The 226,871-nt window shown below is 72.9% G+C and carries 217 protein-coding genes, 4 tRNA genes, 4 pseudogenes, 1 CRISPR repeat array and 2 riboswitches (2 of these 228 only partly in view); of the genes and pseudogenes, 114 read left to right on the top strand and 111 right to left on the bottom strand.

The genetic code is table 11. From position 1 onward, the window contains the following. Positions 1-399 carry the end of a carboxylating nicotinate-nucleotide diphosphorylase gene (nadC, locus tag BLASA_RS05965; RefSeq protein WP_014375139.1) on the top strand. The gene continues 501 nt to the left of window position 1, outside the view, so only the last 399 of its 900 coding nucleotides appear in the window; the start codon falls outside the window, past its left edge; its stop codon occupies positions 397-399. Between the two features lie 87 nt (positions 400-486). Here nadC and BLASA_RS05960 read toward each other — a convergent pair whose 3' ends face one another. Continuing rightward, positions 487-1,527: an LLM class flavin-dependent oxidoreductase gene (locus BLASA_RS05960; RefSeq protein ID WP_014375138.1), complete on the bottom strand. Its 1,041-nt coding sequence runs from the start codon at positions 1,525-1,527 to the stop codon at positions 487-489. Positions 1,528-1,746: 219 nt separating this feature from the next. Between BLASA_RS05960 and BLASA_RS05955 the strand changes: the two genes are divergently transcribed. Further along, positions 1,747-3,660 carry a putative bifunctional diguanylate cyclase/phosphodiesterase gene (locus BLASA_RS05955; protein WP_014375137.1) on the top strand — a complete coding sequence of 638 codons (1,914 nt, stop codon included), beginning with the start codon at positions 1,747-1,749 and terminating at the stop codon, positions 3,658-3,660. A 206-nt stretch (positions 3,661-3,866) separates the two neighbouring features. Here BLASA_RS05955 and BLASA_RS05950 read toward each other — a convergent pair whose 3' ends face one another. Next, on the bottom strand, positions 3,867-5,282 hold the full coding sequence (locus BLASA_RS05950) for a dihydrolipoyl dehydrogenase family protein (protein ID WP_014375136.1): 1,416 nt from the start codon (positions 5,280-5,282) through the stop codon (positions 3,867-3,869). Between the two features lie 34 nt (positions 5,283-5,316). Between BLASA_RS05950 and BLASA_RS05945 the strand changes: the two genes are divergently transcribed. The 6 genes from BLASA_RS05945 to BLASA_RS05920 all read left to right on the top strand — a co-directional run bounded on the left by BLASA_RS05945 (position 5,317) and on the right by BLASA_RS05920 (position 12,454). Continuing rightward, on the top strand, positions 5,317-5,829 hold the full coding sequence (locus BLASA_RS05945) for a flavin reductase family protein (RefSeq protein WP_014375135.1): 513 nt from the start codon (positions 5,317-5,319) through the stop codon (positions 5,827-5,829). Positions 5,830-5,967: 138 nt separating this feature from the next. Further along, the gene (locus BLASA_RS05940) at positions 5,968-6,480 is read left to right on the top strand and encodes a sigma-70 family RNA polymerase sigma factor (RefSeq protein ID WP_014375134.1); all 513 of its coding nucleotides are present in this window, start codon (positions 5,968-5,970) and stop codon (positions 6,478-6,480) included. Further along, positions 6,464-7,558: a hypothetical protein gene (locus tag BLASA_RS05935; RefSeq protein ID WP_014375133.1), complete on the top strand. Its 1,095-nt coding sequence runs from the start codon at positions 6,464-6,466 to the stop codon at positions 7,556-7,558. Before BLASA_RS05940 ends, BLASA_RS05935 begins: the two co-directional genes overlap by 17 nt. A 19-nt stretch (positions 7,559-7,577) precedes the next feature. Continuing rightward, positions 7,578-8,534 (top strand): ABC transporter ATP-binding protein, encoded by a 957-nt coding sequence (locus tag BLASA_RS05930; protein WP_041776171.1) that lies wholly within the window; start codon positions 7,578-7,580, stop codon positions 8,532-8,534. 73 nt (positions 8,535-8,607) lie between these two features. Then, entirely contained in the window at positions 8,608-9,453 is an 846-nt protein-coding gene (locus BLASA_RS05925; RefSeq protein ID WP_014375131.1) for an ABC transporter permease subunit, read from the top strand. 397 nt (positions 9,454-9,850) lie between these two features. Beyond that, on the top strand, positions 9,851-12,454 hold the full coding sequence (locus BLASA_RS05920; protein WP_014375130.1) for a bifunctional FO biosynthesis protein CofGH: 2,604 nt from the start codon (positions 9,851-9,853) through the stop codon (positions 12,452-12,454). A gap of 38 nt (positions 12,455-12,492) precedes the next feature. Here BLASA_RS05920 and BLASA_RS05915 read toward each other — a convergent pair whose 3' ends face one another. Genes BLASA_RS05915 through BLASA_RS05885 form a run of 7 tightly spaced genes read right to left on the bottom strand, consistent with a single transcriptional unit; the run spans position 12,493 to position 21,598 of the window. Beyond that, entirely contained in the window at positions 12,493-13,335 is an 843-nt protein-coding gene (locus BLASA_RS05915; RefSeq protein WP_014375129.1) for an HAD-IIA family hydrolase, read from the bottom strand. Beyond that, positions 13,328-14,809, bottom strand: coding sequence for a biotin carboxyl carrier protein (locus tag BLASA_RS05910; RefSeq protein WP_014375128.1), 1,482 nt, complete (start codon positions 14,807-14,809; stop codon positions 13,328-13,330). Before BLASA_RS05910 ends, BLASA_RS05915 begins: the two co-directional genes overlap by 8 nt. Beyond that, the gene (locus tag BLASA_RS05905; protein ID WP_014375127.1) at positions 14,809-16,179 is read right to left on the bottom strand and encodes an acetyl-CoA carboxylase biotin carboxylase subunit; all 1,371 of its coding nucleotides are present in this window, start codon (positions 16,177-16,179) and stop codon (positions 14,809-14,811) included. The genes BLASA_RS05910 and BLASA_RS05905 overlap by 1 nt, the downstream gene beginning before the upstream one ends. Continuing rightward, positions 16,172-16,657, bottom strand: coding sequence for an acetyl-CoA carboxylase biotin carboxyl carrier protein (locus tag BLASA_RS05900; protein WP_014375126.1), 486 nt, complete (start codon positions 16,655-16,657; stop codon positions 16,172-16,174). The genes BLASA_RS05905 and BLASA_RS05900 overlap by 8 nt, the downstream gene beginning before the upstream one ends. A 5-nt stretch (positions 16,658-16,662) precedes the next feature. Beyond that, positions 16,663-17,742: a PEP/pyruvate-binding domain-containing protein gene (locus tag BLASA_RS05895; RefSeq protein WP_166486483.1), complete on the bottom strand. Its 1,080-nt coding sequence runs from the start codon at positions 17,740-17,742 to the stop codon at positions 16,663-16,665. Between the two features lie 11 nt (positions 17,743-17,753). Further along, a complete protein-coding gene (locus BLASA_RS05890; RefSeq protein ID WP_014375124.1) occupies positions 17,754-19,562 on the bottom strand; it encodes a PEP-utilizing enzyme in 1,809 nt (602 codons plus the stop codon). 23 nt (positions 19,563-19,585) lie between these two features. Continuing rightward, positions 19,586-21,598: an acetoacetate--CoA ligase gene (locus tag BLASA_RS05885; RefSeq protein WP_051005136.1), complete on the bottom strand. Its 2,013-nt coding sequence runs from the start codon at positions 21,596-21,598 to the stop codon at positions 19,586-19,588. Between the two features lie 90 nt (positions 21,599-21,688). On the opposite strand from BLASA_RS05885, the gene BLASA_RS05880 reads away from it, so the two are divergent. Beyond that, positions 21,689-22,510 (top strand): helix-turn-helix domain-containing protein, encoded by an 822-nt coding sequence (locus BLASA_RS05880; protein WP_014375122.1) that lies wholly within the window; start codon positions 21,689-21,691, stop codon positions 22,508-22,510. A 132-nt stretch (positions 22,511-22,642) separates the two neighbouring features. Further along, entirely contained in the window at positions 22,643-23,077 is a 435-nt protein-coding gene (locus BLASA_RS05875; RefSeq protein WP_014375121.1) for a cupin domain-containing protein, read from the top strand. 126 nt (positions 23,078-23,203) lie between these two features. Here the strand turns inward: BLASA_RS05875 and BLASA_RS05870 are convergent, their stop codons facing one another. Continuing rightward, on the bottom strand, positions 23,204-24,577 hold the full coding sequence (locus tag BLASA_RS05870; RefSeq protein ID WP_014375120.1) for an IS4 family transposase: 1,374 nt from the start codon (positions 24,575-24,577) through the stop codon (positions 23,204-23,206). A gap of 147 nt (positions 24,578-24,724) precedes the next feature. Between BLASA_RS05870 and BLASA_RS05865 the strand changes: the two genes are divergently transcribed. Next, on the top strand, positions 24,725-25,141 hold the full coding sequence (locus tag BLASA_RS05865) for a hypothetical protein (protein WP_014375119.1): 417 nt from the start codon (positions 24,725-24,727) through the stop codon (positions 25,139-25,141). 42 nt (positions 25,142-25,183) lie between these two features. Here BLASA_RS05865 and BLASA_RS05860 read toward each other — a convergent pair whose 3' ends face one another. After that, positions 25,184-25,429: a type II toxin-antitoxin system Phd/YefM family antitoxin gene (locus BLASA_RS05860; RefSeq protein ID WP_014375118.1), complete on the bottom strand. Its 246-nt coding sequence runs from the start codon at positions 25,427-25,429 to the stop codon at positions 25,184-25,186. Between the two features lie 127 nt (positions 25,430-25,556). Here BLASA_RS05860 and BLASA_RS05855 point away from each other — a divergent pair, with 127 nt between their 5' ends. The 3 genes from BLASA_RS05855 to BLASA_RS05845 all read left to right on the top strand — a co-directional run bounded on the left by BLASA_RS05855 (position 25,557) and on the right by BLASA_RS05845 (position 28,872). Continuing rightward, positions 25,557-26,570 (top strand): NADPH:quinone reductase, encoded by a 1,014-nt coding sequence (locus BLASA_RS05855; protein ID WP_014375117.1) that lies wholly within the window; start codon positions 25,557-25,559, stop codon positions 26,568-26,570. A 294-nt stretch (positions 26,571-26,864) separates the two neighbouring features. Next, positions 26,865-27,695 (top strand): ABC transporter substrate-binding protein, encoded by an 831-nt coding sequence (locus BLASA_RS05850; RefSeq protein WP_231839557.1) that lies wholly within the window; start codon positions 26,865-26,867, stop codon positions 27,693-27,695. Positions 27,696-27,978: 283 nt separating this feature from the next. Further along, positions 27,979-28,252: direct repeats of the CRISPR family, unit length 29 nt; unit sequence GGGCTCACCCCCGCGGACGCGGGGAGCAC. A gap of 155 nt (positions 28,253-28,407) precedes the next feature. After that, positions 28,408-28,872, top strand: a complete 465-nt coding sequence (locus tag BLASA_RS05845) for a hypothetical protein (protein ID WP_014375115.1) — start codon at positions 28,408-28,410, stop codon at positions 28,870-28,872. Positions 28,873-29,107: 235 nt separating this feature from the next. Here BLASA_RS05845 and BLASA_RS05840 read toward each other — a convergent pair whose 3' ends face one another. The 3 genes from BLASA_RS05840 to BLASA_RS05830 are packed head-to-tail and all read right to left on the bottom strand — an operon-like array spanning position 29,108 to position 33,933. Continuing rightward, positions 29,108-30,262, bottom strand: coding sequence for an acyl-CoA dehydrogenase family protein (locus tag BLASA_RS05840; RefSeq protein ID WP_014375114.1), 1,155 nt, complete (start codon positions 30,260-30,262; stop codon positions 29,108-29,110). A gap of 5 nt (positions 30,263-30,267) precedes the next feature. Beyond that, positions 30,268-32,268: an acetyl/propionyl/methylcrotonyl-CoA carboxylase subunit alpha gene (locus BLASA_RS05835; protein WP_014375113.1), complete on the bottom strand. Its 2,001-nt coding sequence runs from the start codon at positions 32,266-32,268 to the stop codon at positions 30,268-30,270. A gap of 51 nt (positions 32,269-32,319) precedes the next feature. Next, positions 32,320-33,933 carry a carboxyl transferase domain-containing protein gene (locus tag BLASA_RS05830; RefSeq protein ID WP_014375112.1) on the bottom strand — a complete coding sequence of 538 codons (1,614 nt, stop codon included), beginning with the start codon at positions 33,931-33,933 and terminating at the stop codon, positions 32,320-32,322. An 89-nt stretch (positions 33,934-34,022) separates the two neighbouring features. Here BLASA_RS05830 and BLASA_RS05825 point away from each other — a divergent pair, with 89 nt between their 5' ends. Further along, positions 34,023-34,649 (top strand): TetR/AcrR family transcriptional regulator, encoded by a 627-nt coding sequence (locus tag BLASA_RS05825; RefSeq protein WP_014375111.1) that lies wholly within the window; start codon positions 34,023-34,025, stop codon positions 34,647-34,649. Positions 34,650-34,659: 10 nt separating this feature from the next. Here the strand turns inward: BLASA_RS05825 and BLASA_RS05820 are convergent, their stop codons facing one another. Then, the gene (locus BLASA_RS05820) at positions 34,660-36,405 is read right to left on the bottom strand and encodes a hypothetical protein (protein ID WP_014375110.1); all 1,746 of its coding nucleotides are present in this window, start codon (positions 36,403-36,405) and stop codon (positions 34,660-34,662) included. Positions 36,406-36,555: 150 nt separating this feature from the next. Then, positions 36,556-37,740, bottom strand: a complete 1,185-nt coding sequence (locus tag BLASA_RS05815) for a hypothetical protein (RefSeq protein ID WP_014375109.1) — start codon at positions 37,738-37,740, stop codon at positions 36,556-36,558. Positions 37,741-37,887: 147 nt separating this feature from the next. Between BLASA_RS05815 and orn the strand changes: the two genes are divergently transcribed. The 4 genes from orn (at position 37,888) to BLASA_RS05795 (ending at position 39,706) form a co-directional block, all read left to right on the top strand. Continuing rightward, a complete protein-coding gene (gene orn, locus BLASA_RS05810) occupies positions 37,888-38,535 on the top strand; it encodes an oligoribonuclease (protein ID WP_231839556.1) in 648 nt (215 codons plus the stop codon). Between the two features lie 88 nt (positions 38,536-38,623). Continuing rightward, positions 38,624-38,699, top strand: a tRNA-His gene (locus tag BLASA_RS05805). A 363-nt stretch (positions 38,700-39,062) separates the two neighbouring features. Then, positions 39,063-39,302 carry a hypothetical protein gene (locus BLASA_RS05800; protein WP_014375107.1) on the top strand — a complete coding sequence of 80 codons (240 nt, stop codon included), beginning with the start codon at positions 39,063-39,065 and terminating at the stop codon, positions 39,300-39,302. A 35-nt stretch (positions 39,303-39,337) separates the two neighbouring features. Beyond that, positions 39,338-39,706: a MerR family DNA-binding protein gene (locus tag BLASA_RS05795; protein ID WP_014375106.1), complete on the top strand. Its 369-nt coding sequence runs from the start codon at positions 39,338-39,340 to the stop codon at positions 39,704-39,706. A 78-nt stretch (positions 39,707-39,784) separates the two neighbouring features. Here BLASA_RS05795 and BLASA_RS05790 read toward each other — a convergent pair whose 3' ends face one another. The 3 genes from BLASA_RS05790 to cobN form a co-directional block, all read right to left on the bottom strand. Next, positions 39,785-40,474, bottom strand: a complete 690-nt coding sequence (locus tag BLASA_RS05790; protein ID WP_083877940.1) for an RES family NAD+ phosphorylase — start codon at positions 40,472-40,474, stop codon at positions 39,785-39,787. 9 nt (positions 40,475-40,483) lie between these two features. Beyond that, the gene (locus BLASA_RS23320) at positions 40,484-41,149 is read right to left on the bottom strand and encodes a hypothetical protein (RefSeq protein ID WP_014375104.1); all 666 of its coding nucleotides are present in this window, start codon (positions 41,147-41,149) and stop codon (positions 40,484-40,486) included. A gap of 133 nt (positions 41,150-41,282) precedes the next feature. Beyond that, on the bottom strand, positions 41,283-44,903 hold the full coding sequence (cobN, locus tag BLASA_RS05780) for a cobaltochelatase subunit CobN (RefSeq protein ID WP_014375102.1): 3,621 nt from the start codon (positions 44,901-44,903) through the stop codon (positions 41,283-41,285). Between the two features lie 52 nt (positions 44,904-44,955). Next, positions 44,956-45,039, bottom strand: a riboswitch (cobalamin riboswitch). A gap of 63 nt (positions 45,040-45,102) precedes the next feature. On the opposite strand from cobN, the gene BLASA_RS05775 reads away from it, so the two are divergent. Further along, positions 45,103-46,254: a nitrite/sulfite reductase gene (locus tag BLASA_RS05775; protein ID WP_014375101.1), complete on the top strand. Its 1,152-nt coding sequence runs from the start codon at positions 45,103-45,105 to the stop codon at positions 46,252-46,254. 4 nt (positions 46,255-46,258) lie between these two features. On the opposite strand, the gene BLASA_RS05770 is transcribed toward BLASA_RS05775, so the two are convergent. Then, positions 46,259-46,903: a dihydrofolate reductase family protein gene (locus BLASA_RS05770; protein ID WP_014375100.1), complete on the bottom strand. Its 645-nt coding sequence runs from the start codon at positions 46,901-46,903 to the stop codon at positions 46,259-46,261. 176 nt (positions 46,904-47,079) lie between these two features. Between BLASA_RS05770 and BLASA_RS05765 the strand changes: the two genes are divergently transcribed. Next, the gene (locus BLASA_RS05765) at positions 47,080-47,700 is read left to right on the top strand and encodes a precorrin-8X methylmutase (protein ID WP_014375099.1); all 621 of its coding nucleotides are present in this window, start codon (positions 47,080-47,082) and stop codon (positions 47,698-47,700) included. Positions 47,701-47,774: 74 nt separating this feature from the next. Next, positions 47,775-49,271, top strand: coding sequence for a precorrin-2 C(20)-methyltransferase (locus BLASA_RS05760; RefSeq protein WP_014375098.1), 1,497 nt, complete (start codon positions 47,775-47,777; stop codon positions 49,269-49,271). Positions 49,272-49,293: 22 nt separating this feature from the next. Here BLASA_RS05760 and BLASA_RS05755 read toward each other — a convergent pair whose 3' ends face one another. Together BLASA_RS05755 and BLASA_RS05750 are read right to left on the bottom strand one after the other, a co-directional pair. After that, entirely contained in the window at positions 49,294-50,940 is a 1,647-nt protein-coding gene (locus BLASA_RS05755) for an ATP-binding protein (RefSeq protein ID WP_014375097.1), read from the bottom strand. Positions 50,941-51,045: 105 nt separating this feature from the next. After that, positions 51,046-51,801, bottom strand: coding sequence for a cobalt-precorrin-6A reductase (locus BLASA_RS05750; protein ID WP_014375096.1), 756 nt, complete (start codon positions 51,799-51,801; stop codon positions 51,046-51,048). Between the two features lie 20 nt (positions 51,802-51,821). Between BLASA_RS05750 and BLASA_RS05745 the strand changes: the two genes are divergently transcribed. After that, positions 51,822-52,916 (top strand): cobalt-precorrin-5B (C(1))-methyltransferase, encoded by a 1,095-nt coding sequence (locus BLASA_RS05745; protein WP_014375095.1) that lies wholly within the window; start codon positions 51,822-51,824, stop codon positions 52,914-52,916. A 14-nt stretch (positions 52,917-52,930) separates the two neighbouring features. Here BLASA_RS05745 and cobM read toward each other — a convergent pair whose 3' ends face one another. Beyond that, positions 52,931-53,671, bottom strand: coding sequence for a precorrin-4 C(11)-methyltransferase (gene cobM, locus BLASA_RS05740; RefSeq protein WP_014375094.1), 741 nt, complete (start codon positions 53,669-53,671; stop codon positions 52,931-52,933). Positions 53,672-53,675: 4 nt separating this feature from the next. Beyond that, positions 53,676-54,905, bottom strand: coding sequence for a bifunctional cobalt-precorrin-7 (C(5))-methyltransferase/cobalt-precorrin-6B (C(15))-methyltransferase (locus BLASA_RS05735; protein WP_014375093.1), 1,230 nt, complete (start codon positions 54,903-54,905; stop codon positions 53,676-53,678). 44 nt (positions 54,906-54,949) lie between these two features. Then, a riboswitch (cobalamin riboswitch) is annotated at positions 54,950-55,084 on the top strand. Between the two features lie 52 nt (positions 55,085-55,136). Between BLASA_RS05735 and BLASA_RS05730 the strand changes: the two genes are divergently transcribed. The 10 genes from BLASA_RS05730 to cobA all read left to right on the top strand — a co-directional run bounded on the left by BLASA_RS05730 (position 55,137) and on the right by cobA (position 64,578). Beyond that, positions 55,137-57,191, top strand: a complete 2,055-nt coding sequence (locus tag BLASA_RS05730; protein ID WP_014375092.1) for a putative cobaltochelatase — start codon at positions 55,137-55,139, stop codon at positions 57,189-57,191. 79 nt (positions 57,192-57,270) lie between these two features. Beyond that, on the top strand, positions 57,271-57,885 hold the full coding sequence (cobO, locus tag BLASA_RS05725) for a cob(I)yrinic acid a,c-diamide adenosyltransferase (RefSeq protein WP_014375091.1): 615 nt from the start codon (positions 57,271-57,273) through the stop codon (positions 57,883-57,885). Further along, entirely contained in the window at positions 57,882-59,285 is a 1,404-nt protein-coding gene (locus BLASA_RS05720; protein WP_014375090.1) for a cobyrinate a,c-diamide synthase, read from the top strand. The genes cobO and BLASA_RS05720 overlap by 4 nt, the downstream gene beginning before the upstream one ends. Further along, positions 59,272-59,964 carry an energy-coupling factor ABC transporter permease gene (locus tag BLASA_RS05715; protein ID WP_014375089.1) on the top strand — a complete coding sequence of 231 codons (693 nt, stop codon included), beginning with the start codon at positions 59,272-59,274 and terminating at the stop codon, positions 59,962-59,964. Before BLASA_RS05720 ends, BLASA_RS05715 begins: the two co-directional genes overlap by 14 nt. Further along, positions 59,961-60,269 carry an energy-coupling factor ABC transporter substrate-binding protein gene (locus BLASA_RS05710; RefSeq protein ID WP_014375088.1) on the top strand — a complete coding sequence of 103 codons (309 nt, stop codon included), beginning with the start codon at positions 59,961-59,963 and terminating at the stop codon, positions 60,267-60,269. Before BLASA_RS05715 ends, BLASA_RS05710 begins: the two co-directional genes overlap by 4 nt. Beyond that, positions 60,266-61,003: a cobalt ECF transporter T component CbiQ gene (cbiQ, locus tag BLASA_RS05705; protein WP_014375087.1), complete on the top strand. Its 738-nt coding sequence runs from the start codon at positions 60,266-60,268 to the stop codon at positions 61,001-61,003. Before BLASA_RS05710 ends, cbiQ begins: the two co-directional genes overlap by 4 nt. Further along, complete coding sequence (locus tag BLASA_RS05700; protein ID WP_014375086.1) at positions 61,000-61,845, top strand: energy-coupling factor ABC transporter ATP-binding protein; 846 nt, start codon at positions 61,000-61,002, stop codon at positions 61,843-61,845. Before cbiQ ends, BLASA_RS05700 begins: the two co-directional genes overlap by 4 nt. After that, positions 61,842-62,306, top strand: a complete 465-nt coding sequence (locus BLASA_RS05695; RefSeq protein ID WP_014375085.1) for a cobalamin biosynthesis protein — start codon at positions 61,842-61,844, stop codon at positions 62,304-62,306. Before BLASA_RS05700 ends, BLASA_RS05695 begins: the two co-directional genes overlap by 4 nt. Continuing rightward, on the top strand, positions 62,294-63,346 hold the full coding sequence (cobC, locus tag BLASA_RS05690; RefSeq protein ID WP_041775630.1) for an Rv2231c family pyridoxal phosphate-dependent protein CobC: 1,053 nt from the start codon (positions 62,294-62,296) through the stop codon (positions 63,344-63,346). The genes BLASA_RS05695 and cobC overlap by 13 nt, the downstream gene beginning before the upstream one ends. After that, positions 63,343-64,578 (top strand): uroporphyrinogen-III C-methyltransferase, encoded by a 1,236-nt coding sequence (cobA, locus tag BLASA_RS05685; protein WP_014375083.1) that lies wholly within the window; start codon positions 63,343-63,345, stop codon positions 64,576-64,578. The genes cobC and cobA overlap by 4 nt, the downstream gene beginning before the upstream one ends. 151 nt (positions 64,579-64,729) lie before the next feature. Here the strand turns inward: cobA and BLASA_RS05680 are convergent, their stop codons facing one another. The 3 genes from BLASA_RS05680 to BLASA_RS05670 all read right to left on the bottom strand — a co-directional run bounded on the left by BLASA_RS05680 (position 64,730) and on the right by BLASA_RS05670 (position 66,814). Continuing rightward, on the bottom strand, positions 64,730-65,662 hold the full coding sequence (locus BLASA_RS05680; RefSeq protein ID WP_014375082.1) for a cation diffusion facilitator family transporter: 933 nt from the start codon (positions 65,660-65,662) through the stop codon (positions 64,730-64,732). Further along, positions 65,659-66,336, bottom strand: coding sequence for a cation diffusion facilitator family transporter (locus BLASA_RS05675; RefSeq protein WP_014375081.1), 678 nt, complete (start codon positions 66,334-66,336; stop codon positions 65,659-65,661). The genes BLASA_RS05680 and BLASA_RS05675 overlap by 4 nt, the downstream gene beginning before the upstream one ends. Before the next feature lie 79 nt (positions 66,337-66,415). Beyond that, positions 66,416-66,814 carry an ArsR/SmtB family transcription factor gene (locus tag BLASA_RS05670; protein WP_014375080.1) on the bottom strand — a complete coding sequence of 133 codons (399 nt, stop codon included), beginning with the start codon at positions 66,812-66,814 and terminating at the stop codon, positions 66,416-66,418. A gap of 207 nt (positions 66,815-67,021) precedes the next feature. On the opposite strand from BLASA_RS05670, the gene BLASA_RS05665 reads away from it, so the two are divergent. After that, a complete protein-coding gene (locus tag BLASA_RS05665) occupies positions 67,022-67,459 on the top strand; it encodes a universal stress protein (RefSeq protein WP_014375079.1) in 438 nt (145 codons plus the stop codon). Beyond that, the gene (locus BLASA_RS05660; RefSeq protein ID WP_051004838.1) at positions 67,459-68,955 is read left to right on the top strand and encodes an alanine/glycine:cation symporter family protein; all 1,497 of its coding nucleotides are present in this window, start codon (positions 67,459-67,461) and stop codon (positions 68,953-68,955) included. The genes BLASA_RS05665 and BLASA_RS05660 overlap by 1 nt, the downstream gene beginning before the upstream one ends. A 117-nt stretch (positions 68,956-69,072) precedes the next feature. Here the strand turns inward: BLASA_RS05660 and BLASA_RS05655 are convergent, their stop codons facing one another. The 4 genes and pseudogenes from BLASA_RS05655 to BLASA_RS05640 form a co-directional block, all read right to left on the bottom strand. Continuing rightward, positions 69,073-69,639: a TetR/AcrR family transcriptional regulator gene (locus BLASA_RS05655; RefSeq protein ID WP_051004835.1), complete on the bottom strand. Its 567-nt coding sequence runs from the start codon at positions 69,637-69,639 to the stop codon at positions 69,073-69,075. 62 nt (positions 69,640-69,701) lie between these two features. After that, on the bottom strand, positions 69,702-71,864 hold the full coding sequence (locus tag BLASA_RS05650; RefSeq protein ID WP_014375076.1) for a 3-hydroxyacyl-CoA dehydrogenase NAD-binding domain-containing protein: 2,163 nt from the start codon (positions 71,862-71,864) through the stop codon (positions 69,702-69,704). Positions 71,865-71,875: 11 nt separating this feature from the next. Then, positions 71,876-73,089: pseudogene (locus BLASA_RS05645) on the bottom strand (acetyl-CoA C-acetyltransferase). A 33-nt stretch (positions 73,090-73,122) separates the two neighbouring features. Next, positions 73,123-74,271 (bottom strand): acyl-CoA dehydrogenase family protein, encoded by a 1,149-nt coding sequence (locus BLASA_RS05640; RefSeq protein WP_231839555.1) that lies wholly within the window; start codon positions 74,269-74,271, stop codon positions 73,123-73,125. 118 nt (positions 74,272-74,389) lie between these two features. Here BLASA_RS05640 and BLASA_RS05635 point away from each other — a divergent pair, with 118 nt between their 5' ends. Together BLASA_RS05635 and BLASA_RS05630 are read left to right on the top strand one after the other, a co-directional pair. Beyond that, the gene (locus tag BLASA_RS05635; protein ID WP_014375074.1) at positions 74,390-76,180 is read left to right on the top strand and encodes an AMP-dependent synthetase/ligase; all 1,791 of its coding nucleotides are present in this window, start codon (positions 74,390-74,392) and stop codon (positions 76,178-76,180) included. Positions 76,181-76,327: 147 nt separating this feature from the next. Then, positions 76,328-76,570, top strand: a complete 243-nt coding sequence (locus BLASA_RS05630) for a hypothetical protein (protein ID WP_014375073.1) — start codon at positions 76,328-76,330, stop codon at positions 76,568-76,570. A 77-nt stretch (positions 76,571-76,647) separates the two neighbouring features. On the opposite strand, the gene BLASA_RS05625 is transcribed toward BLASA_RS05630, so the two are convergent. The 4 genes from BLASA_RS05625 to BLASA_RS05610 form a co-directional block, all read right to left on the bottom strand. Further along, positions 76,648-76,929 (bottom strand): ubiquitin-like small modifier protein 1, encoded by a 282-nt coding sequence (locus BLASA_RS05625; RefSeq protein WP_041775629.1) that lies wholly within the window; start codon positions 76,927-76,929, stop codon positions 76,648-76,650. 13 nt (positions 76,930-76,942) lie between these two features. Then, the gene (locus BLASA_RS05620) at positions 76,943-78,025 is read right to left on the bottom strand and encodes a sialidase family protein (protein WP_014375071.1); all 1,083 of its coding nucleotides are present in this window, start codon (positions 78,023-78,025) and stop codon (positions 76,943-76,945) included. 69 nt (positions 78,026-78,094) lie between these two features. Then, complete coding sequence (locus tag BLASA_RS05615) at positions 78,095-78,496, bottom strand: hypothetical protein (protein WP_014375070.1); 402 nt, start codon at positions 78,494-78,496, stop codon at positions 78,095-78,097. 70 nt (positions 78,497-78,566) lie between these two features. Continuing rightward, positions 78,567-79,796, bottom strand: coding sequence for a L,D-transpeptidase (locus BLASA_RS05610; RefSeq protein ID WP_231839554.1), 1,230 nt, complete (start codon positions 79,794-79,796; stop codon positions 78,567-78,569). A gap of 173 nt (positions 79,797-79,969) precedes the next feature. Between BLASA_RS05610 and BLASA_RS05605 the strand changes: the two genes are divergently transcribed. Next, a tRNA-Lys gene (locus BLASA_RS05605) sits at positions 79,970-80,045 on the top strand. Positions 80,046-80,595: 550 nt separating this feature from the next. Continuing rightward, a complete protein-coding gene (locus BLASA_RS05595) occupies positions 80,596-81,351 on the top strand; it encodes a hypothetical protein (protein ID WP_041775627.1) in 756 nt (251 codons plus the stop codon). 753 nt (positions 81,352-82,104) lie between these two features. Here the strand turns inward: BLASA_RS05595 and mobF are convergent. Continuing rightward, positions 82,105-85,770, bottom strand: a complete 3,666-nt coding sequence (gene mobF / locus BLASA_RS05590) for a MobF family relaxase (protein WP_014375067.1) — start codon at positions 85,768-85,770, stop codon at positions 82,105-82,107. 276 nt (positions 85,771-86,046) lie between these two features. Between mobF and BLASA_RS24520 the strand changes: the two genes are divergently transcribed. Next, positions 86,047-87,075, top strand: coding sequence for an SEC-C metal-binding domain-containing protein (locus tag BLASA_RS24520; protein WP_231839621.1), 1,029 nt, complete (start codon positions 86,047-86,049; stop codon positions 87,073-87,075). Beyond that, positions 87,006-88,163, top strand: coding sequence for a plasmid pRiA4b ORF-3 family protein (locus BLASA_RS23310; RefSeq protein WP_197536267.1), 1,158 nt, complete (start codon positions 87,006-87,008; stop codon positions 88,161-88,163). The genes BLASA_RS24520 and BLASA_RS23310 overlap by 70 nt, the downstream gene beginning before the upstream one ends. Before the next feature lie 194 nt (positions 88,164-88,357). On the opposite strand, the gene BLASA_RS05575 is transcribed toward BLASA_RS23310, so the two are convergent. Both BLASA_RS05575 and BLASA_RS23305 read right to left on the bottom strand, forming a co-directional pair. Continuing rightward, a complete protein-coding gene (locus BLASA_RS05575; protein WP_014375064.1) occupies positions 88,358-89,161 on the bottom strand; it encodes a hypothetical protein in 804 nt (267 codons plus the stop codon). Beyond that, positions 89,158-90,222, bottom strand: coding sequence for a MarR family transcriptional regulator (locus BLASA_RS23305; protein WP_166486482.1), 1,065 nt, complete (start codon positions 90,220-90,222; stop codon positions 89,158-89,160). The genes BLASA_RS05575 and BLASA_RS23305 overlap by 4 nt, the downstream gene beginning before the upstream one ends. A gap of 233 nt (positions 90,223-90,455) precedes the next feature. Here BLASA_RS23305 and BLASA_RS05565 point away from each other — a divergent pair, with 233 nt between their 5' ends. Next, positions 90,456-91,055 (top strand): hypothetical protein, encoded by a 600-nt coding sequence (locus tag BLASA_RS05565; RefSeq protein WP_014375062.1) that lies wholly within the window; start codon positions 90,456-90,458, stop codon positions 91,053-91,055. Positions 91,056-91,513: 458 nt separating this feature from the next. Here BLASA_RS05565 and BLASA_RS24860 read toward each other — a convergent pair whose 3' ends face one another. Both BLASA_RS24860 and BLASA_RS05560 read right to left on the bottom strand, forming a co-directional pair. Continuing rightward, positions 91,514-91,858, bottom strand: coding sequence for a hypothetical protein (locus tag BLASA_RS24860; RefSeq protein ID WP_166486481.1), 345 nt, complete (start codon positions 91,856-91,858; stop codon positions 91,514-91,516). A gap of 1,639 nt (positions 91,859-93,497) precedes the next feature. Then, positions 93,498-94,631 carry a tyrosine-type recombinase/integrase gene (locus BLASA_RS05560; RefSeq protein ID WP_014375059.1) on the bottom strand — a complete coding sequence of 378 codons (1,134 nt, stop codon included), beginning with the start codon at positions 94,629-94,631 and terminating at the stop codon, positions 93,498-93,500. Between the two features lie 413 nt (positions 94,632-95,044). Between BLASA_RS05560 and BLASA_RS05555 the strand changes: the two genes are divergently transcribed. Beyond that, positions 95,045-96,202, top strand: coding sequence for an MFS transporter (locus BLASA_RS05555; protein ID WP_014375058.1), 1,158 nt, complete (start codon positions 95,045-95,047; stop codon positions 96,200-96,202). A 60-nt stretch (positions 96,203-96,262) separates the two neighbouring features. Here the strand turns inward: BLASA_RS05555 and BLASA_RS05550 are convergent, their stop codons facing one another. From BLASA_RS05550 to BLASA_RS05525, 6 genes are all read right to left on the bottom strand, one after another. Beyond that, entirely contained in the window at positions 96,263-97,507 is a 1,245-nt protein-coding gene (locus BLASA_RS05550; RefSeq protein WP_014375057.1) for an ABC transporter substrate-binding protein, read from the bottom strand. Continuing rightward, positions 97,504-98,739: a branched-chain amino acid ABC transporter permease gene (locus BLASA_RS05545; RefSeq protein ID WP_014375056.1), complete on the bottom strand. Its 1,236-nt coding sequence runs from the start codon at positions 98,737-98,739 to the stop codon at positions 97,504-97,506. Before BLASA_RS05545 ends, BLASA_RS05550 begins: the two co-directional genes overlap by 4 nt. Next, positions 98,732-99,622, bottom strand: a complete 891-nt coding sequence (locus BLASA_RS05540) for a branched-chain amino acid ABC transporter permease (protein ID WP_014375055.1) — start codon at positions 99,620-99,622, stop codon at positions 98,732-98,734. Before BLASA_RS05540 ends, BLASA_RS05545 begins: the two co-directional genes overlap by 8 nt. Further along, positions 99,619-100,491: an ABC transporter ATP-binding protein gene (locus BLASA_RS05535; RefSeq protein ID WP_014375054.1), complete on the bottom strand. Its 873-nt coding sequence runs from the start codon at positions 100,489-100,491 to the stop codon at positions 99,619-99,621. Before BLASA_RS05535 ends, BLASA_RS05540 begins: the two co-directional genes overlap by 4 nt. Next, on the bottom strand, positions 100,488-101,279 hold the full coding sequence (locus BLASA_RS05530; RefSeq protein WP_014375053.1) for an ABC transporter ATP-binding protein: 792 nt from the start codon (positions 101,277-101,279) through the stop codon (positions 100,488-100,490). Before BLASA_RS05530 ends, BLASA_RS05535 begins: the two co-directional genes overlap by 4 nt. A gap of 465 nt (positions 101,280-101,744) precedes the next feature. Beyond that, the gene (locus tag BLASA_RS05525) at positions 101,745-103,166 is read right to left on the bottom strand and encodes an ATP-grasp domain-containing protein (RefSeq protein WP_014375052.1); all 1,422 of its coding nucleotides are present in this window, start codon (positions 103,164-103,166) and stop codon (positions 101,745-101,747) included. A gap of 169 nt (positions 103,167-103,335) precedes the next feature. Here BLASA_RS05525 and BLASA_RS05520 point away from each other — a divergent pair, with 169 nt between their 5' ends. The 3 genes from BLASA_RS05520 (at position 103,336) to BLASA_RS05510 (ending at position 106,298) form a co-directional block, all read left to right on the top strand. Beyond that, positions 103,336-104,445 (top strand): NAD(P)-binding domain-containing protein, encoded by a 1,110-nt coding sequence (locus BLASA_RS05520; RefSeq protein WP_014375051.1) that lies wholly within the window; start codon positions 103,336-103,338, stop codon positions 104,443-104,445. Between the two features lie 111 nt (positions 104,446-104,556). Beyond that, a complete protein-coding gene (locus BLASA_RS05515; RefSeq protein ID WP_014375050.1) occupies positions 104,557-105,483 on the top strand; it encodes an ABC transporter ATP-binding protein in 927 nt (308 codons plus the stop codon). Further along, entirely contained in the window at positions 105,480-106,298 is an 819-nt protein-coding gene (locus tag BLASA_RS05510; protein WP_014375049.1) for an ABC transporter permease subunit, read from the top strand. Before BLASA_RS05515 ends, BLASA_RS05510 begins: the two co-directional genes overlap by 4 nt. A gap of 40 nt (positions 106,299-106,338) precedes the next feature. On the opposite strand, the gene BLASA_RS25800 is transcribed toward BLASA_RS05510, so the two are convergent. Continuing rightward, on the bottom strand, positions 106,339-107,463 hold the full coding sequence (locus BLASA_RS25800; protein ID WP_014375048.1) for a helix-turn-helix transcriptional regulator: 1,125 nt from the start codon (positions 107,461-107,463) through the stop codon (positions 106,339-106,341). Positions 107,464-107,551: 88 nt separating this feature from the next. Between BLASA_RS25800 and BLASA_RS05500 the strand changes: the two genes are divergently transcribed. Together BLASA_RS05500 and BLASA_RS05495 are read left to right on the top strand one after the other, a co-directional pair. Then, positions 107,552-108,043 carry a cupin domain-containing protein gene (locus tag BLASA_RS05500; RefSeq protein WP_014375047.1) on the top strand — a complete coding sequence of 164 codons (492 nt, stop codon included), beginning with the start codon at positions 107,552-107,554 and terminating at the stop codon, positions 108,041-108,043. A gap of 31 nt (positions 108,044-108,074) precedes the next feature. After that, positions 108,075-108,416: a hypothetical protein gene (locus BLASA_RS05495; protein WP_014375046.1), complete on the top strand. Its 342-nt coding sequence runs from the start codon at positions 108,075-108,077 to the stop codon at positions 108,414-108,416. Between the two features lie 11 nt (positions 108,417-108,427). Here the strand turns inward: BLASA_RS05495 and BLASA_RS05490 are convergent, their stop codons facing one another. Continuing rightward, the gene (locus BLASA_RS05490; RefSeq protein ID WP_083877933.1) at positions 108,428-109,636 is read right to left on the bottom strand and encodes an MFS transporter; all 1,209 of its coding nucleotides are present in this window, start codon (positions 109,634-109,636) and stop codon (positions 108,428-108,430) included. Positions 109,637-109,688: 52 nt separating this feature from the next. Between BLASA_RS05490 and BLASA_RS05485 the strand changes: the two genes are divergently transcribed. Then, the gene (locus BLASA_RS05485; protein WP_041775625.1) at positions 109,689-110,228 is read left to right on the top strand and encodes a DUF488 family protein; all 540 of its coding nucleotides are present in this window, start codon (positions 109,689-109,691) and stop codon (positions 110,226-110,228) included. Positions 110,229-110,332: 104 nt separating this feature from the next. Here BLASA_RS05485 and BLASA_RS05480 read toward each other — a convergent pair whose 3' ends face one another. Continuing rightward, on the bottom strand, positions 110,333-111,604 hold the full coding sequence (locus BLASA_RS05480) for an IS110 family transposase (RefSeq protein WP_014373933.1): 1,272 nt from the start codon (positions 111,602-111,604) through the stop codon (positions 110,333-110,335). 335 nt (positions 111,605-111,939) lie between these two features. On the opposite strand from BLASA_RS05480, the gene BLASA_RS05475 reads away from it, so the two are divergent. Continuing rightward, positions 111,940-112,941, top strand: a complete 1,002-nt coding sequence (locus BLASA_RS05475) for a hypothetical protein (protein WP_166486480.1) — start codon at positions 111,940-111,942, stop codon at positions 112,939-112,941. A 100-nt stretch (positions 112,942-113,041) separates the two neighbouring features. Here the strand turns inward: BLASA_RS05475 and pruA are convergent, their stop codons facing one another. Further along, on the bottom strand, positions 113,042-114,667 hold the full coding sequence (gene pruA, locus BLASA_RS05470) for an L-glutamate gamma-semialdehyde dehydrogenase (protein WP_014375042.1): 1,626 nt from the start codon (positions 114,665-114,667) through the stop codon (positions 113,042-113,044). 56 nt (positions 114,668-114,723) lie between these two features. Next, positions 114,724-115,653 (bottom strand): proline dehydrogenase family protein, encoded by a 930-nt coding sequence (locus BLASA_RS05465; protein WP_014375041.1) that lies wholly within the window; start codon positions 115,651-115,653, stop codon positions 114,724-114,726. 123 nt (positions 115,654-115,776) lie between these two features. Between BLASA_RS05465 and BLASA_RS05460 the strand changes: the two genes are divergently transcribed. Genes BLASA_RS05460 through BLASA_RS05450 form a run of 3 tightly spaced genes read left to right on the top strand, consistent with a single transcriptional unit; the run spans position 115,777 to position 119,935 of the window. Next, entirely contained in the window at positions 115,777-116,910 is a 1,134-nt protein-coding gene (locus BLASA_RS05460) for a PucR family transcriptional regulator (protein ID WP_014375040.1), read from the top strand. 26 nt (positions 116,911-116,936) lie between these two features. Further along, positions 116,937-117,575, top strand: coding sequence for a biliverdin-producing heme oxygenase (locus tag BLASA_RS05455; RefSeq protein WP_014375039.1), 639 nt, complete (start codon positions 116,937-116,939; stop codon positions 117,573-117,575). Next, entirely contained in the window at positions 117,572-119,935 is a 2,364-nt protein-coding gene (locus tag BLASA_RS05450; RefSeq protein WP_014375038.1) for a SpoIIE family protein phosphatase, read from the top strand. The genes BLASA_RS05455 and BLASA_RS05450 overlap by 4 nt, the downstream gene beginning before the upstream one ends. 12 nt (positions 119,936-119,947) lie before the next feature. Here the strand turns inward: BLASA_RS05450 and BLASA_RS05445 are convergent, their stop codons facing one another. The 3 genes from BLASA_RS05445 to idi form a co-directional block, all read right to left on the bottom strand. Further along, positions 119,948-120,223, bottom strand: coding sequence for a hypothetical protein (locus BLASA_RS05445; RefSeq protein WP_014375037.1), 276 nt, complete (start codon positions 120,221-120,223; stop codon positions 119,948-119,950). A gap of 21 nt (positions 120,224-120,244) precedes the next feature. Further along, on the bottom strand, positions 120,245-121,018 hold the full coding sequence (locus tag BLASA_RS05440) for an SDR family NAD(P)-dependent oxidoreductase (protein WP_014375036.1): 774 nt from the start codon (positions 121,016-121,018) through the stop codon (positions 120,245-120,247). 117 nt (positions 121,019-121,135) lie between these two features. Then, the gene (gene idi, locus BLASA_RS05435) at positions 121,136-121,660 is read right to left on the bottom strand and encodes an isopentenyl-diphosphate Delta-isomerase (RefSeq protein ID WP_014375035.1); all 525 of its coding nucleotides are present in this window, start codon (positions 121,658-121,660) and stop codon (positions 121,136-121,138) included. A gap of 201 nt (positions 121,661-121,861) precedes the next feature. Between idi and BLASA_RS05430 the strand changes: the two genes are divergently transcribed. From BLASA_RS05430 to BLASA_RS05405, 6 genes are all read left to right on the top strand, one after another. Continuing rightward, positions 121,862-122,689, top strand: coding sequence for an alpha/beta fold hydrolase (locus BLASA_RS05430; RefSeq protein WP_014375034.1), 828 nt, complete (start codon positions 121,862-121,864; stop codon positions 122,687-122,689). Between the two features lie 27 nt (positions 122,690-122,716). Then, positions 122,717-124,069: an MFS transporter gene (locus tag BLASA_RS05425; RefSeq protein WP_014375033.1), complete on the top strand. Its 1,353-nt coding sequence runs from the start codon at positions 122,717-122,719 to the stop codon at positions 124,067-124,069. An 86-nt stretch (positions 124,070-124,155) separates the two neighbouring features. Beyond that, entirely contained in the window at positions 124,156-124,506 is a 351-nt protein-coding gene (locus tag BLASA_RS05420; protein WP_014375032.1) for a hypothetical protein, read from the top strand. Between the two features lie 76 nt (positions 124,507-124,582). Next, positions 124,583-125,170: a helix-turn-helix domain-containing protein gene (locus tag BLASA_RS05415; protein WP_197536265.1), complete on the top strand. Its 588-nt coding sequence runs from the start codon at positions 124,583-124,585 to the stop codon at positions 125,168-125,170. Beyond that, positions 125,167-126,435 (top strand): MFS transporter, encoded by a 1,269-nt coding sequence (locus tag BLASA_RS05410; protein ID WP_014375030.1) that lies wholly within the window; start codon positions 125,167-125,169, stop codon positions 126,433-126,435. Before BLASA_RS05415 ends, BLASA_RS05410 begins: the two co-directional genes overlap by 4 nt. A 9-nt stretch (positions 126,436-126,444) precedes the next feature. Beyond that, positions 126,445-127,563 (top strand): NAD-dependent epimerase/dehydratase family protein, encoded by a 1,119-nt coding sequence (locus tag BLASA_RS05405; RefSeq protein ID WP_014375029.1) that lies wholly within the window; start codon positions 126,445-126,447, stop codon positions 127,561-127,563. Position 127,564: 1 nt separating this feature from the next. On the opposite strand, the gene BLASA_RS05400 is transcribed toward BLASA_RS05405, so the two are convergent. From BLASA_RS05400 to BLASA_RS05385, 4 genes are all read right to left on the bottom strand, one after another. Continuing rightward, a complete protein-coding gene (locus BLASA_RS05400) occupies positions 127,565-129,049 on the bottom strand; it encodes an ATP-binding protein (RefSeq protein ID WP_166486479.1) in 1,485 nt (494 codons plus the stop codon). 77 nt (positions 129,050-129,126) lie between these two features. Beyond that, on the bottom strand, positions 129,127-129,810 hold the full coding sequence (locus BLASA_RS05395) for a PaaI family thioesterase (protein ID WP_014375027.1): 684 nt from the start codon (positions 129,808-129,810) through the stop codon (positions 129,127-129,129). Beyond that, the gene (locus BLASA_RS05390) at positions 129,803-130,957 is read right to left on the bottom strand and encodes an acyl-CoA dehydrogenase family protein (RefSeq protein WP_014375026.1); all 1,155 of its coding nucleotides are present in this window, start codon (positions 130,955-130,957) and stop codon (positions 129,803-129,805) included. Before BLASA_RS05390 ends, BLASA_RS05395 begins: the two co-directional genes overlap by 8 nt. A gap of 136 nt (positions 130,958-131,093) precedes the next feature. After that, positions 131,094-132,008 (bottom strand): aldo/keto reductase, encoded by a 915-nt coding sequence (locus tag BLASA_RS05385; protein ID WP_231839553.1) that lies wholly within the window; start codon positions 132,006-132,008, stop codon positions 131,094-131,096. Between BLASA_RS05385 and BLASA_RS05380 the strand changes: the two genes are divergently transcribed. Continuing rightward, positions 132,007-132,588, top strand: coding sequence for a histidine phosphatase family protein (locus tag BLASA_RS05380; RefSeq protein WP_014375024.1), 582 nt, complete (start codon positions 132,007-132,009; stop codon positions 132,586-132,588). The two genes, BLASA_RS05385 and BLASA_RS05380, sit on opposite strands and share 2 nt — an antisense overlap. Positions 132,589-132,687: 99 nt before the next feature. Here BLASA_RS05380 and BLASA_RS05375 read toward each other — a convergent pair whose 3' ends face one another. Then, entirely contained in the window at positions 132,688-133,800 is a 1,113-nt protein-coding gene (locus tag BLASA_RS05375; protein WP_014375023.1) for an EAL domain-containing protein, read from the bottom strand. A gap of 124 nt (positions 133,801-133,924) precedes the next feature. Between BLASA_RS05375 and BLASA_RS05370 the strand changes: the two genes are divergently transcribed. Next, complete coding sequence (locus BLASA_RS05370; protein ID WP_014375022.1) at positions 133,925-134,545, top strand: TetR/AcrR family transcriptional regulator; 621 nt, start codon at positions 133,925-133,927, stop codon at positions 134,543-134,545. An 82-nt stretch (positions 134,546-134,627) separates the two neighbouring features. On the opposite strand, the gene BLASA_RS05365 is transcribed toward BLASA_RS05370, so the two are convergent. Beyond that, positions 134,628-134,912, bottom strand: coding sequence for a DUF3618 domain-containing protein (locus BLASA_RS05365; protein ID WP_014375021.1), 285 nt, complete (start codon positions 134,910-134,912; stop codon positions 134,628-134,630). Positions 134,913-135,001: 89 nt separating this feature from the next. Here BLASA_RS05365 and BLASA_RS05360 point away from each other — a divergent pair. After that, a tRNA-Leu gene (locus BLASA_RS05360) sits at positions 135,002-135,082 on the top strand. Between the two features lie 61 nt (positions 135,083-135,143). Here the strand turns inward: BLASA_RS05360 and BLASA_RS05355 are convergent. Next, on the bottom strand, positions 135,144-135,662 hold the full coding sequence (locus BLASA_RS05355; RefSeq protein WP_014375020.1) for a hypothetical protein: 519 nt from the start codon (positions 135,660-135,662) through the stop codon (positions 135,144-135,146). Positions 135,663-135,788: 126 nt separating this feature from the next. After that, entirely contained in the window at positions 135,789-136,709 is a 921-nt protein-coding gene (locus BLASA_RS05350) for a DUF6910 family protein (protein ID WP_041775623.1), read from the bottom strand. 183 nt (positions 136,710-136,892) lie between these two features. Between BLASA_RS05350 and BLASA_RS05345 the strand changes: the two genes are divergently transcribed. After that, entirely contained in the window at positions 136,893-137,123 is a 231-nt protein-coding gene (locus tag BLASA_RS05345; RefSeq protein WP_014375018.1) for a hypothetical protein, read from the top strand. 23 nt (positions 137,124-137,146) lie between these two features. On the opposite strand, the gene rdgB is transcribed toward BLASA_RS05345, so the two are convergent. Together rdgB and rph are read right to left on the bottom strand one after the other, a co-directional pair. Beyond that, positions 137,147-137,758, bottom strand: coding sequence for an RdgB/HAM1 family non-canonical purine NTP pyrophosphatase (gene rdgB / locus BLASA_RS05340; protein WP_014375017.1), 612 nt, complete (start codon positions 137,756-137,758; stop codon positions 137,147-137,149). A gap of 85 nt (positions 137,759-137,843) precedes the next feature. Next, a complete protein-coding gene (gene rph / locus BLASA_RS05335; protein ID WP_014375016.1) occupies positions 137,844-138,599 on the bottom strand; it encodes a ribonuclease PH in 756 nt (251 codons plus the stop codon). 74 nt (positions 138,600-138,673) lie between these two features. Between rph and BLASA_RS05330 the strand changes: the two genes are divergently transcribed. Both BLASA_RS05330 and bcp read left to right on the top strand, forming a co-directional pair. After that, positions 138,674-139,078 carry a YjbQ family protein gene (locus tag BLASA_RS05330; RefSeq protein WP_014375015.1) on the top strand — a complete coding sequence of 135 codons (405 nt, stop codon included), beginning with the start codon at positions 138,674-138,676 and terminating at the stop codon, positions 139,076-139,078. Between the two features lie 51 nt (positions 139,079-139,129). After that, on the top strand, positions 139,130-139,618 hold the full coding sequence (gene bcp, locus BLASA_RS05325; protein WP_014375014.1) for a thioredoxin-dependent thiol peroxidase: 489 nt from the start codon (positions 139,130-139,132) through the stop codon (positions 139,616-139,618). 3 nt (positions 139,619-139,621) lie between these two features. On the opposite strand, the gene BLASA_RS05320 is transcribed toward bcp, so the two are convergent. From BLASA_RS05320 to BLASA_RS05290, 7 genes are all read right to left on the bottom strand, one after another. Beyond that, the gene (locus BLASA_RS05320) at positions 139,622-140,107 is read right to left on the bottom strand and encodes a DUF4262 domain-containing protein (protein ID WP_014375013.1); all 486 of its coding nucleotides are present in this window, start codon (positions 140,105-140,107) and stop codon (positions 139,622-139,624) included. Positions 140,108-140,222: 115 nt separating this feature from the next. Next, a complete protein-coding gene (locus BLASA_RS05315) occupies positions 140,223-141,167 on the bottom strand; it encodes a DNA polymerase domain-containing protein (protein ID WP_014375012.1) in 945 nt (314 codons plus the stop codon). 116 nt (positions 141,168-141,283) lie between these two features. Next, the gene (locus tag BLASA_RS05310) at positions 141,284-142,027 is read right to left on the bottom strand and encodes an MBL fold metallo-hydrolase (protein WP_014375011.1); all 744 of its coding nucleotides are present in this window, start codon (positions 142,025-142,027) and stop codon (positions 141,284-141,286) included. Then, on the bottom strand, positions 142,024-142,851 hold the full coding sequence (gene murI / locus BLASA_RS05305) for a glutamate racemase (protein WP_014375010.1): 828 nt from the start codon (positions 142,849-142,851) through the stop codon (positions 142,024-142,026). Before murI ends, BLASA_RS05310 begins: the two co-directional genes overlap by 4 nt. Positions 142,852-142,890: 39 nt before the next feature. Continuing rightward, positions 142,891-143,841, bottom strand: coding sequence for a PLP-dependent cysteine synthase family protein (locus BLASA_RS05300; RefSeq protein WP_014375009.1), 951 nt, complete (start codon positions 143,839-143,841; stop codon positions 142,891-142,893). Between the two features lie 49 nt (positions 143,842-143,890). Continuing rightward, positions 143,891-144,169 carry a MoaD/ThiS family protein gene (locus BLASA_RS05295; RefSeq protein ID WP_014375008.1) on the bottom strand — a complete coding sequence of 93 codons (279 nt, stop codon included), beginning with the start codon at positions 144,167-144,169 and terminating at the stop codon, positions 143,891-143,893. A gap of 121 nt (positions 144,170-144,290) precedes the next feature. Then, on the bottom strand, positions 144,291-144,776 hold the full coding sequence (locus BLASA_RS05290) for a Mov34/MPN/PAD-1 family protein (protein WP_014375007.1): 486 nt from the start codon (positions 144,774-144,776) through the stop codon (positions 144,291-144,293). Positions 144,777-144,880: 104 nt separating this feature from the next. On the opposite strand from BLASA_RS05290, the gene BLASA_RS05285 reads away from it, so the two are divergent. Next, on the top strand, positions 144,881-145,234 hold the full coding sequence (locus BLASA_RS05285) for a hypothetical protein (RefSeq protein ID WP_014375006.1): 354 nt from the start codon (positions 144,881-144,883) through the stop codon (positions 145,232-145,234). Here the strand turns inward: BLASA_RS05285 and BLASA_RS05280 are convergent. Together BLASA_RS05280 and clpS are read right to left on the bottom strand one after the other, a co-directional pair. Continuing rightward, a complete protein-coding gene (locus BLASA_RS05280) occupies positions 145,173-145,670 on the bottom strand; it encodes a DUF2017 family protein (RefSeq protein ID WP_014375005.1) in 498 nt (165 codons plus the stop codon). The genes BLASA_RS05285 and BLASA_RS05280 overlap by 62 nt on opposite strands. Before the next feature lie 31 nt (positions 145,671-145,701). Continuing rightward, entirely contained in the window at positions 145,702-145,998 is a 297-nt protein-coding gene (gene clpS / locus BLASA_RS05275; RefSeq protein ID WP_014375004.1) for an ATP-dependent Clp protease adapter ClpS, read from the bottom strand. A 59-nt stretch (positions 145,999-146,057) separates the two neighbouring features. Here clpS and BLASA_RS05270 point away from each other — a divergent pair, with 59 nt between their 5' ends. Both BLASA_RS05270 and BLASA_RS05265 read left to right on the top strand, forming a co-directional pair. Beyond that, a complete protein-coding gene (locus BLASA_RS05270) occupies positions 146,058-147,341 on the top strand; it encodes a nicotinate phosphoribosyltransferase (protein ID WP_014375003.1) in 1,284 nt (427 codons plus the stop codon). A 16-nt stretch (positions 147,342-147,357) separates the two neighbouring features. Next, positions 147,358-147,930 carry an isochorismatase family protein gene (locus tag BLASA_RS05265; protein WP_014375002.1) on the top strand — a complete coding sequence of 191 codons (573 nt, stop codon included), beginning with the start codon at positions 147,358-147,360 and terminating at the stop codon, positions 147,928-147,930. A gap of 91 nt (positions 147,931-148,021) precedes the next feature. Here BLASA_RS05265 and serB read toward each other — a convergent pair whose 3' ends face one another. From serB to BLASA_RS25375, 6 genes are all read right to left on the bottom strand, one after another. Further along, positions 148,022-149,290: a phosphoserine phosphatase SerB gene (serB, locus tag BLASA_RS05260; protein WP_014375001.1), complete on the bottom strand. Its 1,269-nt coding sequence runs from the start codon at positions 149,288-149,290 to the stop codon at positions 148,022-148,024. Between the two features lie 173 nt (positions 149,291-149,463). Continuing rightward, the gene (gene ctaD / locus BLASA_RS05255; protein WP_041775622.1) at positions 149,464-151,221 is read right to left on the bottom strand and encodes a cytochrome c oxidase subunit I; all 1,758 of its coding nucleotides are present in this window, start codon (positions 151,219-151,221) and stop codon (positions 149,464-149,466) included. Between the two features lie 63 nt (positions 151,222-151,284). Then, entirely contained in the window at positions 151,285-152,133 is an 849-nt protein-coding gene (locus BLASA_RS05250; protein WP_041776151.1) for a putative RNA methyltransferase, read from the bottom strand. 14 nt (positions 152,134-152,147) lie between these two features. After that, a complete protein-coding gene (locus BLASA_RS05245; RefSeq protein ID WP_014374998.1) occupies positions 152,148-152,657 on the bottom strand; it encodes a metallophosphoesterase family protein in 510 nt (169 codons plus the stop codon). 383 nt (positions 152,658-153,040) lie between these two features. Further along, entirely contained in the window at positions 153,041-154,048 is a 1,008-nt protein-coding gene (locus BLASA_RS05240) for a cytochrome c oxidase assembly protein (RefSeq protein ID WP_231839552.1), read from the bottom strand. A 164-nt stretch (positions 154,049-154,212) separates the two neighbouring features. After that, positions 154,213-155,598, bottom strand: a complete 1,386-nt coding sequence (locus BLASA_RS25375) for a M23 family metallopeptidase (protein ID WP_014374996.1) — start codon at positions 155,596-155,598, stop codon at positions 154,213-154,215. Between the two features lie 275 nt (positions 155,599-155,873). Here BLASA_RS25375 and BLASA_RS05230 point away from each other — a divergent pair, with 275 nt between their 5' ends. Both BLASA_RS05230 and BLASA_RS05225 read left to right on the top strand, forming a co-directional pair. Then, entirely contained in the window at positions 155,874-157,055 is a 1,182-nt protein-coding gene (locus BLASA_RS05230; protein ID WP_014374995.1) for a zinc-dependent alcohol dehydrogenase, read from the top strand. Between the two features lie 77 nt (positions 157,056-157,132). Continuing rightward, on the top strand, positions 157,133-158,026 hold the full coding sequence (locus tag BLASA_RS05225; RefSeq protein WP_014374994.1) for an oxidoreductase: 894 nt from the start codon (positions 157,133-157,135) through the stop codon (positions 158,024-158,026). 94 nt (positions 158,027-158,120) lie between these two features. On the opposite strand, the gene BLASA_RS05220 is transcribed toward BLASA_RS05225, so the two are convergent. The 5 genes from BLASA_RS05220 to BLASA_RS05205 all read right to left on the bottom strand — a co-directional run bounded on the left by BLASA_RS05220 (position 158,121) and on the right by BLASA_RS05205 (position 161,323). Next, the gene (locus BLASA_RS05220; protein ID WP_014374993.1) at positions 158,121-159,740 is read right to left on the bottom strand and encodes an ABC-F family ATP-binding cassette domain-containing protein; all 1,620 of its coding nucleotides are present in this window, start codon (positions 159,738-159,740) and stop codon (positions 158,121-158,123) included. A 39-nt stretch (positions 159,741-159,779) separates the two neighbouring features. Next, on the bottom strand, positions 159,780-160,040 hold the full coding sequence (locus BLASA_RS05215) for a three-helix bundle dimerization domain-containing protein (RefSeq protein WP_014374992.1): 261 nt from the start codon (positions 160,038-160,040) through the stop codon (positions 159,780-159,782). Positions 160,041-160,145: 105 nt separating this feature from the next. Then, positions 160,146-160,577, bottom strand: coding sequence for a DUF1801 domain-containing protein (locus BLASA_RS05210; protein WP_014374991.1), 432 nt, complete (start codon positions 160,575-160,577; stop codon positions 160,146-160,148). An 11-nt stretch (positions 160,578-160,588) separates the two neighbouring features. Beyond that, positions 160,589-160,714: a hypothetical protein gene (locus tag BLASA_RS26205; RefSeq protein ID WP_014374990.1), complete on the bottom strand. Its 126-nt coding sequence runs from the start codon at positions 160,712-160,714 to the stop codon at positions 160,589-160,591. A gap of 30 nt (positions 160,715-160,744) precedes the next feature. Continuing rightward, complete coding sequence (locus BLASA_RS05205; RefSeq protein WP_014374989.1) at positions 160,745-161,323, bottom strand: class I SAM-dependent methyltransferase; 579 nt, start codon at positions 161,321-161,323, stop codon at positions 160,745-160,747. 54 nt (positions 161,324-161,377) lie between these two features. Between BLASA_RS05205 and BLASA_RS24855 the strand changes: the two genes are divergently transcribed. Together BLASA_RS24855 and BLASA_RS05200 are read left to right on the top strand one after the other, a co-directional pair. Next, on the top strand, positions 161,378-161,524 hold the full coding sequence (locus BLASA_RS24855; RefSeq protein WP_166486478.1) for a hypothetical protein: 147 nt from the start codon (positions 161,378-161,380) through the stop codon (positions 161,522-161,524). A 32-nt stretch (positions 161,525-161,556) separates the two neighbouring features. Beyond that, positions 161,557-162,618, top strand: a complete 1,062-nt coding sequence (locus tag BLASA_RS05200) for a winged helix DNA-binding domain-containing protein (protein WP_014374988.1) — start codon at positions 161,557-161,559, stop codon at positions 162,616-162,618. A 21-nt stretch (positions 162,619-162,639) separates the two neighbouring features. Here the strand turns inward: BLASA_RS05200 and BLASA_RS05195 are convergent, their stop codons facing one another. Next, a complete protein-coding gene (locus BLASA_RS05195) occupies positions 162,640-163,083 on the bottom strand; it encodes a nitroreductase family deazaflavin-dependent oxidoreductase (RefSeq protein WP_014374987.1) in 444 nt (147 codons plus the stop codon). Positions 163,084-163,263: 180 nt separating this feature from the next. Here BLASA_RS05195 and BLASA_RS05190 point away from each other — a divergent pair, with 180 nt between their 5' ends. The 10 genes from BLASA_RS05190 (at position 163,264) to BLASA_RS05145 (ending at position 171,376) form a co-directional block, all read left to right on the top strand. Further along, entirely contained in the window at positions 163,264-164,043 is a 780-nt protein-coding gene (locus BLASA_RS05190; RefSeq protein WP_014374986.1) for an enoyl-CoA hydratase/isomerase family protein, read from the top strand. Between the two features lie 296 nt (positions 164,044-164,339). Further along, a complete protein-coding gene (locus tag BLASA_RS05185) occupies positions 164,340-165,182 on the top strand; it encodes a hypothetical protein (protein ID WP_014374985.1) in 843 nt (280 codons plus the stop codon). Between the two features lies 1 nt (position 165,183). Further along, positions 165,184-165,738: a phage holin family protein gene (locus BLASA_RS05180; RefSeq protein WP_014374984.1), complete on the top strand. Its 555-nt coding sequence runs from the start codon at positions 165,184-165,186 to the stop codon at positions 165,736-165,738. 44 nt (positions 165,739-165,782) lie between these two features. Continuing rightward, positions 165,783-166,469 (top strand): DUF3618 domain-containing protein, encoded by a 687-nt coding sequence (locus tag BLASA_RS05175; RefSeq protein ID WP_014374983.1) that lies wholly within the window; start codon positions 165,783-165,785, stop codon positions 166,467-166,469. 205 nt (positions 166,470-166,674) lie between these two features. Beyond that, positions 166,675-167,115: a response regulator transcription factor gene (locus BLASA_RS05170; protein WP_014374982.1), complete on the top strand. Its 441-nt coding sequence runs from the start codon at positions 166,675-166,677 to the stop codon at positions 167,113-167,115. Then, on the top strand, positions 167,112-168,902 hold the full coding sequence (locus tag BLASA_RS05165) for a sensor histidine kinase (protein WP_014374981.1): 1,791 nt from the start codon (positions 167,112-167,114) through the stop codon (positions 168,900-168,902). The genes BLASA_RS05170 and BLASA_RS05165 overlap by 4 nt, the downstream gene beginning before the upstream one ends. Before the next feature lie 141 nt (positions 168,903-169,043). Next, positions 169,044-169,637 carry a TasA family protein gene (locus BLASA_RS05160; protein ID WP_014374980.1) on the top strand — a complete coding sequence of 198 codons (594 nt, stop codon included), beginning with the start codon at positions 169,044-169,046 and terminating at the stop codon, positions 169,635-169,637. A gap of 31 nt (positions 169,638-169,668) precedes the next feature. Then, positions 169,669-170,298, top strand: a complete 630-nt coding sequence (locus BLASA_RS05155) for a signal peptidase I (protein ID WP_014374979.1) — start codon at positions 169,669-169,671, stop codon at positions 170,296-170,298. Beyond that, entirely contained in the window at positions 170,295-170,714 is a 420-nt protein-coding gene (locus tag BLASA_RS24850; RefSeq protein ID WP_014374978.1) for a hypothetical protein, read from the top strand. The genes BLASA_RS05155 and BLASA_RS24850 overlap by 4 nt, the downstream gene beginning before the upstream one ends. After that, on the top strand, positions 170,708-171,376 hold the full coding sequence (locus tag BLASA_RS05145; protein WP_014374977.1) for a response regulator: 669 nt from the start codon (positions 170,708-170,710) through the stop codon (positions 171,374-171,376). The genes BLASA_RS24850 and BLASA_RS05145 overlap by 7 nt, the downstream gene beginning before the upstream one ends. A gap of 158 nt (positions 171,377-171,534) precedes the next feature. Here the strand turns inward: BLASA_RS05145 and BLASA_RS05140 are convergent, their stop codons facing one another. Then, on the bottom strand, positions 171,535-172,242 hold the full coding sequence (locus BLASA_RS05140; RefSeq protein WP_014374976.1) for a response regulator transcription factor: 708 nt from the start codon (positions 172,240-172,242) through the stop codon (positions 171,535-171,537). Between the two features lie 245 nt (positions 172,243-172,487). Between BLASA_RS05140 and BLASA_RS24845 the strand changes: the two genes are divergently transcribed. The 7 genes and pseudogenes from BLASA_RS24845 to BLASA_RS25475 all read left to right on the top strand — a co-directional run bounded on the left by BLASA_RS24845 (position 172,488) and on the right by BLASA_RS25475 (position 176,100). Further along, complete coding sequence (locus BLASA_RS24845; RefSeq protein ID WP_014374975.1) at positions 172,488-172,796, top strand: response regulator; 309 nt, start codon at positions 172,488-172,490, stop codon at positions 172,794-172,796. Continuing rightward, positions 172,793-173,041, top strand: a pseudogene (locus BLASA_RS26515) (hypothetical protein); the annotation flags it as partial. The gene BLASA_RS24845 and the pseudogene BLASA_RS26515, both read left to right, overlap by 4 nt. A gap of 187 nt (positions 173,042-173,228) precedes the next feature. Beyond that, positions 173,229-173,729, top strand: a complete 501-nt coding sequence (locus BLASA_RS25485; protein ID WP_197536264.1) for an ATP-grasp domain-containing protein — start codon at positions 173,229-173,231, stop codon at positions 173,727-173,729. Then, the gene (locus BLASA_RS05130; RefSeq protein ID WP_014374974.1) at positions 173,726-174,382 is read left to right on the top strand and encodes a histidinol-phosphatase; all 657 of its coding nucleotides are present in this window, start codon (positions 173,726-173,728) and stop codon (positions 174,380-174,382) included. The genes BLASA_RS25485 and BLASA_RS05130 overlap by 4 nt, the downstream gene beginning before the upstream one ends. Beyond that, positions 174,379-174,966 carry a glycosyltransferase gene (locus BLASA_RS25480; protein WP_197536263.1) on the top strand — a complete coding sequence of 196 codons (588 nt, stop codon included), beginning with the start codon at positions 174,379-174,381 and terminating at the stop codon, positions 174,964-174,966. Before BLASA_RS05130 ends, BLASA_RS25480 begins: the two co-directional genes overlap by 4 nt. A 71-nt stretch (positions 174,967-175,037) precedes the next feature. Further along, a complete protein-coding gene (locus tag BLASA_RS26200; RefSeq protein ID WP_269446688.1) occupies positions 175,038-175,169 on the top strand; it encodes a hypothetical protein in 132 nt (43 codons plus the stop codon). 430 nt (positions 175,170-175,599) lie between these two features. Then, positions 175,600-176,100, top strand: a complete 501-nt coding sequence (locus tag BLASA_RS25475) for a hypothetical protein (RefSeq protein ID WP_014374973.1) — start codon at positions 175,600-175,602, stop codon at positions 176,098-176,100. 99 nt (positions 176,101-176,199) lie between these two features. Here the strand turns inward: BLASA_RS25475 and BLASA_RS05120 are convergent, their stop codons facing one another. Further along, positions 176,200-177,378: an acyl-CoA dehydrogenase family protein gene (locus BLASA_RS05120; RefSeq protein WP_014374972.1), complete on the bottom strand. Its 1,179-nt coding sequence runs from the start codon at positions 177,376-177,378 to the stop codon at positions 176,200-176,202. 280 nt (positions 177,379-177,658) lie between these two features. Here BLASA_RS05120 and BLASA_RS26510 point away from each other — a divergent pair, with 280 nt between their 5' ends. Further along, complete coding sequence (locus tag BLASA_RS26510; protein WP_014374970.1) at positions 177,659-177,889, top strand: (2Fe-2S)-binding protein; 231 nt, start codon at positions 177,659-177,661, stop codon at positions 177,887-177,889. Next, entirely contained in the window at positions 177,876-178,358 is a 483-nt protein-coding gene (gene bfr / locus BLASA_RS05115; protein WP_014374969.1) for a bacterioferritin, read from the top strand. Before BLASA_RS26510 ends, bfr begins: the two co-directional genes overlap by 14 nt. Positions 178,359-178,460: 102 nt before the next feature. Here the strand turns inward: bfr and BLASA_RS05110 are convergent, their stop codons facing one another. Beyond that, entirely contained in the window at positions 178,461-179,414 is a 954-nt protein-coding gene (locus BLASA_RS05110; RefSeq protein WP_014374968.1) for an ABC transporter substrate-binding protein, read from the bottom strand. Positions 179,415-179,554: 140 nt separating this feature from the next. Here BLASA_RS05110 and BLASA_RS05105 point away from each other — a divergent pair, with 140 nt between their 5' ends. Together BLASA_RS05105 and BLASA_RS05100 are read left to right on the top strand one after the other, a co-directional pair. Continuing rightward, the gene (locus BLASA_RS05105) at positions 179,555-180,487 is read left to right on the top strand and encodes a siderophore-interacting protein (protein ID WP_014374967.1); all 933 of its coding nucleotides are present in this window, start codon (positions 179,555-179,557) and stop codon (positions 180,485-180,487) included. Between the two features lie 81 nt (positions 180,488-180,568). Next, positions 180,569-180,784 (top strand): hypothetical protein, encoded by a 216-nt coding sequence (locus tag BLASA_RS05100; protein WP_014374966.1) that lies wholly within the window; start codon positions 180,569-180,571, stop codon positions 180,782-180,784. Here the strand turns inward: BLASA_RS05100 and BLASA_RS05095 are convergent. After that, positions 180,781-181,557 carry a MerR family transcriptional regulator gene (locus BLASA_RS05095; protein WP_014374965.1) on the bottom strand — a complete coding sequence of 259 codons (777 nt, stop codon included), beginning with the start codon at positions 181,555-181,557 and terminating at the stop codon, positions 180,781-180,783. The two genes, BLASA_RS05100 and BLASA_RS05095, sit on opposite strands and share 4 nt — an antisense overlap. Before the next feature lie 108 nt (positions 181,558-181,665). On the opposite strand from BLASA_RS05095, the gene BLASA_RS05090 reads away from it, so the two are divergent. The 4 genes from BLASA_RS05090 to BLASA_RS05075 all read left to right on the top strand — a co-directional run bounded on the left by BLASA_RS05090 (position 181,666) and on the right by BLASA_RS05075 (position 185,692). Then, positions 181,666-183,507, top strand: a complete 1,842-nt coding sequence (locus tag BLASA_RS05090; RefSeq protein WP_014374964.1) for a hypothetical protein — start codon at positions 181,666-181,668, stop codon at positions 183,505-183,507. Further along, complete coding sequence (locus tag BLASA_RS05085; protein WP_014374963.1) at positions 183,504-183,929, top strand: hypothetical protein; 426 nt, start codon at positions 183,504-183,506, stop codon at positions 183,927-183,929. Before BLASA_RS05090 ends, BLASA_RS05085 begins: the two co-directional genes overlap by 4 nt. Positions 183,930-184,002: 73 nt before the next feature. Further along, complete coding sequence (locus tag BLASA_RS05080) at positions 184,003-185,304, top strand: hypothetical protein (protein ID WP_014374962.1); 1,302 nt, start codon at positions 184,003-184,005, stop codon at positions 185,302-185,304. A gap of 115 nt (positions 185,305-185,419) precedes the next feature. Next, a complete protein-coding gene (locus tag BLASA_RS05075; protein WP_041775618.1) occupies positions 185,420-185,692 on the top strand; it encodes a flagellar FlbD family protein in 273 nt (90 codons plus the stop codon). A gap of 278 nt (positions 185,693-185,970) precedes the next feature. Here the strand turns inward: BLASA_RS05075 and BLASA_RS05070 are convergent, their stop codons facing one another. Beyond that, complete coding sequence (locus BLASA_RS05070) at positions 185,971-186,837, bottom strand: SGNH/GDSL hydrolase family protein (protein ID WP_014374960.1); 867 nt, start codon at positions 186,835-186,837, stop codon at positions 185,971-185,973. Between the two features lie 287 nt (positions 186,838-187,124). After that, the gene (pgi, locus tag BLASA_RS05065; RefSeq protein ID WP_014374959.1) at positions 187,125-188,756 is read right to left on the bottom strand and encodes a glucose-6-phosphate isomerase; all 1,632 of its coding nucleotides are present in this window, start codon (positions 188,754-188,756) and stop codon (positions 187,125-187,127) included. Positions 188,757-189,067: 311 nt separating this feature from the next. Here pgi and BLASA_RS05060 point away from each other — a divergent pair, with 311 nt between their 5' ends. The 4 genes from BLASA_RS05060 to BLASA_RS05045 all read left to right on the top strand — a co-directional run bounded on the left by BLASA_RS05060 (position 189,068) and on the right by BLASA_RS05045 (position 193,612). Continuing rightward, positions 189,068-190,558 carry a SulP family inorganic anion transporter gene (locus BLASA_RS05060; RefSeq protein ID WP_014374958.1) on the top strand — a complete coding sequence of 497 codons (1,491 nt, stop codon included), beginning with the start codon at positions 189,068-189,070 and terminating at the stop codon, positions 190,556-190,558. A gap of 47 nt (positions 190,559-190,605) precedes the next feature. Next, on the top strand, positions 190,606-191,004 hold the full coding sequence (locus tag BLASA_RS05055; protein WP_014374957.1) for a MerR family transcriptional regulator: 399 nt from the start codon (positions 190,606-190,608) through the stop codon (positions 191,002-191,004). Positions 191,005-191,166: 162 nt separating this feature from the next. Continuing rightward, on the top strand, positions 191,167-192,852 hold the full coding sequence (locus BLASA_RS05050) for a ribonuclease J (protein ID WP_041775617.1): 1,686 nt from the start codon (positions 191,167-191,169) through the stop codon (positions 192,850-192,852). A gap of 43 nt (positions 192,853-192,895) precedes the next feature. After that, complete coding sequence (locus BLASA_RS05045) at positions 192,896-193,612, top strand: SAM-dependent methyltransferase (protein ID WP_014374955.1); 717 nt, start codon at positions 192,896-192,898, stop codon at positions 193,610-193,612. A 234-nt stretch (positions 193,613-193,846) separates the two neighbouring features. Here the strand turns inward: BLASA_RS05045 and BLASA_RS05040 are convergent, their stop codons facing one another. From BLASA_RS05040 to BLASA_RS05030, 3 genes are read right to left on the bottom strand one after another with little or no spacing between them, the layout of a single operon-like run. After that, a complete protein-coding gene (locus BLASA_RS05040) occupies positions 193,847-194,824 on the bottom strand; it encodes an ABC transporter permease subunit (protein WP_014374954.1) in 978 nt (325 codons plus the stop codon). Next, positions 194,821-195,720 (bottom strand): ABC transporter ATP-binding protein, encoded by a 900-nt coding sequence (locus BLASA_RS05035; RefSeq protein ID WP_014374953.1) that lies wholly within the window; start codon positions 195,718-195,720, stop codon positions 194,821-194,823. Before BLASA_RS05035 ends, BLASA_RS05040 begins: the two co-directional genes overlap by 4 nt. Beyond that, positions 195,717-196,112, bottom strand: a complete 396-nt coding sequence (locus tag BLASA_RS05030; RefSeq protein ID WP_014374952.1) for a GntR family transcriptional regulator — start codon at positions 196,110-196,112, stop codon at positions 195,717-195,719. Before BLASA_RS05030 ends, BLASA_RS05035 begins: the two co-directional genes overlap by 4 nt. A gap of 235 nt (positions 196,113-196,347) precedes the next feature. On the opposite strand from BLASA_RS05030, the gene BLASA_RS05025 reads away from it, so the two are divergent. Further along, on the top strand, positions 196,348-197,034 hold the full coding sequence (locus BLASA_RS05025; RefSeq protein WP_166486476.1) for a site-specific integrase: 687 nt from the start codon (positions 196,348-196,350) through the stop codon (positions 197,032-197,034). Between the two features lie 191 nt (positions 197,035-197,225). On the opposite strand, the gene BLASA_RS05020 is transcribed toward BLASA_RS05025, so the two are convergent. Together BLASA_RS05020 and BLASA_RS05015 are read right to left on the bottom strand one after the other, a co-directional pair. Next, a complete protein-coding gene (locus BLASA_RS05020; RefSeq protein WP_014374949.1) occupies positions 197,226-197,588 on the bottom strand; it encodes a DUF86 domain-containing protein in 363 nt (120 codons plus the stop codon). After that, the gene (locus tag BLASA_RS05015) at positions 197,585-198,082 is read right to left on the bottom strand and encodes a helix-turn-helix domain-containing protein (protein ID WP_197536261.1); all 498 of its coding nucleotides are present in this window, start codon (positions 198,080-198,082) and stop codon (positions 197,585-197,587) included. The genes BLASA_RS05020 and BLASA_RS05015 overlap by 4 nt, the downstream gene beginning before the upstream one ends. Positions 198,083-198,381: 299 nt before the next feature. On the opposite strand from BLASA_RS05015, the gene BLASA_RS05010 reads away from it, so the two are divergent. The 3 genes and pseudogenes from BLASA_RS05010 to BLASA_RS05005 all read left to right on the top strand — a co-directional run. Next, the gene (locus tag BLASA_RS05010; protein WP_197536260.1) at positions 198,382-200,520 is read left to right on the top strand and encodes a 2OG-Fe(II) oxygenase; all 2,139 of its coding nucleotides are present in this window, start codon (positions 198,382-198,384) and stop codon (positions 200,518-200,520) included. Then, a complete protein-coding gene (locus BLASA_RS24835) occupies positions 200,496-200,645 on the top strand; it encodes a hypothetical protein (protein ID WP_166486475.1) in 150 nt (49 codons plus the stop codon). Before BLASA_RS05010 ends, BLASA_RS24835 begins: the two co-directional genes overlap by 25 nt. Before the next feature lie 144 nt (positions 200,646-200,789). Continuing rightward, a pseudogene (locus BLASA_RS05005) lies at positions 200,790-202,091 on the top strand (IS1380 family transposase); the annotation flags it as partial. 935 nt (positions 202,092-203,026) lie between these two features. Here the strand turns inward: BLASA_RS05005 and BLASA_RS05000 are convergent. After that, positions 203,027-203,272 (bottom strand): DUF7336 domain-containing protein, encoded by a 246-nt coding sequence (locus BLASA_RS05000; protein WP_014374944.1) that lies wholly within the window; start codon positions 203,270-203,272, stop codon positions 203,027-203,029. A 446-nt stretch (positions 203,273-203,718) separates the two neighbouring features. Here BLASA_RS05000 and BLASA_RS04995 point away from each other — a divergent pair, with 446 nt between their 5' ends. Next, positions 203,719-205,092: an IS4 family transposase gene (locus BLASA_RS04995; RefSeq protein WP_014375120.1), complete on the top strand. Its 1,374-nt coding sequence runs from the start codon at positions 203,719-203,721 to the stop codon at positions 205,090-205,092. A gap of 438 nt (positions 205,093-205,530) precedes the next feature. On the opposite strand, the gene BLASA_RS26505 is transcribed toward BLASA_RS04995, so the two are convergent. From BLASA_RS26505 to BLASA_RS04960, 6 genes are all read right to left on the bottom strand, one after another. Then, positions 205,531-205,887 (bottom strand): immunity 53 family protein, encoded by a 357-nt coding sequence (locus tag BLASA_RS26505; RefSeq protein WP_014374940.1) that lies wholly within the window; start codon positions 205,885-205,887, stop codon positions 205,531-205,533. A 216-nt stretch (positions 205,888-206,103) separates the two neighbouring features. Further along, positions 206,104-206,661, bottom strand: coding sequence for a hypothetical protein (locus BLASA_RS04985; protein WP_014374939.1), 558 nt, complete (start codon positions 206,659-206,661; stop codon positions 206,104-206,106). Between the two features lie 190 nt (positions 206,662-206,851). Next, positions 206,852-207,109 (bottom strand): Ada metal-binding domain-containing protein, encoded by a 258-nt coding sequence (locus BLASA_RS04980; RefSeq protein ID WP_014374938.1) that lies wholly within the window; start codon positions 207,107-207,109, stop codon positions 206,852-206,854. A gap of 733 nt (positions 207,110-207,842) precedes the next feature. Further along, positions 207,843-208,208 carry a hypothetical protein gene (locus BLASA_RS04970; protein ID WP_014374936.1) on the bottom strand — a complete coding sequence of 122 codons (366 nt, stop codon included), beginning with the start codon at positions 208,206-208,208 and terminating at the stop codon, positions 207,843-207,845. Between the two features lie 76 nt (positions 208,209-208,284). Further along, positions 208,285-208,761 carry a hypothetical protein gene (locus BLASA_RS04965; RefSeq protein ID WP_014374935.1) on the bottom strand — a complete coding sequence of 159 codons (477 nt, stop codon included), beginning with the start codon at positions 208,759-208,761 and terminating at the stop codon, positions 208,285-208,287. A 501-nt stretch (positions 208,762-209,262) separates the two neighbouring features. After that, the gene (locus BLASA_RS04960; RefSeq protein ID WP_014374934.1) at positions 209,263-209,709 is read right to left on the bottom strand and encodes a hypothetical protein; all 447 of its coding nucleotides are present in this window, start codon (positions 209,707-209,709) and stop codon (positions 209,263-209,265) included. A 440-nt stretch (positions 209,710-210,149) separates the two neighbouring features. Between BLASA_RS04960 and istA the strand changes: the two genes are divergently transcribed. Genes istA through BLASA_RS04945 form a run of 3 tightly spaced genes read left to right on the top strand, consistent with a single transcriptional unit; the run spans position 210,150 to position 213,005 of the window. Further along, entirely contained in the window at positions 210,150-211,721 is a 1,572-nt protein-coding gene (istA, locus tag BLASA_RS04955; protein ID WP_014374933.1) for an IS21 family transposase, read from the top strand. Continuing rightward, complete coding sequence (gene istB / locus BLASA_RS04950; RefSeq protein WP_014374932.1) at positions 211,718-212,539, top strand: IS21-like element helper ATPase IstB; 822 nt, start codon at positions 211,718-211,720, stop codon at positions 212,537-212,539. The genes istA and istB overlap by 4 nt, the downstream gene beginning before the upstream one ends. A gap of 58 nt (positions 212,540-212,597) precedes the next feature. After that, positions 212,598-213,005 carry a hypothetical protein gene (locus tag BLASA_RS04945; protein WP_014374931.1) on the top strand — a complete coding sequence of 136 codons (408 nt, stop codon included), beginning with the start codon at positions 212,598-212,600 and terminating at the stop codon, positions 213,003-213,005. 458 nt (positions 213,006-213,463) lie between these two features. Here BLASA_RS04945 and BLASA_RS04940 read toward each other — a convergent pair whose 3' ends face one another. Beyond that, positions 213,464-214,771, bottom strand: coding sequence for an IS256-like element ISBsa1 family transposase (locus BLASA_RS04940; RefSeq protein ID WP_014374930.1), 1,308 nt, complete (start codon positions 214,769-214,771; stop codon positions 213,464-213,466). A 228-nt stretch (positions 214,772-214,999) separates the two neighbouring features. Between BLASA_RS04940 and BLASA_RS26400 the strand changes: the two genes are divergently transcribed. Beyond that, complete coding sequence (locus BLASA_RS26400; RefSeq protein WP_331371047.1) at positions 215,000-215,383, top strand: helix-turn-helix domain-containing protein; 384 nt, start codon at positions 215,000-215,002, stop codon at positions 215,381-215,383. A 74-nt stretch (positions 215,384-215,457) separates the two neighbouring features. Beyond that, positions 215,458-216,483: pseudogene (locus BLASA_RS26500) on the top strand (tyrosine-type recombinase/integrase); the annotation flags it as partial. 200 nt (positions 216,484-216,683) lie between these two features. Here the strand turns inward: BLASA_RS26500 and BLASA_RS04920 are convergent. Continuing rightward, positions 216,684-216,756, bottom strand: a tRNA-Ala gene (locus tag BLASA_RS04920). Positions 216,757-216,862: 106 nt separating this feature from the next. After that, positions 216,863-217,657 carry a M23 family metallopeptidase gene (locus BLASA_RS04915; RefSeq protein ID WP_014374927.1) on the bottom strand — a complete coding sequence of 265 codons (795 nt, stop codon included), beginning with the start codon at positions 217,655-217,657 and terminating at the stop codon, positions 216,863-216,865. 457 nt (positions 217,658-218,114) lie between these two features. On the opposite strand from BLASA_RS04915, the gene BLASA_RS25790 reads away from it, so the two are divergent. After that, entirely contained in the window at positions 218,115-220,052 is a 1,938-nt protein-coding gene (locus BLASA_RS25790) for a CDP-glycerol glycerophosphotransferase family protein (protein WP_014374925.1), read from the top strand. Between the two features lie 22 nt (positions 220,053-220,074). Here BLASA_RS25790 and BLASA_RS04900 read toward each other — a convergent pair whose 3' ends face one another. Genes BLASA_RS04900 through BLASA_RS04880 form a run of 5 tightly spaced genes read right to left on the bottom strand, consistent with a single transcriptional unit; the run spans position 220,075 to position 225,005 of the window. Then, the gene (locus tag BLASA_RS04900; RefSeq protein WP_014374924.1) at positions 220,075-221,151 is read right to left on the bottom strand and encodes a hypothetical protein; all 1,077 of its coding nucleotides are present in this window, start codon (positions 221,149-221,151) and stop codon (positions 220,075-220,077) included. Next, on the bottom strand, positions 221,148-221,816 hold the full coding sequence (locus tag BLASA_RS04895) for an SCO family protein (RefSeq protein WP_014374923.1): 669 nt from the start codon (positions 221,814-221,816) through the stop codon (positions 221,148-221,150). The genes BLASA_RS04900 and BLASA_RS04895 overlap by 4 nt, the downstream gene beginning before the upstream one ends. After that, the gene (locus tag BLASA_RS04890; protein ID WP_014374922.1) at positions 221,813-222,538 is read right to left on the bottom strand and encodes a YcnI family protein; all 726 of its coding nucleotides are present in this window, start codon (positions 222,536-222,538) and stop codon (positions 221,813-221,815) included. The genes BLASA_RS04895 and BLASA_RS04890 overlap by 4 nt, the downstream gene beginning before the upstream one ends. A gap of 50 nt (positions 222,539-222,588) precedes the next feature. Further along, positions 222,589-224,364 (bottom strand): copper resistance protein CopC, encoded by a 1,776-nt coding sequence (locus BLASA_RS04885; protein ID WP_014374921.1) that lies wholly within the window; start codon positions 224,362-224,364, stop codon positions 222,589-222,591. Further along, positions 224,361-225,005 carry a zf-HC2 domain-containing protein gene (locus tag BLASA_RS04880; RefSeq protein ID WP_014374920.1) on the bottom strand — a complete coding sequence of 215 codons (645 nt, stop codon included), beginning with the start codon at positions 225,003-225,005 and terminating at the stop codon, positions 224,361-224,363. The genes BLASA_RS04885 and BLASA_RS04880 overlap by 4 nt, the downstream gene beginning before the upstream one ends. A gap of 70 nt (positions 225,006-225,075) precedes the next feature. Here BLASA_RS04880 and BLASA_RS04875 point away from each other — a divergent pair, with 70 nt between their 5' ends. Next, complete coding sequence (locus BLASA_RS04875) at positions 225,076-225,639, top strand: sigma-70 family RNA polymerase sigma factor (RefSeq protein WP_014374919.1); 564 nt, start codon at positions 225,076-225,078, stop codon at positions 225,637-225,639. A gap of 304 nt (positions 225,640-225,943) precedes the next feature. Next, positions 225,944-226,871 carry the 5' portion of a sulfite exporter TauE/SafE family protein gene (locus BLASA_RS04870; protein WP_014374917.1) on the top strand. The gene runs 41 nt beyond the window's last position, so only the first 928 of its 969 coding nucleotides appear in the window; its start codon is at positions 225,944-225,946; its stop codon lies beyond the right edge, outside the window.

Raw genomic sequence — 226,871 nt, 5'->3', positions numbered from 1 at the left:
GTCCGCTGCGGCGGCGGCATCAACCACCGCATGGCGCTGGGTGACGCGGCGCTGGTCAAGGACAACCACGTGGCCGCGGCCGGCGGGATCACCGCGGCGGTGAACGCGGTGCGCACCCAGTTCCCCGGGATCCCGCTGGAGGTCGAGTGCGACACCCTCGACCAGGTGCGCGAGGCGATCGCGGCGGGGGTGGAGCTGGTGCTGCTGGACAACTTCTCGATCGCCGACACTCGCGCTGCGGTGGCGCTGGCGCGGCCGGCCGGGGTGCGGCTCGAGGCCAGCGGCGGGCTGTCGCTCGACCGGGCCCACGAGGTCGCGGCGACCGGTGTCGACTACCTGGCCGTCGGCGCGCTCACCCACAGCGCCCCGGTGCTCGACCTGGGCTTCGACCTGCACTGACCCGCCCGCTCTGGGCATAGGAAGCTTTGCCTATGGATCGCGACCGAAAACCGTAGGCATAGCTTCCTATGCCTGGGGTCCGGAGGCTCAGGCGGGGCGCTGCTCCGGGTGCACCCAGCCGATCGCCGGCGCGACGTGCTCGACGATCGTCTGCAGCAGGTGGGCGTTGTAGTCGACGCCCAGCATGTTCGGCACCGTGAGCAGCAGGCTGTCGGCCTCGCGGACGGCGGCGTCCTTGGCCAGCTCCTCGGCGAGGACGTCCGGCTCACCGGTGTAGCTCTTCCCGAAGCGGGCGCGGACCCCCTCGAGGATGCCGACCTGGTCCTCGCCGTCGCCGCCGTCGCCGAAGTACTGCCGGTCGAGGTCGCTGACGATCGGCAGCACGCTGCGGCTCACCGAGACGCGCGGCTCCCGCTCCCAGCCGGCCTCGGCCCAGGCCGCCCGGTAACGCTCGATCTGCTCGGCCTGCAGCTCGTCGAAGGGCACCCCGGTGTCCTCGACCAGGAGCGTCGAGCTCATCAGGTTCAGCCCCTGCCGCGCCGTCCACTCCGCCGTCGCGCGGGTGCCGGAGCCCCACCAGATGCGGTCGGCGAGCCCCGGCGACTGCGGCTGGATGGGCAGCTTGCCCGTCGCGCCGCCGGTCATGCGGGGGTCGGCCTCGACCATCGGCTGACCGGAGATCGCCGCCAGGAACAGCCCCGTCTTCTGCCGCGCCAGCTCGGCGTCGCTGCTGCCCTCGCCGGGCACGTAGCCGAACGCCTCCGAACCGCGCAGCGCCGTCTCCGGTGATCCCCGGCTCACGCCCAGCTGCAGCCGGCCGTCGGCGAGCAGGTCGGTCGCCGCCGCCTCCTCGGCCATGTAGAGGGGGTTCTCGTACCGCATGTCGATGACCCCGGTGCCCAGCTCGATCCGGCTGGTGTGCGCCGCCATCGCCGCCAGCAGCGGGAACGGGGACGCCAGCTGGCGGGCGAAGTGGTGCACCCGCACGTAGGCCCCGTCGAGGCCGAGCTGCTCGGCGGCCACCGCCAGCTCCACGCTCTGCACGAGGGCATCCCGCCCGGTGCGCACCTGCGACCCCGGTATGGGCTGCCAGTGCCCGAAGGACAGGAACCCGATCCGCTTCTCCACGACTCTTACCTCTCGTCGATGTGTGCTGAGCAGCGCACGAGAATCGGCCCGGATTCCCGGACGGGATGGCAGATCGCTCGCCACGGGCGCGACCGGTGGGACGAGTGAGTCCGAATGCGACAGACTGTGACGGGCCGATCACGACTCTCCGTGATCCGGTTCCGTCACTTCTTGCCTGCGATGCGTGACCCTGTCCAGGTGAGCCTTCCCGGATCAGAGATGCCCCGCTCCCCGGGCACGCCTGGCGCCGCCGGGCAGCGCTTGCGGGGGATCGACACACTGCTCGCCGACCGGGGACAGCTGTTCCAGGCCCTGTTCATGGCCGCCCCGATCGCCAAGGCCATGGTGGACCTCGACGGGCACGTGCTGGTCGCGAACCCGCGCATGTGCGCCCTCACCGGCCGCACCGCCGAGAGCCTGGCCGGCCGGCACGTCGACCTGCTCGCCCACCCCGACGACCCTCCGGTCGGCGATCTCGGCCTGGTGCCCGCTCCCGGGGAGCCCGCGCTCGACCCGAATCTCCTCCTGGACGGCGAGCGCCGGTTGCGCCGGTCCGACGGCACGGAGCTGTGGGTGGTGCAGTCGCACGAGGTGGTGCGGCAGAACAACGGGACGCCGCAGTTCGTCGTCCTCTCGCTGGTCGACGTCACCGACCGGCGCCGTGCGGAGGAGGACGCCGTCCGCCGGGCGTTCATGGACCCGCTGACCGGCCTGCCCAACCGCCGCGCGCTCACCGACCGGCTGCGCCACGCCGTCGCGCTGTCCCGCCGCCGCGGCCTGCACGTCGGCCTGGTGCACCTGAACATCGACCGCTTCCAGGCGGTGAACGACGCGCTCGGCCACGAGGCCGGCGACCTGCTGCTCAGCCAGTTCGCCGACCGGTTGCGGTGGAGCACCCGTGTGGAGGACACCGCCGTACGCCTGGGCGCCGACGAGTTCCTCGTGGTGGCCGAGGACGTCGAGGACCTCGACGGCCTGCGCGCCCTGGCCGACCGGCTGCTCGGCGTCCTCGACGAGCCCTTCGTGGTCGCCGACCGGGAGATCACCCTGTCGGCGAGCGTCGGGCTCACCCTCGGCGCCGACATGACGCCGGACGACCTGCTCCGCCAGGCGCAGAGCGCGCTCACCAAGGCCAAGGCCGACGGCAGCCGCGCCCGCATCGAGGTGTACGAGGGGGCGCTGACCCACAGCGACGTCGACGCGCTGCAGCTGGAGACCGATCTCCGGCACGCCCTCGACCACGACGAGCTGCGGCTGTTCTACCAGCCGATCGTGCACCTGGCCGACGAGACGCTGCTCGGCTACGAGGCGCTCATCCGCTGGCAGCACCCCACCCGCGGGCTGCTGCCCCCCGGCGCCTTCCTGGACGCCGCGGAGAACAACCGGCTCACCTCCAAGCTGGGCGCGTGGGTGCTGCGCCGGGCCTGCCTGGACGCCGCCACCTGGGCCGACGACCTGCGGGTGCACGTCAACATCTCCGCCCGGCACCTGGCCGAGGACGGGTTCAGCGAGCTGGTCGCGGCGGCGCTGGAGGAGTCCGGGCTGCCCCCGCACCGGCTGGAGCTGGAGATCACCGAGTCCACCGCGCTGTTCGCCGCGGAGGCGACCCTGCACGCGGTCGCGGTCGTCACCGACGCCGGCGTCACCCTGGCGCTGGACGACTTCGGCACCGGCTACTCCGCCATCACCGCGCTGCACCGGCTGCCCATCCACACGGTGAAGATCGACCGGTCGTTCGTGGCCGACGTCGTCACCCAGCCCTCGACCGCCGCGCTGGTGCACGGCCTGCTGCAGCTGGGCCGCGGCATGGGCCTGCAGGTGATCGCCGAGGGCATCGAGGACCTCGACCAGGCCGCCTGGCTGCTCGACCACGGCTGCGCCATGGCCCAGGGCTACGCCTTCGGCCGCCCGGCCCCGCTGCCCAACCCGGCGGAGGTGCTCATCGGGGAGGTCACCGACACCCCGGCCGAGGACGTCGCCGGCGAGCTGCTGCCCGAGCCGTCGGCGCCTGCCGCGCCATCCGCACTCCCCCGCCAGCGGCCGCCCTCGAGCCCCGAGGCGCACGACGTCACCGACACCGGCCGGCTGGCCGCCCGGACGCTCTTCGACGAGCTCGCCGACCCGGAGGAGTAGGAGAGGCCTCCCTCCAGGGCCGCGCGTCTCAGGCCCTCGGCAGCGCCAGCGGCACCGGCCGCTTCGGCTCGCGGCCGTCACCGGAGGACCGGCCGCGCAGCCGACGGCCGATCCAGGGTGCGACGAAGCCGCGCACCCAGGCGGCCTCCTCGGCGAGGGCCGCGCGCAGCGCACGCGGCGGGCGACCGGGGTGCGACCGCCCCCGCTCAGCCGCGGTAGGTCTCCAGCAGCCGCAGCCAGATCTCGCTGATCGTCGGATACGCCGGGACGGCGTGCCAGAGCCGCGCGATCGGCACCTCGCCGACGACGGCGATCGTCGCCGCGTGCAGCAGTTCGGCCACCGCCGGACCGACGAAGGTCATCCCGAGCAGCACCTCCCGCTCGGTGTCGACGACGGCGATCGCCGTCCCCTCGTAGCCGTCGGCGAACAGCGACGCCCCCGCCACGCTGCCGAGCGGGTACTCGACGACGCGGTGCGGCAGGCCGGCCTCCTCCGCTTCGGCGGCGGTGCGCCCGACGCTGGCCACCTGCGGATCGGTGAAGACCACCGACGGCACGGCGACGTCGTCCGCGGTGGCGACGAACGGCGACCACGAGCCGGTACCGACCCGCTCACCCCGGGCCCGCGCGACGATCGCCGCGCCGGCCTGCCGGGCCTGGTACTTGCCCATGTGCGTGAGCTGGCTGCGCCCGTTGACGTCGCCGACGCCGTACAGCCACGGCCGGCCCTCTGCCTGGAGCGTGGCGTCGACGGAGAGGTACTCCCCCGGCTCCAGACCGACGGTCTCCGCCCCGATGTCGGAGGTCCGCGCCGCCCGGCCGGTCGCCACCAGCACCTCCTCGCCGCGGAACTCCTCGCCGTCGCCGGTGGTCAGCACGACCTCGGTGCCGTCCCGGCGGGCGGCGGTGACCTCGGTGCCCAGCCGGACGTCGACCCCCGCCTTCCGCAATGACTCGGCGACCGCGTTCCCGGCCTGCGGCTCGAGCCGGGGCAGCAGCCGGTCGCCGCGCTGCAGCACGGTCACCTGCGAGCCGAGCGCCTGCCAGGCCGTGGCCAGCTCGCAGCCGACGTAGCCGCCACCGAGGACGAGCAGCCGCGCCGGGACCGCCGTCGCGCTGGTGGCCTCCCGCGGGCCCCACGAATCGACGTCGCCCAGTCCGTCGATCGGCGGCGTCGCCGACTGCGACCCGGTGCAGACGGCGACGGCGTGCCGCGCGGTCAGCCTCGTGCGGGTGCCGTCCTCCGCGGTGACGACGACGGTGCGCTCGCCGTCGAGCCGGCCGGTACCGCGCAGCAGGTCGATGCCGGCGCCGGCCACCCACTCCACCTGACCCGAGTCGTCCCAGTGCGAGGTGAACGAGCTCCGCCGGGCGAGGGTCGCCGCGACGTCCTGCTCACCGGTGACCGCCTGCGCCGCGCCGTCCACGGACCGCGCCTCGGCCAGCACCTCGGTGCCCCGCAGCAGCGCCTTGCTCGGCATGCACGCCCAGTAGGAGCACTCCCCGCCGACCAGTTCCGGTTCGACGAGGACGGCCGACAGGCCACCCCGGACGACGATGTCGGCGACGTTCTCCCCGGTCGATCCCGCGCCCAGCACGACGACGTCACAAGTCTGATCCACTGGGTCATCCTGCTGGTGTGGTCGACTGGCCGCCATGCCGGTCGACGCCCGCGAATACGCCGCCGCCCTGGGCCAGTACGCCGCCGGGGTGTGCCTGCTCACCGTGCAGGACGACATCGACGACGTCGGGACGACGGTCAGCTCGGTGATGAGCGTCTCGGCGTCGCCACCGCTGGTCGCCGTGGGGCTGACCGCCGGCGGCTATCCGGCCGAGGTGCTGGAGGAGGTGGGCCGGTGCGCGCTGACCGTGCTGGCCACCGAGCACGCGATCGTGGCGTCCCGGTTCTCCTCCGCCGGACGGCCCAGCGCACGGCACCTGCTGGAGGCGGTGCCGTGGACGCGGGCGGCCGGCAGCGGCGCGATCGTGCTCGAGGCCGGGCTCGCCGCGCTGGACTGCCGGCTGGAGCGACTCGTCGAGGCCGGGAGCCACGTGCTCGCGTTCCTGACCGTGGAGGACGTGCCGGTGGTGAACCCGGACGCCCGTCCGCTGCTGCGGCTCCGGGGCCGGTACGTCGACGAGTCCGGTCGCCCCCTCGCCCGGCCGTGACCGGCCGCCGAAGAAATCTGCCGTCGGCTGTCACATCCGGGGCGACGGCGGTGCTTCCCTGGTGTGGAACTCGTACGGCCATCGGCCACCGCGGCAGTGCCCTTCCCCGCCGCGGCCCGGACTGAGCGGGGCGTCGACATGTCACAGCAGCGGGTCGACGCGCGGACCGACCTCGAGGAGGTCTTCCGCGGCAACTACCCGCGGGTCGTCGCCGTCGCCGCTCGCGTGCTCGGCTCCCGCGACCAGGCCGAGGACGTCGCCCAAGAGGTCTTCCTCTCCTTCAGCCGCTCCTCGGTGCCGGCCGACGAGGCCGGCGGCTGGCTGACCGTCGCCGCGACCCACACCGCGCTGAACCTGCTCCGCTCGGGCCGCCGTCGCAGCGCCCGGGAGGAGCTCGCCGGGGACGGCCCGACCGTCGTCCCCGACGTCGCCGACCTGGTCATCACCCGGGACGAGCGCAGCTCGGTCCGGGCCGCGCTCGCCCGGCTGCCGCACAAGCAGGCGGCCGCGCTGGTGCTCCGGCACAGCGGCCTGAGCTACGCCGAGGTCGCCGCCGCACTCGATCTGTCCCCAGGAAGCGTGGGCACCACCGTGCGCCGCGCCGAATCCGTGTTGCTCAAGGAGCTGAACCGCCATGCGTCACCCGAGTGAGGGCGTGCTGCGCCGACTGGTCGACGAGCCGGCCGGCGTGACCGACGACGACCGCGCCCACGTGGCGTCCTGCCCGACCTGCCTGCGCGCGCTGGACACCGCCCGCGCCGACGCCCGGCTCGTCGGCGCCGCGCTCGCGCCGTCCGGCGGCGGGACCGTCGACACGGAGGCGGCCTGGGCCCGCCTCTCGGCCACGGCCGCCGCCCCGGCGGCGACTGCCCCCGCGTTCCGGCCGGCGCCCGCCGCGCGGAACCGCTGGCGGACGACCATCCGGCGTCCCGCGGTCGCCGCGGCCGGCGCGGTGGTGCTGCTGACCGGCGCCGGCGTGGCGGCGGCCAACGACTGGCTGCCGATCTTCCAGGCCGAGCGGGTCGACCCGGTGCAGGTCACCGCCGGCGACCTCGTCCAGGTGCCGGACCTGTCCGCGTACGGCGACCTGCAGTTCACCGAGGCGCCGGAGCCCGAGCAGGTGGCCGACGCCGCGACGGCGCAGCAGCGGACCGGACTCGCCGTCCCCCAGGTCGGCGAGCTGCCCGAGGGCGTGACCGGCGACCCGGCCTACCTGGCCGCCGACCGGGTGACCGCCACCTTCACCTTCTCCGCCGCCAAGGCCGCGCAGGCCGCCGGCACCGAGGGCGAGGTCCTGCCGCCCCCGCCGCCCGGCCTGGACGGCAGCCAGCTCCGGCTGCAGGCGGGTCCCGGCGTCGCGGCGATCTGGTCCCAGCCGACCGGTGTGCCGACGCTCGTCGTCGCCAGGGCCGGGGCGCCGACGGTCTACTCGCAGGGCGTGCCGTTCGAGACGGTGCGTGACTACCTGCTGTCCCTCCCCGGCCTGCCCGACGGTCTCGCCGACCAGTTGCGGAACCTCTCGACCGACGCCGCGACGCTGCCGCTGCCCGTGCCCGCGGACCTGGTCACCAGCTCGACGGCCGACGTCGACGGCGCGGAGGCCACCGTGCTCACCTCGCGCGACGGGCTGTTCGCCGGCGTGGTCTGGGTCGAGGACGGCGTGCTGACCGGCGTCGCCGGGTCGCTCAGCGCCGACGAGCTCCTGTCGGTCGCCCGTGACCTCCGCTGACGCCGCTACCGTCCGCGGGGTGACCTCCGACGCCCCGGCCGACGGGCTCGGCGGGCTGCCGCCGTCCCCGGCGGTCTGGTGCTCCGGGCTGCGCAAGCGGTACGGACGCCGGACCGCCGTCGACGACGTCTCCTTCACCGTGGCGCGCGGCGAGGTGCTCGGCCTGCTGGGCCCCAACGGCGCCGGCAAGACCAGCGTCATCAAGATGCTGCTGGGCCTCGTGCGGCCCGACGCCGGCGAGGTGCTGCTGCTCGGGCGACGGTCCTCGGACCCGCGGTCCCGCGCCGCCGTCGGCTACCTGCCCGAGCTGTTCCGCTACCAGCCCTGGCTGACCGCGGCCGAGGTGCTGGACCTGCACGTGAAGCTGGCCGGTGCCGAGGTGGCACCCGCCGAGCGGCGGGAGTGCCTGGCCCTGGTCGGGCTCGCCGCGCGGGCGGGCGACCGGGTCGGCGGGTTCTCCAAGGGCATGCAGCAGCGCCTCGGGCTCGCCGTCGCACTCGTCGCCCGCCCCGAGCTGGTGGTCCTGGACGAGCCCACCAGCGCACTCGACCCGATCGGCCGGGTCGACGTCCGCGACATCGTGCTCTCGCTGAAGTCCCGCGGCGTCGCCGTCCTGCTCAACTCGCACCTCATCGGCGAGGTGGAGCGGGTCTGCGACCGGGTGGTGATCCTCGACGAGGGCCGGGTGGCGGCGTCGGGCACGCTGGCCGAGCTGCTCGGCCAGCGCGAGGTGCGGCTGCGGCTGGCCGGCTCCGACGCCCGGGCGGAGGACCGCATGCGGGCGGCCGGGTCGATGGCCCGCAGCGGCGACTGGTTCACCGTGCAGCTCTCGTCGGACGACGACGGCGTCACCGTGCCGGACCTGGTGCGTGACCTGGTCGCCCTCGGCGTACGGGTGCACGCCGTCGAGCCGGTGCGGATCAGCCTGGAGGAGCGGCTGCTCGCCGTGCTGCGTCACGAGGAGCCGGCGCCGTGACCGGGCTGGCGAGGTCACGCAAGGACGCAGCATCGCCGAGCACGTGGCTGCCGAGCGTCAACGAGGAGGACACGTGATCGCGCTGACCGTTGCCGGGCTGACCCTCCGCGAGGCCTTCCGACGGCGGGTGGTCTGGGCGCTGCTCGTGCTGACGGTGGCGCTGCTCGCGCTCAGCGGCTGGGGCTTCTCGAAGCTGATCGGCCTGGACACCGACCTCGGCACCATGACCAGCGGCGAGGCCCGCCTCGTGGCCTCGATGATGCTCAACCTGATCATGTTCGGGTTCAGCCTGATCGCGGCGATCGGCACGGCGCTCCTGGCCGGGCCCACGCTGGCCGGTGAGGTGGAGTCGGGGCAGGCGCTGGCGATCCTCGCCCGGCCGGTCCGCCGCTCGTCGATCCTGCTGGGCAAGTGGCTGGGCCTGCTCACCTTCGGCTGCGGTTACGTGATCCTCGCCGGCCTGGCCCAGATCCTCATCGTGCGGGCGGTGGTCGGCTACTGGCCCCCGGCGCCGGCCACCGGGCTCGCGCTGCTCGCCGCCGAGACCATCGTCCTGCTGACCCTGGCCCTCCTGCTGTCCAGCGTCGTCTCACCGATGGCGTCGGGCATCGTCGCGGTCGGGCTGTTCGGCGCGACCTGGGTCGCGGGCGTCGTCGGCGGGATCGGCGGAGCCCTGGGCAACGAGGGCGTCGAGCGGGTGGGCACGGTGTCGCGGATCCTGGTGCCCACCGACGGCCTGTGGCGCGGCGCCATGAACGCCTTCCAGGACCCCGCCGCCCTGATCCAGATGGGCCCGGAAGGTGGCTTCCCGTTCCTCAGCGACGCTCCGCTGACGCCGGCCTACCTGGCGTGGGCGGCGGTCTGGATCGCCGTGGTCTGGGGACTGACCGCGCTGTCGTTCCAGCGCCGCGACATCTGAGAGCCCGCCCGGCGCCCTCCTGCTGACCGCCTGCTCGGCCGCGGAGCTGAACGCCGCGCCGCCGGTGGCCGAGCCCGCACCGGCACCGGCACCGGCACCTGGCAGACCGTCGAGCACCGTGCGGACGAGCGGTTCGCGCTCGCCGGCCGCCGAGAGGTGGTCGCCGGCGCCCTGCGCCGAGAGTCCGTGCGGCCCGTCGCGGGGCGGGGAGCCCAGGGCGTCGGACGCGTGGACCGTGCGCTGTCGTTCCAGCGCCGGGACGCCTGAGCCAGTTCGGTTCTCCGGAAAGTCTGGCTCTGCCCACCCGGGCTGGGCAGAGCCGGACTGTCGGCGTCCCCACCCCCCGAGCGGGTCGGCAACGCCGCCGTCATCCCGGCGGGCTAGCGTCGGACGCGCTATGAGCGCACTGCCTGCACCGTCCGAGTCCGCCGTCCGCCGTGCCCTGGTGCGCGCCGAGCGGGGGGTCGGCCTCGATGCGACCGAGGCCGAGACGCTGCTGCACGCCCGTGGCCTGGGCGACGGCGAGCCGCTGGACCGGCTGCTGACGGCCGCCGGCCGGGTGCGCGACGCCGGGCTGGCGTCGGCCGGGCGGCCGGGGTTGGTCACCTACAGCCGCAAGGTGTTCATCCCGCTCACCCACCTGTGCCGCGACCGCTGCCACTACTGCACCTTCGTGACGACGCCCGGGCAGCTGCGGGACCAGGGCAAGGCGCCCTACCTTTCCCCCGACGAGGTCCTCGACATCGCCCGGGCCGGCGCCGCCATGGGCTGCAAGGAGGCGCTGTTCACCCTCGGCGACCGCCCCGAGGACCGCTGGCCGGTGGCGGCCGAGTGGCTGGCGGCCCACGGCTTCGACTCGACGCTGGGCTACCTGCGGGCGATGGCGATCCGGGTGCTCGAGGAGACCGGGCTGCTCCCCCACCTCAACCCCGGCGTGCTCACCTGGGAGGAGATCCAGCGGCTGAAGCCTGTCTCCGCGTCGATGGGGATGATGCTCGAGACGACGGCCACCCGGCTGTGGTCCGAGCCCGGCGGCCCGCACTTCGGCTCCCCGGACAAGGAGCCCGCCGTCCGCCTGCGGGTGCTGGAGGACGCCGGGCGCTCCGCCGTCCCGTTCACCACCGGCGTGCTGCTGGGCATCGGTGAGGACTACGCCGAGCGGGTGGACGCCGTGCTGGAGATCCGGGCCGCGGCGCAGCGGCACGGGCACGTGCAGGAGGTCATCGTCCAGAACTTCCGGGCCAAGCCGCGGACGGCGATGCAGGCGCACGACGACCTGGAGCTGCAGGAGTACGTCGCCGCTGTCGCCGTCACCCGGCTGCTGCTCGGCCCCAAGGCGCGGGTGCAGGCGCCGCCGAACCTGAGCGACGCAGGCGAGTTGGGCCTGCTGCTGCGCGCCGGCGTCGACGACTGGGGCGGCGTCAGCCCGCTGACCCCCGACCACGTGAACCCCGAGCGGCCGTGGCCGAACCTGGCCGAACTGGCCAAGCTCTCCGACTACGCCGGGTTCGAGCTGCGCGAGCGGCTGGCCGCCCAACCCGGTTACGTGCTGCAGCACGAGCCGTGGCTGGACCCGCGGGTGCGCCCGCACGTCTCCGCGCTCGCGGGCCTCGACGGGCTGGCGGTCGAGGGGCGTCTGCCGGTCGGCCTGCCGTGGCAGGAGCCGGACGAGTCGTGGACGTCGTCGGGCCGGGTCGACCTGCACGTCGAGGTCGACACCGTCGGCCGCACCGGCGACCGGCGCAGCGACTTCGACGCCGTCTACGGCGACTGGGGCGAACTGCGCGACCGCACGACCTCCGCCCGCGACGGGCACTCCACCGCGCTGGCGGCCGGCAACCGTGAGGTGCTGGCCGGCCTGCTGCACGCCGAGCGGGACCCGGCCGGGCTGACCGACGCCGGGTACCTCGCGCTGCTGGGCGCCGACGGCACCGACCTGGAGAACCTGTGCGCGCTCGCCGACGCGGTACGCGCCGACGTCAACGGCGACGACGTCACCTACGTCGTGAACCGGAACATCAACTTCACCAACGTCTGCTACACCGGCTGCCGGTTCTGCGCGTTCGCCCAGCGGCGCACCGACGCCGACGCCTACACGCTGTCGATGAGCCAGGTGGGCGACCGGGTCGACGAGGCGTGGGCGGCCGGGGCGACCGAGATCTGCATGCAGGGCGGCATCCACCCCGACCTGCCCGGCACCGCCTACTTCGACCTGGCCCGCGAGGTGAAGAAGCGGCAGCCCGGCATCCACCTGCACGCCTTCTCGCCCATGGAGATCGTCAACGGCGCCGCCCGGACGGGGCTGTCGTTCCGCGACTTCCTGACCGAGCTCAAGGAGGCCGGGCTGGACTCGATCCCGGGGACGGCGGCGGAGATCCTCGACGACGACGTCCGCTGGGTGCTGACCAAGGGCAAGCTGCCGACGGCGACCTGGCTGGAGATCATCGGCACCGCCCACGAGGTCGGCATCCCGACGACGTCGACGATGATGTACGGCCACGTGGACACCCCGGCGCACTGGGTCGGGCACCTGCGCACCCTCGCCGCCCTGCAGGACCGCACCGGCGGATTCACCGAGTTCGTGCTGCTGCCGTTCGTGCACCACAACTCGCCCATCTACCTGGCCGGCGTCGCCCGCCCCGGTCCGACGGTGCGGGAGAACCGGGCGATCCACGCGGTGGCCCGGCTGCTGCTGCACGGCCGGATCCCCAACATCCAGACCTCGTGGGTGAAGCTCGCCGACGCCGGCACGAAAGCCGTGCTGCAGGGCGGGGCCAACGACCTCGGCGGCACGCTCATGGAGGAGACCATCAGCCGGATGGCCGGCAGCGAGAACGGCTCACTGAAGACCATCGCGGAGCTCGAGGCCATGGCCGCCGCGATCGGCCGGCCCGCCCGCCAGCGGACGACCGAGTACGGCACCCCGTCGGCCGAGCGGATCGCCACCGCCCGCTCCGACGAGGGCCGCCGCCGGCTCTCGCTGTCGATCACACCGTCCTGAGCGGGCCGGCACCGGCCGTCCGGCGCAGGCTCGTCTGATCAGCTCCGCAGCAGTCGGGCCAGCTCCCCGACGTCCGGCAGGTCCAGGTGCGGGCGCACCTCGGCGGGCAGTTCGGCGTAGGACTCCGCGTGCCCGATCCCGGTGTGCACGGCCACGGCGAAGGCGCCTCCGGCGTGTGCCATCGGCACCTCCAGCTCCGGGTCGTCGCCGACCACCGCCAGCTCGGCCGGCGACACGTCCAGCCGCCGCGCCGCCGTCTGCAGTGCGCGGAGGGACGGCTTGCCGACGACGGTCACCTCGCACCCGGTGACATCGCGGACGACGGCGCTGATCGCCCGCGACGTCCCCAGCGACCTGCCCTCCGCCGTCGCGAAGAACAGCGACTGCGAGGCGCTGTAGAACTCCGCTCCGTCGAAGACCGCGAAACAGGCCGCCTCCAGCGCCTCGAAGCTCAGCTCCTGCCGGTACCAGCCGGCCATCACCGCGTCGCAGTCCGTCCCCCGCAGCGGGGGCACCGTCTCGATGCCGGCCGCCTCGAGCGGTTCGGTGATCCCCTTGCCGCCCAGCACCATCACCCGCCGGTGACCGCGCTCCAGGAACACGTCCACCGCGGTGGACGCCGGCGTCAGCGCCTGCTCGGCGGTGACCGGCAGGCCGAGCCGCCGCAGGGCGTCGGCACACTGGGCCGGCGTCTTCACGGTGCCGTTGGTGTACACGCAGAACCCGAACCCGAGGTCGACGAGGGCCGGCACGAGGTCCAGCGCGCCGGGCAGCGGCACCAGGCCCTGGTTGTTCCGGTCGCCCATCACCAGCGTGCCGTCCATGTCGAGGACGAACCCGCGCACCTGCCGCAGCCGGTCGAGGACAGCAGTGTCAGGCAACGGAGGTCCCTTCGGAGGCCCGGCGGACCGACATCCGCAGGCCCGGCGTGGTGACGGCGAGATCGTGGACCGACGTCCGTGACCCGAGCTCCCGCAGCAGCGTGAGCACGGGCGCCAGCGAGGGGTTGAAGTGCCGCGGCGCCGGCCCGGCCGCGAGCATGGCGTCGACCTGGTCCTCGGGCATGTGGGCGCGCAGGAGCAACTCCTCGTCGCTGATCCCTGGATGGAACTGCTTCCGCAGCTCGGCGGGGGTCGGAGGTGGCGGCTCCGACGCCAACTCCCGGGCCCGCGGCCGGTCGAGGATGCGGTCCTTCACGGTGGGGTCGATGGGTGCGGTCGGCCGGCCGAAGCTGCCCAGCACGTACCGGATCACCTGATCGGGAACGGTGGCGTACCGCTCGCCGATGACGTTGAACAGCGCCTGAGAGACCACCATCTGCGGGAACGGCGTGACCATGATCGGGTGGCCCATCTCCGCCCGGACGACGCCGACCTCCTCCACCAGGGCCTCGAACCGGTGCTCCATGCCGATCTCCTGCAGCTGCCGCCGCGTCGTCGTCATCACGCCGCCGGCGATCTGGTGGTGCAGGAACGCCGCGTCGAAGTCCTGCGGCTGCCCGGCCGGCAGCTCCTCGGCCACCGCCAGCCCGTCGAGGAAGTCGCAGACCAGCCCCAGCGCGCGGTCGTCGACGTCCACCCGGTGGCCCATCTCCCGCAGGTTGGCCACCGTCCGCCGCGCCTCGGGCAGCGACGAGCCGTTGCCCAGCGGCCCGCTGCCCACCTGCACCACCGCGACGCCGAGCTCCGGGGCGATCGAGTAGGTCAGCGGTGACAGCCCGATGGTCGCGTGCGAGTGCAGCTCCAGCGGCATGCCGCCCAGCCGTCCGACGATCGCCGGCAGCAGCGTCCGGGCCCGCTCGGCGGTGAGGATGCCGGCCGGGTCCTTCACGTAGACGCGGTCGAAGTTCGGGTCCGCGGCGAACTGCCCGGCCAGGTCGGCGTAGAAGGCGTCGTCGTGCACCACGCTGATCGTGAACGTCAGCGCGCCGATCACCTCGTCGACGCCGGCCTGCTTGAGCCGGCGCGCGGTCTCCCGGGCGGCGTCCATGTCATGCATCGGGTCCAGCACGACGACCCGGTCGATCCCGTTGGCGACCAGCCGGTCGTACACCAGCTGCATCGTCTCCGGATGGGAGTTCTGCCAGCTGATGAACCGGAAGCCGGTGCCGATGAACTGCAGCTTCGTCGTCGGCATCGCGGCCCTCGTCAGCCGCAACCGCTCCCACGGGTCCTCCCGGTGGGTGCGGACCGCGACGCCCATCGCCGTGCTGGAGCTGTAGTCCAGCGCCCGGAAGCCCACCCGCTCCATCAGCGGGGCGACCTGCGCGATGTGCGCCGTCCGCAGGCCCGTAGCACCCCAGAGGCTCTGGTTCCCGTCGCGGATCGAGACGTCCACGAGTTCCACGTCGGCCATCAGCGCACCCCCACCAACTGGTGCTCCAGGAACCGCTCGAAGAACGTCGTGTCCACTCCCCCGGCGCCGAACTCCGGATCCGCGAGCAGCGCCTGGTGCACCGGCACCGTCGTCGTCACGCCCTCGATGCGCAGCAGGTCCAGGGCGGCACGGGCCCGGGCGACGGCGTCGTCCCGGTCGGTGCCGTGCACGATCAGCTTGGCCAGCAGCGAGTCGTAGTAGGGCGGGACGACGGAGCCCTCCTGCACGTGGGTGTCCACCCGCACGCCCTCCCCCACCGGCAGCACGACCCGGTCGATCCGGCCCGGCGAGGGGCGGAAGCCCAGCGTCGCGTCCTCGGCGTTGATCCGGCACTCCACGGCATGCCCGGTGAGGACGACGTCCTCCTGCCGCAGCCGGAGCGGCACGCCCTCGGCGACGGCGAGCTGCTCGGCGACGAGGTCCAGGCCGGTGACCAGCTCGGTGACCGGGTGCTCGACCTGGATGCGGGCGTTCATCTCCAGGAAGTAGAAGGTGCCGCGCTCCCGGTCCACCAGCAGCTCGACGGTGCCCAGACCGCGGTAGTGCAGGTGCTCCGCGAGGGCCAGGGCGGCGGCGGCCATCTCCGCGCGCAGGGCGTCGGACAGCAACGGCGCCGGCGCCTCCTCGAACAGCTTCTGGTAGCGGCGCTGGACGGAGCAGTCGCGGTCCCCGAGCGCCACGGCCCGCGCGCCGTCGCCCAGGATCTGTACCTCGACATGTCGACCTGACGACACGAAGCGCTCCAGGTAGACCCGCGGATCGCCGAACGCGGCGGCGGCCTCGGAGCCGGCGAGGTCGAGGGTGTGCGCCAGGTCGCCGGGGCCCGCGACGAGCTTCATGCCACGTCCGCCACCACCGCCGACGGCCTTCACCAGCAGCGGGTAGCCCACCTCGGCCGCCACCGCCTCTGCCCCGGCCAGGTCGGCGGCCTCCCCACCGGGGACGACGGGCAGCCCGGCGGCCACGGCGTGCGAGCGGGCGGTCAGCTTGTCCCCCACCGCCTCCAGCGTCTCCGGCGTCGGCCCCACGAAGACGATCCCGGCCGCCGCGCAGGCGCGGGCCAGCGACGGGTTCTCCGACAGGAAGCCGTAGCCGGGGTGCACCGCATCCGCCTCCACCGCCTGCGCGGCCCGGACGACGGCCGCCGGGTCGAGGTAGCTGCGCGCCGCGTCCGCGGGACCGAGCCGGACGACGCGGTCGGCCAGCCGCGCGGGGAGAGATTCCAGGTCGGCGTCGGAGGCGGCCAGCACCGACTCGATGCCCAGCTGCGTGCAGGTGCGGATCACCCGGGCGGCGATCTCGCCCCGGTTGGCGATCAGCAGCCGGCGGATCCGCCGTGGGCTAGTCACCCGCCCCACCCACCCGCGCCGGCTCCACCACGAGCAGCACCGCGTCGGCGTCGGCGAACTCGCCGTTGCCCACGCGGAACTCGACCACCGTGCCCCGGACGCCGGCGTGCACCGGCGTCATCATCTTCATGGTCTCCACGATCCCGACGACGGTCTCCGTGTCGACCTGGTCGCCGACGTCCACGAACGGCGGGGCCCCCGGCTGCGGCGCCCGGTAGAACGTGCCCAGCAGCGGCGGGCGCACCGCGATCAGGCCCTCGCCCACCTCTGCAGCGGGCGCCGCCGCCTCGGCGGCGGCCGCGGGCGCGGCCGCCTGCTCCACCTGCGGCGTCCGCCGGACCTGCTCCTCGGCGGTCCAGCCGGCGTCCTCCCGGCGGACGGTCAGAGTCAGGTCGGCGAACTCCAGGTGCAGCTCCGCCAGACCGCTGGAGTCCAGGACCCGCAGGACGTCGCGGACGTCATCGGGTGTCAGCTCCACCTCGATCAGCCCCTCGACGGGCGCTGGCCGCCCAGCAGGTTGAACACGTGGTCGAACGGGCGGGCCGCCGGGGCAGCCTTGGCCGCGCGGTCCTTCTCCGCGAACACCGTCTCCGGCCGGCTCTGCAACAGGAAGACGTTCTCGCCGGCCGGCGCGGTCTCCGCCACGGCCCACTCGATGTCCTGCGGGCACCCGTAGTGCGCCTCGACCTGCCGGGCGATCGCCACCAGCTCGGCGATCTCCTCGTCGGAGATCGACGGCTGGTCCTGCAGCTCGGCCGGCACGTCGGACTCGGCCACGCCGGAGCCGGACGGGTCGGGGCGGTGCCAGCGGGTCTTCGTGGCCACGGTGCGTCTCACCTCGCCGGTCACCTTGCTGACGACGAACGAGTCGGGTGTGACGTCGCCACTGACGACGGCCGACCCCAGGCCCCAGCTGGCGTCGATCGCGACCACCGACTTGTCGCCGGACCGTGGGCTGCGCGTGAACATCACCCCCGAGCTGCGGGCGCCGACCATCCGCTGGACGACGACGGCCATCCCGAGGTCGGTCTCCGGGATGCCGCGGCGCAGCCGGTAGGTCACCGACTCCACGCTGTAGAGGCTGGCCCAGCACCGGCGCACGTGCTCCAGCACCGAGTCGGCCCCGCGCACCCACAGGTAGGTGTCCTGCAACCCGGCGAAGCTGGCCTCGGCGCTGTCCTCGCTCGTCGCGCTCGACCGGACGGCGACCGGCAGCTCGGGGTCCCCGCACTCCTCGCCCAACGCCGCATACGCCGCGGTGACGGCCGCAGCGACCTCGTCCGGCGGGGGTGCGGACTCGAGCACCGCGCGGATCTCGGCGGTGGCCGCGGCCAGCCTTTCGGCGTCCGCGGGGTCGAGCGCGGCCACCCGGGCGGGGATCGACTCGCCGTGCACGGTGAGGTGCTCGACGGTCTGCCGGAAGGCCGACGTCGTCACCGCGAAGCCGGTGGGCACGCGGACGCCGGCGCGCAGCAGCTCGCCGAGGCTGGCGCCCTTCCCGCCGACGGTCGCGACGTCACCCAGGCCGACGTCGCGGAAGTGCAGGACGGAGCGGGTGGTCATGACCGTTCCCATCAGCTCAGCACGGTGACGACGCCGCGGTCGCCGTCGACCCGGACGCGGTCGCCGGTCTTGATCCGGGCGGTGGCCATGCCGGTGCCGACGACGGCGGGCATGCCGTACTCGCGGGCCACGATCGCTGCGTGCGACATGGTGCCGCCGATGTCGGAGACGGCCGCGGCGATCTTGCCGAACACCGGGCCCCAGCTGGGAGCGGTCACCGGGCAGACGAGCACCTCGCCCTCACGGATCTGGCCGATGTCGTTGACGTTGAGCAGTACCCGCGCGATGCCTTCCACCACGCCGGGCGAGGCGGCGTAGCCGCGGACGGTGGACTCGTCGTCGTCGTCACCGCCGAGCCAGGCCTCGATGGTGTCCTGGGTGATGCCCCAGAGCATCTTCACGGCGGGGTCGTTCAGCGCCTCGGGAACGGCGCCGAGCGCGGGCGGCGGCGACCAGCCCGACAGCGCCTCGACGATCCGCTTCCGCTCGGCGACGATGGGCTGCCAGTGCCGGGCGCCGAGCTCCGTCCCACCCGAGGCCCAGGCGAGCGAGACATCGACGAGGGCGTCCTCGACCTCGAGGTGCCGCAGGTGGAAGACGTCGTCGGCTGCCAGCAGCACGCCGCGCTCGGCCAGCAGCGCCCCGAACGCCCGGATCTTCTGGAAGAAGCGGGTGGTGAACCAGTGCTCGCAGTAGAACTTGTGCGACTCGATGTAGGGGAACACCTGCCGGCACAGGCCCAGCATCTGGTCGAAGGCCGCCTTCTCCTCCTCGGAGTCCAGCAGCGCCCGGTACTCCCCCGCGATCCGGTCGCGCTCCTCGGCCAGCCGCTCTGTGGGGCGGGTGAGGTCCTCACCGACCGCGATCTGCTCGACGTAGCGCGGCAGGGCGGCGAAGGGCACGGTCAGGTCGTCGGCCCAGGACAGGTGGTGGTGGTAGAAGCCGTCACCGACCGAGACGTTGAACCACGGGTCCTTCGCGGCCTCCAGCGCCGCCAGCCAGCGGGCTCCGGCGTCCCCGCGCTCCCCGAGCGACGCCAGCACCTTCGCCGGGTCCGCGCCCTCGACGAACAGGTCGCCGAGGTCGAGCTCCACGGCGAGAGCGGCCAGCTTCTTCAGCTCGTCGTCCGGCCGGTACATGGTGACGTCCATGCCGGCGACCATGCGGGCCACCATCTGGTCGCCCATCTCCGGGAAGGCCTGCTTGCAGAACTCGAAGAAGACGACGTAGGCGCCGTACCCGAGCATCAGCAGCTCGGTGTGGTGGTGCCACATCTTCGAGTACAGGTCGATGCAGCGGTGGAACCTCTCGCGGAGGTAGTGGTTGGAGGCGAACCCGCGGCCGCCCGTGACCACCTCGAGCGGGTCGAGCTCACCGAGTTCAGGCACCTCGACCGCCTCGATGTCGGCGATCAGCGCCTCGATGCGCTGCTGCCACTCGCCGTAGATCCGGTCCCAGTTGGCGTAGTAGTGCCCGGCCCGCTCCTGGAAGTCGGCGAACCGCCTGCCCTGCTCCGCCTCGTCGAGCACGGGGTTGGCGGTGATGTAGACCCGTCCGTTGATGATCCGGTACTCGATCCCCATGGTCGTCGGGAACGAGAACAGCCGGGCGGTGTTGGCGCCGATCGCGGTGTAGGGGATCTCCGAGGTGATGCCGTCGAAGGCCGGGATCACCTCCGGGAAGTGCATCGAGTTGTAGAACCAGAAGCGCTGGTCGTCCTCCGGCTGGAACCGGGAGAAGAAGGGGTACATCGCCTCCCACCCCTCGGCGCCGGGGACGGCCTCGATCTGGGACGGCAGGGGGAACGAGCGCTCGGGCATGGTGTGCTCCTGTCGGTGCGGGGTCAGCGCAGCGCGTAGTCGCGCTGGGTGCGGGCGTACTCGACGAAGTCGTCCAGGGCGGCGGGATCGGCCATGGCGTGGGGGTCGGCGACGGCGGCGGTATCGGCGCCCAGGAGCAGCCGACGGACCGGGATCTCCATCTTCTTGCCGCTGCGGGTCAGCGGGATGGCGCGGACGGCGACGATCGCGTCGGGCACGTGCCGGGGCGTGCACTCCTCCCGCAGCCTCCGGCGCAGCCGCCCGGCCAGCTCGCCGTCCAGCTGCGCACCCGGGGTCAGCGAGACGAACAGCGGCATGAAGAAGCCGCCGTCCGGCAGGTCGAGGTTGACGATCAGCGCACCGAGGACGGCGGGGTCGTCCTCGACCACGCGATAGATCTCCGCGGTGCCGATCCGCACGCCCTGCCGGTTGAGCACCGCGTCGGACCGCCCGCGCACGAAACACCCGCCGCGCTCGTTGAGCTCGAAGAAGTCCCCGTGCCGCCACACGCCCGGGAAGGTCTCGAAGTAGCTGGCGCGGTAGCGGCTGCCGTCGTCGTCACCCCAGAAGAACAACGGCATCGACGGCATCGGGGCGGTGATCACCAGCTCGCCCACCCGGCCGACGACGGGGTGCCCCGCGTCGTCCCATGACTCGGCCGCCACCCCGAGCGAGCGGGCCTGGATCTCCCCGGCCCGCACCGGCAGCGTCGGCACGCCACCGACGAACCCCGTGCAGCAGTCCGTTCCGCCGCTCCCGGTCGCGATCCAGAGGTCGGGCCCGACCGCCTCGTAGAACCACGTCGTGACGGCCGGGGACACCGGGGAGCCGGCCGGCATGACGATCTCCAGTGCGGAGAGGTCGAACCGCTCCTTCGGCACGACGCCGGCCTTCTGCATCAGCTCGACGAACGTGGGGCTCGCGCCGAAGAGGCGGGCTCGGCTGTCCTGCGCGGTGCGCCAGAGGACGTCGACGTCGGGATGCGACGGGTTGCCGTCGTAGAGCACCGGGACGATGCCCTGCAGCAGCATGCTGACGCAGAAGTTCCACATCATCCAGCCGGTGGTGGTGAAGAAGAACGCACGGTCACCCGGGCGCAGGTCGAGGTGGAACGCCTGGAGCTTGAGCTGCTCGAGCAGGATCCCGCCGTGCCCGTGCACGATGGCCTTGGGCAGGCCGGTGGTGCCGGAGGAGAACAGCACCCACAGCGGATGGTCGAAGGACACCTGCTCGCAGACGAATTCGGCGGCCGGCACGGTCGGCCCGGCCAGCACGTCCGCCCACGGCGTGCCGGGCGCCTCCAGCCCCAGCACCGGGACCCGCACGACCTCGCGCAGGCTCGGCAGCCCGGCCACGAGTTCGGCGATTTCGCCCCGGCGGTCGAAGTCCCGGCCGCCGTAGCGGTAGCCGTCGGCGGCGAAGAGGACCGTCGGCTCCAGCTGCCCCAGCCGGTCCAGCGCGCCCCGCGACCCGAAGTCCGGCGAGCAGCTGGCCCAGACGGCGCCGACGCTCGCCGTCGCCACCATCGCCACGACGGCCTCGGGCACGTTCGGCAGATAGGCGACGACCCGGTCCCGCGGCCGGACGCCCCGCTCCCGCAGGTAGGTGGCGACGGCGCGGACCTGCCGGGTGAACTCCTCCCACGGCACCGCGCGCAGCGGATTGCTTTCGCTGACCGCCAGCAGCGCGGGCTGCCCGGGCCGCTCCTGGGCGAGCACGTGCTCGGCGAAGTTCAGCCGGGCGCCGGGGAACCACCGCGCGCCGGGCATCTCCGGGCTCTCCAGGACGGCGGTGTGCGGCGCCGACGAGCGGACGTCGAAGAAGTCCCAGACCGCCTGCCAGAACTCCTCGAGCTCGACGGTCGACCACGTCCAGAGGTCGGCGTAGTCCGGGAACGACCGGCCGGTGCGCGCCTCCGCGAAGCGGGTGAACTCGGCCAGCCTCGTCCGCTCCGCCCGATCCGGCGGCGGCGCCCACAGCAGGTCGCCTTCCCGTACCGCCGGGGAGGTGGCGGGGTCCGCCGCCGACGAAGCCATGGGCAGACAGTGGCGCAGCAGCAGTGTGATGAGCAACACTCGTGCGCGCCGATTTCACGCAGTGAAAAGCAGCAGGTGGATCGAGGTTCCGTGCGCGAGTACCGGGTCAAGACGATCGACTCCCTGGCCCGCGGGCTGGAGGTGCTCCGAGTCCTGCAGGAGGTGCGGGCGGCCAGCCTGCACGACCTCCACCTGGCCACCGGCATCTCCAAGCCGACGCTGACGCGGATCCTCGTCACCGCCTACCAGCACGGCCTGGTCTGGCAGCGGATGGTGGACGGCGCCTTCCTCCCGAGCCACACCCTGCAGCGCCGGATGGAGACCGACGACAGCGAGTGGCTGGTCGAGATCGCCTCACCGGTCCTCGGCGAGCTCTCCCGGCGGCTGCAGTGGCCCTCGATCTTCTCGGTGCCGCGACTCGACCACATGGAGACGCTGGAGACCAACAGCTCGCGCACCTACTTCGACGGTCTTCCGCCGCGGCCGCACGGGTTCCGGGTGAACATGCTCGGGTCCGCGTCCGGGCGGGCCTACCTGGCCTTCTGCCCCGAGCAGGAACTCGAGGCGGTGCTCGCCCGCCTGAGACTCAAGAAGGACCCCGCCTACCGGCTGGCCCGCGACGACGCCGCCGTCCGGCGGATGGTCGAGACCACGCGGCGGCGGGGCTACGGCGTCCGGGCACCCGACTTCGGCGGGGACCACGACCGGCCGCGGTCGGAGGTCGACGACGGCCGGGAGTCCATCGCGATGCCCGTCCGCGTCGACGGCCGGGTCGTGGGGTGCATCAACCTCACCTGGCGCCGCCAGGTGCTCTCCCTGCCGACGGCGGTGCAGCGCCACCTCGAGGACCTGCGCACCGCCGTGCGGACGGTCGAGGAGCGGGCCCGGGCGGCGGGCCTCGGGCACGGGTGAGGCTTCCACCCGCATGCCGCGACGACCCTCACCTGTAGGCGATCGGCCGACCGGCCCGCCAGCGGACGACGGAGTACGGCCCGCCGTCGGCGGAGGATGGCCCGCCACCGGGATCGGCGCTAACGTCCGCACATGGCTCAGGACCAGTCCTCGGACACGACCGACCACTGGCACCGGCCGCTGCGCCACGTCCGCGCGGCCGAGCTGTCGGGCGACACCGGCCAGAGCAGCGGCATGACCCGCAAGGAAGCCGTGTCAGGGAAGAGCGTCGGGGCGGAGAAGGTCTGGATGGGCGAGGCGCACGTCGCGCCGGGCACCGCCTCGGCCAACCACCACCACGGCGACTCCGAGACGGGCATCTACGTGGTCTCGGGCCGGCCGGTGTTCGTCTTCGCCCGCGACGGCGAGGAGGTCCGGCTGACCCCCGAGCCGGGCGACTACGTGTTCGTACCGCCGTGGACGCCGCACCGTGAGGAGAACCCGGGCGACGAGGAGGCGGTCGTCGTCCTGGCCCGCAGCAGCCAGGAGGCGATCGTGGTCAACCTGCCGCCGGGCTCGCTCGCCTAGCTCGAGAACCACGAGCGGGTGCTCCGGGCGTTCCCGCGGGAACGCCTGCGGGTCTGACGAGGGCCCGGGATGCGGCGGCCCGGCGGCTAGCCTCAATACCGTTCAGTTAGGCGTCGGGCTCGGTTGTCAAGGGTCGGGGTGGACCAGGACGTCGATGCTGATGGTGGCCTTGTGGCTGGGGCCGCGGAGGCGCCCGCTGGCGGTGTGTGGGGCGTAGTTGGAAATCGCCCGCTTGACCACGCGCGGACTGGTCCGGCAGCGGCGGTCGGGCAGCAGGTGCTCAAGGACCTGCCGGCCGATGCCGCCGAGGAGGTCGACGGTGGTCTCGGCGATGACCCCAGCGGCCTTGATGAGCTGGTCGCGGGCGGTGTTCAGGGCGATGGTGAAGCTGCCCCGGTCGGGGTCGACGTCGGGTGCGGTGAGGGTGGCGTCGGCGATGGTGATCCGCAGCGCCTGGTAGGCCACCAGCAGGGCGTAGATCTCCTGCTCGAGGCCGGCGGGGGTGCGTGCGCGCAGGACCCGTCCGTCTCCGATGGTCTGCTTGAGTTCGCAGTAGGCGGTCTCGATCTCCCACCGCTCGTGGTAGAGCCGGACGAGCTCGGTGGCCGGGCAGTCCGGGTCGGTCACCGTGGTGACCAGTTGGTAGACCTCGGTGCGTTGCCCGCCGGGGGTGGTGATGGTGATCTCGGCTCGGATGACCCGGACCTCCAGTGGGCCGATCCGGGACAGCCAGGACCCGTCGGCGCAGCGGGCGCAGACCGGCAGCCGGCGTCCGGTCTTGACCCGGACCAGCAGGTCCGCACCCCGGTCGGCGATCTGGGCGAGTAGATCGGCGGCGGCGAAGTTGCGGTCGGCCAGCACGATCATCGGCGCGCGCATGGCCGGCACCAGGTCGGTGGCGTAGCCGGTCTCACCGCGGCCGGTTGTCCCGAACGTGGTGGCCAGCAGCCCCCGGGTGCCGCAGGCGACCAGGGCCAGCAGCCGGATCATCGGATAGCCGGTGCCGCCGTGGTGCCCGCCGCCCTTGCGGTAGACGACCAGGTTGGCCGGGGTGTCCGGGCAGCACATCGTGGTGCCGTCGATCGCGGTCACCAGCCGGCCCCGCCACCACACGCCCTTGGTGGCCGGGCCGGCGGCCGGCCCGCGGAGCAGGTCGAACAAGGCTCGCAGTGGTGCCGCACCGATGCGGCGGCGCGCCGCGGCCAGCGCCGCAGGAGTCGGCGCCGGCACGGGAAGCCCGTCCAGGGCGGCGGTCATCCGATCCCACACCTGCCGGTAGCCGCACTCGGCGAACAGCACCGCGGACAGCAGCAGGTAGACCACCACCCGCGAGGGCAGGTCCCGCACCCGCTGCTGCACCGTGCCGGTCTTGGCCAGCACGGCGTCGACCATCTCGAACGGCACGATCTGGGTCAGCTCACCCAGATGACCCGGCGCGAACCGGCCTCCGGCGACGTTGACCACACGAACGACCTGGCTGATGTCAGACTCGACGGGCAACGGAGCTCCCGGTGGAGATCGTCTTGGCGGACGTCCCCTCTTACCGGAGCTCCGTTGCCTGTTCCCGCATCGACACGCCGCAACAACGACGTCCTTGACACCTCACCGCTGCCGCTAACTGAACGGCCTTGCGGCTAGCCTCGATGCATGGGGTACTTCGGGACGCTCGTCTACAGCGAGGGACGCTGGCGCACCGGTCGGCCGACCGCGGTGCCGTTCCTCATGGTCGACGTGCACGACAGCGACATCGCGACCGTCGACTACCGGGCGGCCGATGCCACCGGAGGCCGCTTCTTCCTCGGCTACGAGCCGCGGGTGTACTTCGACGAGCCCGACGCCTCGGTGCCGGTGGACACCGATGCGGAGGCCGCCGGGTTCGCCCGGTGGGTCAAGGACGCGGTGGGCACCGAGGTCGAGCCGGCCGAGTTGCGGGGGCTCATGGCCTCCCCCGGCGGCGTGCCGCCGACCGACGAGGTCGTCGAGCAGACCGTCGAGCGGTTGCTGGTCCTCGCGGGGCTCCCGGTCCCCGAGTGGCCCACCGATGAGGACGCGCCGCCCGGCTGACCACCGGGGAGCCCCGGTCGGCGCAGGGCTGGTGCCGCATCCTCAGCGGGCGGCCTGGTCTTCCGCCAACCCTCCGGCGCTGACCTCGGACAGGCTCTCCCGCAGGCGCTGTGCGTTCTTCGGCGACTGCAGGAGGTGCACGGTCTCCTTCAGCGAGTGGTACTCATGTGCGGAGACGAGGAACGCCGTCCCCCGCTTCGAGACGATCGCGACCGCGACCTGATCGGCGTCGACCTCTTCGATCAGCGAACCGAGACGCTGACGGGCCGCGCTCACGGTGATGGCCATGCTGCTCCCTCCGCGGTGGTGGCAGAACCGTACGACCGTTGAGTTCCTCCCCGCTCGATCGGCGGCCGGCCCGCCGTCGTTGCCGCACCTCGGGGGTGATCGAGCCATCCGCGGGTAGCGGCCTACGGTGCGTGCCATCACCTACACCCGGCCCGGCGGTCCCGACGTCCTCCAGCTCACCGACCGCCCCGTGCCCGAGCCCGGACCCGGCGAGGTGCGTGTCCGCGTGGCCTTCTCCGGGGTGAACCCCACCGACTGGAAGTCCCGCACCACCGCCCGACCCGGTCCCGACGGCCAGGTGCCGAACCAGGACGGCTCCGGCACCGTCGACGCCGTCGGGCAGGGCGTCGACCCGGCGATGCTCGGCCAGCGGGTGTGGATCTGGGAGGCCGCCTGGCAGCGCCCCTGGGGCACGGCCGCCGAGTCCACCGTCGTGCCCGCGCGGCACGTCGTCCTCCTGGGCGCCGACCCGTCGTTCGAGCTGGGCGCAGCGCTCGGCATCCCGTTCCTCACCGCGCACCGCTGCCTGACCGTCGCCGAGTCGCTGCCCGACCGGCTCGGCCCCGGCGCGCTGACCGGGCACACGGTCCTCGTCCAGGGCGGGGCCGGCGCCGTCGGCAACGCCGCCATCCAGCTGGCCCGCTGGTCCGACGCCACGGTGATCGCCACGGTCAGCAGCCCGCACAAGGCCCAGCTGGCCGCCGCGGCCGGCGCCGACCACGTCGTGAACTACCAGGAGCAGGACGTCGTCGCCGAGGTGCGCACGGTCGCCCAGAAGGGCGTGGACGCCATCGTCGAGGTGTCCGCCGCGGTCAACGCCGGCGTCGACGCGCAGGTGATCGGCGCGCACGGCGCCGTCGCCATGTACGCGGACGACGGCGGCGCCGAGGTGACCGTGCCGGTGCGCGCGCAGATGGGGCTCAACGCCCGCTGGCAGTTCGTGCTCGTCTACACCGAGCCCGAGCGCGCCAAGGCGCTCGGCATCGAAGACGTCACCACCGCCGTGGCCGACGGCGCGGTCGGGGTGGGCGAGGGCGCCGGTCTGCCGCTGCACGTCTTCCCGCTGGCGGAGACCGCGCAGGCGCACCAGGCGGTGCAGGACGGCGCCGTCGGCAAGGTGCTGATCGACGTCACCCACTGACCGCGGCGGACGACCAGCGGCTCCGTCGAGCGGCCCACCGTCCCCCCGCGGGCGGACCCGGCTGGAGTGGACTGAGGTAAGCCTGGCCTAATAGACGCGTTCACGGCCCTGGGGCAGCAGCAGGTCGACGACGGCTGCGAGCCCCGCCCTCGTCCGCGCGGCTCGTGCCGCCGAAAGGAAGTGCGCCCCGTGCGCCTACGCATGCTCGCCACCGCCGCAGTCGCTGTGACCGCCCTCAGCGCCTGTGGCTCCTCCTCCGAGAACGCCCCGGAGACCTCTGCCCAGGAGGATGCGGTGGAGACCCGATCGGTCTCCCACGTCATGGGGACGACGGAGGTCCCTGCCGAGCCCCAGCGGATCGTCACCCTCGACACCCCGCACCTCGACACCGCCCTCTCCCTGGGGGTCACGCCCGTGGGGTCGGTGCAGTCCGATGTCGCCGGCGGCCTGCCGGACTACCTGGGTGACCGCACGGAGGGCATCGAGATCGTCGGGTCGATCGAGGAGCCCGAGCTCGAGGCCATCGCAGCGCTGGAACCCGATCTGATCCTGTCCTCCTCCGTGCGGCACGAGGAGATCTACGACCAGCTCAGCGAGATCGCCCCCACCGTCCTCACCGACTACGAGGAAGGCTGGCAGGCCATCTTCAGCACCACGGCCGAAGCCCTGGGCATGGCCGAGGAAGGCGAGGAGGCGCTGGCGGAGTACGAGAGCCGGGCCCAGGAGATCGGCGATGCTCTCGGCGCGGACGGGGCGAGCGCCTCGATCGTGCGCTTCCTCCCCGACGAGACGCGCATCTATGGCCCCGAGACCTTCTCCGGCAGCATCCTCGCCGACGTCGGATTCACCCTTCCCGAGCTGCCCTACGACGAGTACTCGATGGTCTACATCAGCCCGGAGCTCATCGACCAGGCCGACGCGGACATCGTGTTCTCGACCGCCTACGGCGACCCGGGGGCGACCACCAAGGGCAGCGTCACCGCCGTGTGGGACTTCCTGGAGGCCGTGCCCGACTGTGCCTTCGAGGTCGACGACGACGAGTGGATGCTGGGGATCGGGCCGATCGGCGCGGGAATCGTCCTGGACGACGTGGAGGCCAAGCTCGCCGGCACGAACTGCCTGTGACTCCCACGGGCCCCTGACGTCACGGGGCCCCTGCCACGGCCGACCGCCCCGCCGGCCGGCCGTCGCAGGCGCCGAACCGCCTGTCCGAAAACCGGCGCCGGCGGGGATCACCCCCCGCGGACGCGGGGAGCACCTGTCGTCCTCTGGGGCGGCGGCGCCCGAGAGGCTCACCCCCGCGGACGCGGGGAACACGGCACGTGACCTGCTGGCCCAGTATGTGAGCGGGGCTCACCCCCGCGGACGCAGGAGCACTCGTGGTAGCCGTCCTGCCCGCGCTTCGGGGTGGGCTCACCCCCGCGGACGCGGGGAGCACACCGCGGTCACCGCTGACGAGTTCAGCCGCGCGGGCTCACCCCCGCGGACGCGGGGAGCACCTCGGCGCGCTGCCCCAGGACCGGGCGGTGGCGGGCTCACCCCCGCGGACGCGGGGAGCACTCCCGTCCAGAGTGGTTGTTGCCCGACGACGTGGGCTCACCCCCGCGGACGCGGGGAGCACGCCCAGTGGGGCTCGTCCGGGCCGATGTACACGGGCTCACCCCCGCGGACGCGGGGAGCACTGCGTGATGGACATGAGCCCCCTGATCTGGCCGACGAGGTACCACTGGCGGTGCTGCCCAGTCGAAAGCGTCTCACCCTGGTCCTACAGTCGCCGCGTGGACCATCACGAAGCAGTGGTCAGCCAGGCCATCTCGCTCCGCGAGCAGCTCGCCTCATGACCACGCCACCGCGGATCGATCCGCATCCGGTGCCGTCGCTCGACGTCGTAGAGTCGGCGCTCGTCCGCGTGGAGGGCTCGTACCGCACTCGGGCGTCGAGCCTGGATACCAAGAACGGTCTCGTGCTGGCTGCTGCGGGAGTCCTCGTCGCTCTCGTCGGCGCCCGGCCGGAGATCGCCGGCTTGATCGGTCAGGTCATTGCCGTCGCTGCCGGTGCCGCAGCGGTGCGGTCACTGGGCCTGCGGGTCGACAAGGCGATCGACGTCGGGTTGTTGCGTGACCGATACCTTGGCGTCGATCCGACGACCGCGCGTCTGGTCTTGCTTAATACCCGGATCGACCTCCAGGCCCGGGACGAGCAGCAGTTGTTGGTCAAACTCCGCTTTCTCCGCCTGGCCGCGGCGCTGCGCCTCGGCGCCAGCGTGGCCATTCTGGTCGGCGCTATCGTGAACCTGATCTGAGGAGGGAGGTTGCCATGTCACAGACCACGCCGAGATCCGCAGCGGACGATCACGCCCCTGTCCCGGACTGGGAGAATCTCTTCCCCGCCGACCCGGATTTGATGGCTAGTCCAGAGGGTGACACGAAGGGTCTGGCTGAGCTCAAGCGGAAAGCACGCGAGCGCATCGCGCGCCGGGCATCCCGGTAGGCAGAGCCGAGCCGCGGACGTCCTGCCGTCAGCGCGGACTCGCGGCGTCAGCCGACGCCGAGATCCCGGGCGATGAGCATCCGCTGCACCTCGCTGGTGCCCTCGCCGATCTCGAGGATCTTCGCGTCCCGGTAGAACCGGCCCACCGGGAACTCGTTCATGAACCCGTAGCCGCCGTGCACCTGGGTGGCGTAGCGGGCGTTGTCCATGGCGATCTCGGAGCTGTACAGCTTGGCGATCGAGGCCTCGCGCTTGAACGGCTCACCACGCAGCATCTTCTCCGCGGCGCGGTAGTAGGCCAGCCGCGCGGTCGAGGCCCGGACCTCCATGTCGGCGATCATGAACTGGACCGCCTGATTCTTCCCGATCGGCTGGCCGAACGCCTCCCGCTCCCCGGCGTACTTCACCGACTCGTCCACGCACCCCTGGGCCAGCCCGACCGAGAGCGCCGAGATGGCGATCCGGCCCTCGTCGAGGATCGACAGGAACTGCGCGTAGCCGCGGCCCCGCTCCCCCACCAGGTTCTCCTCGGGCACGCTGACGTCGTCGAAGGACAGCTCCCGGGTGTCGGAGGCGTTCCAGCCGACCTTCGAGTACCGCTGGCCCACGGTGAAACCCGTCGTGCCCGATGGGACGATGATCGCCGAGATCTCCTTGCCGCCGTCCGGCCGCGTCCCGGTGACGGCGGTGACCGTGACGAGCTGGGTCAGGTCGGTGCCCGAGTTGGTGATGAACGCCTTCGAGCCGTTGATCACCCACTGCCCGTCCTCCAGGCGCGCGGTGGTCCGGGTCGCCCCGGCGTCCGACCCCCCGCCCGGCTCGGTCAGCCCGAAGGCACCCAGCGCCTCGCCCGAGCAGAGCCGCGGCAGCCATTCCTGCTTCTGCTCCGGCGTGCCGAACCGGTAGATCGGCATGGCGCCGAGGGAGACGCCGGCCTCGACGGTGATCGCCATCGAGCTGTCCACGCGGGCCAGCTCCTCCAGCGCCACGCAGAGGTCGAAGTACGTGCCGCCCGCCCCGCCGTACTCTTCGGGGAACGGCAGACCGAACAGCCCGAGCTCGCCCATCTGCCGCACGATCTCGGTGGGGAACTCGTCGCGCTCGTAAAACTCGCCGATCTGCGGGGCGATCACCTCGCGGGCGAACTCCTGCACGGTCTTCCGCAGCGCCTCGGTCTCGTCGCTGAGCCGGTAGTCCAACATCTGGGTCAGAGCTCCTGTTGATCGGGCGCCTTGGGCATCACCAGCGCCAGCCGCTCGTCCAGCGCGACCGTCTGGCCCGCCGTCACACCGAGCTCGGCCACCGTCCCCGCGACCGGGGCGGTGAGCACGTGCTCCATCTTCATCGCCTCGACGACGAGCAGCGGGGTGCCCGCCTCCACCTCGTCCCCGACCGAGGCCTGCACCACCGTCACGGTGCCCGGCATGGGCGAGGTGACGACGCCGTCACCCGCCGCCGCGCCCGCCGCGGACGACGCCAGCCGCTCCTGCTCGCGCAGCTCGGTGACCCGCCCGTCGGCCGCCAGCCACACCGAACCGCCCACGTGCACGACCGCGTAGCGGGCCGTCCAGTCGCCGACGGTCACCACCAGGTCGTCCCCGTACCGAGCCGCCCGGGCGGGCACCGGGGCGCCGTCCCCGATGCACAGCTCGGCATCGGCAGCCCGGCCGCGCAGGCGGATCACGACCGGTTCGCCACCGGGCGCCTGCAGGCGCCGCACGGTCCACGCCGGCTCACCCAGCCGCCAGCCGTCGGGCACGTCGAACCGGTCGACGACCGGACCGGTGGGCTCGGCCTCGAGCTGCAGCGCCAGGGCGGCGGACGCGTACACCGACTCCGGCACCGGGTCCGCCGCCGTGAGGTCGTTCCCGCGACGCTCGATCAGCCCGGTGTCGAGCCGGCCGGCGACGACGTCCTCGTCGGTGAGCAGTGCGCGCAGGAACGCGGCGTTGGTGCTCACGCCGAGGACGGCGGTGCGCCCGAGCGCGCCGACGAGGCGGGCCCGCGCGGTCTCCCGGTCGGGACCCCAGGCGATGACCTTGGCGAGCATCGGGTCGTAGTCGGTGCCGACCACGGATCCCACGGCCAGCGAGCTGTCGACCCGGATACCGGGGCCCGCCGGCTCGATCAGGGCGAGCACGGTGCCGGCCTGCGGCAGGAAACCGCGGGCCGGGTCCTCGGCGTAGAGCCGCGCCTCGATGGCGTGCCCGTCGAGCGAGACGTCGCTCTGGTCGATGGGCAGCCGCTCGCCGGCCGCCACCCGGATCTGCTGCTCCACCAGGTCCAGCCCGGTGATGGCCTCGGTGACCGGGTGCTCGACCTGGAGCCGGGTGTTCATCTCCAGGAAGAAGAAGTCCCGTGGCCGGTCGGCGTCGACGATGAACTCCACCGTGCCCGCGCCCGTGTAGCCGACCGCCTTCGCCGCCTCGACCGCCGCGCGGCCCATCGACGCCCGCATCGAGGTGTCCAGCAGCGGCGACGGCGCCTCCTCGATCACCTTCTGGTGCCGGCGCTGCAGGCTGCACTCGCGCTCACCGAGGTGGATCACCGTCCCGTGCGTGTCGCCGAGCACCTGCACCTCGATGTGCCGCGAGTTGCCGACGTAGCGCTCGACCAGCAGCGTGTCGTCGCCGAACGAGCTGCGCGCCTCGCGCCGCGCACCGGCGATCGCATCGGGCAGCTCGTCCTTCGACCGCACGACGCGCATGCCCTTGCCACCGCCACCCGCGCTCGGCTTGAGCAGGACCGGGAAACCGGCGGCGACGGCGGCCTCGGCCACCTCCTCGTCGCTCATCCCCGGCTCGCTCCGGCCCGGCACGACCGGGACGCCGGCGGCCATCACGGTCTGCTTGGCGCGGATCTTGTCGCCCATCGCCTCGATGGCCGCGACCGGCGGGCCGATGAAGACGATCCCCGCCGACTCGCACGCCCGGGCGAACTCGACGTTCTCCGACAGGAAGCCGTAGCCGGGGTGGACCGCCTGGGCGCCCGTCTCCGCCGCGGCGGCGAGCACCCGCTCGACCAACAGGTAGCTCTGCGCCGCAGGGGCGGGGCCGAGCCGGACGGCGACGTCGGCCAGCCGGGTGTGCAGCGCTCCGGCGTCGGCGTCGCTGTAGACGGCGACCGACCGGATGCCCATCTCGCGCAGCGTGCGGATCACCCGGACGGCGATCTCGCCGCGGTTGGCGACCAGGACGGTGTCGAACATCCCGCTCACCACTCCCCGTCCGATCCGTACGTATGGCCATGAGTGCGGTCGTCACATGCGGAAGACGCCATAACCGACCTCCTCCAGGGGGGCGTTGGCACACGCTGAGAGGGCGAGGCCGAGCACGGTGCGGGTGTGGGCGGGGTCGATGACGCCGTCGTCCCAGAGCCGTGCGGTGGCGTAGTACGGGTGCCCCTGCGACTCGTACTGGTCGCGGATCGGCGCCTTGAACGCCTCCTCGTCCTCGGCCGGCCACTCCTCGCCGCGGGCCTCGAGCCCGTCCCGGCGCACCTGGGCCAGCACCGAGGCCGCCTGCTCGCCGCCCATCACCGAGATGCGCGCGTTGGGCCAGGTGAAGAGGAACCGGGGCGAGTACGCCCGGCCGCACATCGAGTAGTTCCCGGCGCCGAACGACCCGCCGATGACCACGGTCAGCTTGGGCACCCGGGCACACGCGACGGCGGTGACCATCTTCGCGCCGTGCTTGGCGATGCCGCCGGCCTCGTAGTCGCGGCCGACCATGAACCCGGTGATGTTCTGCAGGAACAGCAGCGGGATCGCGCGCCGGTCGCACAGCTCGATGAAGTGTGCGCCCTTGAGCGCGGACTCGGCGAACAGCACGCCGTTGTTGGCGATGATGCCGACCGGGTGCCCGTGCAGCCGCGCGAAGCCGGTGACCAGCGTCTGCCCGTAGAGCGGCTTGAACTCGGCGAACCGGCTGCCGTCGACCAGCCGGGCGATGACCTCGCGGACGTCGTAGGGCGTGCGCGGGTCCGGCGGCACGACCTCGTACAGCGACTCCGGCAGGTACTGCGGCTCCTCCACCGGTGCCACGTCCCACGGCCGCTGCTCCCGCGGGCCCAGCGTGCCGACGATCTGGCGGACGATCTGGAGGGCGTGCGCGTCGTCGTCGGCCAGGTGGTCGGTGACCCCGCTGACCCGACTGTGCAGGTCTCCGCCACCGAGGTCCTCCGCCGTCACCACCTCGCCAGTCGCTGCCTTCACCAGCGGCGGCCCGCCGAGGAAGATCGTGCCCTGCTCGCGCACGATCACCGCCTCGTCGCTCATGGCCGGCACGTAGGCGCCCCCGGCGGTGCAGGAGCCCAGGACGGCCGCGATCTGGGCGATCCCCGCCTTGGAGAGATTCGCCTGGTTGAAGAAGATCCGGCCGAAGTGCTCGCGGTCGGGGAACACCTCGTCCTGCATCGGCAGGAAGGCCCCTCCCGAGTCGACCAGGTAGATGCAGGGCAGCCGGTTGTGCAGCGCCACCTCCTGCGCCCGCAGGTGCTTCTTCACCGTCATCGGGTAGTAGGTGCCGCCCTTGACCGTGGCGTCGTTGGCGACGACGACGCACTCTCGGCCGGCGACCCGGCCGATGCCGGTGATGATCCCGGCCGCGGGCGCATCACCGTCGTACAGACCGTGGGCGGCCAGCGGCGAGAGCTCGAGGAAGGGGCTGCCCGGGTCGAGCAGGGCGTCGACCCGCTCCCGCGGCAGCAGCTTGCCGCGCGCGGTGTGCCGCTCGCGGGCCCGCTCACCGCCGCCGAGCGCCACCCGCCGCAGCTGGTCGGCGAGATCGGCGACCAGCCCGGCGTGCGCGGCGGCGTTGCGTGCGGCCGCGGCCGGGTCGGCCGTCAGGGTCCGGGGCAGCACCGGTGCGTCCACGCCCAGCAGGTTAACCGTCGTTCACAGCCGCGGTCCACTCCGCACGTCGGGGGTGAACGACCGTTCACGTCGCGGCTAGCATTCGTGCCATGACCACGGCCCGGTCGCAGGCGGGACCCGCCCGGTCCGCGCGCGACACGGCGCTGATCGCCGACACCCGACGGCCCTCCCGGCGGGAGCAGATCCTGCAGGCCGCGGCGCAGCTGTTCGCCGAGCGCGGGGCCCGCGCGGTGGGGGTCGACGACGTGGGCGCCGCCGTGGGGGTCACCGGTCCGGCCATCTACCGGCACTTCGCGAGCAAGGACGCGATGCTCGCCGAGATGCTGGTCCGGATCAGTGAACGGCTGGCCGACGGCGCCCGGGAGCGGATCTCCGAGGCGGGGCCCGATCCGGCCGACGAGCTGCGTGCGCTGATCGACTTCCAGGTGGAGTTCGCGCTCGACAACCCGGCGCTGATCGTCGTCCACGACCGCGACCTCCCGTCGCTGGCCGACGCCGACGCCGCGCAGGTGCGCCGGCTGCAGCGGCGCTACGTCGAGGAGTGGGTGGCGGTGCTGGCGCGCCTGCACCCCGGCGCGGACGCCGCCGCCTGCCGGGTCCGTGCGCATGCCGTCTTCGGTCTGATCAACTCCACGCCGCACAGCGCCGGCCGGCTCGGGCGGCCGGCGACGGGCGACCTGCTCCGCCGGATGGCCTGGGCCGCCGCGACCGGCTGACGTCGGCCCCTCAGCCCCCGGGCGGGGGCGGTACCGGCAGCGCCAGGCCGTCGGAGGCCGCCTTGTCCAGCGCCGCGACGCTCCCCGTGGTGGCCGGATTCGCCCACGCGGTCTCGACGACGGTGACCGTGGGACCGGACACCGCACTGGCGTACTGGGCCGAGGAGAGCTTCGCCGGGCCGCCGGCGTAGGTGACGCCCTCGCGCAGCAGATCACTGACGTTGCCGCTGCCGTCGGTGTCGGTGAGCTCGCGCAGTTCCCGCGCGATCGCCGTATCGGCCATGGCCACCCGTGACACCGACACGACCACCGGTGCGCCCTCGACGCTCGCCGAGTACAGCGCCCGGGCCAGCCCCGTGCAGTCGGTGGCGGCGAGGAACTCCGCCACCTGCCCGTACGCGTGACCGGCGCAGGTGTCGTCCACCTGCACCGCCTGGAGGGTGTACGCGGTGCCGTCGACGGTCCGCACCTCGCCCGGCGCCGGGCCGGACGGCGCGCTCTCGGTGACCGGCGCCGTCGTCCCGGGAGTGGCGCCCTCGTCGCCGCCGCCCAACAGCACCCCGGCCGCGGTCGCGCCCAGCACCACCAGGGCGAGGACGACGGCGGCGATCACCCAGCGGGTCCGGGCAGCCCCGTCCGACGGGCCGCCCTCGGCGCGGTTGCCCGAGGCTGTCGCACCCCAGGCCGGGGACAGCGGCGGGCGCACCCGCGGTTCCTCGGCACCCGGCGTGGCCGGCAGCACGGCGGTGCGGGGCGACGGCGGCGGGACGGGACCGTCGGTCGCCCCCGCGCTCTCCCTCTCGCGGCCGAAGAGCCCGCCGATGCCGGCGTCACCGGCCGGTGGCGCGGGCTCCCCATCCACCTCCACGGTGTCCCGCTGCCCGGTGCGGCCGGGAGCCGGGGCGGCCGGCGCCGCGGCGGCCACCGCGGCGGCGTGCGCCGAGGCGACCGAGGCCGCGACGGCACGAGCCACCCCCGTGGCGCTCAGCGGGTCACCGGGATTCGGAGCGGGGGTCGGCGACGGCTCCGCGGCCTGGGGTGCGGGCGGGGTCGCCTTCGGCGCGGCGTTCATCGCGGCCGGCGTCAGCAGCTGGGGGCGGCGCAGCACGTACGGCGAGTACGGGAACGCCTCCCCGTTCAGCTCCTCCACCGACGGCCCCCGCCCGGGGTACTCCAGCGCCTCCAGCGCGGCGCGCACGTCGGCGGTCGTCCACAGCCGCGGGTTGTCGACGCCGGCGTGCCGGCTGGCCCGGGCGATCGCCAGCAGCAGCGAGCGAGGGTCGAGGGTGGCGACGTGGTCGCCCTCGCCGAGGTCGCCGTCGGCCGGGTCCAGGCCGGTCACCTCGCCCACCAGGACGGTCAGGCGGGCGATCCGCCCGGGTTCCAGGCCGGCGCGCCGCAGCTTCACCGCGGTGTCCATGCCCGCGCGCATCAGCCCGTCCAGGGGGGTCGATCCACCACCGGCCAGCTGCAGCACCTGGCTGGGCCCGTCGTCGGCGGCGATGGTCCAGCTGCCCTCGGGCGTCGCCCTGACCACGCCGGACTGCCGGACCACCTCGGCGACGCGGATCACCGCGATCCCCTCGGGGACCAGCAGGACCGCGTCCGACTGACGGCGGCCCAGCGGCCCGTCGACCAGCGGCAGGGAGGCCACCACGGCCGCGCGCACCGAGCCGCCGGTGTCCCACCGGGCGAGCTCGCCGAAGAAGGCACGCTCCCCCGCCGTCTGCAGCGGCGCCGGGATCAGGGCCAGCACGTCGTCGTCCTCCGGGCGGTCGGATCCTGCGGTCGGGCCGCCTCCGCGCGCGGTTCGGTCACCGGCGCGGCGACCGCCCCCGTGACGCAGCCACGCCCGACGCTACGTCATCGGCGCGAGGGAATCGGCGCTCCGCGCCGGTCCGGCGGATCAGACGACGGCACGCTCCGGCGTGGCGGCCGGCTCGTCGGCGGCCCGCCAGCGGGCCAGCCACGCACTGCCGGCCAGCGCGTCCACCCCGGCCCACAGCACCGCGAACGCGACGGCGACCGGGAGCGCCGACCACCAGCTCCACGGGGGCAGCAGGCCGAGCATCTCCAGCGGAAAGGCGACGGCGTACACCCCGGCGGCGACCACGAGCCCGGCCGCCCAGCCGGGGATGCGGCGGGTGACGGCGACGTCGACGAGCACCGCGCCGACGATCAGCACCACCGGCAGCACCGAGGGCGGGAAGCCCATCGCGACCAGGCCCAGCCACATGACCCCGCGATAGCCGAGGTACACGACGGCGACCACGGTCGCCGTCCACCGCAGGCCGACCACCTTGCGGGCCACCACCAGGGAGAGCAGGCCGGCGCAGACCAGCCACGCCGGGTGCACCCAGGAGGACACCGGCAGCATGAACATCGTCGGTGTCTGCCCCTGCGCGGCGGCGAAGTCCAGCAGCGAGGGCTCGGCCGTCGTCCGCCCGGCGTTGTAGGCCTCCAGCGACAGCACCCCGTACTCCTGGTGCTGGTTGGGGAAGACCACGTTCTCGACGAAGAACAGCCACAGGCCGAGGGAGACCAGGTCGCGCAGGCGGCCGGGTGCGGCGTACAGCCACCAGCCGCGCAGCGCCCCGGCCAGCATGATGGCCGTCCCCAGGTAGAGCAGCGCGTGGCTGGGGCTCCAGCTGGTGATGTCCAGGCCGTTGATCCGGTGGTTGAGGATGTCCACCGGGATCGCGACCAGGAAGGTGCCGATGCCCACCTGCATCAGCCGCAGCGCCCGCTGGTCGACGCCGTAGCCGCTGTAGCTGTGGAACAGCACCAGGACGACGACGCCCGCGGTGCCGACCGTGTTCAGCAGGTGCGGGGGCGCGAGGTCGTCCCGCAGCCACATGAAGTGCCACGAGACGTCCCAGGACGACCCGACCATCTTCAGCAGGAAGGCGGCCAGCCAGGCGGTGTAGATCCAGCGCAGCTCGTGCTGAGTGGTCGCGCGGCCGGGGCGGCCGGGGGTCATGTAGGCGAACCAGAGCCATCGGACCAGCGCCACCGGGTGGACCAGGCCGGCGCGGAGCGTGCCCGGCGCCTGCGGCACGGCAGGGGCGGCGGGGGCAGGAGCAGTGGACACGGCGAGGCTTCCTGACGGCGGGTGTTCCGGCGACCCTAGCGAGGATGCGGCCCGATGCCGAGCCTTCCGCGCCGTGCCGTCGCAGGCGGCGCGACGGAGGCGGACACCCGGGGCGCGCGGTGCACACGGTGCGTAATGTCGGGCGACGTGGCGGAGAGCGCGGGACACCTGGTCTGGATCGACTGCGAGATGACCGGGCTGGACATCGTCAAGGACAAGCTGATCGAGGTCGCCGTCGTGGTGACCGACTCGGAGCTGAACGTCCTGGACCCGGGCCTGGACCTGATCATCGCGGCCGACGACGCCGACCTGGACGGCATGGACGACGTCGTCGTCGAGATGCACCGGAAGTCAGGGCTCACCGACGCCGTCCGGGCCTCCTCGCTCACCGTCGCCGAGGCCGAGCAGCAGCTGCTGGCCTACATCAAGCGCTGGGTGCCGGAGCGCCGGACCGCCCCGCTGTGCGGAAACTCGATCGGCACAGACCGCGGCTTCCTGGCCCGCGACATGCCGGAGCTCGACGACCACCTGCACTACCGGATGGTCGACGTCTCCTCGATCAAGGAGCTGGCCCGCCGCTGGTTCCCGCGGGTCTACTTCGCCCAGCCGCCGAAGGGGCTCGCCCACCGTGCGCTGGCCGACATCATCGAGTCGGTGCGCGAGCTGGCGTACTACCGGCGCACTCTGTTCGTCGCGGCGCCCGGGCCCAGCAGCGACCGGGCGAAGAAGGCCTCCGACGCGGTGGTCGGCTCGTTCGCCGACCTGCTGGCGGCCGGGGACGCCGGGCACGCCTGACCCAGGCGACTCCCCCGGTGGACCGCCGCCGGGTCTCCGGTATCGTTGGCCCGTTCCCTCCGGCGCTCTGCGTCCGGGCGGAGGCACGGTGGGTGTAGCTCAGTCGGTAGAGCACCAGGTTGTGATCCTGGGTGTCGCGGGTTCGAGCCCCGTCACTCACCCCACGCGGTGGAGGCCCTGGTCAGTTCGCTGACCAGGGCCTTCATCCGTTCCGGCGCCGTCCGCGACGGCACTTGGGACGCCGTCCACCGCGACCCCTCGCATCAACTCGGTCAGCGGCTGTCGTAGCCGGCGAAGTATTCCGTGCCCATCGTTGTCCGGCCGAAGCCCGTCACGCCGCCGATGTCAGCAGCCCGACCCGGCGTCTCCTTCCGCACCTGGTCCAGGGACCGGCCGGTGGCCTCGACCCGCCCCGCGAGGACCCGCTCGATCCGCTCCCCCCACGACGGCGCCGGGGTGGATGGCGTTGGAGGTGATGCCGTAGGCCGGAGCTGATCAACGCCCTGCCGCTGCGCGGAACCTCCTGGGTGGTCAGCACCGTGCCCGACCGGTCGGTGAACCTGGCGCTGCTGCACGGGCTCGACCAGGCCGACTTCACCGGCAAGGTCGCCCTGACCGCGCACAACGACCACGATGCGGAGCAGCTGGAGGCCGCCGGCGTCGACGTCGTGCTGCGGCCCTTCCACGCCGCCGCCGACAGCGGAGCCGCGCTCCTCCTCGACGAGGTCGAGACCCGAGGACACCGCAACGGCACAGCTCTCGACTGAGGCACCGGGGCGTCGTACGCGGGGACGCGCCGCGCGTGCGCCCGCTCAGGAACCGCTACGGCAGGCGACCTGCACCGGCCGAGGGCCCTGATGTCGGTCCAGTCGGTCAGCGGGATGCCAGCCACGCAGGCCGAGGTGAACCCACCGGTCGAGCTGCTCGCCGGCAGATCATCGCCGTCCGCGAGGACGGCGGCGAGCCCCCCCACCACGTCACCGCTCTGCTCGATGCCCACGCCGCCGACCTCGACCAGCGGATCGCCGAGCTCACCGCCCTCCGCGAGGACATCCGGGGGCTGCGTGACCGCGCCGACGGCTCGGACCCCGCCCGTTGCGCGGAGGACATGGTGTGTCACGTCCTCCCGGTGGACCGCCCTCCCGGACCGCCGGAGGAACCCGGTCGCTGAGCGAGGGCGCCCCGGCTCCGGCTGGTCGGTGCCGCAGCGCCGGGCGACGTCCGGCTGACGAGTTGCCCCGGCCGGGGCTCAGACCAGGCCGGTGATGGTGATACCGGCGCGGCCGGCGGCCTCGGCGACGAGGTCCAGTCCGCGGCCGGCCCCGAGGGTCAGCGGGACCTCCGGGGCAACCTCCAGCTCCTCGACCTGGACCCGGTCGCCGAACAGGACCAGGGCACGGCCGATGTCGCGCTGGCGGGAGACCCACAGCAGCCCGTCGACGCCGTGCGGGTGGGCGTGCAGAGCCCGGGCCCAGGCGGCGGTGTCGGGGTAGCTGCGCGCGTCGGAATCGATGAGCTCCCCGCGGGTCAGCTCGAGCCGGCGCAGCCCCTCGCTGGTCAGGTCGACCAGCGTGAGATCGCGCTTGGGGGCGAGGGCGACCACGACGCGGTGCAGCAGCTTCGCGTGCGGCACCCGCTTCACCCCGCGGGTCGGCACGTCGTGGAACACGGTCTCGAACACGGCCCCGTCGACGTCGCCGACGCCGTAGAGCACCGGCAGGGGCTCGGTGTCGCCGTCCGGGGTGAAGGGATGGAAGCGGCCGCGGTGGGCGTCGTCGCCGGCGTGGAACTGGCGGGAACCCCAGCCGATGTCGTAGCAGCGGTGGAACCTCTCCCCCGCCCCCCAGGTGGTCAGCAGCGGGTCCAGGCTGTCCGGGGCAGCCGGCGCCGGCACGGCGACCGGCGCCGGGACCCGCGAATGCGGTCGCGCAGCAGGCACCTTCGGTGCTCAGGTGAGGATCTCGTCAGCGAGGCGACGGGCCGCCTCCACGACGAGTTCGGAGTCACTGTCGAGCACGTCGACGGGGCGCTCCCCGCCGAGCCAGTCGCTGCTGCCGGTGAACCACAGGGCCAGCTCCCACCCGGACAGCCGGTCACCGACGGCGGCCAGCACGTCGGCGATGACCGGCCGCGGCCGGCCGTTCCCACCGAACTGGAAGCCCGGGAAGCGCTGCGCCCCGTCCACCTCGACGGCGAACGCCTTCCGCTGGTTGCGCAGCCGGTTCGCCGTGGCAGCCCGGTTGCTCGCGGTGGAACCGGTGAGCTCGGCGACCTGGGTGCTGGACAGCAGACCGAACTCGTCGGCCAGCTCGGCCTGTGCCTGCGCGTTGCGCTGCACCTGCTCGAGCACCGCCGGCGACATGGTCAGACGTCCGGCCGGCAACAGCGCACGCAGGACCTCCTCGCGGGTGCTGTGGGCGTCCCGGATCGAGAGGTACAGCACGTGCAGCAGGTCGGTCAGCTCCGCGGCCTCCTCGGCGTCGCGGGCGGCGACGGCCACGACGAACGGGTCCGGCTGACCGGTCTTCCGCCGCAGGTTGAGGCACTGCGCGGCCACCTTCGAGGCCATCGCGCCCGTGAGGGTCGCGATGGAGTGGGCGGTCAGCGCAGTCATGTGCACCACGATGAGACAAGTGATAGCGTCCGTCAAGACTCACTGACATCACCTGCGGGGACGAGGGCGGTGGGCCCTCAGCTGGCTCCACCGCCCTTGACGCGGCTGGGCAATCACCGCCACCGCGTCGGTGTCACGGGGCGTTCCGGGCCGGCGCCTCGCCACCTTCCAGGTCGCCCTCGGTGTCCAGGTAGGCCTGCTGGAGCTCGGCCAGCAGCGCCGGGTCCGGTTCGGCCCACATCGCCCGGTCGACCGCCTCGAGCAGCCGCTCGGCGATCCCGTGCAGCGCCCATGGGTTCGACGTCTCCAGGAACTCGCGGTTCTCCGAGTCGAGGACGTAGGTCTGCGCGAGCTTCTCGTACATCCAGTCGGCGACCACGCCGGTGGTGGCGTCGTAGCCGAAGAGGTAGTCGACCGTGGCCGCGAGCTCGAAGGCGCCCTTGTAGCCGTGCCGGCGCATCGCCGCGAGCCACTTCGGGTTGACCACCCGCGCGCGGAACACCCGCGCGGTCTCCTCGGTCAGCGAGCGGGTCCGGACCGACTCCGGCCGCGTGGAGTCCCCGATGTAGGCAGCCGGAGCCCGACCGGTCAAGGCACGGACGGTCGCGACCATGCCGCCGTGGTACTGGAAGTAGTCGTCGGAGTCGGCGATGTCGTGCTCACGGGTGTCCACGTTCTTGGCCGCCACCGCGATCCGCTCGTACGCCGCCTCCATGTCCGGCCGGGCCTGCACGCCGTCGAGGTCGCGGCCGTAGGCGTAGCCGCCCCACACCGCGTACACCTCGGCCAGGTCGGCGTCCCCGCGCCAGTTGCGGGAGTCGATGAGCGACAGCAGCCCCGCCCCGTAGGCCCCCGGCTTCGAGCCGAACACGCGGGTGGTCGCGCGCCGCCGGTCGCCGTGCGTGGCGACGTCGGCCTCGACGTGCGCCTTCACGAAGTTGACGTCGGCGGGCTCGTCCAGTCCGGCGGCCAGGGTCACCGCGTCGTCGAGCATGGTCACCACGTGGGGAAAGGCGTCCCGGAAGAAACCGCTGATCCGCACGGTGACGTCGATCCGCGGGCGTCCCAGCTCGTCGAGCGGGATCGGCTCCAGGCCGGTGATCCGCCGCGATGCCTCGTCCCACACGGGCCGCACCCCGAGCAGGGCCAGCACCTCGGCGATGTCGTCCCCCGACGTCCGCATCGCCGAGGTGCCCCACACGGACAGCCCGACCGAGCGCGGGTACTCCCCGGTGTCGGCCCGGTAGCGGTCGACGAGGGACTCGGCCATCGCCTGCCCGGTCTCCCAGGCCAGCCGTGAGGGCACCGCGCGGGGGTCGACGGTGTAGAAGTTCCTGCCCGTCGGCAGCACGTTGATCAGCCCGCGCAGCGGCGAGCCCGACGGTCCCGCGGGCACGTAGCCGCCCTCGAGGGCGTGCAGGGTCGCGTCGAGTTCGTCGGTGGTCCGCTCGAGCCGGGGCACCACCTCGGCGACGGCGAACCGCAGGACGGCGGCCACCCCGTCGTCGTCCCGGTCGAGCACGTCGCGGACGACGTCGTCCACGGCTTCGGCGATCCAGCCTCGCTCTTCCATGCCGCTCACCAGCGCGTCGGCCAGGGCCTCGACGGCGTCGGTGGCCTTGAGCCCGGCGGTGCCGTCCTCCACGAGACCCAGGGCCTCGCGCAGGCCGGGGAGCGCCACCGAGCCGCCCCAGATCTGGCGGGCGCGCAGCATCGCGAGCACCAGGTCGACGCGGTTCGCACCCGTAGGCGGGGACCCGAGCACGTGCAGGCCGTCGCGGATCTGGGAGTCCTTGATCTCGCACAGCCAGCCGTCGACGTGCAGGATCATCTCGTCGAAGTGGTCGTCCTCCGGACGCTCGTTCAGCCCCAGGTCGGAGTCGAGCTTCGCCGCCTGCAGCAGCGTCCAGATCTGCGCCCGGACGGCGGGCAGCTTGCCCGGGTCCATCGCCGCGATGTTGGCGTGCTCGTCGAGCAGCTGCTCCAGCCGCGCAATGTCGCCGTAGGAGTCCGCGCGGGCCATCGGCGGCACCATGTGGTCGACCAGCGTCGCGTGCGCCCGGCGCTTGGCCTGTGACCCCTCCCCCGGGTCGTTGACCAGGAACGGGTAGATCAACGGCAGATCGCCGAGGGCGGCATCCGGCCCGCACGAAGGGGACAGGCCCACGGTCTTCCCCGGCAGCCACTCGAGGTTGCCGTGCTTGCCGACGTGCACCAGCGCGTGCGCCCCGAAGACCGACCGAAGCCACCAGTACGCGGCCAGGTAGTGGTGGGACGGCGGCAGGTCCGGGTCGTGGTAGATCGCGATCGGGTTCTCCCCGAAACCGCGCGGCGGCTGCACCATCACCACGACGTTGCCGGAGCGCAGCGCGGCGAAGACGATGTCGTCGCCGTCCACGAACAGCGACCCCGGCGCCGGGCCCCAGTGCTCTTCCATCGCGACGCGCAGGTCCGCCGGCAGGGTCTCGAAGAACGCCCGGTACTCGGCCGCGGGAATGCGCACCGGGTTGCCCGAGAGCTGCTCCTCGGTGAGCCAGTCGGCGTCCTGCCCGCCGGCAGCGATGAGGGCGTGCACCAGGGCGTCCCCGTCGAGGTCGGCCACACCCGGCAGGGCGTCGGGACCGTCGAAGGGACCGATGTCGTAGCCCTGCCCGGCCATCGCGGCGAGCAGGCGGACGACCGACGCGGGGGTGTCGAGGCCGACGGCGTTGCCGATGCGGGCGTGCTTGGTCGGATAGGCCGACAGCATCACGACGATCCGCCGCTCGGCGGGCGGAGTGTGCCGCAACCGGGCGTGCGCGACCGCGGTGCCGGCCACGCGGGCCGCCCGCTCCGGGTCGGCGACGTAGTGGGTCAGCCCGTCGGCGTCGGTCTCCTTGAAGGAGAAGGGCACGCTGATCAGCCGGCCGTCGAACTCGGGGATCGCGACCTGGTTGCCGACGTCGAGAGGTGAGAGCCCGTCGTCGTCGGCGGCCCACTCCTCGCGCGACCGCGTCAGGCACAGACCCTGGATCACCGGCACGTCCAGGGCGGCGAGCTCGCCGACGTCCCAGGCGCCGTCGTCCCCACCTGCCTGCGCGGTCGCGGGCCGCGCACCCCCGGCCGCGAGCACCGTGACGACCATGGCGTCGGCGCTCCGCAACGTCTCCAGCAGTCCCGGGTCGACCGACCGCAGCGACGAGGTGAACACCGGGAGCGCCTGCCCGCCGGCGTCCTCGATCGCGCCGCACAGCGCCTCGACGAAGTCGGTGTTCCCGGCCAGGTGGTGGGCCCGGTAGTAGAGGGCGGCCACCCGCGGGCCGCTCGTCGTCCTGGCCGTCCGGTCGAGCACCCCCCAGTCCGGAGCGACCACCGGCGGCTCGAACCCCTCGCCGGTGAGCAGCACGGTGTCGGAGAGGAACCGGTGCAGCTGGGTCAGGTTGTCCGGTCCGCCCTGGGCGAGGTAGCCGTGCGCCTCGGTCGCCACGCCCATCGGCGCGGTGGAGAGCTCCATGAGCTCGGCGTCGGGCACCTGCTCCCCGCCGAGGACCACGACCGGCGCGGGGCCGGCCAGCAGCGGGGCCAGCAGCTCCTCGTACTGCCGCCGGACCCCGAGGATCCGGACGACGACCAACGGGCTGCCCGCCACGAGGGCCGCCACCGCGGCATCGTCCAGGCGCGCGGGATTGCCCAGCCGCCAGCCGGCGCCCGACGCGCGGGCGGACAGCAGGTCGGTGTCGCTGGTGGACAGCAGGGTGAAGGCAGGGTCGCTCACGGCGCGTTCCTCACTCGGGGTCCGCGCCCCGGGTCGTCGGGCACGGCAGCCGGAGTGTCTGGCTCACCCGTGCTCCTGAGGGTGCAGAGCCGGGCTCACAGTGGCGGGACCGCGTCGGGCTTGCACCGACTTCCTCGCTGACTGCCGTGATGACGGGACCGTACCTGGCGCCCGGGGCCGCAGTAGCCTCGCCAGGGCCATGACCGCTGCCCGCCCGCTTCGCGACCGGGCGGATGCGTGCCCCGGCGCGCTGCAGACGCACGCCGCCGCCGACGGCGCCCTGGCACGGGTCCGGGTTCCCGGAGGCACGCTGACCCCGGCCCAGCTGCTCGTCCTGAGCGCGGCCGCGCGCGAACTGGGCGACGGCGCGCTGGAGCTGACCAGCCGGGGGAACGTCCAGCTCCGCGGCCTGCGCGCGGGCGCCGGGCCGGAGCTCGGCGATCGGCTGGCCGCGATCGGCCTGCTGCCCAGCGCTACCCATGAAACCGCGCGCAACGTCCTGGCGAGCGTGCTGAGCGGCCGGGTGGGCGGGCTGCTCGACGTGCGGACCTGGGTGCCGGCCTTCGACGCGGGGCTCTGCGCCGACCCGCGGCTGGCGGACCTGCCCGGCCGGTACCTCGCAGCCTTCGACGACGGTCGCGGCGACGTCGCGGGGCTGGGCGCCGACGTCGGGCTCCTGGCCCTCGACGAGCGGACCGTGGCGCTGCTGCTCGCCGGCGCCGACACGGGGATGCGCGCCGGTCCCGACGACGCCGTCGCGCTGTCGCTCGCCGCGACCCGCGCCTTCCTCGACGTGCGCGCACAACAGGGCGGCACCGCCTGGCGGATCGCCGACCTCGCCGCGGGGCCCGCCCGGGTCGCGGCGGCGCTCCCGGGGTTCCGCTCCCCCGCCGTCGCCGTGCCGGCGGCGCCGACGGACGCTCCGGCCGGTGCGGTCGCGCAGGACGACGGGCGCACCGCGCTGGTCGCCGTCGTCCCGCTGGGCCGGCTCACCGCTGCCCAGGCCGAGCTCCTGGCCCGCACGTCCGGCGGCGAGCTCCAGGTGACGCCCTGGCGCAGCGTCGTGCTGCCGGACCTGGCCGACGCGCGGGCCGCCGCGGAGCTGGCCGCGGCCGGACTGGTCCTCGATCCCGGGAGCGCCTGGCTGCGGGTGACCGCCTGCGCGGGACGACCCGGTTGCGCGAAGTCGCTGGCCGACGTGCGCGCCGACGCCACCGCCGCGGTGCGCGCCGGCTCGCTCCCCGCCGAGGGGGCCCGCCAGCACTGGGTCGGCTGCGCGCGGCGCTGCGGCCGCCCCTCCGGCGACGTCGTCGACGTCGTGGCGACCGCCGCCGGTTACCGGATCGGCTGAACGGTCACTTCCGCCAGAAGAGGTGGTGCGTCACCCCGCTCGAGCTGGGGACGACGTCGGCGTGGAAGCGGTCGAGCAGTTCGTCGGGCGACTCCCAGAGCCGTGACCCGGCCCCGAGCTCGACCGGGGAGACCGCCACGTGCAGGGTGTCGACGAGGTCGGCGTCGAGGAACTCCCGGATGACCGTGGCGCCACCCCCGAGCCGGACATCCCTGCCGTCCGCCGCCTGCCGCGCCTGCTCCAGGACCGTGGCCGGGTCGCCGTCCACGAAGTGGAACGTGGTGTCCGACAGCGCGAACGACGGCCGCGGGTGGTGCGTCATGACGAACACGGGCGTGTGGAACGGCGGCTCGTCCCCCCACCACCCCTGCCACTCGTGGTCCGGCCAGGAACCGCGCTGCGCGCTGAACTTGTTCCGCCCCATGATCTCGGCGCCGATGCCGTGCGCGAAGTCCCGCGTGAAGTAGTCGTCGAGCCCGCGACTGCCTCCGGGGTCGGCGCGGTTGGGGAAACTCGCCGTGGCCAGCGCCCACGCCATCAGCTCACCGGGATCGGCGTGCCCGAACGGTCGCTCCAGGCTCTGGTTCTCACCGGCTCCGAAACCGTCCCTGGAGACGGTGAAGTTCTGGACTCTCAGCAGCTGTCCCACGGGGTCCTCCTGACCGGTCGACGATGGTTGGACCCGCCATGCCGGCCGAACTCATCGCCGGCTCGGACCCAGGCGGCCCGGGCCGGTCCGCGGCGGGCTGCCGTCGGACGGGACGTAGCCTCCCCCCGCACGGCGCTGGACCGCGCCGGCACGGAGTGCGATGGAGACCCCAGCACATGTACGAGTACGAGAAGGACGGCGCCGAGATCTACCGGCAGTCGTTCGCCACCATCCGGGCCGAGGCCGACCTCGCCGCCCTGCCCGAGGACGTCGCCCGGGTCGCGGTGCGCATGATCCACGCCTGCGGGCAGGTCGACCTGGTGCAGGACCTGGCCTTCTCCCCCGCCGTCGTCGGGCGCGCCCGGGACGCGCTGGACGCGGGCGCACCCGTGCTCTGCGACGTCCGGATGGTCGCCTCCGGCATCACGCGACGGCGCCTGCCGAAGGACAACGACGTGGTGTGCACGCTGGACGACCCGCGCATCCCCGCACTGGCCGCCGAGCTCGGCACCACCCGCACCGCCGCCGCGCTGGAGCTCTGGGCCGACCGGCTCGACGGCGCGGTCGTCGCCATCGGCAATGCCCCGACCGCGCTCTTCCACCTGCTGGAGATGGTCGCGGCGGGAGCGCCGCGACCGGCCGCCGTCCTGGGCATCCCGGTCGGTTTCATCGGCGCGGCCGAGTCCAAGGACGCCCTGGCCGCCTCCGACCTCGACTTCCTCGTGGTCCGGGGCCGCCGCGGCGGCAGCGCGATCACCGCCGCCGCCGTGAACGCGATCGCGAGCGATATCGAATGAGCGGACAGGGACGTGAGCATCGCAGCGAGGAACGAGCGAGGAGCGGAGCGGCCTGCGGGAGCGGGAGGCAGAGCGTGAGCGGCCGCCTGTACGGGGTCGGGCTGGGCCCCGGCGACCCGGATCTGGTCACCGTCAAGGCCGCCCGGCTGATCGGCGCCGCGGACGTCGTCGCCTTCCACGCCGCCCGGCACGGCCGCTCGGTCGCCCGGGGCATCGCCGCGCCCTACCTGCGCGAGGGGCAGGTCGAGGAGCTGCTCGTCTACCCGGTGACGACCGAGACCACCGATCACCCCGGTGGCTACCAGGGCGCCATCGACGAGTTCTACGAGGCCGCCGCCGCGCGGCTGGCCGCCCACCTGGACGCCGGTCGCGACGTCGTGGTCCTCGCCGAGGGCGACCCGTTCTTCTACGGCTCGTACATGCACATGCACAAGCGGCTCGCGCACCGGTACCCGACCGAGGTCGTCCCGGGCGTGACCAGCGTCAGCGGCGCCGCCGCGGCCGTCGGCCGGCCGCTGGTCGAGCGCGACGAGGTGCTCACCGTCCTGCCCGGCACGCTGGGCGCCGACGAGCTCGCCGAGCGGCTGTCGACGACCGACTCGGCCGCGGTGATGAAGCTGGGCCGCACGTTCCCGCAGGTCCGCGAGGCCTTCGACCGAGCCGGCGTCCTCGACCGGGCCCTCTACGTCGAGCGCGCGACGACCGACGGGCAGCGGACGATGCCGCTGGCCGAGGTGGACCCGGCGAGCGTGCCGTACTTCTCCCTGGCCCTGCTGCCCAGCCCGCTGACCGACGAGATGCCGGTGACCGAGCGGGTGGCCGGGGACGACGAGCCGGCGGGCGAGGTCGTCGTGGTGGGTCTCGGCCCCGGTGCGCGGTACTGGACGACGCCCGAGGCCGCCGACGCGCTCGCCGCCGCCGAGGTGCTGATCGGCTACGGCCCCTACCTGGACCGGGTGCCAGCCAACCCCCGCCAGGAACGGTTTCCGACCGACAACCGGGTGGAGGCCGAGCGGGCCGCCCACGCGCTGGAGCTCGCCCGGTCGGGACGGCGGGTCGCGGTGGTGTCCAGCGGCGACCCCGGCGTCTTCGCCATGGCGGCCGCCGTGCTGGAGGTGGCCGGCCGGCCGGAGTTCGCGGACGTCCCGGTGCGGATCGTGCCGGGGCTCACCGCCGCGCAGGCCGTCGCGTCACGGGCCGGGGCTCCGCTCGGGCACGACTTCTGCGTGCTGTCGCTCTCCGACGTCCTCAAGCCGTGGGACGTCGTGGTCGACCGGCTCCGCCACGCAGCAGCCGCCGACCTGGCGATCGCCCTCTACAACCCCCGGTCCAAGCACCGCCCGCACCAGCTCGGCGAGGCGCGGGACGTGCTGCTGGAGGTCCGTTCGCCGGACACGGTGGTCGTCGTCGGCCATGACGTCGGCGGGCCCGAGGAGCAGCTCACCGTGACGACCCTGGGCGACCTGGACCCCGAGACCGTCGACATGCGCTGCCTGCTGATCATCGGCTCCTCGCGCACCCGGATGGGACCGTCCGGCCAAGTGTGGACGCCGCGGACCTATCCCGAGTGACGACCCGCCCGGCGGATGCGAGTCAAGAGTCAGCGGCCGGCACGTATACGCGCGCACGTGTGTTGCCCACTGCCCGAACCAGCCCCTCGGATGTCAGGTCCACAAGAAGTCCCTTGACGATTTCCCGGGGCACATGCAGTTCATCGGCTGCTTCCGCGACAGACAGGCGACGCCGCGACTGCACCAGATCGACCAGTTGTTCGCGCCGGCGAGCCTGCGCGGCAATGCCGTACGAACCCACACGCGCCACGATCTCTCGGCTCAGCTCGTAGTAGGTCCCCCCGCGCTCGCCCACTTGGACCAGAAGCGCCTTGAAGAACATTCCCCGCAGGAGACTGGGAACATCGACGTCCGGACCCAGGAGCGCACGGACGCTGCGGCGCGTGACGCGCCCCTCATGACGGGCCAGGACGAGCACGCGACGCTCGTCTGTGGTCATCTGCGTCGCGCTCAGCATGGAAAGCCAGACCTGGTCGTCGAGGCTCACAGGGGACTCGCTCCGCAAGGTCACCGTGACGGAGGCATCCGTGGCGGACCACGTCGGGTCGGGCAGTAGACGCCCCGCCATTCCCTCGTACATGCGGTCCACCCCCTCCCCGAACTCATCGACCAGCTCGAGACTCTTCAAAGCACCCATCAGGCGGGAGTTGCGGGAGAAATGTTCGTCTCTGAGATTCTCCAGCGTCACATGCCCCGCAAGTCCGCCTGGACTACGCACTTCCAAGCGGTCGGAGAACAAAGTGACATCAACCGTTCCGCCAGAAAGTTGATAATCGCGGTGCGCCAAGGCATTGAGCAGCGCTTCTCGAAGCACCTCGCGAGGGAAAGTAGGAATAACCTCGCGCCGAAGGCCTACCACGGCCTCGTGACGCTCGCCGGCATTCTCGATCAGCGCAACCAATTCTTCGACCAGGCGGGACAAGGGCGCACTCAGCGTGTGCCTAGACCGTGATGCTCCGGTGCGCGTCGGGGCACCCTGACGGTCGACGAACTGGACACGCGCACCTTTGATGTGAACATCTGGACTCACGCAGGCCAGGACGACGCCGGCGACCGTCGGCACGAGCTGGCCTGCCCGCTCAACAGCGAGACCGAGCTCAGCCATGTTTTTCAGCGCTGCCCGCCGGGTCACCCTGGGACGCTTTTGTGCAGCCAGTAGTTGATTCAAGGCGTCGAGATCGATGTCAGCGACTCCGACACCGGATACCGGCTCGTCTTCGCGAGGGTGAAGAGTCACTGCCCGCACGAACCGCGCCAGCGCGTCGCCCCGGAGCGGATGATTCGACGAGCCGACCCTGCGGAGCACCCGCCCGTTGGGTGTAGTGACCAAGCGTCCGGTAACGGCAGGCACTCCCACCATGACGACCGGCACCCCGTCGACGCGGAGCTCGTGGGTCGTGACGGACACCTCCACGTCATGAGCCGAAGTCATCACACCGTCGTAGACCGCCTGCTCCAGCTGCGCACCAGCGAACTTTCGATCGTCGTCGATGCCGATGACCACGAGGCCTCCGGTGGTCATGGCCATGGCCGCCAGAGTGTCCGACAGGCCCTTCGGTACGCGGGCCTTGAAGTCGAGACGCTCGTGTTCGACCTTGCCGACCAGGTTCCAGAACTCGTCCGCGGTGACGTCGGTCAGCTGGAAGAGGTCTGAGAGGGAGCCGGCCACGCCGTCAACATACTCGAATCTTGGATCAAGTTGCCGTCGGCACGGCGATTATCTCGCAAGATTTGTGAATCAATGGTGGCGTGCCTCGTTGCTCGCGGCCTCGTCTCAGGCGCGGCGCGGACCGACGGCGTCGTGCACCCAGGCGAGGGCCTCGTCGACGGTCGCGACCGTCGGCACCCCGGGTGGCAGCGGGGGGCGCCGGACCAGCACGACGGGCAGCCCGAGCTCGCGGGCTGCGGTGAGCTTGGCCGCCGTCATGGCGCCGCCGCTGTCCTTGGTGACGACGACCTCCACCGCGTGCCGTCGCAGCAGCTCGAGCTCGTCGGCGACCGTGAACGGCCCCCGCGCGAGGACGATGGTCGTCCGCGCGGGCAGCGGTGGGGACGGCGGGTCGACGGAGCGCACGAGGCAGTGCGCCGTCAGCCCGGCGAACGCGCCGAGCCCCTGCCGCCCGGTGGTGAGGAAGACCGAACCGAACCCCTGGACGGCGTCGGCGGCCTCGCCCAGACCGTCCACCCACCGCCAGTCGTCGTCCGCCTGCGCCACCCACCCCGGTCGGTGCAGGCGCAGCAGCGGGATGCCGACGGCTCCGGTCGCCGCGGCGGCCGACGCCGTCATCGTCGCGGCGAAGGGATGCGTGGCGTCCACGACCGCCCGCACCGCTCGGGCGTCGAGCCAGGCGGCGAGACCGTCCACCCCGCCGAAGCCGCCGACCCGCACCTCGCCCGCCGGCAGCACGGGTGCGGTCACCCGCCCCGCCAGCGAGCTGGCCACGTCGACCCCGTCGGCGACGAGCGCCGCGGCCAGCCGCCGCGCCTCACCGGTGCCCCCGAGCACGAGCACCCGGCCGCTCACGCCCACCGCCCGTGCATCCTGACCCCGTGACGATCGCGGGCAGGGAGGGCAGCACCGGGCTGCGCTACGGCTGGACCACCGGCGCGTGCGCGACCGCCGCCACCACCGCCGCGTACACCGCGCTGCTCACCGGCGAGTTCCCCGATCCCGTGACCATCGACCTGCCTCGCGACTTGCACCCGTCGTTCGCGCTGGCGAGGGAACTGCTCGCCGACGGCGCGGCCGTCGTCGGCGTCGTCAAGGACGCCGGCGACGATCCCGACGTCACCCACGGGGCCCTCGTCTCGGCCCGGGTCACGCACGGCGAACCCGGGACCGGTGTGACGTTCCGGGCCGGGGCGGGGGTCGGCACGGTGACCAAGCCCGGTCTCCCGCTGCCGGTCGGCGAACCGGCCATCAACCCCATGCCCCGGCAGTTCGTCCGCGAGCACGTCGCCGCGGTCGCCGCCCGGCACGGGGGCACCGGCGACGTCGTCGTCGAGGTCTCGGTCGAGCACGGCGAGGAGCTGGCCCGGAAGACCTGGAACCCGCGGCTGGGCATCCTCGGCGGGCTGTCGATCCTGGGCACGACCGGCGTCGTCGTCCCGTACTCGTGCTCGTCGTGGATCGACTCGATCCGCCGCGGCATCGACGTGGCCCGGGCGGCCGGTCACGAGCACGTGGCCGGCTGCACCGGCTCGACCAGCGAGCGGGTGGTGACGGAGCTGTACGGGCTCCCCGAGGACGCGCTGCTGGACATGGGCGACTTCGCCGGCGCGGTGCTCAAGTACCTGCGCCGGCACCCGATCCCCCGCCTGACCGTCGCCGGGGGCATCGGCAAGCTGGCCAAGCTGGCCGACGGGCACCTCGACCTGCACTCGGGCCGCTCGCAGGTGTCGACGGAGTCGCTGGCGGCCATGGTGCGCGCGGCCGGGAGCCCGCCGGCACTGGTCGACGGCGTGCGGACCGCGAACACCGCACTGGACGCGTTGCAGCAGTGCCAGGCCGCCGGCCTCTCCCTGGGCGACCTCGTCGCGGCCGGCGCGCGGGGCACCGCGCTCGGGTTCCTCCGCGGCGCCCCGGTCGAGGTGGACGTCGTGGTCATCGACCGCGGCGGCACGATCGTCGGCCGCGCGGGCTGACGGCTGCCCGTCGGTCAGCGGCATCGCGTCGTCGAGTAGAGGTGGCTGTCGGGGAACTGCCCCGCGGTCAGCACGGCACCGACGACCACCACCGCGGTCCGCTTCACCCCGGCCGCCTCGACCTGCGCCGCGATGTCGGTGAGCGTGCCCCGCAGGATCAGCTCGTCGTCCCGGCTGGCCCGGGCGACGACCGCCACCGGGCAGTCGGCGCCGTAGTGCGGGACCAGCTCGGGCACGAGCTCGGTGATCCGCTGCACGGCCAGATGCAGCACCAGCGTCGCGCGCGAGGCCCCGAGGGTGGCGAGGTCCTCCCCCTCGGGCATCGGCGTGGAGCGGGCCGACGTCCGCGTGAGGATGACCGTCTGGCCGACTCCGGGAACCGTCAGCTCGCGGTTGAGCGACGCGGCGGCCGCGGCGAACGCCGGCACTCCGGGCACGACGTCGTAGGGCACGCCGTGCGCGTCCAGCCGGCGCATCTGCTCGGCCATCGCGCTGTAGACGGACGGGTCACCGGAGTGCAGCCGGGCGACGTCGAGCCCCGCCTCGTGGGCGGCCACCAGCTCGGCGGTGATCTGGTCGAGGTCGAGATCGGCGGTGTCGACCAGCCGCGCCCCCTCCGGAGCGGTCTCCAGCAGCTCGCGCGGCACCAGGGCGCCGGCGTAGAGGCAGACCGGCGCGGTGGCGATGATGCGGGCGGCCCGGACGGTGACCAGGTCCGGTGCGCCCGGGCCGGCCCCGATGAAGTGCACGGTCATGGCGCTACCGAACCACGGAGAAGACTGTGACCGGCATCGCCGGCCTCCAGCCGGTGAACGAGCCGACCGGCTGCGCGCGCTGCACGCCGATCCGCACCAGCTCACCACCGACGCGGGCGAACCAGCCCGCCAGCACCGCCTCGCTCTCGACGGTGACCGCATTGACCACGAGCCGCCCGCCGGCCGGCAGCGCCGCCCAGCACGTCTCGAGCAGCGACGGGGTCGTCGCCCCACCGCCCACGAAGACGGCGTCCGGGGCGGGCAGCCCGGCCAGCGTCTCGGGCGCCCGCCCCTCGACCACGCGCAGGCCGGGGACCCCCAGGCGGGCGGCGTTCCGCGCGATGCGGCCGGCCCGGTCCGGGTGCGACTCGACCGCGATCGCCCGGCACGAAGGGTGAGTGCGCATCCACTCGATGGCGATCGACCCGGCGCCGGCGCCGACGTCCCACAGCAGCTGACCGGGCAGGGGGACGAGCTGGGCCAGGGTGACCGCGCGAACCTCGCGCTTGGTCAGCTGACCGTCGTCCTCGAACGCGGCGTCGGGCAGGCCGGGCACGGTCGGCAGCGGCACCGTGCCGGCATCGGCGACGGCCTCGACCGCGGTCACGGCCAGTGGGTCGACGACCCCGTGCGGCCAGTCCGCGGCGGTGCAGGTCAGCACGTGTTCCGCGGGACCGCCGAGCTGGGCGAGGGCGGTGATCCGGCTGGCGCCGTAGCCGAGCCGCGTGCACAGGGCGGCGACCTCGCCCGGGGTGGCCCCGTCGGAGCCGAGCACGAGCAGCCGCCGCCCGGGCGTCACGTGCGGGGCCACCAGCTCCAGCCCGCGGCCGACGACGCTCACGACGGCGACCTCCTCGACCGGCCAGCCCATCCGCGCGCAGGCGAGGGACACCGAGGAGGGGTGCGGGAGCACCCGGACCGCGCCGGGCCCGTGCAGCCGCACCAGCGAGGCGCCGACCCCGGACAGCATCGGGTCTCCGCTGGCCAGGACCACGACCTGGGAGCCGGGGTGCGTGCCGGACAGGGCGGCCAGCGCGGGGCCCATCGGCGAAGGCCACGGCACGCGCTGAGCGGGCACGTCGTCCGGCACGAGCCCCAGTTGCCTGGCGCTGCCGCGCAGCACGTCGGCCGCCTCGATCACGCGCCGGGCGGCAGGAGACAGGCCGTCCCAGCCGTCGGCGCCGATGCCGACGACCACGATCGGGCCGCCGGTGGGAGCGTCAGGTCCTGGCACGGGCGCCGATCCTAGGGACGGGACGACCCCGCGTGGCGGTGCCGGGGTGGTCGTGGTCTGATGACGCCGCCACACGCGACGGTAGTGGAGGAAGCCCGGTGAGATTCCGGCGCGGTCCCGCCACTGTGAGCCGGTTCTCCGGTCAGTCAGGAACTCCCGCCGTCGCCTCCTGCCACCTCCGGGCGTGGACACCCGGGGAGAGGACGCGTGCCCCGTGCGCCGTATTCGCGCATGATCTACCCCTTCAGCGCCGTCGTCGGCATGGACGACATGCGGCTGGCTCTCCTGCTCAACGCCGTCTCCCCCGCCGTCGGCGGCGTGCTGGTGCGCGGTGAGAAGGGCACGGCCAAGTCGACGACGGTCCGCGCGCTGGCCGCCGTGCTGCCGCCGGTCGCCGTCGTGCCCGGCTGCCGCTTCGCCTGCGACCCGGCCGCGCCCGACCCGGGGTGCCCCGACGGCCCGCACGAGCCCACCGCGGGCGGTCCCAGCCGTCCGGCCCGGTTGGTCGAGCTGCCCGTCGGCGCCTCCGAGGACCGGGTCGTCGGCTCGCTGGACCTGGAGCGCGCGCTCACCGAGGGCGTGAAGGCCTTCGAGCCCGGCCTGCTGGCCGCCGCCCACCGCGGCGTGCTCTACGTCGACGAGGTCAACCTGCTGCACGACCACCTGGTCGACCTGCTGCTGGACGCCGCGGCGATGGGCACCGCGTACGTCGAGCGCGAGGGGATCTCGGTCCGGCACGCCGCCCGCTTCCTGCTGGTCGGGACCATGAACCCCGAGGAGGGCGAGCTGCGCCCGCAGCTGCTCGACCGGTTCGGGCTGACCGTCGAGGTCGCCGCGCCGCGCGACCCGGCCGTGCGCGCCGAGGTGGTGCGCCGGCGGTTCGCCTCGGACGCCGATCCGGCCGGCTTCGCCGCCGAGTGGTCGGCCGAGGAGACCGGGCTCGCCGATCGGATCGCCGACGCCCGCGCCCGGCTGCCGCGCGTCGTCCTGTCCGACGCCGCGCTGCAGCAGGTGACCGCCGTGTGCGCCGCCTTCGACGTGGACGGCCTGCGCGCCGACCTGGTCACCGCCCGCGCGGCGATCGCGCACGCCGCCTGGTCCGGCCGCGACGAGGTGACCGAGGACGACGTGCGGGTGGCCGCCCGCCTGGCCTTGCCGCACCGCCGCCGGCGCAACCCGTTCGACGCACCCGGTCTCGACGAGGACGTGCTGGACCAGGCGCTGTCCGACAGCCGCCCCGAGGACGGCCCCGAGGACGACGGCCCCGACGACGGCCCCGACGGCGGCGGTCCCGAGGACGGCGGCCCGGGCGATGCAGGCATAGGAGGCAATACCTACGAATCCGACGTCGAGACGCAGGCACAGCCTCCTGTGCCCGAGGAGGGCAGCGGCGAGCCGACGACGGCACCCCGGGGTGAGGGCGGCGGCCGCGCCGACGCCTCCCCGGCGGCCGACCGGGCCGCGGTCGCGCCGTCCGACCCGTTCCGCGCGCGACGGCTGGAGGTGCCCGGGATCGGGGCGGGGGCCGCCGGCAGGCGGTCGCGGGCGCGCTCGGAACGCGGCCGGGTCGTCGGCTCGACCCGCCCGGCTGGCACCGTCACGAAGCTGCACCTGGCCGGCACCGTGCTCGCCGCCGCCCCGCACCAGCGGGCGCGCGGTCGCACCGGCCCGGGCCTGCAGATGCGCCGGGAGGACCTGCGCCAGGCGACGCTCGAGGGGCGGGAGGGCAACCTCGTGCTCTTCGTCGTCGACGCCAGCGGCTCCATGGGTTCCCGGGCCCGGATGGGCACGGTGAAGGGCGCCGTCCTGTCGCTGCTGCTCGACGCCTACCAGCGCCGGGACAAGGTCGGCCTGGTCACCTTCCGCGGCTCCGGGGCCGATCTGGCCCTGCCGCCCACCTGGTCGGTCGAGGCCGCCGCCGCACGGCTCACCGACCTGCCCACCGGTGGACGTACGCCGCTGGCCGCCGGGCTCCAGCGCGCCCGCGAGGTGCTGCGGGTGGAGCGGGTCCGCGACCCGCAGCGCCGCCCGCTGCTCGTCGTCGTCACCGACGGCCGCGCCACCGGCGCCCGGGGAGGTGCCCCCCTGGCCGAGGCCCACGCCGCAGCACGCCTGCTGGCCGCGGAGGGAGTGGCGGGCGTCGTCGTCGACTGCGAGTCCGGGCCCGTCCGGCTCGGCCTGGCCGCCACGCTGGGCGCCTTCCTCGGGGGGCCGACGCTCGCCATGGGCGAGCTCGCGGCGGACGACCTCGCGGCGACGGTCCGCAGCGTCCGAGAGGTTGCCTAGAGGTGAGCGAGCGTGCGAGCTCACCAGTGAGCACAGCGCCCCGAGGTACTCGGCCGACGAGCGCCGGCCAGGAGGACTAGTGCCCAAGGGACAGGTCGAGAGCGTTCCCGCCGATGGACTGACCACGCGGCAGCGGCGGAACCGTCCGCTGCTCGTGGTGCACACCGGCGAGATGAAGGGGAAGTCCACCGCCGCCTTCGGGATGGCGATGCGCGCCTGGAACCAGGGCTGGTCGGTGGCGGTCTACCAGTTCGTCAAGAGCGCGAAGTGGAAGGTCGGCGAGGAGAGCGCGCTGACCGCGCTCGGCCGGCTGCACGAGCAGACCGGCGAAGGCGGACCGGTCGTCTGGCACAAGATGGGCAGCGGCTGGAGCTGGTCGCGCCGGACGGGCACCGAGACCGACCACGCCGCCGACGCCGCGGAGGGCTGGGCGCAGATCAAGCGCGACCTCGCCGCGGAGGCGCACCGCTTCTACGTCCTCGACGAGTTCACCTACCCCATGACGTGGGGCTGGGTGGACATCGAGGATGTGATCGCGACGTTGTCGAGTCGGCCCGGCACCCAGCACGTGGTGATCACCGGCCGGAACGCGCATCCAGCGCTGGTCGACGCCGCTGACCTGGTGGTCGAGATGACGAAGGTCAAGCACCCCATGGACGCGGGCCAGAAGGGCCAGCGGGGGATCGAGTGGTGATCGGGGTCGGGCGGGTCCCGAGAATCGTGGTGGCGGCCCCGAGCAGCAACGCGGGCAAGACGTCGGTGGCCACGGGGCTCATCGCCGCCCTCACCGCCCGCGGGCTCGTGGTCTCACCGCACAAGGTCGGACCCGACTACATCGACCCCGGCTACCACGGCCTGGCGGCCGGCCGCCCGGGCCGCAACCTCGACCCATGGCTGGTCGGCGTGGAGCGCGTCGCCCCGCTGTTCCTGCGCGGAGCGACGCACCCCCGCCCGGCCGACGTCGCCGTCGTCGAGGGCGTGATGGGTCTGTTCGACGGGGCCACCCATCCGTCGGTGGAGCCCGGTTTCGCCTCCACCGCGCACGTCGCGGGGCTGCTGCGGGCGCCCGTGGTGCTCGTCGTCGACGCGTCGTCCCAGGCGCGGTCGGTGGCGGCGCTCGTGCACGGGTTCGCCAGCTTCGACTCCGGCATCCGGCTCGGGGGCGTCGTCCTCAACCGGGTCGGCACCGACCGGCACGAGGCGATCCTCCGCGAGGCGCTGGACGCCGCCGGAGTGCCGGTGCTCGGGGCGGTCCGCCGGATGGAGCAACTGCACACCCCGTCGCGGCACCTGGGCCTCATCCCGGCCGCCGAGCGGTCGGATGCGGCGCTGGCGACGGTCCGCCGGCTGGGCGAGGTCGTGGCGTCCTCCGTCGACCTGGACGCCGTGCTCGCCCTGGCCCGGTCCGCGCCTCCGCTCGACGCACGCCCCTGGGACCCGGCCGCCGAGGTCGCGCCTGCGCCGGGCCGGCCCCGGGTCGCGGTCGCCGGTGGACCTGCCTTCACCTTCGGCTACACGGAGAACGCCGAGCTGCTCGAGGCCGCGGGGGCCGAGGTCGTCGCCGTCGATCCGCTGCGCGACGACGCCCTCCCCGCCGGCACCGCCGGACTCGTCGTCGGCGGGGGCTTCCCGGAGGTGCACGCCGCCGAGCTGTCGGCCAACGAGCAGTTGCGCGCCGACGTCGCGGCGCTCGCCGCCCACGGCGCACCGGTCGCCGCCGAGTGCGCAGGGCTGCTCTACCTCGCCCGCGAGCTCGACGGCGTGCCGATGTGCGGGGTGCTCGACGTGGCGACGGCGATGTCGCCACGGCTGACCCTCGGCTACCGGGCTGCGGTCGCCGTCACCGACTCGGTGCTCGCCCCGGCCGGCACGCGGGTGCGCGGCCACGAGTTCCACCGCACGCACGCCGATCCACCCGCGGGCCACACCGGCGCGTGGCGGTGGTCGACGGCCGGCTCCGAAGGCTTCGTCGCGGGGCGTGTGCACGCCTCCTACCTGCACCTCCACTGGGCCGGCAGCCCCCAGCTGGCCGAGCGGTTCGTCACCGCCTGCATCACCGCCGAACGATCGGAGCACGCCGGTGCACATCGCTGAGGGTTTCCTGCCGGCCGGGCACGCGATCGGCTGGACCGTCGCCGCAGCCCCCTTCGTCGTGCACGGCGTCCGGGCCGTGACCACGGAGGTGCGGGAGAACCCGGAGTCGACGCTGCTGCTCGGCGCCGCCGGGGCGTTCACCTTCGTCCTGAGCGCGATCAAGCTGCCCTCGGTGACCGGCAGCTCCAGCCACCCGACCGGCACCGGCCCGGGCGCGATCCTGTTCCGGCCACCCGTGATGGCGCTGCTGGGCACCGTCGTCCTGCTGTTCCAGGCGCTGCTGCTGGCGCACGGAGGGCTGACCACGCTCGGGGCGAACGCGTTCGCCTTCGCCGTGGTCGGCCCCTGGGTCGGGTACGGCGCGTACCGGCTGTCCCGTGTGCTCGGTGCCGGCCTGCTGCCCGCCGTCTTCGCGGGCGTCACGCTGGCCGACCTGGCCACCTACGTCACCAGCTCGCTGCAGCTGGCGCTGGCCTTCCCCGACGCGGGGAGCGGCCTGGTGGGCGCGCTGGCCAAGTTCCTCGGCGTCTTCGCCGTCACCCAGATCCCGCTGGCCATCGGCGAGGGGCTGCTCGGCGTCCTGCTGTTCCGCGTGCTCACCGTCAACGCCCGCCCCGAGCTCGAGCAGCTCGGGGTGCTCGAGCCCGCTCCCGTCGTTCCCGCCGGAGGTGCCGCATGACCCGCCGCACGCCCGTCAACGCGCTGATCGTCCTGGCCGTCGTCGCACTCTTCGCCGTCCCGCTGCTCGTCGACGGCGGCAGCTCCGAGTACGGCGGCACCGACGCCGCCGTCGCCGAGGCGCTCGAGGCCGACGGCTACACCCCCTGGTTCGAGTCGGTGTTCAGCCCCACGGGGGAGGTCGAGTCGGGCCTCTTCGCCCTGCAGGCCGCCCTCGGCGGCGGCCTGCTCGGCTACGCCCTCGGCCGGCTGCGCGGCCGTCGGACGATGGTGGCCCCGAGCCCCACGGCGGCCGACCCCCGGTGACCGGCCTGGTCGTCGACGACGCGGCGTGGGCCAGCGCCTGGCGCGGCCGCGCCCCCGGCGACAAGCTCCTGCTGTGCGCCGGCCTCGTCGCGTGCGCGCTCGTCCTCCCGCCGTGGCCCGGCGCCCTCCTGGTGGCGGGGAGCGCGGTGGCGCTGGCGCTCGGGCCGGCCCGGGTGCCGGCCGGCACGTTCCTCCGCGCGATCCGGTGGCCGCTGGCGTTCATCGCGGTCGGCGCGGTGACGGCGGTCGTCTCGGTGGACGGCGGCGGCCTGGGCTGGGCCCCCGACGCCGCGGAGCGAGCGGGGCAGCTGGCGGGGCGGGCGGTCGCCGGCACCGCCGCGGTGCTGCTGCTGGCCACCACCACCCCGATGTCGGACCTCCTCCCGCAGCTGCGCCGGCTGCGCGTCCCCGCCGCCGTGGTGGAGATCGCCTCGGTCACCTACCGGCTGCTGTTCGTGCTGCTCGACAGCCTCGGCACCGTGCGGGAGGCCCAGACTGCCCGGATGGGCTGGTCGACGCCGCGCCGCTCGTACCGCTCGGCCGGGATGCTGGCCGCCGCCGTCCTGACCCGGTCGTGGGACCGCGCCCGGCGCATGCAGGCGGGGCTGGCCGGCCGCGGCATGGAGACCGGGCTGCGGGTCCTATCGGACGCGCAGCCGTCGTCGCGACCCTTCCTGGCGCTCGGGCTCACGCTGCCCGTCGGCATCGCCGCGATCACGCTGGTGGTGCGGTGAGCCACCGCACCCTGGCCGCCTCGGGCCTGGTCGCCGGCTACCCGGGTACGGCGCCGGTGCTCGACGGCGCGGCGGTGCGCATCCCGCCGAACCGGCGGCTGGCGCTGCTGGGCGCCAACGGTTCCGGGAAGACCACGCTGCTGCGCTGCCTGTCCGGGGCCCTGCGCCCCGTCGCCGGCGCGGTCACCGTCGACGGCGAGCCGTTGACCCACACCCGGCGCGGCCTGCGCGCCCACCGGCAGGTGGTCCAGCTGGTGCTGCAGGACCCGGACGACCAGCTGTTCAGCGCCTCGGTCGGCCAGGACGTCTCCTTCGGCCCGCTGAACCTGGGACTGGACGAGTCCGCCGTCCGCGCCCGCGTCGCCGAGGCCCTGGACCTGCTGGGCGTCGACCACCTGGCGGCCCGGCCCACCCATCAGCTCTCCTACGGCGAGCGGAAGCGGGTGGCGATCGCCGGTGCGGTCGCGATGCGCCCGTGCCTGCTGCTCCTCGACGAGCCGACCGCCGGGCTGGACCCGACCGCGGTGGCCGACACCCTCGCGGCGCTGGCCCGGCTGCAGGAGCACGACTCGACGGTCGTGATGAGCACCCACGACGTCGACCTGGCGCTGCGGTGGGCGGATGAGGTCGCCGTGGTGGTGGACCGGGCCGTCGTCCAGGGCCCCCCGGAGGAGATCCTGGGGAACACCCGTCTGCTCCGGCGTGCCCGGCTGGACCGGCCATGGGTGCTGACCGTCGGCGCCCGTCTGCGGGAGCTGGGTCTGCTGGCCCCCGGTGCACTCCCCCGGGACACCGACCGCCTGCTGGCCGCGCTCCCGGAGGCGCCGGCGGTGCGGTCGTGATCACCGTGGGTGTGGGGGCGTCGAGCGGGGTGAGCGCCGCAGAGGTGCTGGCCGCGGTCGACGCGGTCCTGCCTCCTGGGGCTGCTCCGGTGCGGCTGTCGACGCTCGACGCGAGGCTGCGGGAGCGTGGACTGCAGGAGGCCGCTGCCCGACGCGGCTGGCCGCTCGTCGGCCACCCCGCCTCCGCGTTGGCGCGGGTTCCGGTGCCCACCCCCTCCGACCAGGTGGCGGCGGCCGTCGGCACCGGCTCGGTGGCCGAGGCCGCGGCCCTGCTCGATGGCGGCCCGCTCGTCGTGCGGAAGACGGTGCACGGCCGGGTGACCGTGGCGGTGGCCGTGAGCGGACAGGTGCGTGAGCAGCGCAGCGAAGGAACGAGCGAGGAGCGGACCGACCGCGGAGGCGGCCTGGACATGGGAGCGAGGAGCGGAGCGCACCCCGGGAGCGAACCGTGGACGCCGTGACCGACCTCCACCACCACGGCGACGCCGAACTGGCCCCCGGCCTGGTCGACCTGGCCGTCAACGTGCGCGCCGACGCCCCGCCGCCGTGGCTCCGCGCCGTCCTGCACGCGTCGCTCGACGCCGCGGCGTCGTACCCGGACCCGGTCCCCGCCCGGACGGCGGTCGCCGCCGCGCACGGCCGCCCCGTCGACGAGGTGCTCCTCACCGCCGGCGCGGCCGAGGCTTTCGTCCTCCTCGCCCGAGCGGTGCGGCCCCGCCTCGCCGCCGTCGTCCACCCCTCGTTCACCGAGCCGGAGGCGGCGTTGCGGGTGGCCGGGCACCCGGTCACCCGGGTGGTGCTGCGCGCGGACGACGGCTGGCGGCTGGATCCGGCCGCCGTGCCGGGGGACGCCGATCTCGTCGTGCTCGGCAACCCGACGAACCCGACTTCCGTGCTCCACCCCGCGGCCGCTGTCGCCGCCCTCGCCCGGCCGGGGCGGGTGCTGGTGGTCGACGAGGCCTTCGCCGACACGGTGCCCGGTGAATCCGGATCGCTGGCTGCCCGCCGGGACCTCCCGGGGCTCCTCGTGGTACGCAGCCTGACCAAGACGTGGGGGCTGGCCGGTCTGCGGGTCGGCTACGCGCTGGGTCCGCCACCGCTGATCGCGCGCCTCGCAGCGCAGCAACCGCACTGGCCGGTCTCCACGCCGGCCCTCGCCGCGCTGGTCGCCTGCAGCGCCCCGGAAGCGCGGGCCGAGGCCGAGGCGGCCGCACGGGATCTCGACCGGTGGCGGGCGGCCCTCATCGGCAGCCTGCCGCCATCCGTGGTCGTGGAGGGCAGTCCCCGCTCCTCGTTCGTCCTGCTGCGCGTCCTCGACGGGGCGCGGGTGCGCGACGTGCTCCGGCACCGGGGGTGGGCGGTGCGCCGCGGGGACACCTTCCCCGGCCTGACCCGGGACCACCTGCGGGTGGCCGTGCGAAGTCCCGAGGTCTCGTCCGCCTTCGCCGCCGACCTCGCCGCCATCCTCTCGCCCGCTCCGAGTCCCGAGGAGGTGCCATGAGCACCGCGTCGCTCCCCCGGCCGTCCGCGCCCCTCCACCCGGTGGGCCTGCGGCTGGACGGTCGGCAGGTGGTCGTCGTCGGAGGGGGTTCCAGTTCCTACCGGGCGACCGTCGGCCTGCTGGACGCCGGTGCGGTCGTCACGGTCGTGAGCCCCGTCGTCGTTCCCGCGCTCGAGGCGCTGGCCGACTCCGGGGACCTGTCGTGGATCCGGCGCCGCTACGCGCCCGGCGATCTGGACGCCGCCTGGTACGCCGTCGTCGCAACGGAGGACTCCGCGGTGGACGAGGTCGTCGCCGCCGACGCCGAGCGCGCTCGGGTCTTCTGCACCCGCGCCGACGACCCGGGCGGCTCCAGCGCCTACCCCGCCCTCCCCGACACGGGAATCCCGCCGGCACGCGACGGCCGGACCGGTGGGGTCGTGCTCGTCGGTGGTGGGCCGGGCGATCCGGGGCTGATCACCGTGCGCGGCCGGCAGGCGCTGTCGCAGGCCGATGTCGTGGTCGTCGACCACCTGGGCCCGCGATCGCTGGTCGCCGGGCTCCGACCCGACGTCGAGATCGTGGACGCGTCGAAACTGCCGCGCGGACGGGCGATGCCGCAGGAGGAGATCAACTCGCTGCTCGTGTCGCACGCCCGCGCGGGCAAGCACGTCGTGCGCCTCAAGGGCGGGGACCCGTTCGTCTTCGGCCGGGGCATGGAGGAACTGCTCGCGTGCGCCGCCGCCGACGTCCCGGTCGAGGTCGTCCCCGGCGTCACCAGCGCGGTCGGGGTCCCGGGGGTCGCCGGGATCCCGGTGACCCACCGCGGGCTCACCCACGAGTTCGTCGTCGTCTCCGGCCACCTGCCCCCGGGCCATCCGCAGTCACTCGTCGACTGGTCCGCGATCGGCCGGCTGCGCGGCACCGTCGTCGTCCTCATGGGTGTGGAGACCGCGCCGGCGATCGCGGCCGCGCTGATCCATCACGGCCGACGGCCGACCACCCCCGTCGCCGTCGTGGTCGAAGGCACGACCGGACGTGAACGCATGATCCGGACGACGCTGGCCGACCTCGGGACGACGATCACCGAGGAGTCCGTGCGCCCGCCCGCGGTGTGGGTCGTCGGCGAGGTCGTCCAGCTGGCCGCCGGGGCAGTCGCCCCTCCCTCGGTCGGCACCACTCGAGCATCTGAGCAGCGGCCGAGTGCGGCCTGTCCCGGCAGCGCCCCCCGGACGGCGGCGCAGGCCCGCTGAGGAACGATCAGGGACGTGACGACCCCCGTATCCCGGGCGTTCGCCGGGCCACCAGGTCCGGGTACCGGCCTCGCTCGCGGGTTCGAGCCCGTCACTCACCCCGCGCAGAGAGGCCCCGGTCGGTTCGCCGACCAGGGCCTCTCTGATCAGCTCAGCGGTGCGCGGGGAGCTCGTGGTCGGCGTGCGCGGCCATCTCCAGCTGGAAGGTGGAGTGCTCGACGCTGATCGGGAAGTGGCCGGCCAGGCACGCCTGCAGCTGGTCGAGCAGCTGCGGGGACCGGCCGTCGGAGAAGCAGGAGTCCTCGACGACGACGTGCGCGGTGAGCACCGGCAGGCCGCTGGTGATCTGCGACGCGTGCAGGTCGTGCACCTCCAGGACGTGCGGCAGCGCCATCAGGTGCTTTCGGACCTCGTCGAGGTCCAGCCCCGGTGGCGTGCTCTCCAGCAGCACCGACACGGTCTCTCGCAGCAGCCTGATGGTGCGCGGGACGATCAGCACGGCGATGAACAGGGAGGCGACCGCATCGGCCCGGTGCCAGCCGGTCAGTGCGATGACTCCGGCGGCGACCAGGACGGCGACCGAGCCGAGGGTGTCGTTGAGGACCTCGAGGAACGCGGCGCGCATGTTGACGTTGCTGCTGCGTCCGCCCCTGGTGAGCACGACGATCCCGATCGCGTTGGCGGCCAGGCCGACGGCGCCGAAGACGAGCACGCCGGTGGTGGCGATCTCCGGCGGCTCGAGCAGCCGGCGGATGCCCTCGATGAAGATGTAGGCGCCGACCGCCAGCAGCACCGCGGCCTGCAGGGTGGCGCCGAGCACCTCGGCTCGGCGGTAGCCCCAGGTACGGCGCGCGGTGGCCGGGCGCAGCGCGAGCGTGGCCGCGATCAGCGCGATCACCAGGCCGGCGGCGTCGGTGAACATGTGCCCCGCGTCGGCCAGCAGCGCGAGGCTGCCGGTCACCAGCGCACCGACCACCTCGACGACCAGCACGGTGGCGGTGAGTGCCAGCACGATCGCCAGGCGGCGCCGGTCGCCACCGCGGTCGCCGGCGTGATCGTGCCCGTGGGCGTGGCCGCCGCTCATCGGCCCGCCCCTTCCTCGTCGAGGTCATGTCCATCGTCTTCGACGAGTTCACCCTCCCACGCTTCCCGGCCCTCGTGGATGGCGAAGGCGGCGATGACGAACCCGGCGACCGGGTCGAGCCAGGCAGCGCCCGTGAGGGCGTAGAGGGCCAGCCCGCCGAGGGTGGAGATGCTGAGCAGCACGCAGATCTTCGTCTCGGCGGCGTCGGCGAGGATCAGCGGGTCACCACCGAGCGCCGACCCGACGCGACGCTTGGCGCGGGCCAGCAGCGGCATGACCACGATGGACGCAGCGAGCAGGACCAGCCCGACGGTCGACGTGTTCGGCTCCTCGTCGTCGAGCAGGCTGCGCACCCCCTCGACGGCGACGTACGCGGCCAGGACGAAGAAGGTGACCGCGACGGCCTTGAGCGCGCGGCGCTCCTTCTGCTCGTCGGTGCTGCCGTGCCGCAGCCGGGCCGACAGCCGTAGCCCGACGAGGATCGCGGCGAGAGACTCGATGCCGGAGTCGACGCCGAACCCGACGAGGGAGACCAGCCCGGCGAGCAGGCCGGCGGTGATGGCGATGGCCCCTTCGGCGACGTTGTAGACCACGGTGAACTGCGCGAGGCGCAAGCCACGGCGGGTCAGCCGTTCGGTGTCGGCATCGGTCAGGGCGGTCGGCTGGCCGCTCACGCGGGGAGCCTCTCGGCGGACACGGTGCGGGGTAGTCGGCCGATGCCGGGCAGGAAGCGGGCGGCGGGGGCGACGGTGGTCACGGCCCGACCGTCTCCCCGTAGGCGGGGCACAGCACGACTGCGTCGCCGGTGGCGGCCAGCAACTGCTCGGCGGCGGCCAGCAGCTCCAGCAGCTGCGGCGCAGTCGTCAGCGACCACATCGAGGCGCGTCCCTGCGGCCGGGAGCTCACGAGCCCGCAGTCGCGCAGACAGGCCAGGTGCGCCGACACGGTCGACTGGGCCAGGCCCAGGTGCTCGGTCAGCTCCATCACCTTGTGCTCGCCGAGGGCCAGGTGCCGCACGATCGCCAGCCGGGTCGGGTCGCCCAGGCTGCGGAACATGCACGCCGCCGCGGACAGCGCTGCGGACTCGTCCACCGGAGGGGTGCTGCCCCCCGTCGTCGCCACCGCCGCGACATCGGCTCTACTCATCGCCATCCGGCGATGATAGCGCCACCGACCTTCCACGCTCGACGGGCGGGAGCGTCGCGGACCCGGCCGGTGCGCTGCACGTGCGGGGGGCAACCCCGGCGGCGCCGACAGGCACCCGCCGGGCAGGTTCCTGCACGGCACATGTCCGACCTGCCGGAAGCGGTGACCAGCGCTAGCCTTCGCGCCACGTCGTCCCCGGCCGGAGGTGGGCCCGTGCCCGGATCCATCGTCGTAGGTCTCGACGGCAGCGAGGCGAGCATCCGCGCCGCCGACGCCGCCGCCGACGCCGCCCGCCACCACGGGCTGCGCCTGGTCTTCGCCTGCGTCGTCCCGTGGTCCCCGTACTCGTTCACCACGGCGGAGGAGAACGAGCGCCGCTCGGTGGAGAAGGCGCGCGAGGAGGCCGCCGCGCGCGACCGCGTGCTGGACCCGGTGGTCACCCGGCTGTCCGCCGCCGGAGACCTGGACGTGTCGGGGATCGTCCGGCACGGCCACCCCGCGGAGACGCTGGTGAGCGTCGCCCGGGAACACGATGCGGCCTGGATCACCGTCGGTCGCGTCGGGCAGAGCCGGGTGCGCACCCTGCTCTTCGGCTCGACGCCGAGCAGCCTGATCCAGCTCTCCCCCGTCCCCGTCCTGGTGGTGCCGTGATGCAGACAGTTCTCGCCGCCACGTTCGACGAGCAGGTCGACAGCTGGTTCGCGCCGATCTCCGAACGGATCACCTCGGTCGTCTTCTACGCCGTCCCCCTGGACTTCATCGACGAGGGCGTGGTGCTGCCGCTCATCGTGGTGTGGCTGGTGATCGCCGGGTTCTTCTTCACCATCTACCTGCGCGGTTTCCAGTTCCGGGCGTTCAAGCACGCGATCCGGCTCACCCGCGGCGACTACAACGACCCCCGGGACGCCGGCGAGGTGACGCACTTCCAAGCCCTGGCGACGGCGGTCTCGGGCACCGTCGGCCTCGGCAACATCGCCGGGGTCGCGGTGGCGATCTCGCTCGGCGGACCGGGTGCCACGCTGTGGATGATCATCGCCGGGCTGGTCGGCATGTGCACCAAGGGCGTGGAGTGCACCCTCGGCGTGAAGTACCGCAACGTCTACGCCGACGGCCGGGTGTCCGGCGGCCCGATGTACTACCTGACCAAGGGGCTCAAGGAGAAGAACCCGCGGCTGGGCACCTTCGGCAAGGTCCTCGCCGTCCTGTTCTGCGTCTTCACCCTCGGTGGGGCCGTCGGCGGCGGGAACATGTTCCAGGCCAACCAGGCGTTCAGCCAGGCCCAGTCGGTGACCGGAGGGGCCGACGGCCCTCTGGGCGGCGGCGCCGCCGGGGCCATCTTCGGGCTGGTGATGGCCCTGTTCGTCGGCGCGGTGATCATCGGCGGCATCCGCAGCATCGCCCGGGTCACCGACAAGCTCGTCCCCTTCATGGCGATCTTCTACGTGCTCGCCTGCCTGACCGTCCTGTTCGCCAACTTCACCGAGATCCCGGACGCGCTGTGGGCGATCGTCTCCCAGGCCTTCTCCCCGGAGGCCGGGTTCGGCGGCGTCGTCGGTGTGCTGATCCAGGGCTTCCGGCGGGCGGCCTTCAGCAACGAGGCCGGGCTGGGGTCGGCGGCCATCGCCCACTCCGCGGTGAAGACCAGCGAGCCGGCGACGGAGGGGCACGTCGCCGTCCTGGAGCCCTTCATCGACACCGTCGTCATCTGCACCATGACGGCCCTGGCCATCGTCATCACCGGCACGTACGCCGACGAGGCCAGCGCGCCGGGCGTGCAGACCACCTCGGCGGCCTTCGAGTCGGTGGTCGACTGGTTCCCGATCGTCCTGGCGATCGCGGTCATCCTCTTCGCCTACTCGACGATGCTCGCCTGGAGCTACTACGGCCTGAAGGCCGCGACCTACCTCTTCGGCGAATCGATGCTGGTGGACCGCACGTGGAAGCTGATCTTCTGCCTCTTCGTGATCATCGGCGCCTCGTCGACGCTGGACGCCGTGATCGGCTTCTCCGACAGCATGATCTTCCTGATGTCGCTGCCCAACATCATCGGGCTGTACATCCTGGCCCGGGTCGTCAAGCGCGAGCTCTACGGCTACCGCGCCCGGCTGGAGACCGGCGAGATCCTGCCGGTCGCCGAACGGACCTGATGACCTCGGCCGTCGCCGAGGCCTGCCTACCGCCCAGGCATAGGAGGCTATGCACCCGGATCGAGGGCCCCGACCATAGGTAAAGCCTCCTATGCCTGGGGGTGGAGTGCTCGGGGGTCAGGGAGGCGTCAATGCCTCGACGATCGCCATCCAGTGCTGCAGGTGCGGTCCGGCGCGTGGGGCGTCGGGCTGCAGCGTGTACGTCAGCGCCTGGCCCCGCATGGACGTGAGCAGCACCTGGTACACCGCCTCGGCCTGCGGGTGCCGGGCCACCCGCTCCCCGAACACCTCCATCGTCAGACCCCGCAGCTGCGCGCCGAGCCGGCGCTCGTGCGGCAGCAGCGCCGTGCGCAGCTCCGGGTCGGTACGGGCCGCCCCCCAGAGCTCCATCGCGGCGATGAACAGCGGTCCGTGGAATCGCTGCCAGATCAGCTCCACGCCCAGCCGGATGCGGGCCGACGGCTCCACCGGGAGATCGGCGGCGGCCTGCCGGACGCTGGCGCTGAACTCCTCGTAGAGGTGGTCGACGGCGGCCAGCATCAGGTCGGCCTTCGACGTGAACTGGTGGGTCAGCGCGCCGCGGGAGACCCCGGCCCGGCGCTGCACCTCCTGCGTGGTCGTGCGCGCGTAGCCGAGCTCGACCAGCGATTCGACGGTGGCCCGCACCAGGGCAGCGCGCGTCACCGCCCGCCGCTCCGCCTGGGTGCGGCGGAGCGGCGGGCGGGACGAGCGCACCGAGATGCCGGTCAGCCCGATGCCCTTTCCGACAGCGAGGCCCGCAGGCTGCCCGCGGGGACGGCCCGCTCGAGGAGGATGGCCGGTGGCCGGAACCGCTCGCCGTAGGTGTCGGCCAGCTCGTCGGCCCGGGCCACGAACCCGGCGACCCCGCCCGCGTACTGGTCGACGTACTGCAGCACGCCGCCGTAGAGCGGCGGGAACCCGATGCCCATGATCGAGCCGATGTTGGCGTCCTCGACCGAGTTGAGCACCTTCTCCTCGACGCAGCGCGCCGTCTCGACCGCCATGGCGAACAGCAGCCGCTCCTGGGCGTCGCGGAACGGCACCGCGTCGCTGGTCGGGAAGAGCTCGGTCAGCCCGGGCCAGATCCGCTTCTCCGGCTGCCAGTCGAAGAACCCCCGGCCGGCGGACTTGCCGGTGCGGCCGTGCTCGACCACCATCCGAAGCACGGCGACCCCCGGGTGGTCGTCGGTGGCGCCGGCCTGGGCCGCCTCGTCGCGGATCTTCAGGGGCAGGGTGAGCGTCACCTCGTCGAGCAGGGTGAGCGGCCCGGCCGGGAAGCCGGCCTGCAACGCGGCCCGCTCGACGCTCATCGGCGCCACGCCCTCGGCCAGCAGGGCGGCGCCCTCCATGACCAGGGTGCCGAAGACCCGGCTGGTGAAGAAGCCCCGGCTGTCCTGGACGACGATCGGCGTCTTGCCGAGCTGCCGGACGACGTCGTAGGCGCGGGCCAGCGCGGCGTCGGACGTCCGCTCCCCCACGATCAGCTCGACCAGCGGCATCTTGTCCACCGGCGAGAAGAAGTGCATGCCCACGACGTCGGCCGGCCGCTGCACCCCCGCGGCGAGGCCGGTGATCGGCAGCGTGCTCGTGTTGGAGGCCAGCAGCGCGCCCGGCAGGGCATGGGCCTCGGCCTCGCTGAGCACCCGGTGCTTGAGCGCGGTGTCCTCGAACACCGCCTCCACGACCACGTCGCAGCCGGCCAGGTCGGCGGCGTCGCCGGTGGCGGTGATCCGGGCGAGGAAGGCGTCGGCCTCCTCCTGGGACATGCGGCCGCGCGACACCTGCTTGCCGACGAGCCCGGCGACGTGCGCCCTGCCCTTCTCCGCGGCCTCGACGCCCACGTCCTTGAGCACCACCTCGACGCCGACCTTGGCGAAGGCGTGCGCGATGCCGGCGCCCATCATCCCGGCGCCGAGCACGCCGACCTTGGACGCCACGAACGTCTCCTCGACCAGCGGCCGGGAGCCGCCACCGTTGATCCGGTTCAGGTCGAACCACAGCGCCTGGATCATGTTGGTCGAGATCTGGCCGACCACCAGGTCGACGAAATAGCGGCCCTCGACGGTGAACGCGGTGTCGACGTCGACCTGCAGGCTCTCCACCGCCGCCGAGAGGATCGCGTACGGCGCCGGGTACGGCGCGCCCTTGAGCTGCTTGGTCAGGTTCGCCGGGAACGCCGGCAGGTTCGCGGCCAGCGACGGCGAGGACGGCGTACCGCCGGGCACCTGGTAGCCCGTCACGTCGTAGGGCTGCTGGGCGCCCTCATTCGCCAGCACCCACGCGCGTGCCTTCGCCAGCAGCTCGTCGCGGTCGGCCGCGGTCTCGTGCACCAGGCCGAGCTCCAGCGCCTTGTCGGAGCGGACCTGCTGGCCCTGGAGGAGCAGCTCGAGCAGCGCCGTCGTCAGGCCGAGCAGCCGGACCGAGCGGACGATCCCGCCGCCACCGGGCAGCAGGCCGAGGGTCACCTCGGGGAAGCCCAGCTTGACCTTCGGGTCGTCGAGGACGACGCGGTGGTGGCAGGCCAGGGCGATCTCCAGGCCCCCGCCGAGGGCGGCGCCGTTGACGGCCGCCGCGACCGGGATGCCCAGGGTCTCCAGCCGGCGCAGCTGGCCCTTCACCCGCGTGACCTGCGCGAGGACGTCGCCCCGCATCTCCGGCGTCGCCTGGATCAGGCTGCCCAGGTTCCCGCCCGCGAAGAAGGTCTTCTTCGCGCTGGTCAGGACGACCCCGCGGATCGAGCCCTTCTCGCGCTCCAGCCGGTCGATGGTCTCACCCATGGACCGCACGTACGCGTCGTTCATGGTGTTCGCCGACGACGACGGGTCGTCGAGGGTGAGGACGACGACGCCGTCGGCGTCGGACTCCCAGCGGATGGTGCTGTCGCTCATCGGGGTGCTCCTCAGACTCGCTCGACGACGGTGGCGATGCCCATGCCGCCGCCGACGCACAGGGTGGCCAGGCCGTAGCGCAGGTCGCGCCGCTCGAGCTCGTCGACGAGCGAGCCCAGGATCATGGCGCCGGTGGCGCCCAGCGGGTGCCCCATCGAGATGGCGCCGCCGTTGACGTTGACCTGCTCGTGGTCGAAGCCGGTGTCGGCCATGAACTCAGGACGACGGCGGCGAATGCCTCGTTCATCTCGACCAGGTCGATGTCGTCGACGCTCAGGCCGGCCTTGGCCAGCGCCTTGTGGGTGGCCGGCGCGGGGCCGGTCAGCATGATGACCGGGTCGCTGCCGGACACGGCGGTGCTGACGATGCGGGCCCGCGGGGTGAGCCCGTGGCGGGTGCCGGCCTCCTCGGTGCCGACGACGACCAGCGCGGCGCCGTCGACGATGCCGCTGGAGTTGCCGGCCGTGTGCACGTGGTCGATCCGCTCGACCCAGTGGTACTTGTTCAGCGCCACGGCGTCGAAGCCGCCCATGTCCCCGATGCCGGCGAACGCCGAGGGCAGGGCGGCGAGCGACTCCACCGTGGTGCCGGGGCGGACCAGCTCGTCGGTGTCGAGGACGACGGTGCCGTTCTGGTCCGTCACCGGGACGACCGATCGCTCGAAGTAGCCGTTGGACCAGGCCTTGGCCGCGCGGGCGTGCGACTCGGCGGCGTAGGCGTCGACGTCCTCCCGGCTCCAGCCGGCGAGGGTGGCGATGAGGTCCGCGCCGATGCCCTGCGGCACGAAGCCGGTCCGCGCCGCGGTCTCCGGGTCCATCGGCCAGGCCCCTCCGTCGGAGCCCATGGGCACGCGCGACATCGACTCGACGCCACCGGCGAGCACCAGGTCCTCGAAACCCGAGCGCACCTTCTGCGCGGCCAGGTTGACCGCCTCCAGGCCGCTGGCACAGAACCGGTTGATCTGGACGCCCGCCACGGTGTCGGGCAGCCCGGCGGCCAGTGCGGCGGTCCGGGCGATGACCGCCCCCTGCTCGCCGACCGGCGAGACGACGCCGAGCACGATGTCGTCGACCAGCGCGGGGTCGAGCTGCGGGTTGCGGCGGCGGACCTCGTCGATGAGTCCGGTGGTCAGGCTGATCGGCTTGACCGAGTGCAGCCCGCCGGTCCGCTTGCCCTTGCCGCGCGGGGTGCGCACGGCGTCGTAGATGAATGCCTCGGTGGACATGCTCGTCCTCTCGGGTCCTCGGGGTGGGAAGGGTCAGACGCCGAGCGAGCGACCGACGATCTCCTTCATGATCTCGGTCGTCCCGCCGTAGATGGTCTGGATGCGCGAGTCGAGGAAGGCCTTGGCCACCGGGTACTCGAGCATGTAGCCGTAGCCGCCGTGCAGCTGCAGGCAGCGGTCGACGACGCGCTTCTGCAGCTCGGTCGTCCACCACTTGGCCATCGCGGCGTCCTCGACGGTGAACCGGCCGGCGTTGTGCTCACCGATCGCCTTCTCGAGGTAGGTCTCGGCGATCGAGACCTCGGTGTGCATCTCGGCCAGCTCGAACCGGGTGTTCTGGAACGACCCGATGGGCTTGCCGAACGCGGTGCGGTCCTTGCAGTACTGGACGGTCAGGTCGAGCACGATCCGGGCGGAGGCGACGGCGCCCGCGGCGATGGAGAGCCGTTCCTGCGGCAGGTTCTCCATGAGGTGGAAGAAGCCGTGCCCCTCGGTGCCGAGCAGGTTGGCGGCGGGCACCCGGACGTCCTCGAAGAACAGCTCGGCCGTGTCCTGGGCCTTGAGCCCGACCTTGTCCAGGTTCCGGCCGCGCTCGAAGCCGGGCATCCCGCGCTCGACGACCAGCAGCGAGAAGCCGCGGGCCCCGGCCTCCGGATCGGTGCGGGCGACGACGATGACCAGGTCGGCGTTGATGCCGTTGGTGATGAACGTCTTCGACCCGTTCAGCACCCATTCGTCGCCGTCCCGGCGGGCCGTCGTCCGCAGACCCTGCAGGTCGGAGCCCGCGCCCGGCTCCGTCATGGCGATCGCGGTGATGCTCGCGCCGCTGACGACGCCCGGCAGCCAGCGCCGCTTCTGCTCCTCGGTGGTGAGGGAGATGAGGTACGGCGCGACGACGTCGTTCTGCAGGGTGAACCCGAGGCCGCTGGCCCCCACCCGGCTGATCTCGGCGGAGAGGATCGCGTTGTAGCGGAAGTCGGTGACCCCGCCTCCGCCGTACTCCTCGGGGACGTCCATGCCGAGCAGCCCCTGCTCGCCGGCCTTGAGCCAGACCGACCGGTCGACGACCCCGGCCTCCTCCCACGCGGCGTGGTGCGGAACCACCTCCTTGGCCAGGAAGTCCCGCAGCATCGCGCGGAACGACTCGTGCTCGGCCTCGTAGAGCGCGGACTGCACAGCCACCTCCGGGTGGTCGGATGATCTCCCGGCGGTCAGCGCGCGGGAAACCTGAACATACAGACCGATCGTTCTGTATCTTCGCGATCCAGGTCACGCCCGATGCACCACCGAGGGAGCCCCTGTGCAGGAGTACTCCACGCCCACCGCATTCGAGATCCCGGCATCCGCCGCACTGACCGATGCGGTCACCGACAACGCCGGCGACACCCCGGAACAGGTCGCCTTCAGCCGCAACGTCGACGGCCGCTGGATGCCGGTGACCAGCCGGGAGTTCGCCGCGCAGGTCTCCGCACTGGCCCGCGGGATGGTCGCGGCCGGGGTCCGGGCGGGCGACCGGGTCGGCATCATGAGCCGCACCCGCTACGAGTGGACGCTGGCCGACTACGCCGTCTGGACCGCCGGCGGGGTGTCCGTGCCCATCTACGAGACGTCGTCGGCCGAGCAGGCGCAGTGGATCCTGTCCGACTCCGGGGCGGTGGCCGTGGTGGTCGAGAACGCGGCACACCGGTCGATGATCGGCTCGGTGCGCGACCGGCTGCCCGACCTCCGGGACGTCTGGGACATCGAGGCCGGCGACCTGGACACGGTCGCCGCCGCCGGCGCCGAGGTGCCGGTCGAGGAGCTCGCCGGGCGCCGCAGCACCCTGACGGCCGACACGCTCGCCACGATCATCTACACCTCCGGCACGACCGGGCGGCCCAAAGGCTGCGAGCTGACCCACGGCAACCTGCTGTACGTCGCCGAACTGGCCCCTCAGGTCATCCCGGCGATGGCGGCGAAGGACGCCAGCTCACTGCTGTTCCTGCCCCTGGCGCACGTCTTCGCGCGGATCATCCAGATCGGCTGCGTGCAGAACGGCGCACGGCTCGGCCACACCCCCGACCTCGCCTCGCTGCTGGCCGACCTCGGCACCTTCCAGCCGACCTTCCTGGTCGCGGTGCCCCGCGTCTTCGAGAAGGTCTACAACGGCGCACGGCAGAAGGCGCACGCCGGCGGCAAGGGTGGGATCTTCGACCGCGCCGAGCGGGTGGCGGTCGCCTGGTCGAAGGCGCAGGACAGCGGCGGGGCAGGCCTCGGGCTCAACCTGCAGCACAAGCTGTTCGACACCCTGGTCTACGGCAAGCTGCGGGCGGCGATGGGCGGCAAGGTGGAGTACGCGCTGTCGGGCGGGGCACCTCTCGGCGAGCGGCTGGGCCACTTCTTCCGCGGCATCGGCGTCACCATCCTCGAGGGCTACGGGCTGACCGAGACCACCGGGCCGAGCACGGTCAGCGGCCCGGACGCGATGAAGGTGGGCACGGTCGGCCGGCCGGCCCCGGGGTCCGCGGTACGCATCGCCGAGCACGGCGAGATCCAGGTGCGCGGCCCCCAGGTGTTCCGGGGGTACTGGAACAACCCCGAGGCCACCGCCGAGACGATGCGCGACGGCTGGTTCGCCACCGGCGACCTCGGCGTCATCGACGACGAGGGCTACGTGACGATCACCGGCCGGATCAAGGAGATCATCGTGACCTCCGGCGGGAAGAACGTCTCCCCCGCCGTCCTGGAGGACAAGATCCGGGCGCACCCCCTGGTCAGCCAGTGCATCGTGGTCGGCGACAACCGCCCGTTCATCGGCTGCCTCGTCACGCTCGACGCCGAGGCGCTGCCCGGCTGGCTGGAGACCAAGGGCCGGGCGACGGACACCCCGATGGCACAGCTGGTGGACGACCCGGAGGTGGTGGCGGAGATCCAGGCTGCCGTGGACCGGGCGAACGAGCAGGTGTCCAAGGCGGAGTCGATCAAGTCCTTCGCCATCCTCCCGGTCGAGTGGACGGTCGAGGGTGGCCAGCTGACGCCCTCGCTGAAGCTGAAGCGCTCGGTGGTGATGAAGGAGTTCGCCGGCGAGGTGGAGAAGATCTACGCCCACTGACCCGCTCGGCACCACGGGGCCCGTCCGCGGCTGCGGACGGGCCCCCGTCGCTCCATTCCGGAACAGGTGGGACCGGTGTGACGGGTGCGGCCGACACGTGCCCGGCGGTGGTGGCGGAAGGGACGGAAGGCTCGGACTCTGGTCGGCATGACCACCGTCTACGCGTACGGCACGGCACACGCGGTCCTCATGGTCGGCTCTTTCGGCGCGGAGGGCCTCACGCCGCGGCAGATCGGCCCGGCCCACGCCACCATCGGCCGGGTGAACGGGCAGAGCCGCAAGGCACTGTGCGGCGCCTACGTCTCGATCGACGAGCAGGTGTCCTGGCCCCCGGACGGCTACGAGGACCACCAGCTCTGCCCGAACTGCGCCACGCTCGCCGCCCTCTGAGCCCCGCCCCTCAGGCAAAGGAAGCTATGCCTACGGGATCGGACGCGAAACCGTAGGCATGGCCTCCTATGCCTGGGTCAGCCGCCGGCGACCGAGGGCAGCACCTGCACGACGGCGCCGTTGCGCACCGGCGTCGCCAGGCCGCCCTGCCAGCGCACGTCCTCCCCGTCGACGTAGACGTTCACGAACCGCCGCAGCGCGCCCGACTCGTCCCGGATCCGCCGGCCCAGCACCGGGTGACGGGCGCTCAGCTCGTCGAGCAGCGCGTCCAGGGTGGTGCCGGCGGAGTCCACCTCGAGGTGCCGCGAGCCCCCGGCCAGATCGGCCAGGACGCCGGGCAGCACGATCTGCACGCTCATCTCCGCCCCCCGGTCACGGCAGCCGCGCCGCCCGCACGACGAGCACGTCGGGCAGGTGCTCGGCCACCGTGCTGAACGTGTCGCCCTCGTCCGTGCTGGCGTAGACGCACCCGTCCCGCGTGCCGACGTACACCCCGGTCACCTCGTGGTCGTCGGTGCACAGCGCATCCCGGAGCACCGCCGTCCAGGCCCCGTCGGGCAGGCCGGCGCCCACCTCGGTCCAGCTCCCGCCGGCGTCGCGGGTGCGGTGCACGCGCAGTCGGCCGCCCGGGGGCACGCGCTGCATGTCGGCGACCAGCGGCACCACCCAGGCAGTGCCGGGTGTTGCCGGCGAGGCGGCGACCGGGAAGCCGAAGTCGGCCGGCAGCCCGTCGGCGATCGAGGTCCAGGAGGCGCCCCCGTCGTCGGTGCGGAAGACGCCGAAGTGGTTCTGCGCGTACATCCGCCGCGGGTCCCCGGCGTCGACGGCGACCTTGTGCACGCACTGCCCGTACTCGGGCGCCGGATCGGGCATGAACACGGCGCTGATCCCCCGGCTGTGCGGGGCCCAGCCGGTGGCGCCGTCCTCGCTGACGTAGACCCCGCCGGTGCTCATCGCGACGGTCATCCGGTCGGTCGCTGGATCGGGCAGGACGGTGTGCACCGCTCCCCCACCGGCTCCCGGCTCCCAGGTCGGCCGGTGCGGGTGGTCCCACAGCCCGCGGACGAGCGTGAAGCTGCAGCCGCCGTCGGTGCTGCGCCACAGCGACTGCGGCTCGCAGCCGGCCCACACGACGTCGGGCCGGTCCCCCGAGTCGGGCCGCAGCTGCCAGACCCGGCCCAGCGCCGCCCCGGTGTCCTCCGGGAAGCGGATGGCGCCGGAGTCGGTCTCGTGCCAGCTGCCGCCGAGGTCGTCGGACCAGGTGACGGTCGGGCCCCAGTGCCCGTACTGGACGCCGGCCAGCAGCCGGGGCGCCGGACGGCGGGTGTCGATGGAGACCGCCGCGATCTCCTGGGCCAGCAGGTGCGGCCCGTCGAGCGTCCAGGTGCGGCGGTCGTCGTCGCTGCGGGCGAGCCACAGCCCCTTGCGCGTTCCGATGGCCAGCAGATCGGTCATGTGCACCCCTCCGGTGTGACGGTCCTCAGGGGTAGGACCGTTCCCGGGGCAGGAACTGAGCGGTGCGGCTCAGCGGCGGGTGGCGCCGCCGTCCGGATGTTCGTGCTGCCCGTCGGAGACCACATCGGGTGCGAGCCGCTGCGCTTCGGCCCGCAGACGTTCGGCCTCCGACCGGTCCTCGTCCGCCCTGGCCGCGCGCTGGCGGGCCTCCTTCTCGGCCTGCGCTGCGCGCTCCTGGACCTCGGCCAGCTCCCGCCGGGCACGCGCCGCCTGTTCCTCGGCGAGCGCCTGCTCGGCGTCGGCGCGAGTCGCCCGGACGTGCGCCTCCTGGATGTTCTCCCGCGCCTGCTCGCGGTGCTCCGCCTCTCGGCGAACCCGCGAGACGCGGTTGCGCTTGGCCAGCGCCAGCGCCGCGAGCGCGAGCACCACCAGCACGACGACGACGATCAGCACGATCAGCCAGGTGTCCACGGGGCCCCCTCCGGTGTCGCCGACGGAGGTGCCCGCCGTCAGTGGGCCGGAAACGCCGCGCCGCGGCGGCTCACGTGAGCGCGCTGCCGGCCTGCCACTCCTCCCACGGGATCGCCCAGTCGTAGATGTCGCCGTCGGCGGCCGAGAGCGTCGGCCCGATCGAACTCTCGATCTCCACGATGTCGCCCGGCTGGGAGAAGCCGAAGAACCAGGCCGCTCGGTCGGTGGAGAGGTTGATGCAGCCGTGCGACACGTTCACCCGCCCCTGCTGGGCCACCGACCACGGCGCGGCGTGCACGAACTCGCCGTTGTTGTTGAGCCGGACGGCGTACTCCACCGGCGTGCGGTAGCCGTCCGGGCTGTCGACCGGGGTCCCGTAGGTGCTGGAGTCCATGACCATGTGCCGGTTCATCTCGGTGACCACGTGCGGGCCGTTGCGGCTCGGGAACTCCGGCCCGCCGGCGCTCATCGGGAAGGTCCGCACCAGCTGGTCGCCGTCGTAGACCTCCATCGTGTGACTGGCCGCGTCGGCGACGGAGACGTGCCGCTCACCGATGGAGAAGGAGATCGAGCGGTCCTTCTCCCCCCACACCCCGTCGCCGAAGTCGACGCCGTAGAGGTCGGCGTCGAGCGTGACCTCGATGTTCTCCGGCCAGTACGTGGACGGGCGGAAGTGCACCTCGCGGGCGCTGAACCAGTTCCAGACGCCGTCGGTGGGCTCGGTGCTGGTGACCTCCAGGTGGCGCTCGACGGCGGCCTTGTCGGCGACCGGGTCGTCGAACCAGACGCGGATCGGCATCCCGACGCCGACGGTCTGGCCGTCCAGCGGGCCGATCGACGGGATGGAGAGCGTCTCCGGGGCGACCGTGGTGAACGCCGAGGTCGCCGTCGTCTCCTGCCCCTCCGCGTTGGTGGCCGTGGCGGCCAGCGTGTAGCTGGTGTCGTAGGCCAGCGGGGTCTCCGGCGTCCAGATCGGGGCGTCGTCGCCGGCCGGCTCGTCGGCGCCTTCCTGCTCGGGCGCCTCGTCCCCGGCGACGCCGGACACCGCCCCGGGCACGGGGTCGCCGTCACCGTCGGTGACGGTCACCGCCTCGAGCTCACCGTCGCTCACCGAGATCTCCAGCGGGGTCACGGGTGAGACGTCCACCGCTCCGTCGGCGACCGCGAGCTCGACCGTCGCCGGCTCGGCGGCGGCCGGAGGCGGGGTCGGCTGCGCCGACCCGGCCGGCTGGTCGTCCCCGCTGCACCCGGCGAGGAGCACCAGCGCCCCCGTGGCGATCATCGCGGCAGTACGTCGCACGCGTCCCGACTCCTCTCCCCCACCCCGCCCCGAGACGGGCGACGGCTCTTTCCCAGTGTCCACGCCAGGACGACATCGGGAGGGTCGTGTCGGTCACCCGCAGCCAGGGTGGCCGCCGGCCGCCGCCGGAGCGCTGGTATGGTTCCCTCTCGTCGCCTGGCGTGCCGGGCGCGGCGCCATTAGCTCAATTGGCAGAGCAGCTGACTCTTAATCAGCGGGTTCGGGGTTCGAGTCCCTGATGGCGCACCACGCAACAGGCCGCTGGCCTGCGGTTTCTCCCGGAGTGACAAGATCATCGGCGCATCGGGCCGGCAAGCTGTCCGCAAACAGTCCGCAGAAGTCCGCGATCGGCAATCCTGGGAGCCACCTGGGCGGCCACATCCGATCCGGTGCCGCGGCGCGGCGCGGTCCATGCCTGCGCAGAATCGCCGTCCCCGTCCCCGTCCCCGTCCCCGTCCTCGTCGCCGTCCGCGGTCTCGCCGCGGAGGCTCGACCGGGCACTCCGCTGGTGAGCGCGACTGTCGCGACTGCTCCTCCACGGCCAGTGGACAGCCGAAAGCGATATCCCGGCCTCGTCGTCAGCCACAAGTCCAGCGACGTGTGCTGAAGGTCACGACACCAAAACGGTCGGGCGTGGCGCGCCGTGTTGCGGGAGTGACACACGGGATTCTTGGTGCCTCGGCCCACCACGCATGGAGTAGGGCCAGGCTCGAGAGTTGAGGGCGCTATGTTCGAACCATGGCTCTGCACCGGTGGCAAGCATCTGGCCCCGGCGACCGGCGGATCCTGCCCCTGCGGCATGGTGACCCGGATCCCCGCCCCTGAACGGCCCGCTGCCGACCCGTCGGTCGAAGTCCTGGCCATGCGAGCCCAATACCTGGACGAGTGGTGCGAGTCCCTCGAAGCGGCGGCCTCCCGGGTGCTCCGCGAGCTCGAAGCGGCGGCCTCCCGGGTGCTCCGCGAGCTCGAAGCGGCGGCCTCCCGGCCGCTCCGCGACCAGGCCGATCGGCTGATGGTCGCTCTCTCCACGACCGGGCTGGTGCTCAGTGCGGGCGACGCGGACGGGCTGGTGGTTGCGCTCAACAAGGCGGCGCAGCCCGCGGCCCTGTCGTACTCGACCCCGCGGCCCGCCGCCGCCCAGGAGGTCGTAGAGCCGGCGTTGGAAAGCGCCCGGGCGACCCTGTCCGCCGGGGGCAACAGCGCACCCAGCGAGTTCGACGCCCGCCGAGCGGAGGTGGCGGCCTCCGCCACGGCGTCCAGCCACAACGCCGGCGAGGCGGACACGCTCAGCCCGCCAGCGAGCGGCGACGCTTCGGCTCCACGCCGGCCTTTTCGACAAGGAGTCGGTCGTGACCGCAGCGCGGACCGTCAAGGGAGAAAAAGGGCGGGCAAGAAGGCCGGCCAGAAGTACCGTCAGCAGCCCAGTCGCGCCAAGCGTCCTTACAGCGCCGACGGGGTGATCTATCCGCCTGCCTCAAGGGCCGGCGACTGCCCGACGGGCTCACCCGGAATTTTCGGGGAGCACGGCCCGGAAGCGCTGTCTGAAGCGGCCTGACCGCAGTTGGCGAGCGAGCGTAGGTCGGTCCGTCATCGGGCGAGTTCCGAGGTCGGGCAGGGGACTCGTCACCCGCAAGGTCTCTTGCCGGTCACAACGATGTGCGGGCTGGCGAGGCGGACGACGGCGCGGCGCGTGGCGGGGCCGGGCGAAGTCGGCGGCAGACTCGATGGTGACCGTGTCGCCGGGTTCGAGGGCGGCGATCCGACGTCACCCCCCGCCTGTTGGACGGCAGGTGACCCTCTGGCCGAGTACGCCCACCAGGGAAACGCTGAAGTCTGTCGCGGAAGGTCTGAGGCGCCCGGTGACCTCGCCCGGCCTGCCGTTCGCCACCCGGACCGCACTCATGTCACCAGCGTCGTCGTCTACTCGTCACAATGGGTTGCGCAGTCCTGGATAAGCTCCCATACGTCAACCGCTGGTCGGGCGCGGCTTGAACTGCGCGGCGTCGACCATCCGCCAGGAGGCAGGATTCGCCCCGACGGACCGGTGGGCCAGTCCGGGATCTGCCAGGTCTCGCCAGCAACCCTCCAGTCGACGATCGCGCATCGGAGAGGTGCCCACTTCGGGTCATCGCTGACACCCCCTGGCCAGTTTCTGGCGCGACCTCCTGTTTTTCTCCGGTCCGCCTGCTGCCCGCCTCCCGCCCATCCGGTCCATGTGCTGTTTCTGCTGTTCGCCTGCGGTCGCCCGCGGGAAACGGCCGCCGGGCCTCGCCCGCGCTGCCGGAGGTGGTCGCCGGATGGCCGACGTTCAGCGCCCGATGCCCTGGCCGGGGGTGCGGTGTGGGGTGAGGTAGCGCAAGTCTTCCGGGTGCGGGCGGCGCACGCTCGGGTCGGCCCCGGCCGTCGGCTGCGGAGTCGTCCGGGCCGTGCGTCGGATGGCGTCGCGGCCGGCGCGCCAGGCCGCACTCTCCTGCTGGAGACGCTCGGGCGGCTGGGCGAGCAGGGCCGGGTCGGCCTGCAGGGTGGTGATGCGCGCCCGGATGTCGGTGAGCTGCTGGCGGGTGCCGGCGCGGCCGCGTTCGGCCTCGGCCAGCTGCTGTGCGTAGTCGGCTTGGCTCGTGGTGCCGTGGCGGTGGTCGTGGTCATACCGGGCGCGGTCCAGCTCGCGTTGCGCGGTGTAGTGGGTGCGCTCGGCGGCGACGGCAGCGGCGGCGAGCTTGGCGTACTCGGGGTCCGCGCGTTCGGCGGCACGGCGGGCCGCGGCACCCAGCGCCGCCTCCAGGGTCGGCCGATCATCGTTCCCGGCGGCGGTCCGGATCAGCTGGGCGTGGTCGGCGGGCAGGCCCGGCAGGTGCGACGCCCAGGTGGCGTGCCAGTCGGTGAGCTGCTCGCCGGCGCGGGCCACTGCGCCGCGGCGCGGCCCCAGCCGGCCGGAGCCGTCGAGGACCACCCTGGCGGCCTGCCGGACGGCCTCCCGCTCGGCGTTCCACCGGTCGAGGAGGGCGTCGCGGATCCGGTCGGCGTCGGCGGCGACGCGGGAGCCGCTGGCCTCGGCCCGCTGCCGGGCGGCTGCGGCGTCGGTCGCGGCCTGCGCGCAGTCGGCCTCCAGGCAGGAGAGCCGCTGAGAGCTTTCCGCGTGTCGGGCGACGGTTGCGCGGAGGGCTTCGCGTTGCAGCTGCTGGCGGGTGAGCAGGTCGCCGCAGCGCTGCTGCTCGGTCCAGGCGGCGCGCAGCTCGGCGAGGACGTCGTCCAGCGACCGGGGGGTCGCGTAGCGGGCGGCTTCGGCCGCTGCCCGCTGGGCGGCGTGGGCGGGGCCGAGGTCGGCGCGGTCGCGGGCGAAAACCGCGATCCACTGCTCCCGCGCCTGGTCGACATCGGTGGCGACCAGGTGGGCGGTGTTGGCCCGCCGGCCGCGCGTCATTCCGACGTAGGCGGACGCGGCCCCAGTGTGCTCACCGACCACCAGATGGGCGGCGGTGACCGTCTCCCCCTGCGCGCCGTGCGCGGTCGCCGCGTACGCGAGCTCCACGTGCGCGGCGACGTAGTCGGCGGGCAGCACCCGCGCACCCTGCCAGCGCGGAGGGACAGCGGGGGTGACAGACCCACGCGCACCGTCGGCAGGGGTGACATCGGCCGGGGTGACAAGAAGTCCGCCCCGCGAGCCGGCGACGGCGCGGACCAGCCAGGTGTCGCGGTTGGCGACGTCGAGGTCGCGGTCGTTGCGTCGGGTCACGATCCGATCTCCCACCCCGATCCACTCCCCCGCCGCGGTGACGACGGCGTGCACGTCGTCGACCCGGCCGGCGGCGACGAGCCGGTCGCGGATAGCGGCGTTGAGCTCGGCGACCTGCTCGCGGGTGTCGGCCACAACGGCGATGCGCTCACCGTCGGTGGAGGACGGCGCGGCGGCGGCCCCGGCCAACGCCTCCCGCAGGGTCTCCGGGTCGGGGTGCAGCCGGATCTGCCCGCGCGCGAGCAGTACGTCGAACACCTTCCCGGGGTCATCGCCGGCGCGCATCGCCAGGGTCAGGTCCGCGTATGCGGTATCGGGCAGTGTGCGGCCGTCGGGGCCGGTGCGGGTGAACCGGTGCAGCCCCTGCAGTGTCAGGTAGGCATCGGCGTCGACTTGGCCGACCGCGAGGTGGAGAACACCGCCGCGGCCCACGGCGGCGAGCTGGTGGCGGTCGCCGAGCAGTGCGGCGCGCACCTGACACTCGTCGGCGATGGTCAGCAGCGCTCGGGCGGTGTCCTGGTCCAGCATGCCCGCTTCGTCCACGACGAGGAGATCGCCAGGGAGCAGCCGCGCCGCCTGTTCCGGCCCGGCGTAGGTCTTCCCGGTGACCGGGTCGGTCTGACCAACGACGAGGCGGGTCCAGGCGCCATCGTCGTCCCAGCGCCAGCCGTACTCGAAGGTCAGCCGGGCCACCGAACCGGCCGCAGTCCCGATCTCGGCGGCGGCAACCTTCGCGGCCTTCAGCGTGGGGGTGACCACCACCAGCCGCCGCCCCTGTTCCTCGAGTGCCTGGCGGGTGGCTGCGAGGGTGGTGGTCTTGCCCGCGCCCGCGGCGCCCTCAATCACGATCAGCGCGCGGTCGCCGGCCAGCGCGGCGACCGCCGCCGTCTGACCGGCATCCAGCTTTCCGGCAGTCGCCGCGGGCGCGACCGTCGGTGTCAGGTGGGTCGGCGGGGGTATTGGACCAGAGTGAGGTGCGTCGGTTGAGCGCGCGACGGCGCGGGCCGCGAAACGGGCGGTCAGGTCGGCCTCGACGGCGAGCACCGGCCGGGACGTCCAGGCCCGGATGTGCTCCGCCACGCCGTCCCGCTGCAGCAGCGGCACACACGCACGCATGGCGCGGGCGGTGAGATCCTCGGCCAGTTCGATCCGCACCCCGGCATCGACGACGACCCCCTCGGCGGCGATCAGCCGCTCCACCTCCCCGCGCACGTCCGCGGCGTTCCATGCCGAGCGGACGGCGGCCAGGCGAGTCAGCGCCCGCCTGACGAGCTCGTCGCGGTCCAGCGCGCCGACCGGGGTGGGCGACAGCGGGACGGGATTGGTCGGTGCGCGGAAGCCCAACTCGGCAAGATCCGTCCGCCAGCGTTCGCCGACGTCCGCGCGGGGCTGCGGCGCGACCTTGTCCGGGCGGCCCTCGGCCCACGCGCGGGCGTCCCACGCGTGGCGCAGTGCCGGCCCGGCTGTTTCGCCGGGGTGCGCGGCGGCCCATTCCCGTTCGTAGCGGTCCGCATTCCGGGCGATCTGCGCATGCCGCGCGCTGAACGCGCCCACATATTCGGCCAGCTGCGGTATTTCTCCGGTCGGGTCCTTGGTGTAGCCGTTGGCGGCGAACGCGGCGTTCAATTCTGGGTCGGTGTCCATCGCCGCGTGCCCGATCCCGTTGATCGCGCCCAGGAAGTCGCGGATGCCGACGGTGTGCAGGCCGCGCCATTTGGCGGCGGCGTACACCCGGGAGAGGAATTGGAGGTGCAGGTGCCAGTGTGGGTCGTTCGCGCGGCTGGTGTAGTGCCGCACCGTGGCCGCCTCCAGCATCTCGACCGGCACCTGTACCTGACCCCCGGCCGGCCCGACCCGGGTTGTGGCGTGCTCGGACAGCCAGGCGACGATCTGCTCGGCGGCTCGGTCCTGCGCCGCCTCGTACGCCGCGGCGATGTCCGGGTGCAGCGCCGCGGCGAGTGACCAGGTCTTCGGGCCGTTGACCACGACCTCGACGAAGCGGACGGCGTGCGCGTCCGACCGCAGCCGGCCCCGCGACTGACCGGACTCCGGGTCCCGCCCGGCGACCCAGGTCTCGTAGGCCTCGCCGGTCAGCGGGCCCAGTTCGGTCACCCGGCCATGGGTCGCGGTGAACCGGCGGGCGAGCCCGGTGCCCTCGGTGAGGTAGTAGTCGTCCGCCCGGCCCCGGTCGGCCTCCAGGTAGCAGCGGGCGGCCGCCGGCGCGCCGGCGTACACCTTCATTCCGCCCTGCATTTGTCAACGCCACCCAACAATGTCCAACGCGTCACCCCAAGAGACGACGATGGCCCCGCGAAGCGGGGTTCGGTCTGCCTATCTTGATAGCATGCGTGCCGTCATTCTTGCCGTCATTCTTGCAGGGCTTTCAGAAGGTCTCCTGAGCGATTTTCGAGAGCACGTCGGCCATTGATGTCGGACGTTGTTGGTGAGCGTTGCCTCGTGTAGGTGGAGGTCGCGCCCTGTTCGCGGAGCCGGGTCAGCGATGATGGCGCCGTGCGCATGGACGAGCTGGACCGTGTTGTCCGCGAGCTCAGGGAGGCGGCAGCCGGTCCGCCGGAGACGTACGCGCGGGTGCTGGAGCGGGCGCTCGCGGTCTGCGAGGCCGACCCGGCCGCGGATAAGTACCTCGACGTGCTGGAGCTGCATGACGAGCTCGCCGATGCCTACGACCGGTCGGGCAGGGTGGAGGATGCGCTGCGGCACGCGGACGTGCTCGTCGACCGCGGCTACCAGAGCGCACCGGATCCGCGCTGTCGGCGAGCGGAGATCCTGACCCGCCACGGCAGGGCGGAGGAGGCGGCGGCGGTCTGGGACGAGGTGGCCCGCGATACGCCGGATGACGTGTGGCTCTACAACAACGCCGGGCTGGAGTACAGCGCGATCGGCGAGCACGAGCTCGCGCTGAGATGGTTGACGAACGGCCTCGAGCTAGCGGTGCGCACGGGAGACCCGGAGCGGCTGGTGGGTCAGCTGCGGGACCTGCGCGCGGAGAGCCTTGCCGCACTGGGGCGGGAGCCGGACCGGCTGCAGACCGCCGAGCCCCGGCCGGTGGCGCGCACGCCGGTGTTCCGCCCGCGGCCGCCGAGGGGGCCGGCCGAGGGACCGCGCGGCCCCGCCGGGCAGCCGCCGGTGGCCTGGGCGTGGCTGCCTGCCGACGAGTACCCGCACCTGGAACAGCGCTGGCCTGATATCGCCGGCGCTTCGACCGTCCGCGACGAGGCTGGCGGCCTCGTCGACCATGCGACCTACTGCCGCCGGATGGAGGGGCGGCTGCGCGAGGCGTCGGATGCCGGCATGACCGTGATCCGCATCGCGCCGTTGCGGTGGGCGGAGTACACGTCGTGGCGGGAGGCGAACCAGGAGGAGGGCGATCCAGCACAGCTGCGCGCCCGGTACGCCGCCGACCTCTGCAACGACCCGACGCGGGTGGTCACCTGGCCGCCTGGGCGCAACGAGCCGTGCTGGTGCGGCTCGGGGCGCAAGTACAAGAAGTGCTGCGCCGCCCCGGGCGCCGGCGGCGCGCGGTGAAGACCACCCGGCTGCGGATGACCCTGCGCGAGGTCACGCCCGCGGTGCAGCGGGTGATTGACGTCCCGGCCGCGATCACCCTGGACGAGCTGCACGAGGTGCTGCAGGTCGCGCTCGGCTGGACCGACTCGCACCTGCACCAGTACCGCACCGACTCGGCTGTCTACTCGGTACCGCTCAACGACTGGGACGGCGAGGGCGAGACGGACGAGCGGGGGGTGCGGCTGTCGGCACTCCCGTCTCAGTTCACCTATCTCTACGACTACGGCGACGGGTGGACCCACGAGGTCGAAGTGCTCGGCCCCGGTGGCGACGCCGCCGGCTGCGTCGACGGCCAGGGCGCCTGCCCGCCGGAGGACTGCGGCGGCCCGGGCGGCTACGCCGAGCTGCTGACGACGCTGACCGACCCCCGGCACCCCGAGCACCAGGCGATGCGCGAGTGGGTCGGCGACCGGCTGTGCCCGTTCGACCAGCAGGCGACCGACCGGCGGGTGCGTGACGCGGTGGGTCGGGTCCCGGAGAGCGTCCGGCTGCTCCTCGGCCTACTGGCCGACGGCGTCAAGCTCACCCCGGGCGGGCGGTTGCCGCGCGTGGTCGTGCGCACGGTGCAGCAGCAGCGCCCGGACTGGTATCCGCTCGGCCGCCCGGCGTCGATAGAGGAGGACCTGCTGCCACTGGCCGCGCTGCACGACATCCTCCGCCACGTCGGCCTGCTGCGGCTGGCGGGCGGCGTGCTCCGCCCGACGAAGGCCGCCGGCGACGAGGTCGAGACCGTCCGCCGGCTGCGCAGCTGGTTCCCGCCACGGGGCTTCTCGACCTTCGTCGCCGAGCGCGCGGTGGCCCTCGTCGTCGCACGAGGCTCGCTGACGACCCGCGATCTCGCCGCCGAGGTCTTCTCGATGCTCGGCCACGGCTGGCACCGCGGGAACGACCCGATCACGGTCGTCGACGTCGAGCAGGAGTTGTACCGCCTGGCGCCCCAGTTGGCGGGGGCGGACATGCTCGCGACCAGCTGGCGAGCGTGGACCGCCGGACCGTCGGCCCGCTCCCTGCTGCCCGGCGCGACCCTGCTGGCCGACCTCGTCTGAAGGGCGCTACTCGCAAGCACGCGAGCGGGCCGGCTTCGAAAGAGGAGGTGATCCCGCACCGACGGGAACGGTGCTGGAACCGCGTGGTGGCAGACGTGAATTTTCCGGGCCGGATGTCACGCCGAGGCCCCGATGACATGAAAATTGCAGGTCAAGTCGCACATCGGCAGAACCCTCGAAGAAGGCCGCTCCGGTCAGCGTGGACCCACGACGTGGGTCACGAGTGCGGTGATGCGGGTGCGGTCGCGCATGCTGTCGCCGGCGCGGGCCAGGCCAGCGGCGCCGGGGCGGCCGAAGTGCTGGCGCAGCACGGCCGCTGCCTCGGTGGCCGTAGGCCCGGCCGGCCACGTGGCGGCGGTGATGCCGGCGGCGTACGCCGCCTCCAGCAGGCGCCACAGATCGACGGCGTCCCGCTCGGTGAAGCGCCCGGCGTAGGCGTAGGCCTTCAGGCAGATTGCGGAGACCACGTCCGGCAGCATCAGGGCCGTCGCCACGTTGTGACCCGAGGTGAGGGTCACCTCGACGGTGACAGGCGTGCCGTCACGGGCCAGCGCCAGGTTCAGGCCCGGCACCTCGTCGACCACCAGCTCGCCGTGCGGTTGGTTAGGCAGAAGCCGGCCGACGTAGGACGGGGCCAGCACGTCGATGACGAGGTCCCAGCTCGGCGCCGCGCGTCCGGTGGTCGGCCCCAGAGTGTGCGTGCGGAGGAACCTGTTGCCGGACTGCTGTCGGTACCCGCGCTCGCGCAGCGCGGCGAGCAGCCGCGGGTCGGCGACCACCGGGTACGCCGCGCCGAAGTCGGCATCGGCGGTCTCTCGCCCCGGCACCAGGTCACTGACCCCGTGCGCGGCGACGAGCAGGGTGACGGCGTTGCCGCCCACGAGCCGGTAGGGCACATCGAGATCGGCGGCGATCGCGGCCAGGTCGGCCGCGGCGAGGAACGCCGCGTCGCTGGCCCGGCCAGCCGACACCAGGACCAGGCGGTGTGCGGCGCTCACCGTGACGCGGCGGCCGCCGCGCGGGCCTTGAGCACCGGCCGCAGCGCGGCGACGGCCTGGTCGACGTCGGCACCGGGGGCGCGGGCCACGTCCCAGAGCAGCTGGAGGGGGTCTGCCAGCGGCAGGTCGGCCTCGGCAGCGCTCGTGCCAGGCGCCGGCCACACGCCGGGGTCGGCCGGCACGATCAGCTCGAGAGTGGCCTCCCCGGCACCCGACGGCGTCAGCTCGGCCGCGGTCAGCTCGTCGTGCACGGGTCGGCCGGACGGGTCGGCGTAGACGACAGCCCGGCCGGGTCGCCGCCAGGGCGCGAGCAGGTCGGCGGCGACGTCGCCGGACACCGCGGCCGGCATGCCGGCGGCGCTCACCGCGGCAACGGCCGCCCGGGCCTGCTCGGGGACGCCCGCCAGTCCGTACCAGTAGGTGGTGATGCCGCCGGGGCCCGGGTAGTTCGTCAGCCACCAGTCGACCAGCGCGTCCCAGTCCGCGGGGGCCCAGCGGGGCCGGCCCGCGTCGGCCGTGCGTCGCACGAGTCCGTCGGCGACGAGCCCGGACAGCGCTTGGGACACCCGCGCCTGGGACACCGCGGCTGACCGTCCCAGGTCGACCTGCGTGGCCGGGCCGGCGGTGAGCAGCCGGCGGACGACGGTGAGCGCGCCCCACGGTCGCCTTCCGGGTCGGCTCGGCGGCTGCCTCGCGTCCGGACGGGGGAGGTCGACGCCCAGTTCGATGGTCCGGTCGGGCAGCACGATCCGTCCGGTGACCGCAGACGGACCGGTCGGGTCGGCCACGAGTACCGAGATGCCGGCCGCGGCGGCCGCGTCCAGGGCGGCCCGACTGGCCGAGGGGACCACCAGCAGCAGCTCTCCACGCGCCGGCGAACCTTGCATCAGGTGGCTGCGGACATGGCTGGGCGACAGCGCCGTGAGCCGGCGCTCCACGACCGCGGTGACGGCCACCGCATCCCCCTCGGCGGCCACGAGCTCTACCTGGGCCGGCCCCGTGGGCCGTACGGTGACCCCGGACTCGAGTAGCGCCGCCCAGGCGTGCATAGGTATAAACATTAACAGCTCCTTCCTGATAATGCTTATAGCATGCCAGAGGCTTGCAGATGACGCCTCTGACGGCGCGCCCACCCATCCTTCCCAGACCAGCGGTCAGCACGGTAGCCGCCTCGCCGCTGCGCCTCCGGGGACTCCGCCTCGACGCCCGGCCCCCTCTCCTCGCCGCGCCACCCCGCCGGACCCCGTTCCGCGCCCCGGTACCCCGACCCGCGCGCGCCGCCTACGGTGGCCGGGTGCGCAGACCACGGACCGCGGACGACATCGAGGAGCTGTATGCGCGAGCCCGGACGCCAGAGGAGCGCCGCGCCACGGCGCAGCGGCTCGCCGCCTGGGCCGAGGAGCCCGACCCGCGGGCCGGGGAGGTCACCCCGGCCTTGCTGTTCGTCAGCGCAGGCGAGCACCTGACCGCAGCCGGTGATCTCCGCGAAGCGGTGGTCTGCTTCCGCCGCGCTGTCGAGTCCGGGCAGTACGTGCCGCCCGACGTCCGCTGCTACCTGCACGGCGGCCTGCTGCGGGTCGGCGACCTCGACGCCGCCCGCGACCTGGCCGACGAGCTGCGCCGCGAGCGACCGATCGACGGCGACGTCTACCTGCTCGTCGGCGAGAACTACGAGTCGACGGGCGACCTCCGCGCCGCGCACCGCTGGCTCACCATGGGCGTGCAGCGCGCGGTGAACGACGTCGAGGAGGGCGACGACCTCGACGCCGCGGAGGACGCCGCCGGGCTGATGGCGGCGCGGCTGCGAGTCCGCCACGCGCTCGACCTCCCGCTCGACGAGTACGACCGGGTGGTCGCCTCAGCACTCCTCGCCAGTCGGGAGAGGTCAAGCTGACCGGCGGCGGGCACCCCGGACCCCGCGCTCGGCCGCACCAGGCTCGACGCCCGGAACCATGCACCGCCCGCTCGACGGGAACAGCCGGGCCCTGATCGCCCCGGCCGAGGGAACTCATCGCCGTACTCGTCGCTGCGGTGTGCTCGGATCTCCCGGAGGGTCAGGAAGGCCCCCACGGGCAGCCTCTTAAGAGCGGGACAATGTGCGCACCGATGTCCCACCGCGCACGCCTGCCCCTGCGTGGCGCCACAACGTCGTCTTCGACCGGCGGGGAACTGGTGCCGCCCCGGGCTCGGCGGGCCGAGCATCCAACAGTGCAGCGACCGGGCGGGTCGCACGCCGGAGCGATAGACGGCCGATGATCGGCGCCCATCAGCCAGTAGGCCGCGCCAGCACGGGGTCAGGCCGTGTCGCACGACTTTGCACGAGCCCTGCCATGCCCGGGATCGCTAACGTGATCAAAGAATGGTCACGAGAAGGCTGACAACCGCAACGATCAAAGCAACGAGCGTGAAACTTACGACCGTTCGCTGGAGGCGAGTGTTCGCCACTGCCTGTCGCAGCTCGGCAGAACCCCGCAGGTTATCGATAGTATTGGACATGTCCTCAATCAGGCTTTCGGAGCGACGAACAAGTTCGGTCGCTAGATCAGGGACCAGTTCAGCGGCAGGCTTGGATTGATCGGCCGCTAAGTGGCTCAGATCCTCGACATAGACTGGAAGGTCTCTGGAGAAGACTGAGCAATTTTGTGCCAGTGCTTTTACGTCTGGCGCTACAGTTGCCGCATCGAGACCGTCACCCAAGAGGTAGTCGTCTAGTGCGCGCGCTTCACGTACGGGTCGCCTCACCTTCCCGCGCTGTCCAGCCCCGTCCCGCAAGATGGCTAGCCGGTCTGCATGCACGGACAGCAGAGCTTCGAGGGACTGAGGGACGATAAGCGCTTGATGCTGTCGAGTCACACGCCTCACTATCGCCGCATTTGGTTCGGGGCCTTCGCCAAGACGGGGATCGGCTGCCACGTCGTCGCGTCGCGCGGCGACAGTGACTCCGAATCGCCGTTGGCGCGGAGTTGGCCTGTCGGATGTTAGCGACCATCCCGGACAAGCCGAGGAGGTGAAAACAGGGAATGTCCATCCGAGCCCGATATCCGCGATCCAGTCATCGCGCTCGCGGAAGGGGTCGCAACCCTCAACGAGCATTATCCTCACCGAGGGCGCATCCCGGGCGTCGACCCTCGAGAAACGGCCAGGAAACTCGCGAACAAACCAGGATCTGCATTCTTGTTCGAGTCGCTCGGTGTATTCGTTGAAGGCTCGGCGGCGCTCGTCCGCGCGGCTACTAATTTGCGCCGACGTCGTGTGACGCGCGGGACGCGACCACGGAATCCGTGAGCGAAGTGAGCCCATTGTCCCTAGCGGTATGACTTTGGGATTACGAGCCCCGCCCGTGTAGTCGGTCCGCAAGAGCTTCGTTAAGTCGGAGCCCTCATCCGTGAGTGCGAATGCGGCGGTAACGATGGCAACGGATGGGATGACATGCACTAGATGCAGCTCCACGTTTTCCACGCCTTTCGGGAGGGTGGAATCCGTGCGGCCAGTAGCCCACTCTCTCCCATGATTCGGGCGCGATACGACGCCTAGAGTCGACCAACTTGTCACTTCGCCGCTACGACTGAGTGCCCACACGTCCTGCCAGCGTGCGCGAGGCGATCCCCCCTTCTTGGAGGACCGAGCTGCGAGGCGTTCATGCAGGCGAGATGCCATCGAGGGCGGGAAGGCCTCTGCGAATACGAAACCGGAGAGTGCGACGCCAGCTTGGTCAGGGATCTGAGGTAAGCGTTCGGTGGGGTCGTTGAGTAGCCGTCGCCATTCAGATTCATGTTCTTCTGCCAGTGCGCGCAGGGTTGGGCGCTGCCACCACCAAACGCGAACTTTTTCCTCCTCGCGCGGATCTCCGCTGTCACGACTCTGCGCCCCGTCCGCCTCCTGCGTCATGCTCGGCACCCTAAGGTCGGCTCAGGCATCGGTCGCGACAAGATGGCTAGGGCATATCGCGCCCTCCAGACTGGTCGCACCTGACTAACGCGCAGTGTCTGGCCTCGGTGTCGCCGTAGCGCTTAGCCGCCACGACTGTGGACGGCTCGTTCGTCGTCCACAGCCCTCCTGGACGGCGCAGTCGGCGTCCCGCTCCGCGGTGTGTCCCGACCGGCTCGAGCAGTGCCCGGAATCGGCCTTCCCTTCGGACCCCGGGCGGCGTCCCACAGTCCTGGCCGCATCCCGCAACCCGCCTCCCGCCGGCCGGCGCAGGTCGCGGGAAGGGTGGGCCGCAGGCCCATCGCGCAGCGACGCGGCAGCGCCCTTCCGGCGACCAAGACGGCCGGCATCCTGCTCGGGGGTGGGAAGCGGCCCAGCCACGGCTCCACATGACCGCCCGCTGGTCGGGTCATCCGACCGGGCCGCCGGCCGAGCGACCGGTGGGCAGCGCCGCCACGGTCGCTGCCGGGCGACGCGACGACGCCTCGGCGGCACGCGCCGCGTCCATCGCGTCGGCGACCTCGTCGAGCTGGTCGTTGAGCAGATGGCCGTACAGGTCCAGGGTCATCGTCGCCGACTGGTGGCCGAGCATGGTCTGCACCACCTTGACGTTGGCGCCGCTGGCGATGGCCAGCGAGGCGGCGGTGTGCCGCAGCGCGTGCGGGGTGAGCCCGTCCAGGCCGGCGGCGCGAACAGCGGGGTCGAAGCTCATCCGGCGGAAGTTGCGCAGGTGCAGCAAGCCGCCCTTCTCCGCGGCGAAGACGAAGTCGCCGGGCAGCTTGTCCGCGACGTGGACGGCGAGCTCCTCGGCCAGGAACCGCGGAATGGGCACCTGCCGGCGCTGGTGGGTCTTCGGCGTGCCGAAGACCGCGCGGCCGTTGACGTCGGCGACGGCCTCGGCGATCAGCGCACGGCGGCGCAGCAGGTTGAGGTTGCGCACCCGCAGGGCCGCCATCTCGCCGTAGCGCACGCCGGTGTAGGCCAGGAACAGGATGGCCAGCCGGTCCCGGCCGGCGGCCGCGGCCAGGTCGTCGACCTGTGCGTAGGTGAGGAAGATCTGCTCGCCGCGCACCCTGCGCGGCAGCGGCACGCCGACCGCCGGGTTGCGGGCCAGCCGGCCGTCACGCACCGCCAGGCCCAGGATCAGCGACAGCACCCGGTGGGCGTGGCGCACGGTCGAGGCGCTCTTCCCCGACCGGGACAGCTGGGCCACCCAGGCGGCGACGCCCTGGTGGGTGATGTCGCCGAGCCGCACCGGGCCCCAGGTCGGGAGGACGTGCACCCGCAGCGAGACCTCGTAGCAGCGGTGGGTCGTCGGCTTGAGGTCGACCTTGCTGTCCAGCCACTGGCCGGCCCACTCGGCGACGGTGACCCGGGTTCGCTTGGGGTCGACGTAGGCGCCGGTGAGCACCGAGGTGGTGACCGAGTCGAGCCACGCCTGCGCGTCGGCCTTCTTGTCGAAGTGCCGGGCGTGCTCCTTTCCCGCCGCGTCGCGGTAGCGCGGCCGCCACTGCCCGTTGGGCCGCCGCGCGATGCTGACCACCGTCAGGCCCCCAGGACGCTGCCGCAGGCGCCCGCCGCCGCCTGCCGATCGGAGCCATCAGCGGGGCGAACAATTGCGGCTGTCCGCAAGGAGTCCGCAGCAGAGCCGTCTCCAGCCATTCTTAGCCGACGTCTGCCAATTGTCACCAACATTCACACCACCGCCTCGTCACCGACGTTACCGCAGGTCAGCGACGTGCGACAGCCCCCTGAGCAGCGGCGATGCACGATGCGAAATGGGCGCAAAATGGCGTCCAATAACGGCTCTTAATCAGCGGGTTCGGGGTTCGAGTCCCTGATGGCGCACCAGGATCGACCAGCGGCTTTGCCCTCCGGGGCGGGGCCGCTTCGTCGTCTGCGAGCCACGCCGGTCGCCTTTCCGACCGGCACAGTTGCTACCCATAAGGTCGGCCGGTGATCTGGAAGCGGGCCGTCTTCGCGCTCTTCGCCGTCGCGGCGGGCACCAACGTCCCGGCCCCCCTGCTGCTGATCTACCAGGAGCGACTGGACCTCTCGGCCGAGGTGCTCACGGCGCTGTTCGGCTGCTATGCCGCCGGGCTGGTGCCCGCGCTGCTGCTGGCCGGGCCGCTGTCGGACCGGCTGGGCCGCCGGCGGGTGGCGATCCCCGGCATCGTGCTGTCCGGACTGGCCTCCCTCGCCTTCGCCGCGGCCGGTGACTCGCTGACCCTCCTGTTCGCCGCCCGTTTCCTGCAGGGCGTGGTCAGCGGGGTCGTCTTCAGCGTGGGCAGCGCGTGGGTGGGCGAGCTCTCCCAGGCATCCGGGGAGGGCGCCGGCGGACGACGGGCCGCCTTCGCCATGACCGCCGGGTTCTCGCTCGGCCCGCTCACCGGCGGCCTGCTCGGCCAGTACGCCCCGGCACCGACCGTGCTGCCCTACCTGCTGCACACCCTGCTCGTCGCCGTGGGCCTCGCCTTCGCCCTGCGGCTGCCCGAGACGGTCGACCTCCAGCGCGACCGCCCCACGGGGGCGGTCGCGCCACCGGCCTCCCCACTGATCCGTCCCGGGGACGGGCTGCTGGTGGCGACGGTGCTGGCCCCGGTCGCGGTCTGCGTCTACGCGTTCCCGTCGACGATGATCTCCGCTGTCCCGCTGCTGGTCGACCTGCCCTACGGCGGGGTCGCGGTCACCGGCGTGCTGGCCGGGGTGACGCTCGGGGCCGGCACGGTGGTGGCCGGGCTGCAACGCCGGCTGGGGCCGTGGACCGCCGTCGTCGGAACCGCGCTCGGCACGCTCGGATTCGGGTCCGCCGCGGCTTTCGCGGCCACGGGGTCACTGCCGTGGCTGATCGCCGCCGCTCCCCTGCTGGGCGCCGGCGGCGGGCTGTGCCTCGCCGCGGGCCTGACCTTGACCGCCCGGCTCGCCGCTCCAGCCCGTCTCGGCGCCCTGACGTCGCTGTTCCTCGCGCTCGCGTACGTCGGCTTCGCCGCGCCGTTCGTCACCGCGGTCGCCGCGCGGGCGACGTCGGCGACCCTCCCGCTGACCGTGGCCGCCGTGCTCGCCGCGGCCCTCGCGATCCGGCTGCTGCCGGCCGCCCGCGCCAGGCGGCTGTAGGGGCCGGAACGCGACAGCGCCCCCTCCCCGGAGGGAGGGGGCGCTGTCGGTGGCGGGAGATCAGCCGGCGATGTCCGCGGCGAACTCGCCCTCGAAGGAGTCCTCCAGGACGGTTGCACCGCCGGGCACGTCGGCCGGCTGGAGGATGAAGCTCTCCAGGCTGGGCGACTTGCCGAGCTCGAAGCCGCGGATCGGGACGACCAGGCCGCCGGTCTCGACCTGCTCGAGCTCGTTGAACGCGTTCAGCACGCCCTCACGGGTGAGGTCGCCGTTCTCGCAGGCCTGGTCGAGCACCTGCTTCATCAGCTCGCTCATCCCGTAGCCGACGATGACGCCCAGGCTCGGGGCGGCATCGGGGTAGGCCTCCTGGTACTGCTGGAGCAGCTCCGGGTGGGCGTCGAAGGCCGACACCGGGGACGCGACGTACAGGTGCGTCTTCAGCCAGTCGGCCGCAGGGCCCTGCAGCAGCCCGGGCGCGAAGACCGGGTTGCTGCCCAGGATGGGCACGTCCAGCCCCTGCGCCGCGGCGACGGTGGCGACCGAGGCCGTCTGGCCCGGGGCCACGGTCAGCGCGATGAGGTCGACACCGGCCGCCTTGAACTGGGTGATCTGCGCGCTCATGTCCTGGTCGGTCGCCTTGATCTGCGCCGGGATGACCTCGAGGTTCTTCGCCTCGGCGACGGCCTGGGTGCCCTCGAGCCCGTTGGCGCCGTACTCGCCTTCGAAGTAGATGTGGCCGACCGTGTCGCCCTCCTGCAGCAGCCCCTCCCGGAAGAGGTAGTCGTAGCCGTTGGCGATCTCCACGTCGTAGGTGGCGCCCACGACACCGGTGCCCGGGATCTGGGTGAGCGTCTTCGACCACGCGGACGGGAAGTTGACGATCTGGTCGGACTCGTACTCCGGAGCCAGCGCCGTGTTGATCGGCGAACCGATGGTCTGCTGCATGGCCAGGATGTTGTCCTGCATCCCGCTGTAGAGCTGAACGCCCTGCTGCGGCACGTAGCCGGTGTCCTGGATCTCCATGGTGACGTCGTAGGTGTCGCAGACCTGGTTGTTCTCCCAGAACAGCTGGTTGGCGTTGGTGATGTCGTTGCCCAGCGCGGCGAAGACGCCGGTCAGGTCGGTGAGCACCCCGAGGTTGATCGTCTCACCCTCGACGCCGACGTCGGTCGCGACGTCGCCGGCAGCCGCTCCTCCTCCGCCACCGCCGGAGGTCTCCGGCGCCTTGGTGCTGCAGCCGGTGGCGGCCATGACGAACGTGGCGGCGAGCATCGTCGCGCCGGTCGAACGCTTGCTGAGTCTCACGTGGTGCTCCCTTGGGCTGGTTTGTCGGACGGAACGGGGGCGTGGGAATGGCTGGGTGAGTCGGGTGGGTGCTCGGTGACCCGTCCTCCCGGACGGCGACGCACCCGGCCGGTGATGCGGTTGGCGATGCCGGCGAGGCCGGCCGGCTCGAAGAGGATGACCAGGACGATGGCTGCGCCGAACAGGAAGCGGGCCGCCTCGCCCGCCGCCAGCCCGCCCTCACCTCGTTCCCCGACGAACGGGATGAGGTCGGCGTACCGCTGGAAGACCAGCGGCAGCGCGCTGACGAACAGCGCGCCGAGCACCGCACCGTTCACCGAGCCCAGGCCGCCGAGCACGATCATGGCCAGGTAGAGGATCGACAGCTCGAGCCCGAAGGACTCCGGCGCGATGCTGCCGATGGACAGCGCGTACATCACCCCGGCGAGGCCGGCGTACATGGAGCTGACCAGGAAGATGCGGGCCTTGTAGCGCTGGACGTTGACGCCCATGACGGACGCGGCGACCTCGCTGTCCCGCAGGGTCTGCAACGCTCGCCCCGGGCGACTGCGCAGGAGATTGCGGGCGTACCAGTAGGCAAGGAGGAGGAGGACGAGGCCCAAGTACCACAGCCGCTCGGCCTCCCGGAACGGCACGCCCAGGACGTAGAGCTCCGGGTCGCGGTTGCCGAAGGTGAAGCCGAACAGCTCGAAGTTCGGCGCCGCGCGGCCGTTGAAGCCACCGGTGACCTCGGTCCAGCTGTTGAGCACGTGGATGCCGATGAAGACCAGCGCCAGCGACGCCACACCGAGGTAGATCCCGCGCAGCCGGGCCGCGAGCGGACTGAAGATCAGACCCGCCAGACCGGCCAGGAGGACCCCCACGATCATTCCGATGATCGGCGGCAGACCCAGACCGCCGACCTCGGCGACGCCGAGCCCGCCCGGCTCGCCGGAGATGTAGACGTAGCTGACCGCGCCCACGGCGAGGAAGAAGGCATGGGCGAGTGACAGCTGCCCGGCGTTGCCGACCAGCAGGTTCAACCCGATCGCCCCGACGGCCGCACCGAAGACCGCGAAGCCGGTGCGCAGCCAGAACTCCTCGACGTACAGCGGCAGCGCGAGCAGCACCACCAGCAGCACGACCAGCAGCAGCGGACGCAGGAGGGAGCGCCCGCGACCGGCCGGCGCCTGGGCACTGACCCCGGAGCGCTGCGCCCCCGACGAGGGGGCGGTGACGGTCGACTCAGACACGGGTCAGCTCCTTCGTCCCGAACAGGCCGGAGGGACGGAACATCAGGACGGCGATCATCACGATGAAGGGGACGACGGCGCTGAACCCGCGACCGAGGAACAGCAGCTGGTCCTGGTAGCCGGCTGCCATGGCCTCGGCGATACCGATCAGCAGGCCCCCTACCAGCGCGCCCCCGGTCGAGTCGAGACCGCCGAGGATCGCCGCCGGGAACGCCCGGAGCGCGACGGCGTACGCCGTCGGCGTGACGCCCGGGGTGGGTGACCCGACGAGGAACAGGGCCGCGACCGCGGCGAGCACACCGGCGACCACCCATGCCAGGGCGGAGACGCGTCCCTGCCGGATGCCCATCAGCGCCGCCGTCTCGCCGTCCTCGGCCGACGCCCGCATCGCGATGCCCCAGCTGGAGTACTTGAAGGCCACGAAGAACAGCGCGATGAGGACCGCCGCCACGAGGAAGGCGATCAGCCGGTTCTGGCTGAGCCCGACGCTGCCGATCCGGAACGACTCCCCGCCCCACGGATGCGGCACGTTGAGGATGTCCGAGCCCAGCCGCCGGATGAGTTCGGTGAGCAGGATGATGTCGACGCCGATGGTCACGATGGCCAGGCTGATCACCGCCGCACCGCGGAGCCGGTTGATGATCAGGCGCTCGATCACGATCGCCGCGGCCGCCGTGATGAGGATGCCCACCAGGACGGCCGGCAGGAACCCGATCGAGTCCGAGAGCCGGGCGATGGAGTAGGCGCCCAGCAGCAGCAGCGAGCCGTGCGTGAAGCTCACCACCTCGCTCGCCTTGAAGATGATCACGAAGCCGAGGGCGATGAGCGCGTAGAGGGCACCGAGGGAGAGCCCGTTGAGCAGCAGGGAGAGGAACTGGGTCACGAGGTCGCCCCAGGTGTGTCGGAGGGGTGGTGGTGGGCCGCGGCTTCGGAGGGGCTGTCCTCGTCACCGGAGCCCAGGTAGGCGCGGATCACCTCGGGGTCGGTCTGCACCTGCGCCGGGGTGCCGTCGGCGATCCGGCGGCCGAAGTCCAGGACGGTGACCTGGTCGGCCAGGGACATGACCATCCCCATGTCGTGCTCGACCAGGACGACCGAGATCCCGAGCGCCGACCGGATCTCGAGGATGGCCGCGGCCATGCGGTCGGTCTCCTCGGCGTTCATGCCGGCCACCGGCTCGTCCAGGAGCAGCAGCCGCGGCTCGGTGCACAGCGCCCGCGCCACCTCCACCCGCTTCTGGTCGCCGTAGGACAGCACACCGACGGGCGTGTGCAGCTTGTCGCCGAGGTCGAGGAAGTCGGCGATCTCGGCGACGCGCTCGCCGTGGCGCTTGCCCTCCCGCGTCGCCCGCGGGAGGCGCAGGCCGGCGGCGAGGAAGCCCGCCTTGGTCAGGTGGTGTCGGCCGAGCATCAGATTCTCGGCCACCGACTGGGTGCCCGAGAGCGCGATGTTCTGGAACGCCCGCGCCACCCCGATGCCGGCGATCTGGTACGGCCGCATCTTGTCCAGCCGCGCGTCGCCGAACCTGACCTCGCCCTCGGCGGCCTTGTAGACGCCCGACAGGACGTTGAACATCGTCGACTTCCCGGCGCCGTTGGGCCCGATGATCGCGTGGATCGTGCCGGGGAGGACGGTGAACGACACCTCCGACAGCGCCGTGATCGCACCGAACCGGACGCTCACCCCGTCGACCTCGACGGGCGGGATGTCCGAGCGGGTCCCGGACTCCTCGGCCCGCGTGGCGGCGCTCATGCCGTCCACCGGGAGAGCTTCTTGCCCGACGCCACGCGCACCCGCTGCTCGCCGGCGTCGCCGCCGTCGTGGCCGAGGTACAGCCGCTGGACCTCGTCGGTCTGGGCGAGCTCCTGGGCGTCCCCGGAGAGGGACACCTCCCCGACGTCGAGCACGTAGGCCAGGTCGGCCACCCCGAGCGCCATGGTCGCGTTCTGCTCGACGAGCAGGACCGAGGTCCCCTGCCGGTTGATCTCGGCGATGACCTCACCGATCTGCCCGATGATGCGCGGCGCCAACCCGAGCGACGGCTCGTCGAGCAGGAGCAGCTTGGGGCTGGCCATCAGCGCCCGGCCGATGGCCAGCATCTGCTGCTCGCCACCCGACAGCAGCGCGCCGCGCTGCGAGCTGCGCTCCTTGAGCACCGGGAACATGTCGTAGACGCGGTCCTGTGCCTTCGCCTTGGCCGTCTTGTCCTTGTTGCCCATCCCGCCGGCCCGCAGGTTCTCCTCGACCGTGAGCCGGCCGAAGATGCGCCGGCCCTCCGGCACCTGCACGAGGCCGAGGCGGACGGCCTGGGCCGCGTCCCGGCCGACGAGATCGGTCCCGTCGAAACGCACGGTCCCGGCGTCCACCTTGCCGCGGTGCAGCCGCAGCGTGCCGGAGATGGTGCGCAGCAGGGTCGTCTTGCCGGCGCCGTTGCTGCCGAGCACGGCGACGACCTTCCCGTCGGGGACTTCCATGGTCACCCCCCGCACGGCCTGGACGGCGCCGCCGTAGGTCACGTGGAGCGCATCGATGCTCAGCACGGACAGCACATCCTTTCTGCACCGGCGGACGGCGCCGGGGCGAGCCTGCTGCGGTCGGGGGAAGAGGGGCTCACGGGGTCGCGGGAGCCGGGGCGAGCGGCGGCCGCGAGCGCCGTGGACGGCCCCCTGCGCCGGCGCCCGGCTCGCCGCGCCCCTGACCGGCCGCGAGGCCCGGGACATCCGGGCGCCCGGAGGGTGATCTGGCGCACATGTGCCGAGACTCTAGGGGTAGATCTTCCGACCTTGCCCCCTCGAAGGATCACGGATCGATCACCATGCGATCCGGTGACCGTCCGGCCGCCGCTCATGGGGGGTGGACACACCCGATCGGGTGCACATGCGTGTGGCGAGCACGTTGCGGTGGCCCGGCTGACCGCCCCGGCGGTCAGGTCGCCGGCCGGGGCCGGTTTCCGGGCGCGCCGCGCTGCGCCACTGCGCAGCGGTTCCCGGCGATGAAGCGGCCGGTCAGCGGGTCCCGGGGATCGGTCCGGGATGCCGCACCACGACCACGGGCAGCGCCCCACCCGCGCAGCTGCCGTCGTCGCATCGCCAGGCCGACGGCGCGGGCTCCAGCTCGTCGACGACCACGCGGATCGCGTCGACCGCGGCCACCGCCCGACGCCGCGCCTGCTCCGGCGTCTGTCCGACGGTGACCACGTGCCCGAGGCGCTCCCGGCCGGGCCCGACCGGCCCGGTCATCTCGCCGACGTCGGCGAACACCTCGGCCGCGATCAGGCCGGGGATCCCGCCGACCGCGCGGACACCCGACACCGCCCGCACCCGGCCGGCCACCTGTGCGCTGAGGTGCATCTGCGTGCTGGCCGCCACGGCACCCGCCGGCTCCGCGGGAACGGCGGGGGGCTCCCCCAGCAGCTGCGCCACGGTGGCATCCGCGGTCTCGACGCCGCTCACCAGATCCACGCAGTGGTGGGCGCCGTCCCCGGCGAGCGTCGGGTTCAGCGCGACCAGCCGCGGACCGGCGGGACCCAGCACGAACTCGAGGTGGAACGGGCCGAAGTCGTACCCGACCGCGGCGAGGCAGTCGCGGACCCAGCCGGCGGCCTCCACGCTCGGGGGCCGGATGGTGGCGGTGCGGAGGAGGTCGGCGACGTGCGGCGGCGGCGTCGTGACGCTCTCCGACCAGGCCAGGACGACGGGCCGGCCGTCGTCGACGAAGCCGTCGGCGCCGTAGCGCGGACCGGGGACGTACTCCTCGGCGACCAACTGGTACCGGGGTCGCAGCCCCCGGCCGTAGTGCGGCCGCGCGAGATGCCGGGCAGCCAGCTCCTGCAGCTCCCGATCGTCGGAGACCAGGCCGACGTCCCAGCCGGCACCCCCGTCGACCGGCTGGACCACGCAGGGATAGCCGACGGGCGATCCAGGCCGATCGGCGTCGGACGGGATCTCCGCCCAGGCGACATGCGCCAGGCCTGCCGCGGCGAGCGCGCCGTGCAGCGCCCGCCGGTCGTCAGCCAGCGCAGGCGACCCGGGCGTCGGACCGCGCAGGCCGAGCACCCGGGCGGCACCGGCGGCCGAGCCGGTGAAGCCGTCGACGGAACTGGTCAGCGCAGCGATCTCGCCGTCCAGGCCGCGCACCGCGGCGACGATCGCGCCCTCGTCCCGGGTGTCGCAGTCGATCCACCGGTCGACCAGCCCGTCGAGCTCCTCGCCGTAGCAGGCGCGGTGCCGCGCCAGGACCGCCGTGCGCAGGCCCCGCAGCCGAGCGGATTCCAGCTGTGCCACCCCGGGGGCGTCCAGCCGCTCCCCCGCCCCGAACTCGGGACGCGCGGCGTCCGGGCGCACGAGCACCTCGACCACGACGAACCACGGATTCCCGGAACCGGGAAGGGTCACGGCGGGGTCGTCGGGCGCCACGGGCGTCGGCATGGTGGACTGTCCCTCCCGGTCCGGTCAGAGCAGCTGGACCATACCGGCCGGTCGGTTTCCCGCGGAACGGGTAACGCCGCGTATCCGAATCGCCGTGCTGAGCTGGCGGCTCTCCGGTACGGGCAGCACCGCGCGGGAAGGCGCCGGGCCGTCCACCGGTTGCTCCCGTGTGACGAGCACGCCGGGACCCCGCGACGTCGACGTCGTCGTGATCGGCGCAGGGCAGGCCGGGCTGTCCACGGCGTGGGCGCTCGCCCGGCAGGGCTTCGCACCGGGCACCGGGTTCGTGGTCCTCGACGGGGAGGAGGCGCCGGGTGGCGCCTGGCGGCACCGCTGGCCCTCGCTCACCCTCGGCACGACCCATCGGGTGCACGACCTCCCCGGGCTGCCGTTCACGCCCGACGACGACAGCGCGCCGGCGGTGGAATCCGTCCCCGCGTACTTCACCGAGTACGAGCAGCGCTTCGGCCTGCCGGTCCTGCGGCCCGTGCGGGTGGCCGCCGTGCGCCGCGGCGCCGACCACCGCTTCCGGGTGGAGACCGACCGCGGTGCCTGGACGGCGCGCGCCGTCGTCAACGCGACCGGCACCTGGACCCGGCCGTTCGTCCCGCGCTACCCCGGCCAGGAACGTTTCCGCGGCCGCCAGCTGCACACCGTCGACTACCGCTCCGCCGAGGAGTTCCGGGGACAGCACGTCGTCGTCGTGGGCGGCGGCGCCTCGGCCACCCAGTTGCTCGCCGAGATCTCCCGGGTCACCTCCACGACGTGGGTGACCCGCCGCCCACCGGTGTGGCGGGCGGGCCCGTTCGACGCCGACGCCGGCCGCCGGGCGGTGGCGATGGTGGAGGAGGCGGTCCGGGAGGGGCGGCGCCCGGGCAGCGTCGTCGGCGTCACCGGCCTCCCCACCTCCACGCCCTACATCCGCGAGGGCCTGGACCGCGGGGTGCTCCAGCGGCTGCCGATGTTCGACCGGATCACCCCCGGCGGTGTCGCCTGGGACGCCGCCGGCGGGGTGGAGAGCCGCTTCGTGGCGGCCGACGTGATCCTGTGGGCCACCGGCTTCCGCGCGGCGGTCGGCCACCTCGCGCCGCTCCGGCTCCGCGACCCGGGCCGGGGCTTCCGCATGGAGGGCACCCAGGTCGCCGGCGAGCCCCGGCTGCACCTGGTCGGCTACGGCCCCTCGGCCAGCACGATCGGCGCGAACCGCGCCGGCCAGGCCGCCGCCCGGGTGCTGCGCCGCGAGCTGCGGCCCGGCGCTCCCCTGCCGCGCACCGGCTGACCGGCTCCGGGGCGGATCAGGGTCGGATCAGGGCGCTCCCCGATGTTCCGGGAGCGCCGCCGCTGACAGGGTCCGGGCCATGACTTCCCGACTGCTCCCCGGAGCCCCGCGATGATCGAGGCGCAGGGGCTCACCAAGAAGTACGGCGACCGAACCGCCGTCGACGGCATCTCCTTCACCGTCCACCCGGGGCGGGTCACCGGGTTCCTCGGGCCCAACGGCGCCGGCAAGTCGACGACGATGCGCATGCTGCTCGGGCTGGACCGCCCGACCGCCGGCAGCGTGATGGTCAACGGCCGCAGCTACGCCGACTTCCCCGCACCGCTGCGCGAGGTCGGCGCCCTGCTCGAGGCCCGCGCCCTGCACCCGGGCCGCTCGGCCCGCGACCACCTGCGGTGGATGGCCGCCAGCAACGGGATCCCCGTCCGGCGGGTCGACGAGGTGCTCGACCTGGTGGGGCTTCCCGACGTCGCCGGACAGCGGGTGGGCGGCTTCTCCCTCGGCATGGGGCAGCGCCTGGGTATCGCCGTCGCGCTGCTGGGCGACCCGCCGGTCGTCGTCCTCGACGAGCCGGTGAACGGCCTGGACCCCGAGGGCATCCGCTGGGTGCGCACGCTCACCCGGACGCTCGCCGCCGAGGGGCGCACGGTCTTCCTCTCCAGCCACCTCATGAGCGAGATGGCGCTGACCGCCGACCACCTCGTCGTCATCGGCCGCGGCCGGGTGCTCGCCGACTGCTCGATGCCCGACTTCATCGCCGAGCACGCCGCCTCCTACGTGCGGCTGCGCAGCCCCCAGCAGGCCGAGGTCGCCGCGCTCCTGCGGCGGAACGGCCTCGAGGTGACCGACGTCGACGGCGAGCTGCACATCCAGGGGCGCGACGCCGCTTCCGTCGGCGAGCTGGTCGGCCGCCAGGGCCTGCTGCTGCACGAGCTGACCCTGGTCCGTTCCTCGCTCGAGGACGCCTTCATGACCCTGACCGCCGCCAGCGTGGAGTACTCCGCGCGGCAGCAGACCCCTGCCGGAGCCCTCCGATGATCGACACGGTCGCCCTCGACCCCCACCGGAACGTGCCGGGAGTGCGCCGGCCGGGCTTCGGTGCGACCCTGCGCGCGGAGTGGATCAAGTTCTGGTCGGTGCGCTCCACGGTCTGGTCGATCGTCGCGCTGGTGGTGCTCGGCGCCGGGCTCACCGTGCTGGTCTGCGCGGTCAGCGCGGAGGACCTCGCCGACGGCTCCGCCGGCGAGGCGGCCGGCTCCTTCATCACCTGGGGGATGACCATCGCCCAGATCACCGCCATCGTGCTGGGCTCGCTCGTGGTCACCAGCGAATACGGCACCGGGATGATCCGGGCGACGTTGACCGCCACGCCGCACCGCGGCCGGGTGCTCACGGCGAAGGCCGTCGTCCTCACCGGCACGCTGTTCATCGTCGGCACGCTCACCGCCGTGCTCGGCTACCTGGGCGGCAACTGGTTCCTCGAGCGGCAGGGCATCGGCGTCGCCCTCGGCGACGAGGGCGTGCTCCGCGCGCTGTTCGGCAGCGGCCTCTACATGGCGGGGATCGGGCTGTTCGCCGCCGCCGTCGGGCTGCTGGTCCGGCACACCGCCGCGGTGCTGGCGATCGTGCTGGCGCTGATCCTGGTGGTCGGCAACATGGTGATGCTGCTGCCGGGCGCATGGGGCGAGTGGGCCGGCAAGCTGATGCCCGGCAACGCCGGCTCGGTCGTGGCGACGCCGGTGTCGTTCAACCCGAACGTGCTCGACCCCTGGGTCGGCTTCGCGGTGTTCTGCGCGGAGGTGGCGGTCGTGCTGCTGGCCGGCTACCTGGTGCTGCGACGCCGCGACGCCTGACAGCTCAGCCACCCCGCAGCCTGCCCCGCTGGACCGGTGGTCAGCGGGGCAGGCGTGCGGGGAGGTACCAGCCGTCGCCGCCGACCGGCTGCCGCGACAGCTGGCGCGGCAGGTACTGGTCGAAGAACATCCGGGCGGTCAGCTCGTACCGGCTGCCGACCCCGAGCTTGGCGAAGACCTTCTTCAAGTGGTCCTGGACGGTGGTCAGCGAGATCGACAGCGCGGCAGCCACCTCCGGGTTGCGGTTGCCCGCCACCACCAGACGGGCCACCTCCCGCTCGCGGGCGGTGAGCCCGTAGGCCTCGGCGATCACCTCGGCCAGCTCGTACGGCGCGACCGGCTCGATCACCAGTGACAGCCGCTCGCACCCCTCCTGGCCGGCCGGCTGCAGGACGTCGAGCTGCACGCTCATCCACCGGCCGGTCCGCAGCCGCACCCGCGCCGACTGCCGGCGTCCTCCCGCCGCGACCAGCCGGGACACGAGCATGACCACGCCGACCGGCACACCGTCGATGCGGGAGTCGGGCATCGCCTCCATGAGCGCCCGCGCGGCCCGGCTGGCCAGCTCGACGTCGATCCGCAGGCCGTCCACCCGCAGCACCGCCATCCCGGGACCTTCCTCGACATCCCGGTGGGTGATCTCGGAGACCAGGAGGGTGCGGCGCACGGCCGCCGCGATGTCGGGGGCGACCGCGGCGACGAACTCCAGCTCCGCGTCCGTGAAGTCCGGCGCCCCGGTCTCCCGGAAGAACACCACCGCCCCCCAGGGCCGGCCCCGGTTCCGCAGCACCGCGCGCAGCTCCGGGCCCATCCCGGCCGGCAGCATGACGTCGCGGTAGCGGGCGCTGAGCTCCGGGCGTCCCCGGGTGCGGCGGTGGATGGTGCCGACGCCCGACCGGTCCCGCGCCAGGGCGGGCAGCTGGTTGACGTCGTCCGCGCCGACCTCCAGCTCGAGCAGGCGGGGAAGCACCTCCAGCGGCAGCCCCTCGTCGTGGTAGCCGCCGGTGTTCAGCACCGTCGCCGGGTCGAGGAGCAGGCCGCACCAGAGGTCGGACGGAACCGCGCGGCCGAGTACCGGGACGACGTCCCGGTACAGCGTGAGCGGATCGGTCGCCGACCGGCAGAGCCGCTCGATCCGGTCGCGCACCGCGGCCGTCGGTGCCATGCCGGAACGGTAGGCCCGCGGGGCACCGCGGGAAACCCCTCGCTTCAGGGATGTCCGGGACGCCGGACCGCGGTCGACTCTTCCGGCCATGACCACATCCCGCACCGAGCACGCCGTCGTCCGCACCCCCGGCCAGGGAACGGCGATCTGGCACGTCGACACCCTGATGACGTTCAAGGCCCTGACCGAGGACACCGGCGGGCGGCTCGCCGTCTGGGAGCAGCTGCTCCCGCACCGCTCCTCGCCGCCGCTGCACGTCCACCACGAGGAGGACGAGGCCTGGTTCGTCCTGGACGGCGAGCTCACCTTCCAGGTCGGGAAGCGCACCTGGGCAGCCGCACGGGGCAACTTCGTCTGGGCCCCCCGCGGGCTACCGCACACGTTCCGGGTCGACTCGCCCACCGCCCGCCTGCTCGCGCTGGCCGTCCCGGCCCGGTTCGACCTGTTCGTGCGCGCCACGGGACGGCCGGCCGAGGAACCGACCCTGCCTCCCCCGCCCGACGGCCCGCCGGACATGGCGGCCCTCGTGGCGGCGGCGAGGCAGCACGGGATGGACGTGCTGGGGCCGCCCCTCGCGTGACCGCCCCGGGTCCACCAGGGAGAGTGGGAGCGTGACCTCTCTCGACCCGGCCGCCGAGGGCCGCCGCCGCGCCGACGAACTGCTCGCCGCCCTGACCGCGGCCGACGACGCCGCCGCCGAGCGGCTGCTCGCCGGTCTGACCGAGATCCGCGACCTGGTGTTCGTGGGGGCGGGGCTGACGGCCATCGCCCGCGCCGAGGGCCGGGCGCTGCCCACCGCCCAGCGGGCGCAGGCGAGCACCCGCCAGGTGCAGCTGGGTCAGCTGCGGGACGGGAACCGCTTCGATCCCGACGGGCTGCGCACCTGGTTGCGGCGATCCGGCGAGGAGATCCTCTTCATCCGCTCGCTGCACGCCGCCGCCCGGCAGGTCTGAGCCGCTTTCCGTCAGGGACGGGCGGGCGCCGGCCGCGCGGCCGCCTGCGCCAGCGGCAGGAGGATGGCCAGCGCGACGGCGCTGAACACGAATGTCCACGGCAACCCCACGGCGCCGAAGACGAAGCCCAGCAGCAGCGCCCCACAGGCGGTCCCGGCGTCGAACGAGGCGTTCCAGAGGGCGCTCGCCGCCGTCGTCCCCTGGTCGCCGGCGCGGGAGAAGGCCCGCAGCAGGGTGAGGTTTTGCACCGCCCCGAACCCGGCGCCGAAGACGGCCGCACCGACGAGCACCCAGGCCGAGGCGGTCCACAGGCCGACCGCGGTCACCGCGAGTCCGGCGGCGCCGACCAGCACCGCCAGCGGCAGCAGCAGCCCGGTGCCCAGCCGGTCGGCCAGCACGCCGGCCCGCCACCGGGTGAGCGCGCCGAACAGTCCCCACAGCAGCAGGGCCACGGTGGCCAGCCGGCCGTCGGGTCGCTCGATCGGCAGGAAGGTGACCAGCCCACCGCCGGCGGTCGTCACCACGAACAGCACCAGGGACGGCGCCAGCGCGGCCCGCACCGCCGTTCGTGCGTTCCCCTTCGCGCCGCGCTCCTCGCGGGTGGTCACCGAGCGCAGCAGCATCGGGAGGAAGAAGAGCCCCAGCACCGGCGACGCCGACAGCCACGCCAGCCAGCCGACGTGCCCGTCGAGGACCAGCGCGACCCCGGCCGGGATCGCCGCCATGTTGGGCAGCGCGATCGCCAGCCCGTAGAGGCCGATGGACTCGCCGCGCCGCTCCGGCGGTGCGACCCGGACGGAGAGAGTGGCCCCGAGCACGGTGATGACCGCGAACCCGGCGCCGCGCACGGCCGAGAGCAACGAGATCCAGCCGACGCCGTCGTCGAGCACGTACAGCGGCGCGGGCACCCCCAGCGCGAGCAGCCCGGCCGCGAACACCGGCCCCACGCCGAACCGCACGGTCAGCGCGGGAACCACGGTCTGCACGAGGATCGTGACCACCAGGAAGACCGCGGTGACCACGCCGGCGGTGGCCGCCGACGCCCCACCGGCCACCGCGTACGTGGGCAGCGAGGCCAGCGTGAGGAAGTAGCTGGCGAACCCGAGCGCCGTCACGCCCACCAGCGCCTGCACCCCGCGGGACCGCCACAGGACGGCCTGGACCTCCACCGTTCCCCCGCTCACGCCACCCCACCGATCGTCGTTACGCACGTCGAGCATGACTCCCGGCGCATGGCCGGCCGCGCTCGGGTAGGCAGAGGGCGTGCCGCTGATGACCGTGGGCCACGGGTCCGAGGATCGCGACCGCCTGGGCGCCCGCCTCTCCGGGGCCGGGGTGGACCTGCTCGTCGACGTCCGCCGCTTCCCCGGCAGCCGGAACAACCCGGACTCCCGGCGCGAGGCGCTGGCCGAGTGGCTGCCGGCCGCCGGCATCGGCTACCGGTGGGAGGAACGCCTCGGGGGGCGGCGGCGGCTTGCGGCCGGTGACCCGGTCGTCGACGACTGGTGGACCGTGGCGCAGTTCGCCGCCTACGCGGCGCACACCCGCACGGTGGAGTTCGTCGCCGGGCTCGACCAGGTGCTCGCCGAGGCGGCTGGTCGCACGGTCGCGGTCATGTGCAGCGAGGCGGTGTGGTGGCGCTGCCACCGCCGGCTGATCGCCGACGTCGCCGTCGTCGCCCGCGGAGAGCCGGTCAGCCACCTGATGCCCGACGGCCGGCTGACCCCGCACCGGCCCTCCGACGGCGCCGTGCTCCGCCCCGACGGGCAGGTCCACTGGCCGGCGGCCCCGGATCGTGATCAGGTCACCTGATCGTTCTGGGTCCTGACCCGAAAATGACTGGGGTACGGGCGAACGGAACCGACGGCTCGGCCTTGGGGCTGCGCCGAGTCGGGGACGGGCGAACGCTTGTGGGGTTAGGCGGCTGGGGTGAGGGTGACGGTGTAGCCGAGGGCTTCGAGCTGGTGAACGTGAGCGCGGCGTCGCCGGTCGGGGTCGGTTCGTTTGGCGTGGAAGTCCGAGCCGAGGTCGACGAATCGGGCGTCGGGATCAGACAGCAGATGCCAGATGATCACCAGCATGGAGCGGCCGACGGCGACCATGGCCTTCTTCCCGCCGCGGCGGCGGGCCAGGCGGCGATATCGCTCGCCGAGGAAGGTGTCGGTCTTCGCCGCGCCGGCGACGGCCTCGCCGATGACTTTGGCCAGGTAGCGGTTTCCGTGGCCGGTGCTGCCGGCGCCCTTCTTCTTGCCGGCCGATTCCTTGGTGCCGGGGGCGAAGCGGGCCCAGGCGCACAGGTGCCCGTCGGTGGGGAACCGACTCATGTCCAGGCCGATCTCGGCCAGGATTGCGCTGGCGGCGACGCGGCCGATGCCGGGGATCTCATCGAGCTTCGCCACCGCGTCGGTGAAAGGGGCGACCATCTCCTCGATCATCACCTCGAGCTCGGCGATGTCGGCTGAGAGGCCGTCGATGCGGGCCAGCATCGTGGTCAGCAGCCGGGCGTGGTGATCGGTGAAGTAGCCGGTGAACGCCTCTTCCAGGTCGGTGAGCTTGGCGCGCATCCGGCCCCGGGCCAGCGCGGCGAGCACCTTGGGGTCGCGGGTGCCGGCGATCAGCGCGGCCAGCATGTCCCGCCCGGAGGCGCCGAAGATGTCGCTGGCCACCACCGACAGCTTGATCTGTGCGTCTTCGAGCAGCTTCTCCACCCGCTGCTTCTCCGCGGTACGCACCTCGACCAGATCGGCGCGGTAGCGGGTGACATCGCGCAGCCGGCGGATCTTCGGCGGAGGCACGAAGCTGGGCCGCAGCATGCCGCGCTCGGCCAGCTTGGCCAGCCACACCGCGTCCAGCTTGTCGGTCTTGGGCCGGCCGGGCAGGTGCTTGACGTCGCGGGCGTTGACCAGCTTCGGGTTCAATCCGCGGGCCTCGAGCAGGTAGTACGGCGGCTTCCAGTAGTCGCTGGTGGCCTCCATGACCACCTCGCTGACGCCCAGCCCGGCCAGCCGGTCGGCCATCACCAGCAGTGAGCGGGTCATCGTGCGATAGGTGACCACCTCCTGCATCCGCTTGCCCGGCCGGGTCGGATGCGGCACCCGCACACAGCACACCAGCTCGGCCTTGCCGATATCCAGCGCCGCCACCCGGGCGACGATCTCCTCGACCTGTTGATCTTCCTGAAGCACCATGACCTCCTCGCTCTCACCGACCCCTCGGGGGGCCGCCCGCGAGGACTGCTGGGCAGGACGAGCAATCTGATCCGCGTGCTCGAAGCGACAAGGAAGCGCCCACGGCGCAGCCCTCGGCACCCTGCTGGCTCACGACCTCCCACGATCAGGGACAACGTGCGTCGGCGGGCGACCCGACGCACATTTTCAGCGCGGAACGCGCGGCCGGAAAGGCCAAGGATGCTGGCTCAGCGTCGACGGTGAGCCAGGACCCCACGAGGTGAGCCAGGACGGCGGCTATCCACAGATCTGCCGCTCTGGACCACTCATGCGCGCGGACTGGTGAGACTCCTGCGGTGCACCCTCTGCTGCAGTGCCGCGCCGACGGGCGACTCGGAGTGTTCACCAGCCAGGAGGCCCAGGCCGCCGGCTACTCGGTCGACGACATCCGCACGGAGTTGCGCACCCGGCGGTGGACGCGGCTGCGCAAGGGCGTCTACACCGCCTCCACGCGGCTGGCCGCGGCAAGCGAGGTCGACCGCCACCTGATGGCCGGCATCGCCGTCCTCCTCAGCCTCGACCCCGGCCCGGTGCTCAGCCACGCGTCGGCCGCCCGGCGACACGGGCTGCTCGTGCCGACGTCCGCGGGCAGCGACGTGCGTGTCACCGCAGTCGACCAGTGGCGCGCCGGCCGGGGCTACCGCGTGGCGCGCGCCAAGCTGCCCGACACGGACGTCGTCCCCTGGATCGGGCGGTTCGCGACCACCTCGCCCTCCCGCACCCTGATCGATTGCGGCCGGGAGTGGTCGCTGCCGGACGCGGTCATCGCCCTGGATGCCGCGTTGCACGAGCGGCGCGTGCGCCGCTCCGACCTGCAGCACGCCGTGCACGCCGCCCGGCACCGGACGGGGGCCTCCCAGGCGGCGCGGGCGCTCGGCCTCAGCGACGGACGGGCCGAGTCGCCGCTGGAGACCGAGGGGCGGCTGGCGCTGCTGGCCGCCGGTCTCCCCACGCCCGAGCTCCAGGTCGACCTGCAGGACGCGCGTGGGTTCGTCGCGCGCCTCGACGCCTGGTACGAGGAGGCGGCCGTGGCGATCGAGTTCGACGGCCAGGTGAAGTACCGCGACCCGTACGGCGGGCGTTCTCCGCACGATGTCCTGTGGGAGGAGAAGCGCCGTGAGGACCGCGTCCGCCGGCTCGACGTCCGGGTGGTCCGGCTGGTCAAGGCCGACCTGGGCGCCGCCTGGCCGAGGACGGTCGCCGATCTCACCCGGATGCTCGCGACGCCGTACTCGGAGCCGCGCCGGTTCACCGTCGTACGTCGTCCGGAGCCCGGGTCGGAGCTCGACGTCGCCTGATCGGGGCGTCCTGGCTCACCTGGTGTGGTCCTGGCTCACCACCGGTCGTGAGCCAGGACCCAAAACGATCAGGTCACCTGATCAACGACACCGGCCGGGGTCAGCCCATGTGCGGGTAGCGGTGGTCGGTCGCGGGCGCGAACGTCTCCTTGATCGACCGGGTGCTGGTCCACCGCTGGAGGTTCTGCGCGGCGCCGGCCTTGTCGTTGGTGCCCGAGGCCCGCCCGCCGCCGAACGGCTGCTGGCCGACGACGGCACCGGTCGGCTTGTCGTTGACGTAGAAGTTGCCCGCCGCGTGCCGGAGGAACTTCTGCGCGTGCGCGATCGCCTGGCGGTCCTGCGCGATGACCGCGCCGGTGAGGGCGTACGGCGCCGCCGACTCCATCTGGGTGAGCACCGCGTCGTAGTCGGCGTCGTCGTAGACGTGCACCGCGAGCACCGGCCCGAAGTACTCGGTGGTGAAGACCTCGTGCCCGGGGTCGGTGCCCTCGATGATCGTGGGACGCACGAAGAAGCCCTCGCTGTCGTCGGCCGTGCCGCCGGCGACGATCGAGAGCGCCGGGTCGCCGTCCACCCGGTCCAGGAGGCCGGAGAGCTTCGAGAACGACTTCCGGTCGATGACCGCGCCCATGAACTTCGAGAAGTCGGTGACGTCGCCCATCTCGAGCGACTCGGTGGTGGCGACCAGGTCGTCCTTCAGCCGCGACCACACGCTGCGCGGGACGTAGGCGCGCGAGGCCGCGGAGCACTTCTGGCCCTGGTACTCGAAGGCGCCGCGGACCAGGGCGGTGCGCAGCACGTCGACGTCGGCCGAGGCGTGCGCGACGACGAAGTCCTTGCCGCCGGTCTCCCCGACGATCCGGGGGTACCCGCGGTAGGAGGCGATGTTCTGCCCCACCGTGCGCCACAGGTGGTGGAAGACCGGCGTCGACCCGGTGAAGTGGATGCCGGCCAGGTCCGGGTCGGCCAGCGCCACCTCCGAGACCGGGATGCCGTCGCCGGGGACCATGTTGATCACGCCGGGCGGCAGGCCCGCGGCCTCCAGCAGCCGCATCAGGAAGTGCGCGGCGAACTGCTGGGTCGGTGAGGGCTTCCAGACCACGGTGTTGCCCATGAGCGCCGGCGCGGTGGGCAGGTTGCCGGCGATCGCGGTGAAGTTGAACGGGGTGATCGCGTAGACGAAGCCCTCGAGCGGCCGGTGGTCGCTGCGGTTCCAGAAGCCGGGGGCCGACTCCGGCTGCTCGGCGAGGATCTGCCGCGCGAAGTGCACGTTCCACCGCCAGAAGTCGACCAGCTCGCAGGCGCTGTCGATCTCCGCCTGCTGGGCGGTCTTGCTCTGGCCGAGCATGGTGGCGGCGTTGAGCGTCTGCCGCCAGGGGCCGGCCAGCAGGTCGGCGGCCTTGAGGAACACCGCGGCGCGGTCGTCGAAGGAGAGCTCCTGCCAAGCCGGCGCCGCGTCCTTCGCACAGCGGACGGCGCCCTGTGCGTCGGCGTGCGTGGCGTGCGCGGAGGTCCCGAGGACGGCGCTGTGCCGGTGCGGCTGCACCACCTCGAACGCCTCGCCGGCGGCCATCCGCTGCCGTCCGCCGAACGTCGCGGTCAACTCGATCGGCTCGGCGGCCAGCTCGGTCAGGCGGGCCTGCAGCTCCGCGCGCTCGGCCGTGCCGGGGGCGTAGGTGAGGACCGGCTCGTTGCGGGGGGCGGGAACTCGGGTGACGGCGTCCATGTCGGACCTCCCAGTCGGTAGGTGCCGCACCCATGGCCATGAGTGCGGCCGGGGCTTCAGCTGCGGGTGGCGAGCGAGCGGAGGAAGAAGCCGACGTTGGCCGGGCGCTCGGCCAGCCGGCGCATGAAGTACGCGTACCAGTCGCCGCCGTACGGGACGTAGGCCCGCACGCGGGTGCCCGCCGCGGCCAGACGGCGCTGCTCGTCGGGGCGGATGCCGTAGAGCATCTGCAGCTCCCACGAGTCCGCGGTCCGGGAGTGCTGGGCGGCCAGCTCGTGCGCGAGGGCGACCATCGCCGGGTCGTGCGAGCCCACCATCGGGTACCCGGGGCCGGCCATGAGGATCTCGAGGCAGCGCGCGTAGGCGGCGTCGACGTCCTTCTTCTTCCGGTGCGCGACGGCCGGCGGCTCGTCGTAGGCGCCCTTGACCAGGCGCACCCGCGAACCCGTGACGGCGAGGGCCTTGGCGTCGTCCTCGGTGCGCAGCAGCATCGCCTGCAGGACCGCGCCGGTGCCGGGGTGCTCCTTGCGCAGCTCGTCGAGGGCGGCGAGCGTCGAGTCGATGGTCCGGTGGTCCTCCATGTCGAGGGTGACCGTCGTGCCGATCGCGCTGGCCGCCGCCGCCACCGGTCGCACCAGGTCGAGGGCCAGCTCGTGGCCGTCGGGGAGCGCCTGGCCGAAGGCGGACAGCTTCACCGACACCTCGGCGCCGTCCCCCAGCCCCAGGCCGGCCAGCCCGTCGAGGGCTGCCAGGTAGGCGTCCCGGGAGTGCTCGGCCTCGGTTCGGGTGGTGATGTCCTCACCGAGGTGGTCGAGGGTCGCCCGGATGCCGTCGGCGGCCAGCGCCCGGACGGCGGTGAGCGCATCGGCCAGGTCCTCCCCCGCGACGAACCGGTCGACCACCCGGCGCGTGGCCGGTGTCCCGGTGACCAGCCGGCGCAGGGCCGGCCGGCGGGAGGCGGCCAGCAAGGCCTTGGAGAGGAGCACGGGACCTCCCGGGAACGGATGACGCCTGGGCGCAACGCTAGGCACGGTCACCCGTCCGGGCCAGGGACAGATGTCGGGAGTTCCGCGGTCTGTTCTCATACAGCTGTACAGACGGGGGGTCCGATGCGCGACGACCTGCAGGACCTGGTCGACGAGGTGTCCCGTGTGCTGGCCGCGCCCGCCACCCTGGAGGACGCCGACTTCACGTTGCTGGCCTTCTGCGCCCACGACGACAGCGGTGCCGACCCGATCGACGCCGTCCGCACGCGGTCCATCCTGACCCGGGGCTCGGCGCCGGAGACCCGTCGCTGGTTCGAGGACTTCGGCATCGCCTCGGCGACCCGGCCGCTGCGGACGCCGGCGGAGCCGGCGGCCGGCATCCTCACCCGGCTGGTCCTGCCGGTCCGCCACGGCGGCGAGATCCGCGGCTACCTCTGGCTGCTCGACGACGGGCGCATCGACCCCGACGACGACGGGGACCCGGCGCTCGAGCGCGCCCAGGACCTGGCCGCGGACGCGGGCCGGCTGCTGGCCGGGCGTGCCGCCGCCGACCTCGGGGACGCGCTCGCCGACGTCCTCGACGGCCGGCCGGGGGCGCGCCCTCCGGCCGAGCGCCGGCTGGCCGAGCGGCTGACCGGCGACGGCCTCCAGGTGCTGGTCGCGCTCTGCCCCGCGGGCGGCGCCGTGCCCCGGGGATGGCGGCTCCCGGCCGCCGGTGCGGTGGCGACCGTCGTCGCCGGCGGGGCGGTCGCCGTCCTGGTGCCGCTGCCGGCGCCGGCCGACCTCCGTCCGGCCGGGGCACTCACCGCGGCGTCGCTGCGCAGCCTCCCGGCCGGCAGCAGCGCCGGGGTGTCGGCGGTGCGCCGGGGCGCCGCGGAGCTGGCCGACCAGTGGCAGGAGGCCCGTACCGCCGCGCGGATCGCCGCCGCGGTCGACCGGTTCTCCCCCGTCGCCCACTGGGGCGAGCTGGGCGCGTGGCGGTTGGCCGCGCAGATCCCGGGACCGGATCCCGCGCTGCGGCCGTTGCTCGCCGACGCGGTGCTCGCCGCGACCGCGGAGACCTTCCTCGACTGCGCCGGCAGCGCCGCCCGGACGGCGGAGGCCCTGTGCATCCACCGGCAGACGCTCTACTACCGGCTGGGCCGCATCACCGCGCTGACCGGCCTGGATCTGGCCGACGGCGACGCCCGCCTGCTGGTGCACGCCGGGCTGCGCGCCGCACGGTTGCGGGACGGGACCCGGCCACCGCGCTCCTGATCGACGGCTCCCCTACGCTCGTCGCGATGGCTGCGGGAGAGATGGCTGCGCACCGGGACGACCGCAGCGGGCACGACGACGTCCTGCGCGCCCTGCGCACCGGGACCGCCGCGGAGCACCGCGCGGTCGAGGACCTGCTCGACCTGCTGGACCCGCAGCTCGACCGGCGGCGGCTGGCGCAGGTGCTGACCGTCATGCACGGCTTCTGGGTGGCGGCCGAGCGGTGCCTCGACGCGTGGGCCGCCCGCCGGCCGGCCGACGCCCGGAGCGTGGCGTGGGACCGGCGACGCCGGGCGGGGCTGTTCGCCACCGACCTGCGCGCGCTCGGCGCCCCGGCGTCGGCCGACGTGCCGCTGCTGCCCGCCGTCGCGGACACCGACGAGGCGCTGGGTCGGCTCTACGTGCTGGAGGGCTCCACGCTCGGCGGCACGTTCATCGACCGCCACCTCGCCGGGCTGCCCGGTCTCGCCGACGTCCGGATCCGCGCCTTCTCGCCCTACGGGGCGGACACCGGGGCCATGTGGGCCGCCTACCGGCGGGTCACCCGTGAGCACGTCCGCGCCGGGGGTGACGCCGACCGCATCCTCGCCTCCGCCCGCGAGACGTTCCGCGCCCTGGCGCAGTGGTGCCGGCCGGTGGCCGGCGACCGAGAGGTGCCGGTGTGACCGACGTCGACCGCGAGGTGGAGTTCCTCGCACCCGGCGAAGCGGTCGACCTGACCAACTGCGAGCGGGAGCCGATCCACATCCCGGGCAGCATCCAGCCGCGGGGGGTGCTCATCGCGGTGAGCGATCCGGACTGGATCGTCCAGCAGGTCTCGGAGAACCTCGCCGACCTGACCGGGGTCGGGTGGCGGGAGGCGCTGGGCCGCCCGCTCCCCGAGGTCATCGGCATCCGGGCCGCCGAGGCGGTGATCCGTTCGGCCAGCGCCTTCGGTGACCTGCGCGAGCGCAACCCGGTGGAGATCACCCTCGACGTCGGCGGCGCTGCCGTGCCGGTCGACGCCCTGCTGCACCGCACCCAGCTCGATCCGGGCGCCACGGACAGCCGATCCGGGGCCGACCCGGCCGGGGCGCTGCCCGTCACCGCCCTCGTCGTCGAGCTCGAGCCGGCCCACGGCCCGCGGCCGTTCTCCTTCCCCAACACCTACCAGGCGGTGCGCGGCACCATCGGCGAGCTCAACCGCGCCGGCACGCTGCAGGAGCTCTACGACATCACCGCCCGGGCGGTGCGGGAGCTCACCGGCTTCGACCGGGTCATGGTCTACCGCTACGACGCCGACCACAACGGCGAGGTGGTGGCCGAGGCGAAGGCACCGCACCTCAACTCCTTCCTGGGCCTGCACTACCCGGCGTCGGACATCCCCGCGCAGGCGCGGGCGCTGTACGAGAAGAACTGGATCCGGCTCATCTCCGACGTCGACTACGCGCCGGTCCCGCTCCAGCCCGTCGACCACCCGCTCAGCGGGCGCCCCCTCGACCTCACCTACTCGTCGTTGCGCAGCGTCTCGCCGATCCACGTCGAGTACCTGAAGAACATGGGCGTGCACGCCTCGATGTCGATCTCGCTGCTGCGCGACGACGAGCTGTGGGGCCTCATCGCCTGCCACCACTACAGCGGCCCGCACGCCCCGCCCTACGCCACCCGGGCCGCGGCCGAGTTCCTCGGGTCGACGATGTCGCTGCGGCTCATCGACCGGGCGCAGGAGGAGGAGTTCCAGCGCGCCCTGCGGGTGCGCTCGACGCTGGCCTGGCTCACCGCCGCCACCATGGACGAGGAGCGCCCGCTCAGCGAGACCGTCCTCGGCACCCCGAGCCTGCTGGACCTGCAGGCCGCCGACGGCGTCGCGGTGAACCTGCAGGGCGCGCGCGGCTGCGCCGGCGCAGCACTGCCACCCGGCCTGGCCGACGCCGTCGCGGGCTGGGCGGCGGCCCAGGGTGACGACGTCGTGGCCACCGACGCCCTGGCCTCGGTGGCCCCCGGGCTGGGGTCGGCGACCGGCCCGGTGTGCGGCGTGCTGGTGCTGCCGCTCCCGGAGGGCCAGTACGTGCTCTGGTTCCGCGGCGAGGCGGTCCGGCACATCGACTGGGGCGGCGATCCGCACAACAAGGCGATCGCCGAACGGGAGGGCGACGAGGTCCGGCTCAGCCCGCGCAAGTCGTTCGAGCGCTGGCGGGAGACCGTCCGGGGCCGGTCGGAGCCGTGGACCCCGCAGGAGATCGGTGAGGCCGCCGAGCTGCGCACGCACCTGCTCGAGGCGCTCTACGCGCGGTCGCGCAGCATCGTGCGCGCCGCGGAGACGCTGCAGCGCAGCCTGCTCTCCGACCCACCCGAGCCCGACCACCTCGAGGTGGCGGTGCGGTACGTGCCGGCCACCCGGGAGGCCCAGGTCGGCGGCGACTGGTACGACGTGTTTCCGCAGCCCGACGGGTCGACGATGCTGGTCATCGGCGACGTGGTCGGGCACGACACGGAGGCCGCGGCCACGATGGCGCAGCTGCGCGGGCTGCTGCGCGGCATCGCCTACGACAGCGCCGCCGGACCGGCGGCGGTGCTGTCCCGGCTGGACGCCGCGGTCGAGGGCCTCGGGCTCGGTGCCATGGCCACCGTGCTGGTGGGCCGGCTGGAGCAGACGCCGGCCGAACGCGCCGGAGGCGTGACCCGGCTCCGGTGGGCCACCGCCGGGCACCTGCCCCCACTGGTGGTCGCCCCCGACGGCGCCCAGCAGCTGCTGGTCCCCGACCGCCCCGGGCTGCTGCTGGGCGTCGACCCGGCACGTCCGCGGAGCGAGCAGGTGACCGTGCTCGCGCGCGGCTCGACCCTGCTGCTCTACACCGACGGGCTGGTCGAGCGCCGCGACCAGGTGTTCGACGACGGCGTGACGCTGCTCGGCGAGGCGCTGGCGGAGCTGCGCCACCTGCCGGTGACGGCGATCTGCGACCGGCTCATCGCACGGCTGCTGCCCGGCGGCGCGGAGGACGACGTCGCGCTCGTCGCCGTCCGCCTGCGACCGCAGCACCGCTGAGCCGGCTCCCGGTCAGTCCGCCCCCGGAGCGGTGAACCGGGGGGTCAGTCCGTCGTCGGGCGCACCACCCTGGGCCGGCAGCGGACCCTCGTCCTCCGCCGCCCGTGTCGCGGCGACGACCTCCTGCGGCGAGCCCACCAGGTCCGTCCCGTCGCGCCGTTCCAGCGCGGCCAGCAGCCGCTCCTCGTCCGGCGCGAGGTCACCGGGGCCGAGGTGGCCGCCGGGCTCGCCGGCGTCGGAGCCCGACGCCATCGCAGTGTCCGGGGTGGGGTCGTCCGGGGCGTTCACGCGGCTGTTCCTCACGGTCGGTCAGCGGGGGAAGTTGGGTTCGAGCCGGGGCACGATCTGCATCTCCGGAACGAAGCTGGCCGGGTGCAGCAGGAGCAGGGTGCGGATCGCCTCCGCCACCGCCGACGGCGGCATCATCAGGTGCTCGGGGATGCCCCACTGCTCCATCATCGGGGTGTCCATGGCAGCCGGGATGACGCTCTGCACCCGGCAGGGGAAGGGCCGCTCGCTGCCGTCGGGCTGCCGGACGGCCTTCTCCCGCAGCTCCCGCTGGATGCACTTCGTGGCGTTGAGGAAGCCCGCCTTCGAGCCGTTGTAGGCGATCGCGCCGCTGCCGGAGGTGACGGCCGACAGCGAGACGACGTGCACGACGTCGGCCGTGCGCTCGTCCGGCAGGTGCTGGACCCGCTTCATGAACTCGCTGGTGAGGAAGATCGGCCCCTCGCAGTTCACCGCCTGCACCTGGCGGTAGTCGGCCAGGTCGATGTCGGTGATGTAGCCGGGCCGGTCGATGCCGGCCACGTTGACCAGGATGTCGAAGGCGTCACCGTGCCGGTCGAAGAGGCCGGCCACGACGGACCGCCGGCTCTCGTCGTCGGTCACGTCGAGGGCGACGACCTCGGCGGAGCCGCCGGCAGCCGACACCTGCGCGAGCGTCTCGTCGCTGCCGGGCGCGTTGATGTCGGCGATCGCCACGTGGGCGCCGGCCTCCGCCAGTGCCAGTGCGGTCGCCCGCCCCAGCCCGCTGGCCCCGCCCGTCACGAGTGCGACCCGGCCCTTCAGCGACTCTTCCATTCGACTCCTCCGTCGTCGGTCGTGTCCGTCGCCGACAGCCTCGCCGAAGTTCGTGGGGGCCGCAGGTCGGGCCTGCGCCGACGACCGACCGAACGCGCCGGGTGACCGACCTGCCGGTCAGCTCCGGTGCAGGCCCGCGTCCTCGATCAGCCGCGCCTGCTCGCGGCACCAGGGCGACCAGGCGTCCCCCTCGGTCTCCTGGCGACGGCGGAACGCGGCCCAGTCGAGCAGCTCCCACTCCCCCACCTCGGTGGGTTCCGGTGCCGGCGTCCCGATGAACCGCCCGACGTAGACGGGGCAGATCTCGTTCTCCACGACCCCGCGGAAGACCGCGCGGTAGCGGTACCCGGGCAGGGCCGGCCGGACGTCGGCCACCTGCAGTCCCAGCTCGAACTCCGCGCGCCGCGCGATCGCCGCACCGTCGTCCTCCCCCGGGCCGGGGTGCCCGCAGACGGTGTTGGTCCACATCCCCGGGAAGGTCGCCTTGTCCGCCGCACGACGGGTGACCAGCAGCCGGCCCGCGTCGTCGAAAAGGTAGGCGGAGAACGCCCGGTGCAAGGGGGTCTCCCCGTGGTGTACCTGCGGCTTGGGCAGGGTGCCGATCTCCCGTCCGTCGTCGTCGACCAGCACGATCAGCTCCACGGTGCATATTGTCGCCCTCCGGGCGACACCGCGGCCAATTGCCGTTCTCCTGGTGCACTGAGCCGTTACCGGCCCTTCTCAGGGAGGCCTCCGGCCGCCCTTCGTCGGACCGCCTCGCAGGGCGGCTCCATGCCGCTCCTCGGGGAGCCTCCGGCCCCCGCTCGTCACGACATCCCGCGGTTCCTTTGGCACAGTTCTTCCGTGGACAGCTTTCGCCGGGGCGGCCTGACCTTCGACGTCCGGGACGCCGGACCGGACGACGGGGACCCCGTCGTCCTCCTGCACGGCTTCCCGCAGGACTCCACGGCCTGGGACCGGGTGGCCCCCGCGCTGCACCAGCACGGCTTGCGCACCCTCGCGCCGGACCAGCGCGGCTACTCCCCCATGGCCCGCCCGCGCGGCCGGTCGCACTACCGGCTGCGGGAGACGGTGAGCGACGTCCTCGCGCTGCTCGACGCCGCCGGGCTCCCGGACGCCCACGTGGTCGGCCACGACTGGGGCGGCATCGTCGGCTGGGCGCTCGGCGCCTGGCACCCCGACCGGGTGCGCACCCTGACCGCGCTCTCCGTCCCGCACCCGGGCGCGATGGCCCGCGCCATGGTCACCAGCGACCAGGCGCTCCGCTCCTACTACATGGGGCTGTTCCAGCTGCCGGTGCTGCCCGAGCAACTGCTGCTCGCCGGGAACGGTGCCGCCCTGCGCCGGATGCTGGCGCACGGCGGCCTCCCCGACGACGCCGTCGCCCGCTACGTCCGGCGGATGCGCGAGCCGGGCGCGCTCACCGCGGCGGTCAACTGGTACCGGGCGCTGCCGTGGGCCGGCCGCGACCCGGTCGGCCGGGTGCGCGTCCCGACCCTGCACGTGTGGAGCACCGGCGACGCCTTCCTCGGCCGGGCCGCCACCGAGGACACCGCCCGCTTCGTCGAGGCGCCCTACCGGCTGGAGATCCTCGACGACGTGACCCACTGGATCCCGGAGCTGGCCGCCGACCGGACCGCCGAGCTCGTCACCGCCCACGTCCGCGGCTGACACGGAGCGATTGGAAGACTGCACCGCATGACGCAGACGACGTCGCCGCTGACCCGGGCCGAACGCCTCGACCGGCTGCCCTTCACCCGTGAGCACGGCCGGCTGGTCGTCGGGTCGGGGCTGGGCTGGGCGCTGGACGCCATGGACGTCGGCCTCATCTCCTTCGTGATGCTGGCCCTGGCCGCCCAGTGGGGACTGTCCGACACCGAGCTGTCCCTGATCGGGTCGATCGGCTTCGTCGGCATGGCGCTGGGCGCGACGCTCGGCGGGCTGCTGGCCGACCGGTACGGCCGGCGCCAGGTCTTCGCCCTCACCCTGCTGGTGTTCGGGCTCGCCACGGGGGCGGCGGCCCTGTCCTGGTCGCTCGGCGCACTCCTGGTGTTCCGGTTCATCATCGGCCTCGGCCTGGGAGCGGAGCTGCCGGTGGCTTCCACCCTGGTCAGCGAGTTCGCGCCCGCCCGGGTGCGCGGCCGCGTGGTCGTCATGCTCGAGGCGTTCTGGGCGGTGGGGTGGACGCTGGCCGCGCTGATCGGCTACTTCGTCGTCCCGCGCAGCGACGACGGGTGGCGCTGGGCGCTGGCGATCGGCGCCGTGCCCGCGCTGTACGCCGTCGTCGTCCGGCGCGGGCTGCCCGAGTCGGTGCGCTTCCTCGAACTGCGCGGCCGCACCGACGAGGCCGAGGCCGCGGTGCGCCGGTTCGAGCGGGCGGCCGGCGTGGACCCCGTCGCGTCGCCGCCGCCCGAGCCGCCGGCCAGGACGCCGGGGCCGGGCGCCCTCTGGGCAGCCGGGACCGGTGTGCGCACCGCGTCGCTCTGGATCGTCTGGTTCAGCATCAACTTCGCGTACTACGGAGCCTTCATCTGGCTGCCGACGCTGCTGTTCAACGACGGCTTCTCCGTGGTGAAGTCCTTCCAGTACACGCTGATCATCACCCTGGCCCAGCTGCCCGGGTACGCGGTCGCGGCCTACCTCATCGAGAAGTGGGGCCGGCGCCCCACGCTGGCGACCTTCCTCGTCGGCTCGGCGGTCGGAGCGGGGATGTTCGCCGCCGCCGACGCCGACACGGCGGTCCTCGCCACCGGCATGGTCCTGTCGTTCTTCAACCTCGGTGCCTGGGGCGCCCTCTACGCTGTGACGCCGGAGATCTACCCCACGGCGCTGCGCGCGACGGGCGCCGGCGCCGCTGCCGGGTTCGGTCGGCTGGCCTCGATCGCCGCGCCGCTGTGCGTGCCGCTGCTGGTCGGCGCCGGCGGTACCGGCCTGGTCTTCGGCACGTTCGCCGGCTTCTTCCTGCTGGCGGCCCTGGCGACCTGGGGGTTGCCCGAGCGGCGTGGGGAGGCGCTGGACGCGCCGGCGCCGACCACCGCACTCCGGGACTGAACGAGACCGACCGCCGGTCAGGAACGGGCGCCCACTCGCACCGGAACCCATGGTCACGGCGCCCGGAACCGAGCACAGTCGACCGCATGGAGCTCGATCCGGTGCGGACCAACCCCAGCCACTACCGGGTGGTCTTCGAGAACGATCGGGTGCGGGTGCTCGAATACACCGATCTGCCCGGTGAGCGGACGACGCCGCACGCGCACCCGGACAGTGTCATGTACACCCTCAGCTCGTTCCGCCGACGGCTGTACTCCGCGGACGCGCACCGCGACGTGGAGATGGTGGTGGGCACGACCGGCTGGCTGCCTGCGCAGGAGCACTCCGGCCAGAACATCGGAGAGACCGAGACCCACGTCCTGTTCGTCGAGCTGAAGGACGGCGCGGGCGGCGGCGCGGGCGGCCCCGCGGGACCGGGGATCCTCGGGCCCGCCTGACACCGGCCGACCGCCGAGCCGTCCACCTGCAAAGGTGTCTTTGCAAAGTAACCTTTGCCTTGGTTGACTGGATGTCGTGAGCCGATGGCCGGAAGACGCCCAGCAGATGGTCGACGTCCACGATCCCCGTAGGCTGCGGGCGCTGGCCCACCCGCTGCGGATGTCCCTGCTCGCCGCCCTCCGCACCGACGGTCCCTCGACCGCCAGCCGGCTGGCCGGCCGCCTCGGCGAGAGCAGCGGCTCCACCAGCTACCACCTGCGCCAGCTGGCCGGCGCCGGCTTCGTGGAGGAGGTCGAGGGAGAGGGCACCGGCCGGGAACGCTGGTGGCGGGCGCTGCACCGCAGCACCCGCTGGGACGAGGCCGAGCTCACCGCCCAGCCCGGTGGCCGCGAGCTGGCCGATGACCTGGTCGGCCGGATCGTCGCCCAGCAGCGCCGGATGCTGGCCGCCCACGCCGCCGAACGCGACGGCCTGGACGACGGCTGGCGCGCCGCGACATCGCTCAACGACGCCGGCCTGCGGCTGACCCCCGAGCACACCCGCGAGCTCGCCGCCGAGCTGCTCGCCGTCCTGGAGCGGTGGCGTGAGACGCGCGAGAGCCCCGACCAGCCGCTGGTGCACGTGCTGGTCGACCTGTTCCCGCTCGAGGCCTACCCGCTGTGAGCTCCGTGCTGACCGCCGCGGCCGTGCAGCGCCGGTACGTGGGCCTCACCGCGCTGCGCTGGCTGCCGCTCGGCATCACCGTGCCGGTGATCGTGCTGCTGGCGTCGGCCCGGGGCCTGAGCACCACCGAGATCGGGCTGACGGTCGCGGTGCACTCCATCGTCGCCGTCTCGCTGGAGCTGCCCACCGGCGGCCTCGCCGACGCGATCGGGCACCGGCCGGTGCTCGTGCTCTCCGCGGTGCTCGGCGCGGCCGGGCTGCTCACGATGGCCGCCGCCCAGGACGTCGCCGTCTTCGCCCTCGCCTACGGGCTGATCGGCGCCGGCCGGGCGCTGGACTCCGGCCCGCTGGAGTCCTGGTTCGTCGATGCGACGCACGCCGCCGACCCCGGTGCCGACACCACGCCCGGCCTGAGCCGGGCCGCCGCGGCCAGCGGTCTCGGGCTCGCGCTCGGCGCGGTGCTCGGCGGCCTGGTGCCGCTGCTCGCCGACGGGGCGGGCAGCGCGGCGCTCACCATCCCCTTCCTGCTCGCCGCCGGCGTCGACGTCGTCTACCTCGTGGCGCTGATGGCGCTGGTGACGCCGCTGCGCACCGCTCCGGCGCCAACGTCGGCCGCGGCGGCGCTCCTGCGGGGCTGCCGCGACGTGCCGCGGCTGATCCGGGAGACCGCCCGGCTCACCCGCGACGACGGGATCCTGCGCCGGCTGCTGATCCTCTCGGCGGTGAGCGGGCTGGTGTTCTCGACGCTGGAACTGCTCGGTCCGCTGCGGTTCGCCGAGCTCGCCGGCGGGGCCACCGAGGGCACGGCCGTGTTCGGGGTGGTCATGGCGGCGTCGTTCGCCGCGGCCTCCGTCGGCTCGGTGCTGGCCGGCCGGGTCCGCCGCGCCGCCGGCGGATCGACCGCCGTCGCCACCGCCGGGGTGGCCCTGCTGGCCGCGCTCGTCCTCGCCGGCACGGCCCTGAGCCCGGTGCTCGCCGTGACGGCGGTCAGCTACGCGCTGTTCTACCTCGTGAACGCGGCCGGCTGGCCGCTGCGCCAGCAGCTCATGCACACCCGCGTCACCGCCGAGCACCGGGCGACGACGGTCTCCGTCGCCTCCCTGGCGCTGCAGGCCGGCGGGATCGTCGGCAGCCTCGCGGTGGCGCGGCTGGCCGATGCGACCAGCGACACGGCCGGGTTCGCCGTCGCCGTCGCCGCGCTGCTGTTCGCGGCGGCGGTCTCGCTGCGGCTGCGGGTACCGGTTGGCGCGGGGATGGCCGGGTAGCGGCAGAGCATGCCGAACCTCTCCCCCGGCCACCTCGCCGGTCGCACGGTCGCCGTCACCGGAGCCAGCGGCAACGTCGGCACGGCCCTGCTGCGCCGGCTCACCGCACCCGGAGCCGGGCCGGCCGAGGTCCGCGGCCTGGCCCGTCGGCCGGCGCCGTCGATGCCGCCCTACGACGGCGTGCGCTGGCATCACGCCGACCTCGGCGAGGCGGCGAGCGAGGCGGAGATCGCGGAGTTCGTCGCGGGCGCCGACGCGGTCGTGCACCTGGCGTGGGCGCTGCAGCCCGGACGGCAGCCCGACCGGCTGCGCGAGGTGAACGTCGAGGGCACCCGCCGGGTGGCCCGCGCCGCCGCGGCGGCCGGCGTCGGCCAGTTCGTGCACATGAGCTCGATCGGCGCCTACGCCGCCGGCGCCCGTGGTTCCCGGGTGACCGAGGACTGGCCCACCACGGGCATCCCCACCTCGCAGTACAGCCGCGACAAGTCCGAGGCCGAGCGGGTGGTCCGCGAGGTGTTCGGCCGGCACCGCGACACCACGCTGACCGTGGTGCGCCCCACGCTGGTGCTGCAGCCGGAGGCGGGCAGCGAGATCGGCCGCTACTTCCTCGGCCCGCTACTGTTCGGCGCGGCCCGCGTGCTGCCGGGTCCGCTGGCCCGGCTGCTGCCTCTGCCGCTACCCGCGCTGGCGATCGCGTTCGTGCACGCCGACGACGTCGCCGACGGGATCGAGCGGATGCTCGACCGGCGCGCCTCCGGCCCGTTCAACCTCGCCGCCGAACCGCTGCTGGACGCCGCCGCGCTCGCCCGCGCCCTGGGCACCGTGCGGGTGCCCACCCCGGCGTTCGCCCTTCGCGCCGGGCTGCACGCCGCCTTCACCGCGCACGTGGTGCCCACCGAGCCGGGCTGGCTCGACCTGGGCACGCAGGTACCGGCGCTGGACACCGGCCGGGCGCGCAAGCTGCTGGACTGGGCGCCGTTCCACACCGGAGACGACGTGCTGCGGCAGTTCGTCGCCGCCCTCGGGCGGGGCGACGGCGCCCCCGGGCCGCTGTTCCGGCCCGCCGGCGGCGGCACGCTGGACCCCGCCGGCGACCCGGCCAACGCACCCGGCCCACGGGCGAACTGACTCAGCCCGGTGCACTCCCCAGCAACGTACGGGTCATCGCGTTGCGGGTGTCGAGCAGTTCGTCGAGCGCGGCGGTGAGGTCGTCGGCCGACACCACCAGCCGGTCGCCGGCCGCGGTGCGGGTGGCCGCCAGCAGGGCCGCCCGGCGCAGCAGTTCCTTGAGGAACGACGCCGTCACCCCCTCCGACCGCGCGAGCACGTCGTCCAGCCGGGAGGTGTCCACCTCCAGCGACCCCCGGTAGAGGTCGAACAGGGCGCGACGGGCGGCGCCGTCGGGCAGGTCGAGGGCCACCGCCTGGTCCACCCGCCCGGGTCGCGCAGCCAGCGCCGGCTCGAGCAGGTCGGCCCGGTTGGTGGTCAGGACGAAGACGACGTCGGCGTCCTCGGCGAGCCCGTCCATCTCGTTGAGCAACTGGAACAGCAGTGGGTGCTGCCCGGGGTGCATGCCGCGGTCTTCGGCGATGAGGTCGACGTCCTCGACGATCACCATGGCCGGCTGCAGCGCGCGGGCCACCGAGCAGGCCTCCGCGATCAGGTGCAGGGCGTTGCCGGTCAGCTGGATGACCGTGGTGTCGCGCAGGCTGCTCATCAGGTAACGGACGGTGTGCGTCTTCCCGACGCCCGGCGGGCCGTACAGCAGCACCCCGCGCTTGAGGTGCTGGCCGGCCGCCAGCAGCCGGGCCTTGTGCCGGGCGACGTCGACGACCTGGCGACGGATCTCCGCGAGCGTCTCCGGCACGAGGATCAGCTGGTCGGCCTGCAGCTCGGGTCGGCGGTGGAACTGGAGCAGGGTCTGCCCGTGCCCGAAGATCTCCTGGCCGAAGGAGAGCACCTGACCGCGGAACACGTTGTGCTCGACCGCCGCCGCCCGGATGCCGGCCGCCGCATCGGCCGCGCCGCCCGGGGTGCTGCTCACGACCTGCACCGACACCTGGGGGTGGCCGTACTCCGGATCGGCACCACGCAGCAGGACGGCGGTGCGCGCCTCCCCCTCGGTCACCAGGTAGAGGCCGCACCGCACGCACGGCCGCACCGCGCCGTCCGGGCCGCAGGCCAGGTTCACGCTGGCCGCATTGCCCGGCCGCGGCCCGAACGGCCGGTGGGGACCCGCGTCGTCGCTCAGCAGCTCACCGAGCCCGAACGGGCCGTGCTGGTAGCCGACGACGCCGACCAGTTGCGCCGAGCGGCCCGGCGCAGCCAGCCAGGCCTCCAGCCCGGCCTGCACGTTGACCTGCTCGTAGCCGGGCCACGTCTCCTCGACGACGTCGAGCCCGGCGCCGGATCCGCCGAGGTGGTCGACCAGCAGCGCCGGCAACGCCGGCCGCTCCCCCGCCCGCGCCGCGCCCACCACCGCACGGACCCCACGGCGCAGCAGCCGGCCGACGTCGGCCAGCTCGGGTCGCAGGGCGCCGTCCGCAGCCGGGAGAGCGGACGGGAGCGGCTCGTAGGAGCCGCTGTAGGTCACGTAACGACGACGATGGGGCACGCAGGACCTCCTGGGACGACAGGAGGCGGACGGTAGCGGAACCGGTAGGTCCGCGCCGCTGCTTTCTCCCGCCGGCGTCAGCTCCGGCTGGTCCAGGCGCCGACCTGGCGGTCCATGGCGGCGAAGACGTCGGCGGCCCGCTCGGGGCGCAGCGCGACGAACAGCCCCTCGGCCTCGGCCAGCGTGGTGTCGGGGTCGTCCTCGGCCACCAGGCGGGCGGTGGCGGTGGTCCGCCGGCCCTCGGTGGTGCCGAGCTGGGCCGTCGCCAGCAGGGGCACGCCCAGGTGCACCGGACGCCGGTAGGTGACCGTCAGGGTGGCGGTGAGACCGCCGCGCCCCGCCGCGCGGACGGCCCGGGCGAGCACGTGGTCGAGCATCGTCGCCACCACTCCCCCGTGCACCAGGCCGGGCGGGCCCTCGTGCGTCTTGCCGAGCGTCACGCGCCCGGTGGCCCGCCCCTCCGGGGTGCTGCTCGCGTGCATCGGTGGCGCCACCGGGTTCCCGGGGCCGTACACGGGGCTGTACCAGCGCTCCCCGATCTCGGGGTCGTCGACCGAGGCGATGTCGTGCAGCCCCCGGCCGTCGGCGCGCAGCCGGCCGGCCAGCTCCCGCACGGCCCCGGCGACGTCGGCCAGCTCCTCCAGCGGCACCTCGGTGCGAACCGCGGCGTCGACCAGATCGCGCAGCGCGGCGCCGAGGTCGCCGACCGCGTCCCGGCGGACCGCCCGCTGCTCGGCGGAGAGCTCCGGTCGCTCAGCCACGCGCCATACCGGCCTCGCGCAGCAGCGCACCACCGATGATGACCCGCTGCACCTCGCTGGTGCCCTCGTAGAGGCGGAACAGCCGGGCGTCGCGGTAGAAGCGCTCGACCGGCGTCGTCCGCAGGTAACCCATGCCGCCGTGCACCTGCACCGCCTTGTCGACCGCGCGGCCGACCATCTCGGTGCAGAAGAGCTTGGCCGACGACGGGCCGACCGAGGTGTCCTCGCCGGAGTCGTAGCGGGCGGCGACGTCGCGCGCCAGGCTGCGGCCGGCCAGCAGCTCGGCGTGCATGTCGGCGAGCATGGCCTGCACCAGCTGGAAGCGGCCGATCGGCGCCCCGCCCTGCTTCGCGGTGGCCGCGTAGGCGACCGACTCGTCGAGCACCCGCTGCGCCATGCCGACGCACAGGGCGGCGATGTGCAGCCGGCCGCGGGAGAGCACGGTCAGCGCTTTGGCGTAGCCCCGGCCCTCCTCGCCGATCAGCGCGTCGGCCGGCACGTGCACGTCGTCGAAGAAGACCTCGCTGGTCCAGGCGCCGGCCTGGCCCATCTTCTTGTCCTTGGGGCCGACCGTGACGCCCGGCGTCGTCGTCTCGACGACGAAGCTGGAGATCCCCCGGCCGCCCTTCTGCTCCGGGTCGGTGCGGGCGAAGACGACGAACAGGTCGGCGATCGGCGCGTTCGTGATATACCGCTTGCCGCCGTTGATGACCCACCCCTCGCCGTCGCGGCGGGCGTTCGTGCGCAGCCCGGCGGGGTCCGAGCCGGCCTCGGCCTCGGTGAGGGCGAAGGAGCCGATCAGCGTCCCGGCCGACAGGCCCGGCAGGTACTTCTCCTTCTGCTCCTCGCTGCCGAACTTGGCGATCACCTGACCGGAGATGCCGTTGTTGGTGCCGAACAGCGAACGGAAGGCCGGCGTCGTGTAGCCGAACTCGAACGCCAGCTCCACGTCCTCGGTCATCGAGACGCCGAGTCCGCCGTGCTCCTCGGGCAGCGCGTAGCCGAACAGGCCCATCTCGGCGGCCTGCGCCCGCAGGTCGTCGGGGATGCGGTCCTCGTCCTCGATCTGCTCCTCGCGCGGCAGCACCGATTCGCGGATCAGCTGACGAACGGCGTCCTTGACCTGACGGAAGTCCTCGGCGTCCATGCCGACATGCTGACGCGTACCTCTGCCGGCCGTCGAGGCGGGGTCCAGCCCTCCCGCCGACCCGGCATAGGAGGCTCTACCTATGTCCCGGGGCTGCCGAACCTAGGTAAAGCCTCCTATGCCTCGCCGGGCGGGATCAGGCCAGGGCGTCCAGGCGGGCCATGTCCTCGTCGGACAGGGTCAGCCGCGCCGCGCCGAGGTTCTCGGTCAGGTGGTCGACCGACTTGGTGCCGGGGATCGGCAGGACGACCGGCGACTTCTGCAGCAGCCAGGCCAGCGCCACCTGGGACGGGGTGGCGCCGAGCTCGCGCGCGATGTCGGCGACCGGGCTGTCGGGGGCGGCGAGCTCGCCGGTGGCGATCGGGAACCACGGGATGAAGGCGATGCCCTCGGCGGTGGCGTAGTCCAGCACGTCCTGGCTCTGCCGGGTCGTCAGGTTGTAGAGGTTCTGCACACTGACGATCTCCACGATCTCCCGTGCGGCCGCCAGCTCCGCCACCGACACCTCGGAGACGCCGATGTGCCGGATCTTGCCCTCGTCCTGCAGCTCCTTGAAAGCGCCGAGCTGGTCGGCCAGCGGGACGTCGGCGTCGATGCGGTGCAGCTGCATCAGGTCGATCCGGTCCACCTTCAGGTGCCGCAGCGAGAGCTCCGCCTGCTGCTTGAGGTAGGCCGGCCGGCCGACGGGCGTCCAGATGCCCGGGCCCTGACGGGTGAGCCCCGCCTTGGTCGCGATGACCAGGTTCTCCGGGTACGGGTGCAGCGCCTCGGCGATGATCTGCTCGCTGACGAACGGGCCGTAGGAGTCGGCGGTGTCGATGAAGTCGACGCCCTGCTCGACGGCCGCGCGGACGACCCGCAGGGCGCCGTCCCGGTCGGCCGGCTCGCCCCACACACCCTGGCCGGGCAGCTGCATCGCGCCGTAGCCCAGCCGGTGGACCGGCAGGTCGCCGCCGATGGAGAAGATCTCAGTGCTCTGCGCGGTGGTCATGTCCCGGCCCAGCACGGAAAGCCGGGCCCGTGTTCCCGGCAGCGTGTTCGATGGCGGCATGGGCGAGATCGTGGTGCTGCGGCACGGGCAGACGGAGTGGAGCCGGGACGGGCGGCACACCGGCATCACCGACCTGCCGCTCCTCCCCGAGGGCGAGCACCAGGCGCAGGGGGTGCGCCGGGCCCTGGCCGGACGTCGCTTCGCCGAGGTCCGCGTCAGCCCGCGGCGCCGTGCCCGCCGGACCGCCGAGCTGGCCGGCTTGCGGGAGACGGCGGTGGACGACGACCTGGCCGAGATCGACTACGGCGGCTACGAGGGCCGGACGACGGTGGAGATCAGCGCCGAGCTCGGCCGGGAGTGGTCGGTCTGGCGGAACGGGACCGTCCCGGGGAACTCCCCGGGCGAGACCCTCGCCGAGGTCGGCCGGCGGGTGGACCGGGTGCTGGTCCGGGCGCGCGCCCGGCTGGCCGACGGCGACGTGGCGCTGGTGGCCCACGGGCACGTCCTCCGGGTGCTCACCGCCCGCTGGCTGGGGCTGGCACCCGAGGCCGGCGCCCTCTTCGCGCTGCCGGCCGGGCGGTACGGCGTCCTGGGCCACGAGCACGGCCGGCCGGTGCTCACCGGGTGGGCCCTCGACTGATCTCGCAGACCTCACCTGCGGGTCGCCGTCCTCGTGCTGGAGCGCGAGGACGGCGACCCGCAGGTGAGGACGGCGGACTTCGACGGCTCGGGGCCGGAGTCAGGCCCGGTGCGGACTGACCGGCTGCCAGCGACCCTCGGGCTCCTCGACCGGCGGGTCCGGGCGCACCGGGCGGCCGAACAGCCAGCCCTGCCCCATGTCCGCACCCAGCGCGGTCACCTCCTCGGCCAGCTGCTCGGTCTCGATCCCTTCGGCGACGACGACGGCGCCGAGCTGGTGGGCCAGGTCGGTGACGGCCTTCAGCACCGTCCGGGCGCCGTCGTCGGGCAGCTCCTGCACCAGGCCCTTGTCCAGCTTGACCACCTCGGGCCGGACGGCGGCCAACAGCGACAGGCTCGACCACCCGGCGCCGACGTCGTCCAACGCCACCCGCCAGCCCAGCGACCGGTAGTGCTCGAGGATCGAGACCAGGTGCCCACGGTCGGCGATGGCGTGCGACTCCACCACCTCGAAGACCAGCTGGTGCGGGTCGATGCCGACCTCGTGGGCGACGCGCTCGGTGCTGGCCAGGCAGACCTGGGGGCGGTAGATCGAGGTCGGGTTGAAGTTCACGAACAGGTCGTCACCGCCCAGCCACGGCATCGCGCCGGCGATGGCCGACTCCCGGCCGATGCGGTCCAGGCGGTGCAGCCAGCCGGCGGACTCGGCGACGAAGAACAGGTCCCCACCGCCGACCTCCCGGCCGTCGACCAGCCCCCGCAGCAGCGCCTCGTGGGCGATGACGGAGCGGTCGGCCAGGGAGACGATCGGCTGGTAGACCGACCAGAACTCGGCCTCGGCCAGCACGCCCACCTCGACGGTGACGCCGCGCCGGGCGAGCTCGACGGCGAGGGTCGGTGCGGTGAGCAGCCGGGCGGTGAGCGCGGCGCCGTCGTCGGGCGGGTCGGTGGCCACCCGCACCGCCTCGGTCTCCGCGGCCGTCAGCTCCCGGGCCAGCCGCTGGAACAGCCGCTCCAGACCCGTGCCGCCCCGGTCGTCGACGACGTCGACCAGCTGCGGGGAGGAGTAGACGGTGAGGCCCAGGGCCTTGGCGGTGCGGGCGACGTGGGGAAGGACGTGCCCGATGGAGGTGGCCAGCAGGGCACGGGTGGCGCGCCCGGGCAGCTCCCAGTTCTGACGGCATCCACAGACACCGCCGCAGATGGTTCCCACCGATCCAGGGTGACTCACCGGCGCCCGGTCGGGTGACAGGCGCGCGGCCGTATCGGAACCCACTTCCGGGGTACTCGCAGGGGACGCTCAGGAAGTTCACACGATCACTGTCTAAGGTTTCGCCATGGCCGCTCCCTCTACCGCCGAAGTCGCCCGCGTCAGCCGGGGCGGCCGGCCTCGCGACCCCAGTCGGGACGGCGTCATCCGCGCCGCCATCCTCCGGCTCCTCGCCGACGTGGGCTACGGCGCACTGACGATGGACGCGGTGGCGGCGGAGGCCGGCGTGGGCAAGGCGACCATCTACCGCCGGTGGCGCACCAAGCAGGACCTGGTCGTCGACACCATCGCCGACCTCAACCGGGCGGAGGTGCGCACGCCTGACACCGGCTCCCTCGAAGGAGACCTGCGGGAGATCATGCACACGTTCGTCGGCGTGGTGAACGGGCCCACCGGGGCGGCGACCTTGTCCCTGCTCTCCACCATGCCACGGCAGCCGGCCCTGGCCGAGGCCTTCCGCACCGGCCCGCTGACGGTGTGGAACCAGACGTTCGAGCAGGTGTGGCAGAACGCCGAGGCCCGCGGCGAGATCGACCCGTCGTTCGCCACCTCGGTCGCCGCGGAGACCATCAGCGCGCTGATCGTGCAGCGCTGGCTGCTCACCGGTCACCCGGTCGACGACGCCTACGCCGACGAGGTGCTCGACACCGTCGTCCTGCCGCTGGCGCGCAACCGGGTCAGCGCCTGACCGGCTGACCGTCCGGACACCGACGAGACCGGCCCGCCCCCTGTGGGGACGGGCCGGTCTCGTCGTTCGCGCGTAGGGCGGGTCAGCGCCTGTGGTACTGGACCTTCTCCACGACGACCTCGCGGTTCCGGGTCTTCGGCGCCTTGCGGTGCCGCACCTTCTGCACCACGACGAGGGTGACCAGGAGGCCTACGGCACCGATGGTGGCCTGACCCGCCGGCGTCTGGAGGAAGCGCTGCACCGCGTCCTTGCCCTGCGCCTTCAAGCGCGTCGGGCTGCTGCGGTACGCGAGCTGGTCCAGGGTGGCGGCCAGCGACTCCCGGGCGGAGTCGATCTCGAGCTGGATCTGTCGTGGGTCGCGGGGCACGGCGACAGCCTGCCAGACGGGCTCCAGGTGAGCGCGCCGACGGTGCCCAGGAGCACCCGGGTGGGCTACTCCCTAGACTCCTGCTCCACGCGGGAGTGGTGTAACGGCAGCCACGCCAGACTTAGGATCTGGTGCCTTCGGGCGTGCGGGTTCGACTCCCGCCTCCCGCACGCGCACCGGTTCCCGGCGACCGCCGGACAGGCCGGCCTGACGCCGGTCGACGGCGATGCCTCAAGGACAGGGCCGCCAGCCCTCGCCCTCCTCGACCAGTCCCAGCACCGTCCGGCTCTGCAGCCCACCCTCGGTCTCGAAGGTGATGGTCACGTCGCCGCTCGACTCCCCGTTGGACCAGGCGACGTCGATCCCGTCGATGCTGAAGCCGGCCAGGGGCGGGTCGCCGAACAGCACGGCGAGGTCGTCGGCGGTCAGGTCGGCCGCGCTGCGCCGGCACAACATGCCGTGCGCCTCGTCCCACCGCCCGTCCACCAGCGCGGTGGCGTACGCCTCGGCGGCCTCCTGCGCCGGCCGGAGACTGCTGGTGAACCCGTTCACGGCCACCACCACCAGCGCGACGAGCCCGGCCAGGAACAGGACACCACCGACCGGCAGGCCGATGGTCAGCCACCGGGAACGCCGCCGGCGGGGCGGCGGCGACCAGGGCGGTGGCGGCGCGTACGAGGGCGGTGGGCCGTACCCCGGGGGCGGTGGACCCCAGGGCGGCTGCCCCTGCTGGTGTCCCGGACCGCTCACTGCACCGCCCTCTTCCGTCGCAGATGGCGGAGAACGTAGCGCGCGCACGCGCCACGTCAGCGCAGCCGGGTGATCCCGACCTGTCCCTCACGGTCCCGTCGGCGGCGAAGCCGGGAACCCCGGCGGTCAGCCCAGCTCGACCCGCAGCTCGAGCTCGGCCGAGGGGCTCTCCGGGTCGTCGTCGTCGACGACGGCGAGGAGGTGCACGACGTCGTCGCTGACCCCGCGCAGCGCCAGCCCCTCCACCTTGTGCACGTGCCCGTCCACCTCGGGGATCGGCGCGACCGCCAGCACGGTGTCGCCGTCGACCAGGGCGATGGCGGTCGCCACCACCGGGCCGTCGTCGACGGCGTTCGGGGTGTCCTCCGCCGCCGCGCTGAGCAGCACCCGCCCGTCGGGCAGCGCGATGGCGTCGGTCACGGCCAGACCCACGCCCTCCACCTGGCCGATCCGGTACTCGCGGGGCTGCTCGACCGCCACCTCGGATGCTCCTGCGCGACCGAGCACCGCGTCGACCAGGCCCTCCAGCAGCACGTCGACGCTCGCGGACCGGACGCCGGCCGTCAGGTTGCCCCGGTTGAACCACCGGACGACGTCACCGTGGCGGCTCGCGCCCTCCAGGTTGACGTGGTCCATCGGCAGCCCGAGCCGATCGGCCACCCGCTCGTAGAGCGGCCCCAGCTCGGCCGCGTGCACGACGGGCTCCCCGTCATCCAGGCGCACCAGCACGCCACGCATGCGCCGCGGTGAGGATCCGGACCCGAGCAGCAGTGCGGCCGGTCCGCCGTCCACCTCGGCCGGGCAGGCGGCCTCGAGGTCGGGCTTGAGGTGCTTGGTGCCCTCGGCGGCGCGGAACGTGTCGAGCCCGTCGACGGACGGCAGCATCCGCAGCGCGGTCACCCCGTCAGGGCGCCGCCAGGCGGCGATCGTCGAGTCGTCCTGCACCACGAGCCAGCCGTCGCCCAGCGGCACCACACCGGAGGCGGCGGTGACCGGCGTCCCGTCGTCGAAGCGCAGCGGCCGGGCGGCGTCCACGTGAACTCGCATCGCGGGTCAGTGCCCTCGTCCGCGGCGGCTCACGCGCCGGTAGGGGTCGGGTCCAGAGGACCACGACGAGCAGGTGGGCGGTCGCCAGCGCAGCCGACGGACCGGGACGCTCGAGTCACCCGCTGGGGCGGCTCCGCTCGTCCGCGCCTCGAGCGGGACGCCGGCCGAGCCGATCAGCCCGGCATGACCTCCAGCGCCACCCCCACCACCACCTGGCTGCCCGCCGCCATGGTGCGCGCCGCCGTCGTCCACTCCCCCGCCGCCGCCCCTGCCCGCGGCCGGCACCGGGCGCCGGAGTTCGGCCCCGTGGAGCGGGTGGCCGGCGAGGAGCAGCTGGTCCGCCACGGACGGCACGCCGAGCCGGAGGAGGAGGACTCGCTGGCCTGGCTGGGGTTCAGCTTCCGCGGGGACTGATCCGGCGCCCGGCTTCCCGTCGGTCAGCGATTGCCCAGCACCTCGGCGAGGACGGGCACCAGCGCGGCGAAGGCCTGACCCCGGTGGCTGCGGGCGTCCTTGTCCGCCGGCGAGAGCTCCGCGGAGGTCTGCTGGAGCCCGGCCGGCACGAACACCGGGTCGTAGCCGAAGCCGTTGCTGCCCCGCTTCTCGCGGATCACCGTTCCCCGCCACTCCCGCTCCAGCACCCGTTCGGTGCCGTCCGGGGTGACCAGCGCGGCGGCGCACACGAACGCCGCGCCCCGCCGCTCGTCGGGGACGTCCGCGAGCTGCCCCAGCAGAAGCGCGGTGTTGGCGTCGTCGTCGCCGTGCCGGCCCGACCAGCGCGCCGACAGCACCCCCGGCATGCCCTTCAGCGCATCGACGGTGATCCCGGAGTCGTCCGCCACCGCGGGGAAGCCGGTGTACCGCACGGCCTCCCGCGCCTTCAGCAGCGCGTTCTCCGCGAAGGTCGCACCGGTCTCGGGAGCCTCCGGGTACTCCTCGACGTCCCGCAGACCCACGACCGCCACACCCGGCACCGCGCTCTCCAGCAGCCGCTGCAGCTCGGCCAGCTTGCCGGCGTTGCGGGTGGCCAGCAGCAGTCGGGTGCTCAATCCTGCTCCGCAGGGGTGAGGACGGCGCCGCAGGCACCGGTCACACCCCGGAGGTGCGCAGGGGAACGAGAGAGCTTCGGTCCGCTCATCGGGCGCCGGGCTCCCGGGCCAGCGCCTCGGCCTGCAGCCGGGTCAGCTCCGCACAGCCGGCGACCGCGAGGTCGAGGAGTGCGTCCAGCGTCGGCCGGTCGAAGACCGCGCCTTCCGCGGTGCCCTGCACCTCGACGAACCCGCCGTCGCCGGTGCAGACGACGTTCATGTCGGTACCGGCCCGCACGTCCTCCTCGTACGGGAGGTCGAGCCGCGGCTCACCGTCGATGACGCCGACGCTCACCGCCGCCACCGACTGGACGATCGCGGTCGGCCTGGCCAGCTTCTTGCGCTCGCCCAGCCACGAGACCGCGTCGGCCAGCGCCACGTAGGCGCCGGTGATGGCCGCGGTCCGGGTGCCGCCGTCGGCCTGCAGGACGTCGCAGTCGATCGCGATGCTGTTCTCTCCCAGCGCGCCGAGATCGACCGAGGCACGCAGCGACCGCCCGATCAGCCGGCTGATCTCGTGAGTGCGGCCGCCGATCCGGCCCTTGACCGACTCGCGGTCGCTGCGGGTGTGCGTGGCCCGCGGCAGCATCGAGTACTCGGCGGTGACCCAGCCCAGGCCCGAGCCCTTGCGCCACCGGGGCACGCCTTCGGTGACGCTTGCGGCGCAGAGCACCCGGGTGCGGCCGAATTCCACGAGCACCGAGCCCTCGGCGTGGTCGAGCCAGTTGCGGGTGATCGTCACGGGCCGGAGCTGGTCGGCTGCACGCCCATCGGCACGGGGAGTGGTACGAGGCTGGGTCACGAGTGCCGACAGTAGTGCGCGCCGACCGGAGGTCCGCGCGGCGGAGATCGCCACGGACGGCGAGGATCGGCGCCATGAGATCGGAACTGCGCGCCGTCCGGACCGGCGGTGTCCCCGTCGTCGTCGACGTGACCGACGAATGCGCCGAGTTCGTGCAGCCGGAGGCCGACGGCCTGCTGCACGTGTTCGTGCCGCACGCCACCGCGGGCCTGGCGATCCTGGAGACCGGGTCGGGCAGCGACGACGACCTGCTCGCCCAGCTCGACGAGCTGCTCCCCCGGGACGACCGGTGGCGGCACCGCCACGGCAGCCCCGGGCACGGGCGTGACCACGTGCTGCCCGCCGTCGTGCCGCCGCACGCCAGCGTGCCGGTGCTCGAGGGCCGGCTGATGCTGGGCACCTGGCAGCGGATCTGCCTGGTCGACACCAACACCGACAACCACCAGCGGCAGGTGCGGTTCTCCTTCCTCACCGGATGACCCGCGCCGCCCGCGCGTGACCGGGACAGGACGACACGGCAGGATCAGGGCATGACCGAGACCGACGTCGCTCCCGTTCGCCTGGCCGCCGGCGACCAGGCGCCGGAGTTCACGCTGTCCGACGCCGACGGCAACCCGGTCGCGCTGGCCGGCTTCCGGGGCCGGCGGGTGATCGTCTACTGCTACCCCGCCGCGCTCACCCCCGGCTGCACCACCCAGGCGGTCGACTTCACCGCCGCGGCCGGCGACCTCGCCGACGCCGGGCTCGACATCGTCGGGGTCTCCCCCGACCCGGTGGAGAAGCTGGCGAAGTTCCGGGACGAGGAGGGCCTGCGGATCACGCTGGTGTCCGACCCCGACAAGCAGGTGATGCAGGCCTACGGCGCCTACGGCCCGAAGAAGCTGTACGGCAAGGAGGTCGTGGGGGTGATCCGCTCGACGTTCGTGATCGACGCCGAGGGGCGGATCGAGCGGGCCTCTTACAACGTCAAGGCCACCGGACACGTCGCCAAGCTGCGCCGCGACCTCGGCCTGGACTGAGCCTCACGCCCGCCAGGTCCCCGGCCGGGGCTGGCACTCGGGCGGGCAGGGATAGCCCCGGTCCCACGGGAAGACGCCGCCGGCGTGGGCCCAGGTGAGCTGGTACGCGGGCACGGAGAACTCGTCGGGGCGCTGGTAGAAGCGGTTGGCCGAGAACAGCACCTCGGCCGGGTTGGGCAGCACCTCCACGGTGAGCATCCGCTCGCCGTCCTCCTGCCCGATCACCTCCCCGGGCAACAGGTCGCGCCCGTCGAGGACCAGGTCGGCCACCGTGTTGAGCATCCTGCAGGCGGTCTCGTGCCCGACCCCCACCACGACGAGTTCGGGATGGCCGACCCCGAACAGGCCGACGGTGTAGCCGAACGGTGGTTCGTCGGACTCCTCGCCGCGCATCACGTACTGCACGGCGACGCGGTAGGCCCGGATGGTCTGCGCCAGCCGGCTGTCCTCCTGGTCGAGCCAGGCGAGGGTCTGCGGATCGGTCGTCATGCCGGTCAGCCTGCGACCGGGCACCGACAGTCGGCGGGCGGCTGTCTGCTCATGTGGATGAGCGGGTGACCTGTGGACGGCGGCCGCTCGACGGCATGCTCGGGCGGGGACGCCGTCAGCCGTCGTCGGCGGCGCGGCGCTCCCGTGCCCGCCGCTTGCCCTCGTGCATGGCGGCCACCCGGGCGACCGGGATCGTGTGCCCCTCCGCCACCAGCTCGGCGGGCAGGCGCTGCGGCTCCGGCAGCAGCGCCGACCAGTCGCCCAGCCGTTCGGCTCCGGAGGCGACGGTGACGTCGCCCGGCCGGACCGTGTCCAGGTCGGCCCAGTCCACCGGCGCCGACACCGGCAGCTCCGGGCGCACCCGGGGGCTGTAGGCGGCGACGACCGTGCCCGTCCCCGACCGCGTGGAGTCCACGAAGACCCGGCCGTGCCGCTCCTCCTTGAGAAACGCCGTCGTCGCGATCGCGGGGTCGAGCCGCGCCGTCCGGTGCGCCAGTGCCCGGGTGGCGGCCGCGACGTCCTCCACCGGTGACCCGTGGACGGGCACCACGACGTGCAGGCCCGAGGAGCCACTCGTCTTCACCGCGCCCGCCAGCCCGGGGTCCTCCAGCGCCTGCCGGGCGAGCCGGGCCGTGGCCACCACGGCGGAGAAGTCGGCGCCGTCCGGCGGGTCCAGGTCGAGCACCAGGCCGGTGGGCTCCCGGGAGCCGGCCGGCAGGAACGGCACGTGGAACTCGACCGCACGCTGGTTGGCCAGCCACAGCAGCGTCCGGCGGTCGTCGCAGAGCACCTGGTGCACCTCGCGATGCGCCGACTCGGCCCAGACCGCCACCGTGCGCACCCAGTCCGGCGCGCCCTTGCTGACGTTGCGCTGCATGAACGGGGGCTGACCGGGGCGCACCCGCAGCACCGACAGCGGCCGGCCGGCCAGCAGCGGCACCAGCCGGTCGGCGACCGCGTCCAGGTGGTCGACGAGCTGTCTCTTCGTCACGCCGAGGCCGTCGCCCAGCGGCGAGTCGAGGCTGCTCAGCGTGACGCCGTCGCGTTCGTCATCCGCCACGCCGGTCACGCTGCCCGCACGAGGTCACCCGGGCAACCGCACGTCGCCCGGTTGGCGGCCCTGTTGCAGGGTCCCGCCGCGAGCCTGCGAGTGGTGGGGAGCAGGAGGGTCCTCCCTCAGATCTCGTAGACCCCGCCCGGGCGCACGAGTTCGGTCTCGGAGAACACCGAGCTGGCGGCGAACAACTGACCGATGTGGTCCACCCAGGCCGGCACGTGGGTGAGCAGCAGGCGCGCGACGCCCGCCGCGGCGGCGTGCTGGCCGGCCTGCCGACCGGTGAGGTGCAGCGCCGGCGGCTGGTCGGGCACGTTGTCGGGGTGCGCCGCCTCGGCCAGCAGGACGTCGGCGCCGCGGGCGAGCTCGATCACCCGGTCGGACGGGCCGGTGTCGCCGGTGTAGACCAGCGAGCGGCCGCCGGCGGTGAGCCGGATGGCGTAGGTCTCGACCGGGTGCGCGGTCCGCGCCAGCTCGACGTCGAACGTCCCCAGGCGGAACGCGCCCGGGCCCACCGGGACGAAGTCGAAGACGTCGGTGAGGCCGTCGCCGTCCAGGTCGTAGGCCAGCGCCAGGCGGCGCTCGGCGCCGACCGGCGCGTACAGCGGCACCAGGGGCCCGCGTGCCCGGCCGGAGTAGCGGTGCCAGACCACGAACGGGGCGACGTCGAGGCAGTGGTCGGCGTGCAGGTGCGAGAGGAACACCGCATCCACCGACCCCGGGTCGATGAGCCCCTGCAACGCTCCGAACGAGCCGTTGCCGAGATCCAGCACCAGCCGGAAGCCGTCGTGCTCGACGAGGTAGCAGGAGGCCGGCGACTCAGGGCCCGGGCCGCTGCCGCAGCACCCGATGACGGTCAGCTTCACGTGGCGTCCACCGTTCCGGCGGACAGCACCGCGCCGACCTCCGGGCCGAGGAACCGGCGCCCCAGCCGGGCGAAGGGCTCGGGGTCGCCCGTGGCCAGGAATACGTGCTCCGGCGGCGTGGAGCCGGGATCGCGCAGCAGGTCGGCGCGGGTGAGCACCCGGTACACGTCCTTCGCCGTCTCCTCGGCGCTGGAGACCAGCGTGACGTCGTCGCCGAGCACCACCGAGAGCACGCCGGTGAGCAGCGGGTAGTGGGTGCACCCGAGGACGACGGTGTCCACCCCGGCCACCAGCAACGGGTCGAGGTAGGACTGCGCCAGGCCCAGCAGCTGCCGGCCGCTGGTGACCCCCCGCTCCACGAAGTCGACGAAGCTCGGGCAGGCCGCCGAGGTGACCGACACCTGCGGCGCGGCGGCGAACGCGTCGTCGTAGGCGCCGCTGGTGACGGTGGCCTGGGTGCCGATGACGCCGATCCGGCCGTTGCGGGTGGCGGCGATGGCCCGGCGCGCGGCGGGCAGCACGACCTCCACCACCGGCACGTCGTACCGCTCCCGGGCGTCGCGCAGGGAGGCGGCGCTGGCCGAGTTGCAGGCGACCACGAGCATCTTCACGCCGCTGTCCACCAGCTCGTCCATCACCGCGAGGGAGTGCCGGCGCACCTCGGCGATCGGCAACGGGCCGTAGGGGCCGTTCGCCGTGTCGCCGATGTAGCGGACCGCCTCGCCGGGCAACTGGTCCAGCACTGCGCGGGCGACGGTGAGCCCACCGACGCCCGAGTCGAAGATGCCGATCGGTGCATCCGCACCCGGCCGCGTCGTCCCCATGTCGCGCGCCAGGCTAACCGGCCGCTCCGACGAACCCCCTCAGGCCCAGAGTTGACCCTCGAGAGCGGACGTCGCCTCCTCCAGCGTGCCGGCGTAGGCACCGGTGGAGAGGTACTTCCAGCCGCCGTCGCACACGATGAACACGATGTCGGCCTTGCGACCGGCGGCGACTTCCTTGTCCGCGATGCCGAGGGCCGCGTGCAGGATGGCGCCGGTCGAGATGCCGGCGAAGATGCCCTCGCGCTCGACCAGCTGGCGGGTGCGGTGGATCGCGTCCTCCGGGCCCACCGAGAACCGCGAGTCCAGCAGCGAGGCGTCGTAGAGCTCGGGGATGAAGCCCTCGTCGATGTTGCGCAGGCCGTAGACGAGCTCGCCGTAGCGCGGCTCGGCGGCGATGACCTGCACGCCCGGCTTGTGCTCGCGCAGGTACCGCGACACGCCCATCAGCGTGCCCGTCGTGCCCAGGCCGGCCACGAAGTGGGTGATCGACGGCAGGTCGGCCACGATCTCCGGCCCGGTGCCCTCGTAGTGGGCGAGCGCATTGGCCGGGTTGCCGTACTGGTAGAGCATCACCCAGTCGTCGTGCTCGGCGGCCAGCTCCTTGGCCATGGCGACGGCCTGGTTGGAGCCGCCGGCCGCCGGCGAGCCGATGATCCGCGCCCCGTACATCTCCAGGAGCTGCCGGCGCTCCACCGAGGTGTTCTCCGGCATGACGCAGATCAGCTTGTAGCCGCGCTGCCGGGCGACCATGGCCAGCGAGATGCCGGTGTTGCCGCTGGTCGGCTCGAGGATGGTCGAGCCGGGCTGCAGCAGCCCCGCCTTCTCGGCCGCCTCGATCATCCTGATCGCCGCGCGGTCCTTGATCGACCCGGTGGGGTTGTGGTCCTCGAGCTTGGCCCACAGGCGCACGTCAGAGGTCGGCGACAGGTTCGGCAGCCCCACGAGCGGAGTGCCGCCGAGCGAGTCGACGAGGGAGGCGAAGCGGGCCATGAGAACTCTTCCGGGATACGGGGGACGGGACGGTGCGCGCGGCGATCGCTCAGCAGCCGCCCGCGACGGCCGGGAGGATCGTCACCGAGTCGCCGTCCTTCACCTGGGTGTCCAGGGCGCCGGTGAAGCGCACGTCCTCGTCGTTGACGTAGACGTTGACGAAGCGGTGCAGCTTCCCCTCCTCGGTGACGAGGCGGTTCTTCAGGCCGGCGTGCTGGCTGTCGAGGTCCTCGATCAGCGCGGCCAGGGTGTCCCCGCTGCCCTCGACGGTCTTGTTGCCGCCGGTGTGGGTGCGCAGGATGGTCGGGATCCGGACCTCGATGGCCATGGCGTGGTTCTCCTCGGGAACGTCGATGCGAAAGGTCGCTGCGCGGAGCAGCGGTGGTGCGTCTGAGCCGGGCAACGCCCGGTGTCCGCCGTCGATTCCGGACGGCGGCGCAGGTCACCCGTCAGTCGTAGACGACCGTCGTCGGCGAGTGGCCGAACAGGTAGGACTCGACGATCTCGACCTCCTCCTCGGACACCTCCCCGCCGACGATGCGGTAGCTGCGGAACTCGACCTCGTCGCCGGCCAGGCCGGTCTCCGACCCGTGGTGCCGGGTGGACACCAGCACGTAGTGGGTCCGGGGGTCGGCAGCGGGACCGGAGGCGTACCCGATGTCGGTGCGCGAGGGGTAGGCCTCGGTGGCGGTGTGCGAGTGGTAGACGACGACGGGCCACTCGTCCCGGTCGTCCAGGTCGCGGTACAGCGCCAGCAGGTCGGCGCTGTCGAACTCGTAGAACGTCGGCGACCGGGCCGCGTTCAGCATCGGGACGAAGCGCTCGGGGCGCTCGGTCCCCTCCGGGCCGGCGACGATGCCACAGGCCTCGTCCGGATGGTCCTTCCGGGCGTGGGCCACGATGGCGTCGTAGGTCGCGCGGTCGATGCGCAGCACGGCGCCAGTCTAGGCGGTCCGCTGCGGGACCCCCGGGGTCGCCCCCGGAGGGCCCGGCCGACCGGCCGTCGGGAGAACGGCCGAGGACCGATACGGTCGGCCGCGTGTGGGTCCCGTCGCTCCTGACCGCCGGCGTCGTGCTGCTGGCCCTGCCTGCGCTGTTCCTCGGCCTCCGCGGGCTGTTCCGGCACCGCGGCTACAGCGCTACCGAGCCTGCCGACCGGGCCTCGGTCATCACGATCGTCGTGCTGCGCGGAATCCTCCTGCTGCTCCTGCTGACGATCTCGGCCGTGGTCCTGGTGTCCACGATCGGCGCGATGGTGGCCCGCGTGGAGCTGCACGGCATGGTCTACGTCCTGTTCACGCTGGACCTGCTGCTGACGGCGCTGGTCCTGCTCACCTTCGGCCGGCGCGAGCGGCGACCAGTGCGTCGACGAGCGAGCCCTGCAGCGCGGTGAGCCAGTAGTAGACCGCCAGCTGGTGGTCGCCCTCGTCGACGATCTCCTCCGGCGGCTCGGATTCCTCGCTGATGTCGAGCCGGGTGCCCAGGGCCAGCCGCAGGTCGTTGCTCGTGCGCAGCCAGGCCCCGGCCTGGTCGACGTCGAGCCGCACCTCTCCCCCGTCGGCCGGGAGGGTGGCGCGCACGGTGGCGAGGTCGTCGGCCTTCCCCTCGCGGAGCGTCCGCTCGGTCAGGTCGCGGTAGTCGTCCGCCAGCGCCCGGTCCGATCGGTGCCCCGCCGGGTAGATCCGGTCGATCACCGGGTCGCCGGTGCTGTCCTCCGGGTCGGCGAGGAGCAACTGCTCCAGCTGGTCCAGCAGCAGCCCGACGATGCCGGCCTCGGCCCGGTCGAGGCGGGCGACCACCTGGTCGCGTCGCGCGCGGAACGGCTTCACCGGATCTCCTCGGCGCTGGCCACGAGCCCGGTCACGAGTCCCGCTGGTAGCTGGCCCACAACCCGTAGGCGTGCAGCCGGCTGGTGTCGTGCTCCATCCGCTCCCGCGGCCCCGAGCTCACGATCGCCTTGCCGTCGTGGTGCACCTGCAGCATCAGCGCGGTCGCCGTCGGCTCGTCGTAGCCGAAGAGCTCCTGCAGGACGAACGTCACGTAGTTCATGAGGTTGACCGGGTCGTTCCAGACGATGGTGACCCACGGGCGGTCGAGGTCTCCGCGTTCCTCTTCCGTCGTCTCGGGAGTCCGAGTCGGAGCGAGCGGTCCGGCCACGGGTCCACCTTAGGACGCCGCTCGGCCCAGGTCCTGCGGTCCGCCTACGCTCCGGTGCCATGCCGACGGCGACCGCCCTGCTCACCGACCGCTACGAGCTGACGATGCTGGCCGCTGCGCTCGCCGACGGCACGGCGGACCGGGACTGCGTCTTCGAGGTGTTCGCCCGCCGGCTCCCCCACGGCCGCCGGTACGGGGTGCTGGCCGGCACCGGGCGGCTGCTCGAGGCGCTCCCCGGGTTCCGGTTCGGCAAGGCCGAACTCGATGCCCTGCGGTTCCAGGGGCTGACCGACCAGCGGCTGCTCGACTGGCTCGCCGACTTCCGGTTCGGCGGCGACATCGACGGCTACGCCGAGGGTGAGCTGTACTTCCCCGGCTCGCCGGTCCTCACCGTGCGCGCCTCGTTCGGCGAGGGCGTGCTGCTGGAGACCCTGGCGCTGTCCATCCTCAACCACGACTCGGCGATCGCCTCGGCGGCAGCGCGCATGGTGGCCGCCGCCTGCGAACGTCCCTGCATCGAGATGGGCTCCCGGCGCACCCACGAGGAGGCGGCCGTGGCGGCAGCACGGGCGGCGCACCTCGCCGGATTCGGGGCCAGCTCGAACCTGGAGGCCGGGCGCCGCTACGGCGTGCCGACCACCGGCACCAGCGCGCACGCGTTCACCCTGCTGCACGACGACGAGCGCGCGGCCTTCCGTGCCCAGGTCGACACGCTCGGCGTGGGCACGACCCTGCTGGTGGACACCTACGACGTCGAGCAGGGCATCCGGACGGCGATCGACGTCGCCGGACCCGGGCTGGGCGCGATCCGCCTGGACTCCGGCGACCTGCCCACCCTCGCCACCCGCGCCCGGGAGCTGCTCGACGAGCTGGGCGCCACGGGGACGCGCGTGATCGTCACCAGCGACCTCGACGAGTACGCCATCGCCGGCTTGATGGCCGCACCCGTCGACGGCTACGGCGTGGGCACTTCGCTGGTCACCGGGTCCGGGGCGCCGACGGCCGGGATGGTCTACAAGCTGGTCGAGCGGGACGGCGTCCCGGTGGCGAAGAAGTCGGAGGGCAAGAACTCCGTCGGCGGGCGCAAGTCCGCCGTCCGCCGGCACTCCGCCGACGGGATCGCCGTCGCCGAGGTGGTGAGCAGCGCGCCGATCCCGCCGCGGGACGGCGACCGGGATCTCGTCGTCCCGCTGGTCCGGTCCGGCGAGCTCTGCGACCGCACCTCCCCCGCCGAGGCCCTGCGCCGGGCCCGGCAGCACCACGCCCAGTCGCGCGAGGCCCTGCCCCCCGAGGCCTGGGCGCTCTCGCGCGGCGAGCCCGTCCTCGAGACCGTTCCCGCCTGACCGGGAGGAAGCCACCATGACCCGTGCCCTGATCGTCGTCGACGTGCAGAACGACTTCTGCGAAGGCGGCAGCCTGGCCGTGGCCGGCGGCGCCGCGGTCGCGGCCGCCGTCACCGAGCACATCCGGACGGCGGGCGGCGAGTACGCGCATGTCGTCGCGACCCGGGACCACCACATCGACCCGGGGCACCACTTCGCCGCGGCGCCCGACTTCGTCGAGACCTGGCCCGAGCACTGCGTCGTCGGCACCGGCGGCGCCGAGCTGCACCCCGCGCTGGACCGCGGCCCGATCGAGGCCGTGTTCGACAAGGGCGAGTACGCCGCCGCCTACTCGGGCTTCGAGGGTGCCGCCGACGGCGTCCCCCTGGCCCGGTGGCTGCAGGAGCGCGGGGTCGATTCCGTCGACGTCGTCGGCATCGCGACCGACCACTGCGTGCGCGCGACCGCCCTGGACGCCGTCGCGGAGGGGTTCGCCACCCGGGTGCTGCTGCCGCTGACGGCGGGCGTCGCCGAGGGCACGGTCGAGGCCGCCCTCGATCAGCTCGGGACGGCAGGAGTCCAGCTGGAGGGCTCGGTGCACGGGGGCTGAGCCGGTACGCCGCTGACGTCCTGGCTCACCTGGTGGGGTCCTGGCTCACGACCGGTGCTGAGCCAGGACCCTTGTTGATCAGGTCACCTGATCAACAAGGCCCGGCGTCGAGCACCTCGTCACGGGTGAAACCGAGGACCTGCAGGACGGCGTCGAGGTAGGGCTGGTTGAGCGCCGTGTGCGCCTGCTCCCGCACGAACGGCTTGGCGTTGAAGGCGATGCCCAGCCCCGCCGCGTTGAGCATGTCGAGGTCGTTGGCGCCGTCCCCGACCGCGACCGTCTGCTCCAGCGGGATGCCGTACTGCTCGGCGAACCGGGCCAGCGCGCGCGCCTTCCCCGGGCGGTCCACGATTTCACCGACGAGGCCCCCGGTCAGCCGGCCGTCGACCACCTCCAGGGTGTTGGCCGCCGCGAAGTCCAGGCCGAGGCTCTCGGCCAGCGGGTCGGTGATCTGGGTGAAGCCGCCGCTGACGATCCCGCAGCGGAAACCGAGGCGCTGCAGCGTCCGGATCAGGGTGCGCGCTCCCGGGGTGAGGACCAGGTGCTCGCGCACCTCGTCGAGCACCTCCTCGGGCAGACCGGCGAGGACGGCGACCCGGGCGCGGAGCGACTCGGCGAAGTCCAGTTCGCCGTTCATGGCGGCGGCCGTGATCCGGGCGACCTCCGCCGCCCGGCCGGCGCGGGCGGCCAGTTCGTCGATGACCTCGCCGCGCACCAGGGTGGAGTCCACGTCCAGGACGATCAGCCGCTTGCTGCGCCGGGCCAGGCCCGCCCGCTCGACGGCGATGTCCGCCCCGGTGGCGGTGGCGACCTCCGCGAGCGCCGTGCGCAGCGCCGTCGCGTCCGTCCCCGACACGGTCAGCTCGAAGCTGGTCACCGGGAGGTCCGAGAGCCGCCGGATGGCGTCGATGTTGCCGCCGATGCCCGCGATGGCACGGGCGGCGCCCGCCACGGCCTCCGGTGGGACCGGTCGGCCGAGCACGATGACGTGGTGCGCCCGCCCGGCCGCAGGCTCCCGCGCCGGGGTGGAAGCCGACTCCACGGTCACCTCCACGCCGACCGCCGCCGAGACGTCGTCCGCCACCCGGCGCAGGCGGGCGAGGAGGGTCGGCCCGTCGACGGCGGGCCCGCCGTCGGTGGCGGCCGCGCCGACGACGACCCCGAGCACCAGGTGCCCGTGCACGACCACCTGCTCGACATCGAGGACCTCGACCGCGGGCACGCCCGCCTCGCTGTCGGCCAGCGCGGCGAACAACTGGGCGGTGACACCGGGCCGGTCCGCGCCGGAGACGGTCAGCACCGCGCGCGGGACCTGCGGGAGCGGCACCGGGATGGGGCGCGGAGTGGAGTCGAATGGCACTCCGCCATCGTGCCGCACCGCCCGAGCGGCTCCCGGCGGGTCCCCTCGTGCGCCCCCGGACGGCCGGCGCCCCGCCGGCCAGGAGGCCGACGGGGCGCCGCAACGTGCTGGAAAGAGCCCCGTTCAGGGTCCCGCCGCGAGCGTGCGAGCGGTGGGGGAACCGGGGTCCTTGCTCAGGTCGGGTCGGGGTCCTTCTCACCCTGCCGGGGACCGGTGCCGCCGACCAGCTCGCTCACACCGCCGTAGGGCGTGTGCCGCTTGCCGACGTGCGCCTCGTCCTGCAGTCGCTGCAGCAGGTGCGGGTAGTGGGCCTCGAACGCCGGGCGCTCGGAGCGGATCCGCGGGATCTCGACGAAGTTGTGCCGGGGCGGCGGCGAGGATGTCGCCCACTCCAGCGAGTTGCCGTGGCCCCACGGGTCGTCGCGCAGGGCGAGCTTCCCGTACTTCCACGAGCGCACCACGTTGTAGATGAACGGGATGGTGGCCGCCCCCAGCACGAAGGAGAAGACCGTCGAGATCGCGTGCATCGTGGTGAAGCCGTCGGTGGGCAGGTAGTCGACGTACCGACGCGGCATGCCCGCGCTCCCCAGCCAGTGCTGGATCAGGAAGGTGCCGTGGAAGCCGATGAACGTCATCCAGAACTGCAGCTTCCCCAGCCGCTCGTCCATCATCCGGCCGCACATCTTCGGAAACCAGAAGTAGATGCCGGCGTAGGCGGCGAACACCACGGTGCCGAAGACGACGTAGTGGAAGTGGGCCACGACGAAGTAGCTGTCGTTGACGTGCCAGTCCAGCGGCGGGCTGGCCAGGAGTACGCCGGTCAGACCACCGAGGAGGAAGGTGATCATGAAGCCGACCGAGAACAGCATCGGCGTCTCGAAGGTCATCTGACCCCGCCACATGGTGCCGATCCAGTTGAAGAACTTGATCCCGGTCGGCACGGCGATCAGGTAGGTCAGGAAGGCGAAGAACGGCAGCAGCACCGCGCCGGTGGCGTACATGTGGTGGGCCCACACCGCCAGCGAGAGCGCCCCGATGGAGATGGTCGCGAAGACCATGCCCTTGTAGCCGAACAGCGGCTTGCGGGCGAAGACCGGGATGATCTCGGTGACGATGCCGAAGAACGGCAGCGCGATGATGTAGACCTCGGGGTGCCCGAAGAACCAGAACAGGTGCTGCCACAGCATGGCGCCCCCGTTCTCCTCCGAGAAGATCAGGCCGCCGAGGTTGCGGTCGTAGAGCTGGGCCATGAGCGCGGCGGTCAGGATGGGGAACGCCAGCAGGATCAGCAGGCTGGTGACCAGCGCGTTCCAGGTGAAGATCGGCATCCGGAACAGCGTCATGCCCGGAGCCCGCAGGCAGACGATCGTGGCGACGAAGTTGACGCCACCGAGGATCGTGCCGAGCCCGCTGACGGCCAGGCCGCCGAACCACAGGCTGGCGCCGGCACCCGGGGAGTGCTCGACGAGGGACAGCGGCGTGTAGGCGTACCAGCCGAAGTCGGCCGCGCCACCCGGGGTCAGGAACCCCGACACGACGGTGATGCTGCCGAAGAGGAAGAGCCAGAACGACAGCGCGTTCAGCCGTGGGAAGGCGACGTCGGGCGCACCGATCTGCAGCGGCATGATCAGGTTCGCGAAGGCGAAGAACAGCGGCGTCGCGAACATCAGCAGCATGATCGTGCCGTGCATGGTGACCAGCTGGTTGTACTGCTCCGGGGACAGGAACTGCAGCCCCGGCCGTCCCAGCTCGCCGCGCATCAGCATGGCCATCAGCCCGCCGAGCACGAAGAACACGAACGAGACGGTCATGTACATCAGACCGATGGTCTTGTGGTCCGTGGTCCGCAGCAGGTTCGACAGCCGCGAACCCTTCTCGACCACGTGAGCCGGGCTGGGCCGGCTCACGATAGGCGCCGGTGCAATCGTCACGGCTCGCAGCTTAGACCGTGCCGGCGGACGGCTCAGGACGGGCGGTGGGGCGCGCCGGAAGAGTCACGGGACCCGCCGGTAGGAGGCGACGTCCACCGAGATCGTGACCTCCACCGACCTGGGCAGACGGCCCAGCGACGCGGCCAGGCCGTCGGCGGTGAGATGCCGCGCGTGGGGGCCCATCCCGACCAGGATCGCCACAGCGGCGTGGTCCAGGAGCAGGGTCTGCCGGTGCGCGGTCGTCCTCACCGGCCGCAGGTGCGGCTCCAGCGACGCGCTCAGCCGCTCACCCTTGTCCGGATCCACCCGCAGCAGGCCGAGGGGGCCGACGATCTCGGCGAGGTGGTCCTGCGCGGGGGTCACCACGACCAGCCGGCCGTCGGGACGCAGCACGCGGGCGATCTCCGGGCCGTTGCGCGGGGCGAAGACCACCAGCACCCGGTCCAGGGCGCCGTCGCGCACGGGCAGCCGCGCCCACGTGTCCGCCACGACCGCCATGGCCCGCGGATGCGCCCGGGCGGCCCGGCGGGCCGCGTAGGGCGAGGAGTCGAGCACCACGCCGGTCGCCGCGGGAGCGCGGTCGAGGACGGCGGCGAGGTGCTGCCCGGTGCCGCCGCCGAGGTCGAGCAGCGTCGACGGCGCCGTCCCCTCCCCGGTGAGCACCACATCCCCGAGAGCCGCGCTGATGCCGGCGTAGTGGCCGGCCGCGAGGAAGGACATCCGGTCGGCGACCATCTGCGCCGAGTCACCCGACGGGGGCCTGTGCCCCGGTGGCAGCAGCGTCACGTGCCCCTGCCGGGCACGGTCGAAGGAGTGCCCGGCGGAACAGCGCAGCGCACCCTGCCCCTCGTCGGCCGACAGCGGTGCGGCGCAGGAGGGGCAGGCCAGCAGGGCGGCGGCGGCCTGCGGCAGCGGCGGGCGAACGCTCACGAGCGCGGCGGCACCGCGTGGAAGACGACGTCCCGCAGCCGGCCCGCGTCGGCGACCGCGGTCACGAACGTGCCGTGCGGCTGGCGCCGCCGGTCGGTCGGCGACCCCGGGTTGATCAGCCGCAGGCCGTTCGGGGCCGTGGTGTCCCAGGGGATGTGGCTGTGCCCGAAGACGAGGACGTCGGCGTCCGGGAAGCGCGCCGCGCAGCGCGTCTCGCGTTCCTTGGCGTCGCCGGTCTCGTGGACGACGGCGAAGCGGAGGCCCTCGATCTCGTCGTGCGCGACCTCCGGCAACCGCTGCCGGAGCACGCCGTGGTCGTTGTTCCCGTACACCGTGACGAGCCGGTGGGCACGCTGCTCGAAGAGATCGAGCAGTGCAGCGTCCACCCAGTCGCCCGCGTGCACGACGACGTCGGCGGCCGCGATCTCACGCCACAGCGCATGAGGTAGGTCGCGCGCCCGCTTCGGCACGTGCGTGTCGGACGTCAACACCAGCGAAACGGGCACGACGCCATGGTTGCAGGCCGCTACCTTCTCTCCCGGCCGGCGATCCGGCCCTCCCCGCACGACCCGAGGACCTCCCGTGACCGAACCCGTTCCCACCACGCCTGCCGCCGGTACGGCGAGCTCCCCCGACGAGCCGTACGAGCAGCGCTGACTCGCCCTCGGCGTCATCGCCATGACCGTCCTCCTGGTCGGCCTTCGTGATCAAGGCCACCAAGGAGGACCTGCCGGCCGAGGGCGACGCCGTCGTCCACGTCGGGTGAGCCCTGCACCGTCGTCCACCGGACGACACCCCCGACCAGCGGCCGTCCCGCCCCCGCCGAGTCCCTTCCCCGGGAAGGCCTCCGGCCCCCGTCGTCGCGCACCGTGACGGCGGGGGCCGCGTCTCAGGTGTTGCTGTTCCCGGCGAGCGTGCGAAGGCGCGCGTTGTAGGCCACGAGCTCCGCGTCGCCGTCCCGGTCGGCCGCGCGGTCGAGGGTGCGGGCCCGGCGGTCGTCGGACCGGGCCCACGAGAAGAAGACGACGGCGAGCACCAGCACGGTGGGCAGCTCGCCGAAGGCCCACACGATGCCGCCGGCCACGCTCTGGTCGGTGAACGGATCGATCCCCCAACCGGCCGGTGACCGGGCGAACGAGTCGACGACGAGCGACCCGGCCATCATGATCGCCACCCCGAAGAAGGCGTGGAAGGGCACCGGCAGGAAGAGCTCCAGCATCCGGCCGGGGTGGCTGAGGGTCCGCGGCCACGGGTCCTGCGCGACGATCGGCCCGAAGAACAGCAACCCGGTGACGACGAAGTGCGCCAGCATGAATTGGTGGCCGGCGGGGCTCGACATGAGCGCGTCGAACAACGGCGTGAAGTAGACGCCGTAGAGGCTGGCGATGAACAGCGGCACGGTGAACAGCGGGGATGCCACGAACCGGGCGAACCGGCTGTGCAGCGCCCCGAGCAGCAGCGCGCGCGGCGTCCCCGCAGCACCCCGGCCACGCGGGAGGGTGCGCAGGGCCAGGGTGACCGGTGCGGCGAGGAGCAGCAGCAGCGGCGTGATCAGCGACAGCACCATGTGCTGGGTCATGTGGATGCTGAAGACCACCATGCTGTAGCCGTTGAGCCAGGTGCCGGTGACCGCGAACAGCGATGCGGTGCCGCCGATCCAGGCCAGCGTGCGCCACCACGGCCAGGTGACCCCGGAACGGCGCAACCGGACGACCGCCGCGAGGTAGACCACCAGCCCGACGATGCTCAGCACCGCCAGCACCGACCAGCCGTCCAGGTGCGGCAGGAACATCCGCCCCCAAGTCGGTGGCTGGTCGGGCACCCACATGCCCGAGTGGTGCCCGTGCTCCACCGCGATCTCCTCCTGCCGGCCGGTCGTGCCACTCCACTGTCCCACCCGGCTGCCCGCAGGCGCCCCACTCCTGGCGGGCAGGAGAGCGGTCCGTCCTCAGTCGTGCACCGGCGCCTCGCGGGCGCCGTGGGCCGCCGGCTCGAGGTGGAACGGTGCAGTGCGCCATGTCGACGTGGCCGACCGGGCAGACGCCGCCGACGGCGGGCAGATCAGATGTGGACGCCGCGCTCCCGCAGCCACGGCAGGGGGTCGACCTTCTGGCCGTCGAGGCCGCCGACGCGCACCTCGAAGTGGAGGTGCGGGCCGGTCGACTGGCCCCGGTTGCCCAGCAGGGCGATCGTGTCGCCGGCGCGGACGACCTGGCCGGGCTCCACCAGGATCTCGTCCATGTGCCCGTAGACGGTGACGTCGCCGTTCTCGTGCTGGAGGTAGACCACCAGGCCGAAGCCGGCGGCCGGACCCGCCTCGAGCACGACGCCGTCCATGGCGGCACGCTCGGGCGTACGCATCGGCGCAGCGAAGTCGACGCCGGCGTGCAAGGTCCCCCACCGCGCACCGAAGCCGCTGGTGAGCCGGGCCCCCTCGACCGGGTGGACGGCCTTGGGACGTGCCGCCTCCGCAGCGATCCGTGCGGCCTCCTCGGCGGCGAGCCGATCGGCCTCTGCCTGGGCGTCCGCGGCCGCGGTGCGTTCGGCGTCGCGAGCGTTGCGACTGGCAACCAGGCCCCGCAGGTGCGACGTGGCCTCATCGTCGACCACGGCCGGGGCCGTCGCCTCGAGGCCGAGCTGTTCGGCCACGCTGACCGAGTGGCTCACCGTCCGGGTCTGGACCTCGGCCGGGGCCGCCGACGCCCCGCTGACGCTCAGCGCGCCGATCAGGGCGGCGGCGAGGTAGATGACCGGCCTGCGCCGCACCGACGGCAGCCGGCGGGCGAGCAGACCCGCACGGCCCTGCGCCACGCCTGCGACGACGCGCTCCGCATCGGCGGACCGTGCGACGTCGGCCGGCACGGGAAGGACGAGCGCGGGGCTCGGTGCGGCCGGCGGGACGTCCGCCACCACGACCAGGGCTGTCTCGGCGGTCGCGGGGCGGGTCGTCACGAGGCCGGTCCGGTGGACGCCCGGCTCCGGGGCGGCCGGGTCGACGGCGTTCCGCTTGCAGGGCGTCGGCCGGCGGGTCGCCGTCCCCTCCGCGGCCGGCTTCGCCGTCGCCGCCTTCGCCGCAGCGGGTGCCTTCGCGGCCGCTGCGACGGTGCGCGCCGCCCCGGCCGCCTTTCGCGTGGCCGGCGTGGCGGTCGTCGCCTTCGCGTGCAGGACCTCGGCGGTGGCCGTGGTCACCGTGACGGCCTTCGTGCCGGCGGTCTCCGCGCCGACAGCCGCCGCACCGACGGCCCGGGCGGTCGACCCGGCGACCCGGCGACCCCCTGCCGACTGCACCTTCCCCTGGCGCTGCGGCGGGACCGGGGAGCCGGCCGTGCCCTCGGTGGCTGCGGTGGACGAACGGGTCGTCCGGCGAGCCGGGGTGGCCGTGGTGACCACCGGATCGGCCGGCGCCGCACCTTCCTCGGGGAGGCGGTCGTGGTGGAGCGAGCTCATTCACTGACTTCCGTCGGCGGACATTGCAAGCAGCTCCCGGGGAGAGGAGCGGGGCACATGTAAACACGCCGTGATGGGTTCGTGATCTGCGGACGGGGGTATTGACCTGCAGATTCGTGAAGTGGATCACCAAGCTCCACGCGTGTTGTTCATCTCTACGTAATCACGATTTGACACAGCGTCATGAACGCGCCGCAGATGGTTGAGAGTGGCGCGATCCAGCTCACGGAACGGGCAGAAGCCCTTTTCAGCGGTCCGATCGAGGGAGATTCCGCATGCGCGCAGTGACCTGGCACGGCCGGGGGGACGTCCGGGTGGAGACGGTTCCCGACCCCACCATCCAGGACCAGACCGATGTCATCGTCGAGATCACCTCGAGCGGCATCTGCGGCTCCGACCTGCACCTCATCGAAGTGCTGGCCCCGTTCATGACGGTCGGCGACATCATGGGTCACGAACCCATGGGGATCGTCCGCGAGGTGGGCCGTGAGGTCACCGCGGTCAAGCCGGGCGACCGCGTCGTCGTCCCGTTCAACATCAACTGCGGGACCTGCTGGATGTGCTCCCAGGGCCTGCAGTCCCAGTGCGAGACCACGCAGAACCGCGAACAGGGCTTCGGCGCCTCACTGTTCGGCTACACCAAGCTCTACGGCCAGGTGCCCGGCGGCCAGGCGGAGTACCTGCGCGTCCCGTTCGGCAACACGCTGCCGATCAAGGTTCCCGACGCCCCGCTCGACGACCGCTACGTCTATCTGTCCGACGTCCTGTCGACGGCGTGGCAGGCGGTGCAGTACGCCGGGATCCCCGACGGCGGTAGCGTGCTCGTCCTCGGCCTCGGGCCGATCGGTGACATGGCGACCCGCGTCGCCCGGCACCTGGGCGCCGGCCAGGTGATCGCCTCGGACGACGTTCCCGAGCGGCTGGCCCGCGCCCGGCGCAACGGCATCACCGTCATCGACTCCACCAGGCAGGCCGACGTCGTCGCGCGGGTGCGCGACCTGACCGACGGCCGGGGCCCGGACGCCGTCATCGACGCCGTCGGCATGGAGGCGCACGGCTCGCCGGTCGCGTGGGCCGTCCAGAAGGCCAGCGCGGTGGTGCCCGACATGATCATGGAGAAGGTCATGACGGTGGCCGGCATCGACCGGCTCGCCGCACTGAACACCGCCATCGAGGCGGTCCGTCGGGGCGGCACGATCTCGCTGGTCGGCGTCTACGGCGGGGCCACCGACCCACTGCCCCTGATGCGCATGTTCGACAAGCAGATCCAGCTGCGCATGGGCCAGGCCAACGTGTGGCGTTGGGTGCCCGACATCCTGCCGCTGCTGATCGACGGCGACCCGCTGGGCGTCGACGAGTTCGCCACCCACCGGGTTCCACTGGAGCAGGCGCCGGAGGCCTACGCGAACTTCCGCCAGAAGAAGGACGGCACCGTCAAGGTGCTGCTCCAGCCGTGACGCCGTGCCGGGCCGGTGGTGACCCCCACCCCGGCCCGGCCGCGCATGTTCGACCGCCGACGGGTACCGCAGGACCCATGACGACCACCACCGCAGAGAGATCCGGCACCTACCGCCTCGGCGACCGCGAGGTCTTCCGTCTGGGTTACGGCGCGATGCAGCTGACCGGCCCCCACGTCATGGGCCCGCCGGCCGACCGCGACGCCGCCATGGCGGTCCTGCGGCGGGCCGTCGAGCTCGGGGTCAACCACATCGACACCAGCGACTACTACGGGCCGGCGGTAGTCAACGAACTGATCCGCGAGGCCCTGCACCCGTATCCCGACGACCTGGTCATCGTGACCAAGGTGGGTGCCCGCCGCGACGCCGACGGTGGCTGGCCCGAGGCCCTGGACGCCGCCGACCTGCGTCGCGCCGTCCAAGAGAACATCGACCACCTGGGCGTCGAAGCCCTCGACGTGGTCAACCTGCGCATGCCCGGCTTCGCCGAGCCGGTGCAGCGCTCGCTGGCCGAGCCGTTCGAGGCGCTGGCCGCTCTGCAACAGGAAGGCCTCGTCCGGCACCTGGGCGTGAGCAACGTGACGCCGCAGATGTTCGCCGAGGCGCGCGCCATCGCGCCGGTGGTCTGCGTGCAGAACCACTACAACCTCGTGCACCGCGCGGACGATCCGCTGATCGACGCGCTCTCCCGGGAAGGCATCCCCTACACACCCTTCTTCCCGCTCGGTGGGTTCACGCCGCTGCAGTCGGCCGCGCTCGACACCATCGCCCGCCGACTGGAGACGACGCCGATGCAGGTGGCGCTGACCTGGCTGCTGGCCCGCTCCCCCAACCTCCTGCTCATCCCCGGGACCTCGTCGGTCGCCCACCTGGAGGAGAACCTGCAGGCCGCGGCGCGCGCGCTCGGCCCCGCCGAGCTGGCCGAGCTCGACCGCATCGGCGGCAGCGGAGAGCCCGACGTCGACCTCTGACGCTGCGCGCCGCCAGGCATAGGAAGCTTTACCTATGGTTTCGGCCCTCGAACCGTATGCATAGCTTCCTATGCCTGGTTCGGCCGGCGGGACGTCAGCGGGCGCGTGCCACCCGGGCCTCGTCGAAGACCGGATCGGCCGACTCGTAGACCCGGCCGTCGGCACCGAACACGAGGAAGCGGTCGAACGACCGGGCGAACCAGCGATCGTGGGTGACGGCGAGCACGGTTCCGTCGAAGGCGGCCAGCGCCTCCTCCAGCGCCTCGGCCGAGAGGACATCGAGGTTGTCCGTCGGCTCGTCGAGGAGCAGCAGCGTGGCTCCGGACAGCTCCAGCAGGAGGATCTGGAACCGCGCCTGCTGCCCACCCGAGAGGGTCCGGAACGGCTGATCGGCGGAGTCGGTGAGCCCGTACTGCCGCAGCGCGGCCATGGCCCGGCCCCGGTCGACGCCGGGGCGGCCGGGCTCCCCGTGCCACAGCAGGTCCACGGGCGTGCGGTCCTGCCACTCCGGATGGGCGTGGGTCTGCGCGAAGAAGCCGGGGACGACGCGAGCACCCAGCCGCCAGCTCCCGGTGTGCGCCACGTCCTGGCCGGCCAGCAGCCGGAGGAAGTGCGACTTCCCGGCACCGTTCGCCCCCAGGACGCCGACCCGGTCGCCGTACCAGATCTCCGCGTCGAAGGGCTTCATCAACCCGGTGAGCTCCAGCTGCTCGGCCATGACCGCCCGGACCCCGGTGCGCCCGCCCCGCAGCCGCATCGCCACCTTCTGCTGCGGCGGCCGCTCGGGCGGCGGCCCGGCCGCCTCGAACTTGGCCAGCCGGGTCTGCATCGCGTGGTAGCGGTTGGCCATGTCCGGCGAGTTGGCCGCCTGCTGCTGCAACGTGCGCACCAGGTCGACGAGCCGCTGGTGCTCCTCCTCCCACCGGCGGCGCACGTCGGCCATCCGCTCGTGCCGGGCAGCGCGCGCCTCGGGGTAGCTGCCGAACCCGCCCCCGTGCACCCACGCCGTCCCGCCCTCCACGGTGACCACCCGGTCGGCGACGCGGTCGAGCAGCTCCCGGTCGTGGCTGACGAACAGCACGGTCTTGCGGGTCTGGAGCAGCCGTTCCTCCAGCCAGCGCTTCCCCGGCACGTCGAGATAGTTGTCCGGCTCGTCCAGGAGCAGCACCTCGTCCGGGCCGCGGAGCAGCGCCTCGAGGGCCAGGCGCTTCTGCTCCCCGCCGGACAGCGTGGACAGCGCGCGGTACTTGCAGCCGTCGTAGGGGACGCCGAGCGCCGCGACCGTGACCGTGTCCCAGGTGACCTCGGCGTCGTAGCCGCCGGCGTCCCCCCACTGCGCGAGCGCGTCGGCATAGGCCATCTGGGCGCGTTCGTCGTCGGTCTCCATCAACGCCAGCTCGGTCGCCTCGACGGCGTCCCAGGCGGCGCGGACGGCGGGAGGAGACAGGTCCACCAGGAACCGCTGCACCGTGGTGTCGTCGCGCACGGAACCGATGAACTGGCGCATCACGCCGAGCCCGCCGGTCCGTGCGACGGCGCCGCTCTCGGGAGTCAGGTCGCCGGCGATGAGCCGCAGCAGCGTGGTCTTGCCGGCGCCGTTCTCCCCGACCAGTGCCGCACGGGCGCCCTCGCCGACGCGGAAGGAGACGTCGTCGAGCAGCACCCGGCCATCGGAGAGGGTGTGCCGGATCCCGGTGACGTCCACGTAGCCCACGCCGTCATCCTGCCCGGCGGGGCAACCGGGTTCTCGGGGTCAGCCGATCTGCCGGTCCAGGCGGTACCGCGCCAGCCGCTCCACCAGCTCCGGCAGCGCCCCGACCGGTGAGCCACCCAGATCGCGCCGGGAGTCGCGCACCACCCGCACGATCAGCTGCGGCCGCACCCGGCCGGCGAACTCCCCGCGCAACCGGTCGACGGCCTGGTCGACCGAGGGATCGACCTGCTCGTCGCGGCAGGAGTCGGCGGAGCGCTCCGGGGTCGAGCCGGAGGCGCTGGGCGGGACGGCCAGGGTCATGGACGGTCCTCACGTCTCGGAAGTACGACTGGCGTGGCGATCCACACGTTGTCGTACCGGAACCGCGGGCACCAGGGACCTACGTCCCGCCGGACGCCCGACCGCCTACGACGCAGCGAAGGCGTTGCCACCGGCGCGGGTGGCCGTGACCGCGTCGCGGAGGAGCGCGCTCAGTTCCCCGGTGTCCACGGCGTCCAGCGAGGAGAAGCGGATGCAGCTCTTGCCGCAGGACACCCGGCCCAGCTTCCCGGCCCGGGCCTCCGGCAGGTACGTCCCGTCGACGACGGCGCACACGTAGAGGGAGAGGTGCCGTTTCTGCGCGGCGAGGGCGATCAGGGGCCACGAGGTCGTCACCTTCGCCGACCTGGGCCGGTACGGCATCATCCCGTAGCCGAGCATGGCGCCGGAGCCCATCGGCACCAGCTTCCGGTCGATGTCCGGGGCGGCCAGCATCACGAGGGCGTCGGCCCGGCGCAGTTCCTGCTCCCGTGGCCCGGCGGCCGCGAACCAGTCGTCGATCCCGGCGGTCTCCGACACCGTCGGCCTCCTCAGCCCAGCGCGATCGAGAGCACCGTCGCACCGGCGGCCAGCACCATGGCCAGGACGATGAGCGCGGCGACCAGACGCCGTCGTCGCTCCGCGTCCCGGCCTCCGGTGCCACCCAGTCCCATCACGCCGCCGAGGCTACCGGCCGACAGTGCTGGTCAGCCCGGGCGCCGTCCCCAGAGCAGGGTGTCGATCGCGGGACCGTCCGGTGTCTCGCGCCGCACCTGCTCCAGCCGGTCGACGTCGAGCAGCCGGGCGACGGGGTCCAGCCGCGCCACGCTGTGCAGGATGCCCGGCTCCTGAGGGCCACCCACCCCCTCGGCGACGTTGGCGACGTCGTGGCCGAGGACAAGCAGCCGGCCACGGGGGCGCAGCCAGCCGACCGCCCGGGTCAGCAGGTCGGTGGTCTCCGGCTCGGGCAGGTGGAGGTAGGCGACCAGGACGAGGTCGAGGGTGCCGGGAGCAGCGGTCCAGCCGGTGACGTCGGCGGTCACCCAGTCCACCCGCTCGGCCCCGGGCCGCAGCCTGCCGCGGGCGAGGCCGGCCCCGGAGAAGTCGACGGCGGTGACGCGCCACCCCGCCGCGGCGAGCCACAGCGCGTGCCGACCCTCACCGGCGGCGAGGTCGACGGCGGTACCCGGCGGCAGGCCGGTGAGCAGCTCGGCGACCACCGCATTCGGCTCGGCCGACCACTGCGGCCGCTCGGCGTAGCGCCGGTCCCAGTCCTCCGCCCGCACACCGCCAGTGTCGCAGCGCGGACCCGCCGTGGACGATCGGGCGGGGGGAGGGTGGTGCTGATCGCCGTCGTCTCCCTCGTCGTCATCGTCACCATCGGGCTGCTGATCACCCGGATCGCCACGGTCGCTCGCGCGCCTGGCACGCGGCCACCCCGCCGGTCGAGGTGGTCGAACGGCGCCCGCGGCGGCGGTAGGGGCTGAACCTGTTCCTCCCACCTGGGACGGTGGCCGGCGTGACGACCCTGCGCGACATCGCCCCGATGCGGCTGGTGGCCCAGCGGCTCGCCGGCCCGGCCGCCGACGACGTCCCTGCCGCGGTGCGCCGGATGACCGCCCTCCAGGGGCAGGACTTCCCCGGTGCGGTCACCTCGGTCGCCCTGCGCACCGCCGGCCGACGGCGGGAGGACGTGCTGGCCGCCCTGGACGCCGGCGCGGTCGTGCGGTCGTGGCCCATGCGCGGCACGCTGCACCTGGTCGCCGCCGAGGACCTCCCCTGGCTGCTCGAGCTGCTCGGACCGCGCGCCATGGCGGGGCTGGCCGGCCGGCGGGCGAACCTGGGCCTCACCGAGGCCGATGCCGAACGCGCCCGCGAGCTCGCCGTCGCGGCCCTCTCCGGTGGGCGGCGGCTCGCCCGCGCCGAACTCCTGGCGGCGCTCGAGGAGGGCGGGGTCGACATCTCCGGTCAGCGCGGGTACCACCTGCTCTGGTTCCTGGCCCAGACCGGCACCCTGTGCCTCGGCCCCACTGCGAACGGCGACCAGCTGTTCGTGCTCCTCGACGAATGGGTGCGGGAGCCCCGCCGGCCGACCAGGGACGACGCGCTGGCCGAGCTGGCGCTCCGCTACTTCCGCGGGCACGGCCCGGCCACCGTCCGCGACCTGGTCCGCTGGGCCGGCAGCACGGTGCGGGACGTGCGCGCCGGGATCGCGGTCGTCCGCGACGAGCTCGCCTGCCTGCAGGTCGACGGCACCGAGTACTTCCTCGACCCGGAGACGCCGGACCGGTACGCCGCGCACCGGGAGCAGGCACGGGAGCCGCTGCTGCTGCCCGGCTTCGACGAGTTCGTCCTGGGCTACGGGAACCGGGAGGCCGCCCTCGACCCCGCGTTCGCCGACCGGATCGTGCCGGGCGGCAACGGCGTCTTCCAACCCACCGTGGTGGTGGACGGCCGGATCACCGGTACCTGGCGGTTCGCCGGGCGAGGTGCGTCCCGCACCGTGCAGGCGGAGCCCTTCACCACCTGGGACGACGAGCTGGCCGCGGCCGTCCCGCGCCTGGCCGCCGCGCTGCCGTGACCCGTGGCCTCCGCGCGGGAGTCAGCGGCGCTCGACGAGGAAAACCGGGATCTGCCGCCCGGTCTTCTCCTGGTACTCGGCGTAGGGCGGGTAGGCGGCGACGGCCCGCTGCCACCACTCGTCCCGCTCGGCACCGGAGATCTCGCGGGCCACGCCGTCCCACGGCTCGGGGCCGTCCTGCACCGTGACCTGGTCCGGGTGCGCGCGCAGGTTGGCCACCCAGGCCGGATCGGTCGGTGCACCGCCCTTCGAGGCGACCATCGCGTAGACGCCGTCGTGCTCCACCCGCATCAGCGGCTGCTTGCGAACCTTGCCGCTCGTGGCGCCGCGGGTGCTGAAGACGGCCACCGGCAGACCGGTGTCCCGCAGCGTGTTCGCCTCGCGGCCGCCGGTCGCCTCGTAGCGCTCGACCTGATCCCGGACCCACTGCTGCGGACTCGGCTCGTACTTCCCCTCCAGCGGCATGCCCCCGAATCTAGGACCGGGCGGACGCCCCCGCGCGGCGACCGGAGTCGCGGGCGCCCCCGTCCGGTGGCACGGTCACGCACGGGCACGTCGGAGCGGCGCCAGCCGTGGTTCCGGACCGGCTACGCGACCGGAGCCCTCGGCGCTGCGAACCCTTCGCCACCGACGACCTGGGATGAGATGGCCGACCACCTGCCCGTGACCGTGGACGGCCCGATCGCCGTCCTGACCATCGACCGACCCGAGAAGCGCAACGCCATGACCATGGGCATGTGGGCGGCGCTGCCCGGCGTCCTCGCCCCGCTCGCCACCGATCCCGCGGTGCGGGTCCTCCTGGTGACCGGCGCCGGCCCCTGCTTCTGCGCGGGGGCCGACATCTCCGACCTGCTCCGCGGCGAGGACCCTGCCGACCCGATGGCCGACGTCCGACGGCGCAACCTCGCCGCGCAGGCCGCCCTCCGGAACTTCCCGAAGCCCACCGTGGCGATGATCCGCGGTCACTGCATCGGCGGCGGTGTCGAGCTGGCCACCTGCTGCGACCTGCGGTTCGCCGATCCGACCGCGACGTTCGGGATCACCCCGGCCAAGGTCGGCATCGTCTACACACCCGCGTCCACCAAGGCGCTGCTGGACCTGGTCGGCCCGGCGACGACGAAGTACCTGCTCTACAGCGGCGAGCTGATCGACGCCGGCGACGCCCTGCGCACCGGCCTGGTCGACCGGCTGGCGCCGGCCGATCGGCTCGAGACGGAGGTGCGGGAGTTCGCCGACGTCCTGGTGTCCCGCTCGGCACTCACCCAGCGCGCCACCAAGGAGGTCCTCGCCGCGCTCACCGCCGGTGGTGACGGCGAACTCCACGCCGCCGCCCGCTACCGGGAGACCATCGCCGCCGGGGAGCTGGCCGAGGGTGTCGCGGCCTTCGCCGAACGGCGGCCGCCGCACTTCCCCTGGGCGGGCTGACCTTCCGGTTTGATCACCCCGATCGCGCGGGTACCACCCCAGCTGCGCGGAACGGGGCTCTCCGGAGCAGCAGCGGAACGGTGCAGCGCGCAGCACTGCCCTTCCCTGCCACCCCGATCCCGCCCCGAGACGCATGGACGCGCCGGGTGGACTTTCGTCAGCTCTCCCGCCCGACACCAGGGCGCTGACCACCGTCGTGACGGCCGCCCGGGCCGGTGGGAAACCTACCCGGATGTGTGCCGGAACCGCGGTGGGGTAGCGCTCCCACCGACCACGAAGCATGCCGAGGAGGACCGATGACTCACTCCATCGATGCCCCGTTCCCGCCGCCCGTTCCGGCCACGACGGGCACCACCACGACCGAGAGCCCGTCGACCAAGGACGCCGCCAAGGACGAGGCCAGGCACACCAGGGACGTCGCCAAGGACGAGGCCCGCAACGTCGGGCAGACCGCCAGCCAGGCCGGCAGCCAGGTCGCCTCGACCGCCACCGACCAGGCCAAGCAGGTCGCCGGAGAGACGCAGCGGCAGGCCAAGGACCTGGTCGACCAGGGCCGCTCCCAGCTCAAGGACCAGGCGGTCGGCCAGCAGCAGAAGGCGGCGGAGGGCCTGAACTCCATCGCCCAGCAGATGCGCGGGCTGGCCGACGGCAGCAGCGAGGGCGCCCCCGGCCCGGTCCGCGACCTGCTCCAGCAGGCGTCCGGCTCGGTCGAGAGCTTCGCCTCGATGCTGCAGAACAAGGAGCCCGCCGAGCTGCTGGACGAGGTCCGCCGCTTCGCCCGCCGCAAGCCCGGCATGTTCCTCCTGGGTGCCGCCGTCGCGGGTATCGCGGCCGGCCGGATGACCAGCGGGGTCAAGGCCGCGCACAGCGATTCGGGCAGCGGCAACCACGGCTACCAGGGCACGCCGACGAACTACGTCGACCCCGCGCCGACGTACTCCGACTACTCGGCCGCGACCACCGGCGTGCCCACCGGCACCGGCGCCCCGCTCCCCCCGCCGCCGTACGGCACGGTGCCCCCGGCAGGTGCCGCGATGCCCCCGGCAGGTGCCGCGGCGCCTCCGGCAGGTGCCGCGGCGCCTCCGGCGACGCCCGCCGGCTGGGACAACCCGGCCCGTCGGCCCGGTGGGGTGGCCTGACATGAGCACCCCCTACTCCGGGGCCACGCCCGCAGGGGCGACGCCGCAGGGCTACGCCGAGCCGACGCCCCAGGGCTACGCCGAGCCGACGCCGCAGAACTACGCGGCCGACTACTCCCAGGGCAGCCAGGCCTACAGCGGTGACCGCGGAACGCCGACCACCCCCAGCGGGGACCCCGACATCGGGGGCGTCTCGGTCGGCGCGCTCATCGGTGAGGTCACCAAGGACCTCTCCACGCTGATGCGCCAGGAACTCGAGCTCGCGAAGGTCGAGCTCAAGGTCGAGGCCAAGAAGGCCGGGCAGGGCGCCGGCATGTTCGGCGCCGCCGGCTTCGCCGGCTACATGGTGGCGCTCTTCCTCTCCCTCGCCCTCATGTGGGCGCTGGCCAGCGCCATCCCCGCCGGCTGGGCAGGGCTCATCGTCGCCGTCCTCTGGGGGATCGTCGGCGCCGTGGCCTTCGTGATGGGCCGCAAGAAGTTCCAGCAGGTGAACCCCAAGCCGGAGCGCACCGTGGACACCCTGCAGCAGGTGCCCGGCGCCCTGAAGCCCAACTGACCAGCAGACCGCTGAGGTCTCTTGAACGGCAGGAGCCGATACCAATGACCAGCAGTGACCCGGACGTCATCCGGCGGCAGATCGAGGACACCCGGCGCGAACTCAGCTACGACGTCGACGCCCTCAACGAGAAGGTCAACCCGTCCCGCGTCATGGACCGTCGGGTGACCGCGGCCAAGGGTCGCGTGAGCGGCCTGAAGGACAAGGTGATGGGCTCCGCCCACGACACCATGTCCACCGCGCAGGACAAGGTGCACCACGCCCAGGGCAGTGCATCGGACTCCGCGGGGTCCATGCAGGACAGGGCGGCCCACGCCAAGGACTCGGTCCAGCAGGTGCCCCAGCAGCTCACCCAGCAGGCCCAGGGCAACCCCCTGGCCGCCGGGCTGATCGCCTTCGGTGTGGGCTGGCTCGTGTCCAGCCTCCTGCCTGCCTCGCAGAAGGAGCAGCAGCTGGCGCAGCAGGCCGAGTCGGCCCTGCGCGAGCACAAGGACGAGCTGCTCGAGCCGGCCAAGCAGGCGGCCCAGGAGATGGGCGAGCAGCTCAAGCCGGCCGCTCAGCACGCGATGGAGGAGGTCAAGTCCACCGCTCAGGGCGCGGCCGACACCGTCAAGCAGGAAGGCCAGTCCGCGGCTCAGGACGTGCAGGGTCAGGCCCAGCAGTCCAAGCAGTCGGTGCAGGGTCAGGCCCAGCAGTCCAAGGAGACGGTGCAGAGCAAGTCCAGCTCCTGACACCGGCGGGTCCGTCCCGCCCCTTCGCCTGCGCCCCGCCGGGTCCTCCCGGCGGGGCGCAGTGCTGTCCGGGTGCGCTCCCACCCGAACGGGTGAGCCGCCCGCGGCCCCCGCTGCAGGCACCTCGTCGACGCGCCGTTCCTCCCCAGGACGACGCCATCGGCCCTGTACCAGCGGTGCGGGACCACGACCGACGGGAGCCCACGTGGACCCGGCCCTGCACTCCCCCGGCGGCGGCCGGCCGGCCGCGGCCGGCCTGACCGGGAGAACCCGGGTGCTGGTGGCCGACGACGAGGACGACATCCGCCAGCTGGTGTCCCTCGCCGTCCGCAAGGCCGGGTGCGAGGTCGTCGCGTCCGCCTCCGACGGCACCGCGGCCCTGGCTGCGGCACGGGCCGAGCTGCCCGGCCTCGTCGTCCTCGACGTCTTCATGCCGGGCGCGACCGGCCTGGAGGTGTGCGCCGCCCTGCGCGAGGACCCGGCGACCGCCGGCATCCGTATTCTCCTGCTGTCCGCGGGCGCCTCGCCCGACGAGGTGGCCCGCGGTCTGTCCGCCGGCGCGGACGCCTACCTGGCCAAGCCGTTCACCGTGGCCGGTCTGGTGCGGCAGGTGCGGGCCCTCACCGTGCGGCAGCCGGTGGCATGACGATCGCCGTCCTCGACCGCCCGACAGCTGCACGGCCCCGCCCGCGCCACCGGCTCCTCGCCCACCGCGTCCGGCGGGCCGCCGCCGGCGCACCGCTGGCCGGCACGGTCGTGATCGCCATGGCGACCGTGCTGCTGCTGGCCGGCTCCCTGCCGGTGGGTGACAGCTCGCTGGTGCGCACCGGGCTCGCCCTCGCGTTCGCCGCCCTGGCGGTGGACTGGGTCGCCCGACCGTCGGCTCCCGCGCTCGGCTCCCTGGCCGTCCCGGTCGCCCACGTGGCCGCCACCGGCCTGCTCTACGCCGGCACCGGGTCCCCGACGACGCTGTTCCTCCTCCTCAGCCCGGTGTGGGCGCTGTCGACCCACCCGCGCCGCCGCGGCGTCCCGATCGCCGTGGCCGGGACCACGGCCGTGCTCCTCGTTCCGCAGCTGCTCGACGTGCCGTTCGCCGCGTCCGCCGTCCTGCCCGGCGCGCTGGTGCTCGGTCCGCTGGCCGTCGCCGCCGGCAGCGTCGCGGTCAACGCGAACACCCGCCGGGCGGTCGCGCAGGCGCAGGTCATCACACGGTTGCAGCGCGAGCAGGCCACCCTGCTCGCCCAGGTGCAGAGCCGGGCCGACGAGCTGGACAGCGCCTCGCGGATCCTGGCCGCCCGCGCCCAGACCATGACCAGCGTCATCGACGCCGTCACCGAGCAGTCCATCATCGGGACCGACCGGGACGGCACCATCCGGGTCTGGAACCCCGGTGCGGAGAAGATGCTCGGCGTCCCGCGCCCGGACGTCGTCCGGACGCGCTCGATCCTCGACTTCCACCTCCCCCAGGAACTCGCCGCGGCCGCGGAGGACGGCGAGTCACCCACCGGGCTCGACGTCCTGGTGCACGCCGCGCGGGAGAACGGCAGCGACGTCCGCGACTGGACCTACGTCGCCGCCGACGGGAGGCACCGGACCGTCTCGGTCGCCGTCACGCCGCGCTCGGACGACCGGGGCGCCCACGCGGGCTGGAACTTCGTGGGCACCGACATGACCGAGGTGCGCGCCACCGAACGGATGAAGGACCAGTTCGTCAGCCTGATCAGCCACGAGCTGCGCACGCCGCTCAGCTCGATCCTCGGCTACCTCGAGCTGGTCATGGACGACGAGGACCAGCCGCTCACCGACGAGCAGCGGCAGTACCTGTCCACGGTCGAGCGCAACGCCCAGCGGCTGCTGCGGCTGGTCGGCGACCTGCTCTTCACCGCCCAGGTCGAGAGCGGCCGCTTCACCCTGCAGCCGGCCGAGGTCGACCTCGCCGGCGTGGTGCGGGCGGCCGAGGAGACCGCCCGGGTGGCCGCGGCCACCGCGGGGGTGCAGATCGTCGTCGACGTGCCCGACGAGGGACTGGTCGTCTCCGGCGACGCCGTCCGCCTGGGGCAGGCCTGCGACAACCTGGTCTCGAACGCGGTGAAGTTCACGCCGGCCGGTGGACGGATCGAGCTCGTCCTGCGCTCGGCCTGGCGGTCGCCCGACGGCGAGGTCGTCGACGGCAGCACCCCCGACGCGGTGCCGGTGGCGCTGCTCTCGGTCGCCGACACCGGCATGGGGATCCCCGCCGGCGAGCAGGGGCGGATGTTCACCCGGTTCTTCCGGTCCTCCAACGCCCAGCGCAACGCCGTGCCCGGCGTGGGCCTCGGGTCGACCATCACCAAGGCGATCACCACCGCGCACGGCGGGACGCTGGACCTGGTGAGCACCGAGGGCGTGGGCACGACCTTCACGATGACGCTGCCGGTCGCCCCCGCCGGCTGACTCCCACGGAAGCTGCGTGATCGGCGCCGGATCCATGCGGATTCCTTGCGGAACGCTGGCGGGTGACCTGCGGTTGGGCCGCCAGAGTCCTCGGTGTCACCGGGAACCCGGTGGGCCACACGGACACAGGAGACGCAGGACATGAGCACCACGACCGCCACCAGCTCCACCGCCCGGAAGATCGTCGGCTCGCTCGGTGTCATCGGCGCTGCCGCCGCCGTCGCCGGCATGGGCACCTTCGGTACCTTCACCGACAGCACCACCCCGGTCACCGCGACCATCGCCTCGGGCACCGTCGACATCGACCTCACCGGCCCGGCCACGACCGTCGCGGTGAACGCCGCCGGCTTCGTCCCCGGCGACTCCGTGACCGGCACCGTCAGCCTGAGCAACAAGGGCACCGCGCCCCTCGGCTCGGTGTCGCTCACCACCGGCGCCACCAGCTCGACGATCCTCACCACCGACGGGACCAACGGCCTGCAGCTGGCGCTGAAGTCCTGCTCCGTCGCCTGGTCGGCCGACAAGACCTGCGCCACCGGCGAGACCGTGCTGAGCACCGGCCCGGTCATCGGCACCCGGACGCTCGCCGCCCCCGCGTCCCTGGCCGTGGGCGGCACCGACCACCTGGCATTCACGATCTCGCTGCCGACCACCGCCGACAACGCCTTCCAGGGCACGTCGACCTCGCTGAGCCTGGTCTTCACCGGCACCCAGCGCACCGGCACCTCCCGCTGATCCCGGCCTGACGACCAACGGAGATCCCGCCATGACCGCCGTCCTTCCCGTTCCCCGTCCGGGGGCAGCCGCCGAGCTGCCCCTGGCGGAGGACATGCGCTCCACCGCCGGCCGCCCGGCCGGCCGGGCCGCCCAGACCCTGGGCCGCGTCGCCCCGTGGCTGGTCCGCGGAGTGATGGGCCTGGCCGTCCTGGCGTTCCTCGTCCTGGCGGTCGGCCCGCACGTGCTCGGCTACCGCACCATGACCATGCTGACCGCGAGCATGGCTCCCGAGATCGAGCCGGGTGACGTCACCATGGTCACGCCGATCGCGATCTCCGAGGTCACCGAGGGCATGGTGATCGCGTACCACAAGCCCATCGACGACCGCAGCCTCGTGACCCACCGGGTGGTATCGGTCGAGACCGGCAGCGACGGCTCGGTCCAGGTCCGGACCAAGGGCGACGCCAACGAGGCGATCGACCCCTGGATCGCCAGCCTCCAGGGCGACACCGCCTACGAGCTGCGTGCCGTCCTCCCCGAGGTCGGCCACCTGATCCAGGCGCTGCGCACCCCGGTCATCTCCCAGGTGCTGCTCTACGGCGCCCCGGCGCTGCTCGCCGGCTGGCTGCTCCTGACCATCTGGCGCCCCATCCGCGACGAGAACGAGGACCGAGCATGAGCCGCATCCGCCGCGCCCTGGCCGTCACCGGCCTCGCGCTCGCCGTCGTCGTCGGTGGCGCCTTCCCCGCCCTCGCCGGCTGGAGTACCTCCGACGGGGTCGACACGACGATCAGCACCGTCGCAGTAACGCCTCCCACGGAGGTGAAGGCCGAGAAAATCCAGTGTCGGTTCAACAACTACCGGCTCGTTGCCCGAGTCTTCTGGGAGCCCAGCACGACGGAACGGATCACGGGCTACACGGTCACCGCGTACATCAACGACAACTTCGTGCACGAACACCACGTCGATGCCACTGCCGGATCCGCGAACCTCATGTTCTTCGGGTTCTTCGCGGACGTCACGTTCACGGTCACCACGCACACCGATTACGGCTGGACGGCCGAGTCGGCCAGAACGGCGTCAGTCCGGTGCTGACCGCCCTCGTCGTCGACTCCGACCCGACGGCCCGCGACCAGGTCAGCGACCTGCTCTGCCTGGGTGGCTGGCAGGTGCAGCAGGCCACCGGCCCGGAGGACGCCGTCCGCCACGCCCTGATCGCCGACGTCGACCTGGTGGTCACCGACACGCAGCTGCCCGGCGGCAGCGGCACCGAGATGCTCCGCCGGATGCGGCGCAACGGCTCGCGCGCCCGGTTCGTCGTCGTCACCACCGACCTGACCGCCGAGATCCGCTTCGAGGCCGCCTCCGCCGGCGCACTGATCACGCTCGCCACGCCCGTGACCGCTCGGGCACTCCTGGACTTCCTGCGCAGCCGGACCACGGGGCCGGCTGCGCAGGCCGGGCCGCCCGGCACGGCCGGGCAGGACGTCGAGCTGCTGGACGTCGAGCTGATGACCCGCCTGCAGGCCATCTACGCCGATGCGCTGCAGGACCGCCTGTCGGCGATCGACTGGCACACCCGGGCCGGGAACGCGACCGCCGTCGCCTCCGCTGCCCAGACCCTCGCCGGCACGAGCGGCCAGCTGGGCCACCCGGAGGTCGCCTCCGTCTGCCAGGCCATCGCCGCCGACGCCCGCCGCGGCGTGCTGGCGCACTCCCGGGTCGCCGATCTGCACGAACTCACCCGGGTCTCCTGACCCGCCCTCAGCGAGCTCCGGCACGGCGAGGCCGCGGCCGCCTGCCACGCGATCGCCGGCCACGCGCGGCGCGGCATCGTGGCGCAGTCCCGACCGGTCGAACCGGTCGGCGTCTGCTCCCGCGCGGAGGGCGGCCGCCGGGCCGAGGCGCGGTCGCTTCAGGCGACGAGCCGGTAGCCCACTCCCCGCACCGTCCGGATCTCCGGAGAGCTCAGACCGGCGGCCACCAGCTTGCGGCGCAGGTTGGACATGTGCGCCTCGACCAGGCGCAGGTTGCCCTCCCAGTCGGTCTGCCAGACCTCCCGCAGCAGCGTCTCCCGCTGCAGCACCCGGCCCGGGCGCGAGGCCAGGGCGGCCAGCAGGTCGAACTCGGTGCGGGTCAGGTCCACGACGGCGCCGTCGACCCGCACCTCGCGGCTGTCCTGGTCCACCTCGAGCTCGGCGAGCCGGCGCACCGACTCGGGGAGCGCGGCGGGCTCGGGCGCGGCGGCCGGCATCGTGCGCGGAAAACGCAGCATTGCCTGCACCCGCGCGGTGAGCTCCCGCGGCGAGAAGGGCTTGGCCATGTACCCGTCCGCGCCGACGGCCAGCCCGATGAGCAGGTCGACCTCCTCGGCGCGTGCGGTCAGCATCAGCACGTAGCAAGGCGTCTCGGCGCGGATCTGCCGGCAGATCTCGGTGCCGTCGGCGTCCGGGAGCCCGAGGTCGAGCACGATGAGGTCCGGCGGGTCCCGCCGCACCTCGGCCAGCGCGTCGGCGCCCGTGCCCACGGCACGCACGGCGAAGCCGGCCCGCTCGAGCACCGTGGTCACGAGCTCGCGGATCTCCTCGGTGTCCTCCACCACGAGCACGGACTGCTCCGGCACGACGACTCCTCCTCGACTGCGCATTCCCGGCGGGGAGGTCGGTCCTCCCGTCACCTGACCGGGTGATCGGCAGCGCATCTCCGCTGCTTGAGCGCCCGGCGGCTCGCCCGGTCGGGTCCTCCCACCCGGGGGGGGGCGAGGGAGACCCGGCTCAGGAAGGCCCGGGATCCGGTCGTCAACTCCCGCGTGGGGCACCCGTCCCCCTCCCGGCGTGTCCGGGAGACCCGACCGAGGGAGCCGGAACCGTGGACGGTGCACTGCACGTCCTGGTCGTCGACGACGATCCCGACATCGCACTCTTCGTACGCACGGTGCTGCAGCGCGGCGGCATGGCGGTGACCACCTGCGCCGCCCCCATGGAGGCGCTGGCACTGGCCGCCCGCGTGGAGTTCGGCGCGGCGATCACCGACATCGAGATGCCCGGCATGACCGGCCTGGAGTTCCTCGACCGGCTCCGTCAGCTGCGCGCCGACCTGCCGATCACGGTCATGACCGCGCACGCGTCGGTCGACTACGCCGTGGACGCCCTGCGCCGGCCGACGAGTTCCTGGTGAAGCCGGTGCCCGAGGACACGCTCGCGGCGACGATCCGCCGGCTGGCCGAGACCGCCCAGGCCAGCTACGCCAGCGGTCTCTACCTCGTCGACGCCCCCGCGCGGCACCTGGTGCGGCCCGGTCTCAGCGAGGAGTTCGTCGACCACCTCGTCGAGCTCTGCGAGCGCGAACGGGTCGACGTCCTCTTCTCCACCGTCGACGTGGAGCTGCCGCGCCTCGCCGCCGAGCGCAAGCGCCTCGACGCAGTCGGCGCCACGTTGGCCGCACTCAGCCTGGAGACCCTCGAGGTCTGCCTGGACAAGGACGTGCTGGCCCAGCGGTGCGCGGACGTGCTGCCCACTCCGCGGCCCGCGCTGCTCGGCGAGACCGATCCCGCCGGCTGGGACTACCCCGTGATCGTCAAGCCGCGCCGCGGCGCCGGTTCCCCACGGGGTGCACCTGGTCGAGGACCCCGCCGCGCTGCGCGCCCTGGGCAGCGACGAGGACATCCTGGTGCAGGCCCACCTGCCCGGGGACGAGTACTCGGTCGACACCCTGGCCGACGCCGACGGGCACGTGGCCGCCGCCGTCCCCCGGTCACGGCTGCGCGTGGACTCCGGGGTGTCGGTCGCCGGTGCCACCGTCGCCGACGCGGAGCTCGAGGACACCGCCCGCCGGGTGGCCGCCGCCATCGGCCTGGTGGGGGTGGCGAACGTGCAGCTGCGCCGCGACGCCGCGGGCCGCCCCGCACTGCTGGAGGTCAACCCGCGGTTCCCCGGCGCCATGCCGCTGACCGTGGCGGCCGGCGTCGACATGCCCTCGCTCGCGCTGGACCTGGCCCTCGGCCGGCTGCTGCCCGACCGGGTGCCCTTCACCGAGCTGGCCGTCGTGCGGTACCTGGAGGACGTCTTCGTCGCCCCGGCCGACATCGTCGCCGGGGAGGCCGGACGATGACCCTCGCCCTGGGTGCGCTGGACCTCCTGCTCACCGACCACCACGTGCACTCCACCTGGTCCGACGACGCGGTCAGCGCCCCGCGGGAGAACCTGGTCGCCGCGCGCGACACCGGCCTGGCCAGCATCCGCATGGTCGACCACGTCCGGACGACGACGACGTGGGTGCCCGGCTTCCTCGCCGAGGTGGCCGCGCTCCCCCGCATCGACGGGCTGGAGGTGCTCACCGGCGTCGAGGCCAAGATCCTGGACGCCTCCGGCCGGCTCGACGTCCCCGACGACCTGGTGGTCGGCCCGGGCGGAGTCGACCGCATCCTGCTCGACATCCTGGTCACCGCGACGGTGCGGGCCATGGAGCGCGTCGGCCGTGGCCAGCTCGCCCACCTGTTCTCGCTGCTGCCCAAGATCGGCCTGCACGAGAGCGCGCTCTGCGACGACCACCTGGCTGCGATCGCCAACGCCGCCGTCCGCACCGGGACGGCGGTCGAGGTGAACGAGAAGTGGCGCTGCCCCGGCCCCCGCGCGGTGCTGGCGCTCGCCGCCGCCGGCGTTCCCCTCGTCGGCTCCACCGACAGCCACGAATGCTCGACCGTGGGCCGGTACTCCTGGGTGTCCGACGCCGCGTCGGCCACCCGGCTGGTGGGTGTCCGATGAGGGCCGTCCTCGCCTCCGGCACCGACGTCGCCGGGATCGGCGAGACGGTCCTGACGGTCGCCCTGCTGGTCCTCGTCGGCATCGGCGCGATCCCCGTTATGGCCGGGCTGGCGCAGTTCTTGGTCATCCCGCTGCACGCGGTGCGCAACCACTACCGCGAGACCGGCCCCTACCTGCCCAACGTCGCGGTGGTGATCCCGGCGTGGAACGAGGCGGCGGTGCTTCCCCTGAGCATCGAGCGGCTGATGGGGCTGGACTACCCGCCGGATCGGTTGCGGGTCTACGTCGTCGACGACGCCAGCACCGACGACACCCCGGCCGTGCTCGCCGACTGCGCCGAGCGCTTCCCGGGCCGGGTCGTGCACCTGCGCCGCGAGCAGGGCGGCCAGGGCAAGGTCCACACGCTCAACCACGGACTGCGCGAGATCCTGGCCGACGACTGGATGGAGGCGCTCCTGATCATGGACGCCGGCGTCGTCTACGAGCCCGCGTCGCTGCGCAAGATGACCCGTCACCTGGCCGACCCCACGGTCGGCGCGGTCACCGCCTACATCCGCGAGGGCAGCCGTGACCCGAAGGGATGACCCGGTTCATCGGGTTCGACTACCTGGCCGCGTAGGCCGCCTCCCGCCGGGCGCAGAACGTCGCCGGCGCGATGGCCTGCCTGGCGGGCGGTGCGCAGCTGCACACCCGGGAGAACCTCCTGGCCATCGGTGGCCAGATCGACACCTCGTCGCTGGCCGAGGACACCGTGACCACGTTCCGCACCCAGCTCGGCGGGCGATAGGTCGTCTTCGAGCCGCACGCCCGCGTGCTGGCCGAGGAGCCGGCCGGCGTCGACGCGCTGTGGAAGCAGCGGCTGCGCCGGGCCCGCGGCAACGTGCAGATCACCTCGATGTACCGGCACCTGTGGATCCGCAGGTCGGTGCACCCGGGGCTCGGCGGCCTGTTCTTCGGGATCTTCTGGCTCGCCATCCTGCTGCTCCCGGTGGCGATGCTGCTCACCTCGATCGGCCTGATCGGGCTCTACCTGCTGGACAGCCGGCTGGCCGGCGAGGTCTTCGGCGCGGCCGTCTTCGTCCCGATCGCGACGTTCGTCTTCATGATCACGCTGACCATGTCGGTCGATCCCGGCACCGGCCGGAAGGTGTGGCGGGACGCGTTGCTGTTCCCCGGCGCGATCTCCTTTCGTCCTGCTGACGGCCGCCTTCCCCGGGGTGGTGCCGCTGTCGGACACCGCCGAGACCGTGTGGACGCTGTTCGTCTACAGCTGGCTGGTGCTCTGCATCCCGCTGGCCTACGGGGTGCGCAGGCTCGAGGGGACCCGCTGGCGTCGGCCGCTGGCCCCGCTGGCGCTCTACCTGGTCGGCTTCGGGCCGATGATGTGCGCGATCACCGTGGACGCCTACGTCAAGGAGTTCCGCGGGGCCGCGATGACCTGGGACACGACCGAGAAGACCGGGAGGTCGCGGCATGAGTGCGTCCACGAACTGGCCGGAGCAGGACAGCCCTACCGGGTCAGCCCCCCGGTGGTGCTCACCGAGGCGGAGCTCGCCCGCTACGGCGGCCGCTTCCCGGTGTGGGCCGATCCCATGGCCCTGGCCGACGAGACCGAGGCCGACCGGCTGCGCGAACGCCGGCTGTACGCGGGACTGGCCGTCGCGATCGCCGTCGTCGTCCTGCTCTACCTGGTGCCGACCGCCGTCCTCGCCGCCTGAGACCGCGGCCCGGCCGTCCCCCCTGCACCCGGGACGGCCGGGCCGCAGCTCGACGACTGCCAACTCCGTCCGGAGCGGCGATCCGGGGCGGCCTCAGTCTCAGACGAAGGCGCTGATGCCGGTCAGTGCCCGCCCGACGATCAGCTGGTTGATCTCCCGGGTGCCCTCGTAGGAGTAGAGCGCCTCGGCATCGTTGAAGAACCGGACGACGTCGTGCTCGATCAGGATGCCGTTGCCGCCGAAAAGCTCACGTGCCCAGGCCACGGTCTGCCGCGCCTGGCTGGTGACGTAGCTCTTGGCCAGCGCGGCGTGGTCGTCGCGGAACACGCCCTCCTCCTGGAGCTGGGCCACGCGGACGGCCATGCCGAGGCTGGCGGTCACGTTGCCGGCCATCCGCGCCAGCAGGTCCTGGATCAGCTGGAAGCCGGCAATCGGGCGGCCGAACTGCTCGCGCTCCTTGGCGTAGGCGAGGGCGGCCTCGAACGCGCCCATCTGGCAGCCGACGGCGTTCCAGGCGACGCCACCGCGGGTCAGCTCGAGCACCCGGTTGACGTCCGCGAACGTGTTGCCGCCGTCGAGCTTGTTCCCGGCCGGGATGCGGCAGCCCTCGAAGTTCACGTCGGCGTTCTGCACCGTGCGCAGCGCGTACTTGCCCTCCATCTTGGTCGCGGTGAACCCGGGGGTGTTCTTCTCCACGACGAAGGTCTTCACCGAGTCGTCGGCGAGGTCCCGGGCGAAGACCACGACGAGGTCGGCGAAGGTGCCGTTGCCGATCCACCGCTTGGCGCCGTCGAGCACCCACCCGTCGCCGTCCCGCCGGGCGGTGGTCTCCAGGCCGAGCGCGACGTCGGACCCGCCGTGCGGCTCGGTGAGCGCGAAGCAGCCGATCTTCTCCAGCGCCAGCATGCCGGGCAGCCAGCGGCGCTTCTGCTCCTCGGAGCCCAGGTTCACGATCGACCCCATGGCCAGCCCGTTGTGCACGCCGAGGAACGTGGCCATCGACGGGTCGACGCGGGAGGTCTCCAGCGCGATGAAGCCGGTGAACAGCCGCGAGCCCCGGGGGGAGCCCTCGGTGTCGTAGCTGCGGCCGACCAACCCCGCCTCGGCGAAGCGCGGGATCAGGTCCATCGGGAAGGTGGCGGCCTCCCAGTGCTCGTTGACCCGGGGCTTGATCTCGCGCTGCAGGAAGTCCCGGATGCCGGCGAGCTCCTCGCGCTCGTCGGCCGACAGCAGTGACTCGTAGGCGTACAGGTCTCCGGTGATCAGGTCGTCGGTCATGTGCGTCCTCTCCTGGATGGCACTCCGGGCCCTACCCGCCCTTCCCGGCCCGCAACTCGACCGCGACCGGCGCCGTGCACCGTGCCGGGCCCGGTGCACGGCGTGGTCGATGCGGGGCGTTCGCCGACCGGCGCACCGTCGCGCGGAGGGCCACCCGACGGCAGAAAACACGGAGGAGGACTTGACCACAGCCACTTAGGTCAGGCTAACCTGGCCGCAGTTCCCGGGATCCACCTCCGGGAGATGGCCCCGTTCGCGCTCCCGGTTAGGCGACCCATCCATGTACGTGTGCCACTGCAGCGTGGTGACCGACCACGACATCCTCGAGGCCATCGCCAACGGCGCACGATGCGTCGCCGATGTGGCACGCGCGACGGGGGCGGGCCGGACCTGCGGCAACTGCGTCGGCTCGCTCCGCGAGCTGGTGTGTCAGCATTGCCCGGTACGCGCCGGGGGCACCACCGAGCACCCGGCCGAGCGAGAGCTGGGAGTATCCGGTGCAGCCCGTTAGCCCCCGCGTGGTCGAACTGCTCAACGACGCGCTGACCTTCGAACTCACGGTCACCAACACGTACTTCCTGAACGCCCGCATGCTCGACGCGTGGGGCCTGCCCAAGCTCGGCAAGGTCTTCTACGACCTCTCCATCGACGAGATGCGCGACGCCGACGACCTCATCCAGCGCGTCCTGCTCTTCGACGGCCACCCCAACGTGCAGCGCCTCGGCGCCATCCGGGTGGGCGAGACGGCCGAGGAGATGATCGTGCTGGCCCTCGACAGCGAGAAGGCCGCAGTCGCCCAGTTCAACGCCTCCGCGAAGGAGTGCCACGAGCTCGGCGACCACGGCACCGCCTCGGTGTTCGAGGAGATGGTCCTCGACGAGGAGAAGCACGCCGACTGGTTCGAGGCCCAGCTGGCCGCCATCGAGCGGGTGGGCGCGCCGCAGTACCTGGCCGCGCAGATCACCACCGAGACGCCCTGACGACACCCGCAGCAGCAGCGAGGGCCCCCTCCCGGTGACCGGGAGGGGGCCCTCGCTGCGTCGAGGGGAACCTTCCGTGCAGAGAAGGTCCCCCCGGGGCGGTCAGTCGACCAGGAGCCCCTCGAGCGCGTCGAGCTGCAGCGTCGCCGCCCGCAGGCCGATGCCGGTGTAGAAGACGTCGTCCTCGACGGCGAAGGCCTGCCCGCTCTGGACCGCCGCCAGCCGTGGCCACAGCGGGCCGGCGACGACGGCGGCCTCCCCGGACTCGTCGGCCGCACCGTAGGACGAGTAGAGGACGATCTCGGCGTCGGCCTCGGTGAGCTGCTCCGGGCTGAGCTCGGCGAAGGTCGGGCGCCCGGCATCGAGCTCGACCTGGTCCAGCCCGATGTCGGTCAGCACCGTGCCGATGAAGGAGTCGGGCTGGTAAGCGCGGATCGTCCCGCCGACGAAGCGCAGCGGGCTGATGGTGGTGTCCGCCGGGTTCCCGATCGACTCGCCGAGCGCGGCCGCCTGCTCCTCGTAGTCGGCGAGCAGCTGCTCGGCCTCCTCTTCCTTGCCGAGCGCCTCGGCGTCGAGCCGGAAGTTCTCCTTCCACGTGTCGCCCAGGTCCGCGGCGAACACCGTGGGGGCGATCTGCGACAGCTGGTCGTAGATGTCCTCGTGCCGCACCGAGTTCGACAGGATGAGGTCCGGCTCCAGCGCCGCGATGGCCTCCAGGTCCGGCTCGGCGATCGTGCCGACGACGTCGATGCCCTCGGCGTCCTCGGCCAGGTAGCTGAGGAACTCCTCCGAGACGGCGGTGGTCACCGCGCCGACGGGCGTCACACCGAGGGAGAGGGCCGCGTCCAACTCGCCGGTGTCCAGGACGACGACGCGCTCGGGCTCCTCGGGGATCTCCGTGCTGCCCATCGCGTGCTCGACCGTGCGGGGGAACGCGCCGTCCCCGGACGCGGTGGGGCCGGCGGCCTCCTCGGCTCCCGAGGTGCCACCGCAGGCGGACAGGGCCAGGGTTGCCGCCACGGCGAGGCTGGTCGCCTGCAGGACGCGGATCGTCATCGGTCTCCTTCGGAACGGAGCGCCTGCGCACGGTGGCAGGGCACTGGATCGGCGGGCAGCCGTGTGCGAGACTGCCCGAAGCCAGGTGAGGCTAGCCTAAGTCGTCAGACGGTCTGCACCTGCCCGACCCGGGAGACGCCGTGACGGTCGAAGCCCTGCAGATCCCCGCGTACCGCACCTTCCCGGTGCGGGTGTCGCACGTACAGCGACTGAGCCCGAGCTTCCTGCGGATCACGTTCACCGGTCCGGAGATGACCGACTTCTCCTCGAACGGGTTCGATCAGCGGATCAAGGTCATGCTGCCGTTGCCGGGCCGGAGCGTCCTCGACTGCCCGGCCGGGAACGACTGGTACGGCGCATGGCGCGAGCTGCCACCCGAGCGGCGGATGCCCATCCGCACCTACACGATCCGGGCGCTGCGCCCGGAGCAGCGGGAGGTCGACGTCGACTTCGTCCTCCACGGCGCCACCGGCCCCGCCTCGGCCTGGGCCGAGCGGGCCGCCGTGGGCGACGAGGTGGTGCTCGTCGGCCCCAACGCCCGCTTCCCCGGGCCCACCGGCGGCTTCGAATGGCACCCTCCGGCGGACGCCTCCTGCCTGCTCATCGCCGGCGACGAGACCGCCGTGCCCGCGATCTGCGCCATCGTCGAGACGCTGCGCCCCGGCCGGCGCGGAAAGATCCTCCTGGAGGTCCCCACCGCGGCCGATGCCCTCGACCTGGTCGCGCCGGACGGCGTGGAGATCACCTGGCTGCCGCGCTGGCCGGACGACGGCACCGCGCCGACCGCGCGAGGTGAACTGCTCACCGCGGCCGTCGTGGCCGCCGTCGACGAACTGGCCGACGTCCGCACCCCGGGCGTCGTCCTCGACGACGTGGACGTGGACGCCGGGATCCTCTGGGAGGTCCCCGGCGAGGACGCGCTCCCCCGGCGCTCCTCCGGCGTGTACGCCTGGCTGGCCGGTGAGGCCGGCGTCGTGAAGAGCCTCCGCCGGCACCTGGTCCAGGACGTCGGCATCGACCGCCGGTCGGTCGCCTTCATGGGCTACTGGCGCGAGGGTCGCGACTCCGACTGAGGCGACACGGTCGGGGGGGAAGCCGGCCAGTTCACGCCCGCTCGGCTTGCTCGGTGACATCGAACGGTGTCACATAAAGGGATGACCGGAGCGGTGGACCTGCTGGCGATGGACGGCCTGAGCATCATCGCAACCCTTGGCTTCTTCGTGCCCGCCGCCATCCTGGTCGCCCTGGTCGCGGCGGCCGTGGTCCGTGACCGCCGGATCAGCGCGCGCGAGGCCGCGGCGGAGGCCGACCGGCGCGGCATGGCGCGGGAGGAGATCCCCGAGGGCGAGCGCCCGCGCCCTGCCGACTAGACCTCCTCCGGCTCCGCCAGCTCGCCGAGCGCCACCTCCACGGCGGAGGCCACCTCGGCCGCCATCTCGGTGCGGAAGGCCGCGAGCATCGCCTGCGCGGCCACCGGCTGGAGCCGGCCGACCGTGGCCAGGATGTCCGGCAGCTGCTCGTGGGGGGCGCCCGCCTCGACGAACGCCCGCCAGCCGGTGTCGACGAACATCTGCACGTAGGTGCGCGCGATCGCCCGCACGTGCTCGTTGACCTGTGCCTGCGCGGTGATGAGGGCCTCCGGCGGCACGCCGAGGCTCACGACCTGGAGCCCGGCCATGAGCAGCGCCGGGTCGAGCACCCGGATGCGCTCGTCGTCCAGGCGCTCCACCAGCCCGAGGCCGACCAGCTGGTCGATGACCTCGGTGTCCTCGGCGACCCCGGCCCGTGCGGCCAGCTCGGCACCGGTGGTGACCTCCGGCTCGGGCGGCAGCCACGGCGCCAGCAGTGCGCGGTGGAGGGCGAGGGTGGCCGAGCTGGCGGTCGGCGGTGCGCTGGCCAGCGTCCGCTCGATCATGGCCAGCGAGTAACCCTCGGCGAGCATCTCCCGCACGAGGAGGAGCCGGGCGACGTGCTCGCGGCCGTAGTAGCCGGTGCGCCCGACCATCCGGGGTGGCGGCAGCAGGCCGCGAGCCGAGTACGCCCGGAGGTTGCGCACGGTCACGCCCACCCGCGCGGCGAGCTCGTCGACCGTCAGCTCCGTGTCGACCCCGTCGGTCAGCGGCTCGGACCGCGCTGCACTCACGTCCTCCTCCTTCCCGTCGTCACCTTCCGGCAACCCGCTCGTTCTATGTATCAGTTGTCGATGTCACCGTGCTCGGTGTCCCATAGCCTCATGCTTGGAGGGAAAGCCATGCCACTGGCCGCCGATACCCGACCCGCCGGCGGGGCCGCCATCGGTGAGGTGCTGCTCGCCACCGGCATCGGGCTCGCGCTCACCGCGGCCCTGCTCGCCCTCGTCTACGCGCACCGCACCCGGCGCTCGACGGTGCTCACCCGGATCGGCGACCGGCTGGGGGCCGCCACCGGTGTTCCGGCCTGGGTGGCGCTGCCGACGATCCTGACGACGGTCTCGCTGCTGACCGCCCTGCTCGGCATGCTCTGGGACATCGCCCTGCACATCGGGGTGGGGCGCGACGAGGGCCCGCTGGCCAACCCGGCGCACTTCGTCATCCTGTTCGGTCTCTTCGGGGTGTTCGCCGGCGGCGTCCTCGCCTGCGCCATGCCGCTGGACGAGTTGCCGGGCCCCGCCGCCGTGCACTTCCTGCGCGGGTGGGACGTGCCGGTCGGCGGCATCATCCTCACCGCTGCCGGCTTCTACGCCCTGCTCGGCTTCCCCCTCGACGACGTGTGGCACCGGATGTTCGGCCAGGACGTCACGCTGTGGGGCCCGACCCACCTGATGCTCATCGGCGGCGCCGGGCTGTCCATCATCGGGCTGCTCCTCCTCGAACAGGAGGGCCACGGCAGCCTGTCCACCGACGACGGCGACCGCACGGCCGGGCGTACGGCACGGTTCATCCGGCAGGCGTCGGCCATGGGTGGGCTGCTGCTGGGCATGTCGGTGTTCCAGGGCGAGTACGACTTCGACGTCCCCCAGTTCCGGCTGGTGCTCGAGCCGCTCATGATCGCCGGCGCCGCAGGCATCGCCCTGGTGGCCGCCCGGCTGTTCATGGGCCGCGGCGGCGCACTCGCTGCGGTCGCCTTCTTCCTCGTCGTCCGCGGCACCATCTCGCTCGTGGTCGGGCCCGCCTTCGGCGAGATCACGCCGTCGTTCCCGCTCTACCTGGGGTCGGCGATCGTGGTCGAGCTGCTCGCGCCGGCCCTCCCGCCGGCCCGCCGTCCGCTGGCGTTCGGCGCGGTCGCGGGGGTGCTGATCGGCACCATCGGGCACGCCACCGAGTGGGGCTGGACCCAGTTCACCCAGACGCTGTCGTGGAACAGGGACATCCTGGTCGAGGGCACCCTGATGGCGATCGCCGGCGGCGTCGTCGGCGGCCTCTTCGGCGCCCTGCTCGCCTCCGGCCTGCGCCGCCGGCTGCCCCGCCCCGCGGTCGCGCGGGCCGTGCTCGCCGGCTCCCTCGTCGTGCTGGCCGCCGCGGTCGCCAACGGCCTGCTCGCCACCGTCCCCGACGACGTCCAGGCCACGTTCGGCATCGAGGACGTACAGGCCGACCCGCGGACGGCGAACATCACCGTGCAGCTGGACCCGGCGGACGTCGCCGACGACCCCGCCTGGGTGCAGATCACCTCCTGGCAGGGCGACGGGCTGGTGGTCACGCCGCTGGAGCGGACGGGCCAGGGCGCCTACCGGACGACCGAGCCGGTCCCGCTGCACGGCACCTGGAAGACGCTGCTGCGCGTCCACGACGGCCGCGTCCTCACCGCGGTGCCGATCTACCTGCCCCAGGACGACGCCATCGACGCCGAGGCGGTCCCGGCCGAGGACGGGATGACCCGCTCGGCCATCCCGGAGGTGGAGATCCTCCAGCGCGAGCTCAAGAATGCGCAGGGCGGCCTCTGGACGATCTCCAACCTGGTCGTCCTGCTGTGCACGCTGGCGCTCGTCGCCGCCATCTCCTGGGGGGTCGGGCGGTACGCCCGACGGGCCGCCGTCCGGGAGCCGTTCACGGAGGCCCCGGCGGACAGCCGCGCCGAGGGGACGACGGCCGGCTCCGGGGCGGCGCGCCGGTGACCGCGCGCCGGCTCCTCGTCGCCGCACTGCTTCTCATGGCGCTGGCCGGGTGCGCCGGCACGACGGTCCCCGTCGGGCAGGAGGCGGCCACGTCGGCGGCGGTCACCGCCGACGGTCCGGCCACCGCCACCACCGCGGCACCGGAGCCCGCCGAGGCGGCGGGGCGGCGGATCGAGGTGCAGCTCGCCGGTGGTGCGGTCAGCGGCGACACCGGCCGGGTGCCCGTCCCGCTCGGCGAGCCGGTCACCGTCGTCGTCACCGGCGACGTCGCCGACGAGCTGCACCTGCACGGCTACGACCGCACCGCCGATCTGGTCCCCGGACGGCCGGCGGAGCTGAGTTTCGACGCCACGATCCCTGGGGTGTTCGAGCTGGAACTGCACGACGCCGGGACGGTGCTGCTGACGCTGCAGGTCTCGTGACCGAGCGCGCGAGGTCACGCGGCGACAGAGCACCCCGGGGCACGAGCCCGACGAGCGCCAGCGAGGAGGCCTCGTGACCCTGCTCGCCCACGGCGTCGGCTCCCGGACCGACCTGCCGATCCCCCTCGGCCTGACGCTGTACGGCGCCGGAGCGGCCATCCTGATCAGCTTCGCCGCCCTGCTGCTGTTCTGGCGGACGCCGAGGCTGGGCGGCCCGTCCTCGGGGCGCCCGCTACCCGCCGGAGCCCAGCGGGTCCTCGACGGCCCGGTCCTCCGGCGATCCCTGCAGGCGGTCGCGCTGGCGCTGTCCGTCCTGCTGGTCGCCGCCGCGCTCGCCGGCCCGGACGAGACCGCGCGCAACCTCGCCCCCTGGGCGCTGTACGTGACCTTCTGGGTGGGGCTGGTGCCGGTCAGCCTGCTGTTCGGGCCGGTCTGGCGGGCGGCCAACCCGCTCCGGCTGCTGCACCGGGCGCTGCGCCCGATCGCCGCCTCCGCGCCGGGGGCGGACCGGCTGCCGGCGCTGGGACTCTGGCCCGCCGCGGTCTCGCTGCTGGTCTTCCTGTGGTTCGAACTGGTCTACCCGGACCGCGCCGAGCCGGCCACGGTGGCGGCCTTCCTCGTCGGCTACGTCGTGGTGCACACCGCACTGGCCCTGTGGTTCGGCGAGGGCTGGTTCGCCTCCGGCGACGGGTTCGAGGTGTACGCCACGCTCATCGCCCGCCTGTCCCCCTGGGGGCGCCGCGACGACGGCCGGCTGGTGCTGCGCAACCCCCTGGCCAACGCGACGGCGCCCGGGGTCCCCGGCCTGGCCGCGGTCGTCGTCGTGCTGCTCGGCTCGACGGCGTTCGACGGGCTCTCGCGCACCGTCTGGTGGCAGACCGGGCCGGGTGCGGCGGACGACTCGCTCTCGGGCACCGTCGGCCTGCTCGCGAGCATCGCCGCCGTCGCGCTGCTGTACCTCCTCGGCACCCGGCTGTCGGGCCGGCTGGCCGGTCAGCCGGCCGGCATCCAGCCGCGCCGGTACGCCGCCACGGTCGTCCCGATCGTCCTGGGCTACACGGTCGCCCACTACTTCAGCCTGCTGCTCCTCGACGGGCAGACGACGTGGATCCTCGCCAGCAACCCCTTCGGCACGCCCGGCGTGGACCTGTTCGGCAGCTACGACGCCACCGTCGACCTGACCGCGGTCAGCCCGGACACCATCGCCTACGTGCAGGTGGGCGGGGTCGTCGCCGGGCACGTGGCGGGCGTGACGCTCGCGCACGAGCGGGCCCTCCGGTTGCAGCGGCACGCCCGGGCGTCGGACCAGCTGCCACTGGTCGTGGTGATGGTGCTCTTCACCGTCGGCGGGCTCGGGCTGCTGTTCGGGTTCTGAGCCACGGGCTCACCCGTTCGGGCGACCGCGCTCCAGCCGGAGGCCGGACCGGCCGATGGGAGACCTGCCGGGACGGCATCTCGCCGGCCCGTCGCCGATCGAAAGGCGCGCTCCCGTGATCGCTGTGACCTGCCGCAACGGTGAGCACTTCTCCGTCGACCCCGACCACATCGAGCGCATCGAGCACCGCGGCGACACCGTGGTGCACCTGGTCGACGGGACCCACTTCGTCGTCGAGGCGGAGTTCGACGACGTCCTGCGCTGCATCGCCGACGACCGCGCCGGTGCGTTCGCCCGGCGGGCCGCGCTGCTCAACGGCTACGCGGCGATGCCGACGTCGGCCCGCCCGGCCCGCCGGCTCGGCGCCACGGCGTCCGCGCGGGACTGACGCCGTTCAACCCCAGAACACGGCGACCTGCTCCCACACGGCGTCGGCCTGTGCGCGCCCGGCCAGGGCCGCAGGCTGCCGGGTCCGCGTCCCGCACGTCGACCCCGTACTCGGCGAGGCCGGTCAGCAGGCCGACCTCCCAGGCGATGCCGGCGTTCCCGCCGCCACCGAGCACCAGCGCCCGCGAACTGCCCTCGACCCGACCGCCACGCGGGCCACTTCCGTGTTCCGACGCCCCCGAGACGGCCGTCACGGTAACGCGCAGGTCACCGCGTCGATCAGCGACCGCGGTCGAGGCGCAGCACCTCCATGGTCCGGGCCGCCATCTCGGCCTCCCCCAGCGCGTTGGGGTGCACTATCACCGCGTTGGTGCCCTGGAGCACCGGCTCCACCCAGCGGACGCCCAGCGGCTGGCAGGCGTCGTGCCCGTCGGAGGCTTCGCTCAGGTCGACGAAGGTGACCCCGGTCCGGCCGGCCGCACGCTCCACGGCGTCGTTGAGGGTGGCCTGCAGGCTGCGCAGGTACGGGACGTCACCCTCGGCGATCGGCATGCGGTCGAAGCAGCCGCCGGTCGCCGGCATGATCCACGGGTAGCCCAGGATGGCGACCTCCGCCTTCGGCGCGGCCCTCCGGACCGCGCGCAGTGCCTCCACCAGCGCCGGGTAGGTAGTCGTCCGGATCGTGTCCTCGAACGAGGAGCCGTACCGGTCCTTGCATGGGCTGCCCTGGCCGAGAGTGGCCAGGCCGGCCGCGGCGCAGTTGAGCATCGAGTTGATGAAGACGCCGCTGTCGTTGCCGCCGATGGTCATGGTGACCAGCTGCGCGTCCTTCGACAGCGCCTCCAGCTGCGGCGAGATCCCCTGGTGCTGCTCGGCGAAGAAGTCGCCGGTGTCGGCGCCGCCGCAGGTCACGTCGGTGAGCCGGGCGCCGATCGCCCCGGCGATCACGTGCGGGTAGTTCCGGACCGAGCGCAGGCACTGCGGTGCCGCGGTGAGGTCGGGGGGCAGCACGCCCGAGGCCGCGCTGTAGGAGTCGCCGAGCGCGACGTAGCGCAGCTGGGACGGCGTCGCCCCGGCCGCCGGGGCAGCGACCAGGCTGACCAGGACGGCGAGCACGGCCAGGACGCAGGTAGCGAGACGGCGCACGTCTTCTCCAGGTGAGGTGGGGACAGCTGTGCGCGGTACAACGGCCGACGCGGGTATGAGTTACGCAGCCCACACTCGGCCACCGCAACCGGCACCCCGGCTGGGATCAGGTGACCAGATCATCGAGCGTCCTCCCCCACGGCACACGGTGAGGGAGGACGCTCCGCGGTGAGGGAGGACGTGGTCTCAGTCGTCGCGGTGGGTGGCAGGCGACCGTGCGTGCGGGGTCGGAGCCGGGCTCCCGGTCGATGCAGGACCCGGCCGCGCCGGCGATGCCGTCTCACCGGTCAGACGGGCCGACCCCGGAGCCGCCGGTAGTGCGCCACGAGGGCGGCAGTGGATGTGTCCTGGTCGAGGGACACCGGTTCAGCACCGGACAGCGCGGGGGCCAGCTCTCGGGCCATCACCTTGCCCAGCTCGACCCCCCACTGGTCGAAGGAGTTGATCTGCCAGACCACACCCTGCGTGAACACGACGTGCTCGTACAGGGCCACCAGCTGACCGAGGGTCGCCGGGGTCAGGCGCGGCGCCAGGATGACCGTGCTCGGTCGGTTGCCGGGCATGATCGTGTGCGGCACCAACGGCGTGGGCGTCCCGTCGGCCGCCACCTCCTCCGCCGTCCGGCCGAAGGCCAGGACCGCTGACTGGGCGAGCATGTTGGCCATCAGCAGGTCGTGCATGTCGCCGACAGGGTGGTTGGGCTCACCGAAACCGATGAAGTCCGCCGGCACCAGCGACGTTCCCTGGTGCAGCAGCTGGTGGAAGGCGTGCTGGCCGTTCGTCCCGGGCTCACCCCAGTACACCTCGCCGGTGGCCGTGGCGACCGGCTGCCCGTCCGCGCGCACGGACTTGCCGTTGCTCTCCATCGTCAGCTGCTGCAGGTAGGCCGGCAGCCGGGACAGGTACTGGCTGTAGGGCAGCACGGCGTGGGTCTGCGCATCGAAGAAGCCGCGGTACCAGACGTTCAGCAGCCCCAGGAGCACGGGGACGTTGGCCTCGAGCGGAACGGTGCGGAAGTGCTCGTCGACGGCGGAGAAGCCGGCGAGCATCTCGTCGTAGGCCTCTGGGCCGATCGCCACCATGAGCGAGAGTCCGATGGCGGAGGTGAGGGAGTACCGGCCACCGACCCAGTCCCAGAACTCGAACATGTTCTGCGGGTCGATGCCGAAGGATTGCACCGCCTCGGTGTTCGTGGACACCGCGACGAAGTGCTTGGCCACTGCGGCCTCGTCCGCACCCAGCCCGCGGAGCAGCCAGTCGCGGGCGACCGTGGCGTTGGTCAGCGTCTCCAGGGTGGTGAAGGTCTTGGAGCTGACCACGAACAGCGTCTCTGCGGGGTCGAGGTCGCGCGTCGCCTCGGCGAAGTCGGTCGGGTCGATGTTGGAGACGAAGCGGAGGGTCAGCTCCCGTGCGGCGTAGGCCTGCAACGCCGTGTACGCCATCGCCGGGCCGAGGTCGGAGCCGCCGATCCCGATGTTGACCACCGCCCGGATCGGCCGCCCGGTGTGCCCGCGCCACTCCCCGGAGCGCACCCGGTCGGCGAACTCGCGCATCCGCCCCAGCACCTCGTGCACGTCGCGGACGACGGGTTGACCGTCGACCACGAGGTCCTCGTCCGCAGGCATGCGCAGCGCGACGTGCAGCACGGCGCGGTCCTCGGTGGTGTTGATGTGCTCGCCGCGGAACATCGCCGCGATGCGATCCCGCAGCCCCGCCCGCTCGGCGAGGGCGATCAGCAGCCGCAGCGTCTCGTCGGTCACGCGGTGCTTGGAGTAGTCGATGTAGAGGTCGCCGGCCTTCGCGGTCAGCCGCTCACCGCGCCGGGGGTCCCCGGCGAACAGATCGCGCAGGTGGGCCGGGGCCAGTGCCCGATGGTGCTCCGCCAGAGCGCGCCACTCCGCGGTCTCGGTGATGTCCATGCTCACTCCTTCTCGTGTGGTCCGACGTCTACGGCGTCGTCGCCGTGAGTGTCACCCGACGATCGCAACCTGAACGTGACCAACGGCTCACCACTCAACCCTGACGTGAAGGGCGAGTTACCGGCAGACTGTCGGTGACACGAGCGATGCCGCCCGAGCGCAGCGACGAACCGAGTCGGCGATCCCGCCCGACGTCGTGACCGCGCGCGAGCTGCGCTCTTCCGGGTGCACCGCCGCGCCCACTCCTCACACGCGCCGCCGTCGGTGCTGCCCGCCTGCGCCGGTCTCGGCGCACCGAACGAGACGGACCCATGTCCTCAGTCCTGCCTGTCGCGCCCAAGGCGCGCCTGAGCCGCCCCGCCTGGCTCTCCCCGAAGGTCGCCCGCACCGAGATCCTGGCCGGAGTCGTGGTCGCTCTTGCGCTGATCCCCGAGGCGATCAGCTTCTCCATCCTGGCAGGGGTCGACCCCCGCGTCGGCCTGTTCTCCTCGTTCGTGATGGCCGTGGTCATCGCCTTCACCGGCGGTCGCCCGGCGATGATCACCGCCGCCACCGGCGCGATCGCCCTGGTCGTCGCGCCCCTGACGCTGGAGTACGGCGTGGAGTACCTGCTCGCCGCGGTGATCCTCGGCGGGATCTTCCAGGTACTGCTCGGCCTGTCCGGATTTGCCCGCCTGATGCGGTTCATCCCGCGCAGCGTGATGGTCGGCTTCGTCAACGCGCTGGCGATCCTGATCTTCACCGCCCAGCTGCCGTACCTGATCGACGTCTCCTGGCTGGTGTACCCGATGGTCGCCGCCGGACTGGCCATGATCTTCCTGCTGCCCCGGCTGACCACGGTCGTCCCCGCTCCGCTGATCTCGATCGTCGTGCTCACCGGGCTCACCGTGGCCGCCGGCCTGACCCTTCCCGACGTCGGTGACCAGGGCGAGCTGCCCGACAGCCTGCCGTTCTTCGGCCTGCCCGACATCCCGCTCACCCTCGAGACACTGGCGATCATCGCCCCCTACGCGCTCGGCGTGGCGTTCGTCGGGCTGATGGAGTCGCTCATGACGGCGAAGCTGGTCGACGACCTCACCGACACGCCCTCGGACAAGACCCGCGAGTCCTGGGGTCAGGGCGTGGCCAACGTCGCCTCCGGGTTCTTCGGCGGCATGGGCGGCTGCGCCATGATCGGCCAGACGATGATCAACGTGAAGTCCGGCGCCCGCACCCGGCTCTCCACCTTCCTGTCCGGCGTCTTCCTGATGATCCTGGTCGTCGCCCTCGGTGACGTCGTCGCGATCATCCCGATGGCCGCCCTCGTCGCCGTCATGATCTTCGTGTCCATCGCCACGTTCGACTGGCACAGCCTGCGCACCATCCACCGCATGCCGCGCAGCGAGACCACGGTGATGCTCACGACCGTCGCCGGCACGCTGATCACCCACAACCTCGCCATCGGCGTCGCCGCCGGCGTGCTCGTCGCCTGCGTGCTCTTCGCCCGCCGGGTCGCCCACCTGGTCGACGTCACCAGCGTCACCGACCCCGACGGCGGGACGCGCGTCTACAACGTGCACGGGGCGCTCTTCTTCGCCTCCAGCAACGACCTCATCTACCAGTTCGACTACAACGACGACCCGCAGACCGTGGTCATCGACCTATCGAACGCCCACGTCTGGGACGCCTCCACGGTCGCCGTCCTCGACGCCATCACCCACAAGTACGAGACCCGGGGCAAGACCGTGGAGATCGTCGGCCTGACCGGCCACTCCGCCGACCGGTTCGACCGGCACACCGGCCAGCTCGCCGGGGCCCACTGATGCGCCGCACGGCAGCGGCCGGCGACCGGATGACCTATGAAGGTGGGATGACCGACCCCTCTCGTGGCGAGCTGGTGCAGATCGGCCAGGTCGCGGAGCGCACCGGCCTGAGCCTCCGGACGATCCGCTTCTACGAGGAGAACGGGCTGGTGATCCCCACCGCCCGCTCCGAGGGCGGCTTCCGCCTCTACAGCGAGGACGACGTCGCCCGTCTCGAGGTGGTCAAGCGGATGAAGCCGTTGGGCTTCAGCCTGGAGGAGATGCAGGAGCTGCTCACCCTGCTCGCCGATCTCGACTCCGGCGACGGTGACCGGGCGCAGCTTCTCGACCGGCTCCGGATGTTCCACGCGGCCGCGACCGCCCGCGTCACGGCCCTCCGCGAGCAACTCGGGGTGGCGGAGGGTTTCGCCGACACTCTCGCCGGTCACCTGGGCGACCGGCACTGAGCTGCCGGCCGGGGTCGAACGGCCGACTCGGGCACCGCCCCCCCCCCCCCCGGCCGACCGAGCCGCGTCGGGGACGTCGTCGCCGACGGCCCGCAGCGAGTGTGGGCCGGCAGACGTCCGGAGGCGCCTGCCCACGGCGCGACTCTCCCGTAGCGTAAGGGTATGAGCCACGCACACCCCCAGCTCCGCACTCCCCCGCCGCTCCCAGCGGGGGGCCTCCGGGTGGTCGCCCTCGGCGGTCTCGGCGAGATCGGCCGGAACATGACCGTGCTGGAGCACGATGGCCGGCTGCTGATCGTCGACTGCGGAGTGCTCTTCCCCGAGGAGCACCAGCCGGGGGTCGACGTGATCCTCCCCGACTTCACATCCATCCGGGACCGGCTGCACGACATCGACGCCCTCGTCCTGACCCACGGCCACGAGGACCACATCGGCGGCGTCCCGTACCTGCTGCGCGAGCGTCCCGACATCCCCGTGGTCGGCTCGCGGCTCACCCTCGCCTTCGTCGCGGCCAAGCTCAAGGAGCACCGGATCCGACCGGTGACCCACCAGGTGCGAGAGGGCGACCGGAGCACGTTCGGCCCGTTCGACTGCGAGTTCATCGCCGTCAACCACTCCATCCCGGACGGACTGGCCGTGGCGATCCGCACCGGTGCCGGCCTCATCCTGCACACCGGGGACTTCAAGATGGACCAGTTCCCCCTGGACCGGCGGATCACCGACCTGCGCGCGTTCGCCCGGCTCGGCGAGGAAGGCGTGAACCTCTTCCTCGTCGACTCCACCAACGCCGACGTGCCGGGCTTCACCACGTCCGAGGCGGAACTCACCCCGGCGATCGAAACGGTGTTCCGGACCGCGCCCCGTCGGGTGATCGTGTCCAGCTTCGCCAGCCACGTGCACCGCATCCAGCAGGTGCTCGACTCGGCCGCTGTGCACGGGCGCAAGGTGGCCTTCGTGGGGCGCTCGATGGTCCGAAACATGGGCATCGCCCGCGACCTCGGCTACCTCACCGTGCCACCCGACCTGGTGGTCGACATGAAGGCGCTCGAGAAGCTGCCACCGAGCCAGGTCTGCCTGATCTGCACCGGTTCGCAGGGCGAGCCATTGGCCGCGCTGTCGCGGATGGCCAACCGCGACCACGTCATCCGCATCACCGATGGAGACACCGTCCTGCTGGCCAGCTCGCTGATCCCCGGCAACGAGAACGCCGTCTACCGGGTGATCAACGAGCTGACCCGCTGGGGGGCGAACGTCGTGCACAAGGGCAACGCGAAGGTGCACGTCTCCGGTCACGCCAGCGCCGGCGAGCTCTCCTACCTCTACAACCTCGTCCGACCGCGCAACGTCATGCCGGTGCACGGCGAGTGGCGACACCTGAACGCCAACGCCGCGATCGCCGTCCGCACCGGCGTCCACCCACGGGGCGTCGTCATCGCGGAGGACGGCGTCGCCGTCGACCTGCTGGACGGGAAGGTGCACATCGCCGGGAAGGTGCCCGCCGGGAACGTCTACGTCGACGGCAGCACCGTCGGCGGCGCCACCGAGGCCCACCTCCGCGACCGGCGGACGCTGGCTCAGGAGGGGGTCGTCACCGTCGTGGCCATCGTCGACGCCGACACGGGTGCCCTGGCCGAGAAACCGGACTTCCTGGCCCGCGGCTTCGTGCACGACGAGCGGACGTTCGACGAGGTCGTGCCGCTGATCGAGCGGGCCCTGGCCAAGGCGGCCGAGGAGGGCGTGGGCGGATCGGTCCAGCTCGAGCAGCTCATCGCCCGGGCCGTGGGCCGCTGGGCGGACAATGCCTACCGGCGCAGTCCCCTGATCATCCCCATCGTCATCGACGCCTGACCGAGCACCCGAACGACAGGGTCCATGCGAGAGGAGAGACCGCGTGAGCGCCAGGTTCGAGGAGCTCGACTGGGCTGCCACACCGATCGGCGAGGTGAGTCTCCGTCGGCGCCGCGCTCCCGACGGAGACGTCGACATCTTCGAGGTCAAGCTCGGCGACGAGTTCCTCATGTCGTCGCTCTTCACGGTCGCCGAGATCGAGGTGGCACGGCTCGCGCTGGCACGGCTCGACGGACCCGCACTCGAGGTAGCGGTCGGCGGCCTGGGCCTCGGCTACACCGCTCAGGCCGTGCTGAGCGATTCCCGGGTGAGCGAACTGGTGGTCGTCGACCTGCTGGAGCCGGTCATCGGCTGGCACCGACGTGGCCTCGTCCCCGTCGGCCCCGTGCTGACGGCCGATCCGCGTTGCCGGCTGGCGCACGGCGACTTCTTCGCCATGTCCGACGGAGCCGGGTTCGACCCGCAGGCGCCGGCGCGTGCCTTCGACGCCGTGATCGTCGACATCGACCACTCGCCCCGGCACCTGCTGGCCGGCGACGACGCCGGCTTCTACGGTGCGGACGGGACCCGTCGACTGGCCCGCCACCTCAGACCCGGCGGTGTCTTCTCCCTGTGGTCCAACGACCCACCCGATGACGGCTATCTGGCTGTTCTCTCCGACGTGTTCGTGGACGTCGCCGCGGAGGTGGTCACCTTCGACAACCCGCTCCAGGACCGCCCGGCCACGAACACGGTGTACCTCGCCACGAGACCGGCCTGACCACCGACCGACATGCCGCCGACGGGCGGTTCGCACCGGACTCCAGCCGCCAGGTGGACCGAGGTGATGGGGCGGGCACCTACAGCCGATCATCCCACCCCTCGGCCGCGATGCCGCCGAGCGCATGGGCAGCGCTCTGTGGGACCGATCCGGCACTCGGTCGACTCCGGTGGCCACCACGGTGGCACCACGAACGACTCGGGCGGGACACCGTGAACGTTCGTGGTCAGGGCACTAGACCATACGGCGCCGTACCCGCCACACCACCACACCGATCAGGACCGCCGCGACGGCGATGAACAGGGCCGCCTCGATGAGCTGGAACGTCCAGAACCGGTCGGCCGGGTGGTAGACCCCGAACTGCTGGATGCCCCGCGCGTGCAGGAACTGGTTGAGGTTGGTGCCGGTTTGGTTGGCGGCGTCCTCCAGCTCGTAGTACTCGGTCCAGCTCAGCCTGCGCCCGGTGGCGTCTGCGTAGCCGTGTTCGATCACCCAGTCAGCGAAGCCGGGCACGGGCCGGTGCTCCGCCTGGTCCCCCGAGCCGCCGACGGGGACCGGCTCCATGGTGGTGAGCGGCGTGGCGTACGCGGGACGGGCCATCAGCGCCACCGACATCCGGGCCGCGAGGAACGCCCCGAACGCGACGCCGAACGCGGGCAGGCTGCGCCGCAGGATCGCCCCGGCGGCGGTGGCGACGCCGAACGCGAACAGCGCGTACGCCACCGGAACAAGTCCCTCCAGGTCGAAGGCGTCGTACTGGAACCGCCCTTCCCACGCGTCGAATGGCTGACGGAACCAGGTGAGCACCGCAGTGAACATCGCGGTGAGCGTGACGGTGACGCCGGCCAGTGCCGCGAGCTTGGCCGCCAGCCAGCGCATCCGCGGCACGGCCTGCGTCCAGGCGAGCTGCCAGGTGCCGTCCTCCAGTTCGCGCGCGAGCAGCGGCGCACCGAGGAACGCACCGATGACGACGGGGACCAGGTAGAAGGCCGCCAGGAGGTTCTCGACGTACCCGTACTCCTCGTCGAGCCGGCGGAAGGAGGCCGCGCAGGCCTCGTTGGTACCGGCCTCTCCCGCACACCGGGCGGGACCGCCGGGGAACAGGTCGTGGGCCTGCATCCCGAGCACGAGCAGGGCAATGCCGAACATGCCGACGAGCAAGCCGAGGACGCAGACCTCGGTCCGGTGCTGGCGCCAGATCAACCACGTCATCCCGCCGCCCCCGACGTGACCGCGGCGCTCGGCTCGGACGGCCGGCGCAGGTACGCCAGCACCAGGTCCTCCAGCGCGACCGGCTGGGCCTGCCACCCAGGCGCGGCCGGGATCGCGCCGTCGCGTACCAGCAGGGTCGTGTGCCGGTCGCTGTGGACGGCCTCCACGACCGCGCCGGCCCGGTCGAGGTCGGTGGCCGTGCGCGGGCCGACGAGCAGCCGGTGTTCGGCGAGGAGGGTGTCGATGTCACCGGTGAGCGTGACCCGGCCCTGGTTGAGCACGACCAGGTGGTCGCAGACGCGCTCCAGCTCGTGCACGACGTGGGAGGAGAACAGGACCGTCACCCCGCCTTCGGCCACCGCGCCCATGAGGACCTGCAGGAATTCGCGCCGGGCCAGCGGGTCGAGGCTGGCCACCGGCTCGTCGAGGACAAGCAGGTCCGGCCGCTTCGCCAGGGCCAGAGCCAACGCGACCTGGGCCTGCTGCCCGCCGGAGAGCGCACCGGCCCTGCGGTCGAGCGGGATGCCCGCCTTCGCCAGCCGGCGCTCGGCCAGCCCCTGGTCGAACCGCAGGTTGCAGGCCCGGCCGAAGCGGAGCATCTCGGCGACGGTGAAGCGCTTGTACAGCGGGTGGTCCTGGGCCAGGAACCCGACCCGGGACAGAGTTCGCGGGGTGCTGGCGGTGACGTCGTGGCCGAGGACCTCCACCGTGCCGGTGCTCGGTGCCAGCAACCCGACGACCAGGCGCAGCAGCGTGGTCTTGCCCGCGCCGTTCGGCCCGACCAGGGCGATCACGCCGCCCGCCGGCAGGGCCAGGGTGCAGTCGCGCAGGGCCCAGCCCCTCCGGTACCGCTTGCCCACACCGTCGGTGCGCAGCGCGAACTCGGTCGCTGTCACGCCACGTCCTCGTTCCTCGTCTGCTGGTGGACGGAAGCGAAGAGCGCGTTGACCGCCTGCTCGTCGAGGCCGGCCGCGTAGGCGCGGCGCAACCAGGTCGCCAGGCCGCGACCCAGCGACGTGTACGTCGATGCCGACATCGCGGCCGACTGCTGTTCATTGACGAACGTGCCCTGGCCGGGCCGGCCGGTGACCAGGTCCTCCTGCTCCATCTGCCGGTACGCCTTGGCGACGGTGTTCGGATTGATCGCCAGGTCCTCGACCACCTCGCGGATGAGCGGGAGGCGGTCACCGGGTTGGAGGAAGCCCAGCAGCAGTGCCTGGCGGACCTGCTGGACGAGTTGCAGGTACGGCGGCACGCCGGAGTGGGTGTCGAGCCGGAAGACGAACACAGTAGCTCCTTGCTGTCACTGTTTTACTAGGACCATAGTGAAGCAGTGAGTTGGCGGTCAAGAGAGCCGACGTGCCCGCACGACCGCGGCACCGGATCCGGGCGCACGCCTGCCCCGACCGCCGGCGGGTACCCGTGCGGTCGGGGCGCGGCGGCGACAGTGACAACGGACCAGCGATGTGCGCGATGAGGCGGCTGGCCGCGTGGACCGCGGCTGGGGCACGTATCGGTACAGCGTGTCAACCAACGCCGTGAACTTTGGGACTGCTGCACGAGAGCCCGAACGCCAGCGCGACACCGGGACGGTCAGCGAGACGTCGACCCCCACCGTTGGCTGGTGGCTCGAGCACTGGTTGACGACGATCGCCCCGCGCCGGGTGCGCCGGCGGACGCTGGAGAGCTATGAGTCGGTGGTCCGCAGGCACCTGACTCCCGGCATCGGCAGGCACCGCCTCGACCGGCTGCGGCCCGAACACCTCGACCAGCTCTACACCGCCCTGCTCGACGACGGCTACTCCCCCGCCTCCGTGCTGCGCAGCATCCACCATGTCCGCGGCGGCAGGCTGGTGTACGAGGAGCCCAAGACCCGCCGCAGCCAGCGCACGTTGGCGCTGCCGCTGCCCCTGCTCGACGCGCTGCAGGAACACAAAACCGCCCAGCTGGGCGAGCGGATGCTGGCCGGCTCCGAGTGGCAGGACGAGGACCTGGTCTTCGCCCAGCCCAACGGCCGGCCGATCGACAAGAAGACCGACTACGACGACCGGACCCGGCTGCTCCAGGCCGCCGGCGTCCGGCACGTCCGGCTGCACGACGGCCGGCACACCGCGGCCAGCTTGCCGCTCAGCGAGAACGTCCACCCGCGGTCATGGAGCTGCTCGGTCACAGCCAGATGCGCACGACCATGGACATCTACAGCCACGTGATGCCAGCGCTCGCCCGAGAAGCGGCCGACCGGATGAGCGCCCGCTGCTGCCAGGTAAGGCGTCGTGGCACCACGTGGCAGAGCCGCCTGATCGCCCCGATGAGCGCCCGCAGATCGACAACGACGGGCAGGCCGCGCATGCCGGCGGGGTCGCGGTGGCGGGCGTACCGGAGCCGGAAGCTGCTGGGCCGGTCAGAGGTCTATCCCGAGCCGGTCGAGCAGGTCAGGAATCCGGTTCGCGAGCGCGGTGAACACCAGTCGGTCGTCCACCCTGTCGTAGTGATGAGCGATGAGGTTGCGCATCCGGCTGATGGCCACCCAGTCGACGCCGTCGCGCTCCTCCTTGAACGCCGCTGGAAGCCTCTCGACCACCGTGGCGACCTGGATCAGGATGTGCCGGCCTTTGTTCCGCAGTACCCGCCCCTGCGGACTGCCGTCCAGGTACGCATCGATCCCCAGGCCGACCGTGAAGGCGGCGTCGGCGCCGAAGTCCGCAAGGTCTCGGAGGCGGCGTCGGACGCGTTCAGCGTCCAGATCGGGCTCGTGCTCCGTCAAAGCTCCACGACCGCGTCGCGTACAGAATCGAGCACCCGACCACCAGCCCTGGCGTCGACGATGTCGACGGCCACCGTCAGCAGTTCCTCGAGGTCGTTCTCCAGGGTCAACAGGTCCACGATGTCGTGCCGGTCGGTGAACTCCACGATCAGGTCCAGGTCCGACGTCTCCAGGTCATCGCCGCGCGCCACCGAGCCGAACACCCGCGGCTCGGGCAGTCCGGCCCGGTCGAACAGTGCTCGCACCTCCTCTCGCCGGGCGGCCAGCGCCACCGACGGCCGGATCGCCAGCGCACGATCCAGTGCGGCGCGCGCGGAGTCCGACGGCCCGCGGCGGCCGGCCTCGATCGCCGCGATGAGGGGTTGCTTGACACCGGCGCGCTCGGCGAGATGCCGCTGGGACATCCCCAGCATGCCCCGGCGTGCCCGAACGAGATCGCCATAGCTGCTCGTCACCCAACCAAGATAACCGAATGCGTTATCGGCCGTGAGCAAGCTCCCGCTGGCCGTAGAAACGCGGCGGCCGTGGGCGCATCCGGCCCGTAGTCGCCGTCGGAAGCACCCGCTCGGCCTCCGGCCGGAGAGCGACCACCGCCCGAACCCCCGTTACCCGCCCCGCCGCTACAGTCGGAATGCGGAAGGACCATGGCGAGCGCGGGCGAGGACGCATGGCGAGAACGGCGCGGGAACGGCTGGCGCGGCTCCTCGGCGACTCGGAGCCGGCCGGGTCGTTCAGCGCTCAGCTGCTGGCGCCGGCGCATTCGCTCCAACTCGAAGTGTCGAGCGTCGGACCTGTGACCCTTCCGGTCCGCGCACCCCTGGCGAAGAAGCTGATCGCAGTGGCGCGGCCGGCGATGTTCGGGCGAGGGCACGAGACGCTGACCGACACCAGCGTCCGCGACACATGGGAGCTCACCCCGGATCAGGTCACGCTCGAGGGACCCGACTGGACGGCGCTGCTGAACCGCGCGCTGGAAGACCTCCGTGATCAGCTTGGGCTTCCGCAGACCTCACGCCTGCGGGCCGAACTGCACTCGATGCTGCTCTACGGCAAGGGGCAGTTCTTCCTTCCCCACCAGGACTCGGAGAAGGACGACGCGATGGTGGGCACGCTGGTGGTGTCACTGCCTTCGACGCACACCGGCGGAGAACTGGTCATCGACCACGCCGGGGAGAGCCGCACCTACGGAGCGTCGAAGGAAGAACTGTCCTTCGTCGCGTTCTACGCCGACTGCCGTCACCAGGTCACGCCGGTCAGGTCCGGGTACCGGGCGACGCTCACGTTCAACCTGCTCGCCGGCGCCGAGACGCCGGCTCCCGTGGTTGACTCTGTCACCGAGCTGGCGCACTGCCTGACCGAGCACTTCACCACGCCGGCCACCCCGCGATACGGCGGCCGCGACCTCGGCCTGCCGAACCGGCTGGTCTTCCTTCTCGACCACGAGTACACCCAGCGGGGCCTGAACTGGCGCCGACTGAAGGGCGCCGACGCGGAGTGGGCCGCACTGGTGCGAGCTGCGGCGGAGCAGGCCGGGTGCGAGACGGTGCTGGCACTCGCCGACGTGAGGGAAACCTGGGACGCCCTGCCATCCGGCGGCGACCCGTGGGACGACTACCACGACTACTACGAGGACGACGACCGCAGCCAGAGTGAGGACTCCCACGACTATCAGCTCAATGAGCTGATCGAGGACGAGATCGCCCTCGGCTGGTGGACCCGCCCGGACGGCGCCGGCGGTGAGCCGATCTCGCTGCACGTCCCGGACCACGAGGTGTGTGCCACCACCCCGAACGCACGCCTGACGCCCTACCAGGCCGAGTACGAGGGCTACATGGGCAACTACGGCAACACGCTGGATCGGTGGTACCGGCGGGCCGCGGTGGTCGTGTGGCCGCGGGACAGGGCGTTCGCGGCGCGCGCCGAGGCCGGATCCCAGTGGGCCCTCGACGAGCTCCGCGACCGCATCGACGCCGGAGACCTGGAGGGCGCACGCGACGCGGCGGAGTCGCTCGCGCCGTTCTGGACGAGGATCGGAGCACAGGCGGGACTGCTCGGGGCGGCCCTGGCCGTGGCGGCGTCCCTCGACGTCGCCGGGACGGCGGCGATGCTGCTGGAGCCCTTCCGTGTGGAAATGCTCGCGCGGGAACATGCAGGCGGCTTGGCGACAGCGGCCGGACGGTATGGCGAGGACTGGACGCGAAACGTCGTCGACGGGTGGTTCGGGCCGGGGCAGCGTGCCGGAACGGAGCTGTCCGAGTGGATCGACACGAGCCTCCTGGAGCTGTGCGGGGCGCTCCGTGCCGTCGGTAGGCCGGACGTGGCCGGGCTACTGGCCGCCGGGGCGTGGCGCTGGACGGGCGGCCGGCTCCGGATGTGGATCACCACCCCACGCGGCGAGGTCCGCCAGCCACGGCTCGAGGCGCTGAGCTCGCCGTTGGTGCGGCTGCTGGAGGCGGCCGACGACGAGCTCCGCGACGAGATCACTGGAGCGCTGCGCGAGTGCGAGGACACCGCCCTGGAGTGCCTGATGCCTGCGCTGCGTCTGGCGGACGCTCGGCGTGTGACGGCGCTCGACGCGGTCGCGCGGGACTGCGCAGAGCGGCTCGGCACGATCACCGCACGGCCGCCACGGGACGAGGACGACTGGTCGATCAGGTGGGCCGGGTGCGGCTGCGAGAACTGCGACACGTTGGAGACGTTTTTCGGCTCACGGTCACAGCGGATCTTCGAGTGGAAGCTGGCGACCGCCGGACGCCAGCACGTGCACACCCAGATCGACTCCGCGGGGCTGACGGTGCGGCACCAGACCCGGCGGCAGGGGCGGCCATACACGCTGGTGCTGACGAAGACCGACGAGCTGTTCACGCGCGCCACGAACGCGCGGCACAAGGCCGTGAACGACCTGGCGTGGCTGACGTCGACGTGGGGATGACGCATCGGCGCGAACGTAAGGTGGCGGAGCGGCAACGGTGTTGCATGATCGTCCAGGCGCTGCCCGTCGACGACGCCGTGCCGCCCGCTGGCGCCGGCGAGTTGATCGAGGTCCTCGCCGCCTGATCCACCCTCGACTGCCCCACTGAGCCTCGATCCGCCGGCGTGGTTCGGACTGGCGGTAGGCCGTGACAGACGAATGCCCCTGCGACCAGGGATGATGGGACTTGCGACGGTTCCATCTGACTGACCGACAGGGGCATCCGGTAGATGCAAGTCTCGCACGGCGTCTCGGCCGTTTTCGACGATCCCAATCTCGTGTCCGCGGCGGGCCTGGCCCCGGTGCTGGCGTTGGCCGAGCGGTCCGGGTTGCACGAGCTGGTCACCGAGCATCTGACCGTGCCGGGGTCGGCCGGGGCGAACGCGGCGATCAAGGTTCCGGCGTTGGTGGCCGGCATGGTCGCCGGCGCGGACAGCATCAGCGACATGGACCTGCTCCGCCACGGCGGCATGGGGCGGCTGTTCGAGGGAGTGCGGGCGCCGACGACGCTGGGCACTCACCTGCGCGGGTTCCGGTTCGGGCACGTCCGTCAGCTGGACGCGATCGCCGCCCGGCTGCTGATCGCGCTGACCGGCCAGACGCCGCTACTGGCCGGCGCCGACGAGGCCGCCTTCCTGGATCTGGACGACACGATCCGGGAGACCCACGGCTACGCCAAGCAGGGCGTGGGCTACGGCTACTCGAAGGTCAAGGGCCTCAACGCGCTGCTGGCGGTGCTCTCCACGCCGCGGGCAGCGCCGGTGATCGCGGGAACCCGGCTGCGCAAGGGGTCGGTCAACTCCGCCCGGGGCGCGCCGCGGATGATCGCCGATGCGCTGGTCACCGCGCGCAAGGCCGGGGTCACGGGAATGGTGACCGTGCGCGCGGACAGCGCCTACTACAACAGGGACGTGGTCGCCGCCGCGATCCGCGGCGGGGCGAGCTTCTCGATCACCGCCCGGATGGACCCCGCGATCCGCAAGGCCATCGCCACCATCGGCGAGAACGCCTGGACGACCATTAAGTACCCGAACGCGATCTTCGACGACGCCGAGCAACGGTGGGTCTCCGACGCCGAGGTCGCCGAGATCGGGTTCACCGCCTTCACCTCCCGGCGCAAGGCCGAGCACGTGACCGCCCGGCTACGGCGGGTGAAGCGGCTCAACCCGGCCTCGGTGCCGGCCGGGCAGAGCGAGCTGTTCACCGCCTACCGCTACCACGCGGTCTTCACCGACTCGCCGCAGCCGACGCTGGAGGCCGAGGCCACTCACCGCCGGCACGCGATCGTCGAGCAGGTCATCGCCGATGTGAAGAACGGGCCGCTGGCCCACCTGCCCTCGGGGTCCTTCGCCGCCAACTCCGCCTGGCTGGTCCTGGCCGCGATCGCGTTCAACCTCACCCGCGCCGCCGGGGCGCTGGCCTCGAAGTTCCATGCCAGGGCCACCACCGCCACGATCCGCGCCCAGCTGATCAACATCCCGGCCCGGATCGCCTGCTCCGCCCGCCGGCTCCGGCTGCACCTGCCCCGGAACTAGCCCTGGGAGAACGCCTGGACCCACCTGTTCACCAGCACCTGCGGGCGACCGGCCACGGCCATCTGCTGATCACCCAGCCGAACACGGCGTGAGGAACCACCCACGTGGAAGAGCCGGATATACCGGCAGACAACCCATGCCCACGACACGGACAGGGCCTCAGAACCAAGATCACACCACCTGAGAAGGTCCGCCGGCGGATCGAGGCTTAGGTGCCGCCGACGGCCGCCAGCCGGATGAGTAGCTGCGCCGTCCCGGGGATGGTCATGTTGAGCGCATTCGCCATCAACATCGCCGTCTGGGGGTTCGGCGACCCTGGACGCACAGCCCGGAACCGACGGTGGCACCGGCGGCGCCGCCTCCCTCTAGTAGTTCGCGACCCTGCTGCTGTCCGAGGGCGTCCATCCCCGCGTCGTCATGGAGGTGCTGGGCCACGCACAGACGCGAACCACGACGGACACCTACAGCCAGGTCATGCCAGCCCTCGGCCGCGACGTCGCCGACCGCATGGGCAACGCGCTATGGCGCTCGCCGGCACCGTGAACTGCCCCGGTGGTCAGCACGCTGGCACCGGAACGACCAAGGCCGCTCTCCCGGAGGGAGAACGGCCTGGTCATCGGGGTGGAGCTGAGGGGACTCGAACCCCTGACCCCCACACTGCCAGGCCGACCTGACGGCGTTCGCCGAAGTTCACGGAAGTACGAAAAGGCCTGCTGAGCAGCGGGTTCACCGTGTTGCCGAACCACGGCGGACGCCTGCGAACCAAGATCGAACTAAACCAACTGCAACCAAAACTGCCACCAGCAGGAGCTGGTTTCGCTTGGCTGTGGCCGACCCCGACGGTGTGCCTGAGGCCACGGGCACGACCGCGACCGCGTGTCCCTGAAGGCGGCTTTAGAGACACATGCTGCTGCTGGGTTTCGTGCGCGTCTTCAGTCGTCGTTGGGTCGCAGGCTGACGAAGCCCGTGTCCCACTGGACCCCGTCCACTTCGCACTCGTCCACGAGGAAGTGCTCGGGATAGTCGATGAACCCCTCCACCGTCATCAACTGCTGACGGGCCGCTTCCGCTCGCTCCTCGGTCGAGAAGACGCCGCACAACTTGTCATCGGTCTCGCGCTCTTCGTTGGTCTCGTCGGGTCCCAACGGACGCATGTGCCAGAGCAGGAACACGGTCATGCCCAACAGTCTCGTCGACCTGTCCCTAGGTGGGCCGCTCAGGGACGCCGGGCCGGTGCGCCACGAAGGCGGCATCAGGGACACCACGGGGCCATGGCGACGTCGCCTATCGCCGGCGTTGCGGCTTGGGCGCAGAGTGCCGGCCGTATGTGTCGTCGACTCGCGACGGGAAACCCATCCACCACGTACCCACGGCAACCGTCAGCCCGAGAGGTACTAGCCAGCGCTCGTGACTGCTCAGGGTGGGGTCTGCATATGCGCCACGAAAGGCGGTCAAGGTGAGCTGGGTGCCCTGGGGATATGGGCGGCTAGTCTCAAGGCCGTTCAGTTAGCGGCAGCGGTGAGGTGTCAAGGACGTCGTTGTTGCGGCGTGTCGATGCGGGAACAGGCAACGGAGCTCCGGTAAGAGGGGACGTCCGCCAAGACGATCTCCACCGGGAGCTCCGTTGCCCGTCGAGTCTGACATCAGCCAGGTCGTTCGTGTGGTCAACGTCGCCGGAGGCCGGTTCGCGCCGGGTCATCTGGGTGAGCTGACCCAGATCGTGCCGTTCGAGATGGTCGACGCCGTGCTGGCCAAGACCGGCACGGTGCAGCAGCGGGTGCGGGACCTGCCCTCGCGGGTGGTGGTCTACCTGCTGCTGTCCGCGGTGCTGTTCGCCGAGTGCGGCTACCGGCAGGTGTGGGATCGGATGACCGCCGCCCTGGACGGGCTTCCCGTGCCGGCGCCGACTCCTGCGGCGCTGGCCGCGGCGCGCCGCCGCATCGGTGCGGCACCACTGCGAGCCTTGTTCGACCTGCTCCGCGGGCCGGCCGCCGGCCCGGCCACCAAGGGCGTGTGGTGGCGGGGCCGGCTGGTGACCGCGATCGACGGCACCACGATGTGCTGCCCGGACACCCCGGCCAACCTGGTCGTCTACCGCAAGGGCGGCGGGCACCACGGCGGCACCGGCTATCCGATGATCCGGCTGCTGGCCCTGGTCGCCTGCGGCACCCGGGGGCTGCTGGCCACCACGTTCGGGACAACCGGCCGCGGTGAGACCGGCTACGCCACCGACCTGGTGCCGGCCATGCGCGCGCCGATGATCGTGCTGGCCGACCGCAACTTCGCCGCCGCCGATCTACTCGCCCAGATCGCCGACCGGGGTGCGGACCTGCTGGTCCGGGTCAAGACCGGACGCCGGCTGCCGGTCTGCGCCCGCTGCGCCGACGGGTCCTGGCTGTCCCGGATCGGCCCACTGGAGGTCCGGGTCATCCGAGCCGAGATCACCATCACCACCCCCGGCGGGCAACGCACCGAGGTCTACCAACTGGTCACCACGGTGACCGACCCGGACTGCCCGGCCACCGAGCTCGTCCGGCTCTACCACGAGCGGTGGGAGATCGAGACCGCCTACTGCGAACTCAAGCAGACCATCGGAGACGGACGGGTCCTGCGCGCACGCACCCCCGCCGGCCTCGAGCAGGAGATCTACGCCCTGCTGGTGGCCTACCAGGCGCTGCGGATCACCATCGCCGACGCCACCCTCACCGCACCCGACGTCGACCCCGACCGGGGCAGCTTCACCATCGCCCTGAACACCGCCCGCGACCAGCTCATCAAGGCCGCTGGGGTCATCGCCGAGACCACCGTCGACCTCCTCGGCGGCATCGGCCGGCAGGTCCTTGAGCACCTGCTGCCCGACCGCCGCTGCCGGACCAGTCCGCGCGTGGTCAAGCGGGCGATTTCCAACTACGCCCCACACACCGCCAGCGGGCGCCTCCGCGGCCCCAGCCACAAGGCCACCATCAGCATCGACGTCCTGGTCCACCCCGACCCTTGACAACCGAGCCCGACGCCTAACTGAACGGTATTGCGGCTAGTCTCGACTAGAGCTGTCGTGGGCTGCCCGTCGACGTCCACGGTGGTCATCTCGCAGTCGGTGGCGTTCCAGACGAAGCGTCCCGCACCCTGTAGCTCGGTCTCACAGGACTGCACTCTTGCGTCGACCGGCTGGCCGAGCAGCGTCGCGGACAGCGACCACAGGCCGAGGCCGAGCACGAGAAGAGCGAGGGCCAGCCCGCAGAACCACATGCCCCGGTCCCAGAAGCGACTGGACCGTCGATTCGCAGCCCTACGGCGAAACAAGTCCACGGTCACGCCCACATCTTCGGCGTTGGCAGTCGCACGCCTCAGCTGAAGCTGACTTGATGTCTGCTCTGCTCGTCGTCTGTCCCATAGTGGGCCGCTCAAGGACAGGGGCGGGGATCGGGCGCCGCGCTCAATCAGGCAGGCGAGGGGGTCCGTCGACCAGGAGTCGGAAGTGGTGCAGCACCTCACCAAGGTTCAGAGGACCACATGCGGCATCGAACTCACCGACGCTGGCTTGGACACTGATCCAATCGTGGTCGCTGCGATGCAGCTCCATCGACGCAATTGACGATGCTGCCCAGCCTGTACCTGCCAAGTCGATTCGGACGCGCCAACCTGGGTTGTCGAGGGTCTCGATCCGCACGCCGTACCCGTGCTCCCAGTCCCCGTCGCACTGTGTGGCGTACCAACCCTGCAGCCACGTGAGAGCGCCGGGCGCGTGGTCATCCCAGATGTCAGCGAGAGGCAGAAAGCGGCGTTCTATCATGGCCGCACGCTAGTTCCAGTCTCGGACGAGCCGACGGAAGGCAAGCGTTGGTGTCAGGTGTCCCAGAGTGGGCCGCTTCGGGCTACCGCGCGGGCGCCTGATTCGCCCGATGCCAGCACCCAGCCCGCACCGGTGAGCGCCCGCACTCGCAAACGCTCAAAGTCCTGCTCGCGAGAAATGCAGCTCGACATAGCGAGCGATGAGTGAGCCGCTAGTTCAAGCTATGCCTGGCCGGCCGGCCTCAAGATCAGGGGCCACTGGGCCCGCGATCCTGGCGACGTCTAGCTCGGGGATGGCGGCCCACAGACCCGGCTGAAGAGAGCGCAGGAGCTCCCGAGCCGCGTGGATCTCGTCGGCGATTGCCCCGATCTCGGTAGCTGACAGCCAGTCCACCACCGGCTCGCCAGTGAGCGGCGATACGCGAAGGCCCTGCACACGGTGCTTCCCGGCTTCGTCAGGGACGGCCCGCCACGTCCCGTGCACGACACGGTTCCGCTTCTCAGCGACTCGCTTCGACGCGTCCAGGTAGGCCAGGAAGCCCCTCCGCAGTTCTCCTCGGAGGCGGATCCTGGCGATCCTCCGCAGATCGTCGATGGCCCGCGAGAACTGGCCAGTGGGCACCTGTACCGCCTTACTTCCACGCGCGCCTGTGGGGAGCCGGTGGCCCAGCGTCATCCACATGAACAGGACGACGTCCTGCTCGAGCATTGCGCCGTTCACCGCGACCCTGCCAATCGCCATCACCAGGGCGTCGGGCAGCTTCGGTTCGGCCACGCCCAGGACCGTAGTGGTCACCAATGAGCGAAGGCCGCCTCGTCCAGCAGCGCAGCTAGTCGGTGCTGGCTGGAGGGTGGCTCGCAGGGGTTGCCGCGAGGAGCTCGACACAGTCAGTGCAGATGCTGCACCAATTCAACTGCGGCACGCGGTGACGTTCAGGGCGCCGGCTCGAGAGCTGCGCCATTTGCTACGGCTTCCCAGGCTGCCGGCTCTTCCACTCGCGATACTTATCCCTCATGCAGTGGCCGCACGGCCGGTAGCCGGCCGCGATGGCCGTCTGCTCGTCGGCGAAGAAGACGCGGATGCTCTCGTAGCCGCGGCCGATCCACCTGCGGGCGCTCCAGCAGTCCAGCTGTCCGTAGATTTTGTCGTCCGAGTTGCCGCCCAGCAGGCCGGGCGTCTCGCTGGGGTAGGGCTGGCCGTCGGCGCCGAGGAGGGTGTACACGGGTCGATGCTGCGGTACTCGTCAGGCTGCGTCGTGGAAGGCGAGGCTGAAAAGGTGTGTCGCATGTAGGTGGGTGATCGTCCACCGCGGACTGTCCCTAAGTGGGCCGCTCAGGGACACCGGCTCCGTACGCTGACCTGTCGTGTGGGAGCAGCTGCTAACCGTCGTTGTGACCGCGCTAGTTGGGGCAGCCGTCAGTCGCGGGCTACCTACCCTGCGACGCCGGCTTCGTGAGCACGTCGCTCTCTTGAAGGATCTGCCGGACGAGCTCCGGCCACCGGTCGTCGAGCTAGTGCGAGGCGAGCTGCTCGAGCTTGTCGAGCTCGAAGAGGGCCGTCGTTCTCGTCAGATTGACTACGCGTGGGCAGGCGCCACCATGCTCTCGCTCGCAGTGCTGGTCGGGGGGCTTGTGGCCGCAGTGCTCACCTCCGGTGAGCCGGGGGCGTCGATCCTGCTCAGTGGCCTAGCCGGACTAGGACTTGGCTCGCTCACCCAGACGGCTCCGCGGTTCTATATCCGCGTGAAGGGGTCGGAACCGCTAGGGCGACTCGATGACCGAGGCCCGCGTGATGCCGGCGCGGACTGAAGAACATGTCTTCGTCCTGAGAACCACGGTCCCTCACACACCGCTCCCGGCGCACGAAACAGATGAGGCATAGCTGTCCCTAAGTGGGCCGCTATGGGGCACCGTTGAGCGAGGTCAACCGGTGGCTCGCGCGACGGTCGGTGACTGCTACTGCGCGGTCCGAACGGTAATGAGGAACTCCACGCTGCTCGACGCCACGACGTCACCGGTCCAGGGAGCCTCAAGGTGGCCGTCATCGCCGTCGTCGTCGTAGCCGCACAGCGCCGGCCCGCTCGGTACGCGATGGATCGGCTGCGCTGTCCCGTCCTCCTCGACCACTTGAATCTCGATCACGCGTCCCTGGACCCGCTCGTCGGCCGCAACGCTGAGTCCGCCGTGGTGCGACTCGACGAGGCGTAGCCGGCCGTCCGGCCCGGTAAAGCGGATGCAATGGAAGTCGACGAGCTGGTTCCGCTCGATGGCTTCTCCACAGCACTCGTGCTCCCAGCCGCCCACCTCTACGACGACATCCACAGCGGCAACTATGCCCGGCCGATCCGCGTCCCTTAGTGGGCCGCTTAGGGCGTCGGGGTAAGGCTCAGAGTGGGCCCTAGGGGTGAGCGATCTCCGGCTGGGAGGCCAGCCATTCGTGGGCAACCTCCAGGGGCAGCAGTACCGGTTTCCATCGGACGCGGCTCGCGTACCAGCCGGCGCGTACCTTTTCGCGGTCGTCGACGTACGCCTGCCAGTACCAGCCACCACCGAGGGGGGTGACCCCGAAGGGCTGGCGTCCGAAGCCCTCGTTCCTTGCGAAGTCGACGGGCTCATGAGTCGTTCCGCCGCGAGCAGAGATCAGCGCAGCAGCCGTCTGCCCGCCGCCGTCGCGACCCGCGCGTTCGTTCTGTGCCTTTCTGCTGAGCTGTGCCTCGCGCCGCCAGACCTCCCATAGGTCGTACGTCGCGTGCAGTACGGCAACAACAGCGTCAGGCATTTCCGTGGCCGAGCCGACGTCCGCAGCCCGGGCACGGCTCATGGCCGCGTCGAGGCGCCGCCATCGAGCGATTAGGACGGATGCGGGCGCGACCACGAGCGAACCGTACGTCCCCGCGCTCGCCCAGAGTGGGCCGCTCTGGGACACTGGGCCGCCGAAGGGACAGCCAGGTCACCCCTTACTGCCATCGCTCCGGGATGAGCTTCATCTGGGCCTGGAAGTCCCATCCAGATGGCATCTCGGCACGCGAGGACCACCAGCCGGAGCCCTGCCTGACCCACTCCGACCGATAGTGCGGGACTTCGTCGAGGGTTGAGTCATCGACTCCGGATTCGGATCCACAGCACGGACAGATGACGTACCCCGGCACGTTCCATCTGAGTACCGCTCGTCATCGTCGTCGTGGCCACATAGGCGACAGACGCCTTCGGTCACCGTTGCTCTCCGCTTACCGCCGGACCAGGCACACATCGTGCTCGGCACGCTTGCCCCGCACAGGACCATCCTCGCTCGGATGGGGCGTATCCCCAGGTGGGCCGCTCAGGGACACACGCAGCCGTGGCGTTCCTGACGGGAAGCGCTGCGGCTGCAGGGGTTTCAGGACCAGGGTTTGTACCAGCGGCGGTGCTCTGTGCTTTCGACAGAGCCGCCCGCAGTACGGGGATCAGGCACGTCGGTCCCGAGGACGCTCCCCTCCTCGTCGACCTCATCGAATACCTCGCCCTTGACCACAAGCTGCAAGACCTCGAGTAGGTCCTCATCCGCCGAGCGACGCGGTGGATCGGCGTTGACATTGATCGGACCGGCGATCTCGATGGGCCGGGTCTCACCGGCAACGAAGACGTACACCGTGTAGCGCCGGCCGTGGACGGTGATCCGTAGGACGAGGTCGGCAGCACCCTCCGCACGCGGCTGGATCGAGATCAAGTCATCGCCATCGGACGTCCGCCCGTACGTCACGCCAACCGCTGACCGCAGATCGTTGGCGGCCAAGAAGCTTTCAACTAGCTCGCGAACGTGATCGCTCGGGCCCTGCGCGTTCATCAATCTCCCGGGAAGTCGTTGTCCCACACTGTCACTGAGCGGCCCACTATGGGACACACCAGTGCGTGACCCGGCGCTTCGGTGCCCTCCGGTGAAGCAGGCGCGGCTTCGGCCGATACTTTGGCTTGGCGCCATCTCAGGCTCCTGACCGTTGGACGCCGAAATGATCGCGTCTGGATCTCTTGATGGGAGCGGCTGGCATGCCGATCGCAGACGGGACGTATGGCCTCGAATGGTCACACGTGTATCTGTGTCGGCGGCCACGGCATTCTGCCCGGAGACGGCCACGAAGTTGCCCGCTGGCGGACATGAGAACTGCCCGCTGATGGTCACGGGATCTGCCCAACACGACGTCGTCTGCCTCGCCGCCTGCGGCGGTTGAGGCCCCTTCTCGGGTGCGCTGGCGGTGCTGAAGCGCCGCTCACCCGAGAAGGGACACCGTGAAGTCTGCAGGGGAGATCATGGAAATTCTGGAAGCGTTCGACCTGACCGGGTCCTACCGCGATGCCGGCGAGCTGGCCGGCTGCTCGCATCACACCGTCGCGCACTACGTCGGGCGGCGTGAGGCCGGCGGGATCAGCGATCGGCCGGCGGCGCGCCCGCGGCTGATCGATGAGTTCCTGCCCAAGGTCGAGGAGTGGATGGAGCGCTCGAAGGGCACGATCCGCGCGGACAAGGCCCACGAGAAGCTCGTTGCCCTCGGCTACACCGGCTCGGAGCGCACCACCCGCCGCGCGGTCGCGGAGGTGCGGACAGCGTTTCGGGCCGGGCGGGTGCGGGTGCACCGGCCGTGGGTGACCGAGCCGGGCATGTGGCTGCAGTACGACTTCGGCGACGGCCCGCTCATCGGCGGGGCGAGGACCACGCTGTTCTGCGCGTGGCTGGCCTGGGCACGGTTCCGGGTGGTGCTGGCGATCCGGGACAAGACCACCGCCAGCGTGTTCGCCGCGCTGGACGTGACGCTGCGCCGCCTGGGTGGGGCGCCGACGTACGTGCTGACCGACAACGAGAAGACCGTCACCGTCGAACACGTCGCCGGGATGCCGGTGCGCAATCAGCAGACCGTCGCCTTCGCCCGGCACTACGGGATCACGATCCACACCTGCGAGCCGGCCGACCCCGCCTCCAAGGGCGGCAGCGAGAACACTGTGAAGCTGGCCAAGGCCGACCTGGTGCCCACCGACACCAACCTGCGGGAGGCCTACGGCTCCTTCGCCGAGCTGGAGGCCGCCTGCGAGGCGTTCTGCGACCAGGTCAACGCCCGGATCCACCGGGTGACCCGCCGTGCTCCGGTGGACATGCTGGCCGAGGAGCAGCAGCGGCTGCACCCGATCCCGGCCGCGCCGCACACCGTCGCGCTCGGGGTGACCCGCACGGTGGCGGTGAACACGCCGCTGGTCACCTTCGACGGCGGGCAGTACTCGGTGCCGCACACCCTGCTGAGCGCCACCGTCTGGGTCCGGGTCCACGGGCAAGGCTCCGGTGAGCGGGTGGTGATCGTGCACGTCGGTGACGCCGGGCCGGTCGAGGTTGCCCGCCACGCCCGCGCCACCCCGGGCAGCCCGCAGCTGATCGATGAGCACTTCCCGCCCGCACCGGTCGGCGCGCTGGACCGCCAGCCCAAGCCGAAGACCGCCGCCGAGGTGGAGTTCCTGGCTCTGGGCGACGGGGCCCGGCTGTGGTTGACCGAGGCCGCCGCGGTGGGCACGACCAAGATGCGGGTCAAGATGGCCGCCGCGGTGACGATGGCCAAGCTCGTCGGCTCGGGCGAGGTGGACTGGGCGCTGGGGCACGCCGCGGTGCATGCCCGCTTCGCCGAGGCCGACCTGGGCTCGATCCTCGAACACCGGTCCGCCGGCACGAACGGGACCAGGCATTCCGCGGCCGAGGACCGCAGCCTGACCCAGGGCACCGCGGGCTGGGCCGCCCTCGGCGCCGCACCGACCACCGGTCCCAGCGCCAAGCCAGGCGCCGCCCCCGACACCGACGCCGACGCCGAGGTGACCCGATGACCGCCGCCACGAGGTCGGCATCCGCGGTGGCGGTCGGACCGGCGGTCGGGACGCCGGCGGCACCGGCGCTGCCGGATGATCTGGAGACGCTGCTGCGCCGGCTGCGGCTGCCCCACGTCCGCCGGCATGCCGCTGACGTGCTGGCCACGGCCAAGGCCCAGCGCTGGGACCCGGCCGAGGTGCTGCGCGTGCTGCTCGGGGAGGAGGTCGCCGGCCGGGACCGCTCGGCGTTGGCCACCCGGCGGGCCGCCGCCGCGTTCCCCACGGGGAAGACTTTCGACGCCTGGACGCCGGAGGCCAGCAGCATCCCTGCCCCAACGCAGCAGGCGCTGCGGACGTTGGAGTGGCTGCACCGGCGGGAGAACCTGGTCATCTGCGGTCCCTCCGGCACCGGGAAGACGTTCCTGCTCGAGGCGCTGGGCTCCTCCGCGGTCGAACAAGGGCTCAAGGTCGCCTGGTTCACCCTGGAGGACCTCGGGCTGCTGGTCCGCCGGCACCGCGCCGATGACACCGTCACCAAGGCCATCGCCCGCGTGCTGCGCGCCGACCTCGTGGTGATCGACGACATCGGCCTACTCCCGGTCGCCACCGACGCAGCCGAAGGGCTCTACCGACTCGTCGACGCCGCCTACGAGAAGCGCTCGGTCGCCGTCTCCAGCAACCTGCACCCGGCAGCCTTCGACGAGCTCATGCCCAAGACCCTCGCCACCGCGACAGTCGACCGGCTGCTGCACCACGCCCACGTCTGCCAGACCAGCGGCGACAGCGTCCGCCTCTCCCAGGCCCTGGCCGGGCAGGGGGTGAGGCCACTGACCTGACACCGGACTGGTGATGGCCAGCCTGGGCAGATCCCATGGCCATCACCGGGCAGAGCGAGTGACCGTCAGCGGGCAGGTCTCACGACCGCCGCTGGGCAGAACCTCATGGCCCTTGACATATCTGTACGACCATGGCGCTGACGAAGACCCGCCCGAGTTCGATCCGTCGGCTCAGGTGGTCTTCGCGACCGCTAGCACGATTATCGTTCGGGGACTTCCTGAAGCAGAGGGTGACGTCCGCCTGCGCATCGTGTTCGACGAGTCCGCCGAAACGCTCCGGACGCCGGAGCTACTAGCGACGGGAGTCTTCGCCGCTCCGTCCGGTCAGGTCATCGCCAGGACTTCGTCGTGGGACGAACCCATTCAGGTCGCTGTCGCACCGGGGTCCTACAGGTTCACGGTCCGCTCCGACGACGATCGCTGGCCAACAGAAGTCCTTATCCAGTTCGAGCGGGCCGCAGGCTAGGCCCCGACTGCTGCTGGCGGTGCCCCTGAAGCCGCCCTCTGAGCGAGATAGGCGCTGGTGTCCTTGAGCGGCCCACTTAAGGGTCACGCAGTGCAAGGGGCAGAGCCCAGACGCGAGCGGTCACGCGATCATCATGGTGGCCGACCAGCAGGCCACTCAAGGCCGCAGCCTGGTTGCCGCCGAATAGACACGTCAAGACGTCAACGTAGGTGTCCGTAAGCCGCCTTTGCGGCGTGCCCGGCCGGTGTACCTGAGTGGCCACTCCGTGCAGGAGCGATCGGGTAGCGCCGGAAGCGGCAAGCCGAGCCGCGAACCAGGAGTTGCCTACCCGAAGCAGCCCGGATGGTCGGCGTTCACGTCGCTGAGCGAATCTGGGTCGATGGCCCCCGTATCGGTGAATCGCACGACGAGGAGGATGTCCCGAGTTCCGTAGAACTTCGGTGGCGGCCCGTTGTGCGTCAGGCTGCGACGACCTCCTCATCATGCACGGCGGGTGTGACAGTTCCGGTGATCTCGGCGTCGAGCGCGGCGCGCAGCTTCGCCAGGTGCAGGTGGCCGTTGACCCGGCGGAACTGCTTGCCGGCCTCGACCATGCCGGCGGCGCACCAGCGCAGGGCCATCTGCCCGTCCCGCCAGCGCTTGACGTTGCGGGCGTGATCACGACAGATGGAGATCATCGACTCGATCGCGTTGGTCGAGCGCAGCGTGCGGGCCAGCGTGGGCGGCACCCCCAGGCGCAGCACGGTCAGCGTCTCGTGCAGGCCTTCGCGCAGGCTGGCAGCCGCGCTCGGGTGGGTCTTGTCCAGCTCCCGGGCCAGCCCGGTCAGCGCCGCCTCGGCCTCTAGCGCCGAGTCGGCGTGGTAGGCCGCGCGCATCTTCGTGCCGACCGGGCCGCGTAGCCGCTGCGGTAGTCGGTCCTGAACGTTTCGGATCTTGTGCAATTGGCAGCGCTGGATCACCGGGTGGTCGAAGACGTCGACCACGGCCTTGCGCAGCGCCTTCGCCCCGTCGATGCCGACCAGGATCGGCCGGCTCACGTCCAGCCCCCGATCGCGCAGGCCGACCAGCAGGTCGGTGACCACCGTGGCGTTCTCCGTCGCCCCCTCGACCAGGGCGAGGGGGTGCTTGACCCCCTCGGAGTCGATGCCCAGCGCGACGACGCAGCAGGATTCGCCGAAGTGCACCCCGTCGACCATCAGCGCGACCAGGTCCAATGCGGACAGGTCCGCGGCAAGCAGCTCGGCCAGGGCGGTCTCGGTCATCGCCACGAACTTCCGGGACACCGCCGACTTGCTCGTCGCCTTCGCCGCCGCGCTGACGTGGTCGCCGACCGGTTCCAGGCCAACCCGGTAGCGGCGGGTGGACAGGCCGGCCAGCATCCGCTCCATCGCCATCGACCCGAGGATCTCGGTGCCGCTGAACAGCTCGTAGGTGGGCACGGACAGCTCGCCGGAGCCGTCAGCGGCGCGCACCCGCGGACGGCTCACTGGCACCCGCCGCCCGCCCAGGGTCACCGACCCGCGCTCGGAGCCGTGCCGGACCGCGGTCCGACCGGCATCGTGCTTGCCCTTCGGCCCGGCCATCCCGGTCACGTCGGCCTCCATCAGCGCCTGCATCACCTGCAGGCCGGCGCCGACCGCGAGGGCGAGCAGGCCCTCACGCATCGTGCCGGCGATCTCGGCCATCGCCACATTCACCCGCTCCGGCACGACGACTCCGTCGCCGGTAGGCGTGTCGATCTTGTCCTTCTGGTACTTCTTGGTCACGGCGGTCCCCTGCTCGAAGTGGTGTCTTGGCGGACGCCCAACACCTACCTCACGGCCGGTGCGGGCGGGGGACCGCCACCTCAACTTCTACGAGACCCGGGACAACCTCGCCCGCCCTGGCGCGGGCACTCCAGCCCGTACTGGAGAGCTACAGGAGACGCGCCCATCCCACCGGCGCTCCCTACTTGCACTGACCGATGCTGCAGGAGCTCTGCAGTAACGAGGGGCATGTGCTCGCGTCTCCAGTCGGCAGGGGTCACCGCTCGGTGCGCGCCAAAGGAAAGGAACAGGAGATGTTCGGGAGGCCGCTCCCCCACCGTCATGCAGCAGCCTCTACGCAGCGACGCCACTGATCCGGGAGATGTCGACATGGGTGATCCGCAGCCGCTCCGGGAGGTCTCGGTCGTCGATCGGCTTCTCCTCACGCCCGAGGAGGCGGCGGAGGTTCTCCGCGTCGGCCGCACGACGGTGTACGCGCTCATGAAGAGCGGGGAGCTGCGTCCCGTGCACATCGGCCGCAGCTGCCGGATTTCTCAGGCAGAGCTCGACCGCTACGTCCGCCGGCTCGAGGCCTCTTCGTCCCGTCCACAGCCCTCGCCGGACGCCGCGTGAATCCACAGCGGGTCGGCCCATCGCCTAAGTGCTCGGCGAAACTGAGCCCTCGAAGCAGCGGCGAGGGGTAGCGGATGGCCGGACGCGCATCGAACGGCGAGTCGACAATCTACCAGGACGCCGACGGGCGGTGGCACGGCTACGTCTCCGTCGGCTTCACCCTCACCGGCAAGCCCGACCGCCGGCACGTCACCGGCAAGACCCGCGCCGTGGTCGTCGCGAAGGTCCGCGACCTGGAGCGCAAGCGCGACGCCGGCACCATCAACGCCGTCTCCACCCCGACCGTCGCCGACTGGCTGGAGCACTGGCTCACCACCATCGCCCCGCGCCGGGTGCGGCAGCGGACCCTGGAGAGCTACGAGTCCGCCGTCCGCAAGCACCTGGTCCCCGGACTCGGACGGCACCGCCTCGACCGGCTGCGCCCCGAGCACCTCGACCAGCTCTACACCGCCCTGCTCGATGCCGGCTACTCCCCCGCCACCGTGCTGCGCCACCACCGCATCCTGTCCCGAGCGCTCACCGTTGCCATGCAACGGGGCCACGTCGCCCGCAACGTGGCCGGGCTCGTCGATCCACCCGCCCAGCGCGCGAGCGACATCGCCACCGCGCTCGACCTCGGCGAGGCCCGCGCCGTGCTGCACGCCGCGGCCGGCGTCCGCAACTGCGCCCGCTGGACCGTCGCCCTCGCGCTCGGCCTGCGGCAGTCCGAGGCCCTGGCGCTGCAGTGGAAGGACATCGACCTGCTCACGGGCACGCTCACGGTCCGGCGGAGCATCCACCGCGTCCGGGGCGGCGGGCTGATCTACGAGGAGCCCAAGACCCGGCGCAGCCAGCGCACGCTCGCCCTGCCGATGCCTCTTGTCGGCGAGCTGCACCGGCACAAGGCCGCGCAGCTCGGCGAGCGGATGCTGGCCGGCTCCGAGTGGCAGGACGAGGACCTGGTCTTCGCCCAGCCCAACGGCCGGCCGATCGACAAGAAGACCGACTACGACGACTGGACCCGGCTACTGCAGGCGGCCGGCGTCCGCCACGTCCGGCTGCACGACGGCCGGCACACCGCGGCCACCCTGCTGCTGTCCGAGAACGTGCACCCCCGGGTGGTCATGGAGCTGCTCGGCCACAGCCAGATGCGCACCACGATGGACATCTACAGCCACGTCATGCCCGCCCTGGCCCGCGAGGCCGCCGACCGCATGGGCACCCTGCTGCTTCCAGGTAAGGGTGGGCAAACTGCAACCACAACTGCAACCAGAGACGACTCAGGCCGCTCCCCAGATGGGGAACGGCCTGGTCATCGGGGTGGAGCTGAGGGGACTCGAACCCCTGACCCCCACACTGCCAGTGTGGTGCGCTACCAGCTGCGCCACAGCCCCGAACCCGGCCCGGTCGGTGCGTCCGAGCCGGGAACGACTGTACAGGGCCACCCGTGCGGCCCCGCAGCGGGGTGGCCAGGTGTCGCCTCCCGGCAACGCCCTCCGCTCAGACCTTGACACCGCGGGCGTTCAGCCACCGGACCGGGTCGACCCGCTTCCCGTCGAGCCCACCCTGGTGCACCTCGAAGTGCAGGTGCGGCCCGGTCGACTGGCCGCGATTGCCGAGCAGGGCGATGGTCTCCCCGGCCTGCACGTACTGCCCCGGCTTCACCAGGATCTTGTCCATGTGGCCGTAGACGGTCACGTCGCCGTTCTCGTGCAGGATGTACACGGCCAGGCCGAAGCCGCTGGCCGAGCCGGCCCGCAGGACCACCCCGTCCGCTGCCGCGTACTCGGGCGTGCGCATGGGAGCGGCGAGGTCGATCCCGTAGTGGAAGGTGCCCCACCGGCTGCCGAAGCCACTCGTGAGACGCGCGCCGGCGACCGGCAGCACCGCCTTCGGACGGGCGGCCTCGGCAGCGGCCGCCGCTGCGGCCGCTTCCGCGGCCTGCCGCTCGGCGCGGGCGGCGCGGGACGCGGCCACCTCCTGCAGGCGGGCCTGGGCCTCGGCCACGGAGATGGATGCCTGCGGGTGGACCTCGACGCCTTCTTCCGCGGTGAGCAGCGCGGCCTGGGCGTCGAGCACGGAGGCTGCCTCGGCCGAGGCAGCCGGGGCGCCGGGCAGGCCGAGGCCGGCGGCCAGGACCCCACCGAGGAGCAGCGCCCCCAGCAGCATCCCCGGGCTCCGGGGCGCCTGCGCCCGGGCGGGGCGGCGGGTGGGCCGGGCCGCGGCGCGACCCGAAGAGGCCTGCACCGCGCCGAGCAGCTCCGTGCGGGGCTCCTGGCCGGACCCTGGTCCCATGCACCTGCCCGTCTCGCGGTCCGAGTCGCCCGATCGGGCTCACGCACATCGAAACACTGCGTGACACGTTCGTGACCGGGTGCACGGCGCGTCGCGCGAGACACGCCGTCGTGAGCCACATCACCAGCCCCACCGGTCACAGCGATAACTACGCGGATGTGATTCCACCCGCCTCCGCGGGTGTCCGGGCGGTCGGCGATCATGGGGTGCGACAGAGGGAGTCGACGGTTTGCGTAGCCTCGGTGGGGGCAACGCCACTGACCGACGCCAGACACGTTTCCGCCGTCCCGATGTCTCGCCACGGAAGCGCCGGAACGCGGACGTGGGCACCGCCCCTCTCGTCCCATTACAGTTCTCGCCGCTCCGTTTCCGGAACGACCCCGAACCACTGCCTGCCCGCTTCTGAAGGAAATCCGCCTGTGACCTGCGCTCCTCTCGTGTCCCCCCCGCGCCGTCGGTGAAAGTCACCTACTACAGCTTCCGAGGACTCTTCGCGGACAACCCGCGGGCGCTCTACGAGGAGCTCGCCGAACGGGACGGTCGTGCGCACGCCCACACCTGGCTGTGCACTCCACAGACGCAGCACATGTTCCCCCCGGAGGTCGAGACCGTCCGGTACGGGACGCCTGAGGCACGGGCGGCGCTGGAGCAGGCCGACCTCGTCATAGCCAACGACTGCATCTCCATGCCGTGGACCAAACGGCCGGGCAGCAGGTACCTGCAGACGTGGCACGGCACCCCGCTCAAGCGCATCCACCACGACGTCCAGGGTGGCCCCGAAGGCTGGCTCACCATGGCCGATCTCGACGTCGCCCGCTGGGACCTGCTGCTCTCGCCGAACTCGGCCACCACCGAGCGGTTGCGCAAGGCATTCGGTTACACCGGCCCCGTCCACGAGACCGGCTATCCGCGCAACGACCTGCTCAGCAGCCCGCGGCGCGACGAGGTCCGGGCGAAAGTGCGCGCCGGCCTGGGCATCGGCGCGCACCAGACCGCGGTGCTCTACACGCCGACGTGGCGGGACGACCTGGTGTTCGCCGGCGACGGGCGACCGGAGTTCGAGTTCCCGATCGACCTCGACCAGTTCAGCGCCCGGCTGGGCCAGGACCATGTCCTGCTGCTGCGGCTGCACAGCATGGTCGCCGGCCGCATGCCGATCCCTCCGGGGGCCCCGGTGATCGACGTCTCCGACCATCCCGACGTCCGCGACCTGTACCTCGCCGCCGACCTGATGGTCACCGACTACTCCTCGACGATGTTCGACTTCGCCATCACGGGCAAGCCGCTGCTGTTCTTCACCTACGACCTGGAGCGCTACCGCGATCGGCTCCGCGGCTTCTACTTCGACCTGGCAGAGGTCGCGCCCGGTCCGCTGGTGTCCACCAGCACGGAGCTGGTCGAGGCCATCGCGGACATCGACGCGGTCACCGCGGAGCACGCCGAGCGCTACGCCCGGTTCCGCGAGACGTTCTGCCACCTGGAGGACGGCGCCGCCACGCGGCGCGTCCTCGACCTGATCCTCCCGGCTGCGACAGCGGCCGTGCAGACCACCAGACCGACCCTGAGGGAGATGACGTCCGTGCGGACCGGTGGCCGTGTGCTCGAGCCCGTCCGTCGGCGTCTGTCTCCCTATCTGACCCGCACGCCAGCGGGCCGCCAGTCGGCGTCGTCGGTGCAGACCGTGATCCTCGCCGCAGGGATGGGCACCCGGCTCGGCCGGCAGGAGCCCAAGCCCCTGACCCGGCTCAACGACGGGCGCAGCATCCTGCAGCGGCAGCTCGAGGGCCTGCGCGCCGTCCTCGGCGCAGACGTGTCGATCACCGCAGTGGTCGGGTACCGGAGCGACCTGGTGATGCAGGCCGCTCCCGACCTGCTGTTCGCCTACAACCCCGACTTCGCGGTGACCAACACGTCGAAGAGCCTGCTCCGGGCACTACGCACCACCCGTGCGGGCGGCGTGCTGTGGCTCAACGGGGACGTCGTGTTCGATCCGGCCGTTCTCGAGCAGGCGCTACCTCATCTGGCGGCCGACCAGAGCTTCGTCTGCGTCGACACGAACACCGTCGCCGACGAGGAGGTCAAGTACACCCTCGACGGCGACGGCTACATCCGGGAGCTGTCCAAGACCGTGCGCGGGGGCCTCGGCGAAGCGGTGGGCATCAACTACGTGTCCGCCGCCGACAAGGCGACGCTCATCGAGTACCTGGACGCGTGCTCGCACAAGGACTACTTCGAGCGGGGCATCGAGACGGCGATCGCCGAGCGCGGCCTGCGGGTGCGGGCCGTGGACATCTCCGGTTACGACGCCGTCGAGGTGGACTTCGAGGGCGACCTGGTCCGGGCCAACACCCTGCTCGGCGGCGAGGCACCGAACATCGTCGCCGAGATCGCCTGATCCCAGCCCGCGGGAACCGCCGTCAAGCCACCGGCACCGGTCGGCCGGCGCCGGTTCCCGCGGGTACGGCACGGTCCTCCCGGAACCGGCGCACGGCGGCGATCCCGCCGATCAGCAGCCCGATGCCCAGCGCCGCCAGCACCCCCACCGCGACCCGGGCGAGGGCCTGCGGCCCGGCGGAGAGGACGTTGGCCGACCACAGGACGTCGACGTCGGGCAGCCCTTGCACGAGCAGCAACCAGCCGGTGACGACGGCCAGCAGACTGGTCATCGCGCCGTTGCCGCGCAGGGCTGCGCGCACGCCCAGGACCGCGCACAGCAGCGCGGCGGTCGCCGGCATGAGTGCCGAGACGATGGCTCCGGCATGGGATCCCGTGGTCACCGACGGCTCCGGGGTCGCGAGCGCGTGCCACAGGGCGGCCAGCGCGCCGGCACCGAGCAGGGCGCCCAGCAACCGCGGCGTCCGCGCCACCAGCCCGGCGGTGACCGCCACCGCGAGCAGCCCGGCGACCAGTGGCCACACCAGCCAGGGCGAGGGGGGCGGGCTCCAGGTGAGCACCCCCGCGATCTCGGCCTCGACCTCCCCGTGCCGGAGCGGCACGACCCACTCCGAGACGACGTGCTCCCGGGTCGGGTCGGCGGCCACCCGGGGCGGCAGCACGTCCTCGCTCATCCAGTGCGTGCGGTGGTCGTGCCACACGTACTCCGGCTGCGTCGAGACCTGCTCCCACCGCGCCGTGGCATCCGGATCGGCGTGCTCGGGCAGCGCCGTCCGGCCGTAGCGGTCGAGGTTGATGTACGTGGCCGGGCTGTGCGCGTTGCGCCAGACCCCCTCGGGCCCGATCCGCAGGTAGGGCTCGCCGGAGTAGCCCGGGACCAGCACCTCGGTACCCGAGTCGTTCACCAGCTCGAGTTCGTCCCCGAACTGCAGCACGCGGACGCCCACCCCCGGCAGCTCCGGGGTCAGCGCGACCACCCGGCCGTCGAAGTCGCTCCCGGCCGCCTCCCCGCCCACGTGGGCCGCTGCAGGGCCGGCCGGCCCGAGCAGCGCGAGGATGCCGGCCAGGACGGTCAGCAGCCGGCCGAGCAGGCGGCTCACGCGCCCGCCACCGCGCGGAGGTCGTCGGCGATGTCGCGGGCGGTGTTGCCCGCGTCGAAGGCCACGTGCGCCGCGTCGTCGGCGCCGTACAGCAACAGCAGCGTCGAGTGCAGGCGGCCGTCGTCCTCCGCCTGCGGGACGCCGGCTGCCAGCTGGGCCTGGTCGATGGCCGCCTGGTCACCGGTGAGCCCGACGAAGGACGTGGGCAGGTCGGCGTCGAACCGGTCGAGGTACTCGCCGAGCACCTCCGGGGTGTCGGTGGCCGGATCGGTCGTCACGAACACCACCTGGACCTGCTCGGCCAGCTCCGGCTCCACCCCCCGCAGCGCCACCGCGATGTCGGCCATCGTGGTAGGGCAGATGTCGGGGCAGTTCGTGTATCCGAAGAACAGCAGCGTGGGCTTGCCACCGGTGGCCGCCTTGAAGTCGTACGGGGCCCCGGTGGTGTCGGTGAGGGTCATCGACGGCCGGCGGTAGGGCTCGGCCAGGTCCAGCCCGGCGTACTCGTCCTCCGGCGCCTCGACCGCCGCCGGCGCGCCGGCGGAGTGGTCGTGCTCCTCGGGAACGCCGTCCACCGTGCCTCCGCAGCCGGCGGCCAGCAGGCCCACGGTGAGGAGCAGCGCCGGCAGGCAGGAACGGGATCGACGGCGGGCGGCGGAGCTCACGACGACACGGTACGTCGGTTGGCCCGTACGCCGAGGACGACACCGGCGAGCGCCACCAGCAGGGCAAGGATCGAGAGGAACAATGCCAGGGCGCCCGGGGCGTCGGTGTGCCCGCCTCCGTGGGCGTCGGCAGCCGGACCCGCCGGCGCCGCGGTCGGCTCGGCACCGTCCGCGGCGGTGAGCGACAGCACCGGGGCCGGCCGCTGGGGCTCGGCCTGCCCGGCGAGGGTCGGCTCGATCCACGCGGACTCGTTACCGTCGCTGTAACTCTGCACCGTGGGGAAGCTCAGCCGCTGGACGTCCGGAAAGGGGCCGCCCGAGAGGGCGAACTCCTGGAACTGGCCCGGCGCGATACCGGCGCCCTCGTCCGCCCGGTACTCGACGAGCGAGACGTAGGAGCTGATCTCCTGCCCGTGGACCTCGATCGGCTCGGCGAGGTCGGCGGTCGTCGTCGTCACCGTCCAGCCCGGCACCGGCTGGGCACGCAGCGAGCCCATCGCCGCCTCCTCCGGGATCTGGATCCGCAGCGCGACGGTGCTGGCGGTGTCGCTCTCGTTGGGCACGCGGAAGGTGAGCTTCCCGTAGCCCCCGGGGGTGGCGTCGTCGGAGGAGACGGTGACGTGCGCGGAGGCGACCGGGGCGACGGCCACGGCGGTCACCAGGGCCGCGCACGTGGCCAGCAGCAGGACGGCGACCCGGGCGAGCGGGCGGGGTAGGGACACGGAACTCCTGTTCATCGGGTGGTCGACGGCCGGGCGGCTGTCGGGGAAGGTCAGCGGACCGGGACGTCGGTGGCCGCGGTCAGGGCGGTGAACTCGCCGAGCCGGACGTCGACGGTGACGGTCCAGGTGCCGGCGCCCGGGATGGTCATCCCGTCGCCGACGTAGTGGCCCGGCCCGGCGGGCTCCAGGTCGACGTCGAGCGGGCCGATCTCCTGGCTGCGCTCGGTGAGCGTCACCCGGATCTCCGCCGGCTGGGTGAGCCGGCCGGCGTCGTCGAACAGGTAGACGTGCAGGGCGTTCGGCCCGGGTCGGGCCGGATCCACCGAGACCTGCACGCTGCCCGAGGCCCCGGAACTGCCCTGCAGGGGCAGGACGACGTCGACGGGCTGGGCCAGCGCGGCGCGGGCCGGCGGGGTGGCGACCAGCACCGCGGACACGGCCAGGACGACGGCGGCCAGCCCCGCCTCGACGAACACCGAGCGGCGCAACGACGGCAGGTGCTCGGCGGCGGACTGGGCCTGGAGCCGGTCCCGGTCGGCGGCCGCGGCCACCTCCTCGGGGCCGGGCCCGGATGGGCCGGCCGCGGTGGCGAAGGCGTGCACGGCAACCGTTCGGCCACGGCGGGCGCGGCGGATGCCCAGGCGCTGCTGCACCCACACCCGGGAGACGCCGGCGGCGGCCAGCAGGAGGACGACGAGCAGAATCTTCCCGGCGAGCAGCTGGCCGTAGGTGGTCTCGACCAGCGCCGTCGGGGACCCGACCTCGCGCACCGACTGCACGACGCCCGACACGACGAGGGCGACCACCGAGCCGAACGCCAGCCGGGAGAACGCCGGCAGCACGGCGGCCGGGTCGGTCGGCCCCGTTCCCGGCCGCAGCGCGGTGGCCAGCAGCGCGGCCAGCCCACCGAGCCAGACCGACATCGCCCCGACGTGCACGGCCGCGACCAGGACGGCCAGCACCGGCCACGGCCCGGCGACCGGGTGCCCCACCGCGGCGGTGGCCAGCACCAGACCTCCGGCGAGCACCCCGGGCACCGCCAGCCGGGCCGGCGATCCCGGACCACCCCGCCGCCACACCGAGCGGAGCGCCACCAGCAGCGCGAGCGCCAGGGCGACCCGGGCGAGCGCGGCCCAGCCGGCGCCCGAGCGCACGGTCGCGCCCAGCAGCGCCGGATCGACCGCGGCGCCCAGCCCCGCACCGGCGGCGTAGGGCCCCTGGAGGAGGAAGGTGGCGAGGGCGGCGAGGGCGACGGCGACCGCGCCGCCGCCTGCCATCCGGGCCAGGAGTGCCGACCGCCACCCGCCCGGCCAGCACGTCGCGAGGAGGACCGGCACGCCCAGCGCGAGAGCCAGCCCCGCGTACCCGACCCAGCGGGCCACCGGCAGCAGCAGCGCGACCAGGGGGTCGGTGCCGCTCATCTCCTCGCCGGCTCCGGCGGTCAGCAGCTCGCCGTCGCCGACGACGAAGGAGAACGCGCCCGAGATCGGGTGGGAGTCGGCGGAGATCACCCGGTACGTCACGAGGTAGCCGCCGTCGGGCAGGTCGCCGCGCAACGGGATGGTGAGGACCTCACCCTCGACCGTCGCGGTAGCGGCGTCGACCCGCTGCTGGTCGGCGCCCAGCACCCGGGCGTAGCCGGCGCCCAGCGAGATCCCCTCGGTGAACCGCAGGGTGACCTCCTCGGGCGCCTCCCCCAGCCGCGCCCCCTCCCCCGGGTCGGTGGAGATGAGGGTGGCGTGCGCGGCGGCCGGGCCGGCCACGCCGACGCCCACGGCCAGCCAGCCGGCCACGAGCAGGACCAGGAGGACGGCGGCGCGCCTCACGCGGCGACCGGCCGGTCGGCGACGGAACGGAGGCCCCGGCGCTGCCGTCCGCGCCACGCCAGCGTCGCGACCAGGGCCACCCCCGCCAGGAGCAGCAGGTGGGCTCCCGCCCGGTCGGCGTGCACGTGGCCGGCGCGCAGATCGGCCACCGTCACCGGCAGCAGCAGGGCGACGAAGGTCCCCAGGAAGGGCAGCGCACCCGCGGCCAGCCACGGAGCCGCCGCGACGGCGAGGAAGGCCGCGGCCACCGCCAGGTTCCACGCGCCGCTCTCGCGTGCCATGTGGACCGGTGCGCTCATGGCTCCGGCGCCCGACACGAGCACCGGCCAGGCCAGCGCTGCCTGCGCGACACCGACGGCCAGCAGCACCAGGCGCAGCGCGGTGTCCGCCAGCCGGGCCCGAGCGGCCGCCCGCGCCCCGGGCAGCTCCCGGGGCAGCGCGGCCAGCACCGTGGCGGTCAGGTCCGGCACGGGCGGCGCAGGCGCCAGCCGCGCCCGGCGGGTGACCCGTTCGGCGTGGCCGGCCCACGCGGAACAGCCGGGGCAGGCGGCGAGGTGCGCGTCGAGCTCGCGGGCCGGGATCCCGAGCGGCTCGCCGTCCAGGCGGGCGGACAGCGCCTCGCGGCAGGTCAGGCACGACATGGTTCATTAGTCGCATCCGGACGCCGTCCGGTTCCCGGGCGCACCGGTGACGCCGACCACTTCCGAGGACATGGACGACCTGGCTCGCCTCGCCGCGGACGCCGCCGAGGGCGATCCGCTGGCCGCGGCGGCCCTCGTGCGGGCCACCCAGTCCGACGTCTGGCGGCTGTGCGCGACCCTCGGCGACCGGGACGCGGCGGATGACCTCACCCAGGAGACCTACCTGCGGGCGTTCGGCTCGCTGCACCGCTTCGAGGCCCGGTCGTCGGTCCGGACCTGGCTGCTCACCATCGCGCGGCGGGTGTGCGCCGATGCGCTGCGGACCCGCCGCAGGCGCCGGTTGACGCTGGTCCGCGAGGCGGCGGATCTGGAACTGCTGGCGCCGGAGAGCGGCGGGGACGCGGTCGCCGAGGGCGCCGCCGTCACCGACCTGCTGGGCCGCCTGGAGCCGGACCGGCGCGAGGCCTTCGCCCTGACCCAGCTGCTCGGGCTCTCCTACGCCGAGGCCGCCGAGGTCGCCGGCTGCCCCGTGGGCACGATCCGGTCCCGCGTCGCACGGGCCCGCGCCGACCTCGTCTCGTCCCTCGGCGGGGTGAACGGGAGCACCCCGGGGCGCGACGTGGCGCAGAGCTGAGATCGGGCGGGTCCGGGCCGACCCCGTCACACCCGAGGCGGGGGCGTCCGCCGGCAGGCGGCGCCGCCGTCCCGTCGCGTGGGCCCCGAATGCGCATAAGTGCATCGATCTGGTAGACATTGACCCGTGACGCGAACGACGATGCTGCTCCTGGTGAGCCGCCGGCACGTCGATCTGCTGCGCGTCTGCACCGCCGCCTGTCCGGCCTGCTGATTCCCCGCGCCGTCCCGGCGCTTCCCCGTCTCGCTCATCTCCCCGTGCGCGCTGCTGCGCGCCCGCGCTCTGAGACCCGGAGTCAGTACCCGTGAAGACCCTCATCCTGCTCGCCCTCGCCGGCCTGGGCGCCCAACTCGTCGACGGCAGCCTCGGCATGGCCTACGGCGTCACCTCGACGACGCTGCTGCTGGCGATCGGCACCAACCCGGCTGCCGCCTCGGCCACGATCCACCTCGCCGAGATCGGCACCACCCTGGCATCGGGGCTGTCGCACTGGAAGTTCGGCAACGTGGACTGGAAGGTCGTCGCCAAGGTGGGCCTCCCGGGCGCAGTGGGTGCGTTCGCCGGCGCACACTTCCTCTCCGCGCTCTCCACGGCGGCCGCGGCGCCGGTCATGTCGCTGATCCTGGTCTCGCTGGGCGCCTACATCCTCGTGCGCTTCACCCTGCGCGGCATCGACCGGCGCAACATCGGCAAGCCGATCCGGAAGCGGTTCCTCGGCCCGCTGGGCCTGGTCGCCGGGTTCGTCGACGCCACCGGTGGCGGTGGCTGGGGCCCGGTCGGCACGCCGGCACTGCTGGCCAGCGGCCGGATGGAGCCCCGCAAGGTCATCGGCTCGATCGACACCTCCGAGTTCCTGGTCGCGCTGGCCGCCAGCCTCGGCTTCCTGCTGGCGCTCGGGTCGCAGGGCATCGACCCGCTGTGGGTCGCCGGGCTCCTCGCCGGTGGGCTGGTCGCGGCCCCGATCGCCGCGTGGCTGGTGCGGCACATCCCGCCGCGGCTGCTCGGCTCCCTCGTCGGCGGCATGATCGTGCTGACCAACGTCCGGACGCTGCTCCGCAGCGAGTGGGTCGACGCCGAAGATGCCGTGAGCTGGGCGATCTACGCGGTCCTCGCCGCCGTGTGGGTCGCGGCCGTCGTCCACTCCTACCGCGAGTACCGCAAGGACCGCGCCGTGGAGTCCGCCGACGCGGTCGCCGAGCCGAACGTCGACGCGCCGGCGCACGCCGGCGAGG

This window comes from Blastococcus saxobsidens DD2 (genome assembly GCF_000284015.1).
GTDB classification, from domain to species: Bacteria; Actinomycetota; Actinomycetes; order Mycobacteriales; family Geodermatophilaceae; genus Blastococcus; species Blastococcus saxobsidens_A.
Note: the sequence above shows the minus strand (reverse complement) of the source record. Positions and strands in the feature narration are given on the sequence as shown.

Coding starts and splice junctions, on each gene's coding strand:
- BLASA_RS05910 (WP_014375128.1), bottom strand. CDS start 14,809: ATGGCCGACGTGGAACTCGTGGACGTCTCGATCCGCGACGGGAACCAG.
- BLASA_RS05130 (WP_014374974.1), top strand. CDS start 173,726: ATGACCCTCGCCCTGGGTGCGCTGGACCTCCTGCTCACCGACCACCAC.
- BLASA_RS05190 (WP_014374986.1), top strand. CDS start 163,264: ATGGCCGACCACCTGCCCGTGACCGTGGACGGCCCGATCGCCGTCCTG.
- BLASA_RS05500 (WP_014375047.1), top strand. CDS start 107,552: ATGACCACATCCCGCACCGAGCACGCCGTCGTCCGCACCCCCGGCCAG.
- BLASA_RS05955 (WP_014375137.1), top strand. CDS start 1,747: ATGCCCCGCTCCCCGGGCACGCCTGGCGCCGCCGGGCAGCGCTTGCGG.
- BLASA_RS05945 (WP_014375135.1), top strand. CDS start 5,317: ATGCCGGTCGACGCCCGCGAATACGCCGCCGCCCTGGGCCAGTACGCC.
- pruA (WP_014375042.1), bottom strand. CDS start 114,667: ATGGACGCCGTCACCCGAGTTCCCGCCCCCCGCAACGAGCCGGTCCTC.
- BLASA_RS05175 (WP_014374983.1), top strand. CDS start 165,783: ATGACCAGCAGTGACCCGGACGTCATCCGGCGGCAGATCGAGGACACC.
- BLASA_RS05895 (WP_166486483.1), bottom strand. CDS start 17,742: ATGACCACCCGCTCCGTCCTGCACTTCCGCGACGTCGGCCTGGGTGAC.
- BLASA_RS05000 (WP_014374944.1), bottom strand. CDS start 203,272: ATGACCGTGTTCCTGCTCTGGCACATGCGTCCGTTGGGACCCGACGAG.
- BLASA_RS05180 (WP_014374984.1), top strand. CDS start 165,184: ATGAGCACCCCCTACTCCGGGGCCACGCCCGCAGGGGCGACGCCGCAG.
- istB (WP_014374932.1), top strand. CDS start 211,718: ATGACCGCCGCCACGAGGTCGGCATCCGCGGTGGCGGTCGGACCGGCG.
- BLASA_RS05485 (WP_041775625.1), top strand. CDS start 109,689: ATGACCGTGGGCCACGGGTCCGAGGATCGCGACCGCCTGGGCGCCCGC.
- BLASA_RS25800 (WP_014375048.1), bottom strand. CDS start 107,463: ATGGCACCGACGGCCGCGGTGCGCGACCGGATCGAGCGGCTCTGCCGG.
- BLASA_RS05825 (WP_014375111.1), top strand. CDS start 34,023: ATGACCACGGCCCGGTCGCAGGCGGGACCCGCCCGGTCCGCGCGCGAC.
- BLASA_RS05120 (WP_014374972.1), bottom strand. CDS start 177,378: ATGACCGACGACCTGATCACCGGAGACCTGTACGCCTACGAGTCACTG.
- BLASA_RS05460 (WP_014375040.1), top strand. CDS start 115,777: ATGCGCGACGACCTGCAGGACCTGGTCGACGAGGTGTCCCGTGTGCTG.
- mobF (WP_014375067.1), bottom strand. CDS start 85,770: ATGAAGGTGTACGCCGGCGCGCCGGCGGCCGCCCGCTGCTACCTGGAG.
- BLASA_RS05515 (WP_014375050.1), top strand. CDS start 104,557: ATGATCGAGGCGCAGGGGCTCACCAAGAAGTACGGCGACCGAACCGCC.
- BLASA_RS05650 (WP_014375076.1), bottom strand. CDS start 71,864: ATGAGCGACAGCACCATCCGCTGGGAGTCCGACGCCGACGGCGTCGTC.
- BLASA_RS05440 (WP_014375036.1), bottom strand. CDS start 121,018: ATGGAAGAGTCGCTGAAGGGCCGGGTCGCACTCGTGACGGGCGGGGCC.
- BLASA_RS05100 (WP_014374966.1), top strand. CDS start 180,569: ATGACCGGAGCGGTGGACCTGCTGGCGATGGACGGCCTGAGCATCATC.
- BLASA_RS05620 (WP_014375071.1), bottom strand. CDS start 78,025: ATGACCGATCTGCTGGCCATCGGAACGCGCAAGGGGCTGTGGCTCGCC.
- BLASA_RS25375 (WP_014374996.1), bottom strand. CDS start 155,598: ATGAGCTCGCTCCACCACGACCGCCTCCCCGAGGAAGGTGCGGCGCCG.
- BLASA_RS05860 (WP_014375118.1), bottom strand. CDS start 25,429: ATGGCCATCACCGTGAGCGCGGCCCGTCAGCGTCTCGGTTCGCTGATC.
- BLASA_RS05480 (WP_014373933.1), bottom strand. CDS start 111,604: ATGGTGCTTCAGGAAGATCAACAGGTCGAGGAGATCGTCGCCCGGGTG.
- BLASA_RS05865 (WP_014375119.1), top strand. CDS start 24,725: ATGGGGTACTTCGGGACGCTCGTCTACAGCGAGGGACGCTGGCGCACC.
- BLASA_RS23305 (WP_166486482.1), bottom strand. CDS start 90,222: ATGTTTATACCTATGCACGCCTGGGCGGCGCTACTCGAGTCCGGGGTC.
- BLASA_RS05300 (WP_014375009.1), bottom strand. CDS start 143,841: ATGGCCCGCTTCGCCTCCCTCGTCGACTCGCTCGGCGGCACTCCGCTC.
- BLASA_RS05160 (WP_014374980.1), top strand. CDS start 169,044: ATGAGCACCACGACCGCCACCAGCTCCACCGCCCGGAAGATCGTCGGC.
- BLASA_RS05230 (WP_014374995.1), top strand. CDS start 155,874: ATGCGCGCAGTGACCTGGCACGGCCGGGGGGACGTCCGGGTGGAGACG.
- BLASA_RS24520 (WP_231839621.1), top strand. CDS start 86,047: ATGGACGAGCTGGACCGTGTTGTCCGCGAGCTCAGGGAGGCGGCAGCC.
- BLASA_RS23320 (WP_014375104.1), bottom strand. CDS start 41,149: ATGACTGCGCTGACCGCCCACTCCATCGCGACCCTCACGGGCGCGATG.
- BLASA_RS05390 (WP_014375026.1), bottom strand. CDS start 130,957: ATGGACGCCGAGGACTTCCGTCAGGTCAAGGACGCCGTTCGTCAGCTG.
- cobM (WP_014375094.1), bottom strand. CDS start 53,671: ATGACCGTGCACTTCATCGGGGCCGGCCCGGGCGCACCGGACCTGGTC.
- BLASA_RS26400 (WP_331371047.1), top strand. CDS start 215,000: ATGTGCTCGCGTCTCCAGTCGGCAGGGGTCACCGCTCGGTGCGCGCCA.
- BLASA_RS05110 (WP_014374968.1), bottom strand. CDS start 179,414: ATGACGATCCGCGTCCTGCAGGCGACCAGCCTCGCCGTGGCGGCAACC.
- BLASA_RS05405 (WP_014375029.1), top strand. CDS start 126,445: ATGCCGAACCTCTCCCCCGGCCACCTCGCCGGTCGCACGGTCGCCGTC.
- BLASA_RS05890 (WP_014375124.1), bottom strand. CDS start 19,562: ATGCCCGAGCGCTCGTTCCCCCTGCCGTCCCAGATCGAGGCCGTCCCC.
- BLASA_RS05050 (WP_041775617.1), top strand. CDS start 191,167: ATGAGCCACGCACACCCCCAGCTCCGCACTCCCCCGCCGCTCCCAGCG.
- BLASA_RS05330 (WP_014375015.1), top strand. CDS start 138,674: ATGAGATCGGAACTGCGCGCCGTCCGGACCGGCGGTGTCCCCGTCGTC.
- BLASA_RS26505 (WP_014374940.1), bottom strand. CDS start 205,887: ATGATAGAACGCCGCTTTCTGCCTCTCGCTGACATCTGGGATGACCAC.
- BLASA_RS24850 (WP_014374978.1), top strand. CDS start 170,295: ATGAGCCGCATCCGCCGCGCCCTGGCCGTCACCGGCCTCGCGCTCGCC.
- BLASA_RS26510 (WP_014374970.1), top strand. CDS start 177,659: ATGTACGTGTGCCACTGCAGCGTGGTGACCGACCACGACATCCTCGAG.
- BLASA_RS05185 (WP_014374985.1), top strand. CDS start 164,340: ATGACTCACTCCATCGATGCCCCGTTCCCGCCGCCCGTTCCGGCCACG.
- BLASA_RS04875 (WP_014374919.1), top strand. CDS start 225,076: ATGGACGACCTGGCTCGCCTCGCCGCGGACGCCGCCGAGGGCGATCCG.
- BLASA_RS05775 (WP_014375101.1), top strand. CDS start 45,103: ATGACCGCTGCCCGCCCGCTTCGCGACCGGGCGGATGCGTGCCCCGGC.
- BLASA_RS05320 (WP_014375013.1), bottom strand. CDS start 140,107: ATGACGACCGATCCGCAGACCCTCGCCTGGCTCGACCAGGAGGACAGC.
- BLASA_RS05920 (WP_014375130.1), top strand. CDS start 9,851: ATGAGCGCACTGCCTGCACCGTCCGAGTCCGCCGTCCGCCGTGCCCTG.
- BLASA_RS05875 (WP_014375121.1), top strand. CDS start 22,643: ATGGCTCAGGACCAGTCCTCGGACACGACCGACCACTGGCACCGGCCG.
- BLASA_RS05385 (WP_231839553.1), bottom strand. CDS start 132,008: ATGCCGCCATCGAACACGCTGCCGGGAACACGGGCCCGGCTTTCCGTG.
- BLASA_RS05425 (WP_014375033.1), top strand. CDS start 122,717: ATGACGCAGACGACGTCGCCGCTGACCCGGGCCGAACGCCTCGACCGG.
- BLASA_RS05455 (WP_014375039.1), top strand. CDS start 116,937: ATGGCTGCGGGAGAGATGGCTGCGCACCGGGACGACCGCAGCGGGCAC.
- BLASA_RS05670 (WP_014375080.1), bottom strand. CDS start 66,814: ATGGCGATGAGTAGAGCCGATGTCGCGGCGGTGGCGACGACGGGGGGC.
- BLASA_RS04880 (WP_014374920.1), bottom strand. CDS start 225,005: ATGTCGTGCCTGACCTGCCGCGAGGCGCTGTCCGCCCGCCTGGACGGC.
- BLASA_RS05885 (WP_051005136.1), bottom strand. CDS start 21,598: ATGGCTTCGTCGGCGGCGGACCCCGCCACCTCCCCGGCGGTACGGGAA.
- BLASA_RS05525 (WP_014375052.1), bottom strand. CDS start 103,166: ATGCCGACGCCCGTGGCGCCCGACGACCCCGCCGTGACCCTTCCCGGT.
- BLASA_RS05295 (WP_014375008.1), bottom strand. CDS start 144,169: ATGGCCATCGAGGTCCGGATCCCGACCATCCTGCGCACCCACACCGGC.
- cobA (WP_014375083.1), top strand. CDS start 63,343: ATGAGCACCGCGTCGCTCCCCCGGCCGTCCGCGCCCCTCCACCCGGTG.
- murI (WP_014375010.1), bottom strand. CDS start 142,851: ATGGGGACGACGCGGCCGGGTGCGGATGCACCGATCGGCATCTTCGAC.
- BLASA_RS05380 (WP_014375024.1), top strand. CDS start 132,007: ATGGGCGAGATCGTGGTGCTGCGGCACGGGCAGACGGAGTGGAGCCGG.
- BLASA_RS05270 (WP_014375003.1), top strand. CDS start 146,058: ATGCCGACGGCGACCGCCCTGCTCACCGACCGCTACGAGCTGACGATG.
- BLASA_RS05370 (WP_014375022.1), top strand. CDS start 133,925: ATGGCCGCTCCCTCTACCGCCGAAGTCGCCCGCGTCAGCCGGGGCGGC.
- BLASA_RS05265 (WP_014375002.1), top strand. CDS start 147,358: ATGACCCGTGCCCTGATCGTCGTCGACGTGCAGAACGACTTCTGCGAA.
- BLASA_RS04960 (WP_014374934.1), bottom strand. CDS start 209,709: ATGAACGCGCAGGGCCCGAGCGATCACGTTCGCGAGCTAGTTGAAAGC.
- BLASA_RS05350 (WP_041775623.1), bottom strand. CDS start 136,709: ATGCGAGTTCACGTGGACGCCGCCCGGCCGCTGCGCTTCGACGACGGG.
- BLASA_RS26200 (WP_269446688.1), top strand. CDS start 175,038: ATGGCCTGCCTGGCGGGCGGTGCGCAGCTGCACACCCGGGAGAACCTC.
- BLASA_RS05765 (WP_014375099.1), top strand. CDS start 47,080: ATGTACGAGTACGAGAAGGACGGCGCCGAGATCTACCGGCAGTCGTTC.
- BLASA_RS05510 (WP_014375049.1), top strand. CDS start 105,480: ATGATCGACACGGTCGCCCTCGACCCCCACCGGAACGTGCCGGGAGTG.
- BLASA_RS05040 (WP_014374954.1), bottom strand. CDS start 194,824: ATGACGTGGTTGATCTGGCGCCAGCACCGGACCGAGGTCTGCGTCCTC.
- pgi (WP_014374959.1), bottom strand. CDS start 188,756: ATGGACATCACCGAGACCGCGGAGTGGCGCGCTCTGGCGGAGCACCAT.
- BLASA_RS05420 (WP_014375032.1), top strand. CDS start 124,156: ATGGAGCTCGATCCGGTGCGGACCAACCCCAGCCACTACCGGGTGGTC.
- BLASA_RS05595 (WP_041775627.1), top strand. CDS start 80,596: ATGGTGACCCGGATCCCCGCCCCTGAACGGCCCGCTGCCGACCCGTCG.
- BLASA_RS05940 (WP_014375134.1), top strand. CDS start 5,968: ATGTCACAGCAGCGGGTCGACGCGCGGACCGACCTCGAGGAGGTCTTC.
- BLASA_RS05165 (WP_014374981.1), top strand. CDS start 167,112: ATGACGATCGCCGTCCTCGACCGCCCGACAGCTGCACGGCCCCGCCCG.
- BLASA_RS05710 (WP_014375088.1), top strand. CDS start 59,961: ATGACCCGCCGCACGCCCGTCAACGCGCTGATCGTCCTGGCCGTCGTC.
- BLASA_RS05625 (WP_041775629.1), bottom strand. CDS start 76,929: ATGAGCGTGCAGATCGTGCTGCCCGGCGTCCTGGCCGATCTGGCCGGG.
- BLASA_RS05730 (WP_014375092.1), top strand. CDS start 55,137: ATGATCTACCCCTTCAGCGCCGTCGTCGGCATGGACGACATGCGGCTG.
- BLASA_RS05060 (WP_014374958.1), top strand. CDS start 189,068: ATGTCCTCAGTCCTGCCTGTCGCGCCCAAGGCGCGCCTGAGCCGCCCC.
- BLASA_RS05090 (WP_014374964.1), top strand. CDS start 181,666: ATGCCACTGGCCGCCGATACCCGACCCGCCGGCGGGGCCGCCATCGGT.
- BLASA_RS05660 (WP_051004838.1), top strand. CDS start 67,459: ATGCAGACAGTTCTCGCCGCCACGTTCGACGAGCAGGTCGACAGCTGG.
- BLASA_RS25480 (WP_197536263.1), top strand. CDS start 174,379: ATGAGGGCCGTCCTCGCCTCCGGCACCGACGTCGCCGGGATCGGCGAG.
- BLASA_RS05845 (WP_014375115.1), top strand. CDS start 28,408: ATGACCACGCCACCGCGGATCGATCCGCATCCGGTGCCGTCGCTCGAC.
- bcp (WP_014375014.1), top strand. CDS start 139,130: ATGACCGAGACCGACGTCGCTCCCGTTCGCCTGGCCGCCGGCGACCAG.
- BLASA_RS05835 (WP_014375113.1), bottom strand. CDS start 32,268: ATGTTCGACACCGTCCTGGTCGCCAACCGCGGCGAGATCGCCGTCCGG.
- BLASA_RS05155 (WP_014374979.1), top strand. CDS start 169,669: ATGACCGCCGTCCTTCCCGTTCCCCGTCCGGGGGCAGCCGCCGAGCTG.
- BLASA_RS05345 (WP_014375018.1), top strand. CDS start 136,893: ATGACCTCCAGCGCCACCCCCACCACCACCTGGCTGCCCGCCGCCATG.
- BLASA_RS05490 (WP_083877933.1), bottom strand. CDS start 109,636: ATGCTCGACGTGCGTAACGACGATCGGTGGGGTGGCGTGAGCGGGGGA.
- BLASA_RS04915 (WP_014374927.1), bottom strand. CDS start 217,657: ATGGGACCAGGGTCCGGCCAGGAGCCCCGCACGGAGCTGCTCGGCGCG.
- BLASA_RS05935 (WP_014375133.1), top strand. CDS start 6,464: ATGCGTCACCCGAGTGAGGGCGTGCTGCGCCGACTGGTCGACGAGCCG.
- BLASA_RS05630 (WP_014375073.1), top strand. CDS start 76,328: ATGACCACCGTCTACGCGTACGGCACGGCACACGCGGTCCTCATGGTC.
- BLASA_RS05535 (WP_014375054.1), bottom strand. CDS start 100,491: ATGAGCGCCGCCACGCGGGCCGAGGAGTCCGGGACCCGCTCGGACATC.
- BLASA_RS05215 (WP_014374992.1), bottom strand. CDS start 160,040: ATGACCCTGGCCGTCCCGCCCAGCGCCTCCGGCTCGACCCCGGAGCGC.
- BLASA_RS05055 (WP_014374957.1), top strand. CDS start 190,606: ATGACCGACCCCTCTCGTGGCGAGCTGGTGCAGATCGGCCAGGTCGCG.
- BLASA_RS05840 (WP_014375114.1), bottom strand. CDS start 30,262: ATGTTGGACTACCGGCTCAGCGACGAGACCGAGGCGCTGCGGAAGACC.
- BLASA_RS05225 (WP_014374994.1), top strand. CDS start 157,133: ATGACGACCACCACCGCAGAGAGATCCGGCACCTACCGCCTCGGCGAC.
- BLASA_RS05195 (WP_014374987.1), bottom strand. CDS start 163,083: ATGCCGCTGGAGGGGAAGTACGAGCCGAGTCCGCAGCAGTGGGTCCGG.
- BLASA_RS05680 (WP_014375082.1), bottom strand. CDS start 65,662: ATGAGCGGCGGCCACGCCCACGGGCACGATCACGCCGGCGACCGCGGT.